The organism is Streptomyces albofaciens JCM 4342 (assembly GCF_008634025.1).
GTDB classification, from domain to species: Bacteria; Actinomycetota; Actinomycetes; order Streptomycetales; family Streptomycetaceae; genus Streptomyces; species Streptomyces albofaciens.
Map to the genome: position 1 here is coordinate 2,129,040 of NZ_PDCM01000002.1, position 230,686 is coordinate 2,359,725.

Consider the following 230,686-nt stretch of genomic DNA (forward strand, 5'->3'; position numbering starts at 1 on the left):
TGGCCCCAGTCCCGGGCGGCCGCGAAGTCCGCCAGCCGCCGCTGCAACGCATGAAGATCTTCACTCATACTCCTAGGTGTAGCACCTGCACCCCGGGCAGCCCGTCGGCGACCGCCGCGTCCCGTACCGTCCCCAGCAGCCGGACGTGCCCCCGCGCCACCATCCGCACGGCCAGCTCCAGCAGCGCACGCGTCTGCCGGCCGTCCAGGCTCCGGTCCATTCCGTCCGCCATCAGCCCCAGCACCTGACGCGCGGACAGCACCTCGCCCACCGGGTCCATCGCCAGCACCTCCGGGCCCGTCAGGAGCACCAGCGCGAGCGCGACGTACCGCAGCTCCCCGTCCCCGAGCTGTTCCAGCGGCATCGCCGGCAAGGAGCCACGCTCGACCAGGGCCCGTATGCCGACCTTCCCCGCGAGCTCCACCGGTTCGGCCCGCAGCCCCTCGACCGGTCCGGCGCAGCCGTCGCGCACCGCTTCGACCAGTACGGCATGCCGGCGCGCACATTCCCTGCTCGTGCGCCCCAGTACGGCAGGAAGGTTGTCGCATGCCGTGCGCAGCCGCCCGTCCCCGGCGGACCAGCCCCAGCTCCCCTGTGAGGCACCCCCGTCATCCGCCGCCCCGTCGCCACCGGCCGCGACTGCGAACCCTCCCGACAGGGCTCCGTCGGCCCGCGCCCCGGTCCCCGTGCCGCCCCCGGCCACACCGGCCGCACCCGGACCTCCGGCGCCGCCGCTGCCCGTACGGCTGCATCCGCGGCCTCCGGCAGTACGAGAACCACCCGCACGTGCACCGGCCCCGCCCCCGCCGCCCGTTCCCGAGCCCTTCGCGCCCCCGCTGCCGCCGCCCCCGGCGGCACCCGCTTCCGCGCCGCCCCCCGCACTCACGCTCCCTCCGGCGCCGGGGCCGGCCCCGCGCATCGCCTCCGGTCGTGGATCGCACGCGAACACCGACCGGAGCGCCACCACCACCTGCTCCGCCGCCGCCAGCACCAGCCGCTGCCCCGCCGTCTTGCCCGCGACACGCAACGGCAGCAGTGCTGTGCCGAGCCGGTCGTCCGGCAGCGGCGCGCGCGTCACCGGCGTCGACCCGGCCGTGTACCAGGCGGCCTGGACCGCGCGCCGGGCAGGGTCCGTAAGCGCCGTGGACAGCAGGGTCTCGCCGCCGCCGGTCAGCCGCTCGCCGACGATGCGCAGTTCCGGCTCGGCCTGTACGGCGACGTCGAGCCGGACGGGGCCGACCGGCCCCTCGACCGTGCAGCCGATGCGGAACCCGCGTCTTCCCTGCTCGTCGGGGCGCGCCCACGCCGGTACGCAGCCGACCGCGCCGCCCGGCGCCGCCTCCACGGCCCAGCCGAGCCGGGCACCGCTGCCGAGGCGCGCGAGGATGTCGTACGCCTGGAGCACACTGGACTTCCCGCTGCCGCTGGGGCCGGTCAGCAGCGTCAGCGGGCCCAGCGGGACGGTCGCACCGCGATGCGACTTGAAGGCGGACAGGCGTAATTCGGTGACCGCCGGACGCACACTTTCCGTGTCCATACGAGGACGCTAGGCAACCGGCGAAAGCAAAACCGTTACGGCTGCAACGCCTTCCTACGATCGGGGTACGGCACCGGCCGGCGGCTCGGCGACCTCGGTACCGACCGGCGTGAGGAGGAAGACGTTGGTGTCGACCCGGTGCATGCCGCTGGCGAGCCCGAAGACGACTCCGCTGGAGAAGTCCAGGATGCGTTTGGCCACGTCGGCGTCGGCGCTGCTGAGGTCGAGGAGGACCGGGATCTGCGCCATCAGGTACTCGGCGACCTCGCGCGCGTCGGCGAAGGTCTGTACGCGGATGACGACGAATCGCCGCATCTCCTCGCCCGGTTCCTCCTCGGGCAGGGCGCGGTGGTCGGGCCACGAAGGCCATTCACTGCCGCTGCGAAGGGGAACGACCTCGGCGAGCCCTTCCCACTGTTCGTCGGTGGCGTCGGGCCGGTTCACCGAATCACCTCTCCCGGAGGGGCACTGAACAACTTCGGTATCTGCATCGCGCAATTGTAGGGATACCCGCATATACGGCTTCGGGTGCGACACACGGATGGCGTCACTTGCTCCCTCCATCCTGCACCATGGCCGCTGAGCAGTGCCGACACCCCGGGCATATATCCTCCGTCGAGAAGTTCTCGTGTTCCTGTTCACCCCATCTGTCACGGAGGTCGGTTCCGCCATGAGCACTGATCCTCCCGGCCGCGGGCTGCGTGCCCTGCGCGGTCTCCGCAAGCCCGCGAAGAAGCGGCCCGCGTCCGCCACTCCTCCGGAAGCCCCGGCATCGGACGCCGGGACTCCGGATACCGGTTCCGCGCCCGCCGGCAGTGTCATCAACGCCACGCTTTACCGCGACGGCTATCGCCTCAGTACCCACGAAACTCTCGCCGACACCTTCCGTAACCTGCGCACCACCGCCGGTTCCATGGCCTGGATCGGTCTGCACCGGCCGTCGTCCTCCGAATTGGTCACCCTCGCCTCGGAATTCGACCTTCACCCGCTGGCGGTCGAAGACGCGCTGGAGGCCCATCAGCGGCCGAAACTGGAGCGTTACGGCGAGACGCTCTTCGTCGTCCTGCGCGCCGCCCGTTACCTCGACGATCCCGAAGAGGTCGACTTCGGCGAACTGCACGTCTTCGTGGGCCCCGATTTCGTCATCACCGTGCGCCACGGCGGCGCCCCCGACCTGCCTTCCGTGCGCCGCCGCATGGAGGCCGCCCCGGAACTGCTCAAGCGCGGCCCCGAAGCGGTCCTGTACGCGATCCTCGACGCGGTCGTGGACGATTTCGCACCGGTGGTCGCCGGTGTCCAGAACGACATCGACGAGATCGAGACGGAGGTCTTCGGGGGCGACCCGCGGGTCTCCCGCCGCATCTACGAGCTCTCCCGCGAGGTCGTCGAATTCCAGCGCGCGACCCGCCCGCTGAACGGCATGCTGGAAAGCCTCACCGCCGGTTTCGAGAAATACGGCATCGACGAGGAACTCCGCCGCTACCTCCGCGACGTCGCCGACCACGCCACCCACACCACCGAACGCGTCGACGGCTTCCGCCAGGCCCTCCAGGACATCCTCACCGTCAACGCCACCCTGGTGAACCAGCAGCAGAACGCCGAGATGCGGGCCCTCGCGGAAGCGGGCTTCGAGCAGAACGAAGAGATTAAAAAGATCTCCTCCTGGGCCGCCATCCTCTTCGCCCCCACCCTCGTCGGCACGATCTACGGCATGAACTTCGACCGCATGCCGGAGTTGCACTGGGCGTTCGGCTACCCCTTCGCGATCGTGCTGATGGCGGTGGTCTGCATCAGCCTGTACGTCATCTTCAAGCGGCGGGACTGGCTCTGACCAACGGGCGTCGGTGCGTGCACGCTGCGAGCGGGACGCCTGGATCACCGCGTCCGGTCAGCCTGCGCGCACTGTGTGCCGCGTGAATTGAGCACCGGGGCGGCCGGCCGCGCAGGGCCGCCCCGGTCGGCGCCGACCCGCCGATGCTCAGTCGTGACAGTCCCGCCCCCGGCACGCCCCGCATCGCGTCCAAGCGCTCGACGGTGAAGTGCTCCCAGGCACCGCGTTCTGTCGATTCTGGAGGACGCACAAGTCACCGGCAGCGAGCAAGGGGCAACAGCCGTCGCGACGGGTTTTCTGGAAGCTTCGCTCACCGCCTGGGACGAGGAATTCGACCTGCATGCCATTGGGCAGGATCTCGGCCCGGAGTTCCGCAGGTACTGCGTTCACGAGCGGCGCGAGCGTTTGGGCGGGAACGCCCGGGCATCGCGCCGCTCTTCATGCACGATGTGGCGCGGATGCGGTCTGTCCCCGCAGAATCGCCACATGGCGATCACCGCACGTGCCCTCAACCGTTCCACGCTCGCCCGGCAGTTGCTGCTCACCCGCGAGCCGCTGGATGTGGCCGCCGGGCTGCGACAGGTGGTCGCCCTACAGGCGCAGCAGCCCGCGTCGCCGTACGTCGCCCTCTGGAACCGGCTCAGCGACTTCTCCCCCGCCGACCTCGATGCCGCCGTATCCGACTTCCAGGCGGTCAAGGCGACGCTGATGCGGGTGACGTTGCACCTGGTGCATGCCGCCGACTACCGCGCTTTCCGTGAAGCCGTGGAACCGACGCTCCGTGGCTCCAGACTCGGCGACGCCCGTTTCACGGCGTCCGGGCTGACCGCCGCCGACGCCGACGCGCTCGTACCGGAGTTGCTGGAATTCGCCGGCCGGCCGCGCACCACCAGCGACATGCAGAAATGGCTCGGGGAGCGTCTGGGCGCGCCGCTGGAGCCGTCGGCGTGGCGGATGCTGCGTCAGTACGTTCCGCTGTGGCACGCTCCCGTTGCCGCGCCCTGGCTGTTCGACACCCGTCAGGCGCACGTCGCGGCGAGCACGCGGCCGGTCCTGGCGGACCCGGACGCGGCCGCCGCGGGCTTGCAGGCCCTGGTCCGCCGCTATCTGGCGGGGTTCGGGCCGGCGTCGGTGGCGGACGTGGCGCAGTTCGCGCTGGTGCAGCAGAGACGGGCCCGCGCCGCTGTCCAGGCGCTCGCCGACGAGCTCGTGACTCTGGAGGGGCCCGGCGGGGTGGTGCTGTACGACATACCGGGCGCGCCCCGGCCGGACGAGGACGCCCCGGCACCGCCCCGTCTGATGGCGATGTGGGACAGCGTTCTGCTCGCCTACGCCGACCGCGGCCGCGTCATTCCGCCCGCGTACCGCAAGCACGTGATCCGCAGGAACGGTGACGTGCTGCCCACGGTGCTGGTCGACGGGTACGTCGCCGGTGTCTGGCGCCCGGTCGCCGGCGGGATCGAGGCCGGGGCCTTCCACCCGCTCCCCCGTCGCGTCTGGGACGGGCTGGCCTCCGAGGCCCGTTCGCTCGGGCGGCTCCTCACCGGCCGCGACCCCGGGGCGTACCGCCGTTACGACCACTGGTGGGCCAAGGGCCTCCCGGCGGCCGAGACCCGGCTGCTCCCGCCGGGCCCCTGAGCCGGGTACGGAACCGTCCCGTCCTCCGGCCCGCCGTGTCACCGGGCCTGATCGGTGGCCGCGGGGAACGCCGCGTCGATGGTGTCCCGGATGACGCGGTAGCAGCTGCAGGCGTTCGCTTCGAGGCGTTCCCGGTCCAGGAGCGTGATGATGCCGCGGCTGTAGCTGATGCAGCCGTCCTCGGCCAGGGCGCCCGCGACCTCGCTGACCGACGATCTGCGTACCGCGAGCATCTGGGCGAGGAACCGCTGGGTGAGCGGGAAGTGGTCGCTGTGCATCCGGTCGCCGGTCATGAGGAGCCAGCGGGCGCAGCGCTGCCGGGTGCGGTGGCTGCGGTTGCAGGCCGCGTTCCGTGCCAGCTGGGTGAACATCGTCTGGGTGCAGCGTTGCAGCAGCTGCTGGAGCTGCCCGTCCAGGACGGCGATCTCGTCGCGGAACCGGTCGGCGTCCATCCGCAGCCCCCGTCCGGGGACCTGGACCATCGCCCGTTCGGTGGGGCTGCCGACCCCCAGGAAGACCGGTAGCCCGACCATGCCCTCGTCGCCGACGGTGGCGACCTCGACGGCCGGACCGTCCAGCTCGGCGAGGATCGAGCACACGCCCAGGATGGGGAACCACACGGTGTCGATCGACTTCCCCGGGGTGTACAGCACGTCTCCGATGTTCAGCTCGGCCGGCTCCAGGTGCGACGCCAGCCGGCGGCGCTCGGCCTCCGGCAGGGCGGCGAGGATGCGGTTGCCTTGGGGGTCGTACGGACCGGTGGCGCCGTTCGTCATGCGTACCCGCCTTTCGTGCCGTGATCAGGCGGTGGCCTCGGGCGGGATCACCGCGGCCCAGGGCGGCAGCGACACCCGCATCAGTCCCGCGGCGCCCGGCACCATCACCAGGCTGACCAGCGCGTGAGCCAGCACCGGCAGGGGCAGCACAAAGTCTATGCAGCCGGTGGCCATCGCGGCGCTCGGCATGCCGAAGGCTTCCGAGGTCGCGCTGTCCTGGACCAGCACCCGTCCCCCCGCGCCCCTGATGTGCCGTACGCCCAGGGCCCCGTCCTCCAGGCGCCCGGTGAGCACCGCCGCCAGGGTCCGGGGCCCGAAGGCGGCCGCGGCGGAGGCGAACATCGGATCCGCCGAACGGTGGCCGTCCGCGGCGTGCAGCGACACCTTGCCCTCGGACGTGAAGGCCGCCCACTGGCCCGCGGGGACGACGTGGGCGACGCCGGGCATCAGCTGATCGCCGTCCTCCAGCAGCCGTACGGGCAGCGAGGAACGGTATTGCAACACCCCGATCAGCCCGTCCCGCTCCCGTACGGGCCGGTGCTGCACCAGCACCACCGCGGCGGGAAACGTGTCGGGCAGCGCCTCAAGGATGTGGCGGTATGCGCTCACGCCGCCGAGCGACGCGGCCATGCAGACCACGTCGAAGGCGGCGGAGGACTTCTGAACGGTACCGAACACAGGCCCAGCCTAATGCCCGGAACCGTACACAGGAGCACGGTGTGGCCGAAGCCCCACGGCGGGCGGGGCCGGGGACGGCCCGCCCGGTGGTCAGCGGCGGCTGAATACGGTGGCGCGGCAGGCCCGCCGCCTGCCGCGCCACGGAGCGGTGCGAGGCGGGATCCTCGCGGTCGGCGAGGACCGGCAGACGCCGGCGCGCCTCGGCGGCGCCTTCGGGCTCAAGGCCGGCGGAGGTGTCGAGCAGGCGCTTGGTGGCCTTGGGCGTGAGCTCAGCCCGAAGCCGGGTCGTCCTCGTCGCAAAGTCGAATGCGTCGTGATCTCCGGTGCTGAAGAATTCCGGGGTATGGACAGTGAGCTGCGGGTGTTGCGTCGTCGGTATTCCGGCCATGAGTGGGTGGCGGTGAATGACGGGGCCTCGGGGGCTGATGTGTTTCGTCTCAGGGGCGGGACGCGGGAGTTGTTCGTCAAAGTGGCGGCTGCCGATGTGTCCGCGGCATCCGGGCTGAGTGTGCCGGCTGAGGCGGAGCGGCTGGTGTGGCTGGCGGAGGAAGGGATTCCCGTACCGCGTGTTGTGGAGAGCGGTGGGGACGGGGAGGTGACGTGGTTGGTCACCGAAGCGGTTCCGGGGCGTCCGGCCGCCGCGCGGTGGCCGCGGCAGCAGCGGCAGGACGTGGCCGTCGCGCTGGCCGGGCTCGCTCGTTCGCTGCACGGGTTGGACCGGGAACGGTGTCCGTTCGACCGCAGTCTGGCGGTGACGGTGCCGCAGGCGGCTCGTGCCGTTGCTGAAGGGAGCGTCGATCTGACGGATCTGGACGAGGAGCGGGCGGGATGGTCGGGAGAGCGGCTGCTCGCGGAGCTGGAACGGACCCGGCCCGCGACCGAAGACCTGGTGGTCTGCCACGGTGATCTCTGCCCGGACAACGTACTGCTCGACCCCCGTACCTGCGAGGTGACCGGGCTGATCGACGTGGGGCGGGCCGGGCTCGCGGACCGGCACTGCGATCTGGCCCTGACGCTGCGCGAGTTGGCCCATGAGGAGGACCCGTGGTTCGGGCCGGAGTGTGTCGCGGCGTTCTTGCGGGAGTACGGGCGCGGGCGGGAGGAGGCGGTCTCGGAGGACCGGCTGGCGTTCTACCGGCTGCTGGACGAGTTCTTCTGAGGTACGGCTGAGGCGGGGGCGGTGCTGGTGGCTGGGTAGGGTTGCGTCGCGTGGGTGACAGCACAGTGTGGACGTTGGCCATCGCGTCCGTGACGGGCGGTACGGCGGTCCTGGCGAGTTGGGTGGCCGGGCGGGGCAGTACCCGGGCCGCTCGGATACAGGCGGAGATCGCCGCCCGGTCGCAGCGGGCCGAGCGGCTGCGGGAGAGCCGCCGGGCCGCGTACCTCGATCTGATCGAGCAGACCCACCGCATGGGCGAGCTGTACTGGGAGATCCTGGCACTGCTGCGGAACGGTGCCGGTGGCGGCGACGGCCCCGGTGGGGCCGCTGGTGCGGGCGTCGTGGGTGGTGCCGGTGGTGCCGGTGGTGCCGGTGGTGCCGGTGGTGCCGGTGGTGCCGGTGGTGCCGGTGGTGCCGGTGGTGCGGGCAGCATGGCGGATGCTCTGAAGGAACTGCACGACCGGGAGATCGCGGAGTACGCGAAGATCCGTCGCTGTGCCCGGGTCGTCGAGCTGGAGGGGCCGCCCGAGGCGGCGGCCGCCGCGCTCGCCCTCCAGCGGACGACCGGCACGTTCTACCGGTGCGTCAAGGCCGCGATGGAGGGCGACCCCGACGCCCGGGAGGAGTTCCGTACCGCCTTCTCGCCTTTCTGGGCGGCGCTGGAGGACTTCATAGAGGCCGCCCGCACCGCCCACCAGGCGGGGTGAGCGGAAGGGCCTGCGTCCGGGGCGCCGTCGTACGCGGCTTCATCGAAGTCGTCGGCCCTGTCGGCTCCATCGGCTCCATCGACGTCATCGAGGCTTCGACCAGGGCCGCCGTGAAGGGGTGGCCGGGCGCCGTGAGGACTCGGCCGGCAGGCCCCTGTTCGACCGCGTCGCCTGCGTCCAGGACCAGGATCTGGTCGGCTGTGGTGGCCGTGCTCAGGTCATGGGTGATCCATACCAGTGCCAGGTCCGGCTGGTCGCGCAGGTGGCGGTCGAGGACGGTGAGGATGCCGTGCCGGGTGACGGTGTCCAGGCCCGAGGTGATCTCATCACAGATCAGGACGCGGGGGCGGGCGAGGAGGGCGCGGGCGAGGGCCGCGCGCTGGAGTTCGCCTCCGGAGAGCCGGTCGGGGCGGCTGTGGAGGTGCTGCTCGCCCAGCCCGACCTCGGCGAGCAGTGCGCGGGCCTCCCCCATGGCGTCCGCGGGGGCGGATCCGCGCAGGCGGATCGCTGTGCGGGCGACCTGTGCCAGGACCGTGCGGTGTTCGTCGAAGGAAGCCGGTGCGTCCTGGAAGACGTACTGGACGGCCGCCAGGTGCGCGGGCGTACGGTCGCGCAGGCTGCGTGGCAGTGGTACGCCGTCGAGGAGGACCTCCCCTTCGTACGTACGGTGGAGGCCTGCCAGGCACCGGCCGAGCGTCGTCTTGCCGCTGCCGGAACGGCCGACGACCGCCACGCGCCGACCGGCCTGGAGGCGGAGGGAGGCGTTGCGCAGCACCTCGACGGTACGGCGGGACCCGCTGCCGCGGTGGTGAGCGGTCAGGGCACGAACCTCCAGTACGGGGAGGGGTTCCGGGACGGGGAGGGGTTCCGGTACGGAAGCGGGCTTCGATACGGAACGGGGACCCGGTACGGGACGGGCAGCCGGTACGGGACGGGCAGCCGCGTCAGAGGCGGGTTCCGGCTCCGGTTCGGTACGGGCGCCGGCGCCGGCGCCGGCCCGCGCCTCCCGGGGCGCGAACAGCCGCCGCGTCCAGGCGTGCCGGGGCGCCGACGCCACCTGCTCCGCCGGCCCCGCCTCGACCACTCGGCCGCCTTTGAGGACCACGATCTCGTCGGCGAGTTCCCGCACCACGTCCAGGTCGTGGCTCAGCAGCAGGACGCCGATGTCCTGCTGGACGACCGACATCAGTTCCGCCACGATGCGGCGCTTGGTGAGGGCGTCCTGGCCGGTCGTCGGTTCGTCGGCGACCACGACGCGGGCGCCGAGCAGGAGGGCCTGGGCGAGGACGACGCGCTGTTGCTGGCCGCCGGACAGCTGGTGCGGGTAGCGGCGCAGAAGGTCCGCGCCGTCCGGGAGTTGGGCCCGGGTGAGGGCCTCGGCGACGCGGTGTTCGGCGGCCTTGGCGCGCTCGCGGCGCGGGAGGTGGCGTACCTGTGTACGGGCGATGTCGGCGAGCAGGGCGCCGGCCCGGCGGGCGGGGTTGAGGACGGCCGCCGGGTGCTGCGGCACATGGCCGACCAGGCCGCCGGTGACGGTCACCGTGCCCGTGACCCGGGCGCCCGGCGGGTACGCGCCGAGCAGGGCCAGGCCCGTGGTGGTCTTGCCGCTGCCGGAGGCGCCGACCAGGGCGGTGACCGCGCCCGCGCGGACCCGCAGGCCCACTCCGTCGACGACGGCCCGGTCGCCGACCTCGACCCGCAGGTCGTCGACCTCGGCGACGATGTTCGCTGCCGCGCTCACCGGCGGCCCTCCTCGGTGTGTCGTCGGACGGATGGGGGCAAGGGCCCAGGACGAGACCGCGGGCGCTTTGGGCGCTTCAGATACTTCAGGTGCTCTCCGTCCTCCCGGCCTTTCCTTCCCTCCCCCTCCAGCAGCGCGTCGAAGAGCAGGTTGCCGCCCATCGACAGGGCCACGATCAGCAGCGCGGGCACGACCACGGCCCATGGCTGTATGAACAGCCCGGTACGGTTGCGGTCGACCATGACCGCCCAGTCCGCCGCGTCCGGTTCCACGCCGACGCCCAGGAACGCGGCGGTGGCGACGAGGTAGAGCACGCCGGTCAGCCGTACGCCCGCGTCGGCGGCGAAGGTGCGCAGCGCGGACCGGCCGACGTAGCCGACCGCCGTGCGCCACCAGGTCTCGCCCTGCATGCGCAGTGCCTCGACGGCGGGGCGGGCGGCCGCTTCGGAGGCGGCGGCGCGTACGATGCGGGCCGCGTCCGGGATGTTGACCAGGGCCACCAGCAGTGCGAGACCCGCGGCCCCCGGCGCGAAGACGGCCGCGACCAGCAGGATCAGCAGCAGCGACGGCACGGCGAGCAGCACGTCCAGCGGGCGCATCAGCAGTTCTTCGAGCCAGGCGCGGTGGGTGAGGGCGGCGGCCAGGCCCAGTGGCACGGCGACCGCGTAGGCGAGGGCGGTCGCGGCCAGCGCGACGAGCACCACCGACTGCCCGCCGAGCAGGATCTGCCGCCACACGTCGCGACCGACGAAGTCGGTGCCGAGCCAGTGGCCGCCGCCGAGGGTGAAGGACGCGGTGCGCGGCCCGGCGTCGCCCGCGAACAGCGGGCCCAGGAGGGCGAGCAGCAGGGGCACCGCGGCGATCAGCAGTCCGGCCCGGCCGGGCCACCGCGCCGCCCTCTTCGCCCACGCCGTCGCTCCGCCGCGCATCGCCCTCTTCGCCCACGCCGTCGCCTCGCCGCGCGTCGCCCGCTTCAGCCGTTCGGTCATCACGCCACCACCTCCGCCCGCGGCGCCAGCCGTCGGGCCACCAGGTCGGCGCCGAGGTTGAGGACGACCGCGATGACGCCGAAGACCACGGCCAGGCCCTGGACCACCGGGACGTCGCGTTCGGCGACCGCGTTCATCAGGACGGTGCCCAGGCCCGGGATCACGAACAGGGCCTCGACGACGATCACTCCGCACAGCAGCCAGTCGACGGTGCGGGCGAGCTGCTGGGCGGCGGGCGCGAGGGCGTTCGGCAGGGCGTGCAGGTAGCGGACGCGCGCGGTGGACAGGCCGTACCGGGTCGCCTGGCGCACGTACGGGGACCGCAGCGCGTCGATCATGCCGGCCCGTACCAGGCGGCTGATCGAGCACACCGGCCGGGAGAGCAGTACGAGGACGGGCAGGACCAGGACGGCGGGGTGGGCGAGCAGGTCGCCGCCGAAGCCGACGGCGGTCGGCGGGAGCCAGCCCAGCCGCAGCGCGAAGAGGGTGACCAGGAGCACGCCGAGGGCGAATTCCGGTACGGCGTAGACGGCGAGGGTGGCGGAGCTGACCAGCCGGTCGGCGAGCGAGCCCGCGCGCCGTGCCGCGAGCACGCCGAGCCCGACCCCGACGGGTACGAGCAGCACCACGGTGATGGCGGCGAGCAGCAGGGTGGGGCCGAAGCCGTCGGCGAGGTAGCCGGCGACGGGGCGGCCGGAGGCGAGTGAGGTCCCGAGGTCGCCGTGCAGCAGTCCGAGGACCCAGTCGGCGAACCGTTCGGGGGCCGGCCGGTCCAGGCCCAGTTCCGTACGGATGGCCGCGATGCGGGCCGGGTCGGGCTGGTCGCCGGCCAGGGCGACGGCGGCGTCCCCGGGCAGCGCCTCGGTCAGCGCGAAGACCAGCAGCGCGACGGCGGCGGTCTGCGCCGCGCCGAGCAGCAGCCGGCGCGTGAGCCAGGCGCGCAGCGGCGGCGTCCCTCCTCCCCTCACGCCAGCCACACCTTGTCGAACCGTGCCCAGTCCAGGGTGTTGGCGGGCGCGTCGGGTGCCACGCCGCGCACCCGGCGGGACGTGCCGACGATCCAGTCCGCGAAGCCCCACACCAGGAAGCCGCCCTCGGCGTACAGGCGGCGCTGCATCCGCCCGTACACCGCCGCGCGCTCCTTCTTGTCCTTGGTGGACTGGGCCTGCTGGTACAGGGCGTCGAAGTCCTTGTGGTGCCACTTGGTGGCGTTGGTGGTGGAGTCGCTGAGCAGGCGCTGGGAGATGTGCGACTCGATGGGCATGGCGCCGGAGCGGTAGCAGCACAGGGTGCCGCTGTCGAGGATGTCGCTCCAGTAGCTGTCCTTGCTGCCGGACCGGACCCGGACGGTGACGCCCGCCTTGGCGGCCTGGTCGCGGAAGATGCCGGCGGCCTCGGTGAACCCGGCGGCGACGGGCGAGGTGTCGAGGGTGATCCGCAGGTCCTCGGCGCCCGCCTGCTTGAGGAGGTGGCGGGCCCGGTCGAGGTCCTGGTGGCGCTGCGGCAGGTCGCCCGCGTAGTACTCGTAGCCCTTGCCGAACAGGTCGTTGCCGATCTCGCCCGCGCCGGAGAGCGCGCCGTCCACCAGCTCCTTGCGGTCGGCGATGAGGAAGAACGCCTCGCGGACCCGCTGGTCGTCGAACGGGGCGCGGTCGGTCTTCATCGCGAAGGACTGCATGGCGCTGTTGCGCAGCCGGACGATCTCGATCCGGCCCTTGCCCTCGTGGGCGCGCGCGGTGGTGGGGTTGAGTTCGTGCGCGTACTCGACCTGGCCGCCGAGCAGGGCGTTGACGCGTGCCGATTCCTCGTTGGCGACGACGAATTCCAGCTCGTCCAGGTGCGGGGCGCCGTCCCAGTAGGCGTCGTTGCGCCGGAGGACGCAGGAGCGGCCCGGGGCGAAGGAGACGAAGCGGAAGGGGCCGGAGCCGACGGGCTTGGCGAAGTCCGCGGTGGTCGTGCCGTCGGGGACGATGTACGCGCCGAACGCGGCCAGCACATTGGGGAATTCGGCGGTGGGGCGCTTCAGCCGGAATTCGACGGTGTCCGGCGAGACCGCCCGGCTGGCGGCGAGGTCGATGGGTTCCAGGGACGCCTTGGCGCGGTACGCCTTCTTGGGGTCGGCTATGCGGCGGAAGCTGTAGAGGACGTCCTCGGCGGTGACCGGCCTGCCGTCGTGGAAGGCCGCCTTGCGCAGGGTGACCCGCCAGCGGTCGAGGGTGTCGTTGGGTTCCCACTTGGCGGCCAGGCGGGGGCGGGCGGCCATGTCGGTGCCGCAGTCGGCCAGCTTGTCGTAGAGGGCCTTGGCGCGGGCGGCGTCGGCGAAGAGGTTGCCCAGGTGCGGGTCGAGGGTTTCGGAGGCGCCGCCTCCGGCGAAGGCGGCGCGCAGCCGGCCGCCGCGCCGGGGGCGGCCGCCGCTGTCCGAGGGGCCGGGGGAGGTTCCGCAGCCGGCCAGGAAGAGCCCGGCGGTGGCCGTGACACCTGCGGTCGCGGCGAGGAAGCCGCGCCGTCGCAGGCCGGGGAGGTCGCCGGTTTCCCTGCTGGTCTTCAGGGAGGGAGGGAGTTCGCTCATGGTAGGTCACGCCTCATGAAGTGTGGGTGGGCTGGAGGACTGGACGGGGCGGGCGTTCAGCCGTCGCCCAAGCGCGCCACGAGGTGCAGCCGGTCCCCATCGGCGGCATCCCCCGGAAGTACGGCCGGACCGGCTCGCCAAGGCGGCTCCGTACGCGGCCCCGGCCCGTCGTGCAGGTCGAGCACCGTGAAGCCGTGCGCGGCGAGGGCGTACCGCAGTTCCTGGGGGAACAGCAGCCGCCACGCGGAGTGCTGTTCGACGGCCGGTGAGCCGTCCTCCGTGCTCCACACCCGCCGTCGGCGCAGCAGTTGGGCCGCCCGGTCGACGGTGAGCGTGGTGACGGACCGGTACACGGTCCCCTCCCACTCGAAGCCGCGGATCTGCGGTGCGTCCAGGAGTTCTGTCCGTCCGAGGAAGAACGCTCCGTTACGCATCTCCGCCACCAGCAGTCCGCCCGGTGTCAGCGCGCGGCGGCAGGAGTCGAGAAAGCCGTCCAGTTCGTCGTTGGTGTGGCAGTACAGCAGCGCGCTGTCCAGGCAGACGATCGCGTCGAAGGGCTGCGCCGCGAGGTCCCCGGCACGGAACCGGCGCAGGTCGGCCCGTACGTAGTGGGGTCCGGGGTGATGGGTACGGGCGTACGCGAGCATCGCGTCCGACAGGTCGGCGCCGACGACCGTGCGGCCCATGGCGTGCAGGTGGGCGGCGTCCCGCCCGGTGCCGCAGCCGATGTCGAGGACGTGCGGCCCGGCGCCGTACCGGCGCAGGACGTCCTCGGTCCAGCGGGCGGCGAGCCGTTCCGGGTCGGGGAACCGGGCCTCGTACAGGGCCGGGTTGTCGGTCAGCAGGTTGCGGGCGGCGGCGCTGTCCGTCATGCCGTCACCGCCACCGCGCGTACGGGCAGGGCGCGCAGCCGGTGCAGCCAGCCGACGCCCGCTGCCGAGGCGAGGCCGAAGGCGAGGCAGCACGCCCAGGGCAGCCAGGGGGTGCCGTGGGCGCCCGCGTCCATGGCCCAGCCGACGACGGTGTTGCCGACGGCGGCGGCGATGCCGGAGACGACGTAGAAGATCCCGAAGTAGGTGCCGGTGAGTTCGGCGCGGCCGAACTCCGGTATCAGCTCCATGACGAACGGCTGGGCGATCATGACGCCGACGTACAGGAGCAGTGCCCCGGCGAGGACGGGTACGAGGGCGAGCGCAGCCCGGCCGGCGCCGCCGCCCGTGCCGGACGCCCCGGCGACCGCCATCGGCGGGACGAACGCCGCGCCCATCAGCGCCAGCCCGATGGCCACCCACCGTGCCCGCGTGCCCCGCTCCTTGAGGGAGCGGGTGATGCGCATCTGGAGGGTGAGGTTGGCCAGTGTGCCGACGAGGAAGACGAGGCCGGCCGCGCCGTCCCAGCCGGTGGCCCGCCGGGCGCCGTCCGGGAGCAGCAGGTAGAGCTGGTTCTCCATGGTGAACATGCCGACCATGGCGAGGGAGAAGGCCAGGAAGGCCCGGTTGGCGAGGACTTCGCGCCAGTCGCCGAGCACGCCGCCCTTCGAGGGGGGCACTTCGCGGGCGGGCAGGACGGCGGCCTGGGCGGCGGTGAGCAGGGCGAAGATCGCGGCGGCGGTGAGGGCGGAGACGCGGAAGTCGACGAGCAGCAGGGCGCTGCCGATCAGCGGTCCGACCAGGGCGCCGGTCGTGGCGAAGATGTTGAACAGGGCGAACGCCTCGGCCTTGCGGTCGCCCGCCTCGGCTGCCAGGTAGGCCCGTACGGCCGGGTTGAACAGGGCCCCGGCGAGCCCGCTGAGTATGGAGGCGGCGAGCAGCACGGGCAGCCCGTCGCCGAGCGCGAACAGGGCGAAGCCGACGGTGCGCAGCGCGCAGCCCGCGATGATCACGCCGCGCGCGCCGAGCCGGTCGGCGGCCGAGCCGCCCAGGATGAACAGGCCCTGCTGGCTGAGGTTGCGTACGCCCAGCACGATGCCGACCACGGCGGCGGACATGCCCAGGTCCTCGCCGAGGTGGGTGGCGAGGTACGGGATGAGCAGGTAGAAGCCGATGTTCACGCCGAGCTGGTTGACCAGCAGGAGCCGGATGGCGAGCGGGAAGGCCCGCATCTCACTCCACGTCTTCACGGTGGTGCCTTTCCTTCTGTACGGCCGGTACGGCGGGCTGTGTCGCGGGCGGGGCGCCGCGGTCCGCCCCGCGCGGGGGCACCGGCCGTACGCCCAGCCCGGCGCCCGTTCCGGCGCGTACGGTCCCGTCGGTGCCGCCGATGCCGGTCCACGGGTCGTGCGCGAGCAGCAGGTGTCCGTCGAGGTCGACCCAGCGGGCCCGGTCGGCGAGGTGGACGGCGGGGGCGATGCCGAGGGTGCCGGCGGTCAGGCAGCCGAGCATGAGGCGGGTGCCGCTGCCCGCGATCAGTTCCTCGATGCGCAGGGCCGCGTGGACGCCGCCGCACTTGGCGAGCTTGACGTTGACGCCCTGGACCCGCCCGGCCAGCCGCTCGACGTCGGCGGGGGACACGGCGTCCTCGTCGGCGATGACGGGCAGCGGGGAACGGGCGGCGAGCCGGGCGAGCGCTTCGGGGTCGCCCGGCACCGTCGGCTGTTCGACGGCCGTGACGCCGAGTTCGGCGAAGCGCGGCAGCAGCCCATCGGCCTGCTGTGGCGTCCAGGCGCCGTTGGGGTCGAGCAGCAGCGCGGCGGTGGGGGCGGCGTCCCGTACGGCCCGTACGCGGGCGAGGTCGTCCTCGGGGTCCGCCGTACCGGCCTTGATCTTGAGGACGGTGAAGCCGCTCTCGGCCAGGCAGCGGGCCTGGGTCCGGGCGCGTGCCGCGGGCACGATGCCGATGGTGCGGGCGGTGGCGGCGACGGGCCGCCGCTCGGTGCCGAGCAGCTGGTGGACCGGCCTTCCGGCGCGCTTGCCGACGAGGTCGAGCAGGGCCGATTCGACGGCGGCGGTGACGGCGGGCGGTGTGTCCGGCGCGGGCGGTTCGCCTTCGCGCAGGGCGTACAGGGCGCTTTCGGGGTCGGCGAAGCGGCCGAGTCCGACGGCGGCGCCGGCCAGCAGGCGGCTCAGGGTGTCGGTGTCGAGGCCGTAGTACACGCTGGTGACGGCCTCGCCGTGGCCGCGCAGCCCGCGGTGTTCCACGGACAGCCAGACGGCGTCCCGTTCGGCCGTCACGGACCGGGAGATGCGCAGCGGTTCGGCGAGCCGTAGCCGTACGACGCGCAGGGTGCCCTTCATGCCACGCCCTCCCCCGCGGCCGCCGCCTTCGGATCGACGACGGTGGTGCACCGGGCCCAGCCGGTGGCCTCGGCCGCCGTGGGGTGCGGCAGTTCCACCGGGCGGGTGGCGACGGCCTGTCCGTCCAGGCCGTGGGCGGCGGCGAAGTCCTCGTCGTAGACGGTGCCGAGGTAGCGGTGCAGGCCGTCGGGGAAGACGGTGGCGACGACGGCGCCGGGGTGCACGCGGGCCGCCCAGGCGGCGACCAGCGCGACGGCGCCGGTGCTCCAGCCGCCGCTGACGAAGCTGCCCCGGGCCAGCCGCCGGCAGGCGTCGGCGGCTTCGGCGGGCCCCACCCAGTGCACCTCGTCGAAGGCCGCGTAGGCGACGTTGCGCGGGTGGATGCTGCTGCCGAGGCCGCGCATCAGGCGGGCCCTGGCGGGCTGGCCGAAGATGGTCGAGCCGGTGGCGTCCACGCCGATCAGGCGCAGCGCGGGCCAGTGGCGGCGCAGCGGGCCGATGATCCCGGCGCTGTGGCCGCCGGTGCCGACGCTGCACACCAGGACGTCGAGGTGGTCCAGGTCGGCGGCCAGCTCGGCGGCGAGGGAGGCGTAGCCCGCCGCGTTGTCGGGGTTGTTGTACTGGTCGGGCCAGTACGCGTGCGGCAGCAGGGTGCGCAGTTCGCGCAGCCGGGCGAGCCGGGCGGCCTGCCAGCCGCCCTCCGGCGCGGGCCGGTCGACGATCTCCAGCCGCGCGCCGTAGGCCCGCAGCAACTGCCGCATGGACGGCTCCAGTTCGCTGTCACAGACCAGGATCACATCGTGGCCGAGGGCCTGGCCGGCGAAGGCCAGGCCGACGCCGAGGGTGCCGGAGGTGGACTCCACGACCGGCGCGCCGGGCCGCAGTTCGCCGCGTTCGCGGGCGCCGAGCAGCATGGAGACGGCGGCGCGCGCCTTCATGCCGCCCGCGCCGAGCCCTTCCAGCTTGGCCCAGAAACCGGGGTGCGGGCAGGGCAGGTCGCCGGTGATGCGGGCCAGGGGCGTACGGCCGACGAGGGCGAGGAGTTCCCGGTTGGCGGCGGGTGCGCCCAGAACGGCGGCGGTCATCGGGCGCCTCCCCGTGCCGACAGGACGTAGCGGTCGTCGCCGGTGTAGCGGTGGACGACGCCGGGCCCGCCGTCGAGCCAGAAGAACGGGTACGGTTCGGCGCACACGGCGCTCACCCCGGCGCCCAGGAGGCGGGGCAGTACGGCGCTGCCGGTCTGCGCGAACATCACCAGCGGCTTGGCGTGCCGCGCGCAGTGGGCGCGCAGCGGCTCGAAGGTGCCGTTGCCGAGGGTCATGCCGGAGGCCAGTACGGCGTCGCACCCGTCGAGTTCGGCGAGCGCGTCGGTACGGATCGGCTCGCCCCACTCCGTACGGCCGCCCTTGAGGTCGCACGGTACGCAGACCAGGCCGCGGGCGCGCAGCGCCTCCAGCAGCGAGTTGACGACGCCGACGACCAGGACGGTACGGCCGGGCGCGACGGGGAGCAGCCCGGCGACGCCGCGGGCGCGGGCCCGGGACTTGGCGAGCGAGTCGCCGGCGGGCAGTTCCCAGGGCCGCGCGCCGTTGGCGGGCGTGTGCGGCAGGACGTGCATCAGGTACGCGTCCAGGGCGGCGACCCGTACCGGCGCCAGCGGGTGGTCGAGCAGGGTGGCGATGTCGGCGCCGACGCAGTCCTCGATCGCGGCGGCGGGCAGTGCTCCCGGTTCCACGGCGCAGGAGCCCACCGCGCTGCCGAGGCGCAGGCTGAGCACTTCGTTGCGGTAGCCGCCGCTGCGTCCTTCGTGGCGTACGGCCTGGCTGGTGGTGAAGGCCACCGCGATCTTCTGCGTACGGGGGTCGGGCCCCAGCTCACCGGCCCGTACGCGGCGCACCAGGTCCGGGAGGCCGGCCGCGGCGGGCCGCACGGCGCCCACGGCCGCCGTCGCCTGTCCCGGCGGGGCCGTCGCGCGTTCCGGGCTCATGGCTCGTCCCGGGCTCATCGCTCGTCCACCACCCGCGGACACAGGCCGGCCAGCAGTTCCTCGACGCGGGCGCGCGCCCCCGGCCCCGCGCTGTCGGCGGCCATGACGTGGCCGAGGTACCCGTTGTTGCTGCCGGTCTCCCTGACGGCCTTGCCGGGCGCGGCGAGCTGGACCTCCAGCACACCGGGCCGCCCGTCGAGCCCGTCGGCGCCGGTTATCTCCCGGAGGACTCCGGTGCGTCCGGGGACGAGGAAGCCGATGGCGGCGCTGCGCAGGCCGGTCTCGCGCGGCATGAGGTCCGGCTCGCGGCCGAGCGCCACCTCGACGAAGGCGGCGGCCAGGTCGATGCCGGTGACGTGGCGGACCAGTTCGGTGATGCGGTTGCCGGCGGGCCGCGGGTTGACCTCGACCACCCGCGGCCCGGCCGCGGTGAGCTTGATCTCGGTGTGCGCGACGACCTGGTCCAGGCCGAGCGCCTTGAGCGCGGCGCGGGCGGTGTCCGCCGCCGCTTCCGCGTCGGCGGTGGTCAGCGCGGCGGGGAACATGTGCCCCGTCTCCACGAACGCCGGGGCGCCGCCCACGCTCTTGTCGGTCACCCCGACGACGTGCACGGCACCGCCGTACGACACGGTCTCGACGCTGACCTCGGGGCCGTCGAGCAGTTCTTCCAGCAGGACGACGGGGGCCCGCAGCTGTCCGCGCGCGTTGACGGGGAAGGCGGCCAGCTCGCGGTGCGCGCGGGCCAGTTCCGCCTCGTCGTCCACCCGCCGTACGTACATCCCGGCGCACAGGTCCACCGGCTTGAGCACCAGCGGGAAGCCGATCTCCCGCGCCGCCTCGGCGGTCCGCGCCCAGTCGCCGCAGACCGCGAACCGGGGGCCCGGCACGCCGGCCGCGGCCAGCGCGCGCCGGGTGGCGTCCTTGCGGCAGGCGGCCTCCACGGCCTCCGGCGCGGGCCCGGGCAGGCCGAGGCGGGCGGCGGTGCGCGCCACGGCGGGCAGGTAGTAGTCGCACGAGCTGAGGACGCCGTCGAAGCCGATCGCCGCGTGCAGGCGTTCGGCGTACGGCAGCAGGGCGTCGGTGTCGTTGGTGTCGGCGGTGATCACGTTGCGGGCCGCGAGGAGCGGGTGGGCGGTGCCCTCGGGGGCGGTCCGCAGGTAGTGGTGGAGGTCGCGGGTGAGGAAGGTGAAGTCGTGTCCGGCCTCGCGGAGGGCGCGGGGCAGCAGTCTGCCCATCGACCCGACCCAGCTCTCGACCATCAGCAGATGCGCCACAACTCTCCTTCTGCGCAGGTGGTTTCGCTTCCGGGCACGCCGCGGGGAGGCCCCCGGCGGCCGCGGTGCGGTGTTGACCGAACGCGATGCTAACGCTAATGATTTTCATTGTCACCTCGTGGGTACATCTTTTCTTCGCCTTTCCCCGCCCGCGACGCCCGCCCGCGCCCTCCGCGCTGTCCCGAACTGCGAGCCCCATGTCTCCCGCCCCGCGGCGCACCGCCCTGCTCTGCGCGCTCCTGACGAGCGCCGTACCGCTGTCCACCGCCACGTCCGCCGCCGCCGAGCCCCGTGCCGGCGCCCCCGCCCCGCCCCTGCGCTTCGGCACCTGCCCGGCGTCGGTCCCCGCCCCTCCCCCACCGGAGCGCGTCGAGTGCGGCACGGTGAGCGTGCCGCTGGACCACTCGCGTCCGGACGGCGCGCACATACGGATAGCCGTCTCCCGCGTCCGCGCCTCGGGGACGCCCGCCGAGCGGCGCGGCGTCCTGCTGGTCAATCCGGGCGGCCCGGGCGGCTCCGGGCTTCCGTACGCGGTCACCAAGCGCGCCAAGCTGCCGGACGCGGTGCGCCGCGCCTACGACGTCATCGGCTTTGATCCGCGCGGCACCGGGCTCAGCGCGCCCGCCGCCTGCGGGCCGATGGGCGGCCTCTTCGACGCCCCCGGCACCGGGGGCGCGCCGCTCGATCCCGTACCGCGCGACCGGCCCGGCGAGCGCGCCTACCTGGACTCCCAGCGGCGGCTGGCCGCCGACTGCGCGGCGGGCACGGGCGCCGCCCTCCCCCACCTCTCCACCAGCGAGACCGCACGGGACATGGACGCGATCCGCGCCGCGCTCGGCGAGCGGCGCATCAGCTATCTGGGCGTCTCGTACGGCACATACCTGGGCGCCGCCTATGTGGCCCAATTCCCGCACCGGGTCGACAGGTTGGTGCTGGACAGCATGGTCGGGCCGGAGGACTGGCACGACTTCGACGTACGGCAGGCGTTCGCGCTGCTGCGCCAGCGCGATGTGCTCTTCGGCTGGCTGGCACGGCACGCTTCCCGGTTCCAGCTCGGCGGTACGGCGGGCGAGGTCCGCGCCGCGTACCGGCGGGTGCGGGACGGGCTGGCGGCGCGGCCGGTCGCCGGGTTCGGTGCCGCGGCCTTCGACCGGGCCGTCTACCGCGCCCTGGGGCGTACGGAACGGTGGACCGCCCTCGGTGACGGGCTGCGCGCCTATCTGGACGCGGGGAGCGTTGACCGGCTGCGGCCCGCCGCGCCCTTCGACGGGCCCGAGTCACGCACGTACGAGGCCGCCAACCGGGCCGTGAAGTGCGCCGACGGGCCGGGGCCGACGCCGGGCCGGGTCGTCGCCGGCCTGCGCGGGCTGCGGAACGCGGACCCGCAGCCCGTGCTGACCGGCCTGGAGGCCGCCGCCTGCGCCTACTGGCACGTCCGCCCGGCGGAGCGCACCCGGCTCGGCAGCCCCGCGGCTCCCCCGGCACTGCTGGTGGCCTCCGCGCACGATCCCGTGACGCCGCTCGCCGGTGCGCGGGCCCTCGGCCGCGTCCTGCCCGGTTCGCGGCAGGTCACCTTGCACGACGACTACTCGCACGGCGTCTTCGCCAGCCGCGGCAACCGCTGTGTGGATGCCGCGGTCGGCGCGTATCTCGTCGGCGGCACCGTCCCGGCGCGGGATGTGCACTGCGCGGGGCCGGGGCTGCCGGAGCCGTCGCCCCGCACGTGAGCCGTACGGTCCTCAGCCCACCGCCGTCACTTCGGGCAGCGGCGGCCCGGCCTCGCACCACATGCCCTCCGCTCCTGTCAGGTAGTGCTCGAAGAAGCCGCCGACGACCGTGCGGGTGATCTCCGTGCCCCGGCCGCCGGGGAGGGAGCCGAGCGCGTCGGCGTAGTCCTCGGGGTCGGTGAACCCGCGGAAGCCGAGCGGGGCGGCGAGGGCGTCGAGGTCGGTGCAGGACTCATGGCCGCCGCCGGTCACCAGCAGGTGGTGCCGCGGCCCGCGCAGGCCGCTCCACAGCCGCTCGCGGGCCCGGGTCTCCTCCGGGAAATCCGGGTCGTCGGCGGTGAACTGACAGATCAGGAACGGGCTTTCCAGGCCGGTCCGCAGGACTTCGCCGTACGGGGTGCCGTCGAGGTTCACGCCGGCCGTCAGGCCCGGGTCGAGCCGCAGGGCCTCGGCCGCGGCGGCGCCGCCCAGCGAGTGGCCCGCGACGCCCGCCTTCGACGGGTCGAGCAGGGCGTGCCACCAGAAGCCGGGGGCGGACAGCCGGGCGCGGGCGAAGCGGAGGTCGGCGGCCCGGACACCGACGTAGCGGGTGGCGAGGTCGCCGGTGTCCCCGTCCGCGAGGCCGTCCGGTTCGCGGTACGGCACGAGGCGGCCGTCCGGGAACTCCACGCCGATCGCGTCCGACGGGTGGTCGAGGGCCGCCACCAGGAAGCCGCGGGAGGCGAGGTCCTCCCCGAGGGCGGTCAGCGCCGCGCGGTACTGGGCGTGGCCGGGCGAGAGCAGGACGAGCGGGCGGCCGTGGGCGTGCGGGGCGGGCGGCGCGTCCGCGGCGGCGTGCACGGCGACCGCGGCGGCGGTGTCGCGCGGCAGTCCCGAGCAGCCGGGCTCCTCCTCCCACGAGTCGACCACCAGCGGGGACATCGCGGCGGAGACGTACCGGCCGGGCCCCGCGCCGGTCCCCGCCTGCGCCGGGTACCAGAGCTGGGCCATCAGTTCCCGGGGGCGGCCGGGCCGGAAGGGGTCCTCCCGGTCGTGGTCGGTGAGGTGGGCGGTGCGCACGCCGACCGCGTGCCGGCCGGTGGGCGGGGGCAGTTCCGGACGGGCTGCGACGCGCCGCCCGGGCGCCGGTCCGCCGGTCGCCGCCGCCCGGGAGGTCTCACGGGTTTCCGTCATGCTGCTGCCTTCTCCTCGGTTTCACCGGCAGCACATGCGATCACGTACGGGGGCGGAACGCACCGGGTTTTCGCGGTCGGGTGGCCGGAACCCGCCGGTGCCCCGCCCGCCCCGGACCGTGGCCCGCGCCGGCGGATTTTCCGGGAGGGCCGGAAAGCGCGGCGATCCTTCTTCGGCGGGCGGGCGGGTGCGCCCACCATGGGGGGCGACGCGGGCGGCAGCCCGCCCGGCCGCGCAGGCGCGAGCCGGTCCGTACCACCGCAGGAGCCAGCATGATCTTCATCGTCGTCAAGTTCACCGTCCGGCCCGAGCACCAGGACTCGTGGCTGTCGCTGGTGGACGACTTCACGCAGGCCACCCGGCAGGAGCCGGGCAACCTGTTCTTCGAGTGGTCGGTCAGCGTGGACAACCCGCGCGAGTTCGTGCTGGTCGAGGGCTTCGCCGACCGCGAGGCCGGGGACGCGCACGTGAACTCCGCGCACTTCAAGGCCGGCCTGGAGGCCATGGCCGGGGCCATCGAGACCACCCCGCAGATCATCAGCAGCGAGATCGACGCCGAGGGCTGGGGGCCCATGGGAGAGCTGTCGCCGCGCGAGGCGTGAGCCGGCGGGGCGCGACGCCCCGGACCGACGGGCCGTCCCGTCCGGCCGCGCGGGCCGTTAGATCCGCGCGGCCGGGACACGGGCAGGCCGGTGTGCAGGCGGCCCGGTGTACGGGCGGCCCGGGTCAGAACGGTGTGGCCGGGAGGTACTTGCCGTCCAGGGTGATCACTGCTCGCGAGCCGCCCTCCGGGTCCTCGACCTTCTGTATGTCCAGCCGGAAGTTGACCGCGCTGATGATGCCGTCGCCGAACTGCTCGTGGATCAGGGCCTTGAGGGTGGTGCCGTAGACCTGGAGCATCTCGTGGAAGCGGTAGAGGGTCGGGTCGGTGGGGACACCGTCCGGGATGCTGCCGCGCAGCGGGATCGTGCGCAGCAGCCGCTCCGCCGCCTCGTCCAGGTCCAGCCGCTCGGCGACGGTGCGGGCGGCGTCGGCGGGCAGGGCGTGCTGGCCGAGGAGCGCGGCGGTGACGAAGACGACGGACAGGCCGGTGCCGTCGGCCAGCCGCTCCCAGGTGAGGTCCTTGCGGGTCTTGGCCTCGACGACGGTCCGGGCCAGGTCCTGGCGGGCCTGCGGGTCGAGCTGGGCGTGGGTGTGGGACACGGGGAAGTCCTTTCCGGACGGGGGCTCAGGAGAGCGGGGTGAAGGTCGCGCCGCGCGGGTCGAGGACGTCGACGGCTCCGGTGCGGATGTCGTGGGTCCAGCCGTGCAGCGTGACCGCGTCCCGCGCGAGGGCGCGGGCCACGGACGGATGGGTGGCGAGGCGGGCGAGCTGGGTGGCGACGTTGTCGCGGACCAGCGCCGCGATCCGGGCCTCGGTGGTGCCGGCGGCCGCGCGGGCGCGGTCCCCGTCGGGCCCGGCCGCGTCCAGCCACCCGGCCAGGGCGGGCAGCCCGGCCAGGCCCTCGCCGGTGGCCAGGGCCGTCATCGCGCCGCAGCCGGAGTGGCCGCACACGATCACGTCGGTGACGCCGAGCGCGGTGAGCGCGTATTCGATGGTGGCGGTCACCGCGTCGGGCCGCGGGCCGTAGGCGGGGACGAGGTTGCCGGCCGTACGGATGACGAACAGCTCGCCCGGCTCCGACTGGGTGAGCAGTTCGGGGGCCACCCGGGCGTCGGAGCAGCCGATGAACAGGGCACCCGGCCGGTGGGTGGTGGCGAGCCGCTCGAACAGGGCCGCCCTGGCGGGGTGGACGTCGCGCTGGAAGCGCCGGACGCCGGCGGTGAGCTGAGGGTGCACGGACACTCCTTGCTGGGGGACCTCGGCCCGGGGGCCGTTGGATCCACCATGCGTGAACTGGCGCTATAGCGTCCAAGACGTACAACCCATGGCGGTCATCGGTGTCGCCTATACCTGCTCGCCGTGGCTGCTTATCGTGGCGGGCATGGCCCTGGAACTGCGTCATCTGCGCTATCTGCTCGCCGTGGCCGAGCACGGGAATTTCACCCGGGCGGCCGAAGCCCTGCACGTCTCGCAGCCGACGCTCTCCCAGCAGGTCCGGCAGCTGGAGCGGACCCTGAAGGCGCAGCTGCTGGACCGGACGGGCCGCACCGTGCGGCTGACCGACGCCGGGCAGGCGTACGCCCACTACGCGCGCGGCGCGCTGCGCGACCTGGAGGCGGCCGAGCGTGCCGTGCTGGACGTACGGGACCTGTCGCGCGGGACGCTGCGCCTGGCCACCACCCCGACCTTCACCGCCTATCTCGTCGGCCCGCTGACCGGCGCGTTCCACATCCGTCACCCCGGCATCTCGCTCACGCTGCGGGAGCTGCCGCAGGACCGCATGGAGTCCGCGCTGCTGGCCGACGAGCTGGATCTGGGCATCGCCTTCAGCGGGCCGCACCTGCCGGGCATCACCGGCACGGCGCTGTTCACCGAGGCGCTCGGGCTGGTCGTCGGCCCGGCCCATCCGTACGCCGGCCGCACCGCGGCGCTGCCCGTCCGCTCGCTGCGCGATCACCGACTCGCGCTGCTGAGCGCGGACTTCGCCACCCGCCTGCACATCGACGGGTACTTCGGCGAGCACGGCGTGCGGCCCGACATCGCCGTGGAGGCGAACTCCATCACCGCCCTGACCGAACTGGTCCGGCGCACCTCCTTGGCGACCGTCCTCCCGGACGCCATCACCGGCGGGCAGCCCGCGCTGCACCCCGTCGCCCTCTCTCCCGCGCTGCCCGCCCGCACGGTGACCCTGCTGCGCCGCGAGAGCGCCTACCGCAGCGCCGCGGCCGACGCCTTCGCGGGGCTCGCCCGGGAGTGGGGGCGGGAGTACGGGCAGGGGTAGCGCTCCCGCGCGGCCCGGGCCGGGTGGTTCACCTGGATATGCCGCACAGGGCGTGGTCGATGAGGTTGTGCAGGGCGCGGAGCTGGCGTACGCCGGTGTCCTGGTCGGCCGGGCGGCTGTGCAGGGAGACGGTGACGGAGCGGCGGCCGTCGGGGGTGGCGGCCGGCTGGACGACGTAGCCGATGCCGCTGCCGCTGTGGCCCCAGTACGTGCCGCCGCAGGACAGCGGGACGCTGAAGAGGCCGAGGCCGGCGCGTTCACCGGGGGCTTCGCCGGGCCCGTCCGGTACCGCCACGGTGCGGCGCATCTCGGCCTGCTCGGCAGGCTTCAGCAGGCGTCCGGTGTTCAGGGCGGTGAAGAACCGGTCGAGGTCGGCGGCCTTGCTGATCATGGCGCCGTCGGCGCCGGTGTCGAAGGGCAGGTACGGCGCGGTGGTGTCGGCGTACGGTCCGCCCGGTGTGAACTGCTGGTATTCGGTGGCGTGCGGGTGCGGGAAGTACGGGTGGCCCTCGGGCGCGCGGGTGTCCTCCAGGCCGAGCGGCCGCAGGATGCGCTGTCCGACCTCGTGCTGCCAGGTGTGGCCGGTGACGGCCCGCACGATCATGCCCGCCAGGAGGTAGTTGGTGTTCGAGTAGCCGTGGCGGGTGCCGGGGCGGAACACGGGGCGGTGTTTCATGGCCAGGGCGACCAGTTGCTCCGGCGAGTAGCGCCGGTGGCGCTGGGCCTCGAACGCGCGGTGGTCGCGCGGGGCCACGTCGGTGACGTAGTCGGGCAGCCCGCTGGTGTGCCCGAGCAACTGGCGCACGGTGACGGCCCGGCCGTCGTTGCCGTGGCCGGCGACCGTGCCGGGCAGCCACCGCTCCACCGTGTCGTCGAGCCGGAGGCTGCCCTCGCCGACGAGCTGGAGGACGACGGTGGCGACGAAGGACTTGGTCGTGCTGCCGATGCGGAGATACCCCTCGCGCGGCACGGGCCGGCCGGTCGCGAGGTCGCCGGTGCCGCTGGTGACCGTGCGGACGCCGTCCGGGGTGCGCAGGCGCACGGCGACACCGGTGACGCCGGCGTCGCGCAGGGCGTCGGCGTCCCGCTGGAGCCGGTCGGCGCGGGGCTGCCCGGCGGCGGTGGCCGGGCCCGGCAGCACGGCGAGCAGCGCGCCGAGGACGGCCAGGGCGGTGATGCCGGTGCTGCGCACACGGCGGAAGCGGTGTCTCATGCGGCGATGGTCGCGTGGCGTGCTGGGCTTCGGCCATCCGGCTGCCCCCCGTTCCGGTGGTGGGGTGAACCGCAAACGGCGACCGGCACGGGTCGCCGGTACAGGTACGGGTACCGGTACGGGCCGGTACGTTGCCGACACGGGTGCGGCCGGTACGGACCGGTACGGCCCGGTACGGCGACAGGGAGGCGCGGCATGGAACGGGTTCTGGTGACCGGGGCCACCGGGTACATCGGCGGGCGGCTGGTGCCGGAACTGCTGGCCGCGGGGTACGCGGTGCGGTGCCTGGCCCGTACGCCGGGCAAGCTGCGGGACCATCCCTGGGCCGGCCGGGTGGAGACGGTACAGGGCGATGTCACGGACGCGCGGTCGCTCGGCCCGGCGCTGGAGGGGGTCGAGGTCGCGTACTACCTCGTGCACGCGCTGGGCACCGGCAAGGACTTCGAGGAGACCGACCGCCGCGCGGCGCGCGCCTTCGCGGCGTGCGCGCGCGAGGCGGGCGTGCGGCGGATCGTCTACCTGGGCGGCCCGGTGCCCGAGGGCGCCGACGAGCGGAGACTGTCGCCGCACCTGCGGTCCCGCAGCGAGGTGGGACGCATCCTGCTGGACTCGGGCGTGCCGACCGCGGTCCTGCGGGCCGCGGTCATCATGGGGTCGGGTTCGGCGTCCTTCGAGATGCTGCGGTATCTGACCGAGCGGCTGCCGGTGATGGTCACGCCGAGCTGGGTGCGCACCCGTATCCAGCCGATCGCGGTACGGGACGTGCTGCACTACCTGGTGGGCTGCGCCGGGCTGCCGGACGGGGTGAACCGGGGCTTCGACATCGGCGGCCCCGACGTCCTGACGTACCGCCAGATGATGCAGCGCTACGCGCGTGTCGCCGCGCTCCCCCGCCGCCTGATCCTGGCGGTGCCGGTGCTGACGCCGCGCCTGTCCAGCCAGTGGGTGGGGCTGGTGACGCCGGTACCGGCGGCCATCGCCCGCCCGCTGGCGGAGTCGCTGCGCCACGAGGCCGTCGTCAAGGAGCACGACATCGCGCGGTACGTGCCGGATCCGCCGGACGGGCGTACCGGCTTCGACCGGGCGGTGGAACTGGCGCTGCGGCGCGTACGGGAGGCGCGGGTGACCACCCGCTGGTCGTCGGCCTCGGTGCCCGGCGCCCCCAGCGATCCGCTGCCGACCGACCCGGACTGGGCGGGCGGCAGCCTCTACACCGACCGCAGGCAGTGCGTGGTGGACGCGCCGCCCGAGGCCCTGTGGGAGGTCATCGAGGGCATCGGCGGCGAGAACGGCTGGTACTCCTTCCCGCTCGCCTGGGCGCTGCGCGGCTGGCTGGACCGGCTGTCGGGCGGTGTGGGGCTGCGCCGGGGGCGGCGGGACGCCGAGCGGCTGCGCGCCGGTGACTCGCTGGACTTCTGGCGGGTCGAGGAGATCGAGCGGGGGCGGCTGCTGCGGCTGCGCGCGGAGATGCGGCTGCCGGGGCTCGCCTGGCTGGAGCTGCGCTCCGGGCGGGACGCGGCGGGCCGTACGGTCTACCGGCAGCGGGCGCTGTTCCACCCGCACGGGCTGGCGGGGCACGCGTACTGGTGGAGCGTGGCGCCGTTCCACGCGGTGGTGTTCGGCGGGATGGCGCGCAACATCGCGGCGGCGGCGCGGGAGCGGGGCGGCCGGGCGGCCGCGGCGGGGCGGTGAGGCTGCCCGCCGGCACCACCCGACGACCGTACCCGGCCGCTGTCACGCTCCGTCCACGATCTTCGGTCGTACGAGTGAATACGCGGCCGGCGCCCGCACGGTCGGACGCGGTGGGAGGGCGGTGCGCGGACGGCGGGGAAAAGCTGGAGACCGTCCAGCCATCCCCGGCACTGGAGGCAAGAACCATGCCCACATCCCGTTCACTCACCGGCCGGAGGCGATCCCGGTCGTTGTACCCGCTGCTGGCCTGCGGTCTCGTCGGCGGGCTCGCCGCACCGACGGCCCTGGCCGCGAGCCCCGACGCGTCCGGCACGTCCCGCACCGTCGCCGAGCAGCGCCAGCCCGGCCCCAGCGCGCCCGCGGGCCGCGTAGGCCTGTGGACGAGCGTGAACCAGAACCACCCGCGCACGTCCTACTGGGACAGGACGGGGGACGTCGCGCGCATCGGCAAGCGGAGCCTCAGGCAGAACCCCGAGCTGAACGGCGTGTGGCGCTCGTTCATCACGATGGGCACCGAGGACCTGCACCGGCGCAAGACGATCCGTGAGGCCCGGCTCCTCATCCGGAACACCACGTCCCAGTCGTGCGCCCCCTACAACATCGAGCTCTGGGACACCGGCCGGGTCTACCGGAGCACGACGTGGCACACGCAGCCGCGGTGGTACCACTGGCTGGACACGAAGCACCCCGGATCCAACGGGAACTGCCAGAACCGCGTCCTGTCCTTCGACGTCACGCGGAGCGCCAGAGAGGCCCAGAAGAACAAGTGGCCGAGCATGACCCTGGGGCTGAAGGCGTCGAACACGGACAGCTCGAACGCATACAAGACGTTCGCCCCGTCCAGCGCCAGGCTGGTCGTGAACTAGCCGCAGCGCCATCCGGCACGTCCCCCCGCCGCCCCGGTGACCGAACGGCCACCGGGGCGGCCGCGCGTGCTCCGCCCGCTGATCCGCCGTCAGCGGTCACCGCCCGTTTTGAACACCGAGCCCGATCATCAATACGATCCGGCGATGATCACAAGAAAACGGCTGGCGGCCGGGGTGTGCGGGCTGCTCGCCACCTTGGCCGTGGGGCTGCTCCCCACCCCCGCCGCGGCGGCCGGCGCACCGGACACGAAGAAACCCTCCCCCAAGGTCGAGCTGGTGCTCGACGTCAGCGGGTCGATGCGGGCCCGCGACATCGACGGGCAGACCCGGATGGCGGCGGCGAAGCAGGCGTTCAACGAGGTGCTGGACGCGGTGCCGGGCGAGGTCCAGCTCGGCATCCGTACCCTCGGCGCGAACTACCCGGGCCCCGACCGGCAGACCGGGTGCAAGGACACCAAGCAGCTCTACCCGGTCGGGCCGCTCGACCGGACCGAGGCGAAGACGGCGGTCGCGACGCTCGCGCCCACCGGCTGGACGCCGATCGGCCCGGCGCTGCTGGGCGCGGCCGACGACCTCAAGGGCGGTGACGCGACCCGCCGGATCGTGCTGATCACGGACGGCGAGGACACCTGTGCCCCGCTCGACCCGTGCGAGGTGGCGCGGGAGATCGCCGCCAAGGGCATCCACCTGACCGTGGACACGCTCGGGCTGCTGCCGGACGCCAAGACCCGCAACCAGCTCAGCTGCATCGCGGAGGCCACCGGCGGCACCTACACCTCCGTGCAGCACACCAGTGAACTGCGGGACCGCGTGCACCAGTTGGTGGACCGGGCGGCCGATCCGGTGGTCAATCCGGTGGCCGTCCAGGGCGCCGACCAGTGCGCCAAGGCGCCGGTGCTCAAGCCGGGCCTGTACAGCGACCGCGAGAAGTTCGCCGAGCACCGCTGGTACCGGGTGGACGTGCGGCCCGGCCAGGAGCTGCGGGCGTCCGCGAGCATCGGCGCCGACCGCGCCGTCAACAACGACTACGGCGTGCTGCTGCGCGCCTCGACCGTGCACGGCCGGGAGATCGTGCGCGGCTCGGAGGCGGGCGACGGGCGCACCGACGTGATCTCGTCGGGGCTGCGCTACCCGAAGGCGCCGCTGAAGAACGCGGACGGTGACGCGAAGGACGAGCCGGAGACGGTGTGCCTCCAGCTCAGCAACTCCTTCGCGGCGCCCGCCTCGGTGAAGACCGAGCCGGGCATGCCGGTGGAGCTGGCCATCGACGTGGTGGACGGTCCGTCCGACGCCTCGGACGCCGCCTCCTTCGGCCTGGGCCGCGGCTGGTGGTTCCTGGGCGCGCTGGTGCTCCTCGGCCTGGTGGCCGGTCTGCTGTGGGGCTGGCTGTCGCGCTGGCGTGTTGCCGTCTGGAGGACCAACTGATGCGTACGCGTAGGTTCATGACCGCCGCACTGCTGGCGGGTGTCGCGCTCCTGGGTACGGCGGGTACGGCAGTCGCGGACAGCCCGTCGCCGTCTCCCAGCAGCAGCGGCAGCGATGCCGGGCCGACCGAGGCGGGGACCTCGTTCCGTACCGCGACGCCGGTCCAGCCGGGGCAGCGGGCGACGGCGGGGGCGTCGACCGGCGACTACCTGTACTGGGTGGTGCCCGTGGACACCGGGCAGCGCGCCACGATGAAGGCGAAGGTGACGCTGCCGAAGGCGGCCCGGCACGGCGCCTCGACCTGGCAGATCGACGTGTACGACGGGCTGCGGCGGCGCCAGGCGTGTGCCTACGGCGCGCAGACCAGGGCGGCGGCAGCGGACGCGGCCTCGGTGGAGGTGTCCTGCACCCTGCGCACGGTCCGCTCGTGGGCGGAGCAGTGGTCCGACGATCCGCTGCCGGGCAGCTATTACGTACGGCTGACGGTCACCGGCCTGCCGCAGGACGACCTGGGCCTGCCGGTGAAGGCCGAGTTCGAGCCCACCGTGGACGAGGCGGGCGGCGCGTTCGCCGTGGACGGCAAGCTGTCCGAGCCGCTCGTGCCGGGCATCGCCACCGCGGACCGGGAGGACGGGGCGAGCGCGTCGCCGACTCCGAAGGCGGGCAAGCGGTCCGCGAGCGCGCTGGAGCCGGAGGGCGGCTGGTCCTCGGGCCGGTGGTCCGACCGGTGGGTGTGGACGGCGGTGGGCGCCCTGCTGGCCGCGCTCGCCGGAGTCTTCGGGTACTCGGTGACGCGGGGCTCCGGCCGCCCGTCGCGGGTGCCGCCGGGCGCCTGACGACGGCCCGGACATGCTGAGCGGGGCGGTGCGCGGAAAGGGTCCGCGCACCGCCCCGCTGCCGTACGGGGACCGGCGGGCCGGGGCCCGCTGCCGTACGGCCACCGCTGGGCGGCCCTCAGCCCGTGGCGCCCAGCAGCACCGCCCACTTCTCCAGGGCGGGTTCCTCCGACAGGTCCGCGACGGCGACCTCGATGCCGTGGTCGCGGTTCCAGCGGCCGGCCAGGGCCATCAGACGCACCGAGTCGAGGCCGTAGTCGACCAGGTTCTCGTCGGCGGGGATGTCGGCGGGGTCCTCGCCGAGGACGTCGGCGACGTCGTTGCGCAGCTGTTCCAGGGTCAGTGCCATGGTCAGTTCCCTTCGAAGACGGTGGCGGTGGTGGTGACCACGGCGCACTTGCCGGCCGCCCAGCGGAGCGCCATCGCGTGGTCCTCGGCGGAGAAGTCGGCCACCGCGTCGGCCACCAGGAAGGCCTGGAGGTCGCGCATCCAGGCGTCGCAGGCGGTCATCATGACGCCGATGTGCGCGTAGACGCCGGTGATCACGAGCTGGTCGCGGCCGAGGCCGCGCAGCCGCTCTTCGAGGTCGGTGCGGACGAAGCCGCTGTACTTCCACTTGGTCAGCACGGTGTCGTCCGGGCCGGGGGCGACCGCGTCGGCGATGGCCGCGGCGTGCTCGTCGGCGGGCAGGCCCGGGCCCCAGAAGTCCTGCTGGAGGCCGCGTTCGGCGGGGGTCTGGCCGCCGGGCTGCGCGGTGTACAGGACGGGGATGCCGAGCCGGGCGGCCTGTTCCTTGAGGGCGGCGACGTTGCGCAGCAGGTCCGTGACGGGCGACGCCTCGGTCCGGTACGCCGACAGGAAGTAGTTCTGCAGGTCGTGGACGAGCAGCACGGCGCGCGACGGGTCGGCTTTCCAGTCCACGCGGTTCGCGGGCAGGTCGCCGGCGGACGGCATGGGGTAGGGGGCGATGGCGGGCAGGGCCATGGTGCGGTGCGGTCCCTTCTGGACGGTCGGTGCGGGGCGGTCGGGGCGGTGCCGTGGGCGCTCAGGAGGGCCCGGCGGCGCGGGTGGCGGCGGACCTGAGGTCCTTCTTGGATATCTTGCCGACGCCGGTCTGCGGGAAGGAGTCCACGAACACCACGCGGTCGGGCACCTTGTAGGCGGCGAGGCCGCGGGTGCGGACGAACTTCTTGATCTCGACCGGCTTCACCGGCGCGGCGCCGTCCCGCAGGATCACGTACGCGCAGGTGCGCTCGCCCAGGTAGGGGTCGGGTTCGGCGACCACGTTGGCGTCGTGCACGGCGGGGTGGGCCAGCAGGTGGTTCTCGACCTCCTCGGCGGCGACCTTCTCGCCGCCGCGGTTGATCTGGTCCTTGGCGCGGCCCTCGACGACCAGGTGCCCGGTGGGGGTGAGCCGGACGACGTCGCCGGTGCGGTAGAAGCCGTCCGCGGTGAAGGAGCGGGCGTTGTGCTCGGGCGCCTTCCAGTAGCCGCGGATGGTGTAGGGGCCGCGGGTGAGCAGATGGCCGGTCTCGCCGACGGGCAGGTCGTTGTCCTCGTCGTCCACGACGCGGATCTCGTCGTCCGGGGAGATGGGGCGGCCCTGGGTGGTGACGATGATCTCCTCGGGGTCGTCCAGCCGGGTGTAGTTCACCAGGCCCTCGGCCATGCCGAAGACCTGCTGGAGGGTGCAGCCGAGGGTGGGCCGTACCCGCCGGGCGGCCTCCTCGCTGAACTTGGCGCCGCCCACCAGCAGCACGTCGAGGCTGCTCAGGTCGTACGGCGTGCCGGGCGCGGCCTCCGTCCAGACCAGGGCCAGCGGCGGGACGAGGCCGGTGATCGTGACGCGTTCGCGCTCGATGAGCGGGAACGCCACGTCGGGGGTGGGCTGCGGGGACAGCACGACGCGGGCGCCCGCGTACAGGGCGCCGAGCGTGCCGGGCGAGGACAGCGGGAAGTTGTGGGCGGCGGGCAGCACGCACAGGTAGACGCTGTTCTCGTCGACGCCGCACAGCTCGTTGGAGCCCCACAGCGAGTAGATGTAGTCGTCGTGGGTGCGCGGGATGAGCTTGGGGACGCCGGTGCTGCCGCCGGAGAGCTGGAGGAAGGCCAGGTCGTGCGGGGCGGGTTCGTCCCATGCCGGGCCGTCGGCGGGCACGTCGGCCGGTACGTCGGCGAGGGCTTCGAAGGGGCCCGCGTCGCCGCCGGTGACGAAGACGTGCCGCAGGCCCGGCACCTCGGCCCGTACGGACGCAGCGAGGTCGCGGTAGTCGAAGCCGCCGTGTTCGGCGGCGATGACGTAGGCGGCGGCGCCGGTGAACTCGCAGAAGTAGCGGATCTCGGTCTCGCGGTGGGCGGGCAGCGCGAAGACGGGGAGGGCGCCGAGGCGGAAGAGGGCGAAGACGACCTCGAAGAACTCGGCGACGTTGGGGAGCTGGACGACGACCCGGTCGCCGCGGACGATGCCGCGGGCGTGGAGTCCGGCGGCCAGCCGGGTGGCGCGGCGGTCCAGTTCGCCGTACGTCCAGCGGCGGCCCTCGCCGGCCGGGTCGACGACGGCGATGCGGTCCGGGTGGGCGGCGGCCCGCTCGCGCAGCATCCCGGAGAACGTCTCGCCGCGCCACCAGCCCGCGGCGCGGTAGCGCTCGGCGAACTCCTCGGGCCAGGTGGGGGCGTGCGAACGGGCGTAGGCGTACTGATCGGTCACAGCTCGGCTCCGACGGCGCTGAGGAAGGTACGGAACTTGGCGCCGGTCTCGGCGGTCTCGGCGGCCGGCTCGGAGGCGGCGACGACGCCCGCGCCCGCGTACAGGCGCAGGGAGCGCTCCTCGGCCTCGGCGCAGCGGATGGTGACCACCCACTCGCCGTCGCCGGACGCGTCGCCCCAGCCCACCATGCCGGTGAAGAAACCGCGGTCGAACGGTTCGGTGTCGGTGATCACCTGGCGGGCGGTGTCGGTGGGGGTGCCGCAGACCGCGGGGGTGGGGTGGAGGGCGCAGGCCAGTTCCAGCGCGGAGGTGTCCGGGGCGGCGAGGGTGCCGGTGACGGTGGTGGACAGGTGCCACATGGTGGCGGTGCGCAGCAGGGTGGGCCGGGCGGGGACGGTCAGATCGGCGCAGTACGGGGCCAGGGCCCGGTGCACGGCGTCCACGACGACGGCGTGTTCGTGCAGGTCCTTGGCGGATTCCAGGAGCGCGGCGGCGCGGCGCACGTCCTCGGCCAGGTCGTCGCTGCGCGGGGTGGAGCCGGCGAGGGGGTTGGCGACGACGCGGTTGCCGCGGCGGGAGACGAGCAGTTCGGGGCTGGCGCCGAGGAGGGTGCGGCCGGGTGCGGTGGGCAGCGCGAAGGTGTAGCCGGAGGGGTCGCGGCGGGCCAGGCGCTGGAGCATCGCGGGGATGTCGAGCGGGTCGGGGGTGGTCAGTTCGAGGGTGCGGGCCAGGACGACCTTGCTGAACTCACCGCGCCACATGCGCTCCACCGCGGCGGCCACGCCGGCGCCGTACACCTCGGGCTCCGGTACGGGTCTGATGTCCCACGCGGCCGCGGCGGGCGGGTCGGCGGGCAGGGCGATCAGCGGGTCGGCGGTCAGCGGCGGCGCGGTCCGCGCGCTGCCGGGGACGGTGAGCGCCGCGGGCGCGGTCTGGTCGAAAGGCACCGCGCCGACGACGAGCGGCGCGTCGTGGCCGGCGGCCCGTGCGGCGTCGAGGGTGGCGGCGACCCGCTGTGCCAGGGGGCGCTCGTCGTGCGGGACCTCGCTGTGGGTGCCCTGCGCGAGGAGGGTGCGCGTGGGCGTGCCGAGGAAGCGGGCGCCGGGGGTGTAGGCGTCCAGGAGCGACGTCGCTGCTCCTACCGCTGGGTGGGACGGCTCGGCGAGGGGGACGTGCGTGGCGACTTCGGGTGCCGTCGGCACGGGAGCTCCAATTCTCGGAAGGTCGCGGGGATTTCCGGGGTGGCTGGTACGGGTGGGGACGCGGAGGGTGCGCGATGCGGTTGCCGGGTGGCGGGCCGCTCCCGGCGGGCGGTGGTGCCGGGGTGCGGCGCGGGTCACCGGAGGGTGGCGCCGCCGTCGACGTAGAGCTCCTGCATGGTGATGTGCCGGGCGCGGTCGGAGGCGAGGAAGACGACCGCGTCGGCGATGTCGGACGGGTCGGCGATCCGGCCGAGCGGGATGCCGGTGCGGTACGTCTGCGGGTCCCCGGCGATCACGCGGCGGGGCGCGTCGTCGTCGGTCCACAGCGCGCGTTGCATGGCGGTGTCGGTGGAGCCGGGCGCGACGATGTTGCAGCGCACGCCGCTGCGGGCGAGTTCGAGCCCCAGGCATTTGGTGTACATGGCCGCGGCGGCCTTGGAGGCGGCGTAGGCCGCCATTCCGGTACGGGGGACGCCGGCCGCGTTGGAGCCGACGGTCACGATGCTTCCGGAGCCCCGTTTCGCCATGTGCGGGGCGACGGCGGACGCCGTGTGGAAGACGCCGGTGGTGTTCACGGCGAAGGTGTCGGCCCAGTCGGCTTCCGAGAGTTCGGCGGCGGGGCCGGGGCGCAGGATGCCGGCCACGTTCACCAGGACGGCGATCGGACCGAGTTCACGCTCGACGCGTTCGACGGTGGCCTGGACCGCGGCCCGGTCGGTGACGTCCATGGCCTCGGTGGTGACGGTCCCCGCGGTGTCGCTTCCGGGCGACGGGGCCGCGGGTGCGGTGCGGTCGGTGGCCACGACGTGGGCGCCGTGCCGCGCCAGCGCCGCGGCGACCGCGGCACCGATGCCCTGCCCGGCGCCGGTCACCAGCGCGATGCGCCCGGTGAACTCGGCGCGGCCGTCCGGTATGTGCTCAGGCATGAGCAACCTCCCCTTTTTGTTAGGCAAGCCTAACCTAATATAGGACAGGTGCCCAGCCACTCCCCCATTCCGCCCGCACGCTGGAGAAACGGTTAGGCTAGCCTCACCTTATGCAAAAGCAGCGCACGGGTATAGCGGCCCCGCCCTCCGAACACGGCACCGCGGGCGGTGCGTTGCCGGCGGCGGTGGCGCAAAAGGGCACCCCCGGCCCCGCGGATGACCCGGGCTTTGCCCTCGCGGAACCCGCGGCGCGCCCCGACGGGCAGCGCGCGGGCACCGCGCGCCGGACCGTTCTGCTCGCCGTGGCGGGCTTCGCCGCCGCCGTCCTCGTCCTGGCCGCCGTGTCCCTGTGCGTCGGCGCCGGCGAGGTCGGCGCGAGCGGCGTGCTGGACTACCTGCTCGACCGCGGCGGCGCGCGCAGCGACCCGCGGCTGGCCCTGGTCGTCGGCGACCTGCGGCTGCCCCGTACGCTCACCGCGCTGCTCGTCGGCGGCGCGCTCGGCGTCGCCGGGTGCCTCCTCCAGGCCGTCACCCGCAACCCGCTCGCCGAGACGGGCCTGCTCGGCGTCAACGCCGGGGCGTCGCTCGGCGTCGTCGCGGGCATCGCGCTGCTGGGCCTGGACTCCGGCTACGCGTACCTGGTGTGCGCGTTCGCCGGCGCGGTCGTCGCCAGCGGTCTGGTGCTGCTCATCGCGGGCCGCCGGGGCGGCGGCTCGCCGATGCGGCTGGTGCTGGCCGGGTCCGCGCTGGGCGCCACCTTCGGCGGGCTGACCAGCGTCATCGTGGTCAATTCGGCGGAGACCTACGACCGCTTCCGGTTCTGGGTGCTCGGCTCGCTGGCGGGTGTGGAGGGCTTCGGCGAACTGGGCCGCCTCGCCCCCGTACTGGGCCTGGGCTTCCTGGTGGCGCTGCTGGTCGCCCGGCCGCTGTCCGCGCTCGCGCTCGGCGACGACCTGGCCCGCAGCCTGGGCCACCGGCCGCCGGTCATCCGTACCGTCGTCGCCGTCGGCGTGACGCTGCTGACCGCCGCGGCGGTGGCGCTGGCCGGTCCGGTCTCCTTCCTCGGGCTGCTCGCGGGCTTCCTGGCGCGGGCCGTCGCCGGGACCCGGCTCGCCGCCCGGCTGCTGCTGGCCGGGCTGATCGGCGCCGCCGTCCTGGTGCTGGCGGACGTGGTGGCCCGGGTGGTGTCCCGCCCGTTCGAGGCGCCCGTCTCCGTGATCGTGGCGCTGATCGGCGCGCCCGTCCTCATCGGCATCGTCCGCTCGCGGCAGCTCGCCGCGATGGGCATGACCGACCCGGCGGCCGAGGAGCGTACGTCCGGCAAGCCGGCCCGCGGCCCCCTGCGCGCGCTGCGGGAGCGCCTCCCCCGCCGCGCCCCGAAGCCCGGCCGGGTGCGCCCCGCCGACACGCTCGTGCTGCGCCGCGGCCCGCTCTCCTTCCTCGTCGCCCGGCGCGCCACCCTCGCGGCGCTGCTGCTGGCGGCGTTGCTCCTGCTGGCCGTGGTGCTCTCCGCGTACGCCGGGCAGAGCGAGATGGGCGTGGCCCGCACCTTCCAGGCGATCTTCGGTCAGGGCGACCGGTTCGACGTGCTGCTGGTGCAGAAGTTCCGGCTCGGCCGGATCGTGGCCGGGCTGGCGGCGGGCGCCGCGCTGGGCCTGGCCGGCTGTCTGACCCAGACGCTGGCCCGCAACCGCCTGGCCACCCCCGAACTGCTCGGCGTCAACGACGGTGCCACCGCCGCCGTCCTGCTGTCCGTCACGCTCAGCGCGACCGGCACTTTCGGCGCCTGGTGGGCCGGCCCGCTGGGCGCGCTGGCCGCGGTGGTCGTGGTCACGCTCGTCTCCGGCGGGCTCGGGCAGCGCGGCTACCGCGTCCTGGTGGTGGGCCTGGCGATGTCCGCGCTGGCCTCCGCCGCCACGCAGGTCGCGCTGTCCCGGCGCTCGCTCAACTCGGCGAGTTCGCTGTACGTGTGGACCTCGGGCAGCCTCAACGGGCGCAGCTACGCCGTCGCCGTGCCCGTCCTGATCGGCCTGGCCGTCCTCGTGCCGCTGAGTCTGGCGGTCGCCCGCCACCTGGGTGTGCTGCGTTTCGTCGACGCCACGGCCTCGTCGCTGGGCGCCGCTCCGGCCCGTACCCGCGCGGTGTGCCTGCTGCTGGCGGTGGCCCTGGCGGGCCTGGCCGTCGGCATCTGCGGGCCGGTCGGTTTCGTGGCGCTGGCCTCGCCGGTCATCGCGTCGCGGCTGGCGGGGCCGCTGCGGGTGCCGCTGGTCGGCACGATGCTGACGGGCGCGCTGCTGGTGGTGGCGGCCGACACGGTCGGCCGGATCGTCTTCGCGGGCACGGAGGTGCCGGTGGGCGTCGTGACGACCGTGCTGGGCGGGCCCTTCCTGCTGTGGGTGCTGCTGGGCCGCTCGGCGGCGACGCGTGTCTGACGAGGTGTCTTCTCCTGACGCTCCCGACGAGAGGGGTACGAAAGTGACCGCTGTCCGTAGTCCGCTGCTGCGCGGCCTCGCCGAGGACGTGCGGGCCGGGCGGGCCGGCGCCGAGGCGGAGTTCTGGCGCCGCGCCGAGGCGGCCGGGACGCCGCTGGTGGAACCGGACCCGGACGGCGAGCCGGACCACGTCCTGGTCACGTTCGTGTGGCGGGACGATCCGGCCCGCCCGGCCACCGACGTCCTGGCGCTGCTGCACACCGTCACCGACCGCGACCGGCACGCGGGCGACCTGACGCCGCATCTGATGACCCGGATCGAGGGCACCTCGGTGTGGGCGATCAGCCACCGGCTGCGCTCCGACCACCGTGCCTCGTACCAGTTCCACCCCGGCACCGGCCCGCGCGAGGAGATCCTGCGCACGGACCGGCAGGCGTGGCTGAAGGTGCTGGACCGTGCCGTACCCGACCCGCTGAACACCGCGCCCGTCCTGCCGTCGCGGGACGGCCGCAACCCCGCCTCGGTCATGGCGCTGCCGGGCGCGCCCGCGCAGCCGTGCACCGGGCGCAGGCCCGGCGCGGCACGCGGTAGGTCCGTACGCGCCGAGGTGGACGGCCGGCACGTCACCGTCCACCTGCCGCCCGGCCACCGTGCCGACGGCGGCCCGTACGCGGTCGCGGTGCTGCTGGACGGTGAGATGTGGGGCCCGGTCCTCGGCGCGGGCGACCTGCTCGACAATCTGCACGCCGATGCCGGTGTGCCGCCGACCGTCGCGCTGCTCGTGGACACGATGGGGCGGCGGATGGAGGACCTGAGCTGCAACGGCGCGTTCGTCGACTGGCTGGCGGACACGCTGCTGCCGTGGGCGGCCGACACGTACGGGGCGGGACCGCACCCGGAGCGCACCGTCGTCGCGGGCCAGAGCGCGGGCGGCCTGACCGCGGCGTACGCGGCCTTCCGCCGCCCGGACCGGTTCGGACTGGCGCTCTCGCAGTCCGGCTCCTTCTGGTGGCCGGACGACGCGGAACGCGGCGCGGAATGGCTGACCCGCCAGTACGCCACGGCCGAACGCCGCCCGGTCCGCCTGCGCCTGGAGGTCGGCCTCCAGGAGTGGATGCTCCTCGCGGAGAACCGCCGCCTGCGCAATGTGCTGCGGGCGCGCGGCTACGACGTGACGTACGAGGAGTTCAACGGCGGCCACGACTACGCGTGCTGGCGTGGGGGGCTGGTCGCGGGGGTGGGGGCGCTGCTGTCCTAAAGCGGGAGTTGCAGGCTCGAATCCTCCCGCCGGGGGCACCACGTGGTACGCCGGACCGGGGGTTTCTCCTCCAGGCAGGCGCTCTGCTCGGCCTCGGACTACGGGCGGGGGTGATTACCCGAATGCCTCCAACGGATCAGCATCGCCCGGCGCCGCCCTTGCGCTCTTCCTCGACACCACAATCCTCGTCTCCCCCACTGCCACCCGTCGGCACCAGCTCCGCCACCCGTCTTGCTGAACCGGGAAGCTGGCTTCGACTTGAGGTGTGAGTGAATGGCTGTCGATCGGTGGTTACGCTCTCTGTTGATCCGGCTGCGGTACATCGGTGGGCGCCAGACGTAGTAACCGCAGCAACGCTTGGGCTACCGGAAAAGTTTTGGCTCAGGACATCAGCGCCTGGACATGCTCCCAGGACCATGCACCCGTCAGGCTTGCTCCGGAGAAGTTGCACATCCAGGATCGGAGGGGCAGGCAAGGCTCTCCCTGATCACGTTGTCGCTGGCGTGCACCGCTGCCGTCAGTTCTTCTCGCAGCCGGCCCGAGAGTGCCCCTGTCTCCAAGGCGCAGGCGCGCACCAGCGCACGACAGCCCTGCCTTTGCCCCTCCGTGGCGATCTCGCTGAATAGGGGATGCGCCAGGTTCTCACGTGCCGCATAGCCGTCTTCAGCGGCCGTCATCCGCCGGTAGAGGTCATCGACGAGGCGGTGTGCCAAGGGCGAATCGGCGATGCCGATCGCGTCAAGGGCCGTAAGGCCGAGCCGGATGTCGAAAACGGTCATTCCAGGTTCGGCCTGCCGATCCAGATAGGTGGCTGCCAGCTCCGCCAAGTGGCCGTCGACCGGCTGCCCAGCCAAACGACGGCACAGGACGACGAGACAGGCCGTAACGGCCTGCTCCCACGGTTCGCCGGGCATCGTGTCACCGAGCAGACCAGTGGCTGCGGCCGTGTCACCCGTGACCAAGGAGGCCAGTACGGCGACTTGGCGCCCATCGAGCATTCGCTTGCCCACTCCTCGGCGGGCTTCGATGTGTGCCAGGGCCTCGGGCCAACGTCCCTCGGTGGTGAGGGCGCGTGTGCCGTCGGCGAGGAGCACGCGCCACAGCCATGCGCCGATCTCGTGGCGGTCCTTGTCGGTCGCGGGGAGGTCCGTCGGCACTTCGATGCCTTCGAACCGGGCGGCTGTGCCCGTCTCGACCGCCTCGTAGAGATCGATCAGTCGCTGACGGCCCTCGTCCGTACGGCCGGCGCGGATCTGGAGGCGGGCGAGGTTGACGATCGGTTCCAGTCCTCGGATCACGCTGGTGCTGGGGAGGGGACAGGCATGGAGGTAGGCAGCGGCGTGCTGGTGGCACATCTCGCGGGCGAGGTCGGGAAGGCCGAGGTCGGAGGCGAGGAGCGCCGCCTGGTTGTAGACGGCCGAGGCGATTCCTTGATCGCTCTTCTTCACCGCGGTGTCGGCCAGGTCGACGAGCGCATAGACGCGCTGGGGCAGCGGCAGGCAGGCGGGCCGGAACCGGGCGACGAGCGGGAAGCGCTGGGCTATTGGTCCGTGCGGGTCCATGTGTCCCCCAGGTGGTGAGTGAGGGCTGGCTGAGGCGACGGTGCCCGCCAGCGTGTGCTGGTGGGCACCGTCATCTGCGCGTGGGCGTCAGTTCCAGTCGACGACGATGCGGTTCAGTGGGGTGTCGAGGGCGAAGAGGCCGGGGCGCTGCTCAATCGCGGGGGCATCGAGGGGCTGGATCTCGAAGGTGGCCTCGCGGCCGCGGTACTCCCGGTCCCAGATGCGGATGGCTGCGGCGACCTTCGCGGCCAGCTCGTCGCTGCCGGGTCCGTGGCCGATGACCCCGAACTCCCAGAGTTTGTCGCCTTCGGGGGTCTTCTCCCGCGACAGGCGCCGTGCGAGGTAAGTGACAGCGCCCTTGTCGACGGCCGCTGTCGATGAGGGGTAGGGGTCTTCGGTGAGCAGGGTGCCCTTGGCGGCCTGCGGAAACAGCATCCGGATGAGGCCGGAGGGGAGGGCGCAGGTGACGAACAGTTCCATCCACTCGGGCGACTCCATGGCGCGGACCGTCATGCCGGTCCATTCCTCGATGCGCGGCTGGTCGAGGACACCGGTCAGAGCTTCGGCGTCGATGCTCTGACCGGCGGGGACCTGGAGCCGGACGGTGCCGTCTGTGCTGAGCGGGACGGTTCGGCGGTCATCGTCGGCGATACCGCGCCTGAGCGGCATGAAGGTGTTCATCTGACTGCTTAGGGAGGTCCACCGGCCGTCTTGCTGTTCGTAGGCGATGGAGCGGGACACCGTGCCCTTAAGGCGCTGGGGGACGAGAAGCCTGCCGCCGGGGGCGAGCTGTTGCAGCCAGGCGTGCGGCACTCCGTGCGCGCCGACGGTGGCGATGATGCGGTCGTACGGCGCTCCTTCCGCGTAGCCCAGGGCCCCGTCGCGGGTAACGGCCTCGGCGTTGCTGATGCCGGCGGCGACGAGGTGCGCACGGGCACCCTCCACGAGGTCGTCGTCGACATCGAGGGTGATCACGTGTCCACTTGCGCCGACCAGGTGGGCGAGCAGACCGGCGTTGTATCCGGTGCCGGCGCCGAGTTCGAGGACGCGCTGGCCGGGCTGGACGTCGAGTTGGTCCAGCATGAGGGCGACCACGCCCGGCTGGGAGGCGCAGGAGATCGAGGTGCCGTCGGTGTCGTACTTGATGTGCACCGGTGCGTTGGCGTAGGCGTCTTCGAGCGACGCGTCGGGCACGAACACGTGACGCGGCACGGTTCGCAACGCCGCTTCGACGGCGGGCATGCAAGCATGTCCGTCGGCTCGGAGCTGGTCGACCAGGGCGTTGCGGAGGCGAGCAGCGTCCGCCGTGGGGATGTCGATCGTGTCGGTGTTCACCGCCTTGACGCTATCGGCGTCGGTCGTCGCCTTGCCGGGCGACGCGGTGTGGTCACTCGTTCCCATGACTACCTCTCGTGCGATGTGGGACAGCGCGCACTGGTCGTCCCGGAGGAGACCGGCGCGGTTGGCGTGGAAGATCACGTGATGGGCGATGACTGCTCGCAGACCGCGGGTGAGCACGCCGCGGCGTGAGAGGTCGGCGAGCGTGTCACCCGCCCGTTCGAAGGCGGCCACCCATGCGTCGTGCCCGTGGAGCGGTCCGTCCGGGCGGCAGAGGCCGTGGGCGTTGGCTGCCATGAGCTTTCGTACGGCCAGGGCCAGCTCGGCGTTCCGTTCGGGGGATGGAGAGATAGTGACCGGCCGGAGAGCGGCGATCTTCGCCCATACGTCACCCTGCTCGAACCAGTCGAGCCCGGCACCGCGCATCATGGCGCTCACCAGCAGGACGGCGGTCTCCCGGCGTCCCAGGCGATCCGGGCTCGGCTGGTAGGTGAGCAGGTGGCGGGAGTCGCTGTGGAACAGGTCGTGGGCGGTGTCCATGGCGTCCGGGCCGCCGAACGCGTCGGTCTCGGGCTCGTAGATACCGGGCCGCCACGACTCGATCGTCCCGTCATCAGTGAGATCAGCCAGCAGCGACTCGATGACCGGAGAGGGCTGATCGGCGAGGTACCGCAGTGGCCAGGGCTGCTTGTTCATGAACCACCAGCCGGTGAGCTGTTCCTCGGCCTCGGCCGTGATCAGGGCGGGGCCGAGTCGTTCGACGATGACGCGCCTGGCAATCGTGCGGTCGGTGAAAGTGACGTTGTGCTGCTGCCAGCGGTCAGGGGGCACGGAAGTCCTTCGGTCGGTGATCAGGCGGTGAGCAGACAGGCGTCCCAGGCGGCCTGGGGTGGTGCGGCGGCGCTGGGCGCGAGGAGGACCAGGGCGATGCCGGCGGCGCCGTCGAGTAGACCTGGGCCAGGTTCCGCGTTCCGGACGAGGTCGGTGGCCATGCGTTCGGGGTCGGTGCCCGGCTGGGTGATCGCGTTCAGAAGTGGCGGCATCGCGGCGCGGAGTCGGCCCATGGTTGACGGATGGGCGTCTTCGGCCGTGCGGGCGGCGACATGGGCGAGGCCGGCGACCCCGTGGCACAGGCCGAGATCTGTCGTGGCTTTGAGCTGGTTCGGGTCGGTCAGGGCGGCCACGAGCGCGTTTTCCGCATCGAACTGGCGGCCAGTGTCGCCGAGGGCGAGCGCGGCGAGTTGCTGGGCGCGGGCGAGGCCGGCAGTGCCGTAACACCAGGAAGGCCGCCGGGGCGTGGACGGGTCGAGACGGCCGGTACGCAGTTTGGCCCGGGTGACCCAGTAAGGCCAAGCTGTTCCGCAGCCCGCCTTCTGCTGCCAGCGGTCCAGCCACACCAAGATGGTGCGCAGTGCCGTGTGGTGGTGATCAGTGACGGTGCCATTCCGGGCCGCGAGGGCCAGGAGTGCGAGCACTCCCCCGATGCCGTGTGCAATGCCGCTGTTGGCGTGCCCGCCGGGGAAACGGTGATCATCCGGGGTGCCCGAGGGGCTGGTCTCGGTCCACCAGCCCGGCAGGGTTTCGTCGTGGTGGGTGATCGGTTCGGTGAGACGCACGCAGTAGTCGAGGACGGCGCGCAGGGTGGAGTCGCCGGGGTCGCGACGCAGGAGGTAGGCGCCATACCCGGTGAGGCCCCGGATGGTGTCGAACTCGGCGAGCTTCGGCAGGCGTCCGGCGTCGATGCGGCGGTGTGCAGCGTCAAGACGACGCCGGGCGTCGGCCCTGACCTGTCGGTCCATCGTGTCCAGGGCACGCTGGTAGGCGCTGGGCAGGTGGTCGGCGGCGCAGGCCAGGGCGTGGGCGAAGGCGGGTGCCCCGTAGAAGGGGTGGCTGTCGGGGCCGCTGGTGACCGGCTGCTGGGAGGCGGCGGCAAGCCAGTCGTGGGCGCGCTGCCAGGGTCCGAGGCCGCTTGCGGCTCGCTCGATGTGCAGGAGCGCGATGCCGGGCGGCCCGTAGGCGAGGTGCTGCCGGTGTTCCTGAGGGACGAGAGGCCCCGTACCGGGGTCGGCAAGTTGGGTGGCGATGGCGTCAGCGAGGGCGAGTGCGGGGTGGTCGGTCATGACGGCCTCCCGGCGGTCCAGGCCAGGGCTGCGGCGCGCGCCAGGTAGAGGCACACCTCTTCCTCGGGGAAGTTGACCGCGACGTGCCGCACGAAGTGGACGTGCAGGAGGGAGGTGAGAACGTCGTCGACGGCGATGCCCCGGGTGTCCGGGCCCGGCAGATGCGTCCGGTACGCGGCGAGCGCCGCATCACGGTCTGCCCATCCCGACACGATGGCCTCCCCGCCCCGGACTTCGCGTAGCGCGGCCCAGTCGTCGGACGGGTTGGCGAGCCGTACGGAGTCGGCGAACTGCGGGCGCGGAACGGGTGCGGGGGCTGTTGAGGGGATGTGGTCGGTCAGCCAGCGCATCGCGGCTTCGGTACTGCCGAGGAATGCGGAGGCGATGGCAACGGAATGGGCCGCCACCAGCGCGCGCTGACTGGGGCGCTCCGGCTGGGCGAGCTGGGCCATGACGGCGCGCGAGTCCGCTCGGAACACATCCTCGGCCCTCTCCCATGCAACGCCGGAACCCCACCGGCCCATCTCCCGGTAGGAGGTGGGGTAGCGCAACTCGGCCAGCAGGCCGGCGCTGCGCAGTTTGTCGGCCCAGGCGCTCACGGTGCGAGCGGTCCGGGTAAAGGCTTCGGGGTCTGGAAGGGCGATGCGTAGGCGGAGGTGCTGGTCCGGGTCGCGGAAACGGATGAACCACCACGGTGGATCGCCGAGCTGTTCGAGGAGGCCAGGGAGGTGCTGGGAGAGCAGAGTGTCCTGGCTGCGGGAGCCTCCGTACAGGGCGGCAAGCAGCACCGAGGAGGTGGCGGGAGTCTGCACCTGGGCCGCAGACAGAGTGCGAGCCCGAGTGGGGGCGGGCAGCGCCGGCCACTTCGGCGGCCGGGTCGCCTTGAGAGGGACCACGACCTCATGAGCTCGCCCGCCGCACCAGCCGTACGCCTCCGGTTCCGGGGCCTCGACGAGCACAGCCAGGTGCGTACGGACGAGGTGCTGGCGCAGGATCGCCCGGTGGCCGGCCTCGTCGAGGTCGAGGAGCAGGTGCCGGTCGTCCTCGACGAGAAGCACGCGGCGTGGCAGCCGCCGCCGAGCCCGCCAGTCGGTGAGGGCGGCGTCCCACTGGGCCCGGGGGCCAGTGCGGCCAGGCAGTTCGGACGCCTCCAGCCGCCAGCGCGCTGGGGCCAGCACCGTACGCCCGTACCGCAGCCGCGGCAGGAACGGCATCGCTGCGGCGGCGCCCCAGTCGAACACGGTGACCTGTGCGCACTGGGCGCGGGAGAGCTCGGTGAGGAACCGCACCAGCGGTGGAGTGTGCGTGCGCAAGTTCAGCGCATGCATCCCGACGGCCTCCACACGGTGGCCGCGCTCGGGGGCGGCGAGATACATGCGGCGGCCGTCACACCCGACGGCCAGATCCTCCGGAGTGAGGGTGCTGTCCTTCGGACCGCGGTGCTCCTGGAGGCTGATCACGGTGGGCAGGACCTGCGGGGCACGGGTGACATGAGCACTTTCCGGGAGCAGCGGCGGGAAGGAGAGCTGGGCGGGCACGGTGTTGTTGTCCGCAGCCGTGAGGTCAGCCAGCTCTGTGGTGAGGGCCTTACGGCTGGCGGGGGACAGCACGTCGAGGAACCGGCCTGTCGAGACGCCCGCCCCGCGGGACACGCTCACGACCTCCAACCGGAACTGCCCGCGTTGCAACTGACCCAAGCTGGCCGCGTGCACCCGCACCCCTACCTCCAGGTGCGGCGGTAACCGGGGCTCATCGAGCCCCACGTCCAGGGTGGCGATCAGGTCATCGGTGAGGATCACCTCGTCGCGGCCATCAAGCACGGCGGCCTGCGCCAGGCGAACGAGGGCGTCGTCCCGAGTGGAGACACGAGGCCGACGTACGCCAGCAGGGGTGCCCGGGTAGCCGTCGGGGTAGCCGGTACCGCTGTCCGCGACAGCCTCCGTGAGCGGCACCATGGTGCCGATGCCGTACCGCTCGTAGAAGCGCTGGTGGTACGCGTTCCACTCGACGGTCCCGTACGGGCGGGTGCACACCCGCATCAGGACGGAAGCGGCCCGCTCGATCTCCCCAGCCACTTCCTCCGGCAGCACGATCTGCGCATCCAGTCGTAGGTCGTGAGCGATGGGGTGACGGCGCAGGCCGGGCACGAGAGCCCGCATCCGCACCGCGACGCTTTCCCGGCCGCCGCGCGTGGCGCATTCCTCCAGTCCCACTCGGATCGCGCGCAGCTCATGCACCCTCTCCGCGACCGGGGCGAGGCTTCCGGCGTCGCTCGCATCGAGCTGTCTGAGCAGGTGCCCGAGGGCGTCGGTCTCGGTGCTCGGCGCGTGCAGGTTCGTGATCAGCACCCGTCGCTGGATCAGCTCTGTCAGCAGGCGGCGCGCCTTCTCTATCCCGGCCTCGGGAAACTCCGCCCGGAGCTTGTCCGCGAGGGTGCCGCAGGGGATCGGCGTCCGGGCCGCGGCGAGGACCGCGCGCACTGGTTCGGTCAGGGCCAAAGATGTCTCGACCGCGCGTCTCCGGTCGCCCTGGACATCGGACTGGAACGGCACGATGAGCCGGTCTCCCCGGCTTGTCGCGGTGCTGTTGGCGACAACGGTCAGCCGTTCGAGAAGGTCCGGGCACGACTCCAACGGTTCGACCACGGCGGACAGCCACTCTGCCCCCGCGCGGCCAAGCACCATGTGCCGGTCGCCCCAGGCCGCGCGTGCCTGCGTCCCGAACTCCGCGGTGGTCACGCCGGCGAACAGGCCGAAGGGCGTCGCTCGATGCTGGGCACGCAGCAGATATCGGACTACGGACAGCGCCGTGCGTCGCACGGCCCGTGAGGCAGGTTTCTCGGCCATGCACAGGGACCGCACGTGCGCGGCCAGAGCCGGGCTGGCGTGTTGAAGTGCCTCGGCCACGTCCTTGTCCGCCCAGACGGTACGCAACCACATCGCACAGGAGGACGAACCGCTGGGTGAGCGGTCATCGAGGTCAGGGCATGCAGGCACCGGCAGCGAAGGCCGGGCCACGGCGCGCACGAGAGCGGTAGAGCCGGCTCGAAACGCTGCGGGCGGAGCAACCACCGATTGCCTCCGTAGGAGAGATGACGGGTGGCCGATGCCGCCGCGCCGAAACGCGACGGCACCAGGACGGATAGAGCTGATGCAGGTCAGGCGACGTTCGTGGTGCAGGCGCCACAGGTGGACCCGCAGTTGTCGTCGGTCAGGTTGACCAGCCCCGCCGGATCGGCGACCTCGACGAGGGAGACGTCCAGGTCGAAGCCGTCGGTCGCCTCCGGCGGCTGCGGCCGTACCTGGGTGTGGCTGGGCACCACGGTGTTCCGTGTCATATCTGCTGACTCCTCTTGTGAGTAGTGACGTCGTCGGGGTTGTGCAGCCAGTCGCCTCCGGGTGTCATCACCCGGAGATTTGCCAGGTGGCCAGCCTCTCGGTCGGCTCCTGGCAGCCCGGCAAGAGGCGGCGGCCCTCACGGACGCCGGCCTCACGCCGGGAGATCGTGAGCAGGGAGTCTGGTCAGGCCGGGGCTGACCGCTACTCCAGCGAATAGGCCGGCGCATGGGACCTCATTGCTCCCCCTTGGCAGAGAGCTCGGCCCAGACCTCCTTGCCCCACGGGCAGCGACCCGAGCCGCAGAGGTCGTAGCTCCAGCGATCGGCCACAGCATCGATGAGAACCAGGCCGCGCCCGGACTCGGCGTCATCCTCGGCCCGGCCGCAAACAGGCAGTCGTGATGGTTCTCGGTCGAGGACCCCGATACGCACCCGCGCCGCACTCGGCCAGCCGACGGTGAGCCGGATTTCCTGGCACGAGGTGTGCCTCGCCGCATTCGCGATCAGTTCTGTGACGATCAGCGTGGCGCTGTCGGCGAGGCTGTCGAGCTGCCACAGGCCGAGAATGGATTGGACGAGCTGGCGCCCGGCCTCGGCTGTGGACGGCTCGCATGGGACTGTCTGGCTATAGATGGCACGGTTGGCGGTGCTGCTGTGTTCCCGCTCACTGAGACTCGTCATTGGGGTAGAGCCCTCGCGTTGTCTCGGCGCCCGGGCCGCTCCCCATACGCATGGGGCGCGGACCAAGCCGTCAACAGCCGCCCGAGCGGTGCTGCCGGGCGACCAACACCTAGACAACATCGTTCGGAGCCGCGCTGATTAGGGCGATGGGGCAGTCACCCGGAAGAACCGCCTAGGGCGATTTGACCAGGCGATTACCTGGGGCCTGACCGGTGAGGGCGCTACCTTGCCTGGATGGACTCCACGCGCAACGCCGTTCTTGAGGCGTGGATGGCCGAACATGGTTACAGCTCCAACAGCCTCGCTGAAGCCGTGAACAGGTCCCTCGAACGTCTCACAGGTCGACCAGGTGGTCTCGACGGATCATCGATCCGCGACTGGAAGGCCGGCCGGGTCAAGTGGCCTAAGTCGGCTGCCCGCAGGGCTCTCGAAGACGTCGCGGGCCTGCCTGCCATCGCTTTAGGGTTCGTGCCACGGGGCCGGGCGCCGTCCGTCACCGCTCCACAGCAGCAGGAGGACCCCGACATGAAGCGCCGTACCCTCGTGGGCGGTATCGCTGCCGCAGCCGCCGCAGCGGCAGCCACTCCGGGCCACACCTCACCGCGCCGGATCGGGATGAGCGACGTCGACCGTCTACAGAAGCGCTTCGCAGAGGTCATCGCCAGCGACCACCGTCATGGCGGGCAACTCGGTACCGAGCGGAAAGCCGCCGCGCTCGCCGAGGAGGCACTGAACCTCCAGAACGCGGGCAGCGCCTCCCAGCGTGTACGCGGCCGCCTCTACGCCTCCGCGGCGGCGTTCCGCTCCTCGGCCATGTGGGCAGCCATCGATGGTCGCCGCTACGACGTCGCGAAGGCTCACATGCGTGAGGCCCAGTCCCTCGCCGAAATGTCCTGCGATCAGTCGATCAAGTTCCGCATCTGGAGCCACGCGGGAACGATGTACCGGCACATGGGCCGGCCCGCCGACGCGCTCGCCGCCAACGACGTCGCCCGCAAACTGAGTCTCACGCGCCGCGATCCCCTGTTCGCGTCCCTCGGTCTGGCCCGACAGGGAGCCATCCACGGCACAGCGCAGGACAGAACCTTCACCCGCCGGGCGTTCGAGCAGGCCCAGGAAGCCATGTTGCGCGCCGACCCCGCGGATTACCGACCCGTGTGGATGCTCGCCTTCTACGACCAGGCCGAACTCGACTCCCTGGCCCTGTCGGCATACCTGGCACTCGGCGACTATCCAGCAGCCGAGTACCACGCCCATCGCTGCCTGTCCGCCCTGCGGCCCCACATGGTGCGCTCCCGAGCCATCGCCACCACCAGGCTTGCGCACGCACAACTCGCCCAGGGAGCAGCCGACGCCGCCACAGCCACCGCCATGCACGTCACCGCCAACGCCGCTACCCAGCACGCCCGAGTGGCGCGCATGCTGCAAGAGTTCGGCGCAGCTCTGCGCGCCACCGCACCGCACACCGCCACCGTGCAAACTTGGACCGAGCACGTCGCCACCTGGAGGACCACGGTATGACCACGGCGCCCACCATCGAACTGCGCACCTTCGACACGCTCGACGCCGTCCGCGGTGACCTCCTCGACGTGTACGCCGAGGTACGCGCACCCCTCCTCCACCTTCCGAACTACGCGGTCACCGCGTTCGGCGAGCGCCTGGACCGGCACAGCACCGAGCCGGGGTTCACGGCCGTCCTCGCGTACGCGAACGGGCAACCGGTCGGCTACGCCTACGCCAACAGCATCGAGCGCGGCGACCGCTACTGGCAGCGCACCAGCCCGGAGCCGGCAGAGATGTATACCGAGCACCCGACCCTAGCCCTGAAGGAGATCGGCGTCCGGCCGACCTGGCGCAAGACCGGCACCGCCCGCCGCATCCACGACGCCCTCCTCACCGGCCGCGACGAGCCGTACGTCACGCTCATGGTCAACCCAGCCGCCGGCGACGGAAAGGTTCATGCGCTCTACGAGTCGTGGGGGTACGCGGACATCGGCGAGAGCCAGCCGTCACCGGCCTCGCCGGTGCTTACGGTGATGATCCGAGCTATCGGCTGACGTCACGCTCAAACTCGGGCCGGTGAACGCTTGTCCACCCCCGTTCACAAAGGGCGCCGCATAATGCACCAGTTCGACTGCATGGCGCTCGCACAGCCGCAGCCGGGCTCACCGCATGTGCCGGAGACACAAGGGCGACCGTCCAGTACCTCACAAAGCGCCAAGGCCAACGACATTTCGCGGGCTTCACGCACGCAGCCACGGACAGCGTCCAGGACGCACGGCACCGATTCTTCGGTATCGACTTCGTCGGTACCGACCACGTCTTCCGACTTAACCGCAAGCGGGTGGAGGCGTTCTCCGGAGTCGCGAAGGAACTCTTCCGCCACCTTGAGGAGGGACGGGTAGAACAGTACCGCCGCGAGATCTGCGCGCGCCGGTCCACATGGCCGCACGATACCTGGGCCACCCCCTGGAACGGCCCTGTCTCTGTACATCCTGACGGCTCCGTGCTAGCCATGCGCCTGCTGCGCAACTAGCCCATCTCGTGCTGGGACGCCAAGGCACAACCGCTCCGAGCTGCGGGTCGCCCCAGGAAAATGCCCTACTCGGCCACGGACTCTCATCCGGGGCCGGCTGCGTGAGAGGTCGAGGCGTTGATTTCCTGGCAGGTCATCATCCTCCATTGACTTAGACGATGTCTTGTTTGGCGAACTGGAGACCCTACAGGTCCTGGTCGGGTGTTGTGATCCCGAGATCGACACGCATTACGTGACGCATTCTCCACAGGGGATCCCACAGCTTGTCCATGCTCTCCCAGGCGGCCTCCAGGTTCTCTCCCTGCTGGGCAGTGCCTCCATCGAGCCGCATCAGCAGGCCGTAGAGATCGCCGAGATGGCGGTTCGCCGTGCTGGCCGCTTCCGCCACAGTGTCGGGCAGCACCATCTGGGCCTCAGCGTGACGCAAACGGTGCTCGCGGCGGGCCCGGTCCAGATCTGACCGCAGCTCCTCGGCCATCTCGCCCCTCTCCAGGGCGTGGAGGATGTTCGTCATCACGTTGGCCAGATCGCGAGTGCCCGCGCTGAGAGTGGCGTAGCAGGTGCGCCGCGCCTCAAGCTGAGCCTGGCGCGTGGCGTACTCGCGTTCATCTTGCTGCAGTTGTCTTGTGTGTTCCAGCTCGCGGGCCCTGGCACGGTCGGCGCTGCGCTGTGTGATCACGGCGGCTGCGAGCGTGCCGCCAATACCCAGAACCGCGATCACGATCTGGCTGATTGAGCTGTTCAAGCTGTCCCCCCCGCATCCGATCGGCTCGCCGGGACTGTACCCGCTGTCGGACGTCGTCCTCAGCGGTCGGTACGCCGGTAGCAGATGAGGGCGCTGGCCAGGCCGACGAAGGCCAGGAAGTGCTCGGCCTTGCGCTCATAACGGCGGTGCAGGCGACGGCAGCCGCTCGGCCAGGACAGCGTACGCTCGATCATCCAACGGTGCCGCCCCAGACTGCTGGAGGACTCCACCCCGCGGCGCGCGATGCGTGGCACGATCTGCCTGCGTCGCAGCCAGCTGCGCAGGCAGTCGAAGTCGTAACCCTTGTCTGCGTGGAGCTGGTCCGGGCGGCGACGCCGGGGACCACGGCGCGAGCGGATGGGAGGGATGCCGCGCATCAGCGGGATAAGGGCCTGACTGTCGTGCACGTTGGCGGCGGAGATGCCCACCGAGATCGGCAGGCCGTTGCGGTCACAGATGACGTGGACCTTCGCCCCGTTCTTGCCGCGATCGGTCGGATTCGGTCCCGTCAGAGGCCCCCTTTGACAGCGCGGACACTGATCGAGTCGATTGCGCAGCGCGACCAGTCCACGCCGCCGATGGCTCCGAGCTGGTCCAGCAGCACCCGGTGCAACTTGGCCCACACCCGGGCCGCGGACCATTCCGTGAAACGCCGGTGCACCGTCTGCCAGGAGGCACTGAAGACCGGCGGCAACTGCCGCCAGGTACAGCCCGTGGTCGCCACAAAGACGATCGCGGCCAGCACTGCACGGTCATCACAGCGCCGACGTCCCCCTCCCTGCGGGCGCTGCGGCGCCGACGGCACCACGTCCTGAAACAGCTCCCACAGCCTGTCCGGCACCAACCGCTCGACTATCCCCATGCCCAGAACAACGAGTCACCGCCAACTGAGACATCGTCTTATCCGGACTGAACCTCTCGTCAACACGAACCGGGCCGCGCCCCGGCCCTGTACTCGGGCTGGGGCGCAGTCGCGTCCGTACGGCAGAACCTCAGTCCACCACCGGAGCCTCCACCCCCTCCCCCGCTTCCCCGTCCTCGAACGGCGGCGGCTGCGGCGGGTTCTTCGGCAGCCGCAGGGCGACCAGCGCGCCCACGGTGACCAGTGCGGCCGTCACCCACACCGCGGTGCGGTACGGGCCGGGCCCGGCGGCGCCCGTGCCGTGGCCGCCGATCACCCCGGCGCAGACGGCGATGCCCAGCGCGCCGCCGAGCGTGCGCAGGATCTGGAAGAGGCCCATGGCCCGGCCCATGTCGGGCGGGGCGATGTCCTCGAACCCGGCGAGCTGGACGGTGAGCACCGCCGTGCCGAGCACCAGGCCGATGGCGAACATCAGGCCCCGTACGAGCCAGGGGTTGCCCGCCGCGCCCGGTACGGCGAGGGCGGCGAAGACCACGGCGGCGAGCAGCAGGGCGGGGACCGCGAGCCGTCGCGGTCCGATGCGCGGCAGCAGCCGGTCGACGACCTGGGAGGCGAGCATCAGGCCGACCGCCTCCGGGAAGACGCTCAGGCCCGCGTCGAGGGCCGAGGCGCCCAGCGCGGCCTGGTAGAGCAGCGGGAAGACGAACAGGACGCCCATCAGGCCGGCGGCGGTGAGCACGGCGAGCGTGGCGGCCGTCCCGTACGCCCGTCCGGCCAGCAGCCGCAGCTTCAGCAGGGGCTCCGGCGTACGGAGCTGGTGGACGACGGCGGCGGCGAGCAGCAGTACGCCGAGGACGGCGCCGACCGCGACGGCGGGCTGCGTCCAGCCCTGCGAGGGGCCGAACCCGAGCGCGTACGTGAGCAGTCCGAGCCCCGGGGTGGCGAGCCAGAATCCGGCCCGGTCGAACGGCCCCGGCACGCCCTCGACGTGCTCGCGCAGCCCGAGGACGCCCAGCAGGACGGCGGCGGCGCCGATCGGCACGTTCACGAAGAACAGCCAGTGCCAGGACAGGTGCTGGGTCAGGAAGCCGCCCAGCGGCGGGCCGAGGGCGGGCATCAGGGCGGTCGGCACGATCAGCACCTTGGACAGCTTCGCCCGTTCGTGCGGCGGGAACGCGCGGAACAGCAGCGTCATGCCGACCGGCGTGAGCAGGCCGCCCGCCAGGCCCTGCACCGCCCGCGCCACGACGAGCGCGGGCAGGCCGGGGGCCAGGCCGCAGGCGGCCGAGGCGGTGGTGAAGACGGCGAGCGCGCCGAGGAAGACGCGCTTGGTGCCGTAGCGGTCGCCGAGCCAGCCGGCCACCGGCAGGGCCAGCGCGAGGGCGACGAGGAAGGCGGTCTCGACGGTGTTGGCCGCGGAGACCGGGCGGCCGAAGTCGCCCGCGATGGTGTAGAGGGCGGGGTTGACGATGGTCGAGTCGAGGCCGTTCATGCACATGGCGGCCGTGTAGACGAGGACGACGGCGGTCTTCGGGGAGAGCCGGGACGGCCGGGTCCGGGTCGGTTCGGTGAGGGTCACCGGGTCACCCCTCCAGCTCGGTGAGGCGGTCGGCGACCACGCGCGCGATGTGCGCGATCGGCTCGGGCAGGGTCATGTCCTTGTGCGAGCAGGCGATGTTCGTGTTGTCGATGCGGCCGGTGACGTACGGGGTCCAGGTCTCCGGGGTGAGGGTGTCGTCGATGGTGTCGACGGTGGCCCGGAAGAAGAGCACGTCGCCGCGGAAGACGCGGTGATCGTAGGCCCGTACGAGGTGGTTGGTGTTGAGGTAGATGTCCCCGAGCGCCCTGATCGTGTCCGTGGACAGCGCGGACAGCGGACTGCCCTCGCGTTGCAGCACCTCCACCACGTTGGCGGTGGTCAGCGGCTTGCCCTCCAGACTGTCGGGCCCGTAGCCGCCCATGGTGAGCAGCGATTCGAGCGCCTCGGCCTCGTCCGGTACGGGCAGGTCGCGGAAGCCCTCGGCCGGGTAGGCGTCGAGGATGGCGAGGAGTTCGACCTCGTGCCCCTCGTCCTGGAGGTGGGTGGCCATGGCGTGCGCGATGATGCCGCCGGTGGACCAGCCGAGCAGCCGGTACGGGCCTTCGGGCTGCACCTCGCGGACGCGCGCGGCGTAGTGGGCGGCCAGCTCCTCCAGGGTGGCGGGCAGCGGTTGGTCCGCGGTGGCGGCGCCGACGCCCTGGGCCTGGAGGCCGTAGATCGGCACGTCGGGCGGCAAGTGGCGGATGAGTCCGGCGTAGCACCAGCTCAGGCCGCCGGCCGGGTGGACGCAGTGGACGGGGGCGCGGCCGCCCCGCGTGCTGTGGCCGGCGGGACGCAGCGGCAGCAGCACGTCGAGGGGGTCGTCGTGGCGGACGGCGTCCAGCGCGGCGTCGAGGGCCGCGACGGTCGGTGACCGGAAGACCGTACCGATCGACACCTCGGTGCCGAGCACGGCCTTGACCCGGTCGGCGAGCCGCACCGCGAGCAGCGAGTGCCCGCCGAGGTCGAAGAAGTTGTCCTCGACGCCGACCCGGTCCAGGCCCAGCACCTCGGCGAAGACCGAGCAGAGCTGTTCCTCGCGCGGGGTGCGGGGCGGGCGCCCGGTGGCGGCGGGCCGCTCGGGGGCGGGCAGCGCCTTGCGGTCGAGCTTGCCGTTGTTGGTCAGCGGCAGCCGGTCGAGCAGGACGACGGCGGACGGGACCATGTGCGCGGGGAGTTCGGCGGCGGCGTGGTCGCGCAGGGCCGCCGGGTCGGGTTCCTGCCCGGCCGCCGGTACGGCGTAGCCGACGAGCCGCTTGTCGCCGGGAGTGTCCTCCCGGACGACGACGGCCGTGTCGGCGACGGCCGGGTGCGCGGCGAGCACCGCCTCGATCTCGCCCAGCTCGATGCGGAAGCCGCGGAGCTTGACCTGCTGATCGGCGCGGCCGAAGTACTCCAGGGCGCCGTCGGCGCGGCGCCGGGCGAGGTCGCCGGAGCGGTACATACGGCTGCCGCGCTCGCCGAAGAGGCGGGCGTACGGGTCGGCGACGAAGCGGGTGGCGGTCAGGGCCTCGCGGCCCAGGTAGCCGCGGGCCAGGCCCTCGCCCGCGACGTACATCTCGCCGGTGACGCCCGGCGGTACGGGCTGGAGCCGGTCGTCGAGGACGTAGACGCGCAGGTCGGGGATGTTGACGCCGATGGTGCTGGAGGTGGCGCCGGCGGCGGTGGCGCGGTCCAGCGGGAAGTACGAGACGTGCACCGTGGTCTCGGTGATGCCGTACATGTTGACCAGGACCGGCGCGTCGTCGGCGTGCCGCGCGTACCAGTCGTCCAGCCGCCCCAGCTCCAGCGCCTCGCCGCCGAACACGACGTAGCGCAGGGCCAGTGCCGACCCGTCGCTCTCCCGGTCGGCGGCGGCGAGCTGGTAGAAGGCGGACGGGGTCTGGTTGAGGACGGTGACCTGTTCGGCGGCCAGCAGCTGCCGGAAGGCGTGCGGGTCGCGGCTGGTCAGGTGCGGTACGACGACGACCTTGCCGCCGTACAGGAGCGCGCCCCACAGCTCCCAGACGGAGAAGTCGAAGGCGTAGGAGTGGAAGAGCGTCCACACGTCGTCGGGGCCGAAGCCGAACCAGTGGTCGGTGGCGGTGAACAGCCGGGTGACGTTGTGGTGGGTGACGACGACGCCCTTGGGGCGGCCGGTGGAGCCGGAGGTGTAGATGACGTACGCGGCGTCGTCGGCGCGCAGCGGCCGGGTGCGGTCGGCGTCGGTGAGCGGCCCGTCGGCGTACCGGGCCGCCGCGTCGCCGTCCACGGTGATCAGCGGCAGGGTGTGGCCGGGCAGCCGGGGCGCGGTCGCGGTGTCGGTGATCAGGGCGGCCGGGCGGGCGTCGTCCAGCATGTAGGCGAGGCGGTCGGCCGGGTAGTCCGGGTCGAGCGGCAGGTAGGCGGCTCCGGCGAGGGAGACCGCGAGCAGGCCGGTGACCAGGTCGACGGAGCGCGGCAGCGCCAGCGCGACGATCGAGCCGGGGCCGATGCCGCGGTCGGCGAGCAGCCGGGCCAGGCGCCGGGCGCGGGCGGAGAGTCCGGCGTAGGTGAGGGACTGCCCGGCGCAGCTGACGGCGGTGCGGTCCGGGTGGCTGCGGGCGGCGGCCTCGTACACGTCCGGGAGGGTGGTGGCGGAACGGACGGCCGGCGGTTCGGCGGGCGTGTTCCACTCGACGAGGGCGCGGTGGCGCTCGTCGTCACCGAGCAGCGGCAGCAGACCGAGGGGGGTGTCCGGGCTGTCCGCGGCGGCGGTGAGCAGCCGGGTCAGCCGGTCGGCGAGGGCCCGCACGGTGGCGCGGTCGAAGAGGTCGGTACGGAACTCGAAGAAGCCGCCGATGCCGCCGCCGGGCTGCTCGCCCGCGTTGAGGGTGAGGTCGAACTTGGCCGTGCCGGAGGGCACCGCGGTCAGCCGGGCGGTGGCCCGCGGGCCGAGCGCGAAGGCGGCGTCCGGCACGGACTGCCACGCCAGCATCACCTGGAACAGGGGGTGCCGGGCGAGCGAACGCGGCGGGTTCAGCACCTCGACGAGATGGTCGAAGGGCAGCGTGTCGTGCTCGTACGCGGCGAGGGTGGCGGACCGTACCCGCTCCAGGAGCGTACGGAACGCGGGGTCGCCGGAGGTGTCGGTGCGCAGCACGACCGTGTTCGTGAAGAAGCCGACGAGGGCGGCAGTGCTGTCGTCGGCGCGGCCGGCGACGGGGGTGCCGAGGGGGATGTCGGTGCCGCAGCCGTGCCGGGTGAGCAGGGCGGCGAGGCCGGCCTGCACGGTCATGAAGACGCTGGTGCCGGTGGAGCGGGCGAGGCGCTGGAGGGCGGCGTGGGCCGCCGCGTCGAGGGTGAAGGGGACGGTGTCGCCGGCGTGCGAGGCGACCGCGGGGCGCGGCCGGTCGGTGGGCAGGTCGAGCTGGTCGGGCAGCCCGGCGAGGGCCTGCTTCCAGTGCGCGAGCTGGGCGGCGGCGAGCGGGGTGGGGTCGGCGGGGGTGCCGAGGAGCTGCTGCTGTTGGGCCGCGTGGTCGGCGTACTGGAAGGGCAGCGGCGCGAACTCCGGCGCCCGGCCCGCGTGCCGGGCGCTGTAGGCGGTGGCGAGGTCGCGGGCGAGGGGCGTGGTGGAGGCGCCGTCGCCGGCTATGTGGTGCAGGAGGAGGAGCAGGGTGTGCCGGTCCGGGCCTTCGCTGAACAGGGTGGCGCGCAGCGGGGGTTCGGCGGCCAGGTCGAAGCAGTGGCGTACGGCACGGGCGAGGGCGTCACCGGACGCGTCGCCGAACCCGTCGCCGGACTCGCCGAGGTGTACCTCCGGCTGGGCCAGCGGATGGTCCGTGGGAAGAATCCGCTGGTAGGGGCGCTCCTCGCCCCCGTTGTCAGTGGTCGGATATACCGTTCTCAGTGTCTCGTGGCGAGCCGTCAGGTCACCCAGGGCGAGCCGCAGCGCGTCGCGGTCGACGGGTCCGTCGATGCGCAGCACGAGCGGGATGTTGTAGGTGGGGCTGGGGCCTTCGAGCCGGTGGAGGAACCAGAGCCGCTGCTGAGCGGGCGAGAGGGGGAGGTGTCCGGTGCGGGGGACGACAGGCACGGGCAGGGGCGCGGACGGTGCGCCGTCGCCGGCCGCCGGAGTGGCGGAGCGGACGAGCGCGGCGAGCGCGGCGGCGGTCGGATGGCGGAAGACGTCCGCGGTGCTCACGGGCGCCTGGAAGATCTCCCGCATACGCGCGGCCAGCCGGGCGGCCAGCAGCGAGTGACCGCCCAGGTCGAAGAATCCGGCGTCCGCCGGGGGGCTCGTGTCCAGGGAGAGGAGGTCGGCCAGCAGGCCGCGGACGATGTCGGTGTGCGGGTCGCCGGGAGCGGTGCCCGTACCGTCGGCGCCGGAGTCCGAACCGGTGCTGCCGGCTCCGCCGTCACCGGCGCCGGGGACGCCCGGCGCGGGGTCCGGCAGGGCACGGTGGTCCAGCTTGTCGTTGGCGGTGCGCGGCAGTTCGCCGAGCAGCGTCACCGTGGCGGGCACCATGTGCGCGGGCAGCGCGGCGGCGAGGTGCGCGCGCAGGACGGCGGGGGTGGGGGCCCCGGGGGAAGGAGCGGTCGGGCTCTCCCCGCCGCCCTCCCCCCGCAGCACCGCGTAAGCCTGCAACCGCTTGCCCTGGGGTGTGTCGCGGGCGATCACCGCGGCCTGGGCCACGGACGGGTGCCGGGCCAGGGTGGCCTGGATCTCGCCGAGTTCGATGCGGAAGCCGCGGATCTTGACCTGGTCGTCGGTGCGGCCGAGGAACTCGACCGTGCCGTCCGCCCGGCGCCGCACCAGGTCCCCGGTGCGGTACATCCGGCCGCCGGGCTCGCCGTGCAGCGCGCCGTACGGGTCCGCGACGAAACGTTCGGCGCTCAGGTCGGGCCGTCCGAGGTAGCCGCGGGCCAGGCAGGCGCCCGCCACGTACAGTTCGCCGGTGCCGCCGTCCGGCGTGGGCCGCAGGCAGGAGTCCAGGACGTAGACCCGGGAGCCGCGCACCGGCCGCCCTTCGGGGGCCCGCCCGGTGCGACCGTCCCCGCCCGGGGACCCGTTCCCGGGCGCCGTCCAGTAATACGCGTCGACGGTCGTCTCCGTCGGCCCGTACAGGTTGACCGCGTGCAGCCCCTCGGTCGCGGTCAGCCGCTCCCACAGCGGTACGGGTACGGCCTCGCCGCCGACGACGAGCACGGCCGGGTGGTGCCGTCCGTCGTCCAGCAGGCCCTCGGCCAGCAGCGCTTCGGCGTAGGAGGGGGTGACGTCGAGGTAGTCGACGCGGTGCTCGGCCACGTACCGGGCGAGCGCGGCGGGGTCGCGGTACGACGCGTCGTCCAGCAGGTGCAGTTCGTGCCCGTGCACCATCCACAGCACCGGGTCCCAGGACGCGTCGAAGGCGAACGAGGCGCTGTGCGCGACCCGCAGCCGTTCCCGGCCGGTGCGGGCGACGGCGGGGGCGATGTGGTCGTCGCCGTGCCCGGCGTACAGGTTGGCGAGCGAGGCGTGGTTGACCACGACGCCCTTGGGGCGCCCGGTCGAGCCGGAGGTGTGGATGACGTAGGCGGCCTGGCCGGGCGCGGGCGGCGGGGCGGGGGCGTCGGCGGGCTGCGCGGCGAGTGCGGCGGCGGTGCCGGGGTCGTCCAGCGCGACGGCGGGCAGACCGTGTGCGGGGAGGCCGGCGAGCGTCGCGGCCGTACCGATCACGCAGACGGGCCGGGCGTCTTCGAGCACGGCCAGCGTCCGGGCCGCCGGGTGTCCCAGGTCGAGCGGCTGGCAGACGCCGCCCGCCTTCAGGACCGCGAGCAGCGCCGCCATCAGGTCGGTGCCGCGCGGCAGCGCGAGGGCGACGGGCCGCTCCGGTCCGGCGCCCAGTCCGGCCAGCAGGTGGGCCAGCCGGTTGGCGGCGGTGTCGAGTTCGGCGAAGGTCAGCGCGGTGTCGCCGGTGCGGACGGCCACCGCCCGCGGGGTGCGGGCGGCCTGCTCGGCGAAGTACTCGGGGAGGGTGCGGGCGGCGGGCGCCTCGGTGCGCCCGGCCGTGACCCGGCGCACCCCGGCCGGGTCCAGCAGGTCGATGGTGCCGACGGGGCGGTCCGGGTCGGTCAGCAGGAGTTCGGTGAGCCCGTCGAGATAGCGCAGGAACGACTCCTTGCCACGGGCGAGTTCGGCGGGCGTGTACCGGCCGCTGTGGGCGTCGAGGCTGATGCGCAGCCCGCCGTCGGCGCCGGGCACGGCGGTCACGGCGAGGTCCTCGACCGGTCCGGCGGCGAGGTTGTGGACGGTGCCGGGCAGTCCCGCGAAGTCCAGGTCGCCTTCGAACGGCTTGATGTTGACCATGGGTCCGGTCAGCGGTGTACCGGCGGAGGAGAGCGCGAGGTCGCGGCGGATGTCGGCCTGCGGGTAGCGCTGGTGGCGGCGGACCGCGCGGATTTCGAGGACGACGCGGCGCAGCAGTCCGGCGCCGGTGTCCTGGGGGCGGACGGCGATGCGCAGCGGCAGCACGTTGACGGTCATGGCCGGGGTGCGCAGCGCGGCGGGGCCGCGCCGGTTGGTCAGCGGCAGGCCGAGTATCACGTCCTCGGTGCCGGTGACGCGGTGCAGGTGGCCCGCGGTGGCGGCGACGATCAGTTCGGCCCAGGTGGCCTTGGCCGCTTCGGCGGCCCGGGTGAGCCGGTCCAGGGCCGCGGCGGGCAGGTTGGTACGGGCGCGCAGCACCTCGCCGGCGGCGATGGCGTCGGCGAGCGGGGCCGCGCCGGCATCCGGCGTACCGGCACCGGCACCGGCAGCCGCGGCGGCTCCGGCCGTACGGTCCTCCCCCGCGGCAGCCGCGGCGGCCCCGGCCGTACGGTCCTCCCGCTCGTCCGCCTCGCCGTCCGGCGCACTGCCCGACGTGCCGCCCGCGAGCGTCACCGGCTCCGGCCGTCCCGCCATGCGTCCGGCCCAGAACTCCCGGTCAGCGGTGTACTGCTCGCCGTCCAGGTACTGCCGCTCGTCCGCGACCAGGTCGCGCAGCGGCGCGAACCGGGTGGCCGCGGGTTCCTGTCCGGCGGCGAGGGCGGTGTAGACCTCGGCGACCCGCTGTCCGACGAGCTGGAGGGCGTACGCGTCGACCGCGATGTGGTGCACGCGCTGGTACCACCAGTACCGGTCGTCGGCGACGCGGAACAGCGCCTGCGTCATGAGCTGTCCGGCCTCGCCCAGGTCGGCGGCGCGGGTGAGGTCGGCGTGCATCCACTCGCGGGCCGTGTCCTCGGCGGGCCGGTCCCCGCCGCGCAGGTCGGCGCGGTGCAGCAGCCGGTCCGGGGCGGGCGGCGCGATGTGCTGCGCGGGGACGCCGTCCGTCTCGCGTACGCAGACTCGCAGTGTCTCGGCCTCGGTGACCGTGCGCAGCAGGGCGCGCGCGAACAGCGCCTCGTCCAGCGGACCCCGGATCTCCACCACGTCCGCGGTGTTCAGTGCCGGGCTCTTGGGGTTCAGTTGACTCGCGTAATGAATGCCGGCCTGCGCGGCGAGCAGGGGGAATTCCTCGGGCCCCGCGGACCCGGGAACGCCCGGCGAGGGGGTGCCGGGGCGCGGCGTCGCCGCGGGGGCTGCCTGGTCGAGCGGACGCTGATGCATGTGTGTGACAACTCCCGTGGAGAAATCCGACCTTCGCGCACCGGCCGGAGGAGCCCGCACGCAAACTTAGGGAAGCCTAAGTTATTTTTTACTCTTCTGTGGTGCCGCCCGCCGCGGCGGGCACCGGCCACCGAGCCCGAAGAGGAGACGATGACGTCCGCCACCACCCCCGCCCCCGGGTCCGCCACCCCGCCCACCGCCGTCAAGGACGCCGTGCGGCGGTACATAGCGGACCGGCGTGCCGCTCTGCTGGACCTCAGCCGCCGCATCCACGGCCATCCGGAGACGGCCTTCACCGAGCACCGCGCCGCGGCCTGGTGCGCGGAGCTGCTGCGCGAGCACGGTTTCGCCGTGACCGCGCCCGCCCACGGCCTGGAGACCGCGTTCGTGGCCACCGCCGGGACCGGTCCGGTCACGGTGGCGATCGCCTGCGAGTACGACGCGCTGCCGGACCTCGGCCATGCCTGCGGCCACAATCTGATCGCCGCGGCGGGGGTCGGCGCGGCGCTGGGCCTGGCCCGGTTCGCCGCGGAACTGGGCCTGGCCGTGCGGGTCGTGGGCACGCCGGCCGAGGAGCGCGGCGCGGGCAAGGCGCTGCTGCTGGAGGCCGGGGCGTTCGACGGGGTGGACGCGGCGATGATGGTGCACCCGTGCCCGTTCGAGATGTCCGACTTCCGGTCGTTCGCGCTGGGCACGCTGTCCGTCACGTACACCGGCCGGACCGCCCACCCCAGCCTGAATCCGCACGAGGGCCGCAACGCGGCCGACGCGCTGACCGTCGCGCAGGTCGCCCTCGGCCTGCTGCGCCAGCAGTTGCCGCCGCAGTGGCGGGTGCACGGCGTCACGACGTCGGCGGGCTCGGCGCCGAACGCGATACCGGACCGCGCGACGGCCGAGTACGAGATCCGCGCGGAGGCCGCCGGGGACCTGCGGGAGCTGCGGGACCGGGTGGAGGCCTGCTTCCGGGCGGGTGCGCTGGCGACCGGCTGCGAGGTGACGCTGGAGCGCCCCGAGCCCGATTACCTGGACTTCCGCGGCGACCCGGGGCTGATCGCCCTGTGGGAGGCGAACGCGCGCGCCCTGGGCCGGCCGGAGCCGGTCGTGCGCGGGCCCTTCGCCTGTACGGACATGGGCAACGTGTCGCACGTGGTGCCCTCGATCCACCCCGTACTGGACATCAGCGGGGGCGCCTGCGGGCCGCACGAGCCGGAGTTCGCCGCGGCGGCGGTGTCCCCGGCGGCCGAACAGGCCCTGCTGGACGGCGCGGTGGGCCTGGCCTGGACGGCCGCGGACTTCGCGTACGGCAGGAACGGCGGAGGCGGCGGCGTGGCCGGGGCGTGACGGAGCGCCGGTGGCACCTGTGGGTGCCACCGGCGTCCGGACGGCCGTCCGGGCCGCCGCGGCCCGGGGCCCGGACGGCTCAGGGCAGGGCCCGGACGGCTCAGGACTTGGACAGCGCCTTGCTGATGTCGTTCATGACGACATCGCTGGCCAGCGGGCCGCCACGGGTGGACCAGACGGAGCCGTCGACGGTCGCCACGTGGTTCTTCTGCACCGCGCCCAGCTCCTTGTAGGCGGGCTTGGTCTGCACGTCCTTGAGGGCCTTCTCGCCGTCGGAGGTCAGGGTGGACAGGAACAGCCAGTCGCCGTCGATCTCGTTGATCTTCTCCAGGCTGAGCGACGGGGTGTGCGCGTTGCCGTCCTTGTTCTGGTTGGCGGGCCGCTTCAGGCCCATCTCCAGGGCGACGCCGCTGGCGAACTGCTTGCGTTCCATCCAGCTCGGGCCGTCCTGGTTCCAGCGCACGATGGAGACGGCGGCGCCCTTGTTGGCGCCCAGCTTCTCGCCCGCTGCCTTGGCGGCCGCCTCGTGGTCGGCGATGACCTTGTTGGCCTCGTTCAGCTTGTTGACGGCGTTGCCGATGCCGCGGAAGGAGATCTTCCAGTCGTCGGTGGGCGCCATGGTGACCAGGGTGGCGGGGGTGATCTCGCGCAGCTGCTTGAGCACCTGCTCGTCCTGCATGTCACCGGCGAGGATCAGGTCGGGCCTGGCCGCGATGACCTTGTCCATGACGGGCTTGAGCAGGCCGCCGACGACGTCGACGCCCTTGACCTTGTCGGCCAGGTAGGCCGGCGGCTCGTCCAGGCCCTGTCCGTTGGTGATGCCGACCGGCTTGATCTTCAGCGCCAGCACCGCGTCCAGGTCCTCCTGGGTCAGCGTGACGATCCGCTGCGGGTGGGCGGGGACCTGGACGACCTTGCCGGTGGCGTCCTTGACCGTACGGGTCTCGCCGGACGCCGCCGCGTCCTTGCCGTCCTCGCCCTTGGCGTCCGCGCCGGCGTCCGAGCCGCAGCCGGTCAGCAGCAGCGCCGCGGCCCCGAGGGCGGCGACGGCCGCGGCGGCACGGCGTCGGGTGGTCAGAAGTGGGCGGCGGGACACGGTCATCGGGGACTCCGGGTTCAATGGGACACGAGGTGCGGACGGCGTACGGATGCGGCCGGGGCAGCCACATCTTGGCCGATTCGCGTTAAGGTTAGCCTTACCTTATGACAAATTGGCAAGAGGTGTGACACGCCTGTGACCACCCTTGCCCCGGAGAAAGGCCGGCCCCAGTGGAACTCCGCGTCGAGCAGCTCACCGCCGGATACGCCGGCCACCCGGTCGTCGACCGGGTGGACCTGACGGTCGAGTCGGGCACGGTGGTGGCGGTGGTCGGCCCCAACGGCTGCGGCAAGTCCACCCTGCTGCGCTGCCTGGCCCGCCTCCACCAGCCGGAGTCGGGTCGGGTGTTCGCGGGCGACGCGGACGTGTGGCGGCTCAAGCAGCGGGAGGCCGCCCACCGCATCGCGCTGCTCCCGCAGTCCCCGCAGGCGCCCGAGGCGGTCACCGTAGCCGGACTCGTACGGTACGGACGCCACCCGCACCAGGGCCTGTTCCGCCAGTGGTCGCGCGAGGACGAGCGGGCCGTGGCCCGCGCCCTGGAGCAGACCGGCACCAGCGGCCTGGCCGGCCGGCGCCTCGACCAGCTCTCCGGCGGCCAGCGCCAGCGCTGCTGGCTGGCCATGGCACTCGCCCAGGAGACCCCCGTCGTGCTGCTCGACGAGCCGACCAGCGCCCTGGACATCGGGCACGCCGTGGAGGTGCTGGACCTGGTGCGCGAGGTCGCGGCGGGCGGCCGCACCATCGTGATGGTCGTCCACGACCTCGCGGCCGCGGCCCGCTACGCCGACACGGTCGTCGCGATGCGCTCGGGCCGGGTGGTCGCCGCCGGCCCGCCGCGCGACATCATCGACGCCGCGCTCGTGAAGGAGCTGTACGGCGTGGACGCGGAGATCCTCGCCGCGCCCTCCGACGGCTCCCCGGTGGTCGTGCCGACGGCCCGCACGGCGGTCCCCGTACGCTCCTGACCGCCGCGGCCGGACACGGCGACGGGCCCGCCGTACGGCGGGCCCGTCCGTGTGTGGCCGGAAAGCGTCTCAGGCCACCAGCTTCTCCAGGTCGGCGACGACCTGGCCGATGTCCGGCAGGGCGAGGCTGGCGAGCTGCGCCCGACGGCAGCGCGCGGCCGTCTCGCGGTCGGCCAGCAGCTCCCGGCACACGGCGGCCACGGCGTCCGGGTCGGTGTCGGTCAGGTGCCGGCCCAGGCCCAGTTCCTGCACGCGCGCGGCGTTGGGCAGCTGGTCGCCGAAGTTCGGCAGCACCGCCATGGGCGTGCCCGTGCGCACCGCTTCGCGGATGCTGTTGTAGCCGCCGTGGGTGACGAACAGGTCGGCGCATTCCAGCAGCAACGGCTGCGCGAGGCGGTCCGTCAGGTGGACGTGCGGCGCGGGCTCGACGCCGCCGGCCGGTTCGACACCGCCGGTCGCCACCACGGCCGTGCACTCCAGCCGGGACAGGCCCGCGATGATGGTCGCCAGGATCTCGGACGGGTCGGTCATGCCCACCGGCAGCGGCGTGCCCGCGGGCAGGATCTCGCGGAACATCGGCATCGCGGTGCCCACCGCGGCGAACACCAGCGGCCGGTCGGCGGGGAGTTCGGCGACCCAGCCGGGCAGCCCGGCGGTGCGGTCCACCACCGTGGTCTGGCGGTAGGCCAGCACGGTGGCCGGGAACCGCGCGAAGGAGTACTCGGCGGGCAGGTAGTCGAAGCGGCCGTGCGGGTAGAGCGACCCGGGCTCCTCCTGCACGGGCAGCCCCAGCTCCTCGCGCAGCCGGTTCAGCGCCGGCAGCGCCACGGCCGGGTCGAGGATGTTCACGGTGCCCGCGGGGATGGGCAGCTGCGGGATGCCGAGCTGCTCGGCGAGCAGGCAGGCGCCCATGTCCATGCCGTCCCGGATGATGGCGTCCGGGCGGAACTCCCGGGCCAGCTCGGACAGTACGCGGTGGTGTTCGCGGGCCATGTCGCCGGTGAGCCGTTCCATCAGGACGCGCATGTGCGGGTGCTCGGCGGGGTCGGCGTCCGGATCGGCGTCCGGTGTGGCACCGGTCTGTTCCACCGCGGCGGCGGCCGCCCGAGCGTCCGCGCCCTCGCCGTCCGCCTCCTGCTCTTCGGGCGTGGTGAAGTCGATGCGCGGCAGGCTGGGCTCGACCCGCACCGGGTCGGCGGCGAAGACGGGCGCCACGTCGGCCGTCGTGACGACGGTGACCTCGTGCCCGGCGCCGGCCAGCGCGCGGGCCAGCGGCAGCAGGGCTCGGCCGTGCGAGGGGGAGCCGGTGGCGGTGCACAGGACGCGCATGGTGTTCCTCATTTCTGGGCCGGGGGGAGGTCCGATCACCGTAGGGAGCCTCCGGAACACGTGTCAAAGAAGGGTGACGGCATTCGGCGACATTGAGTCATTCCCTGGGGAAAGGGCTGGTGAAAACGGGGAAGATGTGCGCAACGGCGCCCCGGAACCGAGGGGGCGCGCCCCGCTCACACGCACCGCCCCCCGCAAGATGCGATCAGCGGCGGGCCGCCACACGATGGGACCACGCAGGCGCCGCGGCGCACGGCCGGCAGGAAGGCGGACACCCGACGTGGAGCACATCGAAGAGCACTCGGCGCCGTCCGGAACCGGCGGAGCGGCCGGGGCCGCGTCCCCGGTCGAGGCCGCCCGCTCGTGCCTCACCCACTCCGCGGTCTGCCTGCTGTCCCCGGCCTCGGTACGGGAGCAGCTGGGCGCGGACGAGGAGGCCTGGGCCCGGTTCGCCGCGCACTGGGACGAGCTGGGCGAGGACCCGTACGCGGCCGAACGCGGCACCCGCAGGCTGCGCCGCTACGGCGGGTTCGCCCTCACCCCGGCCACCGGGGAGCTGGAGCGGCTGCCCCATGAGCCGTTCGTCCAGCCGAAGGACACCAACCCGCTGTACGAGGCGGTGGACCGGAACTTCGAGCCGCTGACCGACGCGTTCGTCGCCGATCCGCTGCTGCGCCCGCTGTTCGACCTGCTGGCGCAGGCGGCGGCCGCGCTGGACGACGCCGGGCGGTGGATCGTCAAGGTGCACCCGTTCCGGGTGGTCGCGACCGCCGAGGACGAGGGGGACCCGACTCCGGAGGGGCGGCACAAGGACGGTGTGACCCTGGTGTCCTCACTGCTCGTCAGCCGGAGGAACGCGGTCGGCGGCCAGAGCTGCGTCTACACGGACGACGGGCGGGAACTGCTCTGCACCACCCTGCACCGGCCGGGCAGCCTGCTGCTGTCGGACGACCGGGACTCGCTGCACTGCGTCTCCCCCATCCGCCCGATGGACCGCTCGGAGCCCGCCTACCGCGATGTGCTGGTGACCACGCTCACCGCCGCGTAGCCGCGGCTTCGAACCGCCCCTGCAAGGAATGGTGTGACCGGGGTACCCGTGGCAGGTGTTCTTCATCAGACCACCGGGCGTGTACGCGCCACAAGAAGACACCGGGATGCTGGCCGCGGCACTCCGGCGGGAGACCCTGCGGCCGGGCGCGGAAGTGCTGGACGTGGGGGCGGGCAGCGGGGCGCTGGCGGTCGCCGCGGCCCGTCAGGGTGCCGGGCGGGTCACCGCCGTGGACGCCGCGCTCGCCGCCGTGCTCACCACCCGGTTGAACGCCTGGTTCGCCGGGCACCGGAGCACGGTGCGCGCGTACCGGGGCGACTTGCTGCGCCCGGTGGCCGGGCGCAGGTTCGACCTGATCATGGCGAATCCGCCGTACGTGCCCTGCGCCACGCCGGTGCCGCCGCGCGGCGGCCGGGCGCGGGCGTGGGACGCCGGGCCGGACGGCCGCGCCGTACTGGACCGGCTGTGCGCCCAGGCGCCCGCGCTGCTCGCCCCGGACGGCGTGCTGCTGCTGGTCCACTCGGGGCTCTGCGATCCGCTCCGGACCGTGGAGCAGCTGACCGGGGCCGGACTCAAGGCCGCCGTCACCGACCGGCGGTCCATCCCTTTCGGGCCCGTGCTGCGGCAGCGCGCGCCCTGGCTGGAGGCCCAGGGGCTGACGGCCCCTGGCCAGGACAAGGAAGAGCTGGTGGTGATCCGTGCCCAGCGCCCCTCGTGAACAGCGGGAACCGGTACGCGAGCGTACGGACGGCGGGCGCGCGGACGCGCGCCGGGTCGTCCAGGACCCCGGGGGCCCGGTGCTCATCGAGGGCCCCGTCGAGGTGCAGCTCGACGACGGTACGACGGCCCGTTCGGACCGCCCCTTCGTGGCGCTGTGCATGTGCCGCCGCAGCCGGTCCTACCCCTGGTGCGACACCAGCCACCGCGGGCTCAGGCGGCCACCGGGTCCGCGCGCCCGGGCCGCCGGGGACCCGTGAGACGGCGGTCAGGGCAGCACAGCGGGGCGGCTCAGGGCGTCACAGCGGGGCGAACAGGGAGGACGTCCCGGCCGTCCACGCGCCGAGCAGGTGCTCGCCCAGCCGCTCCTCCAGCAGGTCGGTGGCGGCGATGCCGAAGGCGACGTCCGGCGCGAGGGCGGGCTCCTCGCGCAGCAGTCCCCGTACGACCTGGTGGCGCACCAGCTGTTCGTGCACGGCGTCGGCCTCGACGTGCTCGGCGTAGAAGTGCACGGCGGCCGGTCCGGCGTCCAGCCGTTCCAGCGCCTGCGCGAGGCGGCGCGAGCCGGGTGACGAGGTGACCTCCACCCAGGCGAAGTGGCCGACCAGGGCGCCCCGGTGTACGCGGTGCAGCCCGAAGAGCGACATCAGGTTGTTGACGGCGAGCATCTGCCGGGGGCAGACGCCGAGGTAGCGGCCGTAGGCGGGGTCCAGGCCGAGGTCGGTCAGGAGGTCGGCGAAGAGCCGGGCGTGCACCCGCTCCGCGCGCCCCGCCCCGAACTCGTCGTACTCCACCGCCATCATCCCGGCCTTGGCCTGGCCCCACAGGCGCGGCACCACCCACAGGTGGGGGTCGGCCTCCTTGAGGTGGTACAGGGACCGCTGGGCCGCGTACTCGCGCAGGTGCCACAGTTCGCCCTCGTCGCGCAGGAAGTGCGAGACGCCGGTGCCGTCGGCCGGCTCCACCAGCAGGCCGTCGAGCAGTGCGGTCACCTCGCCCGGCCGCGGCAGGTCGGCGCGCAGCGCGTCGAGGAAGCCCTTCTCCAGGGACGCCCGGAAGCGCAGCAGTTCCGGGTCCCACTCCCAGGTGTCGGGCACGGCGTCGAGGCCGCGGTAGTGCAGTTCGTAGCAGAGGGCCAGGGCGAGGTGCAGGTCGTCGCCGTACGGGTCCGCCGCGGCCACCGTACGGGCGTCGGGCAGCCGTGCGGTGCCGGGCGGCCGTTCCAGCGCGGAGACGACCGCCGCCGACAGGTCTCCGCGTGCCGGGGGGCGTTGCACGTCGCGGTCCCTCCCTTCGCCCGCCCGGAGGTACGGTGCGGGCGGTGTGCCGATGCCGTGTGCCGTGTGGCTGACGGGTGCCCCGGGTGATCCGGGGAAAACGCGGTGCCTGCCCGTGCGCCCGGCCCCGTCACCTGGTCCGCTGCTCGTCCTCCCGCTCCCCCGACATGTCCGTCCGGGCGAAGTCGGTCAGCTCGTGCAGCAGCTGCTTCATCTCCACGAGCAGTTCGCCGCCCGCCGCGGCGGCCGCGGGGTCGTCCAGCCGCCGGAACTCGTCCGCCAGCCCGTCGTACAGCTCCTGGGACCGGCGGCGGGCCGCGTGGTAGCGCTTCTCCGCCCGCGCCCGCTCGTGGCCGGCCAGCAGGTCGGCCTCGGCCTCGCAGAGCGCCGCCGCCTCGTCCGCGAGGTCGGCGTAGCGCCGCAGGAAGCCGGCGCCGGGCGTGGTCAGCCGGGCCCGTTCCCCGGAGGCGCCCGACAAGGTGCGGGTGATGGCCGTGAGGTGGTCGGCGGCGCGTTCCCACACGGCGTCGGCCTTCTCGGGCGGCGGCGGGGGCGGCCCGGTGCGGCGCAGCCGGAAACCGGGGTTGAAGCGGGAGCTCTCGGCGGTCCACTGCCGGGCACTGGCCAGCGCTTTCAGCACCTGGCCGAGGCGGCGCGCGCGGTCGTGCCAGCCGGCCGCGTCCGCCGCGCTCCACTCCCCGCCGCGCAGGCCCTCCGCCATCGTCCGCAGCAGTTCGGCGGATTCCCGGGGCAGGCGCCGGAGCTGGTCGTGCACGTTGCGCAGGTGCACCGGGGGCAGGACGAGGGCGTTGACGGCGACGCCGATGACCGCGCCGATCATGGTCTCGACGAGCCGGTGGCCGACCTCGGTCAGGGAGTAGGCGCCGTAGGTGATGACGAACAGGGCGGTGGTCGCGCCGTAGATGCCCTGGGCGCCCAGCCTGCGGTGGGTGCCGGCCAGCGTCATCACCGGCAGCGCGATGAGCATGGCGCCCAGTGTGCTGCCGTCCGTCGCGGCCATCGCGGCGGACGCGAACAGCGCGCCGAGCACGATGACCACGAGCTGCTGGAGCCCGGAGCGCAGCGAGCGGTAGACGGTGGCGTCGACCAGCGCCAGCGCCGTCCAGGGGGCCATCAGGGCCAGCGGCGCGTTCAGCCACCAGCCCGTCAGCGCCCAGGCGACGGTCGCCGCGCCGGCCGCCTTCAGCGACTGGACGACGGTGTCCCGCTCCGGCCCGGAGTGCCGTACGGCGGTCCGCACCGTACGGCCGACCGCCGTCACCTCCCACCACAGCCACCGCCACGCGGCCGTGCCCCGCGCCTTCGCCAACTCCGCCTCCCGGGCCGCTCCCCCACTGGTCAGGACCGGGCGGCGCCCGGTGGTCCGGCACGCTGGGTACCCATGATCGGCGGGAGTAGTCGTACGGCGGGCGCCGCGGACGCGCGCCGCCCTCGAACACCCTCGCCGCGCTCTCGGCCGCCCGGGTGATCCCCGGCCCCCGTAAGGGTGGTCGCACGGGCCGAGGCGCTTCGCGGGCGGGTGCGGCCGCATTGACTGGGGTGCGCCCCGCGTCCCCGTTCCCCGCCCGCCCCTCGTGGAAGTCACGTTCTGATGCGTATTCGTTCCGCCGTCATCACCGCGGTCGCCGCGGCCGGTGCCGCCGCCCTGGTCCCGCAGCCCGCCGTCGCCTCCACGGCGTCGAGCCCGGTGGTCTCCTCCCTCACCGACTCCAAGGCCGTGCAACTGCTGCGCATCCCGTTGAGCGAGCGCAACGTCGAACTGGCCCTGGACGCCGTCGAGACGGTCGCCCGGCCGCTCAACATGGAGAAGGGCGCCTCGTTCACCGGCCGGTGACGCCCGGCTCCCGCAGGGCGCACACACGTACGAGTCGCCACGCACGCGTGCGCCCCCGTCTGCGCCTGTCCGCCCCCTCGCCCCGGCGGGACGGTGTTGTACGAGACCGGTACACCGGCCCGTCGACGAGGAGAGCGAAGTGATCCACATCAGTGAGACGCTCATGCTGCAGACGGTCGAGGAGTTCCTGACCGAGGAGGAGATCTCCCGACTGGTCAAGATCATGGACAGCGAGGCGGCCGGCTGGCGGCCCCGCCACCAGGCCGAGGTGCTCCCGGCCCCGGCGACCGCGCACGAGGTGCTGGCCGATGCCACGCTGCGGGCGCTGCCCGCGATCCGGCGCAGCATGCCGTCGATCGCCGGGTCCGGGCACTGGGGATACACCGAACTCGCCGTGGGCCAGGGCGTGCCGACCCACCTCGACGGCATCAGCAGCCCGCGGACCCCGCCCCGCCGCATCGGCCGGATCGGCGTGACGATCGCCGACGCGGCGGAAGGCGGCCGCTTCTACATCGAGACGACGTCGGACAGCGCCCCCTGGACGGACACGCTGCTGGGCGCGGCCGACGGGTACGAGCCGGGCACGCCGCTGAGCCGCTGCCTGCCGCACGGCCCCGCGGCCCACGAGCGGACGCCGCAGTGGCTGAGCGCGCCGCGCAAGAGCCGGTGGCTGACCGACGCCGGGCCGGGGGTGGCCGTCGCGTACGGCGCCCAGGTCATCCACGGTGTCACGCCGGTGCTCCGCGGCCGGGTGCGCAAGTTCGTCGCCGACCTCGTGGACACGGCGGCGGCCTGACGGCGCGCGGTCCGGACACGTGCGGGCTCACGGAGCCCGCACGGGACCGCTCCCCGACGCCGGCCGCTGCCGCATCCGGCCGTGGGACGGCTCAGCGCCGTACGACCGACACCCGCGACACCCCGAGCAGGCCGGCCAGCGGCACCTCGGCGGACTTCTGCTCCGGGCTCACCGCCAGGCCCTGTTGCCGCACCAGGTCCAGCAGCCGTTCGGCCAGCGGCATGACCATGTGCCGCCCCCAGCAGCGCTCGTTCGCGTGCCCGAAGGGCAGGTAGCCGGGCTGGTCGTCGGCGTCGAGGGCCGCCCAGCGCTCAGGGCGGAACTCGTCCGGCGCGTCCCATGTGCGCGGGTCGCGATGGCTGAGCAGCGGCAGCAGCAGGACGTCGTCGCCCGCGCCGATCCGCTCGTCGAGGGCGGCGAACTCCGGTGACGCCACGCGCAGCAGGTTCCACGACGGCGGCAGCAGCCGCATGGACTCGTACAGGATGTGGCGGTTCGGTATGTGGTCCTCGAAGGGCGAGCCGAGCCACAGCGCGTTGGCGACGAGGGTGGACACGGTGAAGCACACCGGTGCCGCCGCCCGCCGGTACAGGCCCATCGCGTACCGCCGGTCCCCGTAACCGGCCGCGGCGGCCGCGAGCCCCGCCAGCCGGGACACCGGCGCGCCGGCCCCCGGGCAGCCCGGCAGCGCCGCGCCCGCCGCGATCACCGTCCAGGTCAGTTTGGGCGTCCATTCCAGCTTGCGGTCCACGAGTACCCGCAGCCGCATCGGATCGGCCCCGAAAACCAGGTCCCGCAGATACAGGTGCGCCACCCGCGGCCATTCGCCCGACAAGTCGGCGGCCGGGCCGCCTTTCCCGTCGGGCGCGGCCGGCCTTTCCAGTGCCGCGCGCACGTCCAGGGAAACGGCGCGCATGACCGCGGAGGATTCGGGGCGGCTGATGGGCCGGCCCTGGAGGGGTTTGAAGGTGGGCCGTTCGGCCGCGTTGGCCGGTCTGCTGCGCAGCACGGCGTCGATCAGCCCGGCTCCGGCGACGCCGACCGTGTCGGCCTCCAGCCGGAAGACGTCCGCGCCGCGGTGCTCGCTGAGGAGCCGGCCGAGCCGCGGCGTGAAGACCGTGACCCGGTCGCTCCGTTCCGTACCGTACGTACGCATCGGCGGCCTCCGAGAGCCTGGATGAGGGAACTACCGGGTCACGTGCCGATCAGTACCAGATGTACCAGGCGTAGGCCTTCAGGCTCTTCTCCGCCTTCATCTTCTTCTTGAGGGAGTTGATGAGCTTCATGACAGCACCTCCGGGACAGGCGAACCGACTGAACCGAACACTGACTCCGGCGGACCGGGACGCGGGAAAACACTGCTCCGCCACTGAATCCGGCTTTCCGCTTTTCGTCAGGGCAAAGTGAAGCCCAGCGGCGAAAGGTACGTCAATGTGGTCAAGGTCACCGTAAATTCGGGGTATTGGGGGTTTCGTCGGCGAACGGGGGTGAAAGGCCGGGGCGTACGGAACGGGTGCCCGCGTGTGGGAAATCGCCGCCGCGACCGCCCCCGAAGGCGGATAACGCCACTTCACCGGCGGTGACTGTCACCTCCGGGTGCCGCCTTCCACGCTGATCCGCGACCGGCCCCGCGCTGTCCGCGCGGGGCCGAGGCGTCGACAACGGTGGAGGGATTTCCGATGACCGCTGAGCATGTGCTCGCGCCGCCCGGCACGGCCTGCCGATGGCGGTGGTGGGCGCTCGCCGCCCTGCTGCTGGCCGAGGCGATGAACCTGCTGGACGCGACCATCGTGCAGGTCGCGGCGCCCGCCGTGCACGCCGACCTGGGCGGTCCGGTGTCCGACGTCCAGTGGTTCACGACGGCCTACACCCTGCCGTTCGCGGTGCTGCTGATCACCGGCGGGCGCCTGGGTGACATCGCCGGGCGGCGACGGGTGTTCGTCGTCGGCGTCACGGGCTTCCTGCTCGCGTCCGTCGCCTGCGCCCTGGCGCCCGGCGCCGGTCCGCTGATCGCCTTCCGGATGGTGCAGGGGGCCGCGGCGGCCCTGGTCATTCCGCAGACCATCGGCCTGATCAGAGCGATGTTCACCGGCGCGGAGCTGGCCCGCGCCCTGGGCTGCATCGGTCCGGTGATGGGGCTCGCCGCCGTCTGCGGGCCGGTGCTCGGCGGATTCCTCACCCACGCCGACCTGTTCGGCTCGTCCTGGCGGGCGGCGTTCCTGGTGAACGTCCCCCTGTCGCTGTTCGTCCTCGCGCTCGCGCCCAAGCTGACGGACGACCGCGCCCCGCGGCGCCCCGCCCTCGACCTGACCGGCACGCTGCTGGCCGCGGCGGGCGTCGGGCTCGTCGTCCATCCGCTGATCGGGGCCGACCTCGCCGCGCTGTCCGGCCGGCACTGGGCCTCCATCGCGGCCGGGCTGCTGCTGACGGCCGTCTTCGTACGGCACCAGCGGGGTGCCGGCGCCGCCGGGCGCAGCCCGCTGGTGGAGCCGAGCCTGTTCGGGCGCCGCGGCTTCCCGGCCGCGCTGGTGGCCTCGGCCTCGTTCTTCGCGATGACCAACGGCCTGCTGACGGTGATCGTGCTCCAGCTGCAACTGGGCCTGCGGGTCAGCGTGTTGGCGGCGGGCCTCACGCTCGCCCCGTGGTCGGCCGGTCTGGCCGTGGCGTCCTGGGCGTCCGGCGCCCGCCTCGTCCGGCGCTTCGGACACCGGACGATGCCGCTCGGGCTCGCCGTGCTCCTGGCCGGCACGCTGGCCGCCATCGCCGTGTACCGCACCGCGGATCCCGCGGCCTGTCCCGTCCTGCTGCTCCCGGCGCTCGCGGTCGTCGGCCTGGGGGCCGGCCTGTTCACGCCCGCGTTCTTCACCACCGCGCTCCAGCCGTTGCGCCCGCAGGAGATCGGCTCGGCCGCCGGGCTGCTGAACGCGGTCCAGCAGTTGGGCGCGACCCTCGGGGTGGCCGTCCTCGGCAGCGTCTACCTCCACGCCGCCGGGCCCGGCGGCGCCGCGGCCTCGCTGCACGCCGTGCAGCTCGCGTTCTGGGCCGCCACGGCGCTCGCGGTGGTCAGCCTGGTGGCGGCCAGGCTGATGACCGGCGGCCCGGAGGCGGGGACGGTCCGCTGATCCGGCCCGTACGCGGCCCTGGCCCGACCGGTACGCGTGAACCTTGCGCCGCAGGCGGCTGATCCACGTACGGAACGGCGTTTCCCGGGACGTATCGGCTCGTTGGGCGTGGACGAGCCTTGTCCGGCACACCGGCGTCCGCCGGACCGTGGGAAGGCTCTCGCGTCCGGGGCGCTGGGCTCCGGCGCCGGAGAGAGGACAACCTGTGCGAAAGATGAGCTACGCCCTGGCCGCGGCCGTCGCGCTGAGCGGCGTGCTGTTCACGGGGGCGGCCACCGAGGCCGCCGCCGCCACCGCCCGCCCGCAGGCGCAGCCGAGCGGCCCGCCGTTCCCGTACGCCGACTGCATCAGGGAAGTGAAGAGGCAGTACAAGGGCAAGAAGGACCCGAAGGCCACCTGCGACGCGCTGGTGCGCAAGGGCTACATCAAGAAGCCGGGCACCTGATCCGGCCGCTCCTCCCTCCGGGCCCCGTGCCCCGGGCTCCGCGCCCGGGCCGCGGGGCCCGGCCCCGTACGGGTCCGGTCCGTGCGCCCGCGCGTACGTCTGTCAGACGGTGGCGCGCGCCACCCGACGACGAACGCCGCGCACGCCCCTTGTGCGCCGGTGGCGGCCGGGGCAAGCTTCGTTGATGGTAAAAGCAACCCGGTTCCGAAACGGCCGCAGCTCGCGAGGATAAGGGACAGTATCCGGGCGGCCCGTTGCATGACGCTGACGCGGACCGGGAACGCGGGAACGACTCCTCCTTCCGTCGATTCCCTTGTGGACGCATTGTCATAAGCGTCCTGCCCTATTGGTACTGGCCGACCGGCCGGCGAGGAAAGCGCGCAGTACGGCGAGATCCGGTGCGGGGTAGGGAGAGGGGTTCCATGTCGGCTCTGGGAACGGTTCCACCGGTGTGCGGTGGCGTGACACTCATGGATTATGGAGTTTCCACCCTCAGGCGCCTGCTCGCCAGTGCGGGTCTGAATGTCGAACAGGGCGCGAGGGTGCTGCGCAGGATGCTGTCACCGTGGGGAGAGCGGCGTATAGGAACGCGTCCCGACTGGCGTTCCGATGTCTGCGCCGACGGTTCGCCGATCGAATTCTCCGCCGCCTTCTCGCGGGAACGCACCCAGATACGGGTGCTCGTGGAAGCCGTACCGGACCGGCTGGACACCTCGGCCGCGCAGGAATCGGCGCTCGGCCTCACCCATGTGCTGACCCGGGAGTTCGGCGCCGTCGACGACCGTCTGGCCGAAGTCCGGGACCTGTTCCTGCCGGACGAGGGACCGGCCGGTTTCGCCATGATGCACGCCGCCGTCTTCTCGCCGCACGGCGACCCCGAGTTCAAGGTCTATCTGAACCCCGACGCCGACCGGCGCATGACCGCCGTCGAGCGGACGCGCCGGGCTCTGGACCGCCTGGGATTCGGCAAGGCGTGGAATGCGATCGGCGAATACGCCCGCCGGGGATTCGACCTCGACCGGATCGTCTATCTGGGTCTCGACCTGATGGACGGCCCCCAGGCGCGGGTGAAGGTGTACTTCCGCCACTACGACGTCTCCCCGGCGGAACTCGACGCCCGTATGCGCATATCGCTCCAGCACGAGGCCGGATTCCTGGAGGATTTCTGCTACGCGCTGACCGGCAACGCCGGTGCGGCACGGCCCCAGCCGCTCGTCAGCAACCTGACCTTCACGGCGGTCGGCGAGCACATACCCGAATCCGCCACGCTGTACGTCCCGCTGTGGGTGCACGCGGAGAGCGACCGCACCGTACGGGACCGGGTCAGCTCCGTCATGGCCCGCATGGGCCTTCCCGCCGGCCGTTACCGGACGCTGCTGAGCCAGGTGGCCCGGCGCCCGCTGGCGGGCGGCCGCGGCATCCACACCTACGCGTCGGCGCGGATGCAGAACGGCCGCCCGCGCATGACCACCTACTGGTCCTCGGAACTGTACGACCGGTATCCGCCCGCCCGTTACCAGCGGGGGTGACCGCCATGCCGCGGCACGAGGCGCTCCGCTCGCTGTTCGACGACGCGCGGGTCCGGCCCGACCTGCTGCGTCGGCGATCGCCCGTCCGGTGGGGCGCGGTCCCGCCCGACGTCATTCCGCTGACGGCGGCCGAACCGGATTTCCCCGGGCCCCGGGCGGTCAGGGACGCGGTCGTCGCGGCGGTCGCCGACGGCTATTTCCCCTACGCGACACCCAACGGACCGGAAGAACTCCTGGAGGCCTTCTCGGAAGTCGCCGAAGCCCGTCACGGAATCGGCAACCACCCCGATCGCGTGGTGCTCGCGCCCGGCACGGCGGCCGCCTTGTGGGGTGTGGTGCGCCTGCTGTGCGGAAAGGGCGACGAGTGCATCCTGCTGGACCCGGTGGACCTGCTGTTCGGCCAGGCCGTCGACGCCGTGGGGGCCCGGCGCGTCTACTGCCCGGTGGACAAGCGCACCGGGCGACTGGACACGGACCAGCTCGCCTCCTTGGTGACGGCGCGCACCGCGCTGATCTGCCTGTGCAATCCGCACAACCCGCTGGGCACGGTCTTCACCGAGCCGACGCTGCGGGCGGTGGAGGACATAGCCGCCGCCCACCGTGTCCCGATACTTTCCGACGAGGTGTGGGGCGACATCGTGTACCCGCCCAGGACGCACATCAGCATGGCGAGCCTGGACACCGGAAACAGCCGGCGCGTCTACACGGTGACCGGGCTTTCCAAGACGTTCGCGCTCCCGGGGCTGCGCATGGGCTTCGTGGTCGCCCCGACCCCCGCGGATGCGGACGCCTTGCGGCTCGCCTTCCAGCATCTCGGCGCCGCGTACAGCATGACGCCCTGTACCCAGGCCGGCGCCCTGGCCGCCCTGCGCCACGGCTGGCCCTGGCGGGACGCGTTCCTGGAACACCTGCAGGCCATGCGCGACTACTGTGCGGACCGGCTGAACGCGATACCGGGATTCTCCTGCGGCCGGCCGGACGGAACGTACGTCCTCTTCCCCGATGTGTCCGCCCTCGGGCTGAGCAGCCGGGCGATGGGCGAATTCCTGCTGGCGAAAGCGCGGGTGGCCGTGGTGCCCGGTACGGCCGAGTGGTTCGGCCCGGCCGCCGAGGGCAATATCCGCATCAGCTACGCCACTTCGCGGGCCGTGCTGGAAGAGGCGCTGAACCGTATGGCGAGCGCCGTCGGAGAACTCGTCCCCGGTGGCCCGGCCGCGCTCCAGGCCACCGGCACGCCGTGACGGGCCGTGCGGCCTGCCGGCCGGGTCCGGGCGTCAGCCGCGCAGCCAGGCCTTCAGCGCGGCCCACCAGGACGTACGCCTCGGGAGTACGGGGGCCGCGGGAGGCGGGCCGGGCGGGGACGGGGCCGGTGGCTCGGCCGCGGGCAGGGAGCCGTCGTCCGGGACGTCCCACAGCGGGCGCTCGGCGGCCGGACCGGCGGGCGCGCCGGAGCGCGCGGGCCGCGAGGGGCTGAACGTCACCGGGAGGCTGGTCAGGTGGCGCGTCATCCAGCCCGACTTCCAGCGCAGGTCCTCCTCGGGGATGCGCAGCCGCACGTCGGGCAGCCGGGCCATCAGCGTGTCGATGCCGGTGTCGGCGATGGCCCGGCCGATGTTCTGGCCGGGGCACTCCTGCGGGCCGCTGCTGAAGGCGAGGTGCGAGCGGTTGCCGAGCAGCGGAATCGAGGGGTCCGGGCGGACGGCCGGATCATTGTTCCCGGCGGCCAGGCTGAGCAGCAGCATGTCCCCCGCCTCGACCTTCTGGCCGCCGACCTCCGTGTCCACGGCGGCCCAGCGGCCGGGAATGGTCATCAGGGGCGGTTCGTTCCACAGCACCTGCTCCACCACGTCGGGCAGCGTCATCTGCCCGCCGGCCAGCGAGGCGTGGCACCGGGGATCGGTCAGCACCATCCGCAGGGTGCTCTTGAGGAGGTTGACCGTGGTCTCGTTCGCGGCGATCAGGACGACCCGCAGGTGGTTCCACACCTCCTCGTCGGTCAGCCGGGAGGAGTGGTCGATCAGCCAGGACGTGATGTCGTGGCCCCGGGTCGTGTGCTTGCGCCGTACCAGCTCCGTGAGGGTCTCCACGATGAACGCGTTGCTGGCCACCGAGGTCGCGGTGCCCGCCACCATGTCCCGGCTGGCCGTGACCAGCCGGGGCCCGTACTCGTCGGGCATGCCCAGGAGCTGCGTCAGCACGAGCATGGGCAGATGCTCGCAGAACTCCTCGGCCAGGTCCGCCTCACCGCGCTCGGCGAAGCCGTCGACCAGCTGGTGGGTGAAGCGGGTGATGTGCCGCCGGATGCCCCGGCGGTTGAAGCGGTCCAGGCTGTCGGTGACCGCCACGCGCAGCCGGTTGCGCTCCTCCCCGTCCAGGAACAGGCAGACCGGCTGCCAGGCGATCATCGGGAGCAGCGGTGAGTCCGGCGGCACCCGCCCTTCCCGGAACCAGCGCCAGTTGCGCGAGTCGCGGCTGAAGCGGGCGGGCGTACCGGCGACCTCCAGGATCTCGCGGTAGCCGAGGACGAGCCAGGCGGGCAGGTCGCCGTCCAGCAGGACGGGTGCGACGGCCCCGTGCCGGGCGCGCAGCCGCTCGTACAGGCCCATGGGGTCCTCGGCCGCCTCGGGGCCGAAGAGCCGCGCCAGTCCGTCGGCGGCGCCGAACCGGGCGTGTGCCGGGCACTCCCGGGGCGGCGTGGCGGCCCATGTGGTGCCGGGCTGTTCGGGGAAGGGCATGGTCACCGTGGCTCCGCAGTCGTGGTGGTGAGGGTGTGCAGATAGCGCATGAGGGTCAGCAGACCGTCGCGGCTGGAGCCGCGTTCGCGGGCGTCGCAGTCGATCACCGGCACCTGGTCGGGGATGTCCAGAGCCTGCCGGAGCTCGGAGACCGGGTACGAGGGGGCGTCCGGGAAGGCGTTGATGGCGACGATGAAGGGCACCCCGCGCTCCTCCAGGCGGCCCATCACGTCGAAACTGTCCTCCAGCCGCCGGGTGTCGATGAGGACGACGGCGCCCAGCGCGCCTTCGAAGAGGCCGTTCCACAGGAACCAGAACCGCTGCTGGCCCGGGGTGCCGAAGACGTACAGCACCAGTTCGTCGTTGAGGGTGATCCGGCCGAAGTCCATCGCCACGGTGGTCTCGCTCTTGCGCTCCACCCCGGCGAGATCGTCCACGCCGGCCCCGGCCTGCGTCATGATCTCCTCGGTGGTGAGCGGTCTGATCTCGCTGACCGAGCCGACCAGGGTGGTCTTGCCGACGCCGAAACCGCCGACGATCACCACCTTCACCGCCGTGGTGACCGAGGCCGGCAGGATGTCCTCGCCCCGCGGGCCGACGACGGGTTCAGAGATTCTGTAGTCCATGCATCACCGCCTCCAAGAGTTCGATGTCGGGCAGCGACTTGGCCGGGACCGAGGCCCGGGCCTCGACGTGGTTGCTCGCCAGCAGCTCCGTGAGCAGTACGGTGACCACGCTGACCGGCAGGTGGAGGTACGCGGAGAGCTCGGCGACGGACAGCGGGTAGTCGCAGATGCGGACGATGGCGGCGAGCTCCGGCTGCATGCCCGGACCGGCCTCGCCGCGGCTCACGATCAGCGTGACCATGTCGAGGGGGGCCTGCCGTTCGGCCGGTTGCCGGCCGGACGTCAGGACGTAGAGCCGTTCGGGACCGCCCTCTTCCCAGGCCTGTTTCTTCTGCCGCTCCGGCTCACTCATGGGACCTGCCGGTCGGACCTCGGCGGACTGGACAGGTGCTGGCCGATCCGGGCGACCAGGTCCCGCATCCGCTGCCCCATGAGGCCGGCGTCCACGTCGTCGTCGGCCAGCACCGCGAGGTACGCACCGGCGCCGGCCGCCATCAGGTAGAAGAAGCCGCCGTCGACCTCGACGACGACGAGTTTCATCCGGCCGTCGCGGTGCGGGAACTCGGCGGCGATGGCCGCCGACAGGCTCTGCAGCCCGGCGCAGGCGGCGGCGAGGCGGTCGGCGGTGTCGGTGTCCGTACCGCACTGCGCCATGCACAGGCCGTCCGAGGACAGCACCACGACGTTGCGGGTCTGCGGGACGCTGGACGCCAACTCCTCCAGCATCCAGTCCATGTTGAGCCGCTGCTTTGTGGCCACTTGCTCACTCATCCTTATCTGCTGGCTCGGTCACTGCTCGGGCTCCGGGGCGCCCGGGCCCTCGGGACCGCGCGCCGGGGGCTCGTCCGGCGACGCGCCGGAGGGGCCGTCGAGGAAGGCGGACAACCACATCCCGGCCGGCGGGGCCGGACGCCGGGGCTCGGTGGCGGAGGGGGCCGCCGGCCGCGGGCCCGCGGGCGGGAACACCGGACGGGTGGTGCGCCGCCTGCGCTGCGGGAGTCCGTTGGCGGTGCGCGGGGCGTCGGCGGACGACTCCTCGGCGGCCGCCGTGGCCCGGTGCTTGGGGCCGCTGGGGTAGCGGGGCGGCGGCAGGCTGGGCGCCTTGGCGATGGCGCCGCCGGGCGCCGGGGTCACGGTGATCAGTTCGGGCGGTACGACCAGGACGACGCGCACGCCGCCGTACGCGGACACCCGCAGCGACACGGTGAAGTGGTTGGTGTGGGACAGCCGGCCGACCACCGCCAGGCCGAGCCGGGGCGACTCCCCCAGGTCGTCCAGGTCCAGGCCGCTGGTGGCGTGCTGGGCCAGGGACCGCTCGGCGCGGACCCGGGCCTCGTCGGTCAGGCCGAGCCCGGCGTCCTCGATCTCGACGGCCACCCCGGTCTGGACCTCGGTCGCGGTCAGGTGGACGCGGGTCTGCGGCGGTGAGTAGCGCGTGGCGTTGTCCAGGAGCTCGGCCACGGCGTGGATCAGCGGTTCGGCGGCGCGGCCGAGAATGCCGACGTCGGCCACCGAGTGGAGATCGACGCGCTGGTAGTCGGTGATCCGGGACATGGCCCCGCGCAACACGTTGAACAGCGGGATGTCCTTCTGCCACTGCCGGCCCGGCCGGGCGCCGCCGAGGACGGCGATGCTGTCCGCCAGCCGGCCGATCAGCGCGGTCCGGTGGTCCAGGTGCAGCAGGTCATGGAAGACGTCCGGGTCGTTGCCGTGCTTGTCCTCCAGTTCGCGCAGTTCCAGGGCCTGTTGGTGCACGATGGCCTGCACGCGCCGGGCGATGTTGACGAAGGCCCGCCGGGCGGAGTCGCGCAGGTCCTCCTCGGCGTCGACCGTCAGGAGGATGTAGCGCACCACCGCGTCGTGCGCGGCCTCGAACCGGGGGCTCACCCGGGACACCGGGCCGATGGTGCGCAGCACGTCCTCGATCGACGTGCCCTGCCGGAGCCGGGCCAGGGCCGCGGGCAGGGTCTCCTTGGCCAGCCGGATCGTCTCGGTCTCCTGCTCGGCCAGCTGCCGTTGCAGGAAGGCCTCGCGTTCGGCGTACTGCCTGCGCAGGGCGTCGATCGCACGGCCCCGGCGGGCCGCCTCGGCGGCCGCGACGGCCACGGCGGCGGTCGCCAGGACGCCGATCCAGGCGGCGTGGGCACGGGCCGCCGACGGCAGCAACGACGCGGCCACGGCCGTACATATGGCCAGAAACGCGGGTGGCAGCAGCCACGGTGCGGTGGCGGCCGGCCCCGGCCTCCCGGGTGGCGAATCAGCACGAGCCATCGGCATCCTCAGAGCGCTAATGGAAGGGACAGGGCGTCATACGCGGCGTTCACGGTGTCGAAAGGCAGCGGGAAGACATGAGGCGGCGTTCCGCGCGCGGAGCCGGGTCCCAGGACGCCCGTGCCCTCGTGCGGCGGCGGCTTCACGGCAGCCGTCAGCGGTCTGCCGCAGCCGTCACAACTCGCTGCGCGGCAGTGAGCATAGTGCGGGCGGAATGGCTCTGCGGGCCATGTGCACGCACCACATGAATGTACTCACGTACGAAATTCAGAAGAATCGTTTGGCGCTGGCCATTCGCCGACACCGCGGCAAGCGGGAGCCGCTGACCTGCGCGGACAGGAATTCGGCGGTTTTCCGGGGCGTTACGCGACGGGCCGGGCACAGGGAAGTGTCCGCACGCCGGGGAAAACGTGCGGACACCCGCTTTTCGGGGCCGGGCCGGTGGATGTCACCACCGGGCGGCCGCCGCCCGCCTCACCCGCCGGACCGGTGCCGGTGCTGCCCCCGGCTGCTGTGCGCGTGCCGGGCCGCGGGCTGGGGGGCGCCGGCCAGGTCGAGTTGGCGTACGAACTGGTGGAAGCAGAGCAGGACGGTCAGCGGCGGCAGGCCCGCCACGGCGATGCCGGACGGCGAGGGGTGGACGTGGGCGATGCACAGCATCATGGCGACGGCGGCGAAGAAGATGACGACGGCCCAGGAATGCAGGGTGCGGCGCCGGTGGACGCGGGCGCGCAGGATGGACAGGGTGGCCACCACCCAGGGGCCGTAGATCAGCAGCGGCCACAGCACCGCGATGTCCGACGGCGCCACACCGTCCGCGATGGCGCGCAGGGGCGGATAGGACGCCACGGCGCCCAGCGCGGAGACGGCGATCGCGATCACCGCCGTGAGCAGGACGGACGACGCGCTGAGCAGCCGCCTCCAGGACCAGGCCGCGGGTCCGGCGGCGGGCCCGGCGGGCGCGTCGGCGGCCCGGGGGGCCGGTGCGGCGGGCCGGGCGGCGGTCTCGGCGTGCGGGTACTCGGGGTCGGCGCGCGGGTCCACGGACTCGACGTGCGGGTAGCCGGCTTCGACGTACGGGTACGCGGGATCGGCCGGGTACGCGGCCTCGACGTGCGGGTACACGGGGTCGGCGGACGAGTACGCGGGATCGGCGTGCGGGTACACGGGATCGGCGTGCGGGTACACGGCTTCGCCGGGGTAGTACACGGCCCGGCCGGGCGGGAACAACGACTCCGGGCCGTCCGCCACGGCGGGCTGCTCGGCCGTGTCCCACAACTCCGCCATCTCGGGGCCGAGTTCCTGTACGACGGCGGCGTCCCACCCGTCGTCGGCGATCTCCTGTTCCAGGGGCAGGTCGTGCGCGAACGGCACGCCCGCGCCACCGGGGAAGGGGACGGCCTCGTGCGTGCTCTGACGTGGCAGCCGGTGTCGGCCGGAACCGGGAGGCACGGGGACCCGCGGGATGTCGTTCACTGCAGCTCTCACTGGAATCGGTGGTGGCCGGTGGGCGGGGGCCGGCCGACGCGCCGCCCTCGGGGGGCGGCGGGCGCCGGGAGTGCCGTTACCGGTCGTCCTCGCTGCCGTCGAGGGTGGCCAGCAGCTGTTCCAGCAGGTCGCCGGTGTACTCCAGGCGGACCCGCTGTCCGGCGCGCAGCAGGTGGACGTCGGGCCGGACGCCGGGGGTGGCGCGCGGCACGCTCGCGCGCAGCTGCCAGGCGCCGAGCTGACGGGTGGGGGAAACGCTCGTCTCGGTCATATGTCGTCAACGAACAGGTATCGAGGCGGGTGACTGCGGCATACGGGCGAATCAGAATTAAGATAACTAATTCCTCATAACGGTTCTCCGGGACGAACCGGAAGCAGTCGCACCGCCACGATTCGACCAGACCCCGCGCCGCACGGCCGCCTCATCGGGCCGCCATCCGCTCAGGCGTCACTGACCAGCGTCAATACCATAGACGGAGAGTTACGGACATACCGCCAGGAACCCCGGCGACTCCGGCATACTCACCGGCCCGGGCGTCGCCGCGGTGACTTTCGCGTACGCGCAGATGGACAGCATCACAAGTTTCCTTCACCACAGTTGAAACGCGCCAATCGCCGGGCTAGGGTTCCTACGCCGCGCCTCAACCGTGCCGAACATTCAAGCCATCGGATCCGAAGCAGAGTTGACACCGGCGGTACGCGCCCCCGCGCGACCGCCGGACACCCCGGCCGAGGCCTCCCCCACCGGCAGCCCCCTCCGGACGACACGTCCCGGCGAGGGCCACGGACACTGCGCCACCCTTGCACCGGAGCCGATCTGTCCGCAGCGGGCGAAAGGAAGAGCGACGACCATGGAGTTCCGCGCCCTGGGACCGGTCGGACCCCGTACGCGCCCGGACACGCCGAGGGCCGCCGGCGGCGGGCAGCCCCGCCGCCGGCCGGCCGGGGCGGGCCCGCCGGACCTCCGCGCAGGACAGGTGCGGCGTCGATGTTCGCGCGCGCGGGGCCCGTTCCGGCCGGCCGGGTTCGCGCCGCGGCCGCCTCGCGCGCAGCAGCGCCCCGGCCCACGGCGGTTGACCGGCCCCCGCGCGGCCGACTCCACCGGCGCCCGCACCGTCCGGCCATGAGCCCCCGGGGCGCGGACCAGGCGCCCCGATTTCCGTCGCACGGCGTTCGGAAATGGGTGACCTTGCATTACGCATATTCATCCGACTGCCATCCGAACGCAACATGAACGGCGTCCGGATGAGGGTGCTTCACGGCATCCCGTACGGCATTACGGGCACCTCGGACGGCCATCGCGAGGCATCCGGACCGAAAGCGGAAAACCACCGGTGCAGCATTATTGACACCCTGTCAACGCTCTTTCAGTGATCTTTCCGAGTCGCCCGTACGGGCGATTCCTGTGCTACCCTTTCGCCTGCTGCCGGTAATGGCCAGCTCGCTTTCCACGGCATTCCAGAACGCTCGGCCCGACGAAGCAGCTCCACCATGTACATCAAGGGGGATGATTGTGCAGCGGATCGTTTTCACGCCGGAAAGCCTTGCGAAGTTACGGCTGGCAGCCCGCCCCGAGCAGTTCCGGGAGACCCTGTTCGCCCTGGGCATGCTGAGCACCGGCAGCGGCGGCGCGCCGTTCAACGCCTGGCGAAGACGGGTGGGCGCCTGGGCCGGAGCCGGCGGGATCGTCGGACTCGCCCGTACGGTACGCACCTTTCCCGACCTCTACCGCGTCGCCGAAAAGGCCTCCGCCGAGGACGCCTCCGCCCGGACGGCCACCACGACGGTGCCCGCCGCTTTCAAACCGCGGCTGCTGAAGGACCTGGAGGCTTTCCACCGGGTCGCGGTGGCGCCCTACTGGTCCCGGATAGCCGGCCACCTGGAGGCGGACCGCAACGTCCGCGGACAGATCACACTGAGCGGCGGCATCGACCAGCTGCTCGGCACCCTGCACCCGGCCATCCGCTGGGAACCGCCGGTCCTCGAAGTGCCCGGCGAGGGTGAGGACATCAAGCTGGAGGATTCCGGACTGCTCCTCGCGCCGGCCTTCTTCCTCTTCTCCCGCGCGCCGGTGCTCATCGAGCAGCGCGGCGGTCTGCCGCCCCTGCTGTCGTATCCGGTCCCGGTCAAGCAGGACTGGAGCGACGAGCCCCAGGGCACGAGCGCCGGCAGCGACCAGGCGCTGCGCGCGCTCGTCGGCCGGACCCGGGCCGCGGTGCTGCAGACCCTGACCCTGACCTGCACCACGACCCAGGTCGGCGAGCGGGTGGGGATCTCCACCGCCGCCGCCAGCCAGCACACCGCCGTGCTGCGCGCCGCCGGTCTGATCAGCACCCTGCGCACCCTCAACAAGGTCCAGCACACCCTCACCCCCCTCGGCGGGGCGCTCCTCCGGGGCGAAATGACCTGATCCGCGACTGGCGGGAAAGGGCCCGGAGGCTAGCATTCCGGGCCCATATCGGGGGTGAAGGTTACTGCACCCCCGCCCTACTGCCAGCATCATGGTGCTCGCCGGCCGCCGCATTGTAGTTTTGGTCCGTGGGCCTGGCAGGGCCCCACGCCGACGAAGGCCGGGGGCCGGATTGTGCGGGTGAATCAGTGATGGGGGGATTCGAGGGTTCTCCTGGTCCTTTTGAATCTCAGGAATACGCGGTAACGCTCGACAACGTGTCGAAGAGATACCCGGAAGCGGACCCGGACCGCTGCGCCCTGGACGATCTCTCGCTGGGTGTGCGGAAGGGGCGGTTCTGCGCCGTCATGGGCCCGCCGAAGTCCGGGAAGACCACCCTGTTGCAATGCATGGCGGGTATTGTCCGCCCGTCGTCCGGAACCGTCCGGTGGGGCCGTGCCGAAGCGGATTCGATCGGTGTCGTGCGCACCGACGACCTCCCGGACCCCGGCGCCGGCGTCCGCGACTTCGTCTCCGCGCGGCCGGGGGGCTCGCAGCGCAGCGACCGCGAGGTGCGCGACGCCTGCCGGCTCGCCCGGCTGTGGCCGCGGCGGCGCGATGTCCGCGAATTGACCGCGGTCCAGCTGAAGAAGGCCACGCTGGCCCGCGCGCTCGCCGACTCCCCCCGTTTACTGCTGGTGGACGAGCCGGCCGGGCCGGCCGCCGAAGGGTATTCGCGGGTGGTCGGGGACATCGTGCGCCGGGCCGTACGGACGCTGGAGGTCACGGCGGTGATGGCGACGGACGATCCGCTCGCCGCCTCCCGCGCGGACAGTGTCGTCTTCCTGCGGGACGGCCGCCTGGTGGACGCGGTGGCGAAGGCGTCGGTCGAGGAGATCACCGACTGTCTGCAGTTCCTCGACGAGCGCTGAGACGAGGGCCGCACCGTCCCCTTCCGCCGCGGGCACGGCACCCGCGGCGGTACGTACGGAAGCGGAACGTACGGCAGCGCAATGTACCCAGCGCTCGGGAACGCGACGTACGGGAAGGTCAGCCGCCGAACGCGCCCGCCAGCGCCGAGGGTGCGGGCACCGGCTCGCGGTCGGAGCGGATCGGGTAGAAGAGCATCGGGCCGGGACGCAGCGGGGTCTGACGGATGAGCACGGTGATCCCCGGCGAGAGGAAGAAGGACGGGGCGATCGTCAGACCCACCCTGTCCAAGCTCAAGTTCCCGCCCTGGCCCGGCACTTCGAGACCGGCGGCGGACCAGAAGACCTTCGGGTGCAGGCTGCCCAGCAGCCCGTCGGCGCCGCGCTCGCGCAGGACGGTCATCCGGGCCGCGCGGTCCCGCTCCAGACTCCGGGCGATCTGGTCCCAGTAGGGCGCCACACAGGCGTGGTAGAAGTGCCGCAGCGCCTCGGTGACGCGGTTCGGGCGGGCGCCGGCCGACGGCCCCTCGCCCCAGTGGTCGCGCTGCACCATGCGGTCGATGTCGGGGAACGGGCGGATGACCTTGGCCAGTTCGGTCAGGCGCCTGGCCTGCGGCCGGTGGCCGACCGCCCGGCGCCAGCGTTCGACGTCCGGTCCTCCGCCGCCGGAGGCGAGCAGCTCCAGGGCGAAGAGGGTTTCCCGGATGCGGTCGGCCTCGGACAGGATGCGGGTTCTGCGGAGGCTGTCGGTGGTGAAGTGAAGGTGCGGCACGGGTCCCCCATGAACTCAGTCAGCGTCGGCGCCGCGGTCCCGCGGGGGGAGGGTGAGGGGTGTCCGGGGGCCGGGGCCGATGCTGTGCTGCCGGTGCGTCGAGATCCTGAAGTGTTCAACTTCAACAGGAACGACGGTACGCGGCGGCCCGGTGGGCAGCAGTAGAGCTCGTGCCCGTTCGCTGGTGCAGTTCTCTGCACCCCGCGCAACCGCTCCCGGGCGCGCCACAGGGCCCGGCGGCACCACTCCCGTCCCGCGGGTACGGGGGTGGGCCGGCCGGCCCCGGATCGCGCGGTCGTGCGCGGGTGGCACCTGGTGGGCCGCCGCCCTCAGATGGTGATGATGACGTTGATGACCACGGCCACGGCGACGATGGCGGCCACCACCCAGGGCCACATCGGGCGCTCCTGGGACGGCTTCCAACCGGTGGACTCCGGCATGACTGCTCCTGACGCTGGTTCGTACGGTGATGAGGGGTCCGGGCCCCTCGGGCGACGGGGGACACCCAAGGGGCCCGGCGGTGAGGCTCTGGTGGCACAGGCACCCGGGGTGCCGCCGCCGAGCCCGGTCCGGGGTACTGCTTTCGGGGGGGCTACTTGTAGTCGTCGCGGTTCAGACAGGTTTTACGGAGGTCTTCGAGCAGTTCGTTCTGATCGGCGATGTAGCCGATCACGGTCCGGCTCGAACCCTTCCCCTTGACTTCCGCGTCGCGCATTTTGCGCGCGGTTTCCTTGATGGCCGTACGGAGCTTCTCGTCCGATGCCTGTCCGGCCATGGAGTCCAGTTCGTCGGCGCGTTCCCGGATCTGCTTCTTCGTCTTCTCCACATCGTCCGGGAACGGATTGGTGAAGGTCTTGCCCACGATCCGCGCACACAGTTCCACGCGGTTGGCGGTCTTGGTGCTGACGTCCTGGCAGCCACTGGCCCCCATGGTCAGCGCCGCCGCGGTGAGGACCGCGGCCACCACGGCGCCCGTCCGGGCCCGGTGTCGGCCGCCGCCTCCGGCACCCGGTTCCTTCGGTATCACCTGCCGGCCTCCCTGTCGTGGTCCAGCGCGGGTGGCGGACCGTTCTGCGATGTCTCCATGCTGCGCCCCCGGACGCCGCCGCACAGTGGGACAGGCTCCCCAATCGAGGTGCAGAGAACTGCACCAGGGCGGCCATGCGTACCGCCGGCCCGGGGCCCGGTGCCCTCGCCCGGGCACGCACGGCCAGGTGTATTTCGCGTCGGCTTAAAGACATGGTGATCCCGGGTTCCAGGCCGCAGGCTGGGACCGGCCCGGAATGCGCGGCCGTTGAGGTGACGGAGGAGAGGTCCCATGGGTTCACCGATGACTCTGGCGGCGAAATTGTGGGAAAGCCACGTGGTCGACTCGCCGCCCGGTGGACCGGATCTCCTGTACATCGATCTGCACCTGACGCACGAGGCGACCTCACCGCAGGCGTTCGACGGCCTGCGGCTGGCCGGGCGGTCCGTACGGCGGCCGGAGCTGACGCTGGCCCTGGAGGACCACAACGTGCCGACCAGCCCGCTGGCCGTCGCCGATCCGGTCAGCCGTACGCAGTTGGAGACGCTGCGCCGCAACTGTGAGACGCACGGCATCGAGCTGTACTCCCTCGGGCACCGCCGGCAGGGCATCGTGCACGTCGTCGGGCCCGAACTCGGCCTGGTGCACCCCGGCATGACCGTGGTGTGCGGCGACAGCCACACCTCGACGCACGGCGCCTTCGGGGCGCTGGCCTTCGGCATCGGCACCAGCGACGTGGAACACGTACTCGCCACGCAGTGCCTGGAGCTGCCGCGTCCGAAGACGATGGCGGTGGACTTCGACGGCGAGCTGCCCAGCGGGGTGGGCGCCAAGGACCTGGTGCTGGCGCTGATCGCGGAGATCGGCCCCAACGGCGCGCAGGGGCACATGGTCGAGTACCGCGGCGCGGCCGTCCGGGGGCTGTCCATGGAGTCCCGGATGACGCTGTGCAACATGAGCATCGAGGCGGGCGCGCGGGCCGGCCTGGTCGCGCCGGACGCGACGACGCTCGCGTACCTCAGGGACCGGCCGTACGCGCCGGGCGCCGGCCACCGGGACGCGGCCGCGGCGCACTGGGCGACGCTGCGCAGCGACCCCGGCGCGCGCTTCGACCGCTGCGTACGGATCGACGTCTCCGCGCTCACCCCGTGGGTGACGTGGGGCACCAACCCGGCGCAGGCGGCCCCCCTCGCCTCCGAGGTGCCCGCCCCGGACGCCTTCGCCGACCCGCTGGAGCGGGCCTCGGCCCAACGCGCCCTGCGCTACATGGACCTGGCCCCGGGCACCCCCCTCCGCGACATCCCCATCGACGTGGTCTTCCTCGGCTCGTGCACCAACGGGCGGCTGGAGGACCTGCGGGCCGCGGCTTCCGTGCTCAAGGGCCGCAGCGTCGCCGGCAGCACCCGCCTGCTGGTCGTCCCCGGCTCCATGGAGGTCCGCGAGAAGGCCGAGGCGGAGGGGCTGCACGAGGTCTTCCTGGCGTCCGGCGCCGAGTGGCGCTCCCCCGGCTGCTCGATGTGCCTGGGCATGAACACCGACCGGCTCGTCGGCACGGTGCGCAGCGCGTCGACGTCCAACCGCAACTACGAGGGCCGGCAGGGCGCCACCGCGCGCACCCACCTGGTCTCGCCGGAGGTGGCCGCCGCCACGGCGGTCACCGGCCGGCTCACCGCCCCCGCCGACCTGGCATGAGAGGTACCGAGCCCGTGGAACCCTTCACCGAGCACACCGGCACCGCGGTGGCCGTGCGCCGCGACGACATCGACACCGACCAGATCCTGCCCGCGGAGTTCTGCAAGCGGGTGGTCAAGTCCGGTTACGCGGACGCGCTGTTCAAAGGCTGGCGGGAGCGGGGCGACTGCGTCATCGACCGGCCCGAGCACCGCGGCGCGACGATCCTGCTGGCCGGCAAGGACTTCGGCATCGGCAGCTCCCGCGAGCACGCCGTCTGGGCCCTGCGCGACGGCGGTTTCCTGGCCGTGGTGGCCACCGGGTTCGGCGACATCTTCCGGCGCAACGCGCTGAACAACGGGCTGATCCCGGTCGATCTTCCGGCGCCGGTGGTGGAAGGGCTGATGGACCGGGTGGAGGCCGGACCCGGTTTCCGGCTCACCGTGGACCTGCGGACCTGCCGGCTGCGCTGGGCGGGCGGCGAAGCGGACTTCGTGATCGACGACCGGGCGCGCCGGATGCTGCTGGAGGGCAAGGACGCCATCGAGCAGACCCTGCTGCGGCAGGACGCCATCGCCGCGTACGAGGCGCGCCGCGCGCCCTGGATGCCGGCCGTCCCACGGGGCGCGTTCGACGCCGCGTCCGCGGCGGGGGCCCGGTGATGGCCGCCGCCGTCCGGGGCGCGCGCGACGTGCTCGGGGCCGCGCGGGTGCGGCAGTTGCCCGGCGGCGGCCTGGCCGGACTGCTGCGCGACGGCGTTCCGGCCGGCACGGTGAACCTCGCGGTGGGCACCCCCGCGTTCCCGGACACGCCCCCTGAGCTGGTGGACGCGGCCTGTGCGGCGCTGCGCGCGGGCGTGCACCAGTACCAGGACCCGGCCGGTGTGCCGGCCCTGCGCGAGCGGATCGCCGCCGGGCTGCCGGGCGCCCCCGACCCGGACACCGAGATCACCGTGACGGTGGGCGGCAGCGAAGGCCTGTGCGTGGCCCTGCTGGCGGCCGTCGACCCCGGTGACGAGGTGATCGTGCTGGAGCCGTGCTACGAGAACTTCCTCAGCGCGGTCGCGCTGGCGGGCGGCCGGGTGCGCCCCGTACCGCTGCGCGCGCCGGACTGGATCCTGGACCCGGCGGAGCTGGCCGCCGCCATGGGACCCCGGACCCGGGCCGTCGTCCTGAACAGCCCGGGCAACCCCACCGGGCAGCTGCTCGGCCGCCAGGACCTCACGGTGATCGCCGAGTTGTGCGCACGGTGGGACGTCACGGTCGTCTCCGACGAGGTGTACGCCGACTACGTCTACGACGGGCGGCAGCACTGCTCGGTGGCCGAGGTGCCCGGCCTGGCCGAGCGGAGCATCGTCGTGGGCAGCTTCTCCAAGAGCCACGCGATCAGCGGCTGGCGGCTGGGCTTCCTGCGGGCCCCGGCGCGGTGGACGGAGCTGCTGCGCCAGATCCACGTCGCCACGACGGCCGGCGCCCCCGCCGCCTTCCAGCACGCCGCGGCCGCCGTCGACCTGCACGGCCCCGGCCGGCAGCGGCGCTCGGCGGCCATGGCCGCACGGCGCGACAGCGCGGTGGCGCTGCTGCGCGAGGCCGGCTTCCACTGCGCCGAACCCGCCGGCGGCTGCTACGTCCTGGCGGGCATCGACGGCCTGACCGACGAGCCGAGCCCGGCCTTCGTCCGCACCCTGCTCCAGGACTCCGGGGTACTGCTGGCCCCCGCCACCTCGTTCTTCGCCGACCCGCGGCGCGGTGAGCGGCATGTGCGGGTGGCGTTCAACCGGCCGGCCGAGACCCTCGACACCGCCCGGCGGCGCCTGCTCGCCCGCACGCGCGCCGGCCTCCCGCACCGCATTCAGGAAGGTGAACGAACGTGACAAGCACGATGGATCTGGTGACCGGGCCCCGGCACGGCGGCCTGGTGCTCGGCATCGAGGCCGACTCCCCCGGGGCCGCGCTGACCGAGGTGGGGGCGCGGCACGGCGAGCGCATCCGCGAGGGGGTGATCGAGCACGGCACCGCCCTGCTCAGCGGGTTCTCCTGGGCCGACTGGCCGGAGCTGGACGCCTTCGTCAACAGCGTCGTCGGCCGGCCGCTGGACTACACCGAGCGCTCGTCGCCGCGTACGGAGCTGCACCCCGGGGTGTTCACCGCCACCGACCACCCGCCGACCGAGGAGATCTTCCTCCACACCGAGCAGTCCTACAACCTCAACGTCCCGCGCTACCTGTTCTTCTTCTGCCGCCAGGGGGCGCCCGAGGGCGGGGCCAACACGCTCGCCGACTGCCGGGCCCTGTACGACACGCTGCCCCGCCGGATCGCCGACCGCTTCGACGAGGAGGGCTACCTGCTGGTCCGCAACTTCCTCCCGGGCCTCGGCCTGTCCTGGCAGGACGCGTTCGGCACGAAGGACCGCGCGGAGGTGCAGGCGTACTGCGACGCCAACGCCATCGAGGTGGAGTGGGTGGACGAGGACCATCTGCGCACCAAGCAGCGGCGCTGGGCGGTGGCCACGCACCCGGTGACCGGCCGGCGCTCGTGGTTCAACCACATGACGTTCTTCCACGCGCGCACGCTGCGCCCGGAGGTGGGCGAGTTCCTGCTGGAGGAGTACGGCCCCTGGGGCATGCCGACCAACACCTTCCACGCCGACGGCTCGGAGATTCCCGACGAGGTGGTGACCGGCCTCCAGCAGGCGTACCGGGACCACGCGATCGAGGTGACCGCCCGTACCGGCGAGGTGCTGATCGTGGACAACCTGAGCGTGGCGCACGGCAGGCTGCCGTTCGTGCCGCCCCGTGAGCTGTTCGTGAGCATGTCGGACGCGCTGCCGTGGTCGGCGCTGCGTCCGGTGGAGCGGACCTCCGCCCCCGCGGGCGGGGACACGGCGCCCGCCGGATGAGCACCGGCGCGGACGTGGCCGCCACGCGGCCGGCCCCGCCGCCCCGCCCGCTCTCCCGCAACCGGGAGTACAACCTGCTGTGGAGCGCCAACATGGTCTCCCAGCTGGGCGCCCAGGGCACGCTGATCGCCTACCCGATGCTGGTCCTGGCGCTCGGCGGCTCGGCCCTCCAGGCGTCGCTGGTGGAGTTCGCCATCGGCACCTCGCGGGCCCTGGCGGCGGTGCCGGCCGGGGCCCTGGCGGACCGCTGGAACCGCAGGACCGTGCTGCTGGTGGCCGAGCTGGGCCGGGCGGTGGCCCTCGGGCTGCTCGCCCTGACGGTCGCGCTCGGATCGGGCGGCTTCGGGGCGATCCTGGCCGTGGCGGTGGTCGAGGGGGTGTGCACGTCGCTGTTCACCACCACCGACCAGGCGCTGCTGCCCGGTGTCGTGCCACGCTCCCAGCTGGGCACGGCGGTGGCCCGCAACACCGCCCGCTACCACCTCGCCACGGTGGTCGGCCCGGGCCTCGGCGGGGTCCTGTACGGGGTGCACCGGCTGCTGCCGTTCGTGGCGCAGGCGGCGGCCTCGCTGCTGTCCTTCGTCACGCTGCTGTTCCTGCGGGTGCCGCGGCGGCCGTCCGGCGGACCGGAGGCGCGTGAGGGGATGGCGGGCGGGATGCGCTCGGGGCTGCGGTGGCTGGCCGCCAACCGGCCGGTGCGCACCACGGTGCTGGTAGCCACCGTCTTCAACCTGGCCTTCGGCGGGATGCTGCTGGTGGTCGTGGTGATGGCGCAGCAGGCCGGGCGCCCGGCCGGGGAGATCGGCGCGATCGGCGCGCTGCTGGGGGCGGGCGGGGTGGTGGGCGCGGTGCTGGCGCCCCGGCTGCGGCACCTGCTCACGCCGTACGCCGCCCTGATGCTCCTGACGTGGGGCGCGGCGGTGCTGGTGCCGCTGCTGGCGGTGGTGCCGCTGGGGTACGCGAGCGGTCTGGTGCTGGCCGGTGTGGCCCTGCTGGCGCCCACGGCCAGCGCGATCGTGACGACGTACCAGATGCTCGTCACGCCCGACGGGATGCGGGGCCGGCTGGCCGGGGTGATCGGCATCTCCATGAGCGCGGGCTCCGCGCTGGGGCCGCTGATCGGCGGTGTGCTGCTGGAGACGGCGGGCGGCACGGCCACCGTCCTGGTGTGCACGGCGGTGTTCGGGGTCCTCGCGCTGGTGGTGTCCTTCGCGCCGGCCGTACGGACCTTCCCGCGGCCGAAGGAGCTGGAGGCGGCCGAGTAGGCCCGGTGTACGGCGGGGACCGGTCCGCCCCTGGACCGGTCCCCGCAGGCGTTCACGCCCGCAGATACGTCAGGACCGCCAGCACCCGCCGGTGCCCGCTGGCCGAGGTGGGCAGGTCCAGCTTGGTGAAGATGCTGCCGATGTGCTTGTTGACGGAACTCTCGGCGATGAAGAGCGACTTGGCGATCACCGGGTTGCTCTGTCCCTCGGCCATCAGCGCCAGCACCTCGCGCTCGCGCTGGGTGAGGGTGCTCAGGGGGTCGTCGCCGGCCCGGCGGATCATCAGCTGGGAGATCACCTCCGGATCCATGGCGGTGCCGCCGGCCGCGATCCGGTCCAGCGCCTCCAGGAACTCCTCGGTGTTGCCCACCCGGTCCTTGAGCAGGTAGCCGACGCCCGAGGCGCTCTGCGCGAGCAGTTCGCCCGCGTAGGCCCGTTCCACGTACTGCGACAGGACCAGGACGGGGAGTTCGGGGATCTGGCGGCGGGCCTCCACCACCGCGCGCAGGCCCTCGTCGCGGAAGGACGGGGGCAGCCGGACGTCCACCACGGCGGCGTCGGGGCGGTGTTCGAGCAGGGCGGGCAGCAGGTCGGTGCCGTTGTCGACGGTGGCGCAGATCTCGTGGCCCTCGCCCTCCAGCAACAGGACCAGCCCCTCCCGGAGCAGCGCGTTGTCTTCGGCGATCAGGATCCGCATGGAATCTCCACTCTGAGTACGGTCGGGCCCCCGGGCGGGCTGACCAGTTCTGTCGTGCCGTCGAAGGCCGCGACCCGGCGGCGTACGCCCATGATTCCGCTGCCCGCGTGCTCGGAGGCGCCGCCGCGGCCGTTGTCCTCCACGTGGATGGAGATGCTGCGCTCGCCGATCCGCAGCCGCACCAGCGCGCTGTCCGCGCCGCTGTGCTTGGCGACGTTGGTCAGCGCCTCGGAGACGACGAAGTACGCGGCGGCCTCCACGGCCGCGGGGGCGCGGGGCGCGGCCGCCGCGTCGTCCTCGATGTCGATCGAGGTGGGCACCTCGTTCAGCGCGGTCAGCGCCCGTACGGCGTCGATCAGGCCGCGGTCGATCAGGACCGGCGGGTAGATGCCGCGGACCAGCTGGCGCAGCGACTCCAGGGCCTGCTGGGCGAGTTGCTGGGTGGCGTCGACCATCTCGGGGACCTGTTCGGGTCGCGCCTTGAGCGCCCGTTTGATCATGCCCAGGCGCAGCGACACCGCGACGATGCCGGCCTGCGCGCCGTCGTGCAGGTCCCGTTCGATGCGGCGCAGCTCCGCGTCGTGCGCGTCCAGCGCCTCGGCGCGGGTGACCGACAGTTCCTGCACCCGCTGCTCCAGCGGGACCCGGGCGCGGGTGACCAGGACCTTGCGGGAGCCCAGCGCGTGCACCCGGGCCAGCGCCACGACGATCGCGGCGGCCACCACCGCGTAGACCACCCCGACGAACATGGCGCCGAACGCCTTCGGCCAGGAGTCGACGGTGATGATGATGACGGCGTCCCGCTCGCGCGGCGCGAGCCGCCACCACAGCGGCGCGGTGAGCCAGTTGACGGCCCCGCCGCAGGCGCTGATGGCGGCGACGCACAGGGTGGTGCCCAGGATGCTGTGGGCGAGCAGCCACACGATGTCCTTGCGCACGGCCGGGTCGCGCAGCGACAGCCGCGGGCGGCGGGTGGCGGCGTCCACCCCGCGGTAGTACGTGACGACTTCGGCGCCCAAGAGGCGGGAGACCCGGCGGCGGTGGAATTCGGCCACCCGGCGCAGCAGCCGCAGGACGACCGGCAGCAGCAGGAAGCCGGTGCCCACCAGGCACAGGGCGAGGGTGACGACGAGCAGGTAGAAGACTCCGAGACCGGCCAGACCGGTGCCCAGGCAGAGCACGACGTAGCCGATGGCCTGCGGGAAGCGGCCGAACAGCCGGCGCGAGAGCTCCCGCGCGGGCATCCGTCGCAGTGTCGCGAACAGCGGTAAGGACATGACCGAGTGAACCCCCCGACGCTACGGCGCGATCACCGTACCACCGGGCGGTGACGCCCGGACCGGGCCTCCGGACCCTCCCGCGGCGGCGGTGCGGGGGCCTTCCGGAGGTCTCGGGGGCACTTATCTGCACCTTTAAATCTCCAGTTCACGTGGTGGTCCCCCGTGCGATCCGAGATCTAGCGTGCTGGAGCAGAAGAAGCGGAGACGGACTGCGCAGCGAGGGGTCGGACGTGGGCAGAAGGGACCGGGCGGCACGGGGCGCGACGGAGGCGGCGCCGCCTCCGCGGGCGGAGGCCACGCCCCTGGGCAACGGAGACGGCCGGCGGGCGGGCGACGGCCCGGTGGTCAGCCTCAGCGGGGTCCGCAAGACCTACGGCAGGGGCGCCGGCGCGGTGCACGCGCTGCGCGACCTGTCCATCGACTTCGCGCGGGGCTCCTTCACCGCGGTGATGGGCCCCTCGGGCGCCGGCAAGAGCACCTTCCTGCACTGCGCGGCGGGCCTGGACCGGCCGGACGCCGGGACCGTGGTGCTCGGCGGCACCGACCTCGCGAGCCTGAACGAGGTCGAGCTGACCATGCTGCGCCGGGAGCGCGTCGGCTTCGTCTTCCAGGCGTACAACCTGATGTCGGCGCTGACCGTGGCGGACAACATCACCCTGCCGCTGATGCTGGCGGACCGCCGGCCCGACTCCGCCTGGCTGGACCGGGTGGTGGCCCAGGTGGGGCTGAGCGACCGGCTCGGGCACCGGCCGTCGGAGCTGTCCGGCGGCCAGCAGCAGCGGGTGGCCATCGCCCGCGCCCTGGCGCCCCGCCCCGAGGTGGTCTTCGCCGACGAGCCCACCGGCGCGCTGGACACCCGTACCGCCAGGCAGGTGCTGCAACTCCTGCGCGACGTGGTCGACTCGACCGGGCAGACCGTGGTCATGGTGACGCACGACCCGGTCGCCGCGTCCTACGCGCACCGGGTGGTCTTCCTCGCGGACGGGCGGTACGCGGAGGAGATGACGCGGGCGACGCCGGAGCTGATCGCCGAGCGGATGACCCGGCTGGGAGAGTGGTGATCCCGTGTTCGCCCTCGTGCTGAAGACGGTCAAGGAGCGCAAGAGCGGCTTCGTGGGCGCGTTCGTGGCGCTCCTGGGGGCGTCCATGCTGATCACCGCCTTCGGCATCATCCTCCAGTCGGGCATCGACTCCGGTGTCCCGGCGCAGCGCTACAGCGACGCCGCGGTGGTGGTGGCGGGCCGGCAGGAGTTCTCGGTCACCGAGGGCAAGAGCACCAAGACGAAGGCGCTGGACGACGCCGTCGGGGTGCCGCGCTCGCTGCTGGCCAAGGTCGCGGCGGTGCCGGGGGTCCGGCAGGCCGTGGCCGATCTGCGCTTTCCCACCCAGCTGGTGGGCAAGGACGGCGGGGTTCTCAAAGGTGAGGACGGCGAGGGGGCGTTGGGCACGTCCTGGCCCGGCTCGGTCCTCGGCCCGTTCCACCTGGCCGGCGGGCGGGGCGCGGAGCGGCCCGGCGAAGTGGTCCTGGAGAAGTCGCTGGCCGAGCGGGCCGGGGTCAAGGCCGGCGGCACGGTACGGCTGGCGACCACGCAGGCCGCCGCGAGCTACACGGTGGCCGGCGTGGTCGAGTACCGCGGCCCCGGTGACGGACTGCGCACCCCGCCGGTGTTCTTCTCGGAGGCGCAGGCACGGCAGTTGTACGGCCGGGACGACCAGGTCTCGGCGATCGGCGTGCTCGCCAAGGACGGCACCGACCCGGAGGAGCTGGCGGAGCGGATCGAGGGCAAGCTCGGCGGCACCCCGGCGGACCTCTACACCGGGGACGCGCTGAGCAGTGTGGAGAACCCGGACGTGGCCTCGGCGCGGGGCAGCCTGAAGGAGCTGGCCGGTTCGCTGGGCGGCACGGTCATCCTGATCACCCTGATGGTGGTGAGCAGTACGCTCGCGCTCGGCGTCCACCAGCGGCGCCGCGAGCTGGCGCTGCTGCGCGCGGTGGGGGCGACGCCCAAGCAGATCCACAAGATGATCGCCGGTGAGGCGCTGGTGATCTCCCTGCTGGCGTCGGTCATCGGCTGTCTGCCGGGCGCGCTGGCGGCCGGGGTGCTGCGCGGGGCGCTGTCCGTGATCGGTGTGGTGCCGGACGACTTCGCGTTCTCCTACGGGCCGGTGCCGATGGTCGCGGCGGTGGCCATCGGGGTGGCGACCGCGCAGATCGCGGGGTTCGCGGTGGCCCGCAAGGTGGTGGCCATCCGGCCGGTGGAGGCGCTGAGCCAGTCCCGTACGGAGGAGCCCACGCTCGGCAGGGCCCGGGGCACCTTCGGTGTCGTCCTGCTCGTGCTGGGTCTCGCGGCCTCGATGCTCCCGCTGTTCTTCGGCAGCATCTTCGCCGTGGCGGGGGCGGGCAGCGGCGGCCTGATCATGGTCATCGCGATCCTGATGCTGGCGCCGCCGGTGGTCGGGCGGGCGACCCGGCTGCTGGCCCGGCCCTTCCGGCGGCGGTTCGGCACGCTGGGTTACCTGGCGGTGGCCAACACCCGTGCCAACGCCCGGCGGCTGGCGGCCGGCATCGGCCCGCTGATCCTGGCGATCGGCTTCGCCTCGGTGCAGCTGTTCATCCCCACCACGACCAACGAGGCGGCCAAGGACCAGGCCGCGGCGGGCGTGGTCGCCGACTACACGCTCGGCAGCGACCTCGGCGGGGTGCCCGTGGCGGCCACCGGGGACATCGCGCGGCTGCCCGGTGTCTCGGCGGCGGCCGGGGTGGTGCGTACGAAGCTGTTCGCGTCCCGGAAGCTGCTGGACTCGCCCGAGGTCTTCGACTACGAGGCGCAGGGCGTGACGCCGGGGAAGCTGGACCAGCTGTTCGACCTTGAGGTGGACGAGGGCGACCTGAACGGCCTGGGCGCCTCGCCCGACACGGTCGCCCTGAGCAGCGGCGCGGCGAGCACCCTGGGGGCCGGTGTGGGCGACCGGGTGCGGCTGCATCTGCCGGACGGCGCGCAGCAGGAGTCCAAGGTCGTCGCGGTCTACCGGCGCGGGCTGGGCTTCGGCGACGTGACGCTGCCGCACGACACGGTGATCAAGCACAGTTCCAAGCGGCTGGACGACTCGGTCCTGGTACGGCTGGCACCGGACGCGGACCGGGACAAGGTCGCCGACGGGCTGAGCGAACTGGCCGCGCGCTATCCGGGGCTGAAGGCCGCGGACGACGAGGGCGTGGCGCGGGAGAAGACCGCGATGGCGGGGCTGGTCGGCAGCGCGCTGCCGCTGGTGCTGGTCTTCGGCTACATCGCGGTGGCGGTCGCCAACACCCTGGTGATGACGACGCTCAGCAGGGTGCGGGAGTTCGCGCTGCTGCGGCTGGTCGGCGCGACGCCCGACCAGGTGATGCGGATGATGCGCACGGAGACCCTGATGGTCGTCCTGATCGCCGTGGTGGTGGGCACGGTCGTGCCGCTGCTGCCGCTGGTGACGGTGAGCGTCGGGCTGACCTCCTCCCCCGTGCCCTACATCCCGCCGCTGCTGTATCTGGGCATCGTCGCGGCAACGGCGGCGCTGGCCGCGGCGGCGGTGCTGCTGCCGACCAGGCTCGCGCTGCGCTCGCGCCCCGCCGACGCCATCGGGATGCGCGAATAGCCCGCGCCCGTGCGCACGCGGCCGGCGGTCCCCAGCGGGGGGCCGCCGGCCGTTCCGCTTGCCGGGCCCCGAACCCGTCCGGTTCGTCAACCTGCGCTATTTGCCTGCCGCTTAACGTCCCTACCTGGCAGTACTCCCCGGTGTTAGCCTGCTTTCACCAACGGGCTCGCACCGACGAACCCTCACTTTCCCGGGACATTCAGATCCGCGGACCATCTGCCGCGCCTTTCCGGATTCCGGGCTCACTGCCTATTGCCTTCTGGGGGATGTGCCGTGGACGCACGACGGCTGGGCGAAATACTCGGCGAACTGGCGCACCGCCACCGGATTTCCGTGGCGCAGTGCGCAGTGCGCGGACCGGGCGGCATATCCGTGGCACGGGCCGGTCACCATGACGCGGCAGGCGCGGGCGGTGCGGCGGAATCCGTGCGGCTGCCCTTCGCCTCGGTCACCAAGCTGTTCACCGCCGCCGTCGCCCTGCAACTGGTGACCGACGGCGACCTCGACCTCGACGAGCCGGTGCGTGCCCGGCTGTCCCCCTGGGCCGACGCCGCCTCCGGTGTGACGCTGCGGCATCTGCTGAGCCACTGCTCCGGCCTGGTCTGCGACGCGCCGGGCGAGCCCGGTTCGGCGGCGCAGGCCGCGACGGCCACCGCCGCCGCCGGCCTGCTCTTCCCGCCCGGCAGCGCCTTCTCGTACTCCAACGCCGGGTTCACCGTGGTGGGCCGGCTGATCGAGACGGTCACCGGGATGTCCTGGCGGCAGGCCGTGACGGATTTCCTGCTGGGCCCGCTGGACATCGCGCCCGCGTTCCTCGGCGGCGGCCCGGGCAGCGGCACCGTGCGCGGCGGTCACGTCGTCACGCGGAACGGCCCGGTGCCGGTCGCGCCGGCCGTGCCCCGGGCCGTGGAGCCCGCCGCGGCGCTGGCCGGCCGGGTCGAGGACCTGGTCGCCTTCGGCGGCCTCTTCCTGGACGACCGCGGCGGCGCCGCCCGCGCCCTGCTGGACGACGAGGCCGTGGCCGCCATGCGGCAGCCGCCGTTCGACGCCGTGCCGTTCGGGCTGGCCGACGCCTGGGGCCTGGGCTGGGCCCTGTACGGGACGGCGGCCGACCGGTGGCTGGGGCTGGACGCGGCCGGCGCGGGGACCGCCTGTCACCTGCGGGTGCACCCGGCGAGCGGCACCGTGCTCGCCTTCCAGGCCGATTCCGCCGCCGGTGCCGCCGCGTGGGACGACCTGGCCGCGCTGCTGCGCGCCGAGGGCCCGGCGGTCGGCATGCCGCCGGCCGGGGTGACGGCACCGGGCACGGACGCCGGTGCCGACCGCGCGCTGCCCGACTGCACCGGCCGGTGGGTCAACGGCGAAACGGTCTACCGGATCTCCCGTACCGCCGCCGGCACCGCGGTGCTGGAGGACGACGACGGAACCGAGTACTTCCTCTCCGGCCACGGTGTCCAGGTGTTTTCCGCACGGCCCGCCGAAAAGCCGGACACGGAACACCTGGGGCGTTTTCTGACCGACCCGGAATCCGGGCGGACCACCCTCATGCAATTCGGCGGCCGTTTGATGCAGCGCGCCGCCTGATCCGGACCGGCGCACCGCGGCCCGGCCGGGCATTTCACCGGCCGGGCGTCCCGCAATCCTTTGGAGAGCAGACGTGACAGCAACAAGTGACGGTTTTCCTCGCGACGGTGTGCGGGAGTCCGTGGGCATCGCGGACGGCACGGCCGGACTCTCCCCCGTACAGCAGCGGCTGTGGTTCCTCAACCGCTTCCAGGAGGGGCGGCCGGGGCAGACCCGCACGCTGTCCGTACGGCTGGGCGGCGCCCTGGACCTGCCCGCGCTGCGGGCCGCGCTGGCCGCGGTCGTCAGGCGGCACCGGGTCCTGGGCACGGTGCACCGCGAGGCGGAGGGGCGCTGCCGCCCGGAGTTCCGGCCGCCGGAGCGGACGTTCGCGGCGCTGCGCGCCGAGCCGGTGGCGCCGGCCCGGCTCAACCGTGCCCTGGCGCAGACGGCCGGCGAGGGCCTGGACCTCACCGCGGAGTGCCCGCTGCGCGTCCGGCTGCTGGGCCTGGCGCCGGACGACCACGTCCTGGTCCTGGTGGTGCACGAGATCGCGGCGGACGAGCGGTCGCTGACGCTGCTGGCCGATGAGCTGGCGGAGGCGTACGGGGAGGCCGTACGGACCGGCGGCACGCCGCGTGCCGACCACGGGCCGCAGTACGCGGAGGTCGCCGCCGCGGCACGCGAAGCGCTCGGCGACCCGCAGGAGCCGGGCAGCCGCGCCGCCGAGCACCTCGCCTACTGGCGCGCGGCGTTGGACGGCGCCCCGGAACAGCTCCAGCTGCCGCTGGACCGGCCCCGGCCGGCCCTCACCGACTACCGGAGCACCACGTACCACGGCTTCCTGGACACCGCCCTGCACCGCAAGCTGGACGGGCTGGCGCGGAGCGCGGGCGTGCCGCTCGACGCGGTGCTGCTGGCCGGTGTCTCGGCGCTGCTGCACCGCTTCGGCGCCGGTACGGACATCCCGCTGGCCGTCACCCTGCCCGGCCGGCCGGACGCCGGACCGGCCACGGTCATCGGGCCGCTGGCGAACACCGCCGTCGTACGGACGGCTCCGGCGCCCGGCCACGGCTTCCGGGCCCTGGTACGGGACTGCGCCGCGGCCGGTGCGGCGGCGCGGCAGCACGGGGCGGTGCCGTTCGAGCAGGTGGTGGACGCGCTGCGGCCCGAACGCGCGCTGAACCGGCACCCGTTGGCGCAGGTCGCCGTCGAGGTCCGGGAGGCGGAGACGGCGCGGCGGCCGTTCGGCCCGCTCACCGCGCGGGTGACCCGGCTGCCCGCCCAGCACTGCCGGTTCGACCTGCGCTTCGGCTTCCGTCCGCGGACCGGCGGCACCGGGCCGGCGGACGGCGCCCACGGCATCGACCTGGTCGTCGACTTCGGCACCGAGCTGTTCACGCCCGCCACCGCGCGGCGGCTGACCGACGGACTGCTGCGCCTGCTGCGGGCCGCCGCCGACGCGCCCGATGAGCCGTACGCCGGTTACGACGTGCTCGGCCCCGAGGAGCGGCAGCGGCTGCTGACCGACTGGAACGCCACCGCGCGGCCGGTGCCGGACGCCGGGGTGAGCCGCCTGTTCGAGGAGCGGGTACGCCACCACGCCGACCGCACCGCCCTGGTCTACGGCGCGACCCGCCTGTCGTACGCGCAGCTCGACGCGCGCGCCAACCGGCTGGCCCGCGCCCTGGTGGACGGCGGCGCACGGCCGGGCACGCTGGTGGCGCTGGCGCTGCCGCGCGGCCCGGAGCTGGTGGTCGCGCTGCTCGCGACGGCCAAGGCGGGGGCCGCCTACATCCCGCTCGACCCGGACTACCCGGCCGACCGGATCGGCTACATCCTCGGCCACGCCGCCCCGGCCGCGCTGATCACCGACGGCACCACGGCGCGGCGGCTCTCCGGGGCGCCGGAGCAGCTGTTCGTCCTGGACGACCCCGCGCTGCGGGACCGGCTGGCCGCGCTGCCCGGCACGGCCCTGACCCCGGACGAGCTGCCGGCCGCCCCCACCGGCGCCGACCCCGCGTACGTCATCTACACCTCCGGCTCCACCGGGCGTCCGAAGGGCGTGGTCGTCGGGCGGCACGCGCTCACCAACTTCCTGGTGTCCATGGGCGACCTGTTCCCGCTGACCGGCGACGACGTGTGGCTGTCCGTCACCACCATCGCCTTCGACATCGCGGCCCTGGAGCTGTACCTGCCGCTGATCAGCGGCGCGGCCGTGGTGCTCGCCGACCGGGAGACCACCACCGACCCCGGCGCGCTGGCCCGGCTGCTGACCTCCTCCGGGGCGAGCGTCATGCAGGCCACGCCGAGCCTGTGGCAGGCGCTGGTCGACGCGGAGCCGCAGGCGCTGCGCGGCCTGCGGATGCTGGTGGGCGGCGAGGCGCTGCCGGCCGCGCTGGCGGAGCGGATGCGGGCGCTCGGCTCGGAGGTCACCAACCTGTACGGGCCCACCGAGACCACCATCTGGTCGACCGCCGCCCGGCTCGACGACCGCCCGGGCCCGCCCGCCATCGGGCGTCCCATCGGCAACACCCGGGTCTACGTGCTCGACGCGGACCGGCAGCCCGTACCGGTGGGCGTCACCGGAGACCTGTACATCGCCGGGGCCGGGGTGGCGATCGGCTACCTCCACCAGGAGGAGCTGACCCGCGAGCGCTTCGTCCCGGACCCGTTCGCGTCCGGCATGGGGGTCCCCCCGGCCGAAGGCCGGGGGAGGATGTACCGCACCGGCGACCTGGCGCGCTGGGCCGCCGACGGCAATCTGGAGTTCCTGGGCCGCTCCGACTTCCAGGTCAAGATCCGCGGGTTCCGCATCGAACTCGGGGAGATCGAGGCGGTGCTGGAGCAGCATCCGGGCGTCGGCAAGGCGGTCGCGGTGGCCCATGCGTACGGGCCCGGGGACACCCGGCTGGTGGCGTACGTGACCCCGGCCGGCGCCGACGCCGCGGAGCTGCGCGCCTTCGCGGGCGCCCGGCTGCCCGCGTACATGGTCCCGGCGGCCGTGATGGCGCTGGACGCGATCCCGCTGACGCCGAACGGCAAGACCGACCGCGCCGCGCTCCCGGCACCGGGCGCCGACGCGGCCCCGCGCGGGCGCGGCCCGCGGATCGCCCGCGAGGAGCAGCTGTGCGACCTCTTCAGCGAGGTGCTGGGGCTGAGCGCGGTCGGCGTGGACGACAGCTTCTTCGACCTGGGCGGGCACTCGCTGCTGGCCACCCGGCTGATCGGCCGCATCCGTTCCGTGCTGGGCGTGGAGGTGCCCGTCCGGGCGCTGTTCGAGACGCCGACGGTGGCGGGGCTGGCCGGGCGGCTGGACGGGGCGCGGGCCCGGGAGACCGGGCTGAAGCCGGTGGGCCGGGACGGTGACCTGCCGCTCTCGTACGGGCAGCAGCGGCTGTGGTTCCTCTACGACTACGAGTCCCAGGGCAGCGAGTACAACTCCGCGTTCGGCCTGCGGCTGACCGGACCGCTCGACGTGCCCGCGCTGCGGTCCGCGGTCACCGCGCTCGCGGCCCGGCACGAGGCGCTGCGCACCACGTTCGGCTCGCGCGGCGGGCAGGGCGTCCAGATCGTGCACGAGCCGGGCGAGGTGCCGGTCCGGATGATCGACCTCACCGGTGCGGATGCCGTACCCGAAGCCGATGGGGACCACCGCGAGGCCGCGCTGACGCGGGTGCTGCGCACCGCGCTGAGCGAGCCGTTCGACCTGCGCGCGGGTCCGGTGCTGCGGCCGCTGCTGGTCCGGGTCGCTGAGGAGGACCACGTCCTGGTCCTGGACATGCACCACATCGTCACCGACGGCTGGTCGAAGGACGTGATGGCCCGCGAGCTGGGCGTGCTCTACGAGGCGGCGCACAGTGGACGGCCTGCGGAGCTGGCACCGCTGCCCGTCCAGTACCCGGACTTCGCGGTCTGGCAGCGGGCTCCGCGCGCGGACGCGTACGCGGCCGATCTGGACTACTGGAAGCGGCAGTTGGACGGCGTCGTGCCGCTGGAGATGCCGACCGACCGGCCCCGCCCGGCCACCCGCAGCACCCGTGGCGCGGCACACCGCTACACGCTCTCCTCCGGCCTGGTCGCCGAGCTGACCGCGCTGTGCCGGCGGGAAGGCGTCACCCTCTTCGCGACGCTGGCCGCCGGTGTGCAGCTGCTGCTGTCGCGCTACGCCCGGCAGCAGGACATCGCGCTCGGCACCATCGTCTCCGGCCGTGACCACAGCGAGCTGGAGAACGTGCTCGGCTTCTTCGTCAACACGCTGGTGCTGCGGGCGCGGGTGCGGCCCGAGCTGACGGTCGCGGAGTTCCTGGCGGAGGTCCGCGGCACCGTCCTGGACGCCTTCACGCACCAGAACGTGCCGTACGACCGGCTCATCGAGGAGCTGCGGCCGGACCGCGACCCCAGCCGTACCCCGCTGATCCAGGCGGCGATGCTCCTCAAGCGCCCGCAGGGCCCGGTGCCGGGGCCCGACGGGCTGCGGATGGCGGAGTTCGGGCTGCCCCGGCTCAACGCGCTGTTCGACCTCGGCTTCGAGTTCGAGGAGCGGGACGGGGAGCTGGCCGGGCTGATCGAGTACAGCACGGCGCTCTTCGACGAGGAGACGGTCGCCCGGCTCGCGCGGCACCTGGTGGTGCTGCTGGAGAACATGGCCGCCGGTCCGGGGCGGCCGCTCGGGCAGCTGCCGATGATGGACGACGCGGAGCGGCGCCAGGTCACCACCGGCTGGAACGCCACCGACGCGGCGGGCCGCGCGGACCGTACGACCGTGCACCGGCTGGTGGCCGAGCAGGCGGCCCGCACCCCGGACGCCACGGCCGTCGTCACCCCGGACACCCGGCTGACCTTCGCCGGGCTGGAGGACGCCGCCGAGCGGCTGGCACACCGGCTGCTGGCGCACGGCGTGCGGCCGGGCGAGGTGGTCGCGGTACGCACCGGACGCGGGGCCGCGATGGTCATCGCCCAGCTCGCGGTGCTCAAGGCCGGGGCGGCCTATCTGCCGCTGGACCCCGCGCTGCCGGACGACCGCACCACGTACATGCTCCAGGACGCCTCCGTACGGCTGCTGCTGGTGCGGGACGGGCTGGCGGGGGTGCCGGTGCCGGAGGGTGTGGCGGTGCTGCGCGTCGAGGACGGGCCCGGTGATGGCGCGCCTCCGGCCGAGCCCGTGCGGGTGCCGGTGTCGGCCGGCGACCTGGCCTACGTGATCTACACCTCCGGGTCCACCGGGCGGGCCAAGGGCGTGCTCATCGAGCACCGCGGGGTGGTCAACCTCTGCGACTGGTACCGGGACTACTACCGGATCGGCCCGGGCGACCGGGCGTCGCAGATCGTCGGCCCCGGCTTCGACCCGACGATCCTCGAAGTGTGGGCCAACCTCGCCTGCGGGGCCTCGGTGCACTTCGCGCCGGAGACCGCGCTGGACGATCCGCACGAGTTCGCGGACTGGCTGGTCGCGGAGGGCGTCACGGTGACGCTGGTGCCGGCGCCGCGGCTGGATTCCGTACTGGATCAGCGCGCGCTGTGGGACGGCTCGCTGCGCTACGTGCTGACCGGCGCGGACGTGGTGCGGCGCAGACTGCCGGCCGACGCCCCGTTCACGCTGGTCAACCAGTACGGGCCGACGGAGATCACGGTACTGGCCACCGCCGTCTTCCTGAAACCGCAGGAGGAGGCCGCGGCGGGCCGGCTGCCCTCGATCGGCGCGCCGGTCACCAACACCCGTACGTACGTGCTGGACGAGCACCGCGACCCGGTGCCGGTCGGGGTGCCCGGCGAGCTGTACATCGGCGGCATCGGGGTGGCGCGCGGCTACCTGGGGCGCCCGGAGCTGACCGAGGAACGCTTCGTCCCCGACCACCTGGGGCCGGACCCGGACGGGCGGCTCTACCGCACCGGCGACCTGGTCCGGTGGCTGCCGGACGGCACGCTGGACTTCCTGGGCCGGATCGACAACCAGGTCAAGATCCGCGGCTACCGGGTGGAGCTGGGCGAGGTGGAGACGGCGCTGTTGCGCGAGGAGAACGTCGCGCAGGCGGCGGTCCTGGCCCGGCAGCAGCGCAGCGGCCACCACGACCTGGTCGGGTATGTGACGGGCCAGGGCGCGGCAGCCGTCGATCCCGAGGCCGTCCGCGCCCGCCTCGCGGCCGAACTGCCCGACTACATGGTGCCGTCGGTGCTCGTCGTGCTCGACGCGTTCCCGATGACCACCACCGGCAAGATCGACCGGCGTGCGCTGCCGCTGCCCGAGGAGCGGGCCGTTGCCGCCGGGGAGACCACCGCGCCGCGCAACCCCACCGAGGAGGCGCTCGCCCGGATGTGGGCCGAGGTCCTCGGGGAGCCGGTGGTGGGGGTCGAGGACGACCTGTTCGACCTCGGCGCCAACTCCGTGCTGACCCTGCGGATCACCTCCCGCATCCGGGAGCGGTTCGGCATCCGGGTCTCGGTGCGGGAGATCTTCACCGCCCGCACCGTAGCCGCACTGGCGGAGGACGTCCGCCGCAAAGTACTCGACGACTCGCGCCGCGTGCCGGCCGACACCACGGCGCGCGGCAGCGCGCGGGGGGAGTGAACGATGGGTGAGCAGATGAACGGCGGGCGGCCAGTGGGCCCGGACGAGCTGCTGGAACGGCAGCTGGCCGGACGCGCGGACGCGGCGGCGGGCGGTCCGGGCGACCTGCGCGCGCTGGGGGACCTCCCCGACGCGCCGCTGTCGTTCGGGCAGGAGCGGCTGTGGTTCCTGCACGAGTTCCAGCCCGGCAGCGTGGAGTACACCTCGTCGATCGCGCTGCGGATGACCGGTCCACTGCGCGTGGACGCGCTGCGCGGCGCGCTCGGCGGCCTGGTCGCCCGGCACGAGCCGCTGCGTACCACGTTCGCGACGACGAACGGGCGGGCGCACCAGGTCGTCCGCCCCGCCACCGTCCCCGGCATACAGAGAGCCGACCTCGGCGGGCTGCCCGCCGGGGAGCGCGACGCGGAACTGGACCGGTTGCTGCGCGCCGAACTCGGCACCCCCTTCGACCTGGCGACGGGCCCGGTCCTGCGGGTCCTGCTCGTCGCGCTGGGCTCAGGCCCGGACGGCGCCCAGGAGCATGTGCTGTTCCTGAACATGCACCACATCGCGGCGGACGGCTGGTCCAAGGGTGTGCTGCTGGCGGAGCTGGGCGAGCTGTACGCCGCCGCCCTGGAGGGCCGTGACGCGGACCTCGCCCCGCTGCCGGTGACCTACCGGGACTACGCGGTCTGGCAGCGCGAGCACTGCACCGAGGCCGAGCTGGACGCCCAGCTGGAGTACTGGAAGACCGAACTGGACGGCGTCCCTGCGCTGGAGATGCCCACCGACCGGCCCCGGCCGATGGTGCGGACGACGGTGGGCGCCCTGCACACGTTCGCGGTGCCCCGGGAGGTGGCCGAGGGGCTGGACGCGGTGGCCGCCCGGTGCGGCGGCACCTTGTTCGCGGTGCTGACCGCCGCGACGCAGGTCCTGCTGGCGCGGCACAGCGGTCAGCGGGACGTGGCGCTGGGCACCGTCTCGGTGGGCCGGGACCGCACCGAACTGGAGCCGCTGGTCGGGTTCTTCGTCAACACCCTGGTGCTGCGCGGCCGGATCGACCTGGAGCTGCCCTTCGAGGAGCTGGTGGAGCGGACCACCGACCGGATCTGGGACGCGCTGGGCAACCAGGACGTGCCCTTCCACCGGCTGGTGGACGCGCTGGGCACCGAGCGCGACCCGAGCCGTACACCCCTGGTGCAGGCGGCCCTCGTACTGCAAAATGCCCCCGGCGGCGCGCCCGCCTTCCCGGGGCTGCGGGTGACGGACTTCCGGCCGCCGTCGGTCTCCTCGATCTTCGACCTGACCGTGGAGTTCGCGCCGGACGCGGACGGCGGGCTGGCCGGGTCGGTCGAGTACAACACCGACCTGTTCGACGCGGCGACCATCGAGGCGCTGTGCGCCCGTCTGCTGGTGCTGCTCGCCGGGATCACCGCGGACGCCGGCCGCGCCCTCGGCGACCTGCCGCTGCTGACCGACGCCGAGCACACGGCGCTGACCACGGGCTGGACCGAGAACCGCGCCGACTACCCCGCGGACACGCCCGTCCACACCCTGGTCTCCGCACAGGCCGCGGCCACGCCCGACCGCATCGCGGTGACCGGCGCGGGCGCCGAACTGACCTACCGGGAGCTGGACGAGCGCTCCGGCAGGCTGGCGCGGCTGCTCCTGGACCGGGGCGCGGCGCCCGGCGACCACGTCGCCGTCTGCCTGCCGCGCGGCGCCGGGCTGGTCGTCGCCATGCTGGCCACGCTCAAGGCGGGCTGCGCGTACGTCCCGGTCGCGGCGGACTACCCGGCCGACCGCATCGCGTTCGTCCTGGAGGACACCGCGGCACCGCTGTGCCTGACCGAACGGCCGTTGCGCGACCGGCTCCCGGACGGCGGCACCCGGTATGTGTGCCTGGACGAGGAGGCCGCCGCCCTCGCCGCGCTCCCGGCCGACGGCCCGGGGGTCGAGGTGGGCGCGGACACCGCCGCGTACGTCATCTACACCTCCGGCTCCACCGGCCGCCCCAAGGGCGTGGTGGTCGAGCACCGGTCGATCGTACGGCTGATCAGCGGCCCCGACTACGCGCCGCTGGCCGCGGACGACGTGGTGGCCCAGGCCGCCGACGCCACCTTCGACGCGGCGACGTTCGAGGTGTGGGCACCGCTGGTGGTGGGCGCGCGGATCGCCGTGATCCCGAAGGACGTGCTGCTGGAGCCGCGGTCCTTCGCCCGCGCGCTGGAAGAGCACGGCGTGACCACGCTGTTCCTGACCACCGCGCTGTTCAACCAGGTGGTCGAGGTCGCGCCGGGTGCCTTCCGAGGCCTGCGCCACCTGCTGGTGGGCGGTGAGGCGCAGAGCCCGCGGCGGGTCGCGCAGCTGCTCGCCGGGGAGCGGCCGGGCCGCTTCGTCAACATCTACGGGCCGACCGAGACGACGACGTTCGCCACGTTCCAGGAGATCCACGCCACGGACGGCGTACGGGCGCTGCCCATCGGCCGCCCGATCCGCAACACCACCACCTACGTGCTGGACGAGCGGCAGCGGCCGGTGCCGGCCGGCTCCCCCGGCGAGCTGTACATCGGCGGCCCCGGCGTCGCCCGCGGCTACCTGGGCCGCCCCGAACTGACCGAGGAGCGCTTCCTCCCGGCGCCGTTCTCCGCCGTCCCCGGCGAGCGCGTCTACCGCACCGGCGACCGGGTCCGCTGGCTGCCGGACGGCACGCTGGACTTCCTGGGCCGGGTGGACACCCAGGTCAAGGTGCGCGGTTACCGCATCGAGCCCGGCGAGGTCGAGGCCGTCCTCGAAGCCCACCCGGCGGTCGCCGCGGCGCTGGTCGTCGCCCGTACGGACGGCGGGCACAAGCGGCTGGTCGGTTACGTGCGCCCGCAGCCCGGCGCCGGCCTCGACACGGCGGAGCTGCGTACGTTCGCCGAGGCCCGGCTGCCCGGCTACACCGTGCCCTCCGCGCTGGTCACGCTGGACGAGTTCCCGCTGACCTCCAACGGCAAGGTGGACCAGCGGGCGCTGCCCGCGCCCGTGGAGCAGGCCGGGGAACGCGCGGGCTACCGGGCACCGGCCGACGCCGCCGAGGAAACCCTCGCGCAGGTGTGGTCGCAGGTCCTGGGCGTGGACCGGGTGGGCGCCACGGACAACTTCTTCGAGCTGGGCGGGGACTCCATCCTGAGCATCCAGGTGGTGGCCAGGGCCCGCCGGGCCGGGCTGGTCATCAGCTCCCGGGACATCTTCTCCCGGCGGACGCTGGCCGACCTGGCGCGCGCGGCCATCCCCGTGGCGGAGACCGTCGCCGAGGAGCGGGCGCAGGACAGCGGGCCCGCGCCGCTCACCCCCGTACAGCGCTGGTTCTTCGACCACCACACCGTCCGCCCCGCGCACTTCAACCAGTCGGTGCTGCTCACGCTGCCCCCGGACGTGGACGAGCGGGCCCTGTCGGAGGCGTTCCGGCACGTCGTACGGCGGCACGAGGCGCTGCGCACCCGCTTCACGACGGTGGACGGCCGGCTGGTCCAGCAGGGCCCCGGCCGGGACGCCCCGGAGCCGGACATCGAGCGGATCACGCTCGGCGGGGCCGCGCCCGAGGAGCGCGACGCGGCCCTGCGGCAGCTGTCCGAGGCGGCACAGGCCGGTCTCGACCCCGAGCGGGGCGAGCTGCTGCGCTGCCTGCTGTTCGACCGCGACGCCCGGGACCGGCCGCGGCTCCTGCTGACCGTGCACCACCTGGCGGTGGACGGCGTCTCCTGGCGCATCCTGCTGGACGACCTGGAGAACGCGTACCGGCAGGCGGCGAGCGGCGCGGCGATCGACCTCGGGGGCGCGTCCACGTCGTATCTCACGTGGGCGCGGAGACTGGCGGAGTACACCGAACAGGATGGATTCCAGGGCGAGTTGGATCACTGGACCGGGGTCGCGGCCGTCACCACGGCCGGCCTTCCCACCGACCACGACGGACGCAACACCTTCGGAGTCACCCGTGAAGTGCACGCGGGGCTGGACGAACGGCGCACCCGGCAGCTGCTCCAGGACGTGCCCAAGGTCTACCGGACCCAGGTCAACGACATCCTGCTCACCGCGCTCGGCCGCGCCCTGGCCCGGCACACCGGGCAGGACCGCACCCTCATCACGCTGGAGGGGCACGGCCGCGAGGAGGTCCTGCCGGGCACCGACATCTCACGCACCGTCGGCTGGTTCACCTCGGTCTTCCCGCTCGTCCTGGAGTCCCCGGCGGACCGGCCGTGGCGCGAGCTGGTGCTGGGCACCAAGGAGCGGCTGCGGGCCGTACCGCAGCGCGGCTTCGGCTACGGGCCGCTCCGCTACCTCGCCGCGGACACCGCGCAGCGCGCGGCCCTGGCCGCCGGGCCGCGCCCGCAGATCAGCTTCAACTACCTCGGCCAGTGGTCGGACGGCACCGCCGGCAGTGCGCTCTACCGCGAGCAGATCTTCGACTACGGGCAGGAGCACAGCCCGGAGGAGGAGCGCTCGCACCTCATCGACATCACCGGCGAAGTACGTGGCGGGCGGCTGACGTTCACCGTGTACTACTCGTCCGAGCGCCATGAGCGGGCGACCGCCCAGGCGCTCGCCGACGGGCTGGCCGCCGCGCTGGACGAGCTGGTCGGGCACTGCCTGACCCCCGGCACGGGCGGCGCGGTGCCCGGTGACTTCCCGCTGGTGGCGCTCGACCAGGCCGCCGTGGACGCGCTGGTGCCACCGGGCTCGGCGGTCGAGGACGTCTACCCGCTGACGCCGATGCAGTCCGGCATGCTCTACCACGCCCTCAACCAGCCCACCGGCGGCGCCTACTTCGACCAGGTCAGCTTCCTGCTGGAGGGCGTGGACGACATCCGGGCGCTCGGCGCGGCCTGGCAGCACGTGGTGGACCGCAACCCGGCGCTGCGCACCCGGCTGCGGTGGGAGGGCGTACCGGAGCCCGTGCAGATCGTCGACCGCGAAGCGACCCTGGAGGTCCGCTACCTGGACTGGACGGACACCGACGCGGCCGGGCGGAGGCGGCGGCTGGCGGAGCTGACCGACGCCGAGCAGCGGGCCGGCATCGACCTGACCCGGGCTCCGCTGATGCGGGTGGTGCTCGCCCGGGAACGGGCGGGCGCGGTGCGGGTCGTGTGGAGCTTCCACCACGTCGTCCTCGACGGCTGGAGCACGTCCCACCTGTTCGGTGACGTGTTCGCCCGCTACCGCGCGCTGGCCGACGGCCCCGCCGCCCCGGCGGCCCCGGAGCAGCGGCGCCCGCCCTTCCGGGACTACGTGGCGTGGCTCGGCCGCCAGGATCGCGCGGCTGCCGAGAAGCACTGGCGCGCGGCGCTGGCGGGCCTGTACGCGCCGACTCCGCTCCCGTACGGGCAGAGCCTGCCGCCCGGCTACCAGTCGGAGTCCTCGGCCCAGGTCAGGGTCGAGCTGACCCGTGCCGAGACCGAGGCGCTGACCGCGGTGGTCCGCGCCGAGCGGCTGACCCTGAACACCGCCGTGCAGGGCGCCTGGGCGATGCTGCTCGCGCGCCACGCGGGCACCGAGGACGTCTGCTTCGGGTCCACCGTCGCCGGCCGCCCCACCGGCCTGCCGGGCGCGGACGCCGTGGTCGGCAACTTCCTCAACACGCTGCCGGTACGCACCCGGGTCACCGCTTCCGACCGGCTCGCCGACTGGCTGCGCGGCCTCCAGGACGCGCAGGCCGCGGCGCGCGACTTCGAGTACGCGGCGCTCGGGCAGATCCAGGGCTGGAGCGAGGTGCCGCGCGCCACCGCGCTGTTCCACACGGTGGTGGTCTTCGAGAACTACCCGGGCAACGACACGGCCGCCGAGCGCAACGGCCTGTGGCTGCGCGAGCTGTCCGCGGTGGACACCACCAGCTTCCCGCTGGACCTGACCGCCTTCACCGACGACGGCGAACTCGTCCTCCAGCTCTCCTACGACCCCGCGCTCTACGGAACGGACCAGGCGGAGAGCCTGGCCGACCAACTGCTGGCGCTGCTGAACGGGCTCGCCGCCGACCCCGGCCGGCCGGTGGGCGACGTCCCCATGCTGTCGCTGGGCGAGCGGGACCGCGTCGTCCACGAGTGGAACCGCGCCAGGGTGCCGTGGCAGGAGCTGTGCCTGCACGAACTGGTCGCCGTGCACGCCCGGTGCACACCGGACGCCGACGCGGTCGTCTTCGAGGACCAGGTGATCGGTTACGCCGCGCTGGAGGCCCGCGCCAACCAGCTGGCCCACCACCTCATGGATCTCGGCGTCGGCCCCGAGACCGTGGTCGGCGTCTGTGTGGAGCGCGGCCCGGATATGGTCACCGCGGCCCTCGCCGTCCTCAAGGCCGGCGGTGCCTTCCTGCCGCTGGACCCCGGGCACCCCGCCGAACGGCACCGGCAGGTGCTGCGGGACAGCGCCGCCGCCCTGCTGCTCACCCAGGACGCCGTGGCCGACCGGCTGCCGCTGTGCGACGCGACGGTGCTGCGCCTGGACGGCGAGTGGGACGCCATCGGGCAGTGGCCCACGCACGCGCCGGCCGTCGAGGTCACACCGGACAGCCTCGCGTACGTGATCTACACCTCGGGCTCCACCGGCCGCCCCAAGGGCGTCATGGTCGAACACCGCAGCCTGAGCCAGGCGGTGGCCGCCTGGGGCCGGGTCTACGGCGTCGAGGACCGTCCGGCGCGCCAGCTCAACCTGGCGAGCATGGCCTTCGACGTGTTCGTCTCCGACCTCGGGCACGCGCTCGCCCACGGCGGGACGCTGGTGATCTCCCCGTCGGCGGTCACCACCGACCCGCCCCGGCTGTTCGACCTGATGGAACGGGCCGGGGTCACCCACCTGGAGACCGTGCCGTCACTGGCCGGCGCGCTGCTGGAGGAGGCCGAGCGCACCGGCCGCGCCTTCCCGCCGCTGCGCTACCTTGTCGTCGGCTCGGACAACTGGCGTACGGAGGACTGCCGCCGCCTGCTGGACCGGGTCTCCCCCGGCACCACCGTCCTCAACAGCTACGGCGTGACCGAGGCGACCGTCGAGTCGTCGGTCTTCCGCGTGGAGCGGGACGCGCTGCCCGCCACCGCCTCGGTGCCCATCGGCCGGCCGATCCCCGGCGCCCGGATGTACGTCCTGGACGCCGGGCTGCGGCCGGTGCCGGCCGGAGTGGTGGGCGAGCTGTTCATCGGCGGGCCCGGGGTGGCCCGGGGCTATCTGAACCGCCCCGACCTGACCGAGGAGCGCTTCCTGCCCGACCCGTTCGCCATGGACCCGGAGGGCGCCCGGCTCTACCGGACCGGGGACCGGGCCCGGTTCCTGCCCGGCGGGGACGTCGAGTTCCTCGGCCGGTCCGACGACCAGGTCAAGATCCGCGGCTTCCGGGTCGAGCTGGCCGAGATCGAGAGCGCCGTCCAGCGGTTCCCGGGCGTCGCCGACGCCGCGGCCGCGATCCGCGCGGAGGCCGGCGGCAGCGGGCTGACCTGCTACGTCGTCCCCGCGGCCGGTGCCGAACCCGATCTGGCGGCGCTCCGCGAACGGCTGGGCGGCCTGCTGCCCCGCCACATGGTGCCGCAGGTGTTCGTCCCGCTGGAGCGGCTGCCGCTGAACGCCAACGGGAAGGTGGACCGCCGCGCCCTGCCCGCCCCGCCCGCGCCCGCGGAACGCCCCGCCGCGCGCACCGCGCCCCGTACCCCCGCGGAGGAGACCCTCGCCGCGGTGTGGGCCGAGGTGTTCCGGGTGCCGGCGGTGGGCGTCGAGGACAACTTCTTCGACCTGGGCGGCGATTCGATCCTCAGCATCCAGGTCGTCTCCCGGGCCCGCGAGGCGGGTCTGCGGGTCTCGTCCCAGGACATCTTCAGTCACCAGACGGTCGCCGAACTCGCCTCGGTGGTGGCCGCCCGCAACCCGGAGGAGAAGGCAGACGTGAGTACGGAGCCGGTCGTCGGAAAGGTGCCGCTGACCCCCATTCAGCGCACGTTCTTCCGCCGGCACACCATCGCCCCCCACCACTGCACGATGTCCGTGCTGGCCGAGCTGGCGGAACCGCCGTCGACGGACGCGCTGCGGGCCGCCCTGGACGCCCTGCTGGACCACCACGACGCCCTGCGCACCCGCTTCACCTCGGTGTACGGCCGTTGGCAGCAGGAGATCCCGGCCCCGGGCGACCGGTGGCCGCTGGAGCGGATCGCGCTGGGCGAGGCCGGTGACGAGGCCGTGGAGAAGGTGGCCGCCGCCGCGCAGGGCGGACTCGACCTCGGTGACGGGCCGTTGGTACGGGCCCTGCTGTTCGACCGGGACGGGCGGGCCCCGCTGCTCTTCCTGACCGCCCACCACCTCGTCGTGGACGCGGTGTCCTGGCAGGTGCTCCTCACCGACCTGGAGCGCGGCTACCGGCAGGCGGCCGACGGCGCACCGGTCGACCTGGGCCCGAAGGGCACCTCGTTCCTCCAGTGGTCGCGGCGGCTGTCGGAGCACACCGCCGCGGGCGGCTTCGACGCGGAGCTGGACCACTGGGCCGGTGTGGCGCAGCGGGCCGAGGCCGGGCTCCCGGCCGACGCCGCCGGTACGCCGTCCGTCGCGTCGGCGGCGAGCGTACGGGTGAGCCTGGGCACGGCGGACACCGAGGCGCTGCTGCGGGAGGTCCCGTCCGTCTACCGCACGCAGGTCAACGACGTTCTGCTGTCCGCGCTCGGCCGGGTGCTGGCGGACTGGACCGGACGCGACCGCGTGCTGATCGACGTGGAAGGCCACGGCCGCGAGGAGCTGTTCGACGGCCTGGAGATCGGCTCCACCGTCGGCTGGTTCACCAGCAGCTTCCCGGTGGCCCTGGACACCTCGGCCGGGGACGGCTGGGGCGCGCTCCTGCGGTCCGTCAAGGAGCAGCTGCGGGCGGTGCCGGGGCGCGGCATCGGCTACGGCGCGCTGCGCCACCTCAGCCCCGCCGGTGCCCCGGCCGAGGTGCTGGCCGAAGGCCCGCAGGCGCAGGTCAGCTTCAACTACCTCGGCCGGCTGACCGGCGCCCCGGACGGTGACGGCGGTCTGCTGCGCGATGTCCGGCTGGGCTTCGGCACCGAACTCTCGCCCGCCGAGAGACTGGAGTACGGGCTGGACGTCGTGGCCTGGGTGCGGGACGGGCAGCTGGAGTTCGAGCTGTTCCACTCCACCGAGGTGCACCACGCCCCGACCGTCGAGCGACTCGGCGACGCGCTGCTGACGGCGCTCCGCGCGCTCGTGGCGCACTGCCGGGAGGTGAGCGGCGCGGCGGCCGGCGCGACGCCGTCCGACTTCCCGCTGGCCCGGGTGGAGCAGCGGTTGCTCGACAAGCTCGCCGCCGACGGCGGCCCCCTCGCGGACCTCTACCCGGTCACGCCGATGCAGCACGGCCTGCTGTTCCACAGCCTGACCGAGGAGGGCGACAGCGTCTACGTGGGCCAGCTCTCCTTCGTTCTGGACGGCGGGGTGGACACCGACGCGTTCGAGGCGGCCTGGCAGCGTGCGGCCGAGCGGACGCCGATGCTGCGCACCGCGGTGACCTGGGAGGAGACCGCCGAACCGCTCCAGGTGGTACGGGAGCGGGTGCGGGTGCCGGTGGAGCGGCGCGACCACAGCGCGCTGTCCGCGCGGGACGCCGCCCGCGCGCTGGAGGACTTCCTCGCCGAGGACCGCGCCCGGGGCATCGACCTGACCTCCGCGCCGCTGATGCGGCTGACGCTGGTCTCCGAGCCGGACGGCGGGCTGCGGGTGGTGTGGACCTCGCACCACCTGCTGCTGGACGGCTGGAGCACGGCCGAGCTGATCTCCGACGTGCTGGGCCACTATCTGGCGCTGACCGGGCACGAGCGGCCCGAGCCGGCCGCCCGCCCGCCGTTCCGCGACTACGTGGAGTGGCTGGGCCGCCAGGACCTGGCCGAGGCCGAGCGGTACTGGAAGCAGGTGCTCGACGGCTTCACCGCGCCCACCCCGCTGCCGGTCGACCACCGGTCGCAGGACACCGTACGGGCGGGCACCGAGGCCGCCGCACGCTTCCAGCTCGACGCGGAGACGACGGCGCGGCTGGACGCGCTCGCCCGGCAGCACCGGCTGACCGCCAACACCCTCGCGCAGGGGGCCTGGGCGCTGCTGCTGTCCCGGTACGCGGGCGAGCGGGAGGTCTGCTTCGGCTCCGCCGTCTCCGGGCGCCCGGCCGACCTGCCCGGCGCCGAGTCGATCATCGGGCTGTTCATCAGCAACCTGCCGGTACGGGCCACCGTCCCGGACGACCGGCCCCTGCTGGAATGGCTCGCCGACCTCCAGCGCGGCCAGGTCGCCGCCCGGCAGCACGAATACGTCTCGCTCGCCCAGATCCGCGGCTGGGCCGACCTGCCCGCCGGGGTGGACCTGTTCGACAGCTACGTGGTCTTCGAGAACTACCCGTACGACGGGGAGATGGGCGCCGAGGGCGGTCTGCGCATCCGCGACGTGCGCTCCCACGAGCCCACCAGCTACGCCATGGTGCTCGCGGTGTTCGCCGGCGACCGGCTGTCCTTCCGGCTCGCCTACGACCCCGCCCTCTTCGAGGAGCGCACCGCCGCCCGGGTCACCGCCGACCTGCGGGCGCTGCTGGAGGACATCGCCCGCGACCCGCACCGTACGCCGCGGGAGTTCGACGCGCTGAGCGACGGGCACCGCGCCGAGCTGCTGACCCGCCACAACGCGACCGGCACCGAGCTGCTGAGCGAGCTGCCGGTGGCCCGGCAGTTCGCCGCGCAGGCGGCCCGCACCCCGGAGGCGACCGCGCTGGTCCACGAGGGCGGCCGGCTGTCCTTCGGCGAGCTGGACCGCCGGGCCAACCGGCTGGCGCACCACCTCCGCTCCCTCGGCGCCGGTCCCGAGGAGACGGTCGCCGTCTGCCTCGACCGCGGCGCCGATCTGATCGTGTCGCTGCTCGCGGTCCTCAAGGCGGGCGCGGTGTACGCGCCGCTGGACCCGGCGGCGCCCGGGCGGCGCACCGCGGACCTGCTGGCGGACATCCGGCCGCGGCTGCTGGTGACCGGCGAGCCGGTGGCGTCGGCGCTGCCGCCCGCGCCCGACGCCACCACGGTGGTCCGCCTGGACGCCGAGCGGCAGGCCGTGGCGGCGCGCCCGGACACCGCGCCGGAGGTGACCGTGGCGCCCGGCGACGCCGCGTACATCATCCACACCTCCGGCTCCACCGGGCGGCCCAAGGGCGTGGTGGTCGAACACCGCGGCCTGGCGAACCTGCTGGACAGCCACCGGCGCACGGTCTTCGGGCCGCTCCAGGAGGCCAACGGCGGGACGCCGCTGCGCGTCGCCCACCTGGCCCCGGCCTCGTTCGACGCCTCGTGGAACCCGGTGCTGTGGCTGGTCGCCGGGCACGAACTGCACCTCGTGACGGACGCGGTCCGCCGGGACGCGCACGCCCTGACCGCGTACCGCGCGGCGGAGCGGATCGACTTCCTCCAGACCACCCCGTCGTACTTCCAGCAGCTGGTGGAGACCGGCCTGCTGGCGGAGGGGGACCACCCGCTGCGCGGCGTGGCCCTGGGCGGCGAGGCGGTCCCCGAGAGCCTGTGGGCGTCGCTGCGGGCCCGGGAGGACCTGATCAGCTTCAACTTCTACGGCCCCACCGAGGCCACCGTGGACGCGCTGGTCACCAGGATCGCGGACAGCCCCGTACCGCTGCTCGGCCACCCCGTGCAGAACACCCGCGCCTACGTCCTGGACGCGGCCGGGCACCTGGCGCCCGTCGGCGCCCCCGGTGAACTGCACCTGGCCGGGGACGGCCTGGCCCGTGGCTATCTGAACCGCCCCGAGCTGACCGGCCGGGCGTTCGTCCCCGCGCCGTTCGACCCCGCCGAGCGGCTCTACCGGACCGGCGACCGGGTGCGGAGGCTGTCCGACGGCCGCATCGAGTTCCTGGGCCGCGTCGACGACCAGGTCAAGCTGCGCGGCTACCGCATCGAGCCGGGCGAGATCTCCGCGACGCTGGACGGGCACCCGGCGGTGACCGAGTCGGTCGTGGTGGTCCGCGGCGAGGGCGACCGGCGGCAGCTGGTCGCGTACTTCACGCACCGGGGCGCCGGTGCCGCGGTGCCCGCCGCGCCGGAGCTGGCCGGCTACCTCGCCGAGCGGCTGCCCGCGTATCTGGTCCCGGCCGCGTTCGTGGCGCTCGACGCCTTCCCGCTCACCCGCAACGGCAAGGTGGACCGGGACGCGCTGCCCGAGCCGGAGGCCGGGCGGGCGGACGGCGCCGACCGTGTCGCGCCGCGCAACGAGACCGAACGGCTGGTCGCCCAGATCTGGGCGGAGACCCTGGGCGTCGCGGACGTCGGGGCCCACGACAGCTTCTTCGAGCTGGGCGGGCAGTCCCTGACCAGCGTCAAGGCGCTCACCCGTATCCGGAAGACCTTCGGGGTGCGGCTGGCGTTCCGCAGCCTGCTGGACACGCCCACCGTCTCCGGGGTGGCGCGGATGATCGAGGACAGCCTGCTGGAACAGCTGGAGAAAGAGGCCGCCGAGGCCGGCGACGCCGTACCGGCGGCGGAGTAACGGCGGTGCCGCAGTCACGGAAAGGAGTGTCACCCGATGTCCCCCTCGCGTGAGGAACGCATAGCGGCGCTGCCCGAGCACCTGCGAGCGCTGCTGCGCAGCAGGCTCTCCGGCGCCGCCGGGACCGACGAGGCCGCCGAGGCCGACGTGGTCCGCCCGGTGCCGCGCGGCGGCCCCCTGCCCATGTCCTTCGCCCAGCAACGCATGTGGTTCCTCCAGGAGTTCGACCCGCTGGCGGTGGGCTACAACTCCAGCTTCGCGCTCCGGCTGCGCGGCACGCTGGACACCGCCGCGCTGCACCGGGCGGTGAACGCGGTGGTCGCCCGCCACGAGTCGCTGCGCACCACCTTCGACTCCGTGGACGGCACGCCCGTGCAGATCCCGCACGCGCTGGTCCCCATCGACCTGCCGGTGACGGAGCTGACCTGCGCCGATCCGCTCGAACGGGAGCAGGAGCTGCGGACGGCGGTGGAGCGGGAGAGCGCCCGGCCGTTCGACCTGCGGACCGGCCCGCTGCTGCGGACGCTGCTGGTGCGGGCGGACGAGCGGGACCACGTCCTGGTGCTGAGCCTCCACCACATCGTCCACGACGGCTGGTCGCTCGGGCTGTTCACCCGGCAGCTCGGCGAGGCGTACGACACCGCGCTGGCCGGCGGTGACCCGCACGTCGCGCCCGCCCCGGTGCAGTACGCGGACTTCGCCGTACGGCAGCGGGAGCGGATGTCCGGCGGCGCCCTGGACGCCTCGCTCGCGTACTGGAAACAGCAGCTGGACGGGGTCGCCCCGCTCCAGCTGCCCACCGACCGGCCGCGGCCCGCGGTGCTGTCCGGGGCGGGCGGCGCACACCTCTTCGAGGTGCCCGCCGACGTGGTCGCGGGGCTGCGCGCGCTCACCGCGCAGACCGGCGCCACCCTCTTCATGACGCTGACCGCCGCGTCCCAGCTGCTCCTGGCCCGCTACGCCCGCCAGGAGGACATCGCCGTCGGCACCCCGGTGGCCGGCCGCGGCGACAGCGGCGAACTGGACGAGCTGATCGGGTGCTTCCTCAACACCCTCGTCCTGCGCGGCCGGGTCGAACTGGAGCTGTCCTTCCGGGAGTTCCTGCTGCGCACCCGCGAGACCGTGCTGAGCGCCTTCAGTCACGAGGAGGTGCCCTTCGAGCAGATCGTGGACGCGGTGCAGCCGGACCGCGACCCGAGCCGGATGCCGCTGGCCCAGGTCCTCGTCGTCCTCCAGAACATGCCGGAGGCGACGCTGGAACTGTCCGGGCTGACGGTGGAGGTGCTGCAACTCCCCCAGGCCAGCACCGGATTCGACCTGGTGTGGGCCTTCGAGGAGCGGCCCGACGGCACCCTGTGGGCGGCCGCCGAGTACAGCGCGGACCTCTTCGACGCGGAGACGGTACGCCGGATGTCCGGCCACCTGGTGAACCTGCTCCGGTCGGTGGCCACCGCGCCGGACTCCCGCATGGGCCGGCTCGGCCTGCTCACCCCGGCCGAGCACGAGCGGCTGACCCGCGACTGGGCCCGCAACCCGCTGCCGCCCGCCGAGGCCGGTCCGGTGCACGCCATGGTGGCCCGGCGCGCCGCCGAGCGCCCCGACGCGGTCGCGGTGCGCTGCGGGGACCGGAGGCTGACGTACGGGGAGCTGGACGCCGGGGCCAACCGGCTCGCCCGCCGCCTGGGCGACGAGGGTGTACGGGCCGGTGACATGGTCGGCGTGTGCTGCGAGCGCGGCCCCGACCAGGTGCTGGCCACGCTCGCCGTCCTGAAGGCCGGTGCCGCGTTCCTGCCGCTGCACCCGGCCTTCCCGGCCGCCCGCCGGTCCCTGATGCTCTCCGAGACCGGCGCGTCCTTGGTGCTGACCGAGACCGCGCTGCTCGACGGGTTCGCCGGCGGCGGGGTGCGGACGCTCGCGGTCGACGCGGAGCGGCCCCGGCTCGCCGCGTACGACGCCACCGAGCCGGACACCGCCCGCACGCGTCCGGAGGACCTGGCCTACATCATCTACACCTCGGGCTCCACCGGTACGCCCAAGGGCGTGCTGCTGCGGCACGGGGGCCTGGCCAACATGATCGACGCGTCCCGGCGGAAGCTCGGCGCGGGGCCCGACATGACGGTGTGCCAGCTGTCCTCGCCGAGCTTCGACGGGGCGGTCTGGGAGACCTTCACCGGTCTCGCCTCGGGCGCCGTGCTGGCGCTGCCGGACGACCCGGCGGAGGCGCTCGGCTCCGCGCAGATCGCCCGGCTGGCCGACGGGCGGCCCACCGTGCTCAGCCTGCCCCCGGCGGCGCTGGCCGCGGTGGAGCCGCGGGCGCTGCCCGGCGGGTCGGTGGTCCTCGCGGTGGGCGACCGCTGCCCCGCCGACCTGGCCCGTACGTGGTCGCGCAGCCACCGCTTCATCAACGGCTACGGGCCGACCGAGAACAGCGTCGGCGCCACCATGTACGAGGGCGACGGGACCGAGCGCGCGGACGCGGCGGACCGCCTGCCGATCGGGCGCCCGCTGCCCAACGTCGAGGTCTACGTCCTGGACGCCTTCGGCAACCCGGTGCCGGCCGGGGTGACCGGCGAGATCCACCTCGGCGGCGCTCAGGTCGCCGCGGGCTACCTGGGCCGCCCCGGCCTCACCGAGCGGCGCTTCGTCGCGCACCCCTTCGGCGACGATCCCGAGGCCCGGCTCTACCGGACCGGGGACCTGGCCGCCTGGCTGCCCGACGGGAAGCTGGACTTCCGCGGCCGGGTGGACGACCAGGTCAAGATCCGCGGCTTCCGGGTCGAGCCGGGCGAGATCGAGGCCGCGATGGCGCGCCACCCGGGAGTGGCCCAGGCGGCGGTCGTGGTCCGCCCGGGCCCGCGCGGCAAGCGGCTGGCGGGCTATGTGGTCCCGGCGTCCGGCGAGGGCGCGACGCTGGCGGCGGAGGTCCGCGAACTGCTGTCCGGCGAGCTGCCCGCCTTCATGGTGCCGAGCACCCTGACCGTGCTGCCGGAGCTGCCGCTGACCACCAACGGCAAGGTGGACCGGGCAGCCCTTCCCGAGGAACAGCCGGGCGGCGAGCGGACGGTGACACGGCCCAGCGGCCCGGTGGAAACCGCGCTGGCCGAGGTCTTCGCGTCCGTCCTGGGAGTCGGGGAGGTCGGCGCGGACGACGACTTCTTCGAGCTGGGCGGTGACTCGATCCTCTCCACCCAGGTCGTCGCACGCGCCCGCCAGGCGGGGCTGCGGATCACCACCAAGGAGCTGTTCCAGTACAAGACCGTCGCCGGGCTGGCCCGGGTGGCACGCGCCGAGGACGCCGGGGGCGGCGTGGACGACGACGCACACCGGACCGGGCCGGTGCCCCTGACCCCGGTGCAGCACTGGTTCTTCGCCCACCACACCGTCAATCCGCACCACTTCAACCAGTCGGTGCTGCTGGAGCTGGTACCCGGGGCCGGCACCGAGGCGCTGCGCCGCGCGCTGGGGCTGCTCATGGAGCGCCACGACGCTCTGCGGACGCGCTTCGTGTACGAGGACGGGAGCTGGCGGCAGGAGATCGGTGCCGAGGCCGCGGGCCGGTGGCACTTCCGGCAGGTGGACCTGACCGGTCTGGGCGAGGCGGACGCGGCGGCGCGGACCGAGGAGGAGACCGTCGCCGCGCAGCGCGGGCTGCATCTGACCGACGGGCCGCTGGTACGGGCCGTCCTGTTCGACCGCGGCCCCGGGCGGGCACGCCGCCTGTTCCTCACCATCCACCACCTCGTCGTGGACGGGGTGTCCTGGCGCGTCCTGCTGGACGACCTGCGCCGGGCGTACACCCAACTCGCCGCCGGGCAGGACGCGGACCTCGGCCCGCGGAGCACCTCCTTCGGGCAGTGGGCACACCGGCTGCACGCCCACACCGCCACCGGCGGGTTCGACGACGAACTGGCCTACTGGCGCGGCCTTCCCGCGGCCGACGAGCCGGCGGACACCGGCACCTTCGCCGAGCGCGGCACCGTGCACGACGGCCTCGACGCGGCCGACACCGAGGTGCTGCTGCGCCGGGTGCCGGGCGTGCTGCGGGCCAAGGTGGACGAAGTGCTGCTGGCCATGCTCGGCCAGGCGCTCAGCGGCTGGGACGGCACCGGGCCGACGCTCGTGGACCTGGAGGGGCACGGCCGGGAGGACATCCTCGACGGTGTCGACCTCAGCGGCACCGTGGGCTGGTTCACCACCATCTACCCCGTCGCGCTCGACGTGCCCAAGGACGCGGCGCCCAAGGACGCCGTGCGGGCGGCCAAGCGGCAGCTGCGCACCCTGCCCCGGCACGGCATCGGGTACGGCGCGCTGCGCCACCTGACGTCCGGCGCGGACCCGGCCGGACCGGCCCTGCCGCCCGCCCACGCGCGGATCGCCTTCAACTACCTCGGCCAGTGGGACGGGCAGCTCCCCGACGGCGACGCCCTGATCGCCCGCCACCTCGACCACGGCGGCCACGACCACGAACCGGCGGAACGGCAGCTGTACGAGCTGGAGATCGTCGCCGCGGTCGAGCACGGCCGGCTCGACCTGAGCTGCGCCTACTCCCCCGCCCGGCACGACGCGGCGGTGGTCGCCGGTCTGCTGCGGACGGTGTCCGACGGCCTGCGGGAGCTGGTGCGCTCGTGCGCCTGACCCGTCCCGGCCCCTTCACACGACAGGAAGACGCCTCATGACGACACCCCACCCGTGGCTGGTGACCCCGGCCAAGCGCCCCGCCGCGGGAACCCGGCTGGTCTGTCTGCCGCACGCCGGGGGCAGCGCCAGCTTCTACCGGCGCTGGGCCCAGCACCTGGACTGCGACGTCGAGTTGCAGATCGTCCAGTACCCCGGCCGGGAGGAACGGGTCAACGAGCCGTTCCTCACCGACCCCGGGAAGCTGGTCGAGGCCGTCACCGGGGCCGTGCTGGAGACGGCGCGGCCGGACGTGGAGACGGTGCTGTTCGGCCACAGCATGGGAGCGCTGATCGGGTACGAGACGGTCCGCGCCCTGGCGGCGAGCGGCCTGCGCGTGGACCGGCTGTTCGTCTCCGGCCAGGCAGCCCCGGACGAACGGATCGGCCGGGAGCCCGCCACGGCGCTGTCCGACGACGCCATCCTGCACGAGGTCGAGAAGCACGGCGGCACGCAGATGAGCGTCTTCGACGACCCGGAGATCCGGGAGATGGTGCTGCCGATCCTGCGCAACGACTACCTGCTGATCGACTCCTACCGCCCGCGCGAGACGCCCCCGGTCGACGCCTCGGTCATCGCACTCGCCGGTGACCGGGACACCAGCGTCGGCGTGGCGCGGGTGCGGCGATGGGAGGGCGTGGCCGGCAAGGAGTTCCACCTGCACACCTTCCCCGGCGGGCACTTCTTCCTGGCCGAGCAGCGCGCACAGGTCATCACGGTGCTGCACCGGCATCTGCGCACCGGGGCCTGAGAACGGCCGTACAGCACGGCCGTGGGTGCGGCCGTACAGCACGGCCGGCACGGAAATGCCGGCACATTGAGCGAGAACTGAATGACGCACTCCGGGCGGCGCCGCACCGATCGCATTGCGGCGCCGCCCGGAGTGCTGCCGTTTTCCGTAATCCGCCTGCGCCCACCGCCCTTTCGGGCACCTGGAGTGCAGGTTTCCACTGAGCCTTAAAAGCTTGTCCTGATCTCGCGGTCTGCTGAAGGATTCCGACGGTGCCGGCGACCGAATCCATCGCCGGGGTACACGACTTCACACGGGAGGGCCTCAGTGCTCACAAACGTCGTCATCGTCGGTGGAGGCACCTCCGGCTGGATGAGCGCATCGTATTTGAAGGCCGCGTTCGGCGACCGCCTTTCGGTCACGGTGCTGGAATCCAAGCGGATCAAGACGATCGGGGTCGGCGAGGCGACCTTCAGCACGGTGCGCCACTTCTTCGACTACCTGGGCCTGCCGGAGCACGTGTGGATGCCCAAGTGCAACGCCACGTACAAGCTCGGTATCCGCTTCGAGAACTGGCACCGCAAGGGCAGCTACTTCTACCACCCCTTCGAGCGGCTGCGGGTCGTCGACGGGTTCCCGCTCACCGACTGGTGGCTGCACCGCAAGCCGGACGGCAGCGAGCGGTTCGACCAGGACGTGTTCCTGATGTCCGCGATCTGCGACGCCGAGCGCTCCCCCCGCTACATGGACGGCACCCTCTTCGAGCAGGACTTCAAGGAGCAGGCCGGCCCGAAGGACCGGAAGCCGGAGCGCAGCACCCTCACCGAGCAGGACACCCAGTTCCCGTACGCCTACCAGTTCGACGCCAGTCTGCTGGCCGACTACCTCTGCGACTACTCCACCGAGCGCGGGGTGCGGCACATCGAGGACGACGTCGTGGAGGTCGCCCGGGACGACCGCGGCTGGATCAGCCACCTGCGCACCCGTGAGCACGGCGACATCGGCGCCGACCTGTTCATCGACTGCACCGGCTTCAAGGGCCTGCTGCTGAACGAGGCGCTGGAGGAGCCCGTCATCTCCTTCCAGGACACGCTGCCCAACGACCGGGCGGTGGCGCTGCGCGTGCCGGTCGACATGGAGAAGCGCGGGCTGCGCCCGTGCACCACGGCGACCGCGCAGGACGCCGGGTGGATCTGGACCATTCCGCTGTTCGGGCGGATCGGCACCGGCTATGTGTACGCGAGCGACTACACCACCCCGGAGGAGGCCGAGCGCACCCTGCGCGAGTTCGTCGGCCCGGACGCCGCGGACGTGGAGGCCAATCACATCCGTATGCGGATCGGCCGCAGCCGCAACGCCTGGGTCAACAACTGCGTGGCCGTCGGGCTCGCCAGCGGATTCGTGGAGCCGCTGGAGTCGACCGGCATCTTCTTCATCCAGCAGGGCATCGAACAGCTCGTCAAGCATTTCCCGGGCGCGGACTGGAACCCGCAGCTACGCGATTCCTACAACCGCGCCATCGGAAACACGATCGACGGCGTGCGGGAATTCCTGGTGATGCACTACCGGGGGGCCGGCCGCAACGACAACCAGTACTGGAAGGACGCCAAGACGCGCGCCCTGCCGGACGGTCTCGCCGAGCGCCTGGAAATGTGGCGCGCCAAGCTCCCCACCACCGAGTCGATCTTCCCGAATTACCACGGCTTCGAGCCATATTCGTACCACTCGATGCTGCTCGGCCTCGGCGGTGTCGACCTCAAGGCCCCGCCCGCGCTGGCCCTGATGGACGACTCGGCGGCGCAGGCGGAGTTCAAGCTGCTGCGCGCCCAGTCGCAGGAGCTCGCGAAGCGGCTGCCGAGCCAGTACGAGTACCTGGCCCAGATGCATTGAGCACCAGCCGGACCGTCGCGTCCTGGAAGGAGGAGCCGTGGAGGCGCTGACGTACGTCCCGGCCGTGGTGCTGGTGGCGTCCGTGGCACCGGCCGTGTGGCTCGGCAGGCGGGCCGCCCGCCTGCTGGGCCAGCCCGCCATCGTCGGGGAGATCATGGCCTGTCTGCTCCTCGGGGCCGTGCTCGCCGGTCGGCTGGGCTGGGGCGAGGAAGCCACCGCCGGCTGGCCGGTGCTGGAGAAGGCGGGGCATCTGTCGCTCGCCCTCTTCGTGGTCGGCGCCGTGCAGGAGATCCGCACCGGCGCCGGCAGGCTCGGCGGCCGCGCGGTGGCCTGGACGGCGGCCGGGTCCGCGCTGCTGCCGATGGCCTGCGGCACGCTGCTGGCCGGCTGGGTCCTCGTCGGGGGCGATCCCGCGCTGCGCGGTACGGCGCCTGCCACCGCGTTCGTGCTGATGCTGGCGGGCGCGCTGTCGGTGACGGCGGTTCCGGTGCTCGCCGGGGTCCTCCAGGACCGCGGCATGCTGCACACCCGCACCGGACGGCTGGCGATGGCCGCCGCGGTGGCCATGGACGCGGTCAACTGGGCCCTGCTGGCGGTGGCCGTCGGCCTGGCCACCGGCGGCGGACAGGCCACCCCGGCGCTGGTGTTCACCGCCGGGCTGCTGCTGGCCTGGGGCCTGCGCCGGCTCGGCGGGCTGCCCGCCGCCCGTGCCCTGGCCCACCGGGCGCGGCCCGCGGTACCCACCGCGCTGGTGGCGCTGACGACGGTGGCGGCGGCGCTGCTCACCGCCGGCCTGGGCCTGACCGATGTGCTGGGCGCCGTCCTGGTCGCGCTGGCCCTGCCCGCCGACGGCGCCGGTCCCTGGACGCGGGCCGCCCGTACCGTCGGGCAGTGGGGCCGGACCGTACTGCCGCTGCTGTTCGTGCTGACCGGCGCGGGGCTCGGCGGCGGCCCCGCCGGGCTCTTCTCCTGGCAGGCGACGGCCCTGGCCATCGCCCTGGCCATGGCCGGCAAGCTCGCCGGCTCCTACCTCGGCGCCCGGGCCGGCGGCCAGGACACCCGGACCAGCCTGCGGCTCGCGGCGCTGCTCAACACCCGTGGCCTGACGGAGATCACCTTCCTCCAGATCGGCTACCAGGCGGGCATCCTGACGCCCGCCCTCTACCTCGCACTCGTCGTCATGGCACTCGTCACGACGGCGCTGGCCGGCCCGCTGCTGTGGGCCGTCGGCCGCGGCGCCCCGGAACACACGCCGGAGGCCGCGGACCACTCCCTCCACCCAGTCGAGCGGTGAGTCACGTGGAACTCGTCACCCCCATCAGCCAGGTCGGCACTCCCGCCGGATTCCGCGACTTCATGGCGGGCTTCCCCAGCGGGGTCGCCGTCGTCACGGCCGTCGACGCCCAGGACAGGCCCTGGGGCATGACCTGCTCCTCGCTGTGCAGCGTCACCCCGGACCCGCCCACGCTGCTGGTCGGCATGCGCCTGGAGAGCCCCACCCTGCGCGCGGTCATGCTCAGCGGCTCCTTCGCCGTGAACCTGCTGCACCACAAGGGGCAGGCCACCGCCGAGCTGTTCGCCTCCGGCGCGCCGGACCGCTTCGAGACCACGCCGTGGCACACCCCCGAGGAGGCCGCGGGACCGCATCTGACCCGCGACGCCCACGCGGTGGCCGACTGCCGGGTCCGCCGGTCCGTGCGCGTCGGCGGACAGCGGATGGTCTTCGGCGAGGTCCTGCGGATCAGCGGGCCGACCGACGAGCCCCCGCTGCTGTACGGAAACCGCCGGTTCACCGTCTGGCCGGCCGGCTGACCCCGTCCGCGCACACCCCCGCGCGGACCTCCAGCGACAGGAGACACCTCAGTCATGAGCGCCACCACGCGCACCCGCACCCCCAGGCCACGTCGTTACCTGATGTGCCGCCCCAGCCACTTCGACGTCACCTACGCCATCAACCCGTGGATGGACCCGGCCAAGCCGGTCGACACCGGGCTGGCGGTGGCCCAGTGGGAGAGCCTGCGCGACCTCTACCTCTCCCTCGGCCACACCGTGGAGTTCATCGAGCCGGTGCCCGGCCTGCCCGACATGGTCTACGCCGCCAACGGCGCGACCGTGATCGACGGCAAGGTCCTCGGCGCCCGCTTCCGCAACGCCGAACGCACCGCGGAGGGCCCCGCCTACCTGGACTGGTTCCGGGACCGGGGCTTCACCGAGGTGCACGACCCGGAGCACATCAACGAGGGCGAGGGCGACTTCCTCGTCACCGGACGGTACGTCCTGGCCGGCCACGGCTACCGCAGCTCCCGCGACGGGCACGCCGAGGCCCAGGAGTTCTTCGGCCGCCCGGTCGTCGGCCTGGAGCTGACCGACCCCGCGTACTACCACCTGGACACCGCGCTCGCCGTCCTCGACGACGACGAAGTCATGTACAACCCGGCCGCGTTCACCCCGGGCAGCCGCGCGGTGCTGGAGCGGCTCTTCCCCGACGCCGTGCTCGCCACGCCGCGCGACGCCGCCGTGTTCGGCCTCAACGCGGTCAGCGACGGCTACCACGTGGTGCTGCCCGAGGCGGCCACCGGCCTGGCCGAGCAGCTGCGCGCCCGGGGCTTCCACCCGATCGGGGCGGGCCTGACCGAACTGCTCAAGGGCGGCGGCAGCGTCAAGTGCTGCACGCTCGAACTGCGCGGCCCGCGCTGACCTTCCGCCCCGCACCCCGCCCCGAGAACCGCAGTGGAGGAGAGATGACGACGATCCTGACCGGCGCGGACCGAGCCCCGGGCAGCGCCGACCGCGGAATCCAGCGCCCCGGCGGGATGCCGGTGGACAAGTACCTGCCGTACGAGCCGGTCGGGCTGCCCGACCGGACCTGGCCGGGGCGCCGCGCCGAGCGGGCGCCGCTGTGGTGCAGCGTGGACCTGCGCGACGGCAACCAGGCGCTGACCGACCCGATGGACCCCGACCGCAAGATGCGGATGTTCCGGCTGCTGGTGGCGATGGGGTTCAAGGAGATCGAGGTCGGCTACCCCACCGCCTCCCGCGACGACCACGACTTCCTGCGCCGGCTCATCGAGACCGACGCCATCCCCGAGGACGTGGTCGTCCAGGTGATGGCGCCGATCCGCGGCGACTTCATCGAGCGGACCGTCAAGGCGCTGGAGGGGGCCCGGCGCGCGGTGCTCCAGGTCTTCCACCCCACCTCGGCGGTCCAGCGCCGGGTGGTGTTCCGCATGGACCGCCGGCAGACCCTCGGCCTGGCCCTGGAAGGCGCCGAACAGGCCCTCAAACTCCAGGAGTCGATACCGGGCACGGACATCTTCCTCCAGTACGCGCCGGAGTCCTACACCCACACCGAGCCGGACTTCGCGCTGGAGATCCTCAACTCCGTCCTGGACTTCTGGGCACCGCGGGCCCGGCACACCCTGCGGGTCAACCTGCCCGCCACGGTGGAGTGCTTCCCGCCGCAGGAGTTCGCCGACCGGATCGAGTACACCCACCGCAACCTGGCGCACCGCGAGCGCACGATCCTCGGCGTGCACCCGCACAACGACCGGGGCAGCGGGGTGGCCGCGGCGGAGCTCGCGGTGCTGGCCGGTGCCGACCGGGTCGAGGGCACCCTGTTCGGCAACGGCGAGCGCTCCGGCAACGTCTGCCTGGTCACGCTGGCCATGAACCTCTTCTCGCAGGGCATCGACCCGATGCTGGACCTCTCCGACATCGACGGCGTCCGCCGGGCGGCCGAGCACTGCACCCAGCTGCCGGTCGGCGCCCGCCACCCGTGGGCCGGGGACTTCGTCTACACCTCCTTCGCCGGTACGCACCAGGACGCCATCGCCAAGGGCCTGCGCGCCCGCGAGGAGTCGGGCGAGCGGGTCTGGGACGTGCCCTACCTGCCCGTCGACCCGCGGGACATCGGCCGCGACTACCAGGCGCTGATCCGGATCAACACCCAGTCGGGCAAGGGCGGCATCGCCCACCTGCTGCGGACCGGGTACGGCATCGAGCTGCCGCGGCGGCTCCAGATCGACTTCGCCGCGGTGATGCAGCGGGTCTGCGAGGCCGCCGGCGGCGAGATCACCGGGGACGAGCTGTGGCGCCACTTCGAGGAGCGCTACGTACGCCCCGGCCGGGACATCGAGCCGGGCCCGGACGGGGCCGGCACCGGCGGACGGGCGGCCGTGGGACAGCGGGCGCTGGAGGCGGCCGGGCTCGACGGCTATGTGCACGGGCTCGACGTCACGCGCGCCGGTGCGCCGCTGGCCGCGCTGACGGCGTTCTGCGAGCTGGTGGTCGACTCGCGCTCGTACTGGGGCGTGGGCATCGCGGACACCGAGGACGCGGCGGCCGCCCGGGCCGCCGGTGCCGCCGTGCGCCGCGCGCTGGCCGGTGACGACGAGGACGGCGTCCGGTGAGGACGTCCCGACGGCCGGGGGCCGGTGCGCCGCTCCCGGCCCCCACCCGGCGGCGTCCGCCGCGTACCGGAAGGAACGGCAGATGAGCGTGCTCGACGAGATCGTGGCCGGAGCCCGCGCCGACATGCGGCGGCGGGAACGGGAGACCGGCCTGGAGGTGCTGATCCACCGGGTGCGGTCGATGCCGCCCACCCGCGACGCCGTGTCGGCGCTGCTCCGGCCCGGTGTCCAGGTCATCGCCGAGGTCAAGCGCCGCAGCCCGTCGAAGGGCGCGCTGGCGGACGTGCCGGACCCGGCCGACCTCGCCGCGGCGTACGAGAGCGGCGGGGCCGCGGCCGTCAGCGTGCTCACCGAGGGGCGCCGTTTCGGCGGCGCGCAGGCGGACCTGACGGCCGTACGGGCCCGGGTCGGCGTGCCGGTGCTGTGCAAGGACTTCCTCGTCACGCCGTACCAGCTGTGGGAGGCGCGGGCGTGCGGCGCCGACCTGGCGCTGCTGATCGTGGCGGCGCTGTCCCGCGGCGAGCTGGTGGACCTGATCGACCTGGCCGGGCGCATCGGGCTGACACCGCTGGTCGAGGTGCACGACCGGCGCGAACTGGACCTGGCGCTGTCCGCCGGGGCCCGCGTCGTCGGCGTCAACGCCCGCGACCTGCGCACCCTGCGCATCGACCGGTCGGTCTTCGAACGGCTCGCGCCGCACATCCCGGACGACGTGGTCAAGGTCGCCGAGTCGGGCGTCCGGGGCCCCGGCGACGTGCTCGGCCACGCGGCGCACGGCGCGGACGCGGTGCTGGTCGGCGAGCACCTGGTCACCCACGGCAGCCCCGCGGACGCGGTGGCCTCGCTGCTCGCCGCCCGCTCCGCGCCGCTCAGCGTTCCGCAGCGAGCTTCGCGGTGAGTTCCGTCCAGCGCTGGAGCACGCCCCGGGCCGCCCCCGAGTCCAGGGCGTGCGCGGCTCGCCGCACCCCGGCGGCGAGCCGCGCGGTGACCGGCTCGCCGGTGGGTTCCAGGGCGGCGAGGCCGGCCGCCGCCGAGAGCAGTACGGCGTCGCGCACCGGCCCCCGGGCCCCGGCGAACAGGTCCCTGGCCACCTGCGCGTTGTACGCGGCGTCGCCACCGCGCAGCGCCTCCCGCGGCGAGCGGGCCATGCCGATGTCCCTCGGGTCGAAGGTCTCGGCACGTACCGTGCCGCCGGCGACCGACCAGACCGACGAGGTGGCGGAGACGGTCAGTTCGTCCATGCCGTCGTCGCCCCGGAACACCAGCGCCGAGCCGCCCCGCCGCGCCAGCACCTCGGCGAGCAGCGGGGCCGTCCGGCGGTCGGCCACCCCGACCGCCTGGGCGGTCGGGCGGGCCGGGTTGGTCAGCGGGCCGAGGCAGTTGAACACCGTCGGCACGCCCAGCTCCCGCCGCGTGGGCCCCGCGTGGCGGGCGGCGGGGTGGAACGCCGGTGCGAAGCAGAAGGTGATGCCCGCCTCCACGGCGGTCTGCGCGACGTGTTCCGGGGCCAGTTCGAGGACCACGCCCAGCTCCTCCAGCACATCGGCGGAGCCGCAGGCGGAGGACGCCGAGCGGTTGCCGTGCTTGACGACCCGGGCACCGGCCGCCGCCGCCACGACGGCCGACATGGTGGAGACGTTGACGCTGTCGCTGCCGTCCCCGCCGGTGCCGACGATGTCGAGCGTGGGGCCGGGCACGTCGAGCGGCACCGCGTGCGCGTACATGGCGCGCACCAGGCCGGTGATCTCGCCCGCGGTCTCGCCCTTGGCACGCAACGCGACCAGGAAAGCGGCCAGCTGGGCGGACGAGGCCCGGCCGCTCATGACCTGGTCCAGGGCCCAGGCCGTGCTGTCGGCCGGCAGGTCCCGGCGCGCCAGCAGCGCGCCGAGAACGCCGGGCCAGGTGGGGTCCGTCTGCGGCTGCGTCACGGAATTCTCCTCGGGACGAGTGGAAAAGGGCGCGGCGCACCACGGAACAAACGGTCGGGCACCATTCAGAACTGCCCGTCTGCCGTGAATTTGCCGGAGTATCCGGGCCGTACGACGGCCGCTCTCCATTGTGGGTGAGCCGATAATCCGTAACCAGACCAGTTGAGGTGCCCGTCGGCGGACCATTTCCCGCGACAGCGCACCCGGAGCGAAGGGGAACCGGAAAGGTGACCTGGAATACGCTGATCGATGTGTCCCGGGATTCCGGACACCCGCTGACCGCCCAGATCCAGGAAAGCCTCCGACAGGAGATCACCGGCGGCGCGCTGCACCCCGGCACCCGGCTGCCCTCCAGCCGGCAGCTCGCCGAGGACCTGGGCGTGTCGCGGAGCGTGGTGGTGGAGGCGTACGGGCAGCTGATCGCGGAGGGCTACCTGGAGGCGTTGCAGGGCTCGGGCACGCGGGTCGCGGCGGGCCTGCCGGCCGCGGAGCCCGAGGGCCCCACCCTGCTGGACGGCGCGGGCCGCGCCCCGTCGGTCCGCTGGGACCTGCGCGCCGGGTCGGTCTCGGGCGGCTTCCCGCAGCGGGAGTGGCTGGCCGCCTACCAGCGGGTCGTCCAGCGCACGGACCGGCACGACGTGGGCTACCCGCCGGTCTCCGGGGTCCCGGCGCTCCGCGGTGAACTGGCCCGCTACCTGGGCCGGGTGCGCGGGGTGCACACCACGGCCGAGGCGGTCACGGTGGTCTCCGGCTTCGCGCAGGCGCTCGGTCTGGTGTGCGCGGCGCTCCCGCAGCTGGGCATCGGCGAGCTGGGCGTGGAGGAGCCGTGCCATCCGCAGCAGCGGCAGTTCGTGGCGGAGGCCGGGATCGTGCCCCGGCCGGTGCCGGTGGACGCGCACGGCATCGACGTGGACGCGCTGTCCCGTACCGGCGTACGGGCCGTCCTGGTCACCCCCGCCCACCAGTTCCCCACCGGTGTGACGCTGAGCCCGCGGCGCCGGGAGGCGCTGGTGCGCTGGGCGCAGGACGTGGACGGGTGGATCGTCGAGGACGACTACGACGGAGACCTGTGGCTGGCGCACGGCGCCCGCCCGGCGGCGCTCCAGCGGCAGGCGCCCGACCGGGTGCTGTACGCGGGCACCGCCAGCAAGTCGCTGGCGCCCGGCCTGCGGCTGGGCTGGCTCGCGCTGCCCGCGCCGCTGCGCGGCCTGCTGGCCCGGGTCCGCTCGCAACGGGACCTGGGCTGTGAGGTCTTCACCCAGCTCGCCTACGCGGAACTGCTGAGCACCGGGGTGTTCGACCGCCACCTGCGCCGCCAGCGGGCCCGGCTCCGGGCCCACCGGGAGACCCTGGAGCGGGGCCTGCGCCACTTCCTCCCGGACGCCCGGATCATCGGTTCCGCCGCCGGGCTGCACGCCTACGCGCTGCTCCCCCACCGCACCGACGAGGCGGCGCTGACCGCCCTGGCGTCGCAGCGGTCGGTGCTGGTGCGCGGCGGCCGCTACTGCCACGACCGGCCGTGGCGGGCCCGGCCCGCGCTGGTGCTGGGGTACGCGGCGGTGCCGCGCTCGGGGCTGGCCGAGGCGCTGGGCGAGATCGGGGCCGCGTACGCGGAGCTGACCGGCGGGGCCCGCCGCCCCGCCCGCTGCGCGTGACGGCGGGCGGCGCCTCACCCCACGGAGGTGGCCAGGAAGTTCTCGAAGAACCGCAGACCGCTGCCGGTCATGATGCTCTCCGGGTGGAACTGCACGCCCTCGACGGGCAGCGTCCGGTGCCGCAGCCCCATGACGTACCCGTCGTCGGTGGCGGTCGCGGTCTCCCGCAGCTCGTCCGGCAGCGGCCGGGAGACGACCAGCGAGTGGTAGCGGGTGGCCACCGTGCGGTCCGGCAGGCCGCGGAAGATCCCTTCGCCGTCGTGTTCGACGGTGCTGGTCCGGCCGTGCATCAGGTGGTCGGCGACCTCGATGCGGCCGCCGTAGGCCAGGGCGATGGCCTGGTGGCCGAGGCACACGCCGAGCAGCGGCGTGTGCCCGGCGAAGCGCCGCACCAGTTCGACGTGGCCCGAGTCGAGGGGGTGTCCGGGGCCCGGCCCGAGCACCACGGCGTCCGGCGCGCCGGCGGCCAGCTGGTCCGCGGTGCGGGTGCCGGCCCGTACGACCTCGGTGCGGGCGCCCAGGGTGCGCAGGTACTGGTCGATGATGTGGACGAAGCTGTCGTAGGCGTCCACCAGCAGGATGTTCACAGCAGTTCGCTCCCGGTCAGCGCCCAGTGGGCGGCGGCCATCTTGGCCAGCGTCTCGTTCCACTCGGCCTCCGGCGTCGACTCGGCGACGATCCCGGCCGAGCTCTGCGTGGAGTAGACCTCGCCGTCGTACACGACCGTGCGGATGCACAGCGCGAACTCGGCCCAGCCCGCCACGTCCAGCAGGCCGACCGCCCCGGCGTAGATCCCGCGGGGCTCCTCCTCGATCCCGTCGATGATCTCCATGGCGCGCAGTTTGGGCGCGCCGGTCATGGTGCCGGCGGGGAAGGTGGCGGCCATCGCGTCCCAGACCCCGGCGCCGGGCGCCAGCCGTCCGCTGATCGTCGAGACCATGTGGAAGACGTGCGAGAAGGTCTCCACCGTCATCAGGCCGCTCTCGTCGAGCGACCCGGCGCGGGCCACCCGGCCGATGTCGTTGCGGCACAGGTCCACCAGCATCACGTGCTCGGCCCGCTCCTTGGTGCTGGTGACCATCTCCTCGATCCGGCGCTCGTTCTCCTCGGGGTCGGGGGTGCGGCGGGTGGTGCCGGCGATGGGGCGCATCACGATCCGCCCGCCGGGCCCGTCCGGTCCTCCGGTCTCCGGCTCGATGCGGAAGTGCAGTTCGGGGCTGGCGCCGATGAGCGTGTCGGTGCCGCGCGGGCACAGGTACATGTACGGCGAGGGGTTGCGGGCGCGCAGCCGCCGGTAGACCTCGTCGGGGCGCAGCGTGCTGCGGACGTCGATCCGGTGGCCGATCTGGATCTGGTAGATGTCGCCGACCCGGATGTGTTCCAGGCACTGTCCGGCCCACCGCAGGAAGTCCGCGCGCGTCACGCTGTCGCGTACGGACAGCGGCGCGGGCGCCTCGGGGCAGGCGGCGTCCGAGGGGGTGGCGGCGGCGCGGCGGGCCAGCGCCGCCACGTCGACGGCCCCGGCGGGCGGGAAGTCCGCGCACTCGGCGGTCAGCAGCCGGGCGGTGCCCGTCTCGTGGTCGTACCAGACGGTCTCCCGGAAGAGCGTGGCCGTGACGTCCGGGCCGCCTCGCGAGGCGGTGCGCGCGGGCAGCGGTTCCATGTGCCACGCGGCCTCGTACCCGAGGGTGGCCAGGAAGCCGAAGGCGTAGCCGCCCGGGGTGTCGCGCTCGACGCGGAACATCTCCTGGGCCGCCCGCAGCAGTTGCCAGGCCTGCTCGGAGCGGGCGAGGCGGTAGCGGTCGTACGGGCCGTGGCCGGTCGCGTCGGGGGCTAGCCCGGCCTGCTCGGCGGCGGCGCCCAGCGCGCGGCGCAGCGGCCCGGCGCCGTCGATCTCGACGTGCCCGGCGAACAGCCGGATCTCCGCGAGCCGGCCGTGGCCGACCACGGCGGGCCGGCGGTCGGCCCGCGGTCCGGCGAGGCTCTCGGTCAGGAACGTCTCGCCGTGGCCCGCGGCCACGGTCAGCGCGCGGTACAGCGCGAGCGGGTCGTGACCGGGCAGCGGCACCGTCACGACGCGTACGGAAAATCGGGGGTCCGCCCGCGGCGGACGGGCTTCCGGTGCGTGTTCCGGCGCCTTTTCGGCGGGCGCCACCGGTGTCATGCCGGGCATATGATTCCTCGGTTTCTCAGGTTTTCCCCAGGTGCCGGGTGAAGGGCACGGTAAGGAAAGCAGCCGCGCCGCAAGGCGTTCCAGACCAATTGGCGGGCGCCGGTACGGGCCACTCGCCCCTTTCTTGACCCGGCTCCCGCTTGCGGGTTGTATCCGGATTCACCAGGCGCCGTACCTGCCGAATTCCATCCCGTTCTGGGGGTTGTGATGGACGTGTCCGCACCGAAAAGCCGTACCGCGCCGGCGGTCCCGCCGGCGCCGGAGCAGCAGCCGCAGTGGCCGGACGAGGCGGCCCGGGACGCGGTGGTCGCCGAACTGCGCGCCGCCGCGCCGCTGGTGTTCGCCGAGGAGTGCGACCGGCTGCGGGACCGGCTGGCGGCGGTGGCCCGCGGCGAGGCGTTCCTGCTCCAGGGCGGGGACTGCGCGGAGACCTTCCGGCAGACCTCCGCCGAGTCGGTCGGGGCGACGCTGCGCACCCTGCTCCAGATGGCGGTGGTGCTCACGTACGCGGCGTCCGTGCCGGTGGTCAAGGTCGGCCGGATGGCCGGGCAGTACGCCAAGCCGCGCTCGGCGCCGGACGAGACCCGTGACGGCGTCACGCTGCCCGTCTACCGGGGCGACGCGGTCAACGGGCTGGAGTTCGGCGCGGAGGCGCGACGTGCCGACCCGCGCCGGATGCGGCGGGTGTACGACGCCTCCACGACCACGCTCAACCTCGTACGGGCGCTGACCCAGGGCGGTTTCGCGGACCTGCACCAGGTGCACGCCTGGAACCGGGGCTTCGTCACCGACTCCCCCGCGGGCCGGCGCTACGAGGAGCTGGCCGACGAGATCGAGCGGTCGCTGCTGTTCATGCGGGCGTGCGGGGTGGCGCCCGGCGAGGTGCACGCCGCCGAGTTCTTCGTCAGCCACGAGGGGCTGCTGCTGGACTACGAGAACGCGCTGGTCCGCACCGACGACCGGACCGGGACCCGGTACGCCTCCAGCGGGCACCTGATCTGGGTGGGCGAGCGCACCCGGCACCCGGACGGCGCGCACCTGGACTTCCTCAGCCGGATCCGCAATCCGGTCGCGGTGAAGATCGGCCCGGACGCGCGCCCCGACGAACTGCTGCGCTACATCGACCGGCTGGACCCGGACCGGGAGCCGGGCCGGCTGACGTTCGTGGTGCGGATGGGCGCGGAGCGGGTGCGCGACCGGCTGCCGCAGCTGGTGGAGAAGGCGGTGGCGGACGGCGCTCGGGTGGCCTGGGTGTGCGACCCGATGCACGGCAACACCTATGTGACCCCCACCGGCCACAAGACCCGGCGCTTCGACGTGATCCTGGACGAGGTGCAGGGCTTCTTCGAGGTGCACCGGGCGCTGGGCACCCACGCCGGCGGCCTGCACGTGGAGCTGACCGGCAGCGATGTGACCGAATGCGTGGGCGGCGGCAGCACGGTGGACGTGGCGGACCTGCCGCTGCGCTACGAGAGCGCCTGCGACCCCCGGCTCAACCACGGCCAGTCCATCGATCTCGCTTTCCGGGCCGCGGAGATGCTGCGCGGCTGACGGCAGCAGACCGCTTCGGGTGCGCGGATACGGACCACTTCGTAGATCGTTGACCCGGCCGGACGCACCGATCGATACTCCTGCCGGGCGAAAGCGCCCCGGAGCATTCGCTCACGAGGCGAGGCGTCACGGTGCGGTCGCACGCCACGAGCGTCCGCTCCGCACCGTGCCGAGGGGGTATCCGGTGATGAAGGCAGGTGACCGTGTCACGCGTTCCTGAGGGCCCGGCTCCGCTGGCCGTACGGGCCGCGGGCTGGCACTTCCCGGTGACCGTCCGGGACACCGCCCGGTTGCCGGAGCTGTCGGATCTGACGCCGGCCGAACGCGGTGTTCGCGCGGGCCTGGGCATCGACCGCATCCGCGCGGACGACGCACCGGACGCGGCCGCTCTGGCCACCGGCGCGGCACGGCGGGCGCTGGCCGCCGCCGGACTGGCCGCGGCGGACCTGCGGGCCCTGGTCGTCGTCGAGTCCCGCGCCCCGGGCACCCTGCTCAGCTCCGAGGCGACCCGGATACAGGAACTGCTCGGCGCCCGGGACGCGGTCACCTTCTCGGTGGGCGGACTGGGCTGCGTCTCCATCGCCCCGGCCCTGCTCACCGCCCGCGGCCTGCTCGCCGCCGACCCGGACCTCGGCCAGGTGCTGGTCGCGCACGGCAGCACCCCCGCGACCCCGGGCCGCTACCGCCACCCGGTGACCGTCAACGGGGACGGCGGCGGCGCGCTGCTGCTCTCCCGGACCGGACCGGTGCGGGTGCTGGACTCCGTCCAGGAGACCGACGGCCGCTACTGGAACCTGTTCGAGGTCGCCTTCCGCGACGTGCCCAGCGCGCAGTGGCGGGAGCGCTGCCAGGACCCGGCCGTCTATTCCTTCCAGTTGGCGGTGCAGACCCGCAACCGGCTGACGGCGCTGCTGGACAAGCTCCTGGCCCGGCACGGAATGACCCGTACGGATGTCGCCGGATACCTCACGCAGAACCTCTCCGTCGGCAGCTTCGGATTCACCGAGGAGTCCCTCGGCATCACCGTGCTGCCGGCCTGCCGCGACAACCTGCGGGAATTCGGGCACCTGGGCCCGAACGACGTGTTCTTCAACCTGTACACGGCGCTGGAACGCGAGGAACTGGGCGAGGGGGACCGCGCGGTGCTGATCAACGTGAGTCCGGTGGCCGCGTGGAGCGTGCTGCTGGTGGAAATAGGGGCGGAGCCGGTGCGGTGAAGCCGGTCACGGGGGATCGCGGCGGGGCGGGCGCGCACGTGGCGGACGTGCTGGAGCTGTTCGAGCACCAGGTGCGCACGGTGCCGGAGCGCACCGCGCTGGCCATCGGCCCGCATACCTTCACCTACGCCCAACTGGACTCGTCCTCCGCCGCCTTGGCACAGCGCGTCGCCGACGGCGGTGGCATCCGGCCGGGCTCCGGCCAGGCCGTGGCGCTCCATCTGCGGCAGAGCGCCCACACGGTCGTCGGCATGCTGGCGGCCCTGCGCCTCGGCGTGGCCTGGTACGTGATCGAGCCGGAGCCGCACGCCACCGGACCGGCCGCCGAACGGCTCCGGACGGCGCTCGCCGACGCCGGCTGCGCGGCCGTCGTCTTCGACGGCACCGATCCCGCGACCGCCCCGGAAGCGGTGGCCGCGGTGGCGCCCCGTACGCCCCGGATCGACCTGTCCGGGCCGGACGGGACGGCGACCTCCCGAACGGCCGGCTCCGGAACGGCCGCCTCCCGGGCGGCCGGGTCCGGGGCCGCGCCACGGGCCCGGGTGCCGGGCGGCGCACCGGCGTACGTCATCGGCACCGCCGGTTCGACCGGCGCCCCCAAGGCCGTCGTGGTCAGCCGCGACGCCCTCGCCCAGCTGATGGCCGTACGCGGCGAGGAGCCGGGCGCGACCACCTTCTCGCCGTGCCGGCTGGCCTGGGACGGGTCCCTGCTGCTGCTCTTCCACGCGCTGTGCACCGGCGGCACGGCCGTGCTGCCGGACGCGCGGGAACTGCCCGACGCGGCGCGGAGCGCGGCGCTCGTCACCACCTGGCGGGCCCGGCGGATCGCCGCGCCGCCGTCCTTCTACCGGTTGATGCTGCCGCATCTGGCCGGAGCCGACCGCCATCTGCGCGGCGTGGTCCTAGGCGGTGAGCCGGTCCCCGCCGCACTCCTCGACGCCCACCGCAGGACGCTGCCCGGCACCCGGCTGCGCAACGAGTACGGACCGACGGAGGCCACCGTCAGCGTCATCGGGCACGAGGCGCCGGAGGCCCACGGCGTACACGGCGTGCCGGAGGCCCCCGACGACACCACCGCCCCGGACGCCGGCCTGCCGATCGGCCGCCCCCTCGGGCCCGTCACCCGGGTCTACGTCCTCGGCCGCGACCTCCGGCCCGTTCCCGGCGGGGCGCTGGGCGAGCTGTACATCGGCGGCCCGCAGGTCGCCCTGGGGTACGCGGGCCGCCCGGCCGAGACCGCGAGCCGCTTCGTGGCGGACCCGTACGCCGGCGCCCCGGGCGCCCGGATGTACCGCACCGGCGATCTGGCGCGGGTCGCCGCGTCGGGTGTGATCAGCTTCGCGGGGCGCGAGGACGGACAGGTGAAGGTGCGCGGGGCGCGGATCGAACGGCACGCCGTGGAGGCCGTGGTGGAGAGCCACCCGGGGGTCGGACGGGCGTACGTCCTGGCGGTGCCCGACGAGCGCTCGGACACCGCCCTCGTGGCGTTCTGGTCCGCCGGGCCGCGCACGGAGGGGCCGACGGTCCGCGAACTGCTCGTGCACTGCGCGTCCCGGCTGCCCGCGCACGCCGTTCCCGAACGCTTCGTGCGGGTCGCGGACATGCCGCTGACGCCCCAGGGCAAGACCGACGAGAACGCCCTGCGCGCGCTGCTCGCGGAGGCGGCGCCCTCCGATGCGGACGGCGGCGCGCACCGGTTCGGCACCGGGCTGGAACAGCAGGTCGCCGCGCTGTGGGCCGAGGTGCTGCGGCACGACGGCTTCGGCCCCGACGACGGCTTCTTCGCGGCGGGCGGCAACTCGCGCCGGGTCGTGGAGCTGCACCTGGGCCTGGAGCGGCGGTGGCCGGGCGCCGTCCGGGTGGGACAGCTCTTCGACCTGGTCACCGTACGGGACCAGGCGGCGGCCGTCGGCCGGGCGCTCGCCGGGAGCGAGGGGCCGGCCGGTGCGCCGGCGGGGTTCGAAGTGTGAGCGTCCGGACCCGGCGCGTCCGGCCATCCGCCCCGGCACAGCATGTACCGGCACCTCGCCACAGCGCCTGAAAGCACCTCGGAACAGCGCGTACGAACACCTCGGCACCGCCGGGTATCCGCATCAGCAGTACAGGGGGAGAGCACATGACGAGCCGCCCGGCCGGGGACGACGACATCGCCGTGGTCGGCATCGGGCTGCGCCTGCCCGACGCGGACGACCTGGCGCACTTCCGCGCCAACCTCCGCGCGGGCCGGGACTCCGTGGGCCCGCTGCCGCCGGCCCGCGCGGCGGCGACCGGGCTGGACCCCGCCGCCGGCTACCTGCCCATGGGCCACCTCGCCGACATCACCGGCTTCGACCACTCCTTCTTCGGCCTCTCGCGCCGCGAGGCGGCCCTGATGGACCCGCAGCAGCGGATCGCCCTGGTGCTCGCGCAGGAGGCGGTGACCGACGCCGGATACGCGACGGCGGGCCTGCGGGACCACGCGGTGGCCGTCGTCCTCAGCTCCGCCGTCTCCAGTTACGGCGCGCCCGCCGCCGAACCGGGGGCGCTCAGCTCGCTGGGCAACGTCTCCTTCGGGCTGCCCGCGCGCATCGCCCACGCCCTGGGGCTGGCCGGGCCGTGCTACGCGATCGACACCGGCTGCAACAGTTCGCTGATCGCCGTCCACCACGCGAGCCGTGAACTGGCCTGCGGGGACGCCGAGTACGCCCTCGCGGGCGGCGTCAGCGTCCGCTGCGGCGCGCTGCCCGCGCAGGACGCCGCGGGGCTGGACGAGCTGGTGTCCCCCACCGGGCGCTGCCGGGCCTTCGACGCCGACGCGGACGGCACGGTGTCCGGCGAGGGCGGGGCGGTGCTGCTGCTGACCACGCTGGGGCGGGCCCGCGCGGACGGCGCCCCCGTACACGCGGTGCTCCGGGGCAGCGCCGTGCTGCACAACGGGCGGGCCGCCGCGACCCTCAGCACGCCGAGCGCGGCGGCGCAGGCGCGGGTGATCGCGCGGGCCTGGCGCTCGGCCGGTGCCGATCCCGCCGACGCCGGATATCTGGAGGCGCACGGTTCGGGGACCCGGCTCGGTGACGCGGTCGAACTGGAGGGGCTGGCCGCCGCGTTCGCGTCCCGTGGCGCGGGAGGGGACGCCACCGCCCGGCTCCCCCGCCTCCCGATCGGCTCGGTGAAGACGAACATCGGCCATCTCGACCACGCCGCCGGGATCGCGGGCCTGGTCAAGGCGGTGCTCAGCGTCCGGTACGGCGAGCTGTACCCGTCGCTGCACTTCACCCGGGCCACCGGTGGCGTCGATCTCGAAGCCGCCGGCCTGGAGGTCGTCACCGGGACACGTCCGTGGCCGGACCAGGAACCGGCCGGGCGGGAACGGGACCGGCTCGCCGGGGTCAGCTCGTTCAGCCTCGTCGGCGTCAACGCCCACTGCGTGGTGCAGCAGCCGCCGGAGTGGGGCGAGCGGGCGGCGGACGGGCGGGAGCCGGTGGCGGCCGAGGACGAGCCGGTGGCGGCCGAGGACGAGCGGGCGGCGGGCGGCCATGGGGCGCCGACGCTGGTCGCGGTGTCCGCCCGGAGCCGGGAGGCGCTGGCCACGCTGTGCGACCGCATGGCGGAGGCCCTGCACGCCGGCCGTCCGCGGCTGACCGACGTGGCCCTCACCCTCAACGGCGGGCGCGACCACTACGAGCACCGCATCGCCGTACCGGCCCGGGACTCCGGGGAACTGGCCCGGCGGCTCGCCGAACGGGCGGCGCGACAGGCGGCGACGCCGCCCGCCGGGGGCCGGGCCGCGGGCGTCGCCGGGCCCGCGGCGCCCAAGGTCGTGCTGCTGCTGTCGCCCGGCGCCCGGCCCGCAGGGGTGGAGCCCGGGCCACTGCCCGCCGCGCTGGAACCCCTGGCGGCGCGCCACGGATACCTGGCCGGCCAGCTGGCGGCCCACCGTGCGCTCACCCGCTGCGGGGTGCGGATCGACGCCGTACTCAGCGGCGGCGCGTCGCACTACCTGGCGCGGCAGTTGCGCGGCGAGCTGACCGGGCCGGAGCAGCTGCCCGCGGACACCGGGGAGGCCGTGCCGCCGGTCGACGCCGGGAAGCTGCTCGCGGTGGCGGACCGGCTGTCGGCCGACGGCCCGGTGGTCTTCGTGGAGCCCGCGCCCGACGGCGAGCTCGGTGCCCTGCTCGCCCCGCACCTGTCCGGGCGGAACGACGCCGAGGTGCTGGTGGCCGACGCGGACAGCGGCCTGCCGGGGCTGCTCGGCGGCCTGTACGAACGCGGGCTGGACCTCGACTGGTCCGCGGTGGACGCGCTCTGCGCGCGGGTGGCCGGGGCGGCGGACCGGGCACCGCGCCGGCTGCGGCTGCCGGGGCACCCGATGACGCCCAGCCGGTGCTGGACGGGGGCGCCACCGGTGCCACGCGCCCCCGGGGCCGGGGCGCCACGCACCCCGGAGCCCGGCACGCCGCCCGGCGACGCGACCGCCTGGCTGCGCACCGTCTTCGCCGAACTGCTCGGCACCGAGGGGGAGATCACCGCCGACACCGACTACTTCGCGCTCGGCGGCAACTCGATCATCGCCCTTCAGCTCATCGAACGGGTCGAGGCGCGCTACGGGTTCCGGCCCAGGCTGCTGGACGTGTACGAGCACCCCACGGTCGCCGGATTCGCGGGCCTGCTCACCGGCGCGGCCGCCGGGACGGCGGGTCCCGCCGCCGCGCCGCTGCCCCCGGTGGTGCCCCAGTCCGACCTGGTGATGTCCTTCGGCCAGGAGCGGATGTGGTTCCACCACCAGCTCGACAAGGACACCACGCTCTACAACCTGCCGATGGTCAGCCACGTACGCGGCCCGGTCGACGTGGAGGCGGTGCGCGGCATGTGGGAGGGCCTGGCCGCCCGCCACGAGGTGCTGCGGTCCAACTTCGTGGAGGTGGACGGGGCGCCCGCGCTCCGGATACGTCCGGAGCTCGGCGACTTCTTCCGGTACGCCGACGTGCGGACCGCGCCCGATCCGGCCGCCGCCGCCCGGGAGCTGGTGCGCGAGGCGGCCGGGCACCGCTTCGACCTGGCCGCGGACCCGCTGGTGCGGGTGCTGGTCGTACGGCTGGCCCCGGAGGAGCACGTCATCCAGGTGACGATGCACCACGCCGTCAACGACGGCGGCTCGCCGAAGGTCTTCGCGCGTGAGCTGCCGGAGCTGTACGCGGCGCACCGGGAGGGCCGCCCGCCGCGTCTCGCGCCGCTCCCCGTCCAGTACCGCGACTACGCCCGCTGGCAGCGCGACCTGCTGCGGTCCGCCGCACTCGACGGCGAACTGGACTACTGGAAGCGTCAGTTGGGTGACGCGCCACAGCTGGATCTGCCGACCGACCACCCGCGCCCGGCACGCAAGGACTTCGCGGGCGCGCTGCACGCCTTCTCCGTACCCGCCGCGGACATGCGGGCGCTGCGGGACCTGGCGGCCCGCGAGTCGGTCACCCTGTTCGTGGTGCTGCTGGCCGCCCTGTACCTGCTGCTGGCCCGCCGCAGCGGACAGCGCGACCTGGTCGTCGGCACCCCGACCACGGGCCGCAACCGCGGTGAGCTGCGGGACCTGATCGGATTCTTCAACAGTACGGTCGCCCTGCGCGCCGACCTGTCCGGCGACCCGGAGCTGCGGGAGGTGCTGCACGGCGTACGGGCCGTCGTCGCGGAGGCCATGGAGCACCAGGAGATCCCGTTCGACCGGGTGGTGCACGCGCTGGGCGGGGAGCGCGACCTCGGCCGCGCCCCGCTGTTCGACGTGTTCTACGTCCACCAGGACCTCCCGCCGATCCAGCAGATGGACGGCGCCTCGGTCGGGTACTTCGACGTGGACGGCTCTCCCGTCAACCGCTTCGGCGGGATGCCGGAGGGCACCGCGAAGTTCGACCTGACGCTGGTCACCTCGGACCGCGTGGGCGACGCGGCGATGGACGCCTGCCTGGAGTTCAGCACCCAGCTGTTCACCGCGGCGACGGCGGCCGGGCTGGTCGAGGAGTATCTGACGCTGCTGCGCCGGCTGGGGGCGCCGGGGGCGGGCGGAATCCGGCTGTCCGGGCTGCTGGGCCCGGCCCCGGAGGCCGTACCGGCCCTCACGGTCGCACCGGCCCCGGCGGTCGCTCCGGCGCCCGTCCATGAGCTGCTGGTGCCCACGGACCGGCCGCGCCGGCCGGACGGCCCGCCGCCCGTGCCGAGCGCCACGGCCGAAGAACCGCTCGGCGCGGAACTGGCCGACGCGCTGGCCGCCTTCGCGTCCCGCCGCGGGCCCGACGGCGCGCCTCCGCGTCACGACCCCCTGCACCTCGCACTGATCACCGGCTGGACAGTCCTGCTGGCCTGGATGTGCGGGCAGGACGACGTGTCGGTCGGAACGCCCGGCGGTCCGCTGACGGTCGGCCTGGGTGACGAGCCGGGGTTCGCGTCGCTGCTGGCCAGGGTCGGTGAGGCGCTGCCGGTCGCGGCCGGTGACGAACCGGAGCGGCCGGGCCCACGGGTGCGCTGCGACGGCCCCCAGCCGTCCGGCGGTCCCGCCCGTGCCGAAGGTGCCGCGGCCGAACTGGCCCTCTCCTGGCGCCCCGGCGACAGCGGCACCGGCGCCGTCCTGGTGCTGGCCTTCGCCCCCGAACTGTTCGACACCGCCACCGCCACGGGCCTGGCCGCCGGCCTCCGGCGGCTGCTCGCCGGCCTGCTGGCCGCACCGGACCTGCCGGTGCACGACGTGGCACCCGACTGCCTGGACGAGGACCCGGCCGCCGCCACCGAACCATCCGACGCCCCGGCCACCGGAACGAGGACCCCATGACCACAACTGTTCCGCTGCCGCTGAGCGCGGCCCAGCACGCCGTTCTGCTGGACGGCCGGGACCGGGCGTCCGACTGCCTGGCGCAGTACCTCGAAGTCGCGGAGACGGTACGGGCGGACGTGCTGCGCGAGGCCCTGCGCCGCGCCGTGGACGAGTGCGCGGCCCTGCGGACGGTGTTCCGCCGGGAGGCGGACGGTCCGGTTCAGGAGACCCTGCCGGACGCCGGTGCGGCGCCCGGCGTCGTGGAGGTCGATGTCCGTACCGGCCCGGATGCCGGGGACGCCGCGGTCGCGGAGTGGGTCGAGGCCGAACTCGCCCGCCCGCTCGACCCGTTCAGCGGACCGGCCTACCGGGTGGCGCTGTTCCTGTTGCCCGGCGGCCGGCTCGGCTGGTTCCAGCGCTTCCACCGGCTGGTCCTCGACGAGGCGGGCCTGGCCGCGTTCGCCGCGCGGGTGGGCGAGCACTGCGTCGCGGCGGCCGCCGGGGAGTCCGCGCCGCCGCTTGCGCCGGCCGCGCCTGCCGTCCGGCTCGCCGAGGAGGACGCGTACCGGCGCTCGCCCGGCCGCGCGGCCGACCACCGGTACTGGCGCGAGCTGCTGGCGGACGTGCCCGGCCCGGTCCCCGCGGTGCTCCCCGCCCCGCGCGGCGCGACGGCCCGCGTCGCGGACCGCGCCGGGCGCCTCGTACCGCTCGGCGCCGCCCCCGCCGAGCTCGCGCGGGCCGCGCGGCGCAGCGGCGGCGGTCCGGCGGCCGTGCTGCTGGCCGCGCTGGCGGTCCACGCCCACCGCCGTACGGGCTCCCGCGACCTGGTGCTCGGCCACTGGACGACGCCCGCCGGCCCCGGCGGCGCGGCCCTGGTCCCGGTGCGGCTCACCGTCACCCCGGACCTGACCTTCGCACAGGTCGCCCAGCGGGCCGGGGCCGCCCTGCGCCGCGCCCGGCGGCACCGGTTCCTCGCCGACGCCGACCTGCCGTGGAGCGCGCCGGCCGGTTACGGCGCGGTCGCCGCCTTCGAACCAGCCACCGGGAGCCCGGGCACCGTCGTCCGCACCTGGGGCCCGCCCGGCGAAGGGCTGTCGGTACGCGCCCGGGAGACGGCCGACGGCGACTGGCTCCTGGAGGTACGGGAGGGCGCCGCGCCGGACGACCGCGGGACCGGACACCGGCTGCCCCGGCTGCTGGCGCGCCTGGTGGCCGCGCCGGACGTCCCGGTGGGCCGGTTCGACCTGGCCGAGGCGGACGAACTGCGGCGTATGGAGGCCGAGTTCAACGCCACCGCGCTGGACGTACCGGACTCGACGGTGACCGCGGAGTTCGCGGCGGTCGTCCGCCGTACCCCCGGCGCGGTGGCGGTCCGCGGCCGGGACGGCACGCTCACCTATGCCGAGCTGAACGAGCGCGCCACCCGGCTCGCCGCCCGGCTCCGGCAGCAGGGCATCGGCCCCGAAGACCTGGTGGCCGTGGTGCTGCCCCGTACGACGGACATGGTCACCGCCGTGCTGGGAGTACTGCTGGCGGGTGCGGCGTATCTGCCCGTGGACCCCGCGTACCCGGCGGGCCGGATCGCGTTCCTGCTCGACGACGCACGGCCCCGGGCCGTCCTGACCAGCGCGGAGCAGGCGCCGCGCCTGCCCGGCGACGCCCCGCCCGCCGTGCTCCTCGACGCCCCCGCCCCTCCCTCCGGACGCCCGCTGCCGGCCCCCTCCGTACGGCCCGGCAACGCCGCCTACGTCATCTACACCTCCGGCTCGACCGGGCGGCCCAAGGGCGTGGTCGTCACCCACCGCGCCGTGCACAACTTCGCCCGCTGGTCCGCCGGCGCGCTGGGGCCGGAGGCCTTCACGCGGGTGCTCGGCGCGACCTCGCTCAGCTTCGACATGTCGGTCTTCGAGATCCTCGTCCCGCTGATGACCGGCGGCAGCGTGGAGCTGGTCGGCAACCTGCTGTCCCTGCTCACCGTCCCGGACTGGTCCGGCAGTCTGATCAACACCGTGCCGTCGGTCTACCGGAAGGTGATCGCGGCGGAGTGGGTGCGCGAACGCGCCGACCACTACGTCTTCTGCGGCGAGCCGCTCGGCGCCGACCTGGTCCGCGAGGTGCAGCGGCGCTCCCCCGGGGCGACGGTGCACAACATCTACGGGCCGACCGAGGTCACCGTCTACGCCACGTCCTGGCGCTGCCCGCCCCAGCGGCCGGACGACCCCACACCACCGCCCGTCGGCAGACCCGTCGCCAACGTCCGCTGCCATGTGCTGGACGCGGCGCTGCGCCCGGCGCCCGTGGGACACACCGGTGAGCTCTACCTGGCCGGTGACTACCTGGCCCGCGGCTACGCGGGCCGGCCGGGACCGACCGCCGAGCGGTTCCTCGCCGACCCCTTCGGCCCGCCGGGCGGCCGGATGTACCGCACGGGCGACCTGGCCCGGTGGAACGCCGACGGGCAGCTGGAGTTCATCGGCCGCACCGACCACCAGGTCAAGGTGCACGGCCACCGCGTCGAACCGGGCGAGGTGGAGGCCCGGCTGCTGGCGCTGCCCGGGACGGCCGCCGCCGCGGTGGTGGCGACCGACGACGGCGAGGGCGACCGGCGGCTGACCGCGTTCGCGGTCGCGGCCGAGGGGCACCGGCCCGACCCGGCGGCGGTCCGCGAACGGCTCGCCGCCGACCTGCCCGCTCCCCTGGTCCCGGCCGCGGTCGTCTTCGTCGACGCGCTGCCGCTCAACCCGAACGGCAAGACCGACCGGCCGGCCCTCCAGGCACGGGCCGCGGCGCTGCCCGCCACCGCCGCCGCCGACGGCACCGGGGCCCCGGCCACCGCCGTGGACGCCCTGCGGCAGGTCTTCGCACAGGTGCTGGACCGGCCCGAAGTCGGCCCGCACGACAGCTTCTTCGCGGTCGGCGGCGACAGCATCCGGTCGATCAAACTCGTCCGGCGGGCGCGCGAGGCGGGGTGGGTGATCCAGCCCGAGGACGTCTTCGAGCACAAGACGCCGGCGGGGCTGGCCGAGGTCGCCGTCGCGTACGTGCCCGAGCCGCGGCACACCTCCGTATCCGCGGAGGCACCCGCCCCGGTATCCGCAGAGGCGCCTGAAGCGCGGGTCCCGGGCGCGCCGCCGCGGGAGCCGCTGATCCGCCTCGACGCCCAGGAGCACGAGTGGCTGGCGCGGCACCACCCCGCCCACTCCGAGGTCCTGCCGCTCACCCCGCTCCAGGAAGGGCTGCTCTTCCACGGCCGGTACGACCGGGACGGCGAGGACGCCTACGTCATGCTGATGACGCTGGACATGACCGGTGACCTCGATGTCGCCGCCCTGCGCCGGGCCTGCGACCTGCTGTGCCACCGCCACCCCAACCTGCGGTCCGGCTTCGTGCAGCTGCCGTCCGGCCGCGCCGTCCAGGTCGTCCCCGAACAGGGCGCGGACTTCACGGAAGTGGACCTCTCCGGGCTGCCCGGGGCGCGGCAGCGGGCCGAGGCCGACCGGATCGTCGAGGCCGGGCGGCGCACCCGCTTCGACCCGGCCGACCCGCCACTGATCCGCTTCACCCTGCTGCGGCTGGGCGCGGACCGCTACCGGCTGCTCGTCACCGCCCACCACATCCTGCTCGACGGCTGGTCCAACCAGCTGTTCCTGCCGGAGCTGTTCGCCCTCTACCGCGCGCCCGAAGACGTCCCCGCGCCCACCCCGTACCGCGACTACCTCGACTGGCTGCACCGGCAGGACCGGCAGGCCTCGCTCCGCGTGTGGTGCGAGGCGCTGGGCGCCGGGGACGGCGAGGTGCCACGGCCCACGCTGCTGGCCCCGTCGGGACTGCACCGTACGTCGATGTGGCCCACCCGGCTCGCGCACGCCCTGACGCGGGAGCGGTCCGACGCGGTGACGGAGTGCGCCGCGCGGCACGGCGTGACCGTCAACACCCTGCTCCAGTGCTGCTGGGCCCTGCTGCTCGCGGAGTGGACCGGGCGCCCGGACGTGCTCTTCGGGACGATCGTCTCCGGGCGGTCGCCCGACGTGCCCGGTGTGGAGTCGATGGTCGGCTTCCTCATCAACGCCCTGCCGGTCCGGGTGCGGACCGTGCCGGACGAGACGCTGGGCGCCCTGCTGCGGCGCGTCCAGCGGGAGCAGTCGCGGCTGCTGGCCCACCATCACGTGGGCCTCACCGACATCCAGCGTGCGGTCGGCGCCGACGAGCTGTTCGACACCGCCCTGGTGTACGAGAACTTCCCGGCCGCCGGTGACCAGCGCGCGGCCCTGCCGGGGATCGAGATCACCGGGGCCACGAGCGAGACCGCCGGGCACTACCCGCTGTCGCTCATGGCGATCCCCCGGGGCGGCCGCCTGGAGTTCAACTTCCTCTACCGGCCGGACGTCTTCACCCGCGAGGCCGTCGACCGCATGCTGGCCCGGCTGCTGCGGCTGCTCACCACCCTGGTCACGGCCCCGGACACCCCGCTCGCCGCCCTCGACCTGCTCGACGCGGACGAGCACGCCAGGGTCGCCGCGTTCCGGGGCGGCGCCCGCACCGCGCCCCGGACCACCGTCACCGCGCTGCTGGACGCGCAGGCCGCCCGTACACCGGACGCTCCGGCCGTACGGTGGGCGGGCGGGACGGACGGCACCGACGACGGCGCCGAGTTGAGCTACGCCGAACTGCACGCCCGCGCCAACCGCACCGCCCGGGAGCTGGCCGCCCGCGGCGCCGGGCCCGAGAGCCACGTCGGGCTGCTGCTGCCGCGGTCGCCCGCACTGGCCGTGGCCCTGCTGGCGGTGCTCAAGGCGGGCGCCGCCGCCGTGCCCCTCGACCCGGACCACCCCGACGAGCGGCTGCGGCTGCTGCTGGACGACGCGCGACCGGTCCTCGTGATCACCGACCGGGAACACGCCGCGGCGGCCCCGCTCGACGGCGTCCCGGCACTCGTCCTCGACGACGCGGGGACGGCGGCGGCCATCGCCGCCCGTTCCGCCGGACCGCTGGACGACGGCGCCCGGTCCGCCCCGCTGCTCCCGGACCACCCCGCCTACCTGATCCACACCTCGGGAACCAGCGGCCGCCCCAAGGGAGTCGTGGTGCCGCACGGCGGGCTGCCCGGGGTGCTGCGCAGCACCGTCCCGGCGATCGGCACCGGGCCGGGCAGCCGCGTCCTGCAGTTCGCCTCGCCCGGGTTCGACGCGGGCCTGATGGACTTCTTCGAGACACTGACCAGCGGCGCGACCCTGGTGCTGGCCCCCAGGGACCAGCTGCGTCCGGGGCGTGCGCTGACGGACCTGGCCCACCGGGAACGGATCACCGGCGTCTTCCTGCCGCCCTCCGTGCTTGCCGTCCTGACACCCGGTGAGAGCCTGCCCCCGGGCACGCTCATCCGGTGCGGCGGCGAGGTGCTGCCCGCCGCACTGGCCGCGCGGTGGGCGGAACACCATCCCCTGGTCAACGCGTACGGGCCGACCGAGGCCACGGTCGCGGCGACGACCACCGAAGTCCTCGCGCCCGGCACCGGGGCGCCCGTCGGCCGGCCGGTCGACGGGACGGTGGTCCACCTGCTCGACACCGCGCTGCGCCCCGTCGGCCCCGGCCGCCCGGGCGAGGTGTACCTCGGCGGATCGGCGCTGGCCCGGGGCTACCTCGGGCAGGCGGCGGCGACCGCCGAGCGGTTCGTGGCCGACCCGTTCGCCCCCGGCGGCGGCCGGATGTACCGCACCGGGGACATGGCCCGCTGGAACGCCGACGGGCAGCTGGAATTCCTCGGCCGCACCGACCGGCAGGCCAAGGTGCGCGGCCACCGCGTCGAGCCGGGTGAGATCGAGGCGGCGCTGACGCGGCAGCCCGCCGTGGCGGGCGCGGCGGTGCGGCCGTGGGGCACGGCGCCGGACGGCATCCGGCTCGTGGCGTACGTCGTACCGGAACGGCAGCCCGTGGCGGATGGGACGGCCGGGCCCGCCACCGAGGCGGAGCTGCTCCGGGAGTGGGAAACCGTGTACGCGGACCTGCGCGACCAGGGCACCACCCCGCCCGGGCGGCGCGAGCCCTTCGCGGCGGACTTCTCGGGCTGGCAGAGCACGTACGACGGCTCGCCCCTCCCCGACGAGGAGATGCTGGAATGGCGGGCGGCGACCGTCCAGCGCGTGCGCGAACTGCGGCCGTCCCGCGTACTGGAGATCGGCGCCGGCAACGGCCTGATCCTGTCCGGTGTCGCCCCGCACTGCGACCGCTACGTGGCCACCGACTTCTCGCTCCCCGCCGTCGAGGGACTGCGGGCCGACCTGGCCCGCAGGCCGGAACTGGCCGCCCGCACCGAGGTGCGGCACCAGGCGGCACACGACTTCTCCGGCCTGGAACCCGGCGCGTTCGACGTGATCGTGCTCAACTCGGTGATCCAGTACTTCCCCTCGCGGGCCTACCTGCTGCGCGTCATCGAGGGCGCGCGGGAGCTGCTGGCGCCGGGCGGCGCGCTGTTCCTCGGCGATGTCCGCGACGCCCGGCTGCGCGACCGGCTGTTCACCGCCGCGGAGTACACCGCGGCGGCCCCCACCGCCCCGGTGTCCGCCGTCCTGCTCGCCGCCGGCCGGCGCACGCTCCTCGACGAGGAACTGGCCGTGGCACCGGAGTTCTTCGGCACCCTGGACGGGTGGGCCGGCGCGGACATCCGTCTCAAGCGCGGCCGGTACGACAACGAACTCACCCGGTACCGCTACGACGTGGTGCTCCACAAGGACGCCGGCCCCCGGGTGGTACCGGTCGGCGATGCCGTCCAGCTGCGGTGGGGCACCGATGTGCGCACGCCGGAGGAACTGGCGGCGCTGCTGCGCGCGGCGCCCGCCCCGATGCCCGTACGGGTACGCGGCATCCCGGACGCCCGGCTCGCCGCCGACACCGCGCTGCGCGACGCCCTCGTGTCCGCGCCGCCCGGCACCCGGGCCGGTGCGCTCGCCGACCCGCCGGCCGGGCCGGGCGTGCACCCGGAGGACCTGGCCGGCCTGGGCCCGGGGCTCGGCTACCGGGTGCTGGCGACGCCGTCCGCCGTCGGCGGCGAGTTCGAGGTGGTGCTGGTGCCCGGGGTGCCGGGGGACGGCGCCGAACGGTTCCGGGACGTCCATCTCCCCGGCCCGGCCACAGGCCGGGACACCGGTCCGGACGCCGTGCACGATCCGGCCGCCGCGGCCGGACTCGCCCGGCTGCCCGGCGCCCTGCTGGACGCCCTGCGCGGCACGCTGCCGGAGTACGCCGTGCCCGCCGCCGTCGTCGTACTGCCCGCGCTGCCCCGTACCCCCAACGGCAAGGTCGACCACGCCGCGCTGCCCGACCCGGAGCGCTCCGCGGGCAGCGCCGGGCGGGCGCCGCGCACCGCGCAGGAGCGCCGTCTGTGCGCGGTGTTCGCCGAAGTCCTCGGCCTGCCGTCGGTCGGCGTCGACGACAACTTCTTCGACCTGGGCGGGCACTCGCTGCTCGCCACCCGGCTGGCCCGGCGTCTGGAGACGGCGGGTGCCGGGCGGGTGGACACCTCGGTGGTGTACGCCGCGCCGACCGTCGCCGCCCTCGCCGCCCACCTCGGTACGGACGACCCGCGGCCGTTGGCCTTCGACGTCCTGCTGCCCCTCCGCCCGGTCCGCACAACGGACGGCGGTACGGGCCGGGACCACCGCGCCGGCGACGGCCCGCCGCCGCTGTTCTGCGTCCACCCGGCGGGCGGGATCGGCTGGATGTACGCCGCCCTGATGCGGCACCTGGGCAGCGAACGCCCGCTCTACGCGTTGCAGTGCCGCGGCCTGGACGGCGGTGGCCGACTCCCGGGATCGGTCGAGGAGATGGCGGCCGACTACCTCGCCGAGATCCGTTCGGTGGCCCCCACCGGACCGTACGACCTGCTCGGCTGGTCGTTCGGCGGGATGGTCGCGCACGCCATGGCGACCGCCCTCCAGGAGCAGGGCGAGACGGTCCGCACGCTGGCGCTGCTCGACGCGTACGTGCTGGCCGACGTCCCCGGGCTGCCGCCGGCCGACGCGTTCGGCAGCGAGCGGGCGCTGTACGGCGCGCTCCTGGACTACGCCGGACTGCCCGCCGGCACGGACGGCCCCGGCGCCTGGACGACGCCCGACGACCTCACCCCGGAACGGTTCCTGGAGATCGTCCGCACCACCGACAACCCGCTCTCCGGCATCCGCGCCGAGCAGCTGCTCGCGATGGGACGGGTCTACCGCAACAACGTCGCCCTCGCCGCGGACTTCCGCCCCGCGAAGTTCGCCGGCGACCTGCTCTTCGTCGCCGCCCGCCGGGACGTGCCGGACCCGGTCCCCGCGCTCACCCCCGAGCTGTGGACCCCGTACGTCACCGAAGGCCGCGTCCGGGTGCACCACAGCGACTTCGCCCACCCCGACCTGGGCAGCCCCGCCGCGCTCGCCGGGATCGGCCGCCTCCTGACCACCGCACCGCGCACGCGCGGCCCGCACGCCACGCACGAGAGGAACCGGACGCCATGACGGAGGGGACGGACCGTGCGGCCGCGCGCGGCAAGAGCGCGGCGGAGCGACGGTGGCCGCTGACCGCGGCGCAGTCCGGCATCTGGTTCGGCCACGAACTCGACACCACCGGGCGGCGCTACAACGTCGGCCAGTACGTGCGGCTGCACGGCCCCCTGGACGAGGGGTGCTTCGAGAAGGCGTTGCGCTCGGCCATGGCCGACAGCGAATCCCTGCTGGTGCGCTTCGCGCGGACGCCTGAGGGCATCGTCCAGGTCCTCGCCCCGGACGCCGCCGACCGGCCGCCGCACCGCACGGACCTCAGCGGCCACCCCGACCCGGCGGCCGCGGCACGGCGGCACATCGCCGCGCTGTACGACGTTCCGTACGACCTGACCGCCGCACCGCCCTTCGACCACCATCTGATCAGGACCGGCGCGGCGGAGTACTGGTGGTGCATCAAGATGCACCACCTGCTGGTGGACGGCGTGTCCATCGCGGCCCTCATCCGCCGTGTCGCCGCCGCGTACACGGCGCTGTGCGCCGGCGGGCCGCTGCCCGGGGGCCCGTTCGACTCGCTGGACACCCTGGTCGCCGAGGACCGCGCGTACCGCCGGTCGGACCGGTTCCGCGGCGACGCCGCGTTCTGGGCGGAACGGCTGGCCGGTACCGGGGAGGCGCCCCACTTCTCCGCCGGTCCGGTCTCCCCGGACGCGGCGGAGCATCTGCGGCACGGCGCACGGCTGGAGCGCGGACGCTGGGCGCGGGTACGGGAACGGGCCGAGGAGTGGGGCGAGCGCTGGCCGTCCGTCTTCTCGGCGGCGGCCGCCCTGGCGCTGCACGCCGACACCGGGCAGCGCGACATCGTCCTCGGCCTGGCGGTACCGGCACGCAACGGCCGCCTCCGGAGGGAGGCCCTCGGCACGGTCTCCAACGTGCTGCCGCTGCGGGTGCGCGTCGACCCGGCGGCAACCGTCGAGAGCCTGGTACGGGCCGTGGCGGCGGAAACCCGGGAAATCCTGCGCCACCAGCGCTACCGCCTGGAGGACATGCTCCGCGACGCCGCCGCCCTCCTCGACGAGCAACGGCTCGTCGGACCGCGGCTCAACATGATGTCGATGGACCGCGACCTGGACTTCGGCGGCATTCCGGCCACCGTCCACGAGATCTCCCCCGGCCTGACCGACGGCTTCACCATCGGCGTCTACGACAACGGCGAACCGGACCTGCGCGTCGACGTGGACGCGGGCGGCCGCCGCTACGGGCCGGCCGACGCGCAGGGGCAGCTCGGGCGGTTGCTGGAGCTGGTCGGGGCGGTGGCGGAGTGCGGGGCGGGGACCCGGATCGGGGCGTTGCGCACCGGCTCCCCGGAGGCGGCGGAGGTGTGCCCGTCCCCCGCCGGTACGCGGACTCCGGTGGCCGCCTCCGACACCCTGGACACCCTCGTCGGCCTCGTCGGGCGGCAGATCGCCGCCAGGCCCGGCGCGACGGCGGTGGTGTGCGGCCGGGACCGGCTGTCCTACGCCGCGCTCGACGCCCGCGCGGAGCGGCTGGCCCGCGCCCTGCGCGCCGAGGGCGCGGGGCCCGGCCGGCTGGTGGCGGTGGCGCTGCCCCGGTCGACGGATCTGGTGGTGGCCCTCCTCGCCGTACTGCGGACCGGTGCCGCGTACCTCCCGCTCGACCCCGCGTCCCCGCCGGACCGGCTGACCGCGATCCTGGCCGACGCGGCGCCGGCGCTGGTGATCGCGAATCCGCACCCGGGCGAGCCGGGTGCGTCGGGTGCGATGGATACGTCGGATGCGACGGACGTGTCAGGTGCGTCGGATGCGATGGGCGTGCCGGGGGCGACGGAAGCGTACGACGTGCCGGTGGTACGGCCGGACGCCGAAGCCCCGGCGGACGGCGCGGACGGCCCCCGCCATGTGCCCCGGCCCGCCGACCCCGCCTACGTCATCTACACCTCCGGCTCGACCGGCCGCCCCAAGGGCGTGGTGGTCACCCACCACAACGTGGCCCGGCTGCTCACCCACAGCACCGCCCGCTTCGGCTTCGACCACACGGACGCCTGGACGCTCTTCCACTCCTACGCCTTCGACTTCTCGGTCTGGGAGATCTGGGGCGCCCTCGCGCACGGCGCCCGGCTGGTGGTGGTGCCCGAGGACATCACCCGTTCCCCCGCCGAGTTCCTGGACCTGCTGGTGGCCGAGCGGGTGACCGTGCTCAACCAGACGCCGTCGGCGTTCACCCAGCTCGCCGAGGCCGACGCGGCACGCCCGGAGGTGGGCGCCCGGCTGCGGCTGCGCCATGTCGTCTTCGGCGGCGAGGCGCTGGAGCCGTGGCGGCTGGCCGGCTGGTACACCCGGCACGCGGACGACGCGCCGCACCTGGTCAACATGTACGGCATCACCGAGACCACCGTGCACGTCACCGACGGGCCGCTGGACTCCTCGGCAGCCGCCGGCACCGTCGCCGGCATCGGCAGGCCGCTGCCCGACCTGCGGGTGCGCCTGCTGGACGCCGCGCTGCGCCCGGTGCCGCCGGGCGTCCCGGCGGAGATCCACGTCTCCGGGCCCGGCGTCGCCCTCGGCTATCTGCACCGCCCGGGGCTGACCGCCCAGCGGTTCGTCGCCGACCCGTACGGCCCGCCCGGCAGCCGGATGTACCGCAGCGGCGACCTGGCGCGGTGGCGGGCCGACGGGAGTCTGGAGTACCTCGGGCGCGGCGACCGGCAGGTGAAGATCCGCGGATTCCGGATCGAGCCCGGCGAGGTCGAGGCCCGGCTGGCGGAGCTGCCCGGCGTCGCGGACGCCGCCGTCCTCGCCACGGAGTACGGTCCGGGCGACCGCCGCCTCGTCGCCTACCTGGTGCCGGACGGCGCCCCGCCCGACCCGGACGACGTGGCGCGGCGGGCGGCGCGGGTGCTGCCCGGCCACATGGTGCCGTCCGCGTTCGTCCTGGTGGACGCGTTCCCGCTGTCGGTGAACGGCAAGCTGGACGAACGGGCGCTGCGCCGCCTCTCCACGGAAGGGCCGGTCACGGGCCCGAAGCCCGGCCGGGCGCCGTCGGGTGAGCTGGAGACGGCCGTACACCGGCTGTTCGGCGAGGTGCTGGGGGCGGCGACCGGTGAAGGACCCGGGGCGGTGACCGGCGAAGGACCGGAAGCGGCGACCGGCGAGGAACTGGGGGCGGCGACCGGCGGGGTACCGGACACGGAAGCCAGTCTGCCGCGTACGCCGTCCTTCGGCGTCGACGCGAACTTCTTCGCGCTCGGCGGCGACTCGTTGCTGGCCAACCGGCTCGTCATGCGGCTGTGCGCGGAACTGCCCGCGACACTCTCGGTACGCGACGTCTTCCGGCATCCGACGGTCGCCGGGATAGCCGCGCTGATCGACGGCTCGGGCACCGGCGCGCGAGAGGCGGCGGCGCTCCGCCCGGCCGCCGGTCCCCGCCCGGCACGCGTCCCCGCCTCGTACGCCCAGCGCAGCCTGTGGTTCCTGCACCGGCTCGGCGGCCAGGAGTCGACGTACCACATCCCGCTCGCCGCCCGGCTCTCCGGACCGCTGGACACCGAGGCGCTGCGGGCCGCGGTCACCGACGTACAGAACCGCCACGAGAGCCTGCGTACCGTCTTCCCCGACACCGACGGCGAGCCCTGCCAGCACATCCTGGAAGCCCCCGACGCCCCCTTCACCGTCCTGCCGGCGGACGAGGACGGCCTGCCCGAGGCGCTGGCCGCCCACGCCCGCGCTCCCTTCGACCTGCTGACCGAAGTCCCCTGGCGCGTCACCCTGTTCGCCCTGGCCCCCGACACCCACGTCCTGCTGCTCGTCGTCCACCACATAGCCGCCGACGAGCACGCGCTGCGCCCCCTGCTGCGCGATCTGGCCGCCGCCTACGAGGCGCGGTCGTCCGGCCGCGGCCCGGCGCTGCCACGCCTGCCTTTGCAGTACGCCGACTTCACGCTGTGGCAGCGCGGAGTCCTGGGCGGCGAGGATGATCCGGACAGCTTGCTGTCGGCCGAACTCGCCCACTGGCGAACGGCGTTGCTCGGCTCACCGGTGGAACTCCCCCTCCCGGCGGACCACCCCCTGCCCGCGGTGCCCGCCCACCCCGGCGGCACGGTGGCCTTCACACTGGACGCCGCCCTCGGGACCCGCCTCGCCCGGTTCGCCGCGGCCCGCGGGGCGACGGCCTTCATGGCCCTGCACGCCGCCGTGGCGTGCCTGCTCAGCAGGTTCGGCGCGGGGACGGACATCCCCGTCGGCACGGTCACGGCGGGCCGCACCGACCCGTCGCTCGACGACCTGGTCGGCTTCTTCGCCCAGACCCTCGTCCTGCGTACCGACCTGTCGGGCGGCCCCGGCTTCGCCGCCGTCCTGGACCGCGTCCGGGAGACCGACATCCGGGCGTTCGCGCACGAGGCGCCGTTCGACCGGGTGGTGGAGGCGGTCGGCCCGCCCCGCGCGCTGGGCCGCCACCCGCTCTTCCAAACCATGATCACCATGCATGGACGGCAGCGGACCGCCCTGCGGCTGCCCGGCCTCGACTGCGCCCCGCTCCCCCTGGACCGGGCGATGGCCAAGTTCGCGCTGCTCTTCGAGTTCACCGAGGGCGGTGACGGCCGTTTCGAAGGCACCCTCGAATACGCCGCCGACGCCTTCCGCCGGGAGACGGCCGAGCTGTTGGTACGCGGGCTGGAACGGCTGGTGCGGGGCGCCCTGGAGGAGCCCGAGCGGCCGTACGAGACGCTCCCGGTCGTGGAGCCGGGGGAGGAAGAGCGGGTGCGCCTGCCGGAACCGGCGCCGGCCGCCGCCGCGCCGGCCGCCTCACCCCCGGCCGCATCGGCCGCTTCCGCCGCCGAGGACCTCCTCTCCGCCCTCTTCCGCTCCCTTCTGGGCAGGACGGAGATCGACCCCGACGTCAGCTTCTTCCAGCTCGGCGGCGACAGCATCCTCGCCGTCCAGCTGGTCACCCGGGCCCGCGCCGGCGGCGTGCTGATCAGCCCGCGGGACGTCTTCACCCACCAGAGCGTGCGCGCCCTCGCCACGGCGGCCGACCGGGCCGTGCCCGCCGCCGTACCGGAGGGCGCCGGACACCGGGCCCTCGGCGAGCTGCCGGCCACCCCGATCATGGACTGGCTCGCCTCGCTCGGCGGCCCGGTGGACGGCTTCGCGCAATCCGTGGTGTGCCGGCTGCCCCGTACGGCCACCCTCGGCACCCTGCGCACGGCGCTCCAGCACCTCATCGACCACCACGACGCGTTGCGGCTGCGGTGGGGCGGCCCGGCGGAGACGCCGTGGCGCTTCACGGTCCGCCCGCCGGGTGCCGTACGCGCGGACGCCGTGCTGCACCGCGTCTCCCTCGCCCGCGAGGGCATCGCCGACGGCGACCGGGCCGGACGGGACCGGCTGATCGACGAGCAGCGCCGCGAGGCACGCAGACGGCTGGACCCGGCGTCCGGCGTGCTGCTCCGGGCCGTCTGGCTCGACGCACCGGACGGGGGCCGACTGCTGCTGGTCGTACACCACTTCGCGGTGGACGGCGTTTCCTGGCGCATTCTGCTGCCCGACCTGGCGGCGGCGCACACCGCGGCCGTACGCGGAGAGCGGCCCGAACTGCCGCCGGTACCGACGCCGTTGCGTTCCTGGGCCCTGGCCCTGCGGTCGGCAGCGGATTCCCCGCGCCTCCAGGCGGAGGCGGAGTGGTGGCGGGCCCTGGCCGCCCGTGCCGCCGGGCCGGTCGGCAGCCGTCCGCTCGACCCGGCGCGGGACACCGTCGCCACCACCGACTCACTCAGCACCGTGCTCGGCGCCGACGAGACCGCGCCCCTGCTCGCCGAGGTCCCGGACGCCTACCGCACGGCAACCCGGGACGTGCTGCTGGCCGCCCTGTCCATGGCGCTGCACCGATGGCCGGGCAACGCCTCGGGCGGGCCGGTGCTCGTGGACGTCGAGGGGCACGGGCGGGACATCGACCCGGGCGAACTGACCGGCGACCGCAGCGGGACGCCCGCCCTGGATGTCTCACGGACCGTCGGCTGGTTCACCGTCCTGCATCCGGTGCTGCTGGACGCCCGTGCCGAGGACTGGGACGCGATGCGGACGGCGGGCGCCGGGCTGGCCCGCGCCGCCCGGCACATCGCCGACCACCTGCGCGCCATCCCGCACCGGGGCGCGGGCCACGGCCTGCTCCGCCGCCCCGGCGGACGGCTGGAGGACGTTCCCGGCGCCGGGATCGCCTTCAACTACCTGGGCCGTTTCGACACCCAGGAGCCCGGTGACTGGGAGCTGGAACCGGGCAGCTTCCGGGGCGAGGCGGACCCCGCGCTGCCGGTCGCCCACGCGCTCTCCGTCGACATCTTCGTGGAGCAGGGCCCGGACGGTCCGCGCATGCGCGCGGTGTGGACCTGGCCGGACGGTGTCCTGGACGCCGGTTCCGTCCGCGCACTGGCCGACTCCTGGCACACCGTACTGACCTCCTTCGTACGGCACCGTGGCGCACCGGCCGAGCCGGTCCCGCGGACCCCGTCGGACTTCCCGCTGGTCCGCGTGGAACCGGCCCGGCTGGCCGCCCTGGAAGCCGCTTACGGCGGACTCGCCGACCTGTTGCCGCTCTCGCCGCTCCAGACGGGTCTGCTCTTCCACACCCTGTACGAGACGGGGGCGGCGCACGGGCCCGAGGGAACGGGTGACGCCGCGGCGCCCGACCGCCTCCCGCCCCGCCCCGACCCCTACCTCGTCCAGCTCGCCCTCGACCTGACCGGCCCCCTCGCCCCCGGCCGGCTGCGGACCGCCGCCGAGGCCCTGCTGCGGCGGCACCCCCACCTCGGCGGCGCGTTCCTGGCCGACGACGGCGCGCACCGGCCCATGCTGGCCGTACCGTCCGCCGTCGAGGTGCCGTGGCGCACGCTCGACCTCACCGACGTGCCCGAACCCGGGCGGGACGAGCGGGCGGCGGAGGCGGCCCGGGAGGACCGCCGCCCCTTCACCCCCGACATCCCACCGCTCCTGCGCTTCACCCTCCTGCGGCTGGCCGAGGACCGCTGGCGGCTCATCTTCACCCACCACCATGTACTGCTCGACGGCTGGTCGGTGCCGCGCGTCCTCAAGGAACTCTTCGCCCTGTACGAGGGCACCGCGCTCGCACCCGCTCCCCCGTACAACGCGTACCTGCGCCTGCTCACCCAGCGGGACGCCGAAGCCGCCCGCGCCGCCTGGCGGGCGGCGCTCAGCGACTGCGTTCCCACCCGGGTCGGACGGGACTCGCAGGAAGGCCGGGACTCGCAGGGAGGCCAGGACGAACGGGAACGCGTCGCGGAGCCCGCCGAGTGCCACACGTTCACGCTGCCGGACACGACCGCGGCAGGCCTGGCGGCACGGGCGGCCGAGTGGGGCGTCACCCTCAACACCGTCGTCCAGACCGCCTGGTCCCTGCTGCTCGCCCACCTCACCGGGCAGGACGACATCGTCTTCGGCATCACCGCCGCCGACCGCCCGGCCACCCTCCCGGACGCGGAACGCCTGGTCGGGCTGCTCCTCACCACCGTCCCGCTGCGGGTACGGCTGCGCCCCGGCACCCCGCTGTCCGGCCTCGCCCGGCAGATCCAGCGGGACCGCGCGGGCCTGTGGGACCACGACCACCTGGGGCTCGCCGCCATCGAGGAGGAAGCGGGCACCGGCTCCCTCTTCGACTCGGCCGTGGTCTTCGAGAACTACCCGCTCGACACACAGGAGTTGGCCGCACCGGCCGCCGGGATCCGGGTCGGCGCCATCGAGGTGCACGACGGTACGCACTACCCCCTGGCCCTCGTGGTGCTCCCCCGCGACGGCCGGCTCACCTTCCGGCTCACCGTCCGCCCGGCCGCCGTCGCCTGGTGCGGCGGTGCCGGCGCACTCCGCGAACGGCTGCTGGCCGCCTGCACCGCACTGGCCGAACAGGGCGACGACCGCCCGGCGGGCCGTATCCGGCTGCTGCCCGCGGCGCCGGAGTCGGACGTCCTCCGGCTGGGGGCCGGGGAGCCCGCCCGGCAACCGCGTGACGACGAGGGCGCCGCTCCGATACCGGACGGCACGTCCCTCGCCGCCGCCTTCGAAGCCGTGGCGGCCGCCCATCCGGACCGGGTGGCGCTCTGGTACGAGGGTGGGCAGCTCAGCTACGGCGCGCTCAACCGCCGGGCCAACCGGCTGGCCCGGCACCTGGCCCGCGAAACCGCCGGCCCCGAGGCGCCGGTGAGCGTCGGCCCTGACGCACCGTCGGGTGTCGGTCCCGGCACACCGGCGGCTGTCGGCCCCGGCACCCCGGTGGGCGTCGCCCTCCGCCGCTCACCCGAAGTGGCGGTCGTCTTCCTGGCCCTGGCCAAGCTGGGCGCCGTCTGCGTCCCGCTGCACAGCGGCTTCCCCGCCGAGCGCGTCCGCTGGATCCTCGACCGCACCGGCACCACGCTCGTCCTCGACGACCGCACCCTCGCCGCCCGGGAAGCCCGGGCGACGCGTACGGAAAGCTCCGCCGACCTCCGTACCCCGCTCCTCGCCGACGCGGTCGCCTGCGTCATGTTCACCTCGGGCTCCTCCGGCGAACCCAAGGGCGTCGAGGTCACCCACCGCAACATCCTGGCGCGCGCGGGCGACCCGGCCTGGCAGGGCCCCGACCACGACCGGATGCTCTTCCACTCCCCGTATTCCTGGGACACCACCGTCTACGAGCTGTGGATGCCGCTGCTCACCGGGCGCCGTGTCGTGGTGGCACCGCCGGGCGACCTGGAGCCCGGGGACTACCGCCGGATCATCACGGCGGGCGGCGTCACCGCCGCCTGGCTGACCGCGGGCCTCTTCGACGTCCTCACCGACCAGGACCCCGGCGCGCTGCGCGGCCTGCGCCGCATCTCCACCGGCGGCGACGTCGTCTCCCCGGCCGCCGTCCACCGCGTCCGTCGAGCCGCTCCGCACCTCCATGTGGCCAACCTCTACGGCCCCGTGGAGAACACCACCTTCTCCCTCGGCCACGACATCGCCGCTCCCCAACCGGACAGCGCGGTGGAAACCCCCCTGCCCATCGGCCGCCCCCTGACCGGAACCCGTGTCCTCGTGCTCGACTCCGCCCTGCGGCCCGTACCGAGGGGCGTACCGGGCGAGATCTACCTCGCCGGCGCGGGCCTCGCCAACGGCTACCACCGCGCCCCCGCGCGCACTGCGGCCCGCTTCGTCGCCGACCCGTACGGCCCGCCCGGCAGCCGCATGTACCGCACCGGCGACCTGGGCCGGTGGGACGCCGGGGGACGGCTGCGCTTCCTGGGCCGCCAGGACCGCCAAGTCAAGATCAACGGCTTCCGGATCGAACCCGGCGAGGTGGAAGCGGCCCTGCGCCGGGAACCCGGGGTGACCGGCGCCGTGGTGACCGTCCGCGGCACCGGTACGGCGGGCCGCGCCCTGATCGCCTACGTCACGCACACCGGCCGCCCGGGAACCGCCGGTCCGGACACCGCGGGGTTGAACACCGCCGGTCCGGACGCCACGGGTCCGGACACCGCGGACCTGGACACCGAGGCCCTGCGTACCCGCCTGACCGCCCGCCTCCCCCGTCACCTCGTACCCGCGGCCATCATTCCCCTCGACGCCCTCCCCCTCGGCACCAACGGGAAGATCGACCTGGCCGCCCTCCCCGCCCCCCACACCGCACGTCCCACCGAACCCCGCACCCCCCGCCAGGAAATCCTCGCCACCATCTTCCGCGAAGTCCTGAACCTGGACACAGCGGTCGGCACCACGGACAACTTCTTCGCCCTCGGCGGCAATTCGCTCTCCGCCATCCGGCTGGCCGGCCGTGTCCGGGCCGCCCTGCACCACCCGGTCTCCATACGCGACCTCTTCGAGGCCCCCACCGTCCTGGCCCTGGAATCCCGCCTCACCAGCGCGGCCCCCGGCACCACCGCCCCGACGGCCCCCGGCCGGCAACCGCCCCATCCCCCCGCCCCGCCCCCATCCCCCTCTCCCCGCCCCAGTCCCGTCTCTGGACCGTCAATTACCTCGGCGGCGGGAGCCCCGACTATGTCAGCGCCCTCCTCTTCGCCTTCGAAGGCCCGCTCGACACCGAGGCGCTGCGAACGGCCCTCACCGACCTCACCACCCGCCACGAAATCCTGCGCACCGTCCTCCCCTACGGCGAAAGCGGCCCGGAACAGCGCATCCTCCCCGCCGACACCGCCCCCTTGGACTTCCGCACGACCGTCCTCGACGAGGAAGCGGACCTGGACGCGGAACTGGACGCCGCCGTCTCCGCCGAACTGGCCACCCCCTTCGACCTCCAACGCGACCTCCCCCTCCGCGCCCGTCTGTACCTCCACGACGAGAAGCGGCACACCCTCCTCCTCGCCATCCACCACGTCGCCTTCGACGGCCACTCGGCCGCCCCGCTCCACCGCGACCTGGCCGTCGCCTACACGGCCCGCGCCGCAGGCCAAGCCCCCGCCTGGCCCGCTCCCGCCCCTCAGTACGCCGACCACACCCTCGCGCTGCACCACCCCGGCGCGGACCGGGACCGGCCCGACAGCCCCGCGGCCCGCTACTGGACCCGCGAACTCACCGGCCTCCCCACCCCGCTCCCCCTCCCCCGGACCAACCACCCGTCCCACCCCGCACCACCCGGGGCAGCCGCCACCATCCCCCTGACCATCGACCCCCGCCTGCACACCGCCCTGGAAGCCGCGGCCCGGCAGTGTTCAGCGACGACTTACATGGCCGTGCACGCGGCCTTCGCGGCCGCCCTCACCGCCGCCGGCGCGGGCCACGACATCCCCGTGGGCGTGCCGTTGAGCGGGCGCGACACCCCCGGCCTCGACAACCTCGTCGGCTGCCTGGTCAACACCGTCGTCCTGCGTACCCGTACCTCCGGAGACCCCACTCCCCGCGCCCTGATCACCCAAGTACGCGACCGACTGCTGGCCGCCCACGAACACCGGTCCCTCCCCTTCGACCACCTGGTGGGTCTCCTCAACCCACCCCGCTCCGCAGCCCACCACCCGCTGTTCCAGGTGGCGTTGACCTATCTGCACCACCCGACCGGCGCCGACGCCCCCCACTGGCCGGAGCCCCTGGCCGTCCGCCTGGCCCCGGTCCACCGCCCCCACACAGAGCTCGACCTTCTCCTGGAACTCCACGAACAGCGCACCCCGGACAACGAACCGGCCGGTATCACAGGGCAGTTGACGTACGCGGCGGGCAGGTTCACGCACGAGACCGCGGCCTTCCTGCACGCCCGCCTCACCACGGCCCTCACCGCGGTCCCCCACCTCGACGCGCCGTTCCCCCTGCCCCAGGACGTCCGCCCGGCGGAATGACCGGCCCCCTCCTGGACGGGTGACGGGCTCCCCCAGGAGGGGTGACGGGCTCCTCAGCCCGCCACCACCTCACTGTGCAGCGTCGCGTCCGGCGCGAGCCGGACCAGGACCGGGCGGGCGTCGGTGGTGCCGGTCAGGCAGACGGTGCCGACGACCCGGCCGGCGGCGGTGGACCAGCGCGGAGCCTTGCGGGCGCCGAGGGTGGCCAGGCTGGTGCTGCCGCTGTTGTTGCGGGCCGCCAGCAGGACGCCGTCACGGACGGGGTGGAGGGTGAGCGCGCCGTACCCCCGGGCGACCAGCCCCACCTTCTCCGGCCGCCATGTGCCGCCCGCGGCGGGCAGCGTCCAGGCGAGCGGGCGGGCACTGCCGGCCTCCCGGAACGCGAGCAGGACCGTGCCGTCGGGGCGGGCCAGCGCCGTCGGCGGGTCGGCGGGCGCGGGCAGCCCGGTCGGTACGAGCGTGAAGTCCCCGCCGGGCCGCTCCTGTGCCCAGTGATGGACGGTGTCGTGCCCCGCGCCGAACAGGTGCACCCGCCCCCGGCTGTCGGTGACGGCGCTCAGCCCTTCCTGGACCTCGGCGCCGCCCAGGTCCGTCCAGCGGTCCCAGTCGCCGTCCGTGTACCGGCGGACCGCGACGCCCTTGGCCCAGGTGCGCGCGAAGAGGTACGTGGTGCCGTCGGCCCGGGTCACCACGGGCCCGCCGACGCGTCGGCCGTGGTCCGGGTCGGACTCGGGGTTGCCGAGCGAGGTCCAGGCGCCGAACGGCCCGCCCGCGCGGGTCTGCTGCACCATGACGATCTCGCGGCGGTTGTCGCGGCCCGTGTGGCCGAGGGCCGCGATCCGCTCGGCGAAGAGCTGCCAGCGGCCGTCCCCGGTCAGGGACGCGGTCAGCCCGGGCAGCAGCCCGTCGCCCCCGAGCAGCCTCGGCCCGGTCCACTTGCCGCTGCCGCGGGCGGTCTCCTGCCACATGGCGGCCTGGTCCCCCAGGACGGCGAACGCGGTCAGCCGCCCGTCGGGCGCCGGGCTCGCCTGCGGACCGGCGGCGGGGTGGCGCGGCGAGGTCCGCTGCAGCCAGCCGGTGCCGTAGGAGCGGTCCTGGCCGACGTCGTAGTCTCCGCAGCCGGCGGCGAACCCGCAGGAGTCGGGGTGCCCCCCGTACGCGTTGAGCACGTCGGCCTTGGCCCTGATGAGCTGCTTGGGCAGGTTGTGCGGCCAGCGTTCGTTGTAGTAGCCGCGGTAGGCGGCCACCAGGTGGGGATCGCTGCCCCGGCGGCTCCGGTAGCGCGCGAGGGCGGCGTAGGTGAACAGCGCGGCGGCCGTGTGGTCCGGGTGGTCCGAGTAGCCGCGCTGGTCGTGGTGGACCCGGTGCTCCTTGTCGTGGACCTGCATGTCGGGGTCCGGGTCCATGGTCCGTACGAGCGTGGGGCGGTACCGCTCCAGCAGGTGGACCAGGGCGTCGGTCAGGCTCGCCCGGGTGACCTGGTGCGGATCGCGCACGGGCGAGCCGGTGGAGACGAGGGTGCTGGTGACCATCGACGGGTCGGACCACAGGTCCGGCAGACCACGGCTGCGCCCGGCCGCCCCGCCGGCGTGCTGCCGGATGCCGAGGAAGACGAGCTGGAGGCCGGGGTGGCCCGCGAGCGTGTCGGTCTCGACGAGCGTGCCGTCCGGCAGCCTGTCGGCCTTCAGCTCCCAGCGCGCGTCGGGCCGGCCGGTCGCCATGAACGAGTACGCCTGGCGCAGGCCCTGCCGTCGGGCACCCGCGTAGGCGGCGACATCGGCCTTCGGCGCCGTCCCGCTGCCCGGGACCTTGTTGCGGCCGCCGCTCTCCCCACCGTTCAGGTAGACGGTGGCGAGCTGGTCGTTGGCGTCGATGGACTGCTGGAGGTCCGGGTTCATGAAGTACAGGTCGTCGTCGGGGTGGGCGACGATCTGGAGGACCCGGGCACCGCTCTTGCCGTCGTCCGCGGCGGCCACCGCGCCGCGCTTGTCGCCCGGCGCCGTACGGGCCCGCGGGCGCTCGGCAGGCCCGCCGCACCCCGCCACGGTCAGGGCGGCGAGCCCCAGGGCGACGGCGCGGCGGGTGGGACGGAACGGGCCGGCGGCTTCCATGTGCTCACGCATGCAGTTCGTACCGGCTGGGGACCGGGAAGTACGCCTCCAGGAACGGGCGCAGCAGTCCGGTGCGCTGCTCGAAGTCGTCCTCGGTGGACAGGGTGTCGTTGAGGCAGAAGACGCTCTTGTCGCGGTGCAGCAGGAGCCGGTCCAGCCGGTTCGCCGCGTTCGGCTTCGAGACGTCGATGTAGACGTAGGGCAGGTCGCTGGGCAGCGCGCGCCGGGTGTGGAACGCGTAGTAGTGGTACAGCGAGGACGGGATGGAGATGTCCTCGTCGCTGCGGAACCGCTGGGCCGCGGTCCTGCGGTGCTGCTCGGCGAACTCCTCCTCGATCTCGGCGAGGACGTTGCGGTTCAGCGCGTGCGGCACATGGCGCATCTTGCGCACCGGCGTGGTGCCGAAGCGCTCCTGGATCAGCGCGCGGTTGTTCTTGCCCGCGACGGAGACCGGTACGTCCTCGGCGGAGGGCGGGCCGAGCGGCACCAGTGCGGGCGAGGGGAAGCACTTGGTCAGGCCGTTCGCGAGGAAGAAGTCCTTGGGCCACATCTCGGCGCCCAGGAACACATCGTCGTTGAAGTACAGGAAGTGCTCCGAGAGACCGGCTATGTGGTGGAGCTGGCTCTCGATGGCGTGCGAGTTGAACGTCGGCAGCACGCTGGGGTCGGTGAAGATCTCCCGGTGGCTGACGACGGTGATGCCCGGCTGCCGGGTGTCGAGCCAGGCGGGGGTCTGGTCGTCGGTGACGAGGTAGATGTTGCGCACCCACGGCGCGTACATCGCGAGCGAGCGCAGGGAGTAGCGCAGCTCGTCGTGGTTGGCGTACCGCGCCGCGTTGGCCGCCTCCTCGTGGTACGCGGTGCCCGAGTAGCGGGCCCGGCGGCGCTGCCAGGCCGAGTCGGCGCCGTCGACCCAGGTGTAGACGACGTCGACGGGGAAGGCGACGTCGTGCGGCAGGACGGTGGTGAACTCCTCGCGGGTGCGCACCATGAGGGGGGACACGTCGCGGGTGCCGCTGGGCGCGGTGAAGGTCGCGGCGGGAACCTCCACGGAGGGGGCGTCGGCGGCCACGGACTCGGTGACGTCGTTGCGCCGCGGAGCCACCAGCCGGCCGTCCTCGGGCGCCCAGAACTCGATGTCGCAGCCGTGCTCGGGGCCCAGCACCAGGCGGCGGCTGCGCTCCGTGCGGTACCAGAACAGCCGCAGCGACTCGGCGCGGGCGTGGCGGCGCCAGCCCGCGGCGGGGTAGGCGGGGGCGACCCGTCCGCCCTCGCCGCTCTGCGGGCCGAAGTAGGCGGGCAGGGTGCGGCACAGCTTCTGCAGGGCGGCCAGGGTGCGCGCCCGGTCGGCCGCGGAGACGGCGACGGTGGTCGCGCCGTCCAGCCGGCTGCGTACGCAGAAGTAGTCGATCTCCGCGCCCTCCAGGGCCGCGGTGACCGCGCCCAGGTTGGCGCGGCGCGCGGTTTCGGGAGAGAGCCGGTCCTCGACGAAACCGACCCGGGGACGCCCGTCGACGGACAGGACGACTCCGCCGGAGGCGGTGATCAGGGAGCGGTGGCGCGTGGTGAGGGCGGTACCGCGCACCTGGCTCAGGGGGCGTCCGGCGGACGCGGTGCTCAGCGCCCGCTTGATGCTGCGCCGCATCTCGGGCGAATACCGGCCGGCGATGGCCTTGCGCACCTTCTTCGGCAGCACCTTGCGGTAGACGGCGACGAGGGCCGACGCCTCGGCGTTGGCTCCCCCGTCGACGCCGGGCACGGTGCCGGCCGGCTGCTGCGCAGCGCCCCGCACGGCCTGCGGTCTGCTGCCCGGCGCGCGCCGCTGGCCGGCGCGCGACGCCTCGCTCTGCTTCATTCCCTCGGTTCTCCCCGTTGCGGAGTCGTGCATCGACACGGCGGCATACCAGCCGTTTATTTATCCTTCACCCTATATTCATGTTCAAAAGGGGTGAATGTCGGGGTAGTCCGCCCGCCCTCGCCAGGTAAGAGGACGTAAGGGGCGCTTGGGATGCCTACCGGCAAAGTGATCTAGATCTCTTATTGGCTCCATCGAGAGATTTGCCGTGTCAACGCATCCTTGACACCATGCGCTGGCCGGTCCGAAGGAGAGAAGACGAAGCACCATGAGCGAAGCTCTGCTGTCCCACGCAGTAGGGGCGGTCAAGCGCGCCCGCCGTACGGCCGGCCGGGTCCGCCGCCGCGTGGAGCGGATCAACACCGTTCCGGTGCTCGGCACCCGCGGCCAGCCCCGCGCCGCGCTGCGCCCGGTCCACCTCTCCGTCCTCGGCGGACGCACCCTCAACATCGCGGTGCCCTGCCCTGCTGATCACACCGCCCCGGACGCGGCTCTCCTCGTACTGGAACACCGCGGCCTGCGCCGTACGGTCGCGATGGAAGCCGAACCGCAGCCGGACGGCACCACCCTGCTCACCGCCACCGCGTCGCTGCGTCACGCACGCCACGACCCCGGCCTCGACGGTGTGCGGCTCGACGACGGCGTGTGGCGGCTGAGCGTCGCGGTGCGTGACGCGTCCGGCACTCGGCGCACCCTCGGCGTCTCGGCGGCGGAACCGTACGCCGCCAACGGCCCGACCCTCCCGCACCCGCCGAGCACCACCAGCGGCACCGTCTTCCGGCCGGTGCGCTCCGTCGACGGCTACGCCATGATCAAGGTCTCCGGGCCGCGCGAACAGGCCGAGCTGGACACCTTCGACCTGCGCTGGGACCGCGTCACGGTCCGGGGCAGGCTGCTCGCCGCCCGCGGTCCCAAGGACCAGTACCGCGCCGAGGCCGTCCGCCGCGGCTCGGGCGCCACCGTCCCCGTCGACATCACCTGGGACGGCGACCACTTCACCTTCGACGTGCCGCTCGCCGCCATGGCCGGCGGCACCCGTGCCCAGCGCGTGTGGGACATCCAGCTGCGCCGCGGCCGCAACCGCATCAAGATCTGCCGTCGGCTCACCGACGTGCGGCACCCGAGAAAGGTCTTCCGGGTGCCCTTCCGCACCATCGCCGTCGAGGACGGCACGCTGCTGCGTGTGCACGCCCATCTCTCGGCCACCGGCGCCTTCGCGGTCAACTGCACCGCCTTCACCACCACCGAGGAATCCGCCTGATGAAGATCACGTTCCTGCTCACCTGGGGCGACGAAATGGGCGGCACGGAGATGGCCGCCTACACGCAGGCGGCACACCTCGCTCCGCGCCACGACGTCGAGGTCATCAGCGTCTTCAAGACCCGCGAGGAGCCCTTCTTCAGCGCCGGCCGGGCGATATCCCGCCGCTACCTGGTCGACCGCACCGGTCCGTACGGCAAGCCGGTACGCGCCAGCGACCTGGACGAGGCGGCCTGCCGTACGCTCACCTCGCTGCCCAGCGAACTGATCAAGCCCGCCTGGGAAGCCACCTTCGACCGGCTCTCCGACATCGAGATGAGCGCGGCGCTCGGCTCCCTGGAGACCGATGTCCTGATCACCACCACGCCCGCGCTGATGGCCGCCGCGGCCGAGCTCGTCCCCTCCCGGGTCATCACCGTCCACCAGGAACACCGCGCCTCCCAGCTGCGCGGTGTCAGCGGTGAACCCCTGCTCGTCTACGCGCCCCGCATCGACGCGCTGGTCTCCCTCACCGAGCGCACCAACGACTGGTTCGCCGACTCCCTCGGCGCCGCGGCCCCCGAGCTCACCGCCATCCCCAACGCCGTTCCCAGCGGCTTCCGTCCCCGCTCCGACCTGGACGGCAAGGCCATCGTGCTGGCCGCGCGCATGACGCCGGAGAAGCAGCTCGACCACGCCATCGAGGCATTCGCCACCATCGCCGACGAGCACCCCGGCTGGGTCATGCGGATCTTCGGTGACGGGCCGCAGGAAGTACGGCTGCGCCGCATCATCGACGGCCTGGCCCTGCACGACCGCGTACAGCTTCTCGGCCGTTCCTCCGACATGGAGCAGGAGTGGGCCAAGGCCGGACTGGCCGTCCTGCCCTCCCGCAACGAGGCGTTCCCCCTCGTCCTGCTGGAGGTCTTCGCCGCCGGCGTGCCCGTCGTCGCCTACGACATCGTCACCGGCCCCGCCGAGATCATCCGGCACGGGGTCGACGGACTGCTCGTCCCCGCCGGCGACAAGGAGTCGCTGGCCGTCGCCATGAGCAAGCTCATGGAGGACGACGACCTGCGCCGCTCCTACGGCGCGGCCGCCCGCCAGGGGGTCCACGAGCGCTTCGGCGCCGAGGAGATCACCAAGCGCTGGGAAGAGCTGTTCACCCGCCTCGTGGCCCGCCGCGACGACCCCCGCCGGCTGGCCGAACGCGCCGACCGCACCGCGCGCCGCGTCGCGGCCGGCGGCAGCCGCAGCTTCAACGTCGCCGCTCCCGTCAGCGTCCTGTCCGGCTCCGCCGACGAGCAGAAGGCCCGCGAGGTGCTGCTCCAGGCCCAGGACCGCACCGGCACCCTCGTACGCTCGGCCGGCCGGCTGGCCGAGGTGCGCGACGACGTCCACGCCCCGCGCATGGCGGAGTGGAACCTGGAGATCGCCACCGACGCGCTGGCCGCCCACGGCATCCCGTACGTCCTGCTGCGGGACGGGGGCACCTCCTACCGCGTCGCCGTCGAGGTGGAGCACCGTGCGCGGGTCCTCGAAGCGCTCGCCACCGACCTGCACGGCAAGCCCGTCTACGCCGAACTGATCACCCCGCGCGGCGCGGCACCGGGAGCGGTGCTCGCCGAGCGGCTGCGCGAGGCCGGTGACGTGGCCGGTCTCCGGGTCTTCAAGCCGCTGGTCACCGAGAGCCGCACGCTGCGCTACGGCCCCGCCTTCGGCTGCACCGTCGAGTTCTGGGCCGAGAACGACGAGACCGAGGAGCTGCCGGGCTGGCGCAGCGCCCCGCGCGGCACCACCCTCATCGGTCCGCGGGTGCCGTCCCTGAAGGCCGACGCGACCCTGCGGGTCGGCGAGCGCGACCACCCCACCCTCGCCGCCTTCACCGACCGCCTCATGTGGGACATCGACTTCCCCGTCGACGTCGTCTACACCTGGGTCGACGACACCGACCCCCGGTGGCGCGAGCGCCGGGACGCCGCCAAGCGCGCCGCCGGCGTCGGCATCGACGCGGACAGCGGTGATGTCCGCTTCCGCAACCGGGACGAACTGCGCTACTCCCTGCGCTCGCTGGCCATGTACGCGCCGTGGGTGCGCAACATCTACCTCGTCACCGACGATCAGGTGCCTGCCTGGCTGAACACCGACCACCCCGGCATCAAGGTCGTCAGCCACCGGGAGATCTTCGCCGACCCGGACCAGCTGCCCACCTTCAACTCGCACGCCATCGAGAGCCAGCTGCACCGCATCGAGGGCCTGTCGGAGCACTTCCTCTACTTCAACGACGACGTCTTCCTCGGCCGGCCGCTGACCGCCCGCTCCTTCTTCAACAGCAACGGTCTGGCGAACTTCTTCCGCTCGCCGACCGCCGTCCCGCCGAGCGAGCTGTCCGAGGACGACGAGGGCTACTTCGCGGCCGGCAAGAACAACCGGTCCCTGCTCCAGCGCCATTTCGGGCGAACCGCCACCCACGGCTTCCTGCACGCTCCGCACCCCCTGCGCCGCAGCGTCCTCGCCGAGATCGCCGAGAAGTTCCCCGAGGAGACCGCGGCCACCGCGGCCAACCGCTTCAGGGGGTCCACGGACCTGTCCATCGTCTCCTCGCTGCACCACCACTACGGCTACCTGACGGGCCGCTCCACCCCGTCGACGATCAGCTGCTCCTACATCAACGCGGGCGACTACACCCACCACTCCCGCCTGAGTCGCATGCTCGCCACCCGCAGCCACAGCGTGTTCTGCATCGGCGAATCCGCGAACGCCGAAGTCCCCGCCGACGAGCAGGACCGCGTGCTGCGCGCCTTCCTCGGCGCGTACTTCCCGGTCCGCTCGCCCTACGAGAAGAGCTGACCCGACGAGAGAATCCGGCCTCGTCACCGGCTGAGGGCCGGGCGCACCGCTGTGGCGGCGCGCCCGGCCCTCAGCGGTTTGCGCTCATTCGGACTGCAGAGGCCTACGACAGCGATGGCGGAACGGGGCGGCTGAGCGCGGAAGCGCATCCGTGGTGGGCTTGCCCGAGTCGTGCGGGTTTGCCTACTTGCTCGTGCGGATCTCGACCAGGTTGTACTGGTTGGCCGGGACGAGGGGCTCCCCGACCGCCGTCCACTCGCCGCTGGGGACCTCGATGTGCTGATCCTTGCCCTTGGGCGCAGTCAGGGTGACGTCGGCGGAGTGATCGGCCGATCCCTTGACGGCGTGGACGGCAGGCATTTCCAGGCTGAGGAAGCCGGAGGACCCGGTGGTGCGGAAACAGGTCGTCTTGCCTCCCCGCCACTTCACCTCCAGCAGCCCGGTGCCGGAAGAGCAGGCGACGAGCATGACGTGTCCGTCACCGCGCTTGAGGATGATCCCCGTCTCTTCCTTGATCTTCTCGGCGTTCGGGTAGTCGAAGCCCTCCACCGCGTGACCGGGTTCGGCGTCGGCCGCCGTCTCCAAAACGTCGGGGTTCCGGGTGTGGGAGGAGGCCGTGGTGGCCACGACCGTCGCGGCGCAAGCCGCGACAGCCGCAGCGGTGACGATGATCCGCCGTGCGAGCTTCATGCCAAAGCCCTCGTGATGACAGTGGGTCGCCCGGTTGCCGTGCGCCTGCCCGGGCATGGGGCGGCGGGCGGGAGCCCAAGGGGCAGTCCGATCTTGGAGATGCCAGATCCAAACACATGCCGTCACTTGCCGCCAGGGCAACAAGCAGGACATCAGATGATGAATCACGCCAAAGCCTGTATGTACCTTTTCTTATTTCTTACTTAGGCATCTACCGGCAGAAAAGATCCACTCCGCATGCTTAGGATCGCGTCGCCTGTCGTGTTCCTGCCGTGTCCAAGGGCCGGCGGTCCGAGGCATGGCGGCACCAGGCACACCTCTTCGTCCGCAGATGCCGCCACCGGCAGGCCGCCTCCAGGCATCGAATCGAAGGACCGTTTTGGACACCACTTTTTGGAGCAGACGGCGCGTTGTCGGCGCCCTCGCTGCCACCGCGGCCGTCGCTGCCTCAAGCATGGTCCTCAACCCCGTCGCCGCCTGGGCCGACGCTCTGCCGGAGGGCGGTGATCCGCTTCGCCTCCCCGACACCGACCGGGCGAAAGCCGTCGCGGCGTGGCTGACGGGTGGCAGGACCACCCGCGCCGCCGCGGAACTGGCGCTGATCGGTTCGGACGCCGACGTCCAGACCTTCCTGACCGTCGAGTTGCCCGCCGCCACGGCGGAGGACAACCGCATCGCCGTTTCGGCCGCCCTCGCCGCGGCGGGCAGGGGCACCCGACGCGACGCCGGTGCGGCCCTCGAACACGGTGACGCCGCCATCACCGACTACCTCAAGGGTGGCTTCAAGGCCGGCATTCTGGAGGACCTGAGCGTGGCCACCACCACCGTGATGGCCGCCGGCGGCAAGGCCGTACGCAGGGACGGCAGCGCCGCCCTGGACGCGGGCACCAAGGAAGCGCTGGAGAAGTACCTCTCCGACGGCCAGTACGCCGCCCGCCTGGAAGACATGACCGTCGAGGTGTCCAGCCTTCTCGTGGGTGCGGGCCCGGAGATGAAGAAGTACGCGTCGCGGGCCCTGGACGGCACGCCCGGCGACATCGAATGGTTCCTCGACACCGGCCAGCACATCGCCCGCGCCCGTGACCAGGAAGCCGCGTCCATCGGAGAACTCGTCGCGGTCGTCGAACGCGAGGGCAAGAAGGCCGACGCGAAGACGAAGCTGGCCGAGGAGGCCGCCACCCGCGCCAAGGCCGCTTCCGAAGAGGCCAAGAGGGCGGCGGACAAGGCCGCGGCCCAGGCCAAGGCAGCGGAGAACGATGTGGCCAAGTCCGGTAAGGCAGCGCGAAAGGCCGCCGGGGCAGCGCAGGGGGCAGCCAACGCGGCCCGGGTGGCCATCCGCGCCTCCCACGCCGCCGTACAGGCCTCCCGCCGCGCCGCCTACGCCGCCACCGCGGCGAGCCACGCCGCGGCCATCGCGGGGTCCGCCGCCTCCGCGGCTTATCGTGCGGCCATCGCTGCCTCCAAGGACGCCTCCCAGGCATCGGCCGCCAAGAACGCCGCCATCGCCGCCCGCGACGGCGCTGCCAAGGCCCGCTCCGCGGCGAAGGCCGCCGACTTCGCGGCCACCGCCTCGGCCCAGGCGGCAAGCGCCGGGTCCGCCGCCGCCTCGGCTGCCCGCAACGCGTCGGCCGCCGCGAGCGCCTCCGCCACGGCGGCCTCCGCTGCGGGGGCGGCGCAGGCACAGGCGGCGGAGGCCAAGCGACAGGCCCGGATCGCGAGCAGCAACGCCGCGATCGCCACCAACGCCGCCGGCACCGCACAGGCGCTGGCCAACGCGGCGGCGTCAGCCGCCCGTACCGCACGCGACGCCGCGAACAGTGCGGCCGAGCATGCGGAGAAGTCCGCCGAGGCCGCCGAATCGGCCGCCAAGTACGCGGGCCAGGCCGTCGATTACGCGAACAAGTCCACTGCGTACGCCAATGAGGCCGGCAAGGCCGCGGACACCGCCGTCGAGGCCGTGAACAAGGCGATCGAGGTGGAAAAGCAGGCGCGGGAGGCCGAATGGCAGCGTCTGGACGAGGACAAGAAGCAGGCGGTGGAGGAAGCACGCCTGCTCGCGCAGATCGAAGAACAGGAGAAGGCGGATCTCGCCGAGAAGCGCTCGCAGGCCGAACAGACCCAGCAGGCGACGAAGGACCTCATCGCTCAGGCGGAGTCGGCGCTGAAGTCCGGCAATACGGTCCTTGCCACCACCCTCGGCCGCAAGGCGGCCATCGCCCTGATGAATGCCCACGGTTCCTGGTCACGTGAGGCCGCGCGGTACGCCCTGTCCGGCACGGATGCCGACATCCACGCCTGGGTCGACACCGATCGCCTGATCGCACAGCGGCAGGACGACCGGGAGACCGTTCTCTACATCGCCCGGGTGTCCACCCCGGACGTCTCCGAAGCCGCGACCAAGGCTCTGCAGAGCGACGATCCGGACGCCGCCACCAAATTCCTCGTCACCGGCGTCATCGAGGCCGCGATAGACGACAACACGGTGGCGGTCGCCCGTGTCCTGGCCTCCAACCCCGGCAAGGCGGTGAAGAAGGCTGCGTCCGACGCCCTGGACGCCGGAACCGCCAAGGCCGTGTACGGGTTCTTCAGCAGTGCGATGGAAACGGCGCTGCTGGAGGACGAATCGGTCGCCACCACCGCGCTGATGGCCAAGGGAGGCCCCTACACCAAGGCCCACGCCCAGGCCTGCATTGGAAGGGCCGGCCTGGATGCGCCGCACCTTCCTCTCCACCGTCCAGTACAAGACCGCGCAGCTCGATTACGATTCCGCCACCCACATCGCCGCCATGCAAGGCGCGATCGCCGGTGCCGCGAAGATCGCGCACAAGGCGAAGGAAACGGCCGAGCGCGCGCAGGAGGCAGCGGCGCGCGCACGCAACGACGCCACCAAGGCGCAGGAATAGGCCAGCCAAGCCCAGAAGTCGGCCCTCCAGGCCGAGGAGTACCGGAAGCAGGCGGACGCGAACGCGGACGCCGCCGAGCAGTCGGCCAAGGACGCCCAGGAATCAGCCGACAAGGCGAAGCAGGCAGCCGCCACCGGCCGCACGGCCGCACGCATGGCAAACTACTCCGCCAACGTCGCTGTGAGTGCCGCTCGCCGCGCCGTAGCCTCCGCCAACTCGGCCCAGGCGTCGGCCGTGTCCGCCCGCGCCTCCGCCATTCAGGCCGGAAGGGACGCCAGGACAGCGGCAGTAGCCGCGACCCAGGCGCACCAGATCGCTGCGGCCAAGCGCACGGCCGAACTGGCCGAAGCGGCCAAGAAGGCGGCCGAACAAGCGCGCAAGGCCAAGGAGTCCGGAAAGAACCCCGTCGACACCCCGGAGAACGACAAGACCGACGGGCTTGATTGGGATATCAAGCTGGCTCGGGACCTGGCCGACATCTCCAGCGACGTCAGTACCATCACCGCGTGGGTCGCTGCCGGCAGCGGTCTCATCGCCGGCGTGTCCGCCGCCTTCGGCGCGGAGCCCGTTGCGGTGTTCTTCGGCGCCGTCGCGAGGTTCTCAGGATGGTCCTCCCTCGGTGCCAGCGTGTTCAGTACCCTTTTCACTGCTTACGGGCGGGGACTTGACAGCGCCGAGTTCAGGAAATCCGCCGGGAGCACTCTTCTGGGGCTGATCACCTTCGGGCAGTCCGGTTTGATCAAGAAGCTCGGCGACTTCGACGAAGCTTCGAAGGCCACCCAGATCGGCACGGCGATCACGCAGTTCGGGCACGACCTCATCTCACCGATCACCAGCCTACTGAGCTAGTCACCAGCTCGCACTCCTGGCAGATTTCCTGCAGAAATACATCCGAGGGTTGGCGGCTCTCCGCCGCCGACCCTCGCACACCACCGAAAGGAACAGAGTGCTGGCGCGGCTCCCTCTTCCGTATCTGCTGCTCTTGGCAGCTTTCGCCACTTTCATCTTCTGCCTGGCCGTGGAAAAAATAATAGAAATACGCAAGCTGACAGTTGCCTGTGCGGTGATTTCCGCCGGATGCTGCTTCGGCATGATCATAATGGGCAGCCTCCAGTACCAGGAGTGGAGCGCCGAGCACATGCTGGTCCTCTATTCTTTCGGATGGATCGGCTTCTCGATCGGCCTGATCCCTTTCAGGAAACCGTATTCCGAATACGCCGAGGAACGGCGCCGCGGCGTCATGAGAGAAAAGTACGAGTACGCGAAGTGGCGTCCACTGGTGACAGTCGCTTCGGTCATCGTCATGGGCACTGTGGGACATTTCCTCGCGACGTGACGGCACACCGCACAAGGCGCGACGGCGGCCTCGTCCCCGGGCTGCCCCGACCTGCCCAAGGGCTGAAGCGTCAAACGAGCGTCACAGGAACCCGAACGGATAACGATGAGCAGGCTCGGGATACTCGCCCGTTCTGACCTTGCCGAGCCCACCACAGGTCGTCGAGGTGGCGTCCGAGGTCGTGAAGTCCCCGTTGACGGAGCCGCAGGCCGCTCTCCCCCAGGCCCGGCACCCAAACCGAGCAGCACTTCCAGCTCGCACGAGTACGTGGTGAGACACCGAAGAACTGGCCCGACCAACGCTGGGTCCTGCTGCGACAAATGCGTTCCCGCAGCGAACGGTGGAGCGCAGTGCGCCGCTTGGCCGAAGGCTGCCTTCAAGGCTGGATCCCCGACGGGCCGATCCGCCTGGGAGGAATCAGCCAGCCGGAAGCCCCACCCCGCCACCTCGGTGACACCGATGAGGTGCGCTCCGCGGTCCCTTTATTGTCGCCCATGCTTGTCGCCCGTACTGGTCCGTGTCGACTGCCGGAGCCCATCGGACGGAGCGGCACGAAAGGGCGATGCTCCTCGCCCAGCCCCGCGGCCGTGCCACCCGCCCGCCCGAGAGACCATCAGCCCGCCCACCGCAAGAGATGCCGCTCCACATAGAAAGCCGCCCTCCGGCCGAGATGTCGCATGGGCCAGGAGGGCGGCTGTCCACTGCTGTCAGCGCGTCAGCTCATGTGTCGAATGTGCGTCCGCTCTGGCGTCGGGGTCAGGACGGGTCGCCGTACTGGAGGCCGCGTCCGTTGGTGCCGACGTAGACGCGGCCGAAGGTGTCGGGGTCACCGGTGATGACGCCGACGCCGCCGATGCTGCCCCACCGGTGGTCGTCGTCGTTGACCCGGAGCCAGGTGGCGCCCTTGTCGGTGGAGCGGAAGACCCCGCTGACGTCCTTGACGGTGCCGATCATGTACAGGGTCTGGTAGGAGGCGCCCGGTGCGGCCTTGCCGAAGCCGAGGGCCGCGGCGGACTGCACCGTGGTGAGCCTGGCGAAGGTGCGGCCGCCGTCGGTGGAGTGCAGCAGCCCTTGATCACCACCGGCGATCCACAGGTCTCCCGCGACGCCGGGGACGGCCTTGAGCCGGCCGGCGGCGGGAAGGCCGACGGCCCGGGCGGTGAAGGTCGCTCCGCCGTCGGTGCTGGCGTAGAGCGTGCCGCCGGCCAGCGAGTAGAACGTCCCGGCCGAGGAGCGGTCGGCGACGACCACGGCGCCGGCGCCCAGGCCACCGGCCTTCGACCAGCTCGCCCCCTTGTCGGTCGAGCGGTACGGGACCTGGCCGGCCTCGGTCCACACGATGGTCGAGCCGTCCGCCGCGAGCGCGACATGGCCACTGTCGGCGCCGGCCACCGGCTCCGACCGGAAGCCGGTCCAGCTGTTGCCGCCGTCGGTGGAGTAGGCGCCGTCCTGCGCGCCGCCACGGCCGACACGGACCATCACTGAGGGGTTGGCCTGGGCGAAGTCGATGTCGGTGCTGTTGGTCATCATCGGGTTGTTCATCCGCCCGGCGGGCACCTTGGTCAGGTCGTCGTGGCGGAAGCCGCCCTGGTCGCCCATGGCGGTGAGGACGGTGGCACCGCCGGGCGGGGCGATCGCGTCCATCAGCGCGGTCTCCTCCAGGCCGCGCGCGCCCACGGTCCAGTGGCTGGTGCCGCCGCTGTCGGTGGCGTCGGCGTCCTTGCTGCGCCAGATGCCGTTGCCGGTGCCGTACAGCGCGTGCCCGGAGTCGAAGGGGTCGATGGCCAGGGCGGTCATCCAGTGCCCGGTATGGGTGCCGATGTACGGAGCGGCGGAGGCGTTCCGTACCGATTTCCCGGCCAGTGCCTTCCATGTCGTGCCGCCGTCGGTGCTGCGGTAGATTTCGTCCTCGGGCCACCAGCGACCGAGGGTGGTGACCATCACCGTGGACGGTTTGCGCGGGTCGACGGCCAGGCCGGAGAAGCCGTAGGAGCCCCGGGACGGGGAGATGTTCTTCCACGAGCCGCCTGCCGAGGTGTACTTCCACACCGAGCCCGCCGTCACACCGTTGGGTCCGAGGTTGTCGGTGTACGTCAGGTACAGCGAACCGTCACCGGAGAGCACGCCGTGCTGGGGCAATTGGCCGGTGGGTTGCCCGGAGACGGCCTTCCAGGTGCTGCCCCCGTCGGTGGAGCGGTAGAGGGAGGCGGACCTGTCCGCGACGCCGACGTAGACCGTGTTGCTGCCGGCCGGCCCGTACGTCACGAAGGAGATGCCCGCACCGCTGCCCGCCCCGTCCTTGACCGGGAACGAGGAGACCTGCCGCCATGTCGCCCCGTGGTCGGTGCTGCGCCACAGGCCGTTCTTACGGGTGCCCAGCAGCAGGGTGCGGTTGTCCGAGGGATCGATCACGAGCCGTTCGCCCGCCCCGCGGCCGTCCTCGTTGCCGCCCAGCTTGAACGGCAGATCGGTGCGCTGGAAGGTGCGGCCCCGGTCGGTGGAGCGCAGGATCGCGCCGTTGCCGGCCCAGTTGTTGGTGTAGGTGCCCGTCGCGAGGTAGAGCCGGTCGGGGTCTACGGGGTCGGTGGCCAGCGCGTCGACGCCCAGCAGGTTCCAGTCCTTCTCGCCGAGCCAGTCCGTGAGCGGGATCCACTGCTCGGCCGCGGTGTCCCAGCGGTAGGCGCCGCCCATGTCGGTGCGCGCGTACAGCAGACCCTTCTCCCGTGGGTTGAACACCAGGCCGGTGACGTAACCGCCACCGACCACCTGGGCGTTCCTCCACTTGTACAGTCCGGCCGCGGCCTCCTGGCTGTCGGTCACCTTCACCAGCTTCCACTGCTGGTTGGTGCTGCCCCTGCCGGGATACTGGACGACCGCCGCGCCCTGGGCCGTGGCGCCTCCGGAGACGTCCAGGACCTGGCGGCTCTTGCGGGAGGTGAAGGTGACGGCGCCGGAGCCGCTCACGTCGTCGATCCGCCACTCCTGGGAGGCGGAGGAGCTGTCGGTCTGCTGCTCGGCGGCAGCCGACCGGGCGGTCGAGCCGCCCGCTATGCCCAGCACCTTGCCGCTGTTGCGGTTCACGAGTTCGTAGTAGCCGTCCCCGGTGGGCCTCAGTTTCCACTGCTGGTTGGCGGTGTTCTGGTCGGTCCACTGCTGGATGCGGGTGCCGTCGGCGGTGGAGAAGGCGTTGACGTCCATCACCTTGCCGCTGCGCACGGAGACCAGCCTGTAGTAGGCACCGGAGTCGATCGTCGCGGCCAGGGAGTCCTCTTGGGTGAACAGGAGGTACGGCACGGCGGCGGCCGGCACGCCGAGCAGCAGACCGGTCGCGGTTCTGCGACGGCGGTGACGCCCGCGGCGCCCACCGTCCGTGGGGTTCTTCATGGGGAGGTGTTCTCCTTGCATATCACCGTGGATCGGGCGGATCAGCGCTGCAGGGTGAGGACACCCGGCCGGTACGGGCGCCGGTCGTAGGGGCCGCCCGCTGTGGGGGACTTGCCCTGGTAGAGGAACTGCAGGTTGCAGGGATCGACGGTCATGGTCTGGTCGGGGTTGTTGCGGACCAGGTCACCGTGGCTGATGTCGTTGGTCCAGGTGGCACCGCTGTTGGCCTTGCCCGCGAAGGGGTTGCTTTCGCCGACGGCCTGCGGGGTCCACGTACCGCTCAGGCTGGAGGCCGTGAAGGAACGGAAGTAGCGCGTCTCATGCGCGCCCTTCGCCTCGACGATCATGAGGTACTGGTTCTGGCCCTGGACCTTGTAGACCTGCGGCGCCTCGAACAGCTTGTCCGGCGCGTCGCTCATGACCGTCGTGTACGAGGAGCCGAAGTTGCCCGGGAAATTCCCGATCGGCATGCTCGCCCGGTAGATCTTGCCGTTGTCACCGGCGAAGAACAGGTACATGTTCCGGCCGTCGGCGATCAGGGTCTGGTCGATCGGGCCGGTGGGGGAATCGGTGCGGGGGATGCTGCCGGTGAACAGCGGACGGGGCGCGGACCAGCCGTTCGGGTCGGTGGGGTCGCTCGACGTGCGGTAGCTGAAGGGCCACGCACCCCACTGGGACGCCAGCACCCAGATCCTCTTGGGTGCGAAGTAGAACAGTGTGGGCGCCACCGCGTCCTGTTTCATGGCGGTCTGGCCGGCCGACGCCATGTCCGACCAGTTCGTGAAGGGGCTGAAGGCCATCGAGCCGTACGAGGTTCCGGACGCGCTCGACGCGTAGACCAGGTGCTTGCCGTTGTGCACCACGTTGGTGAAGTCCTTCACCGCGGCCCACCCGTTCGAGGGCTGTGCGAGGGCACCCGTCGATTTCCACTTGTACGTCGAGGGGAGAGCACACGTACCGCTGCCCGCCGTCCCGGACGGGGCGGTCCACTTCTGGTTGTTGACGGGTGCGCAGGCGTACAACTGGATCTTGGTGCCGTTCGCGGTGGCCGCGCCGACGGCGTCGAGGCACAGCCCGGACTGGACGCCGGTGATCGTGCCGTTGGTGTTGATGTTCCACTGCTGGTTGGCGCCGCCGTTGCAGTCCCAGAGGACCAACGGGGTGCCGTCGGTGGTGCCCTTGTTCTTGGCGTCCAGACACTTGTTGCCGTGGACCTTCAACTGCTTCGCGGCGGTGTAGGTCCAGCGCTGGTTGGCCCGTCCGCTGCAGTCCCACAGTTGCGCCGGGGTGCCGTTGGCGGTGACGGAGTCGGGGATGTCGATACAGCGGCCGGAGGCCACGCCCTTGATCTCCCCGGTACCGTCGGCCGGCTTGGCCGGGGGCGTACCGGAGCCGGAATGGAGAGCGTTCATGACGGCGGTGTACGCGGGCTTCGGCCTGCCGTTGTCGTCGAACAGCAGGGGGCGCTCGTCGCGGCGCCAGGAGTCGCTGTCACGGATGCCCCACACCGTGATGCCGGTGCACCGGGCCACGGCCAGGCAGGCTCTGACCGTGTTCGCGTAGTGGACGGGTGGTGCCTGGGCGATGTCCAGTTCGGTGATCTGGACGTCGACGCCCAGGGCGGCGAAGGCGGCCAGGGTGGTCTTGAAGCTCGCCGGCGGGCCGCCCGCTTGGAAGTGGCTCTGGAACCCTACGCAGTCGATGGGCACGCCGCGGGACTTGAAGTCCTTGACCATGCGGTAGACGCCCTGGGTCTTGGCGTCCGACCAGTTCTCGATGTTGTAGTCGTTGTAGCAGAGCTTGGCCGAGGAGTCGGCCGCACGGGCGGTGCGGAACGCTTCCTCGATGTGGCCGTCGCCCAGCAGGTCCTGGAACTTCGAACTGCGGTGCTGGGAGGAGCCGTCGGCGAAGGCTTCGTTGACCACGTCCCAGGCGTAGATCTTGCCCTTGAAGTGGTTCATCTCGGTGGTGATGTGGTGCTTCATCGCGCTGCGCAGGGTGTTGGCGTCGGTGATCGACTTCACCCAGCCGGGCAGCTGTTTGTACCAGACCAGGGCGTGGCCGCGTACCCGCTGCCTGTGCGCGGTGGCGTGGCCCACGATCCGGTCGGCCGGGCCGAAGGTGAAGGTGCCGCGGGAGGGTTCGGTGGCGTCCCACTTCATCTCGTTCTCCGGGGTGATCATGTTGAACTCCCGGTCGAGAATCGTGGAGTACGTCGGGTCGCCGAGCCTTCCGGCAGCCACGGCCGTACCGAAGTACCTGCCCGAGGGGGCCGCCTGCGTGCTCAAGGCCGCGGCTCCGGCGGAGCTGGGGAGGAGCGTCACGACTCCGGCCATCACCGCCGCGGCCGACAGTCCTACCGTCAGTGTCCGGCGGCTCCGGCGGAGCCGGTGCAGGCCCTTCACGATTCTCCTCGGGGGTCGCGGGTCATCCGGGGCGCCGTGAGCGTGCACTCACCGGCCGGTGCGGTCTGGTCTGCCGCGGGGTGGGTGCGGTGCAGGACGTGGGGCCGTTCCTGTCTGCCGGTCACCCGGGGTTCGTGGGTGTGTCGCGTCATGGGAGCCGCTTTCTTCAGGGGATGCGTCAACAGGGATGTGGGGAGACCCGCCACGCCGGCACGTCATGGTGAGCGGCGGGAAGGTCAACCCTGAAGTGGAGGCTTTCGAACTCGCGGTCCCGTAACAGAAAAGCCGTGCCGCCCGGACGATTGCCCGGTGATGCATCTCGCAGACAGAAAGCGTTATGCGGGGCCCCGTCGTCTGGTCGTCCCCGTGGGGAGGGCGCGCCGCAGTGATCAACAGTGGAGGTTCTGGAGTGGCGTCGGTGGCGGCCAGGCCGATCAGCCTTCAGACCGGTCAGACTTCAGACCTGTCACGGCGAGGCAGCCGTCGATGAAATGCGGACCGAACACCGAACCTGGAATCGGCGCGGCGCTCGGCTCACTGCGGGGCGGAGAAAGACGTGGCGCGGGCTCGTTGCTGCGGGATCACCGGTCACCGAGCGACCCGGCCCGGGATGCTCAAGGAGCGGTTCTCAGGCCCGGGCCCCGCGCGTGATGAAGGAAGCCTGCCCGGCGAAGGCCCGAGTGCCGTCGGAGCCATCGAGCCAGATGCCACCGTCGCGGTGCCGGAGGACCGACCCGGGATAGTTGTGCGCGTGCAGGGTCACCGACCCGGCGACCGACCCGGGGCGCGGACAGAAGGTGGCGTCTTCACGGAACAGTTCGCTGCCGTCGTCGGTACTCAGCCGTAGCCGCAGGTACTGATGGCGAAGGTACCGGCCGTCCGCGGCGCGGAGCGTGACGCACCGTGGGTCGGCCAGTCCCCCGACGACCGTGAAGGTGACCCGTTGTCGTGCCTGCGCGCCGCTGGGCGCGGAGACTCGGCCGCCGAGTGTCGCGAAGTCACCGGCATACGTGACGAACAGGCCGGGTCGGTCCACGGACTCCAGCGACTGTGCGCCCAGCGGAACCGTTCCTGCGACGGCGGACGGACTCGCCGGGGACGGTCTGGGCGACGTGGTGGTGCGCGACGGAGTCGGCGTAGGGGTACGCGACGGGATCGGCGTGGGGGTACCGACCGTGGGAGCGGCGGTGACGGCAGGCGTCCGGGGCGCCGGTTCGGGCCAGGCCGCGTAGGTCGCGGTCCCGGCGATGAGCACCGCGCCGGTGGCGAGGCTCACCACCGGATGAGCGGTCACCACGTGCAGTTTGCCGATCAGCGAGCCGTGCAGACTGCTTCCGCCCGTCGCCGTGCCGACGGTGACGGGGGCCGCGGCCAGCCCGGCGGCGCCCGCAGCAGCCGTACCCGACAACAGGCCCTTGGCGGCCAACGCCGCGAGGAGTGCGGCCGGGACGGCCAGCGGCGCGATGTCGAGAAGCAGCAGTTCGGCCGGAACCCGTTCTGTCGTCGTGCAGGTCCGGCAGTCGCGGATGTGCCGCGCGATCCGCTTGCGCCACACGGATGTATGGAGACCGTCCCAGCCGACGACGGTCTCGTTCAGCTGCGGACAGCGCGGGTCCGCCGCCAGCGCGGCAACGATCGCCCGGCTCAGTTCCAGCTGCTCACGCATGCGTTGCAGGCGTACCCCGGCGTGGGCGGCACTGAGCCCCAGCGCGTCGGCGATGTCCTGACGGCTCAGCAAACTGGCGCATTCCTGCCACCACAGCGACAGCAGCACCCGGTGGTCCGGGTCGAGCCACCGGCCGGCTTCGACCACCTGACGGCGCTCGTCCGACATGTGCAGACGCAGGATCGTCACGTCCTCAAGCGCGGCGCCGGCGCGCGGTGTCCGGAGTGCCTCGTCAATGACCGTGGTCCGGTCGGCGAGGCTGCGTTGCCGGTACCGGTGGGTATTGATCTGACGGAGCGTGATCGACACCAGCCAGGACCGGAAGCTTTCCGGGGCACGCAGGTCGGGCAGGTCGCGCACCACGCGCAGCAGGGTCTCCTGGACGACGTCGTCCACGTCGGCATGTCCGCTCAGCGCTCGCCCGACGATGTTGTAGAGCAACGGCAGGTACGCGGCGATCAACTTCTCGCGCGCCCGATCGTCACCGGCCTGCGCCGCGACAACCAGCTCCGCGTGGCCCGCGTCCATGAGCCCCATCCCACCTTCTTCAAGGAAGCGATCCGCCGAGTACGGCGGCATACCTTAGCGTCGGCAAAGGTATGCGGCCAAAGCCTGCGCCTTGGGTGGACGAGCCGGTTCGTGCCGACTCGCAGGGCCCGGTACCGCGGGCGCGTTCGGGTAGCAGGCGGCCAACTCGTGGACGGATCAACGCGCGTGCACGCCCCACCTATTGATCACCTGTCACGCCAAACGCCCGGCCCACCGAGGTACGACGGCAGCGCGCCTGTCGCCGCGATCAGCGGCGCCGGAACCCGGCCGAATTCTCACCGACTTCCGGCGGACCTGCCTCTCGGCAGCGCGCCTCCCAACCAGCGTGACCCGCACGATCAGTCAGGCGATGCTCATCAGGACGAGCGTCGAATGAGCGTCACAAGCGTCATTTCAACGTCGGAACATCGCCCGCAACGCCCGCACCGCACATGATGCGCACGCGCGGAGTCGCAGTTCAGGAGCCCTTAGCGGCCTTCTCCAAAATCACCACGCACTCCACATGATGCGTAACCGGAAACAAATCAAACGCCCGCATCCTCCGCGGCACATACCCCTCCCCCCCGAAGTACTTCACATCCCGCGCCAGCGCCGCCGGATCGCACGCCACATAAGCAATACGCCGGGCCCCCAACGAAGCCAGATGAGCGACCGTCCCCCGCCCCGCCCCCGCCCGCGGCGGGTCCAGGACGATCAGGTCCACGTCCGAGATCCCGGTACGCGGAAGTACCTGCTCGACCTTTCCGTGTTCGATCCGCACACGGTCCAGGTCCTGCACGTTGCGACGGGCGTCCTCCACCGCCCGCTTGCTGCTCTCGATCCCCAGGACGGCGCCCTTTTCACCGACGCGTTCGGCCAGTGCGCCCGCGAAAAGGCCGACGCCGCAGTACAGGTCGAGGGCCATGTCGCCCTTCTTCGGCATCAGGCCCTGCATGACGGCCTCCACCAGGAGGTCGGCGGCCTTGGGGTGGACCTGCCAGAAGCCGCTGTTGGCCACGCGCCAGGTGCGGTCGGCGGCGCGTTCGCGGACGAAGGGGCGGCCGTGGACGCGGTGGATGCCGCCGTCCTTTTCGTTGACACGGAGGACGGAGACGGGCTTGTCGAGGTCGACGATGGGGAGGCGGCCGCCGGGGCGGGGGGTCAGGACGACCTGGCGGTCGTGGGAGCCGGTGGCGGCGATGGCCTCGACGGTGGCGATCTGGGGCCAGTCGCGCTTTTCGATGCCGAGTTCCGAGACGCCCGGGGCCGCGATCAGGCAGTGGTCGATGGGCTGGATGTCGTGGGAGCGGTGCTTGCGCAGGCCCACGTGGCCTTCGGCGTCGATGGCGTACTGGACGCGGGTGCGCCAGGCCGGGACCTCGCCCTTGGGGACCTTGTCGCCGGGGGCCGGTTCGACGGTGCCGTCCCAGCGGGCCTCTTCGGGGGTGAGGCCGGCCAGGCGGGACAGCTGCTCGGTGATCACGTCGGCCTTCAGGCGGCGCTGGGCGCCGGGGGCGGCGTGCTGCCAGTCGCAGCCGCCGCACTTGCCGGGCCCGGAGAAGGGGCAGGGGGCCTCGACGCGGTCCTTCGAGGGGGTGAGGATCTCGACGGCGTCGGTGCGGAGGAACCGGTCGCCCTCGTCGCCGTCGGTGACGCGGGCGATGACGCGTTCGCCGGGGAGGGCGTGCCGTACGAAGAGGACCTGGCCTTCGTCCGTACGGGCGATGCAGTGGCCGCCGTGTGCGACACGGCCGACCTCGACCTCGTACTCCTCGCCTACCAGCGACTTCTTGGGTTCGGTCTGCATGGTGGGGGAGCTCCTGGGGGGTGGCGGGAGGGGTACGGGGCGGCGGATGCCGACCTGCAAGTCTACGGGGCGAGCGGGTGGACTCCGAACCGGACGGGGCGTACGGGCGGGGTCCGAACCGGAGGGAGCGAGCGGGCGGAGTCCGAACCGGACGGGACGAACGGAAGCCCGGGGCCCGGAATGGGGCAAGCGGAAGCACCGGGGCCCGGACCCGCCGGATGGCAGGCCCGGGCCCCGGGGCGGTGCGGCGCGCGGTTACTTCCGTGTGGCCGCCTTCTCCTTCTTCGGCTGTGCCACCGGGCCCCGCCGTACGGCACCCGGCGCGTTCCACTCCGCGCGCTTGCGGGCGCGGCGCTTGGCGGCCTCGGAGGAGTCGAGCTGCCAGGGGACGGAGGTGACCATCACGCCGGGGGTGAACAGGAGGCGGCCCTTGAGGCGGAGGGCGCTCTGGTTGTGGAGGAGGTGTTCGTACCAGTGGCCGACGACGTACTCGGGGATGTAGACGGAGACGGCGTCGCGCGGGCTCTCGCGGCGCAGGGACTTGACGTAGTCGATGATGGGGCGGGTGATCTCGCGGTAGGGGGAGGCGAGGACCTTCAGGGGGACGTCGAGGTTGCGGCGCTCCCACTCGCCCTTGAGGGCCTTGGTCTCGGCGGCGTCCACGTCGACGCTGACCGCCTCCAGGGTGTCCGAGCGCATCAGCTTGGCGTAGCTGAGGGCGCGGAGGGTGGGCTTGTGGACCTTGGAGACGAGGACGATCGAGTGCACGCGGGACGGGCGTACCGCCTCGTCGCCCGGTACGTCCTCGGCGGCGATCTCCTCGGCGACCCGGTCGTAGTGGCGGCGGATCGCGGTCATGGTGGCGTAGAAGATGACCATGCCGAGGACGGCGACCCAGGCGCCGTGGCTGAACTTCGTCAGCAGCACGACGACCAGCACCAGGCCGGTGAGGGTGGCGCCGAAGGCGTTGATCGCGCGGGAGCGGTGCATCCGGCGGCGCTTGGCCGGGTCCTTCTCGGTCAGCAGGTGGCGGTTCCAGTGGCGGACCATGCCGACCTGGCTGAGGGTGAAGGAGACGAAGACGCCGACGATGTAGAGCTGGATCAGGCGGGTGGAGTCCGCGCCGTAGATGTAGACGAGGACGATGGCCGCGCCGGCCAGCAGCACGATGCCGTTGGAAAAGGCCAGCCGGTCGCCGCGGGTGTGCAGCTGGCGCGGCAGGTAGCGGTCCTGGGCGAGGATCGAGCCGAGCAGCGGGAAGCCGTTGTACGCGGTGTTGGCCGCGAGGAAGAGGACCAGGGCGGTGGCGGCGGCGAGCACGACGAAGAAGAACGTGCCGTCACCGAAGACCGCGGCGGCGACCTGCGAGATGACCGGGTTCTGGGTGTAGCCGGGGCCGACCGGGACGCCGTTGTGCAGCAGGTCCGTGGCCGGGGTCTCCGCCATCTTCACGTTGGTCGCCATGGCCAGGCCGATGATGCCGCAGAACATGGTGACGGCCAGGCCGCCCATCAGGGCCAGGGTGGTGGCGGCGTTCTTGGACTTGGGCTTGCGGAAGGCGGGGACGCCGTTGGAGATCGCCTCGACACCGGTGAGCGCGGCGCAGCCGGAGGAGAAGGCGCGCAGCAGGAGGAAGACGAGAGCGAAGCCGGCGAGGCCGCCCTGTTCAGCGTGGATGGTGAAGTCGGCGGTGGGCGCCTTCATGGTGTCGCCCATGATCACGCCGCGCACCACGCCCCAGATGATCATGATGAAGACGCCGGCGACGAAGATGTACGTCGGGATCGCGAAGAGCTTGCCAGACTCCTTGACGCCGCGCAGGTTCATCAGGGTCAGCAGCACGATCATGGCGATCGCGCACAGCGTCTTGTGCTCGGTGACGAAGGGGATCGCCGAGCCGAGGTTCTCCACCCCGGAGGAGATGGACACGGCGACGGTCAGGACGTAGTCGACCAGCAGGGCGCTGGCGACGGTCAGCCCGGCCTTGGGCCCGAGGTTGGTGTTGGCGACCTCGTAGTCGCCGCCGCCGCTCGGGTAGGCGTGCACGTTCTGCCGGTAGGACGCCACGACCGTGAACATCAGCACCACGACCGCGAGCGCGATCCAGGGGCTGAAGTGGTACGCCGACACACCCGCGACGGACAGGACGAGCAGCACCTCGCCCGGGGCGTAGGCCACGGACGAGAGCGGGTCGGAGGCGAACACGGGGAGCGCGATGCGCTTGGGGAGAAGGGTCTCGCCCAGTTTGTCGCTGCGCAGTGCGCGCCCGATAAGGATCCGTTTGGGCACGTCGGTCAGTTTGGACACGCAGAGGATGCTAAGCCTTCGTCAAGGTGGTCGCCCACCCGCCACCCGTGCGGGCGGCGACGATGGGCCCGTATGCCGGGACGGTTTTCCGCGGGCCCCACGGCCACCAGCGGTTTCATCGTCCCAGCACAGCGCGGGCCGAAGCCCCCGGCCCCCTTCTTCTTCTCTACGACTTCTTAACGCCGGGCGATTTCCACGCCGCCGTAAAGACCGCTGTTCGGAGCCGCGGGATTTCTACGCTTTCTTAACGGGCCGGACCGCCCGCCCCTTCTCGATCACTCACTTGATCACTTCGGCCCCCGGGTTCTCCGTATCTCTTTGACTTCGGTCCAGCGCCGTGCCGCCTCGGGGCCCAGGCGCCCGCGCAGCCCCGCCGGCTTCAGCAGGTTCGCCTCGGCGCGGTTGGTGAGGGTCCGCGCCTCGCTCTGGTAGTGATCGTCGACGAGCGACGCCGGCTCGGTGTCGTTCGTCACGGGGACCAGGCGCGCCGCCATCTTGCCGGTGTCGCGGTACGCCCCCTGGAGCAGGAACGGCGGCGCGGTGGGTGGTGTCCGCCTGGGCCGCGGAGGCGTTGTAGGCGCGGTTGACGCCGAGGGCGACCGCGCGGACGTACAGGAGCCCGCGCAGTACGGAGACGATCTCGCGCAGATCGGCCGTGCCGTAGGGGTGGGCGAGCCGGTCGGCGCGCGCGCAGTCGTCGCCCTCGGCCATTCGGACCAGCAGGTCGAGGTCGGCGCGCTCGCGGGCGGCGAGCGGGTCGAGGGAGGTGGTGCGGTGGCCGAAGGACCGGGCTGTCCACCTTGACCGGGAGGAGGCCGAGGCGGGCCGCCACGTACTCCATGAGCGTCGTCTTGCTGTAGCCGGGCGGTGACAGCTGCAGGAGCAGGCCCTGGCTGTCGGTACGGCGCCCCTCCCCCGCCCGGCCCGGCGCTCAAGTGGTCGGCGTCAGGCGCCCGTGCCGTGCGGGTCCGTCGGCGGCGTCGAAGGGCGCGACCCGGAAGAACTCGCCCTCGGCGTCGTAATCGAAGATCAGCGCGCTGCTGCCGGCGGTGAGCCCGCTCTCCTGCGTACGGACCTGGACGACGGCCGTCGCGCCGTCGTCGGCGCGCACCTCGGCCTGGCCGAAGTCGGCGGTGACCCGGCCGGTGCGGATCACGCACACCCGGCCGACGAAGTCGTCGCGGGAGGCGACCCGTTCATCAGGCAGCAGGCGGCGGGCCAGGCGCGCCGCGGCGTGGGCACCGAGCCAGGCGGCGCACAGCGAGAGGCCCAGTGCGGCGGCGCGCAGCCGTGGGCTCTCGGTCAGCGCGGCACCGGTCAGGGAGCCGGCCCAGGCGATCAGGACGCCGAGCGAGAGGGTGACCGTCACGGGCAGTCCGGCGGCGCCACCGTCGACACCCTCACCCCCGTCGAGGATGTCGACGGCTGCCCCGCCGATCAGCACCAGCAGCCAGTAGGCGGCCACCACCAGCAGCGCGAAGGTGAACAGGACGGCCGGGAAGGCGAGCGCGGCCCGTGTGAATGCCCCGAAGTCGCCCATGGCCGTCCGTCTCCCGTTCGCGGTGTTCCTGCCGGTTCCTTGATGGTGGCAAGGGGAGGGGGCGCCACACATTGCCGGATTCCGGCAATCTTTACGCGTTTCTGATGTCCTGTTAACGGGCGGTGGTCTTGCTTGCGGGAGTGGCCGGAGGGTAGAGGGGACGGCCGGATTCCGGCCCCGGGGCGGGCCGCCACGGCCCGTTCCCGGAGCCCTACAGCGGCTTGTCCGGCCAGCCGAGCAGCCGCGCGCCCATCGCCGCCGTTTCCAGGGTGAAGCGCTGGAGGCCGTCGGAGGGGTCGTAGCCGGTGAGGAACTTGATGCGCTCCAGGCGGTACGACAGGGTGCGCACGCTCACCTTCAGGCGGCGGGCGGCCTCGGCGTTCACGTATCCGGACGCCGCGAGCGCGCCGATCGTCTCCAGCAGCGGCCCGGCGCCGCCGCGCGACTGTGTCAGCGGGCCGAGAACCGTACGGACGAGGTCGGCCATGGCCGCCCGGTCGCGCAGCAGCACGGGGAAGACCAGCAGGTCGGCGGCGCGCAGCACCGGTTCGTCCAGGTCCAGCTGCTCGGCCAGCTCCAGCGCGCCGAGGGCCTCCTCGTACGAGCGGACCACGCCGCCGGCGCCGGAGTGCGGCCGGCCGAGCGCCACCCGCCGGGCGCCGGGGCGGCCCACGTCGGGCCAGCGCGCGTAGGTGGCGAAGGCGTCCAGCACCGTGCGCTCGCGGCTCGCGCCGACGCAGACCAGCCGGCCCTCCTTGGTGGTGATCAGCACGTCGCGGTCGCCGAAGCGGCCGAGCAGTTCGCGTTCGACCCGGCGGGCGACCGGGTGGATGTCGTCGAAGGGCTCGTCGCCCTCGGCCACCGCGACCGCGTGCTCGTGCGCCAGCCGCAGCCCGAACCGCTCGGCGCGCTCGGCCAGCCGTCCCAGGTCGCTGCGCCCGTACAGGAGGTCGTCGACGAACTCGCGGCGCTCGGCCTCCTCCTGGCGTACGGCGAGCCGCTGTGCGCGTTCGTGACCCTCGCCGAACGCGGCGATCGCGGCGTCCACCGCGCCCAGCACGGCGTCGCCGGTACGGGCCCGCTCCGCGGCGCCCGCGGCCCGCGCCACCCCCGGCAGCGTGCCCCACACCCGCCGCGTCTCCCCCAGGAAGAGCCCGACCGCCTCGCGCAGCCCGTGTCCCGACTCGGCGGCCCGCTCCCCCAGTTCGCGCAGCGCGTCCAGTTCGGCGCGCCGGGGCAGCCGCCCGGTGTCCGACACCTCGGCGAGGAGCGTGGTGTACCCCTCCAGGAATTCCGGGGACATCCCGCCGTGCTGCACCGTCCGCGCTCCTCGTCGCCACACCTACTCCGGCCCCGGCCTTCGGGGCGGGTCCATCCTGCCGGACGGGGCGGGGCGGCCGGAATCGGTACGGTGCCGGAGTGGTGCCCCACAGCGGAACATTCCGCGGCATTCAGCCCATATCGCTATGTCTCCTGTATCGCTATGCCTCCTGCGACGGTGCCCCGGCCGGGCGCGGGCGCCGCGCGACCAGTTCGCCGAGCCCCTGGCGGGTCGCCACCAGCAGGACGCGGTCCTGGGGGCGCAGTTCGTACGCGTCGCCCAGCTCCCGTACCAGCCGGGCCCGGCCGCGCTCCGGTGCTTCCGGGGCGGCGCCGGACGCGGAGTCCGGTGCGTCGTCGGGCGCGGAGGTGTCCACGGCCAGGACGCGCAGCATGCCGGGCCGGAAGACATCGGCGATCCGGCGGCCCTCCAGGGCGGCGTGGCCGCGCGCCTCGACCCGGGCGACGAGCAGGACCCGCCGCTCGACGGGGATCGCGCCGAGGATCTGGCGGCCCATCATCGCGCCGGCGAAGGCGGGCGCGGCCAGGAAGCTGACGCTGCGGCTGCGGGTACGGGCCTGGGGGTACGCGGCGCGCAGCGTGCGGTAGACGGCGGTGGCGAAGCGGTCGTCGAACAGGCGCAGCGTCACCCGGAGCCGGGGCTTGACCGACCGGGCGTACAGCGCCGCCTCCAGATTGGTGGTGTCCTCGCTGGTGAGGGCCAGCAGGGCGTGGGCGCGCTGGATTTTCGCCGCCTCCAGTACGCCTTCGTGCGTGACGTCCCCCACTACCGTCGGCACCCGCAGCCGGCGCGCCAGCGCGATGCCGCGCGCCTCCGGGTCGGCTTCCACACACACCACGGGGATGCCCAGCTCGTGCAGCTGGGCCAGCACCCGCGTACCGACCTTGCCGAGCCCCAGCAGCACCACGTGCCCGGAGAGCCCGCGCGGCGGCCGGCGCAGCGCGGAGGCGTTGCGGAAGGTGCCGAGGCCTTCCAGCGCGGCGGCCACCAGGACCGGCAGCAGCAGCAATCCGGTGAGCCCGGACAGCAGTTGCAGCACCTTGCGGGGGACCGGCTCGCCGAGGGCCGGTTCGTTGATGGCGAAGAGGTCGAGCAGCGAGAGGTAGGCGGCGTGCAGCGGGGAGTCGCCGGTGGTTACGGAGGAGGCGACGGCCAGTGCGAGGACCGCGCCGACGACGCCGGCCAGCGACCAGCGCAGTCTGCGGGAGAAGAAGGTGCCCAGCGGCACGCCCGGGCCGGGCAGGCTGACCCGGCGCCACAGGGCGGCCACGCCGCCATGCCGTCCCTGGCGCTGCCGGTCGCCTCGGCCGCCAGGGCGCTGCTGGCGGCCCGTATAGGAGACGGTTTCCAGGACGACGGAGCCGCGCCCCGGCGCCGCCATGACGGTGGCCTCGTCCGGGAGGAGCTCGGGGCCTTCGTCGGCGGCGGGGCCCTCGTCCGCCCGGCCGGTCTCGCCCCCGGGCGTGTCGGCGGGCAGGTCCGCCGTCGCGGACAGGACGGCGAGCGGGCACAGCCCGGGCGTGGCGGCCTGGGCGGGGCCGCGCTCCACGGCGCGCAGCAGCAGGCCGTCGGCCTCGATGACCTTGCTGGTGCCCGCCACGGCGGTGGCCGCCAGCGCGGGCGCCACGGTGTCGGCGTCGGACAGCACCGTGGTGGACGCGTCGACGCCCTCGGTGTCCAGGGCACCGACGGCCGCCGCCTGGTCGAGCAACTGCTCCAGGTACTGGCCGAGTTTGCGGTTGTAGAGCCGGATCACCAGCCGCAGCCGCGGGTTCAGGCGCCGGGCGCGCAGCGCGGCGTGGATGTTGGTCTCGTCATCGTCGTAGACCAGCGCGAGCGCGTTCGCCGTGCCGATGCCGGCCTCGGTGAGCGTGGCGTCGTCGGCCTCCGGCGCCTCCAGGACCCGTATCGGCTCGTCGGGCGGCTCCTCGGCGCCCCCGGCCTCGTCGGGCGGGCCGGAGGGCGTACGGACCATGGCGGCCGAGACCCGGCCGAGCAGCGCCTGGGCCCGCCCCAGGGGCCCGGGCGGCGGCGGGATGCGGGGCCGGTGGGGTTCTCTGGCGGACGGGACGACGAGGGTGACCCGCTCCCGGTACACGTCCTTGAGTTCGGCGGCGAGGCGGCGCGCGAGGGCGTCGTCGCCGCAGACGACCATATGAGGGGCGGCCGGATGGTACGGGGGCTCCTGAGGCACGGTGGACACGACGCTCAGCGTGCCGTACGGAACGGCCCGTACGCACCTGACCGCGACCGGCCGCAGGGCGCTGAACTGGGCGAAGGGGGCCGCTCCCGGACACGCCGGGCAGTGTGCGCGACCTCCGCCGCCATGATCGGTGAACAAGTTTCCACCCGTACCGCAAGGAAACTTACCCAAAGCTTATGTTCTCTTGTCACGTTCTTAACGCCCAGGACGGCCGTGCGGGCGAACCGCGTGGCCGCACCGGCTCCCATGCCAGGTAGCGTGGTCGCCGAACACGCCAGGTACGAAGCAGCCGGCGTCACAGCACAGGGAAAGGTGCGAGGTAGGGGCCGATGCACATCGTCATCATGGGGTGCGGGCGGGTGGGTTCCGCGCTCGCACAGACCCTGGAGAGCCAGGGTCATACGATCGCGGTGGTCGACCAGGACCCCACCGCCTTCCGCCGGCTGGGCTCCGCCTTCGGCGGCCGCCGGGTGACCGGGGTCGGCTTCGACCAGGACACCCTGCGCGAGGCCGGCATCGAGGAGGCGGGCGCCTTCGCCGCCGTCAGCAGCGGCGACAACTCCAACATCATCGCGGCCCGGGTGGCCCGCGAGATGTTCGGCGTGGAGAACGTCGCGGCGCGCATCTACGACCCGCGCCGCGCCGAGGTCTACCAGCGCCTCGGCATCCCGACGGTGGCCACCGTGCGCTGGACCGCCGACCAGATGCTGCGCCGGCTGCTGCCCTCGGGGGCCGAGCCGCTGTGGCGCGACCCGAGCGGCGGCGTCCAGCTGGCCGAGGTGCACACCTCGCCGGCCTGGGTGGGTCACAAGATCAGCAGGCTGCAGGAGGAGACCGGCGTCCGCGTCGCCTTCCTCACCCGCCTGGGCGAGGCGATGCTGCCGACCTCGCAGACCGTGTTGCAGGAAGGCGACCTGGTGCACGTGATGATGCGCACCGACGAGGTCGAGAAGGTGGAAGCGGTGTTCGCCGAAGGGCCCGAGGAGGCGCACGCATGAGGGTCGCGATCGCGGGCGCGGGTGCGGTGGGCCGCTCCATCGCGGGCGAGCTGCTGGAAAACGGCCACGAGATCCTGCTCATCGACAAGGCGCCGACGGCGATCTCGGTCGAGCGGGTGCCGCTGGCGGAGTGGCTGCTGGCCGACGCCTGCGAGATCACCTCGCTGGACGAGGCCGCGCTTCAGCGCTGCAACGTCGTCATCGCGGCGACCGGCGACGACAAGGTCAACCTGGTCGTCTCGCTGCTCGCCAAGACCGAGTACGGCGTGCCGCGGGTGGTGGCCCGCGTGAACAACCCCAAGAACGAGTGGCTGTTCAACGAGGCGTGGGGCGTGGACGTCGCCGTCTCCACGCCGCGCCTGATGTCGGCGCTGGTCGAGGAGGCGGTGAGCGTCGGCGATCTCGTACGGCTGCTGCGCTTCAGCCACGGCGACGCCAACCTCGTGGAGCTGACGCTGCCGCCGGAGGCGGCGCTGGCCGGCACCCGGGTCGGCGATGTCCAGTGGCCCGAGGACACCTCGCTGGTCACGATCATCCGGGGCAACCGGGTGCTCACGCCGAACAAGGAGGACGCGCTGGAGGCGGGCGACGAGCTGCTGTTCGTCGCGGCCCAGTCGCGCGAGGAGCAGCTGGAGGACCTGCTGTCGGTACGCCGCGAGGCGTGACGGCGCAGCCATACGGGGAAGGGCCGGGAACCATGTGGTTCCCGGCCCTTCCCCGTACCTCCGCTGCTCAGCGGCGGTGCCGGGGCCCCGTGCGGTCCGGCTGCTCGGCGGCCAGCGCCTGCGGCGTGATGTCCTTGGCGAGGTCCGCGGCCACCCCGTCCAGGACGTCGGTCTCCCGCGCCGCGCGCTCCCGCGCCGCCTTCGCCTCCTCCTCGGCCTTCTCCTTGGCCTCCATCTCGGCGAAGACGTCGATCGGCGCCGGCGCCTTGGCCAGGAACAGCCAGGTCAGCCAGACCGCCAGCAGGAACGGCGGGATCTTCAGCGCGATCAGCACCCAGCCGAGGTGGGTGGTGTCCGCCCACCAGTACAGCGGGAAGAGGATCGCGCACTTGGCCAGCAGGATCAGGCCCCAGGCCCAGCTGGCCTTGGCGTACGCCTTCTTGCGGCCCGGGTTGCGGGTGCGCCAGGAGAGGTTCTCCTTGAACACCGGCCCCAGGATCAGGCCGATCAGCGGCGCGCCGGCCAGCGTGGTGACGATGTAGGCGACGCCCAGGCCCAGCGTGTAGAGCATGCCGGGCAGGTAGAAGTCCTTGGCGTTGCCGGTCATCATCGCGAAGACCACGCCGAAGGCCACCCCGAAGACGCCGCTGAAGGCGTGCTTGACGGTGTCCTTGCGCACCAGGCGGGCGGCGGCCAGCACCAGCGAGACCGCCAGCGCGGCGATCGCCGAGATGTGCAGGTCCTTGTTGACCGTGTAGATCGTGACGAACAGCAGACCCGGCAGAACGGTCTCCACCATGCCGCGTACGCCGCCGAAGGCCTCGAAGAGGGCCGCCTCGGTGACGGCTCTGCCGTCGGCGGCGCCGTCCTGCTCCTGGACCGGCCCGTCGTCCGGTCCGGTGGTTCGCGTGGGTCGGTCGTCAGACGTCACCGGCTACTCCTGTCCGAGCGGTCGGAGTTCGTATTTCGGATTGAACAGCACCCGGCGTCCGTGGCTCATGGAGATCCGGCCCGAGGCGATGAGCTTGCGGCCCGGCTCTATGCCGGTGATCGCACGCCGGCCCAGCCACACCACGTCCAGCGCGGCGGAGCCGTCGAACAGCTCCGCCTCCAGGGCGGGCACACCGGCGCGCGGCCGCAGCGTCACATGCCGCAGGGTGCCGGTGACCTTGACTATCTGCCGGTCGTCGCAGTCGCAGATGCGGGTACAGCCGGTGTCCTCGGCGTCCTGCCGCAGCTCGGCCGACTCCAGCTCCTCCTCGGAGGAGGACAGCCTGTCGAGCATCCGGCGGAACCGGCCTGCCGGCTTCTCGGATCGGGTCCCAGCACTCATGGACCCAGCGTACCGGTGTACGGGGGCCGGGATCACGGCCGCGGAGCGCGCCGTGCGGCCCGGTGACGCGCGGCTCACGGCCGGCGCGGTCCGTACGGTCCGGACACCCGCGCCCGAGGCCGGCGCGCGCCGGGTGCCGGTATCCGTATCACTGCTCGAAGCGGTAGCCCATGCCGGGCTCGGTGACGAAGTGCCGGGGGTGCGAGGGGTCGCTCTCCAGCTTGCGGCGCAGCTGTGCCATGTAGACGCGCAGGTAGTTGGTCTCGGTTCCGTAGGAGGGGCCCCACACCTCCTGGAGGAGCTGCTTCTGGCTGACGAGACGACCCGTATTGCGGACCAGGACCTCCAGGAGATGCCACTCGGTCGGCGTAAGGCGCACGTCCCGGCCGCCGCGGTTGACCTTCTTGGCGGCGAGGTCGACGGTGAAACCCTCGGTCTCCACGACCACCGCGTCCTCGGCGGGCCCGGTCGGCTCGGCCCGGCGCACCGCGGCCCGCAGCCGGGCCAGCAGCTCGTCCATCCCGAACGGCTTGGTCACGTAGTCGTCCGCCCCGGCGTCCAGCGCCTCGACCTTCTCGTCCGAGGTCTGCCGGGCCGAGAGCACCAGGATCGGCACCCGGGTCCAGCCCCGCAGGCCCTTGATCACCTCCACGCCGTCCATGTCGGGCAGGCCCAGGTCCAGGACGATGACGTCGGGATGGCGGGCGGCGGCCAGCTTGAGGGCGGTGGCGCCGTCGGGGGCCGCGTCGACCTCGTACTTGCGCGCCTTCAGGTTGATCACGAGGGCCCGTACGATCTGCGGCTCGTCATCGACCACAAGCACCCGGTTCACTGTCGTTCTCCTCGTGGTGGGGAAACCCGCCGGGCCGTGCCCGCGCGGTGTCGGCTGGAAGGCGGCTCCAGGGGGCCGGGGAGCGGCCCGTGCGGGGCCGCTCCGGGGTCGGCGGGGCGCGCGCTCACGTCGTCGCCTGGGCCGGGAGGTCGGGCCGTACCGGCGGGCGGCCGGCCGCGGCACGCAGCGTGAGGACCATGGTCATGCCGCCCCCCGGGGTGTCCTCGGCGGCGAGCGTGCCGCCCATCGCCTCCGCGAAGCCGCGGGCGACCGCCAGGCCGAGGCCCACGCCCGCGCCGCGGGGCGCGTCACCGTACCGCTGGAAGGGCTCGAAGATGCGGTCCTTGGCACTGTCCGGCACACCGGGGCCGCGGTCGGCGATGCGCAGCTCGACGCGGTCGCCGAGGGCGCTCGCGGAGACCAGCACCCGCTCGCCCTCCGGGCTGTACTTGACGCCGTTCTCCACGAGATTGGCCACCGAGCGCTCCAGCAGCCCCGGGTCGACGGCGACGATGGGCAGTTCCTCGGGGATGTCCAGGGTGACGCTGCCCTCGGGGACGCCGCCGAGCGCCATCGGCACCACCTCGTCCAGGTCGATGTCGCGGATCAGCGGGGTGACCGTGCCGGTCTGCAGGCGGGACATGTCCAGCAGGTTGCCCACCAGGTGGTCCAGCCGGTCGGCGCCCGCCTCGATGCCCGCCAGCAGCTCCGCCTCGTCGTCCTCGGACCAGGCCACGTCGTCGGAGCGCAGCGAGGTCACCGACGCCTTGATGCTCGCCAGCGGCGTCCGCAGGTCGTGGCTGACCGCGGCCAGCAGCGCCGTACGGATGCGGTTGCCCTCGGCCAGCTCCCGGGCCCGCTCCGCCTCGCCGACCAGCCGCTGGCGGTCCAGGACGACGGCGGCCTGCGCGGCGAACGCGGCCAGCACGCGGCGGTCCTCGGCGGGCAGCACCCGGCCGGTCAGGGCCAGCGCCATGTGGTCGCCGACCGGCATGTCCACGTCCGCGTCCTCGGGACGCAGCAGCGGCTTGGCCTGCGGATCGCCCTCCGCGGTGCCGCCGACCCGGCCGGCACAGGTCCACGGGGCGACGTCGCTGCTGCGCTCCAGCAGCGCGACCGACTCCATGCCGAACGTCTCCCGTACCCGCTCCAGCAGCGCGTCCAGCGTCGTCTCGCCGCGCAGCACGCTGCCCGCCAGGAAGGAGAGGATCTCCGACTCGGCGCGCAGCCGCGCCGCCTGATGGGTACGGCGGGCCGCCAGGTCGACGACGGAGGCGACCGCCACGGCGACCGCGAAGAAGATCACGATCGCGACGATGTTCTTGGGGTCGGCGATGGTGATCGAGTGGGTGGGCGGGGTGAAGTAGAAGTTCAGCAGCAGCGACCCGACCGCGGCGGCGGCCAGCGCCGGCAGCAGTCCGCCGATCAGCGCGGCGGCGACGGTCAGGAAGAGGAAGAGCAGGACGTCGTTGGCGAGCCCGGGGCCGTTGTCGAGGGCGGCGAGCAGCACCGACAGCAGGACCGGCCCCACCACGCCCAGCAGCCAGCCGGCGATGATCCGGGCCCGGCCCAGCCGGGCCCCGCGCGCGACGGGCAGGCCGCGCCCCTTGGCGACCTCGTCGTGGGTGACGATGTGCACGTCCAGGTCGGGCCCGGACTCCCGGGCGACGGTGGCGCCGACGCCCGGCCCGAAGACGTACTGCCACGCCTTGCGGCGGCTGGAGCCCAGCACGATCTGGGTGGCGTTGACGCCGCGCGCGAACTCCAGCAGCGCGCTCGGTATGTCGTCGCCTATGACGTGGTGAAACGTCCCGCCGAGATCTTCGACGAGGGTGCGCTGTACGGCCAGTTCCTTGGGCGAGGCCGAGGTCAGCCCGTCACTGCGGGCTATGTAGACGGCGAGCACCTCGCTGCCCGAGCCCTTGGCCGCCATCCGGGAGGCGCGCCGGATGAGCGTACGCCCCTCGGGGCCGCCGGTGAGGCCGACGACGATGCGCTCGCGCCCCGCCCAGATCTTGGAGACACTGTGCTCGGAGCGGTACTGCTGCAGATACTCGTCCACCCGGTCGGCCACCCACAGCAGCGCCAGCTCCCGCAGCGCGGTCAGATTGCCCGGCCGGAAGTAGTTCGACAGGGCGGCGTCCACCTTGTCGGGCTTGTAGATGTTTCCGTGCGCCATCCGGCGCCGGATCGCCTCGGGCGACATGTCGACCAGCTCGATCTGGTCGGCCCGGCGGACGATCTCGTCCGGCACGGTCTCCCGCTGCCGCACGCCCGTTATCGACTCGACCACGTCGCCCAGCGATTCGAGGTGCTGGATGTTGACCGTCGAGATCACGTCGATCCCGGCCTCCAGCAGCTCCTCCACGTCCTGCCAGCGCTTGGCGTTGCGGGAGCCGGGCACGTTCGTGTGCGCGAGCTCGTCGACCAGCGCGACGGCCGGGTTCCGCCGCAGCACCGCGTCCACGTCCATCTCGGTGAACACCGAGCCGCGGTACTCCAGCTCCGCCCGCTCGATCTGCTCCAGCCCGTGCAGCATGACCTCCGTACGGGGCCGGTCATGATGCTCCACGAACGCCACCACGACATCCGTCCCGCGCTCCACCCGCCGGTGCGCCTCGGACAGCATCGAGTACGTCTTTCCGACGCCCGGTGCAGCGCCGAGATAAATCCGTAGCTTGCCGCGTGCCATGGCCCCATTGTCTTACGTCAAGCCCGCCCCCACCGGGCTGAGCCTGCTGCGACCCTACCGACCGCGCATCGGGATAAAAGGTGCAGGTGGCGGCTGGGGGGCAGGTCTTTACGGGACTCTGATACGGGTGGGGCGGAGAGTCGGCGAGGGCGCTACCCGGCTCCCCGCAGGGCCGCCGCCGGGCGGTGCCGCAGGGCGATGCGGGTGGTCACGATCCCGGTCGTGAGGGCGAGGAGGCCCGCGCCGCCCAGGATGAGGGCGACGGTGCCGGCCGGGAGATCCGGAGCCGGCGAGCCGGTCAGGGCCTGGCTGAAGACCGCGAGCACCGCTCCGGCCACTGCCGCCCCGACGAGGAGCGCGGCGACGACGACCACTGCGTTCTCCAGGCGCATCATGCGGGCGACCTGGCCGCGGGTCGCGCCCACCAGGCGCAGGAGCGCGAATTCGCCGGAGCGTTCCATCGTGGTCATCACCAGGGTGTTCACGACCGAGATCGATGTGAAGGCCGTCACCACCAGCAAGAGCAGGTAGGTGGCGGTCATGGAGGCGTCCCGGTCGCGCAGGGCCTCGGCGCGGTGGGCGGCGTGGTCGAGCACCTGCCAGGACGGCTCGTTCCTGTGCAGGGCCGCCAGGCCGTCGGCCAGCTGCCGCTGGGCGCCGGGGGCGGCGCGGACGTACACCACGTCAAGGAGCGGCCGTTCGCCGTCCAGGTGCCGCGCGGTCAGCCGCTGTGGGAGGACGGCTTCGCCGAAGCCCCGGGAGCGGGTGTAGACGGCCGTGACGTGCAGCTTCTCCGTCCGGTCGTCCTCCATGGAGACCGTCGCCGTATCGCCGACACGTACGTGCGCGCGCTGCGCCAGGTCCGTACTCAGAGCGATGTCCCGCGGGCCGAGACGGCCGATGCTCCCGTCCCTGACCCCCAGGTCGAGAACCTTCTCCAGCGGCCCGTCGGTGACGGACTGCGCCATGCCGGACGGGCCCTTGAGCGCGTCCTTGTCGGTGAGCAGGGTGATGTACGTCCCCGTGGCGCCCACCGCGGCCCCGGCTCCGGGCACCGTCCCGGCCGTGTGCGCGGCCGAGACCGGCAGGCCCGCCCCGTCACTGCGTAACAACGCGTCGGCGACCAGGCGACGGCTCTCTTGGTGCCACTGCTCGTTCCACTTCATCTGGGGGACGAGCAGGGCGACGGCCGCGAAGGCGACCGTGAGGGACAGCGGTCCGGCGGCGCCGCCCAGCCGCCGGTAGCCGGTGCTGAGGTTGGTCTTCACCAGCAACCCGATGGAGGGGAACAGGATTCGGCACAGCATCCCGAAGACGCCTCCCGCCAGCTTGCCCACCCACGGGCTGAGCAGTGCGACGGCGACCATCAGGACCATGACCAGGCTCACGGCCGTGTTCGCCGCGTCCGAGCCGCCCGAACCGCCGATCGCCACGAGCCCCCAGATTCCCGCGGCCAGGACCGCCAGGCCGATCCAGGTGCGGATTGCTCCGACACGCCGGCGGGGCACCGAGGCCTCGCCCAGTGCCAGCAGCGCGCGGACCCGGGAGGCCCGTCTGCCGCTGCTCCACACGGCCGCTTCGGCGATCACCCAGCAGACCAGTACGGCGGACAGCACACCGGCCGGGCCGAATGCGAGCGGGAAGGCGGACGGGATCATGCCGCGGGCCGCCAGCCAGGCCCGTAGCCCGTCGGCCAGGAGCACGCCGAGAGCGCAGCCCGGGACGGCGGCGACAGCGGTGATGACGAGCACTTCGTGGGCGATCAGCCGACGGACCTGGCCGGGGGTCGCGGCGATGGCGCGCAGCAGGGCGATCTCCCGCGTCCGCTGCTGGACCGACAGGGAGAAGGTGCCCGCCACCGCGAAGGCCATGACGAACAGACAGACGAAGCCGAAGGGCACGACGAAGGACACCACGTCCGCGCCGCCCTGCGCCGGGGACGCGCCGGCTCCGGCGTCGAGCAGCACCGCGCAGGCGGTGGTCAGGATCAGCGCGCAGAGCATGGTGACGAACGAACCGGCGAAGGACACCTTGCGGGTCCGGATGGTCCACCATGCCAGTGGGAGAAGCACGGCTCACACTCCCAGACGGGTCATGCGCTCGGCGATGACATCCGCCGACGCCCGGTGCAGGACATCGGTGACACGTCCGTCCGCCAGCAGCAGCACGGCGTCGGCGTACGAGGCGGCCACCGGATCGTGGGTCACCATCAGGACGGTCTGCCCTACGTCGTCCACGAATTGGCGCAGAAGTCGCAGTACGTTGCGTGCCGAAGCCGTGTCCAGGGCTCCGGTGGGCTCATCCGCGAAAACCACCTCGGGGCGGGTGATCAGGGCTCGCGCGATGGCCACGCGCTGCTGCTGGCCGCCGGACAGTTCGCCGGGCCGGTGCTTGCGGCGGTCGGCGAGGCCGACGTAGGTGAACAGTTGATCCAGCCATCCGGCGTCGAGGCGCATGCGACGGCCGGCCAGCCGTACCGGGAGGGTGATGTTCTGCTCCGCCGTCAGCGCCGGGAGGAGGTTGAAGCCCTGAAAGACGAACCCGACGCGTTCCCGGCGCAGTTGGGTCAGTTGTCGTTCGTTCAGCGGGGCCAGGTCCCGGCCGGCGATCTCCACCGTGCCCCGGTCCGGGCGTTCCAGGCCGGACGCGCAGTGCAAGAACGTGCTCTTGCCCGATCCGGAAGGGCCCATGACAGCGGTGAACGACCCGTAGGGTAACTCCGCCGTGACATCGTCGAGCGCCGTGACGGCGGCTCTTCCGCTGCCGTGTGACTTGGTCACGGCGTCGAGGCGCACCGCCCAGCGGGCGTGCCGTGCCTCGGCGTCTTCCTGGGACCGGCCGGCCTCGTGGCGGTGGTAGATCGCCGAGCCTGCGTGCTTGTCCACGAACGTTCTCTTTCTCTCCGGAACACTGTGTGTGGTGGTCATGACCACCACACGCAAACCCGGTCGTCATAACACGGCGGCTCTCCTCCAGCAGGCGCGGAGCATGGCCGGTACTCACTTTCACGCCACCGGACAACTGGTGCTCCGCTGGCCTCCTCAAGGAACATCCCCCCATGACCGACACACACCCCCGCCTAACCCACACCGCCCACCTCGATGCCCATGCACGCGCCGCGGCCAAAGCCCTCCTCAACGAGGTCTTCGAGGGTGACATGTCCGAAGAGGACTGGGACCACGCCCTGGGCGGTATGCATGCCCTGGTGTGGGAGGGCGACGAGCTGATCGGGCACGCTTCGGTGGTGCAGCGTCAGATGATCCATGCCGGGCGGCCTCTGCGGTGTGGTTACGTGGAAGGGGTCGGCGTCCGCGCGGACCGGCGTGGGCGGGGGCACGGTGCGGCCATGATGACGACACTGGAGCGGGTCGTGCGCGACGCCTACGACCTGGGCGCCCTCAGCGCGTCCGACGGGGCCGCCGACTTCTACGCGGCGCGGGGCTGGCAACTGTGGCGGGGCGCGTCGTACACCCTGGCCCCGAGCGGACTGCGGCGTACCGAGGAGGAGGACGGCAGTATCTATGTGCTGCCGGGGGCTGCACCGCTGGACCTGACGGGTGACTTGGCTTGTGACTGGCGGAGTGGGGACGTCTGGTGACGCCACCATCACCTACAGATGACGAAAGGAGCGCGCTCAGGGCCGGGTGAGCGCTCTCGTGACTCCCGCGACCACCGTCGTGGTCAAAACCCATCCGGCCAGTACAGCTGCCCAGGCCACCCATTGCCCCGGCCCCTGCGGGCTGAACGCCCGCTGCTGTCCCAGGTCGAGCACAGGCAGGAACACATCAGCCGCGTAAGCCGCCGCCACGAAGTGTGCGGTACCGTCTCCGCCGGTGCGTGCTGGTGGATTGAAACCGAAGTAGCAGGCTGTGGCGGCAATACCGGCCAGGATCCATCCGAGAGCGCGGAGCGGCCGATACCCGTATCCCACAGTGACATCTTGCAGCCGGCCCCAAAGCTTCGCAGGCAGACGCAATCCCGCGCGCCGATTCCGCTGTTTCACGAGAAGGACAGTGCGGGCTTCCTCGTCATGTCCGATACGTCGATAGTAGGCCGCCAGTTGCTCGTAGCACCATGGCTGATACCGAGTCTGCCCGCGCATCATCCAACCGATGCGATCGCATGCTGGGCGGTGGGGACTCAATAGTTCATACCGCGCACGATCGAGGTCGAGACAGTCGGGTGAGAAGTCGGCATCATCGTGGAACACCTCCATGGCGGCTCCTGTCAGCAGCACGGCCCGAGGTGATTGTCGGAGCTGGTCGAGGAACAGGACACCCAACCGGGCGTTCGCGCAATCGAGCACTGCGGACTCGCCACCGGCGAAATGCGCTCCGCGGAACGAGAGCCGACCGTCGACACGGCAGTCCGAGAGCACAACGCCGCCGATCGCCCTGAAGCCGTCGCCGCACGTGAGATTCCCTGCCACCGTCGCGCGTGCCGCCCGAAGCGCGACACCGTCCCGTCTGACCGCCCTGGCACCGTCCAGTTCGATTCCCGCCCCGACCGACGCACCGTACAAGTTCACGCCACCTTCGGCCGACATCCCATCACGGGCGTAGAGACCACCTCGCACTCTCAAGTTGGGAGCGTTTAACGCCCACTCATCGGCATTCGACATTCGCGCTCCGTTCAACCAGAAATGCCCGCCGACCTCCGCTCCGAAGAGTTCCGCTCCGCCGGCGAACACAGTGCCGGAGCACGACAGGTCCGAGGCGACGGCGATGTTGTGCGCCCGAAGTGCGAAACCGCAGCGATTGACAAGTCTCGCCTTGTTCAGTTCGAGTCCCGCCCCTATCGACGCGCCATAAAGATTCATGCCGCCTTGCGCCGAAAACCCGCCACCGCAGTACATCCCACCCGACACCACCATGTCCGGTGCGTCGAGAGCGTAACCATCGGCGCAGGACAGTCGTGCCCGAACCAGCCAGACCCGCCCCTCGACCTGGGCTCCGAAGAGCCCGACCCTGCCTGCAATGGCGTTGGTCAGGTCGAGGTCGCCCCGAATGGTGACCCCATAGCCGTCCAGCCGTGGAATGCGTGAGCCCCGGAGCGACAGGGAGAGCAGCTCAGATGTACCCACGTGCACCGGCTCATCGAACGAGCACTCTTCCATGATCAACGGGCGTTCGATCCGCATGTACCGCAAACACAAAGCCCCTGTGATCCTCGCACCCATCAGGTGCAGCGCTGTTGTCCCTCCGGACGATTCGCCCGCTTCGCACGCCAGTGCAGCGATTGCTTCGGCCCGGACGCAGCGTTCAGGGCCCCACGCGGCGGCTCGCTGAACGTCGTTGTCGACGCTGCTTCCGTCACTCAGAGCGAGTGCAGCCCCCTCGCGCAAAGCCGACCACAGTCGCCACTCGTTCACACTCAGGTCCTCAGGTATGCGCATCCGGCCCCCTCACCACGCGTACCGACCCGCTCCAGTTGTACAGGGGTACACCGGATTCCGGCCTTGGTCAGAGAAACCAGGAGCCTTCCGCGGCATTACGTCTGGAAACAACAGCGGGCCCACCCGTATGCAACGGGCGGGCCTGCTGTGTTGGGGGCGGGCCAGTGACACACCGGCCCCCGTGAAACACCTGCCTACTTGGTCAGCTCCCGCAGCCCCATGTTCAGCTTCAGGACATTGACCCTGGGCTCCCCCATGAAGCCCAGGACGCGGCCCTCGGTCGTGTCCTCGACCAGGCGCTCGACCTTCGCGGGGTCCAGGCGGTTTTCCTTGGCCACCCGGTTGACCTGGAGTTTCGCGTACGCCGGGGAGATGTCCGGGTCGAGGCCGGAGCCGGAGGAGGTGACGGCGTCGGCGGGGACCTCGGACTGGGGGACGCCGTAGGTCTCGGCGACCCACTGCTTGCGTTCCTTGACGGCGGCGATCAGGTCGGTGTTGGTGGCGCCCTGGTTGGTGGGGCCGGAGACCTGAAGGTCGTACTGGGTGTTGACGCCGTTGGTCTTGTTGCTGCCGAGTCCCGCGGACGGGCGCGGCTGGAAGTAGCGCAGGTCCGGGATGGGGTTGCCCTTGGCGTCCTTGCCCTTGTCGTAGCGCTGGCCGAGGAGTTCGGAGCCTACGGACCTGCCGTTCTGCGTGACCTCCGAGCCGTTGGCCTTGTCGTGGAAGGCGGCCTGGGCGACGCCGGTGACGACGAGGGGGTAGAGCACGCCGCAGACCACGGTCAGGACGAGCAGGGCGCGCAGGCCGGCGCCGAAGAGGCGGGCGGTGTTGCGTACCGCGTTGTTCATGGGAATCACCCGATCCCGGGGATCAGCGAGATGAGCAGGTCGATGAGTTTGATGCCGATGAACGGGGCGATCAGACCGCCCAGTCCGTAGATGCCGAGGTTGCGGCGGAGCATCCGGTCCGCGCTCACCGGGCGGTAGCGCACGCCCTTGAGGGCCAGCGGGACCAGCGCCACGATGATCAGCGCGTTGAAGATGATCGCGGACAGGATCGCGGACTGCGAGCTGTGCAGCCGCATGATGTTGAGCGTGTCCAGGCCCGGGTAGGCCACCGCGAACATCGCCGGGATGATCGCGAAGTACTTCGCGACGTCGTTGGCGATCGAGAAGGTGGTCAGGGCACCACGGGTGATCAGGAGCTGCTTGCCGATCTCGACGATCTCGATGAGCTTGGTGGGGTTGGAGTCCAGGTCCACCATGTTCCCGGCCTCCTTGGCGGCCGAGGTGCCGGTGTTCATGGCCACGCCCACGTCCGCCTGCGCGAGGGCCGGGGCGTCGTTGGTGCCGTCGCCGGTCATCGCGACCAGCTTGCCGCCCGCCTGTTCGCGCTTGATCAGCGCCATCTTGTCCTCGGGCGTGGCCTCCGCGAGGAAGTCGTCCACGCCCGCCTCGTCGGCGATGGCCTTGGCCGTCAGCGGGTTGTCACCCGTGATCATGACGGTTTTGATGCCCATCTTGCGCAGTTCGACGAAGCGTTCGCGCATGCCCTCCTTGACGACGTCCTTGAGGTGGATGACGCCCAGGACGCGGGCGCCGTGCTGGTCCTCCAGGGCGACCAGCAGCGGCGTGCCGCCGGCCTCGGAGATGCCGTTGGCCAGCCGGTCGGCGTCGTCGGGGACGGTGCCGCCGCGCTCGCGCACCCAGGCGATGACCGAACCGGTCGCGCCCTTGCGGACCATGCGTACGGTGCCGTGCTCGGTCACGTCCACGCCCGACATGCGGGTCTGGGCGGTGAAGGGCACCCACGTCGCGTCGACCAGCTCGCCCTGGTGGCGTTCGCGCAGCCCGTACTTCTCCTTGGCCAGTACGACGATGGAGCGGCCCTCGGGCGTCTCGTCGGCCAGCGAGGACAGCTGGGCCGCGTCCGCGACCTCGGCCTCCGTGACGCCCTTGACCGGCACGAACTCGGCGGCCTGGCGGTTGCCGAGGGTGATGGTGCCGGTCTTGTCGAGCAGCAGCGTGGAGACGTCGCCGGCGGCCTCGACCGCGCGCCCGGACATCGCCAGGACGTTGCGCTGGACCAGCCGGTCCATGCCCGCGATGCCGATGGCCGACAGCAGCGCGCCGATCGTGGTCGGGATCAGGCAGACCAGCAGCGCCAGCAGCACGATCATGGGCTGCTCGGCGCCCGCGTAGACCGCGAACGGCTGGAGCGTGACGACGGCCAGCAGGAAGACCACGGTCAGCGAGGCGAGCAGGATGTTCAGCGCGATCTCGTTCGGCGTCTTCTGCCGGGCGGCGCCCTCGACCAGGTTGATCATCCGGTCGATGAAGGTCTCGCCGGGCTTGGTGGTGATCTTGACGACGATGCGGTCGGAGAGCACCTTCGTACCGCCGGTGACCGCGGACCGGTCCCCGCCGGACTCGCGGATGACCGGCGCCGACTCGCCCGTGATGGCCGACTCGTCGACCGACGCGACACCTTCGACGACATCGCCGTCACCGGGGATGATGTCACCGGCCTCGCAGACGACGAGGTCGCCGACGCGCAGCTCGGTGCCGGGCACCTGCTCCTCGGCGCCGCCGTTCAGACGGCGGGCCACGGTGTCCGTCTTGGCCTTGCGCAGCGTGTCCGCCTGCGCCTTGCCGCGGCCCTCGGCCACCGCCTCCGCCAGGTTGGCGAAGATCACCGTGAGCCAGAGCCAGACGGCGATGGCCCAGCCGAACCAGTCGCCCGGCGACATCAGCGCGAAGACCGTGGTCAGCACGGAGCCGACCTCGACCACGAACATCACCGGGGACTTGACCATCACCCGGGGGTCCAGCTTGCGCATCGCGTCCGGCAGCGACTTCACCAGCTGCTTCGGGTCGAAGAGACCGCCGCCGACACGGCCGTCGCCGTCCGGCCGGTGCCCGGCGGGCACGTCCTGATGGGGCGCGCGGGTCGGTGTTGCGGTGGACATGGAGCGGTGCTCCTCTTGCTTGGCGTCGTGCTGTGCGTCGTTTACGTCGGTGGTCATGACAACCCCTCCGCGATCGGGCCGAGCGCCAGCGCCGGGAAGTACGTCAGACCGGTGATGATCAGGATCGTGCCGACCAGCAGCCCCGCGAAGAGCGGCTTCTCGGTACGGAGCGTGCCGGCGGTCTCCGGGACCGGCTTCTGTCCGGCGAGCGAGCCGGCCAGCGCCAGGACGAACACCATCGGCAGGAAGCGGCCGAGCAGCATCGCCAGCCCGATCGTGGTGTTGTACCAGGGGGTGTTGGCGTTCAGGCCGCCGAAGGCCGAGCCGTTGTTGTTGGCGCCGGAGGTGAAGGCGTACAGCACCTCGGAGAAGCCGTGCGGGCCCGCGCCCAGCGCCTTGGTGTTGAGGATCGAGCCGAGCGCGTCCGGCAGCACCATCGAGGCGGCGGTGAAGCCGAGCACCAGCGTCGGGGTGATGAGGATGTAGCAGGCCGCGAGCTTGATCTCGCGGGTGCCGATCTTCTTGCCCAGGTATTCGGGGGTACGGCCCACCATCAGGCCCGCGATGAACACCGCGATGACGGCCATCACGAGCATGCCGTACAGGCCGGAGCCGACGCCGCCGGGCGCGATCTCGCCGAGCATCATGCCCAGCAGCTGGATGCCGCCGCCGAAGGCGGTGAAGGAGTCGTGGAAGGAGTCCACGGCACCGGTCGAGGTGAGGGTGGTGGAGACCGAGAAGATCGACGAACCGCCGATCCCGAAGCGCGTCTCCTTGCCCTCCAGCGCACCGCCGGCCGCCTGGAGCGCCGGGCCGCCGTGCGCGAACTCGGTCCACATCATCAGGGCGGTGAAGCCGAGCCAGATGACGCCCATCGTGGCCAGGACCGCGTAACCCTGCCGTACGTTGCCGACCAGCTTGCCGAAGGTACGGGTCAGCGAGAACGGGATGACCAGGATGAGGAAGACCTCGAAGAGATTGGTGAAGCCGTTGGGGTTCTCGAAGGGGTGGGCGGAGTTGGCGTTGAAGTAGCCGCCCCCGTTGGTGCCCAGCTCCTTGATGACCTCCTGCGAGGCGACCGCGCCGCCGTTGGTCTGCTGGGTGCCGCCCATGAACTGCCCGACCTCGTGGATGCCGGAGAAGTTCTGGATGGCGCCGCACGCGACGAGGACGAGCGCGCCGATGACGGCGATCGGTATCAGCACCCGCACGGTGCCGCGTACCAGGTCCGCCCAGAAGTTGCCCAGGTCGCCGGTACGGGTCCGGGAGAACCCGCGTACGAGGGCGATCGCGACGGCCATGCCGGTCGCGGCCGAGACGAAGTTCTGCACCGCCAGGCCGGCCGTCTGCACGACGTGGCCCATGGCCTGTTCACCGCTGTACGACTGCCAGTTGGTGTTGGCCACGAAGGACGCGGCGGTGTTGAACGCCTGGTCCGGGCTGATCGAGGCGAAGCCGTACGACAGCGGCAGGCTGCCCTGCAGACGCTGGAGCAGATAGAGGAAGAGCACCCCGGCCAGGGAGAACGCGAGGACGCCGCGCAGGTACGCGGGCCAGCGCATCTCGGTGTCCGGGTGGGCGCCGATGCAGCGGTAGATGATCTTTTCGACGCGCAGGTGCTTGCGGGAGCTGTACGTGGCGGCCATGTAGTCGCCGAGGGGGCGGTACGCCAGGGCGAGCGCGGCCACGAGCGCGATGAGCTGGAGCACGCCGGCCAGGATGGGGCTCATAAGGACGCTCAGAACCTCTCCGGGAAGACGAGGGCGAGGACCAGGTAGCCGAGCAGGGCGACGGCGACGATCAGACCGACGACGTTCTCGATGGTCACAGCTTCGTCACCCCCTTGGCGACGAGCGCCACCAGCGCGAAGACCGCGAGCGTGGCGACGACGAAGGCCAGGTCGGCCATCGTGTGCTCCTAGTGGGATCGGTGGATCTGACCCCTAGAGCAAACAACCAACCCGACCGTTTCCGACCGCCGTTGACGCCTCCCTTACGGCCATTAGCGCCGCATTGACGATTCTCATACGCTTCCTGCTCTGACCTGCACAAACACTGATGGGCCGCACTCCTTGGGAGGGAGTGCGGCCCACCGGAGCGCTTGTTTCCAGCCGCGGAAAGGGGCGTACGGGCCGGTCCCTCAACCGAAGACGGAGTTCTTCAGCGGGACCAGACGGAGCGCATCAGAGCCCTCCGCTCCGCCGGCGCCTCCGCACGCACGAAGCCGCCCGGCTCTTCGCGCTGTATGCAGTCGATGCCGTAGCGGTGGAGCAGCAGGAGGTCGTCCTGCGCGACAGGGGCCGGGAAGAGACCGCTCAGCCGGTCGGGGCGCCGGGGGCTGTGCGGCGCGTAGTCCAGCAGCTGGGCGAGGGCCTGCCGTACGTACGCGTGCGACGCGGCGCTCTTGGCCTCTATGACCTCGGTGCCCTCGTCGTCCGAGAGGTACAGGTCGCTGACGCCGGACGGGCAGAAGAAACGGCCGACTCCCTTCCGGCCCGTGGAGGCGAGATGGTCCCTGTAGGCGGCGACCAGCCGGGCTTCCTTCCGGTCGACCACGATCAGCCGCCCGGTGCGCTCGTAAGCCGTCCCGAACGTCCGGTTCTGCTCGGCCGCGGCCATCCGTACGGCCGCCCGGCTCCCGGAATCCGGCCGCTGCGCGGACTCAACGGCCCGGGCCTGCTCGACGCTTGAGGTGATCATGAGTTCTTCGAGCACCGAACGCGCCCGGTCGTCGGGGAAGACCATCTGTCCCGGAAACACGTGCGTCGGCTTGTAGCCGAGGGCGGCGTTCAGGTCGCGGTACGGGATGTCCGTGTCTGTCAGATCGAGCAGGGTGTAGACGGTGTGCCAGCTCGGGGCGCTTTCGTCCGGGGGCGGCCACAGCAGGTCGGCCAGCTCACGGTTCCGGAAGATCACGCCGATCTCGGCCACCGCGCGGACCCGGTTGCCGCCGGTGAACAGGACGACATCGCCCGGGGCGACGTCGCGCATCTTCTTGTCGTGGCTCGGCACGGCTCCCCAGAACCGTGCCCGGCCCTCGGGATGGGCCGCCAGCAGCCGACTGCGCTGCTCATCCGTCAGCGTGCGGGCATAACGGCTGTCCACGAAGGGCACCGGCTGTTCGACGGTGTCCGCCCAGTGCTCCCGCGACGCGGCCTTCCCGTAGGAAGGCGAAATCAATAAGTGCACTTGTGCGCATCCTCCATGCGGATGTGGGGACAGCAGGCGCCTGCCCCGGGAACCAGGAGGAAGCCCGGTGCCCCGAGCCCGACCGGCCCTACGCGAGGCGTTGTGCCCGCCCTTCGCGTGCCCCCTCCACAACAGCATGCGTTCCCGGAGCCGTCGGGGCCCCGGGAACGATGTCGTACGGCGCGTCAGCCGTGGTGGCGTCAGCGGATCTCCGTGATCTCCGGGCCCCGTTCCAGGCGTTCCACGCCGCCGCCGAAGCGGGAGGTTTCGGCGGTTTCCTGCTGGACGCCGTCGGGGACCATCTGGGCGTCGTCGGGGAGCTTGAGGACGATGGGGTCGCGGGGGGCCATGGGGGCCTCGCCGCGGACGACCACGGTGTCCCGGAAGATGTGCTCCAGGATGCCGGCGGCCTCGGGCTGGACCGCGCCCTGGCCGGAGATGACGCCGCGCAGGAACCAGCGCGGGCCGTCGACGCCGACGAAGCGCACGACCTGGACGCCGTTGGTGCCGTCCGGGAGCTGGACGGGGACCTGGGCGCGCAGTTCCCAGCCCAGCGGGCCCTCGACCTCGTCGACGACGCCGCCCTGCTGGGTGATACCCGCGCCGATCTCCTCGCGGACCTCGCCCCAGATGCCCTCCTTCTTGGGCGCGGCGAACGCCTGGAGCTGTACGGCGCTGTCCTGGAGGACCACGGTGGCGGCGACGATCGCGTCGCCCGCGACCTCCACGCGCAGTTCCATGCCTTCCACGCCGGGCACGAACAGGCCGCCCAGGTCGACCCGTCCCTCGGCGGGGTCGGAAACCTCGGAGAGGTCCCAGGGGCCGTCGGGCCGCGGGGCGGGCGGCAGGTTCACGCGCCGCTCCTCCTCGGCGGGCCCGGCTGCCTCGTCCGCGGAGTCCGAGGCCGTCGCGTCGGCTTCCGCCGCGCGGGCCGGCTCTGCGGGAGCCTCGTTCTTCTTGCGACGTCCGAACACGTCACTGTCCTTCCCGGTCGGCACCGACCGATGCGTATCCATTCCCACCCGTGGAGCCGTCCACCGCCGCATGACCGCCGGTGGAACCGAATCCCCCCTCGGCCCGCGCCGAGCCGGGAAGTTCCGCCACCTCGTGGAAGCGCACCTTCTCGACCTGCTGGACGACCAGTTGGGCGATCCGGTCGAACCTCTCGAACCGCACGCGTTCGCGCGGGTCCAGATTGACCACGATCACCTTGATTTCCCCACGGTACCCGGCATCCACCGTCCCGGGGGCATTCACGAGCGCCACTCCGCAACGGGCCGCCAGGCCCGAGCGGGGGTGCACGAACGCCGCGTACCCGTCGGGGAGGGCGATGGACACCCCGGTGGGGAGCACCGCCCGCTCTCCCGGGGCGAGTTCCGCCGCCTCGGTGGTCACCAGGTCGGCGCCGGCGTCACCGGGGTGTCCGTAGGCGGGCAGCGGAACGTCCGGGTCCAGACGCCGGATCAGTACATCCACCGGGTTGCGTACCTGACTCACGGGTTCACCTCAAAAGCACGAGCTCGCCTGACCTGGTCCGGATCGGCCATCGCGGCCTGGATCTCGGCCGGCCGTCCGTTGTCGATGAAGTGGTCGATCTTCACCTCGACGAACACCGCGTCCGCGCGGACCGCGACCGGTCCGCCGGGCCCGCCGATGCGGCCCACCGCCGTCGAGTAGATCTTCCGGCCGTGGACGGCGGTTATCTCCGCGTCCAGGTGCAGGACCGTACCGACGGGTACGGGACGCCGGAAGTCGGTCTCCAGGCGGCCGGTCACCGCGATCACCCGCAGCAGCCAGTTCAGCGCGCCCAGCGTCTCGTCCAGGGCGGTGGCCAGCACACCGCCGTGCGCCAGGCCCGGCGCGCCCTGGTGGGCCTCCTTGACCGTGAACTCGGCGGTCACCCGCACGCCCTCCTCGGCGCGGGCCTGCAGCTGCAGCCCGTGGGGCTGCGCGGCACCGCATCCGAAGCAGTGGTCGTAGTGCGCGCCGAGGAATTCCCCGGGCGCGGGGGCGTCGGGGTGCCGCACCGGGGCGACGGCGTCGGCCGGTGGCGTCAGCCGCGTCGGGGCCTTGTCGGTTCCACTCACGAGTGCAGACCCTACCCGCGCGGCCAACCGGCCCGCGCCGCCGTGCCAAGCTGGAGTCATGCAGTCGTACGAAGAACGCCTCACCGCGCCCCGCTCCTGGTGGGTGATCGCCGGCCTGATCGGCGTGGCCTGCGCCCTGATGCTGCTCCCGCTGGGGACACTGCCCATGCTCGGCGGTCTGATCGGCGGCGCGGCGCTGGCCGCGGTGGCGGTCAGCTCGTACGGCTCGGTGCGGATCCGTGTGGTGGGCGACTCGCTGATCGCGGGCGACGCCCGGATCCCGGTCGCGGCGCTGGGCGAGGCACAGGTGCTGGATCCGGAGGAGGCGCTGGCCTGGCGTACGCACAAGGCCGACACCCGCGCGTTCATGCTGCTGCGCAGCTATGTGCGGACCGCGGTACGGGTCGAGATCACCGACCCGGAGGACCCCACTCCCTACGCCTACCTCTCGACCCGCGAGCCGGAGCGCCTGGTGGCCGCGCTGACGGCCGTACGGGCCTGAACCGATCCCGGGGAAGGCGGCGCGGCGGCGGGGGCGTCACCGTGCGGCACAGCGGCCTTTCCGGGGGTGTGGAAGAAAGGCCCCAGGGGGTCAGGGGGGCGGTGCGGGGCTGCCTCGGCGGGCTACCGGCCGGGATGGTCCTCAACGGGCACCGGCCGGGATGGTTCTCAGCAGGCACCGGCCGGGGCGGTCCTCAGCCGGCGGCGCGCGGCGGCAGGGCCGTCGTCGCGGACTCCGGCAGGGCCTCCCAGGGCACCTGCTTGGTGCGCAGGTCGGCGCGGACCTTGTCCGCGAGCTTCTTGGTGTCCCGACGGTTCATGAACGCGCCGACCGCGGCGCCGACCATGAACGGGGTCAGGTTCGGCAGATTGCGCAGCGTGCGCTTCATGATCTGCTGGCGCAGTTCGCGCTTCATCTGGCCGCCGAGCGCCGCGTTGACCGTCGTGGGCTTCGTGACGTCGATGCCGCGCTCCTCGGTCCACGCGGCCAGGTAGGCGGTGCTGCGCTGGGCGAGGCTGCCGGGCGGACGCAGGCCGTAGACCTCGTGGAGCTCGGCGATGAGCTTGATCTCCACGGAGGCCACCCCGACGATCTCGGCGGCCAGCTCGGCCGGCATGGCGGGCGGCACCGGCAGCATCGCCGCCGCGCCCACCCCCGCGCCGACGGTGGCGGTGCCCCGGGTGGCTCCGGCGACGAGCTTGTCGGCCAGTTCCTCGGGGGTCAGGCCGGGGAACTGACGGCGCAGCGTCGCCAGGTCGCGGACCGGGATCCGAGGGGCGTTGTCGATGATGCGCTCGGCGACCGCCGAGAGGCCCTTGCGGACGCCCGCGCGGCCCTTTCTGGCGCCGCGGCCCACTGCCGCCGCGAGCGAGGCCGCACGGCCTCGCTCCTCCACTGCACCGGTCGTCCGCTCCGCGGGGAGGGCGGTCGGGTCGGCGGGCACGGGCGCGGTTTCGTCTCGTGAGCGTGCGCCGGCCGCCGGGCCTCTCTCGCCCTTGCGTCCCTTACGGAACGGGTTCACGCCTGCCACGGCGTAGTCCGGTCCTCAGGCCGCGCAGTCGCGGCAGATCGGCTGGCCGTTCTTGTCCTCCGCCGCCAGCTGGCTGCGGTGGTGGACCAGGAAGCAGCTCATGCACGTGAACTCGTCCTGCTGCTTGGGCAGCACCCGGACGGCGAGTTCCTCGTTGGAAAGGTCGGCGCCGGGCAGTTCCAGGCCCTCGGCCTGCTCGAACTCGTCGACGTCGACGGCCGAGGCGGACTTGTCGTTCCGCCGCGACTTCAGTTCTTCGATGCTGTCCTCGTTGAGGTCGTCATCTGTCTTGCGTGGGGTGTCGTAATCCGTAGCCATGTCGCTCTCCCCCTCTGGGTGTCTGCGGTGTCTCCAGCGCACGTAACGCGTGAGAGGCCGGACTTGTGCCCGACCTGAGGCGGAGATTTTGCCTCACATCAAGGTCTGTTACTCAATCGACACCCAACCGCACCCCTGAAGAGGTGATCGGTTTGGATGGCGATCAGGACCGTACACGGTCCGAATGTCGCACCTCGCGCACGCCATCACGTGTACTTCCCGTGATCAAGGGCCTGGGAAACCCGGATTTTCCCGGCCTTCCGCCGACCGCGCCGATCACGGAGAGTGGATGGCTCGAACCCCGCGCCTGTGAGGGATCACACACGAACGGGCCGTCGGGCGGACCGTAGGAATTCAGCGCAAAGCGAACTCGGCGAAGGATCCACGGCCGCCCGCCGTCCCGTCAAGCCGGGGCGGCTGCCGTGCGGAGGGCGACCAAGGGTGCCAAGAGACCGGGTCCCGGGTCAAAACGGACAGTCCGACCGGGGTGCGGGCGGCACGGCACCCCGCCCGCACGGCGGCTCCCGCGGCGTCCGCACAGCGGCCTCCGCGCCGGCTCTCCCACCGGCTCTCACACCGGCAGGACGACGCGCATCTCCAGGCCGCCGCCCTCGCGGGGCGTCGCCGTGATGGTGCCGTCGTGGGCGCGCACCACGGACCGCACGATGGACAGGCCCAAGCCGACGCCCTTGTCGCTGCCGGTGCGCTCCGTGCGCAGACGGCGGAAGGGCTCGAAGAGGTTCTCCACCTCGTACGCCGGGACCGCCGGACCGGTGTTGGAGACGACCAGCACCGCACAGCCCTGCTGCGGCTCCGTGGTCACCTCCACCCACCCGTCGTCCTTGATGTTGTAGCGCACCGCGTTCTGTACGAGATTGAGCGCGATGCGTTCCAGCAGGACGCCGTTGCCCTGGACGAACGCCTGCTGGCGTACGCCGCGGATCTCCACGCCCTTGGCCTGGGCCTCGGCGCGGGCCTGGTCGAGGGCCTGGGAGGCGACCTCGGCCAGGTCGACCGGCTTCTTGTCCACGATCTTGTTCTCGCTGCGGGCGAGCAGCAGCAGGCCCTCGACCAGCTGCTCGCTGCGCTCGTTGGTGGCCAGCAGCGTCTTGCCCAGCTGCGCCAGCTCCGGCGAGGCGTCCGGATCGGCGAGCTGGACCTCCAGCAGGGTGCGGTTGATCGCCAGCGGGGTGCGCAGCTCGTGCGAGGCGTTGGCGACGAAGCGGCGCTGGGACTCGAACGCCCGGTCCAGGCGGTCGAGCATCTCGTCGAAGGTGTCGGCCAGCTCCTTGAGCTCGTCGTCCGGGCCGCCCAGCTCGATACGGCGGTGCAGGTCCGAGCCCGCCACGCGCTGCGCGGTACGGGTGATCCGGCCCAGCGGCGACAGGACGCGGCCGGCCATCGCGTACCCGAAGGCGAACGCGACGACGGTCAGGCCCAGCAGCGCCAGCAGGGAACGGTTGAGCAGGGTGTTCAGGGCCTGTGCGCGCTGGTGCTGGAGGCAGCTCTGGATCGCCTGGGTGAAGATCTCACCCGAGCTCTCGTTGGGCAGGTTGCAGACGTTGCTGGTCGCCGCGAAGTTGCCGCGCAGGATCTTGACGGGCAGCTCGCTGCCTTCCTGGAGCGCGTTGGCGGCCAGCATGTAGATGATCGTGAGCAGCACGATGCCGGCCATCAGGAACATGCCGCCGTACAGCAGGGTGAGCCGTATCCGGATGGTCGGGCGCAGCCAGGGGAAGGGCCGGACGTTGACCGGTTTGGGGTCCCAGGTGGGCATGGGCGGGGTGGTGGGCGGCGGGGTGGGCGCCTTGGACGAGGTGGGCATCGCCGATCAGATCCGGTACCCCGAGCCCGGCACCGTGACGATGACCGCCGGCTCGCCCAGCTTGCGGCGCAGGGTCATGACCGTGACCCGTACGACGTTCGTGAACGGATCGGTGTTCTCGTCCCAGGCCTTCTCCAGCAGCTGCTCCGCCGAGACGACCGTGCCCTCGCTGCGCATCAGCACCTCCAGCACCGCGAACTCCTTCGGCGCGAGCTGGACCTCCTTGCCGTCGCGGAAGACCTCGCGGCGGTTCGGGTCCAGCTTGATGCCGGCCCGCTCCAGGACGGGCGGCAGGGCGACCGTCGTACGGCGGCCCAGGGCCCGTACCCGGGCGGTCAGCTCGGTGAAGGCGAACGGCTTGGGGAGGTAGTCGTCCGCGCCGATCTCCAGGCCCTCGACGCGGTCGCTGACGTCGCCGGAGGCGGTGAGCATCAGCACCCGGGTGGGCAGGCCCAGCTCGACGATCCGGCGGCAGACGTCGTCGCCGTGCACCAGCGGAAGGTCCCGGTCCAGCACGACCACGTCGTAGTCGTTGATCTCGATGCGTTCCTGGGCGGCCGCGCCGTCGTACACCACGTCGACGGCCATGGCCTCCCGGCGCAGCCCGGTGGCCACCGCATCGGCGAGCAGCTGCTCGTCCTCGACGACGAGAACACGCACGTCGCTAGTCCTTCCTCACAGCCCTGGGCGTACCGGGGCACGGCAAAATCGGAGCCCCTCCATCCTGCCCCGAACAGCTGTAAACCGGCAGTAAGAGGGGTGGCCGGTGGCGTACGGGACCATCGGCCCGGGACCCGGGGTCCCTACGGCGCGCCACCGGAGCGATGTCTTCCGGCCCCTCCCGCAATTCCCGGGCCGCTTGAGGTTTCCGTGAGGTTGCCGTTGGGGAGGACGACTGCACACCCGCGATCACGCCCTGTTCGGCGCCATCTCGTGCTCCGATCCATCCGCAGGGACCACGCCGTGATCGTCCCACCCGTCGGCACACCCCCGTGCCACCGACCCACGACGAGGGGGCGCACCATGGACGCGTTCACCGCAGGCATTCTGCAGCGCATACGGAACACCGAAGCCGACCTGGACCGGGCCCGCGAGGCGGGCGACGACTTCCTCGTCGAGGTGGAGCAGGCCGAGCTGGAGGATCTGCAGCGCCTTGCCAGCGAGCACGGCGTACAGGTCACCGCAGCCACCGCCTGAGCACCTCCCGGCCCGCAGAGGGCAGCGCCCCGGCCCCGCGAAGGGACCGGGGCGCTGTCGTGTGCGGGCACGGCAGGGCGGGCGCTCAGTCGTGCCAGGCGCCCAGCTCCTCCAGCAGCGGCTGGAGGGTCGCGAACACCTCCGGGGAGGCGGCCACGGCCAGGTCGTTCGAGACCGGCTCGCCGGGGCGGCCGCCGGTCAGCGCGCCGGCCTCGCGGGCGATCAGGTCGCCGGCCGCCATGTCCCACGGGTTCAGCCCGCGCTCGTAATAGCCGTCGAGGCGGCCGCAGGCCACGTCGCACAGGTCGATCGCGGCCGAGCCGCCCCGCCGGATGTCGCGGACCCGCGGCAGCAGGGTGCGCAGCACCTCGGCCTGGGCGGCGCGGCGCTCGCCGATGTAGGCGAAGCCCGTACCGATCAGGGCCTGGGAGAGCGGCGGGGCGGGGCGGCAGTGGACCGGCTCGCCGTTGAGGTGCGCGCCGCCGCCCAGGACCGCGTGGTACGTCTCGCCGCGCATCGGCGCCGCCACCACGCCCACGACGGTCTCGCCGTCCTTCTCGGCGGCGATGGACACCGCCCAGGACGGCAGCCCGTACAGGTAGTTGACCGTGCCGTCGACGGGGTCGATGACCCAGCGCACCCCGCTGCTGCCCGTGACACTGGCGCCCTCCTCCCCCAGGAAGCCGTCGGCGGGGCGCCGCTCGGCGAGGAAGCCGGTGATCAGCTTCTCGCTGGCGAGGTCCATCTCGGTGACGACGTCGATGGGGCTGGTCTTCGTGGCGGCCACGCCCAGGTCGGCGGGGCGGCCGTCGCGCAGCAGCTCGCCCGCGCGGCGGGCGGCCTCCAGGGCCAGGTCGAGAAGTTCGGCGTGCAGCGGGTCGGTCACGGTGCTCCTTGGCTCTACGGGCGGCCGCTCGGGACGGCCGTGCGGGGCGGCACGGGGCCGCCGTCGGTGGCTCTGTACGGGGCGCCTACCCCTGGGCCTCCGGCACCGGCCCCGTCCAGTCCGCGCCCGCGGCGGCCGGGCGCGGCATGCGGGCCGGGCAGCAGCCGACCGGGCACAGGTCGTGGCTGGGGCCCAGCTCGCCGAGGGCGCAGCGCGCCGGGGCGCCGCCCTGCTCGGCGGCGGCGCGCTCCAGCACCAGGTCGCGGACGGCCGCGGCGAAGCGCGGGTCGGCGCCGACGGTGGCGGAGCGGGCGACCGGCAGGCCCAGTTCGGCGGCCTTGGCGGTGGCTTCGGTGTCCAGGTCGTACTTGACCTCCATGTGGTCCGAGACGAAGCCGATGGGGGCCATGACCACGGCGGGGACGCCCGCGCGGTGCACCTCTTCGAGGTGGTCGCAGATGTCCGGTTCCAGCCAGGGGATGTGCGGGGCGCCGCTGCGGGACTGGTAGACCAGCCGCCACGGGTGGTCCACGCCGGTCTCCTCGCGGACCGCGTCGGCGATCACCCGGGCCACGTCGAGGTGCTGGGCGACGTACGCGCCGCCCTCGCCGTCCTCGGTGTGGTCCGCCGGGGCGCCGGAGGTGTCGGCCGCGGCGGTCGGGATGGAGTGGGTGGTGAAGGCGATGTGCGCGCCGTCGCGGACGTCCGCGGGGAGTTCGGCGAGGGAGGCGAGCACGCCGTCGATCATGGGGCGGACGAAGCCGGGGTGGTTGAAGTAGTGGCGCAGCTTGTCGACCTGGGGCACGGGAAGGCCGTCGGCCTGGAGGGTGGCCAGGGCGTCGGCGAGGTTCTCGCGGTACTGGCGGCAGCCCGAATACGAGGCGTAGGCGCTGGTGGCGAGGACGGCGATGCGGCGGCGGCCGTCGCGGACCATCTCGCGCAGCGTGTCGACCAGGTAGGGCGCCCAGTTGCGGTTGCCCCAGTAGACGGGCAGGTCCAGGCCGTGTTCGGCGAAGTCCGCGCGCAGGGCGTCCAGCAGCTCGCGGTTCTGCGCGTTGATCGGGCTGACGCCGCCGAACAGGAAGTAGTGCTGACCCACCTCCTTCAGGCGCTCGCGGGGGATGCCGCGGCCGCGGGTGACGTTCTCCAGGAAGGGGACGACGTCGTCCGGGCCTTCGGGGCCGCCGAAGGACAGCAGCAGCAGGGCGTCGTAGGGACCGGGGGTCCCCCCGGCGGTTGAAAGGGGCGGATCGCACTGTTCGGGCATGGCTTCGATCCTGCCACCAGCCACTGACAGGCGGAAAACCGGAGGCGCCCACGCGGGAACCGCGCGTAAGCTGTGTCGGCCCCCGACATGCCTTACCGGCGCCGGACCACCGGCCGTCGGCCTCACCGGCGGAGTTCCCGTTGCCAAGCCCCTACCGCGCGCTCTTCAGCACCCCCGGGACCAGGTCCTTCACGGCCGCCGGCTTCCTGGGCCGGATGACGCTGTCGATGGCGAGCATCGGCATCGTCACGATGGTCTCCCTGATCACCGGACGGTACGGCCTGGCCGGCGCGCTGGCCGCGACCGTCGCGCTGGCCTCGGCGGTGCTCAGCCCGCAGGTCTCCCGGCTGGTGGACCGGCACGGCCAGCGCCGGGTGCTGCGCCCGGTCACGCTGATCTCGGCGGCGGCCATGGCGGGCCTGCTGGTGAGCGCGCAGCAGGGCTGGCCGGACTGGACGCTGTTCGTCTTCACCGCCTGCTCGGGCTGTGTGCCGAGCGTCGGCGCGATGGTCCGCGCCCGCTGGGCCTCCGTCCACCAGGACGCGCCGCGGCTGCTGCACACCGCGTACTCCTGGGAGTCGATCGTCGACGAGGTGTGCTTCATCATCGGGCCGATCCTCTCCATCGGCCTGTGCACCTCCTGGTTCCCCGAGGCGGGCCCGCTGCTCGCGACGGTCTTCCTGGTGGCCGGGGTCTTCTGGCTGACGGCGCAGCGCGCGACCGAGCCGCCGCCGCATCCGCGCGAACACCACGGCAGAAGCTCGGCGTTGCGCTCGCGCGGCCTCCAGGTGCTGGTGGTCACCTTCGTGGCGACCGGTGCCATCTTCGGTGCGATCGACGTGGTGACGCTGGCGTTCGCCGAGGAGCAGGGCCACCAGGGCGCCGCCAGCCTGGTGCTGGCGACCTACGCGCTCGGCTCGTGCACCGCCGGCGTGGTCTTCGGCATGCTGCACTTCAAGGGCCCGGCCGCCCACCGGTGGCTGGTGGGTGTGTGTGCGATGGCCGTGAGTATGATCCCGCTCCAACTGGTCGGGAACCTGCCGCTCCTGGCCGTGGCGCTCTTCTTCGCGGGCCTGGCCATCGCGCCGACGATGGTGACCACCATGGCCCTCGTCGAGCAGCACGTACCGCGCGCGAACCTGACCGAGGGCATGACCTGGACCAGCACCGGGCTCGCGGTCGGGGTGGCGCTCGGCTCGTCGGCCGCCGGCTCGGTGGTGGACGCGGCCGGGGCCGGGCGCGGCTACCTGGTGCCGGCCGTGGCGGGGGCGCTCGCGGCGGCGGTGGCGTTCCTCGGGTACCGCCGGCTGCGGCCGGCGCCGCAGCGGGAGGGGACGGGCGCAGATGGCCGAGGCACACAGGACGACCGGCAGGACGGACACGGGGGCGCGGACGGGGCCGGTCCGGACGGCGCGGGCCGCCCGGACGGCACGGGGGAGGACGCCCCGGCCCGCCTGGCGTAACTGGGCGGGCAACGTCACCGTACGGCCGGCGCGCAGCGTCGCACCGGCCTCCACCGAGGAGCTGGCCGCCGCGGTCCGTGCGGCGGCGGCCGACGGGCTGACGGTCAAGGCGGCCGGCACCGGCCACTCCTTCACCGCGGCCGCCGCCACCGACGGGCTCCTCATCCGGCCCGAGCGCCTGACCGGCATACGGAAGGTGGACCCCGCCGCCGGCACCGTGACCGCGGCGGCGGGCACCACGCTCAAGCACCTCAACCAGGCGCTCGCCTCGCACGGCCTGTCGCTGGCCAACATGGGCGACGTCATGGAGCAGACGGTCTCCGGCGCGGTGAGCACCGGGACGCACGGCACCGGCCGCGACTCGGCGTCCATCGCCGCGCAGCTCACCGGGCTCGAACTGGTCACCGCCGACGGCTCGGTGCTCACCTGCTCCGCCACCGAGGACCCGGAGGTCTTCGCGGCGGCCCGGGTGGGGCTGGGCGCCCTGGGCGTGATCAGCTCCGTCACCTTCGCCGTGCAGCCGCAGTTCTGGCTGACGGCCCGCGAGGAGCCGATGTCCTTCGCGCGGGTGACGGCCGAGTTCGACCAGCTCGTGGCCGAGAACGAGCACTTCGAGTTCTACTGGTTCCCGCACACCGGCAACTGCAACACCAAGCGCAACAACCGCAGCCTGGGCCCCGCCGCCCCGCTCGGCCGGCTCAGCGGCTGGATCGACGACGAACTGCTCTCCAACGGGGTCTTCGGCGCCGCGTGCGCCGTCGGCCGGGCGGTGCCCGCCGCCGTTCCGGGCATCGCCCGCCTCTCCAGCCGCGCGCTGTCGGCCCGTACGTACACCGACATCCCGTACAAGGTCTTCACCAGCCCGCGCCGGGTGCGCTTCATGGAGATGGAGTACGCGCTGCCGCGGGAGGCCGCCGTCGGGGCGCTGCGCGAACTGCGGGCGCTGGTGGAGCGCTCGGACTTCCGGGTGAGCTTCCCGGTGGAGGTGCGCACCGCGCCGGCCGACGACATCCCGCTGTCCACCGCCTCCGGGCGGGACACCGCTTACCTCGCCGTGCACATGTACCGGGGGACGCCGTACCGGGCGTACTTCAGCGCGGCCGAGCGGATCATGACGGCGCACGGCGGCCGACCGCACTGGGGGAAGCTGCACAGCCGCGACGCCGCGTACCTTGCGGGCGTCTACCCGCAATTCGCGGAGTTCACCGCGCTGCGCGACCGGCTGGACCCGGGGCGCCTGTTCACCAACGCCTACCTGCGGCGGGTCCTGGGCTCATGATGCCGGCGGCCGCTGCGCACAATCCCCCGGACGACTGAAGCGCTCAGCCGGCCTAACGTCCTGGACGGATGAACGGGCCGGCCGCTCCACGGGCCCGGCAGCACGGCGGCCCGGACCCGGCGTGCTGCCGGGTCCGGGCCGGTCGGCCGCCGCCCGCGCGGGGCGGCGGTTCCGTTCTCGGCGCCAAAGGGATTCGGTCCCGTCGGGCCACCGAATTCCGTCCTCGTACCGAAGGGGATTGGGTCCTCGCGCGGGGCGGCATTTAGTCCCGCGCGGGCGCGGATTTCCGTACCGCGTTCACGAGGATTTCGGGTCCGGCACCTGCTGTCCGCCGGGCTCCGGCTTGTTCCGGTCGCTCGAATCCCCCTGGGAGCCGTCCTTGGAGTCGTCACCGCCCTTGCCGGTGTCGCCACCGGGCTTCGACGGCTGCGGGCTCGGCGGCGGGGTGGGCTCGCCGCTCTGGCCCGCGTCCCGGCTCGGGGTCGGCGTCGGCCGGCCCGTACCGCCGGTGGTGCCGTCCTTGTCGCGGCCGGTGCCGGCAGAGCCGCTGGGGCCGGGCGACGGGGTGCCGCCGGTGCCGCCCGTCGTGCCGTCACCGTGCGAGGTGCCGGGCGACGGCGCGTCGGTGGCGGGCGGTGTCCTGTCCTCGGACTTGTGCCCGCCGCCGTTCGTCAGGAGGTTGCCCACGGAGGTGCCCTTGGCGCCGGACGCGTCCTGTCCGGTCACCAGCTCGACGCAGGTGACGGCGCCCATCGACAGCACGAAGATGGCCAGCGCGGCCAGGGCCGGGCGCTTCCAGCCGCGCAGCCGGGTGCCGTACGTGGCGGTGCTGACCTCGTCGGGCCGCGGCACCGCGGTGGCCCCGGCCGGGCGGTCGCCGGGACGCGCCTGCCCCAGGGCCACGGTCCGGTCGTCGAGCCGCGGCACCATCTGCGTCCTGTCGGTCGGCCGGCCTCCCGTTCCGGCCTGCCCGAGGAGCTGCGTGGCGTCCGCGTCGGGCCCGCCGGCCTGCGGCAGCAGCTGCGTACGGTCCGTGCCGTCGGCCGCGCGCGGGTCCCTGGCGGCGACGGAGGTGACCTCGTCCTCCGCCCCCGAGCGGTCGAAGGTGGGCAGCACCAGGCCGGTGCCGGATCCGG

Annotated in this window: 150 protein-coding genes and 4 pseudogenes (2 of these 154 only partly in view); 66 read left to right on the forward strand and 88 right to left on the reverse strand. The window is 73.2% G+C overall.

The window, feature by feature from the left end; translation table 11 throughout:
* The 3 genes in view from CP973_RS29485 to CP973_RS29495 are tightly spaced (at most 54 nt apart) and all read right to left on the reverse strand, a layout consistent with a single transcriptional unit that may run on beyond the window.
* Positions 1-68, reverse strand: partial view of a nucleotide pyrophosphohydrolase gene (locus CP973_RS29485; RefSeq protein WP_030596859.1) — the 5' end (the start) only. It extends 286 nt beyond the left edge of the window; 68 of the gene's 354 nt are visible here — the first part of the coding sequence; the start codon lies at positions 66-68; its stop codon lies beyond the left edge, outside the window.
* Complete coding sequence (locus CP973_RS29490; RefSeq protein WP_150246931.1) at positions 65-1,537, reverse strand: ATP-binding protein; 1,473 nt, start codon at positions 1,535-1,537, stop codon at positions 65-67. Before CP973_RS29490 ends, CP973_RS29485 begins: the two co-directional genes overlap by 4 nt.
* A 54-nt stretch (positions 1,538-1,591) precedes the next feature.
* Positions 1,592-1,981, reverse strand: coding sequence for a cell division protein SepF (locus tag CP973_RS29495; protein ID WP_003980851.1), 390 nt, complete (start codon positions 1,979-1,981; stop codon positions 1,592-1,594).
* Positions 1,982-2,207: 226 nt separating this feature from the next.
* On the opposite strand from CP973_RS29495, the gene CP973_RS29500 reads away from it, so the two are divergent.
* Together CP973_RS29500 and CP973_RS29505 are read left to right on the forward strand one after the other, a co-directional pair.
* Positions 2,208-3,368: a magnesium and cobalt transport protein CorA gene (locus tag CP973_RS29500; RefSeq protein WP_150246932.1), complete on the forward strand. Its 1,161-nt coding sequence runs from the start codon at positions 2,208-2,210 to the stop codon at positions 3,366-3,368.
* Positions 3,369-3,854: 486 nt separating this feature from the next.
* Positions 3,855-5,006 carry a winged helix DNA-binding domain-containing protein gene (locus tag CP973_RS29505; protein ID WP_150246933.1) on the forward strand — a complete coding sequence of 384 codons (1,152 nt, stop codon included), beginning with the start codon at positions 3,855-3,857 and terminating at the stop codon, positions 5,004-5,006.
* 38 nt (positions 5,007-5,044) lie between these two features.
* Here the strand turns inward: CP973_RS29505 and CP973_RS29510 are convergent, their stop codons facing one another.
* Together CP973_RS29510 and CP973_RS29515 are read right to left on the reverse strand one after the other, a co-directional pair.
* Positions 5,045-5,782 (reverse strand): Crp/Fnr family transcriptional regulator, encoded by a 738-nt coding sequence (locus CP973_RS29510; protein WP_150246934.1) that lies wholly within the window; start codon positions 5,780-5,782, stop codon positions 5,045-5,047.
* A gap of 24 nt (positions 5,783-5,806) precedes the next feature.
* On the reverse strand, positions 5,807-6,460 hold the full coding sequence (locus CP973_RS29515; RefSeq protein WP_150246935.1) for a chemotaxis protein CheB: 654 nt from the start codon (positions 6,458-6,460) through the stop codon (positions 5,807-5,809).
* 343 nt (positions 6,461-6,803) lie between these two features.
* Between CP973_RS29515 and CP973_RS29525 the strand changes: the two genes are divergently transcribed.
* On the forward strand, positions 6,804-7,619 hold the full coding sequence (locus CP973_RS29525) for an APH(3') family aminoglycoside O-phosphotransferase (RefSeq protein ID WP_150246936.1): 816 nt from the start codon (positions 6,804-6,806) through the stop codon (positions 7,617-7,619).
* 50 nt (positions 7,620-7,669) lie between these two features.
* Positions 7,670-8,326, forward strand: a complete 657-nt coding sequence (locus CP973_RS41160; RefSeq protein WP_244410067.1) for a hypothetical protein — start codon at positions 7,670-7,672, stop codon at positions 8,324-8,326.
* Here CP973_RS41160 and CP973_RS29535 read toward each other — a convergent pair.
* Genes CP973_RS29535 through CP973_RS29580 form a run of 10 tightly spaced genes read right to left on the reverse strand, consistent with a single transcriptional unit; the run spans position 8,289 to position 20,119 of the window.
* Positions 8,289-10,067, reverse strand: coding sequence for an ABC transporter ATP-binding protein (locus CP973_RS29535; RefSeq protein WP_150246937.1), 1,779 nt, complete (start codon positions 10,065-10,067; stop codon positions 8,289-8,291). The genes CP973_RS41160 and CP973_RS29535 overlap by 38 nt on opposite strands.
* Entirely contained in the window at positions 10,064-10,996 is a 933-nt protein-coding gene (locus CP973_RS29540) for an ABC transporter permease subunit (protein WP_150250458.1), read from the reverse strand. Before CP973_RS29540 ends, CP973_RS29535 begins: the two co-directional genes overlap by 4 nt.
* A 59-nt stretch (positions 10,997-11,055) precedes the next feature.
* Positions 11,056-12,024, reverse strand: coding sequence for an ABC transporter permease (locus CP973_RS29545; RefSeq protein WP_208853329.1), 969 nt, complete (start codon positions 12,022-12,024; stop codon positions 11,056-11,058).
* Complete coding sequence (locus CP973_RS29550) at positions 12,021-13,625, reverse strand: ABC transporter substrate-binding protein (protein WP_150246938.1); 1,605 nt, start codon at positions 13,623-13,625, stop codon at positions 12,021-12,023. Before CP973_RS29550 ends, CP973_RS29545 begins: the two co-directional genes overlap by 4 nt.
* Positions 13,626-13,681: 56 nt before the next feature.
* Positions 13,682-14,497: a class I SAM-dependent DNA methyltransferase gene (locus tag CP973_RS29555; RefSeq protein ID WP_150246939.1), complete on the reverse strand. Its 816-nt coding sequence runs from the start codon at positions 14,495-14,497 to the stop codon at positions 13,682-13,684.
* Positions 14,494-15,744 carry an MFS transporter gene (locus CP973_RS29560; protein WP_150246940.1) on the reverse strand — a complete coding sequence of 417 codons (1,251 nt, stop codon included), beginning with the start codon at positions 15,742-15,744 and terminating at the stop codon, positions 14,494-14,496. The genes CP973_RS29555 and CP973_RS29560 overlap by 4 nt, the downstream gene beginning before the upstream one ends.
* A complete protein-coding gene (locus CP973_RS29565) occupies positions 15,728-16,858 on the reverse strand; it encodes a dipeptide epimerase (RefSeq protein WP_150246941.1) in 1,131 nt (376 codons plus the stop codon). The genes CP973_RS29560 and CP973_RS29565 overlap by 17 nt, the downstream gene beginning before the upstream one ends.
* Positions 16,855-17,943, reverse strand: a complete 1,089-nt coding sequence (locus tag CP973_RS29570; protein WP_150246942.1) for a PLP-dependent cysteine synthase family protein — start codon at positions 17,941-17,943, stop codon at positions 16,855-16,857. Before CP973_RS29570 ends, CP973_RS29565 begins: the two co-directional genes overlap by 4 nt.
* The gene (locus tag CP973_RS29575; RefSeq protein ID WP_244410072.1) at positions 17,940-18,845 is read right to left on the reverse strand and encodes a Rossmann-like domain-containing protein; all 906 of its coding nucleotides are present in this window, start codon (positions 18,843-18,845) and stop codon (positions 17,940-17,942) included. Before CP973_RS29575 ends, CP973_RS29570 begins: the two co-directional genes overlap by 4 nt.
* 14 nt (positions 18,846-18,859) lie before the next feature.
* Entirely contained in the window at positions 18,860-20,119 is a 1,260-nt protein-coding gene (locus tag CP973_RS29580; RefSeq protein ID WP_150246943.1) for an ATP-grasp domain-containing protein, read from the reverse strand.
* Positions 20,120-20,316: 197 nt separating this feature from the next.
* Here CP973_RS29580 and CP973_RS29585 point away from each other — a divergent pair, with 197 nt between their 5' ends.
* Positions 20,317-21,846 carry an alpha/beta hydrolase gene (locus CP973_RS29585; RefSeq protein ID WP_150246944.1) on the forward strand — a complete coding sequence of 510 codons (1,530 nt, stop codon included), beginning with the start codon at positions 20,317-20,319 and terminating at the stop codon, positions 21,844-21,846.
* A gap of 12 nt (positions 21,847-21,858) precedes the next feature.
* Here the strand turns inward: CP973_RS29585 and CP973_RS29590 are convergent, their stop codons facing one another.
* Positions 21,859-23,019 (reverse strand): alpha/beta hydrolase family protein, encoded by a 1,161-nt coding sequence (locus CP973_RS29590; RefSeq protein ID WP_150246945.1) that lies wholly within the window; start codon positions 23,017-23,019, stop codon positions 21,859-21,861.
* Between the two features lie 272 nt (positions 23,020-23,291).
* On the opposite strand from CP973_RS29590, the gene CP973_RS29595 reads away from it, so the two are divergent.
* Entirely contained in the window at positions 23,292-23,621 is a 330-nt protein-coding gene (locus CP973_RS29595; protein WP_150246946.1) for a putative quinol monooxygenase, read from the forward strand.
* Positions 23,622-23,745: 124 nt separating this feature from the next.
* Here CP973_RS29595 and cynS read toward each other — a convergent pair whose 3' ends face one another.
* Both cynS and CP973_RS29605 read right to left on the reverse strand, forming a co-directional pair.
* On the reverse strand, positions 23,746-24,222 hold the full coding sequence (cynS, locus tag CP973_RS29600; protein ID WP_150246947.1) for a cyanase: 477 nt from the start codon (positions 24,220-24,222) through the stop codon (positions 23,746-23,748).
* Positions 24,223-24,247: 25 nt separating this feature from the next.
* Positions 24,248-24,859 (reverse strand): carbonic anhydrase, encoded by a 612-nt coding sequence (locus CP973_RS29605; RefSeq protein ID WP_150246948.1) that lies wholly within the window; start codon positions 24,857-24,859, stop codon positions 24,248-24,250.
* A 145-nt stretch (positions 24,860-25,004) separates the two neighbouring features.
* Between CP973_RS29605 and cynR the strand changes: the two genes are divergently transcribed.
* On the forward strand, positions 25,005-25,904 hold the full coding sequence (gene cynR, locus CP973_RS29610; protein ID WP_150250463.1) for a transcriptional regulator CynR: 900 nt from the start codon (positions 25,005-25,007) through the stop codon (positions 25,902-25,904).
* Between the two features lie 28 nt (positions 25,905-25,932).
* Here cynR and CP973_RS29615 read toward each other — a convergent pair whose 3' ends face one another.
* Entirely contained in the window at positions 25,933-27,117 is a 1,185-nt protein-coding gene (locus CP973_RS29615; RefSeq protein ID WP_208853330.1) for a serine hydrolase domain-containing protein, read from the reverse strand.
* A gap of 195 nt (positions 27,118-27,312) precedes the next feature.
* Here CP973_RS29615 and CP973_RS29620 point away from each other — a divergent pair, with 195 nt between their 5' ends.
* The 4 genes from CP973_RS29620 (at position 27,313) to CP973_RS29635 (ending at position 31,936) form a co-directional block, all read left to right on the forward strand.
* Positions 27,313-28,809, forward strand: a complete 1,497-nt coding sequence (locus CP973_RS29620; protein WP_150246949.1) for an SDR family oxidoreductase — start codon at positions 27,313-27,315, stop codon at positions 28,807-28,809.
* Between the two features lie 185 nt (positions 28,810-28,994).
* The gene (locus tag CP973_RS29625) at positions 28,995-29,675 is read left to right on the forward strand and encodes a hypothetical protein (RefSeq protein ID WP_150246950.1); all 681 of its coding nucleotides are present in this window, start codon (positions 28,995-28,997) and stop codon (positions 29,673-29,675) included.
* A gap of 144 nt (positions 29,676-29,819) precedes the next feature.
* On the forward strand, positions 29,820-31,100 hold the full coding sequence (locus CP973_RS29630; protein WP_150246951.1) for a VWA domain-containing protein: 1,281 nt from the start codon (positions 29,820-29,822) through the stop codon (positions 31,098-31,100).
* On the forward strand, positions 31,100-31,936 hold the full coding sequence (locus CP973_RS29635; RefSeq protein ID WP_150246952.1) for a hypothetical protein: 837 nt from the start codon (positions 31,100-31,102) through the stop codon (positions 31,934-31,936). Before CP973_RS29630 ends, CP973_RS29635 begins: the two co-directional genes overlap by 1 nt.
* Positions 31,937-32,054: 118 nt before the next feature.
* Here CP973_RS29635 and CP973_RS29640 read toward each other — a convergent pair whose 3' ends face one another.
* The 5 genes from CP973_RS29640 to CP973_RS29660 form a co-directional block, all read right to left on the reverse strand.
* Positions 32,055-32,285, reverse strand: a complete 231-nt coding sequence (locus CP973_RS29640; RefSeq protein WP_150246953.1) for a phosphopantetheine-binding protein — start codon at positions 32,283-32,285, stop codon at positions 32,055-32,057.
* 2 nt (positions 32,286-32,287) lie between these two features.
* The gene (locus CP973_RS29645; protein ID WP_150246954.1) at positions 32,288-32,920 is read right to left on the reverse strand and encodes an isochorismatase family protein; all 633 of its coding nucleotides are present in this window, start codon (positions 32,918-32,920) and stop codon (positions 32,288-32,290) included.
* A gap of 61 nt (positions 32,921-32,981) precedes the next feature.
* A complete protein-coding gene (locus tag CP973_RS29650) occupies positions 32,982-34,643 on the reverse strand; it encodes a (2,3-dihydroxybenzoyl)adenylate synthase (protein ID WP_150246955.1) in 1,662 nt (553 codons plus the stop codon).
* A complete protein-coding gene (dhbC, locus tag CP973_RS29655; RefSeq protein ID WP_150246956.1) occupies positions 34,640-35,845 on the reverse strand; it encodes an isochorismate synthase DhbC in 1,206 nt (401 codons plus the stop codon). Before dhbC ends, CP973_RS29650 begins: the two co-directional genes overlap by 4 nt.
* A gap of 134 nt (positions 35,846-35,979) precedes the next feature.
* Positions 35,980-36,771 (reverse strand): 2,3-dihydro-2,3-dihydroxybenzoate dehydrogenase, encoded by a 792-nt coding sequence (locus tag CP973_RS29660; protein ID WP_150246957.1) that lies wholly within the window; start codon positions 36,769-36,771, stop codon positions 35,980-35,982.
* 110 nt (positions 36,772-36,881) lie between these two features.
* Between CP973_RS29660 and fhuB the strand changes: the two genes are divergently transcribed.
* Together fhuB and fes are read left to right on the forward strand one after the other, a co-directional pair.
* Positions 36,882-39,203 carry a Fe(3+)-hydroxamate ABC transporter permease FhuB gene (gene fhuB, locus CP973_RS29665; RefSeq protein WP_244410074.1) on the forward strand — a complete coding sequence of 774 codons (2,322 nt, stop codon included), beginning with the start codon at positions 36,882-36,884 and terminating at the stop codon, positions 39,201-39,203.
* 43 nt (positions 39,204-39,246) lie between these two features.
* A complete protein-coding gene (gene fes / locus CP973_RS29670) occupies positions 39,247-40,461 on the forward strand; it encodes an enterochelin esterase (RefSeq protein ID WP_244410076.1) in 1,215 nt (404 codons plus the stop codon).
* A 425-nt stretch (positions 40,462-40,886) separates the two neighbouring features.
* Here fes and CP973_RS29675 read toward each other — a convergent pair whose 3' ends face one another.
* The 6 genes from CP973_RS29675 to CP973_RS29700 form a co-directional block, all read right to left on the reverse strand.
* On the reverse strand, positions 40,887-42,023 hold the full coding sequence (locus CP973_RS29675; RefSeq protein WP_150246959.1) for a hypothetical protein: 1,137 nt from the start codon (positions 42,021-42,023) through the stop codon (positions 40,887-40,889).
* Positions 42,024-42,110: 87 nt separating this feature from the next.
* Positions 42,111-44,192 carry a methyltransferase, FxLD system gene (gene fxlM, locus CP973_RS29680; protein WP_150246960.1) on the reverse strand — a complete coding sequence of 694 codons (2,082 nt, stop codon included), beginning with the start codon at positions 44,190-44,192 and terminating at the stop codon, positions 42,111-42,113.
* Between the two features lie 20 nt (positions 44,193-44,212).
* A complete protein-coding gene (locus CP973_RS29685; RefSeq protein ID WP_150246961.1) occupies positions 44,213-45,481 on the reverse strand; it encodes a lanthionine synthetase C family protein in 1,269 nt (422 codons plus the stop codon).
* A complete protein-coding gene (locus CP973_RS29690; RefSeq protein ID WP_150246962.1) occupies positions 45,478-48,420 on the reverse strand; it encodes a lantibiotic dehydratase in 2,943 nt (980 codons plus the stop codon). Before CP973_RS29690 ends, CP973_RS29685 begins: the two co-directional genes overlap by 4 nt.
* Before the next feature lie 218 nt (positions 48,421-48,638).
* Positions 48,639-48,818: an FxLD family lanthipeptide gene (locus tag CP973_RS29695; protein WP_030630840.1), complete on the reverse strand. Its 180-nt coding sequence runs from the start codon at positions 48,816-48,818 to the stop codon at positions 48,639-48,641.
* Positions 48,819-49,052: 234 nt separating this feature from the next.
* On the reverse strand, positions 49,053-49,499 hold the full coding sequence (locus CP973_RS29700) for an ATP-binding protein (RefSeq protein WP_150246963.1): 447 nt from the start codon (positions 49,497-49,499) through the stop codon (positions 49,053-49,055).
* 234 nt (positions 49,500-49,733) lie between these two features.
* On the opposite strand from CP973_RS29700, the gene CP973_RS29705 reads away from it, so the two are divergent.
* Entirely contained in the window at positions 49,734-51,020 is a 1,287-nt protein-coding gene (locus CP973_RS29705) for an NsdA family TPR-like regulatory protein (RefSeq protein ID WP_167538538.1), read from the forward strand.
* Complete coding sequence (locus tag CP973_RS29710) at positions 51,017-51,556, forward strand: GNAT family N-acetyltransferase (protein ID WP_150246964.1); 540 nt, start codon at positions 51,017-51,019, stop codon at positions 51,554-51,556. Before CP973_RS29705 ends, CP973_RS29710 begins: the two co-directional genes overlap by 4 nt.
* Before the next feature lie 663 nt (positions 51,557-52,219).
* Here CP973_RS29710 and CP973_RS29720 read toward each other — a convergent pair.
* The 4 genes from CP973_RS29720 to CP973_RS29735 form a co-directional block, all read right to left on the reverse strand.
* Positions 52,220-52,780, reverse strand: coding sequence for a hypothetical protein (locus tag CP973_RS29720; protein ID WP_150236694.1), 561 nt, complete (start codon positions 52,778-52,780; stop codon positions 52,220-52,222).
* A gap of 59 nt (positions 52,781-52,839) precedes the next feature.
* Positions 52,840-53,642, reverse strand: a protein-coding gene (locus CP973_RS29725; RefSeq protein ID WP_150246965.1) for an IS5 family transposase whose coding sequence is annotated in 2 segments (ribosomal slippage) — positions 52,840-53,294 and positions 53,294-53,642 — 804 coding nt in all. Because the reading frame shifts where the segments join, the coding sequence is not laid out codon by codon here.
* Between the two features lie 130 nt (positions 53,643-53,772).
* Positions 53,773-55,221 (reverse strand): DHA2 family efflux MFS transporter permease subunit, encoded by a 1,449-nt coding sequence (locus CP973_RS29730; protein ID WP_150246966.1) that lies wholly within the window; start codon positions 55,219-55,221, stop codon positions 53,773-53,775.
* Between the two features lie 4 nt (positions 55,222-55,225).
* Positions 55,226-62,809, reverse strand: coding sequence for an amino acid adenylation domain-containing protein (locus CP973_RS29735; RefSeq protein ID WP_150246967.1), 7,584 nt, complete (start codon positions 62,807-62,809; stop codon positions 55,226-55,228).
* 150 nt (positions 62,810-62,959) lie between these two features.
* Here CP973_RS29735 and CP973_RS29740 point away from each other — a divergent pair, with 150 nt between their 5' ends.
* The gene (locus tag CP973_RS29740; RefSeq protein ID WP_150246968.1) at positions 62,960-64,150 is read left to right on the forward strand and encodes an amidohydrolase; all 1,191 of its coding nucleotides are present in this window, start codon (positions 62,960-62,962) and stop codon (positions 64,148-64,150) included.
* A gap of 100 nt (positions 64,151-64,250) precedes the next feature.
* Here the strand turns inward: CP973_RS29740 and CP973_RS29745 are convergent, their stop codons facing one another.
* On the reverse strand, positions 64,251-65,252 hold the full coding sequence (locus CP973_RS29745) for an ABC transporter substrate-binding protein (RefSeq protein WP_150246969.1): 1,002 nt from the start codon (positions 65,250-65,252) through the stop codon (positions 64,251-64,253).
* A 167-nt stretch (positions 65,253-65,419) separates the two neighbouring features.
* Here CP973_RS29745 and CP973_RS29750 point away from each other — a divergent pair, with 167 nt between their 5' ends.
* Positions 65,420-66,214, forward strand: coding sequence for an ABC transporter ATP-binding protein (locus CP973_RS29750; protein ID WP_150246970.1), 795 nt, complete (start codon positions 65,420-65,422; stop codon positions 66,212-66,214).
* A gap of 69 nt (positions 66,215-66,283) precedes the next feature.
* On the opposite strand, the gene CP973_RS29755 is transcribed toward CP973_RS29750, so the two are convergent.
* Positions 66,284-67,543, reverse strand: coding sequence for a glycosyltransferase (locus tag CP973_RS29755; protein ID WP_150246971.1), 1,260 nt, complete (start codon positions 67,541-67,543; stop codon positions 66,284-66,286).
* Positions 67,544-67,823: 280 nt separating this feature from the next.
* Here CP973_RS29755 and CP973_RS29760 point away from each other — a divergent pair, with 280 nt between their 5' ends.
* The 3 genes from CP973_RS29760 to CP973_RS29770 are packed head-to-tail and all read left to right on the forward strand — an operon-like array spanning position 67,824 to position 69,568.
* Positions 67,824-68,591: a 2OG-Fe dioxygenase family protein gene (locus CP973_RS29760; RefSeq protein ID WP_150246972.1), complete on the forward strand. Its 768-nt coding sequence runs from the start codon at positions 67,824-67,826 to the stop codon at positions 68,589-68,591.
* 55 nt (positions 68,592-68,646) lie between these two features.
* Positions 68,647-69,309 (forward strand): HemK2/MTQ2 family protein methyltransferase, encoded by a 663-nt coding sequence (locus CP973_RS29765; protein ID WP_150246973.1) that lies wholly within the window; start codon positions 68,647-68,649, stop codon positions 69,307-69,309.
* A complete protein-coding gene (locus CP973_RS29770; protein WP_150246974.1) occupies positions 69,290-69,568 on the forward strand; it encodes a CDGSH iron-sulfur domain-containing protein in 279 nt (92 codons plus the stop codon). Before CP973_RS29765 ends, CP973_RS29770 begins: the two co-directional genes overlap by 20 nt.
* Positions 69,569-69,607: 39 nt before the next feature.
* On the opposite strand, the gene CP973_RS29775 is transcribed toward CP973_RS29770, so the two are convergent.
* Together CP973_RS29775 and CP973_RS29780 are read right to left on the reverse strand one after the other, a co-directional pair.
* Positions 69,608-70,585 (reverse strand): iron-containing redox enzyme family protein, encoded by a 978-nt coding sequence (locus CP973_RS29775; RefSeq protein WP_150246975.1) that lies wholly within the window; start codon positions 70,583-70,585, stop codon positions 69,608-69,610.
* Between the two features lie 130 nt (positions 70,586-70,715).
* Positions 70,716-71,915: an FUSC family protein gene (locus CP973_RS29780; RefSeq protein WP_244410082.1), complete on the reverse strand. Its 1,200-nt coding sequence runs from the start codon at positions 71,913-71,915 to the stop codon at positions 70,716-70,718.
* Between the two features lie 282 nt (positions 71,916-72,197).
* Here CP973_RS29780 and CP973_RS29785 point away from each other — a divergent pair, with 282 nt between their 5' ends.
* The gene (locus CP973_RS29785) at positions 72,198-72,440 is read left to right on the forward strand and encodes a hypothetical protein (RefSeq protein WP_150246977.1); all 243 of its coding nucleotides are present in this window, start codon (positions 72,198-72,200) and stop codon (positions 72,438-72,440) included.
* Between the two features lie 139 nt (positions 72,441-72,579).
* A complete protein-coding gene (locus tag CP973_RS29790; protein ID WP_150246978.1) occupies positions 72,580-73,236 on the forward strand; it encodes a hypothetical protein in 657 nt (218 codons plus the stop codon).
* Positions 73,237-73,327: 91 nt separating this feature from the next.
* On the opposite strand, the gene CP973_RS29795 is transcribed toward CP973_RS29790, so the two are convergent.
* Entirely contained in the window at positions 73,328-74,392 is a 1,065-nt protein-coding gene (locus CP973_RS29795; protein WP_150246979.1) for a cytochrome P450, read from the reverse strand.
* Between the two features lie 49 nt (positions 74,393-74,441).
* Positions 74,442-74,522 (reverse strand): tryptorubin family RiPP precursor, encoded by an 81-nt coding sequence (locus CP973_RS41870; protein ID WP_226048792.1) that lies wholly within the window; start codon positions 74,520-74,522, stop codon positions 74,442-74,444.
* A gap of 393 nt (positions 74,523-74,915) precedes the next feature.
* Here CP973_RS41870 and CP973_RS29800 point away from each other — a divergent pair, with 393 nt between their 5' ends.
* From CP973_RS29800 to CP973_RS29815, 4 genes are all read left to right on the forward strand, one after another.
* Positions 74,916-76,358 carry an MFS transporter gene (locus CP973_RS29800; RefSeq protein ID WP_150246980.1) on the forward strand — a complete coding sequence of 481 codons (1,443 nt, stop codon included), beginning with the start codon at positions 74,916-74,918 and terminating at the stop codon, positions 76,356-76,358.
* Positions 76,359-76,572: 214 nt separating this feature from the next.
* A complete protein-coding gene (locus CP973_RS29805; RefSeq protein WP_150250471.1) occupies positions 76,573-76,803 on the forward strand; it encodes a hypothetical protein in 231 nt (76 codons plus the stop codon).
* A gap of 470 nt (positions 76,804-77,273) precedes the next feature.
* Positions 77,274-78,332, forward strand: a complete 1,059-nt coding sequence (locus CP973_RS29810; protein ID WP_150246981.1) for a tryptophan dimethylallyltransferase family protein — start codon at positions 77,274-77,276, stop codon at positions 78,330-78,332.
* Between the two features lie 5 nt (positions 78,333-78,337).
* Positions 78,338-79,573: a pyridoxal phosphate-dependent aminotransferase gene (locus CP973_RS29815; RefSeq protein WP_244410086.1), complete on the forward strand. Its 1,236-nt coding sequence runs from the start codon at positions 78,338-78,340 to the stop codon at positions 79,571-79,573.
* Positions 79,574-79,606: 33 nt separating this feature from the next.
* Here the strand turns inward: CP973_RS29815 and CP973_RS29820 are convergent, their stop codons facing one another.
* The 7 genes from CP973_RS29820 to CP973_RS29850 form a co-directional block, all read right to left on the reverse strand.
* Positions 79,607-81,067: a cytochrome P450 gene (locus CP973_RS29820; RefSeq protein ID WP_244410278.1), complete on the reverse strand. Its 1,461-nt coding sequence runs from the start codon at positions 81,065-81,067 to the stop codon at positions 79,607-79,609.
* Between the two features lie 2 nt (positions 81,068-81,069).
* The gene (locus CP973_RS29825) at positions 81,070-81,693 is read right to left on the reverse strand and encodes a GTP-binding protein (protein ID WP_150246984.1); all 624 of its coding nucleotides are present in this window, start codon (positions 81,691-81,693) and stop codon (positions 81,070-81,072) included.
* Positions 81,674-82,045, reverse strand: a complete 372-nt coding sequence (locus tag CP973_RS29830) for a DUF742 domain-containing protein (protein WP_150246985.1) — start codon at positions 82,043-82,045, stop codon at positions 81,674-81,676. The genes CP973_RS29825 and CP973_RS29830 overlap by 20 nt, the downstream gene beginning before the upstream one ends.
* Positions 82,042-82,428 carry a roadblock/LC7 domain-containing protein gene (locus tag CP973_RS29835; RefSeq protein ID WP_208853409.1) on the reverse strand — a complete coding sequence of 129 codons (387 nt, stop codon included), beginning with the start codon at positions 82,426-82,428 and terminating at the stop codon, positions 82,042-82,044. Before CP973_RS29835 ends, CP973_RS29830 begins: the two co-directional genes overlap by 4 nt.
* Positions 82,429-82,482: 54 nt before the next feature.
* On the reverse strand, positions 82,483-83,964 hold the full coding sequence (locus CP973_RS29840) for a sensor histidine kinase (protein WP_167538539.1): 1,482 nt from the start codon (positions 83,962-83,964) through the stop codon (positions 82,483-82,485).
* Between the two features lie 474 nt (positions 83,965-84,438).
* Entirely contained in the window at positions 84,439-85,338 is a 900-nt protein-coding gene (locus CP973_RS29845; RefSeq protein ID WP_244410089.1) for a DUF2637 domain-containing protein, read from the reverse strand.
* Between the two features lie 190 nt (positions 85,339-85,528).
* Entirely contained in the window at positions 85,529-85,723 is a 195-nt protein-coding gene (locus CP973_RS29850; protein ID WP_150246988.1) for a hypothetical protein, read from the reverse strand.
* Between the two features lie 1,242 nt (positions 85,724-86,965).
* Here CP973_RS29850 and CP973_RS29855 point away from each other — a divergent pair.
* Both CP973_RS29855 and CP973_RS29860 read left to right on the forward strand, forming a co-directional pair.
* On the forward strand, positions 86,966-87,862 hold the full coding sequence (locus tag CP973_RS29855; RefSeq protein WP_150246989.1) for a helix-turn-helix domain-containing protein: 897 nt from the start codon (positions 86,966-86,968) through the stop codon (positions 87,860-87,862).
* A 257-nt stretch (positions 87,863-88,119) separates the two neighbouring features.
* The gene (locus CP973_RS29860) at positions 88,120-88,773 is read left to right on the forward strand and encodes an ATP-binding cassette domain-containing protein (RefSeq protein ID WP_167538540.1); all 654 of its coding nucleotides are present in this window, start codon (positions 88,120-88,122) and stop codon (positions 88,771-88,773) included.
* A gap of 118 nt (positions 88,774-88,891) precedes the next feature.
* Here CP973_RS29860 and CP973_RS29865 read toward each other — a convergent pair whose 3' ends face one another.
* Both CP973_RS29865 and CP973_RS29870 read right to left on the reverse strand, forming a co-directional pair.
* Positions 88,892-89,542: a hypothetical protein gene (locus CP973_RS29865; protein ID WP_150246991.1), complete on the reverse strand. Its 651-nt coding sequence runs from the start codon at positions 89,540-89,542 to the stop codon at positions 88,892-88,894.
* A 592-nt stretch (positions 89,543-90,134) separates the two neighbouring features.
* Positions 90,135-90,569: a hypothetical protein gene (locus tag CP973_RS29870; RefSeq protein WP_150246992.1), complete on the reverse strand. Its 435-nt coding sequence runs from the start codon at positions 90,567-90,569 to the stop codon at positions 90,135-90,137.
* A 291-nt stretch (positions 90,570-90,860) separates the two neighbouring features.
* On the opposite strand from CP973_RS29870, the gene leuC reads away from it, so the two are divergent.
* From leuC to CP973_RS29895, 5 genes are read left to right on the forward strand one after another with little or no spacing between them, the layout of a single operon-like run.
* On the forward strand, positions 90,861-92,261 hold the full coding sequence (gene leuC, locus CP973_RS29875; protein ID WP_167538541.1) for a 3-isopropylmalate dehydratase large subunit: 1,401 nt from the start codon (positions 90,861-90,863) through the stop codon (positions 92,259-92,261).
* 14 nt (positions 92,262-92,275) lie between these two features.
* Entirely contained in the window at positions 92,276-92,902 is a 627-nt protein-coding gene (gene leuD / locus CP973_RS29880) for a 3-isopropylmalate dehydratase small subunit (RefSeq protein WP_150246993.1), read from the forward strand.
* Positions 92,902-94,113, forward strand: coding sequence for a pyridoxal phosphate-dependent aminotransferase (locus CP973_RS29885; protein WP_150246994.1), 1,212 nt, complete (start codon positions 92,902-92,904; stop codon positions 94,111-94,113). The genes leuD and CP973_RS29885 overlap by 1 nt, the downstream gene beginning before the upstream one ends.
* A complete protein-coding gene (locus CP973_RS29890) occupies positions 94,110-95,138 on the forward strand; it encodes a TauD/TfdA family dioxygenase (RefSeq protein ID WP_150246995.1) in 1,029 nt (342 codons plus the stop codon). The genes CP973_RS29885 and CP973_RS29890 overlap by 4 nt, the downstream gene beginning before the upstream one ends.
* Entirely contained in the window at positions 95,135-96,403 is a 1,269-nt protein-coding gene (locus tag CP973_RS29895; RefSeq protein ID WP_150246996.1) for an MFS transporter, read from the forward strand. Before CP973_RS29890 ends, CP973_RS29895 begins: the two co-directional genes overlap by 4 nt.
* Before the next feature lie 52 nt (positions 96,404-96,455).
* On the opposite strand, the gene CP973_RS29900 is transcribed toward CP973_RS29895, so the two are convergent.
* Both CP973_RS29900 and CP973_RS29905 read right to left on the reverse strand, forming a co-directional pair.
* Positions 96,456-97,100, reverse strand: coding sequence for a LuxR C-terminal-related transcriptional regulator (locus CP973_RS29900; protein ID WP_150246997.1), 645 nt, complete (start codon positions 97,098-97,100; stop codon positions 96,456-96,458).
* Positions 97,088-98,344 (reverse strand): sensor histidine kinase, encoded by a 1,257-nt coding sequence (locus CP973_RS29905; protein WP_150246998.1) that lies wholly within the window; start codon positions 98,342-98,344, stop codon positions 97,088-97,090. The genes CP973_RS29900 and CP973_RS29905 overlap by 13 nt, the downstream gene beginning before the upstream one ends.
* Positions 98,345-98,682: 338 nt before the next feature.
* Here CP973_RS29905 and CP973_RS29910 point away from each other — a divergent pair, with 338 nt between their 5' ends.
* From CP973_RS29910 to trpC, 13 genes and pseudogenes are all read left to right on the forward strand, one after another.
* Positions 98,683-99,441: an ABC transporter ATP-binding protein gene (locus CP973_RS29910; protein WP_150250477.1), complete on the forward strand. Its 759-nt coding sequence runs from the start codon at positions 98,683-98,685 to the stop codon at positions 99,439-99,441.
* Positions 99,442-99,445: 4 nt separating this feature from the next.
* Positions 99,446-102,016, forward strand: a complete 2,571-nt coding sequence (locus tag CP973_RS29915) for an ABC transporter permease (protein WP_150246999.1) — start codon at positions 99,446-99,448, stop codon at positions 102,014-102,016.
* A 273-nt stretch (positions 102,017-102,289) separates the two neighbouring features.
* Positions 102,290-103,600 (forward strand): serine hydrolase domain-containing protein, encoded by a 1,311-nt coding sequence (locus CP973_RS29920; protein ID WP_167538542.1) that lies wholly within the window; start codon positions 102,290-102,292, stop codon positions 103,598-103,600.
* Between the two features lie 73 nt (positions 103,601-103,673).
* A complete protein-coding gene (locus CP973_RS29925; protein ID WP_150247001.1) occupies positions 103,674-110,147 on the forward strand; it encodes a non-ribosomal peptide synthetase in 6,474 nt (2,157 codons plus the stop codon).
* Between the two features lie 3 nt (positions 110,148-110,150).
* A pseudogene (locus CP973_RS29930) lies at positions 110,151-122,573 on the forward strand (non-ribosomal peptide synthetase); the annotation flags it as partial.
* Between the two features lie 120 nt (positions 122,574-122,693).
* On the forward strand, positions 122,694-127,292 hold the full coding sequence (locus tag CP973_RS29935) for a non-ribosomal peptide synthetase (protein WP_150247003.1): 4,599 nt from the start codon (positions 122,694-122,696) through the stop codon (positions 127,290-127,292).
* A gap of 37 nt (positions 127,293-127,329) precedes the next feature.
* Positions 127,330-128,082, forward strand: a complete 753-nt coding sequence (locus tag CP973_RS29940) for a thioesterase II family protein (protein WP_150247004.1) — start codon at positions 127,330-127,332, stop codon at positions 128,080-128,082.
* 306 nt (positions 128,083-128,388) lie between these two features.
* Positions 128,389-129,951, forward strand: a complete 1,563-nt coding sequence (locus CP973_RS29945) for a tryptophan halogenase family protein (protein WP_150247005.1) — start codon at positions 128,389-128,391, stop codon at positions 129,949-129,951.
* A gap of 37 nt (positions 129,952-129,988) precedes the next feature.
* Positions 129,989-131,245, forward strand: coding sequence for a cation:proton antiporter (locus CP973_RS29950; protein WP_150247006.1), 1,257 nt, complete (start codon positions 129,989-129,991; stop codon positions 131,243-131,245).
* A complete protein-coding gene (locus CP973_RS29955; protein WP_341874864.1) occupies positions 131,242-131,763 on the forward strand; it encodes a flavin reductase family protein in 522 nt (173 codons plus the stop codon). Before CP973_RS29950 ends, CP973_RS29955 begins: the two co-directional genes overlap by 4 nt.
* A 54-nt stretch (positions 131,764-131,817) precedes the next feature.
* Positions 131,818-132,648 carry a dimethylargininase gene (ddaH, locus tag CP973_RS29960; RefSeq protein WP_150247007.1) on the forward strand — a complete coding sequence of 277 codons (831 nt, stop codon included), beginning with the start codon at positions 131,818-131,820 and terminating at the stop codon, positions 132,646-132,648.
* Between the two features lie 44 nt (positions 132,649-132,692).
* A complete protein-coding gene (locus CP973_RS29965; protein WP_244410094.1) occupies positions 132,693-134,360 on the forward strand; it encodes a 2-isopropylmalate synthase in 1,668 nt (555 codons plus the stop codon).
* Between the two features lie 82 nt (positions 134,361-134,442).
* Positions 134,443-135,258, forward strand: coding sequence for an indole-3-glycerol phosphate synthase TrpC (gene trpC / locus CP973_RS29970; RefSeq protein ID WP_150247008.1), 816 nt, complete (start codon positions 134,443-134,445; stop codon positions 135,256-135,258).
* Here trpC and trpD read toward each other — a convergent pair.
* Complete coding sequence (gene trpD, locus CP973_RS29975) at positions 135,230-136,288, reverse strand: anthranilate phosphoribosyltransferase (protein ID WP_150247009.1); 1,059 nt, start codon at positions 136,286-136,288, stop codon at positions 135,230-135,232. The genes trpC and trpD overlap by 29 nt on opposite strands.
* Before the next feature lie 227 nt (positions 136,289-136,515).
* On the opposite strand from trpD, the gene pdxR reads away from it, so the two are divergent.
* The gene (pdxR, locus tag CP973_RS29980) at positions 136,516-137,943 is read left to right on the forward strand and encodes a MocR-like pyridoxine biosynthesis transcription factor PdxR (RefSeq protein WP_150247010.1); all 1,428 of its coding nucleotides are present in this window, start codon (positions 136,516-136,518) and stop codon (positions 137,941-137,943) included.
* Between the two features lie 14 nt (positions 137,944-137,957).
* Here the strand turns inward: pdxR and CP973_RS29985 are convergent, their stop codons facing one another.
* Both CP973_RS29985 and CP973_RS29990 read right to left on the reverse strand, forming a co-directional pair.
* Positions 137,958-138,530 (reverse strand): anthranilate synthase component II, encoded by a 573-nt coding sequence (locus CP973_RS29985; protein ID WP_150247011.1) that lies wholly within the window; start codon positions 138,528-138,530, stop codon positions 137,958-137,960.
* Positions 138,527-140,116 carry an anthranilate synthase component I family protein gene (locus CP973_RS29990; RefSeq protein WP_150247012.1) on the reverse strand — a complete coding sequence of 530 codons (1,590 nt, stop codon included), beginning with the start codon at positions 140,114-140,116 and terminating at the stop codon, positions 138,527-138,529. The genes CP973_RS29985 and CP973_RS29990 overlap by 4 nt, the downstream gene beginning before the upstream one ends.
* Positions 140,117-140,323: 207 nt before the next feature.
* Between CP973_RS29990 and CP973_RS29995 the strand changes: the two genes are divergently transcribed.
* The 7 genes and pseudogenes from CP973_RS29995 to CP973_RS41165 all read left to right on the forward strand — a co-directional run.
* A complete protein-coding gene (locus CP973_RS29995) occupies positions 140,324-141,667 on the forward strand; it encodes a class II 3-deoxy-7-phosphoheptulonate synthase (protein WP_150247013.1) in 1,344 nt (447 codons plus the stop codon).
* A gap of 197 nt (positions 141,668-141,864) precedes the next feature.
* A complete protein-coding gene (locus tag CP973_RS30000; protein ID WP_150247014.1) occupies positions 141,865-142,884 on the forward strand; it encodes a beta-ketoacyl-[acyl-carrier-protein] synthase family protein in 1,020 nt (339 codons plus the stop codon).
* Positions 142,881-144,854: a non-ribosomal peptide synthetase gene (locus CP973_RS30005; RefSeq protein ID WP_244410097.1), complete on the forward strand. Its 1,974-nt coding sequence runs from the start codon at positions 142,881-142,883 to the stop codon at positions 144,852-144,854. Before CP973_RS30000 ends, CP973_RS30005 begins: the two co-directional genes overlap by 4 nt.
* A 146-nt stretch (positions 144,855-145,000) precedes the next feature.
* The gene (locus CP973_RS30010; protein ID WP_150247015.1) at positions 145,001-149,677 is read left to right on the forward strand and encodes a condensation domain-containing protein; all 4,677 of its coding nucleotides are present in this window, start codon (positions 145,001-145,003) and stop codon (positions 149,675-149,677) included.
* On the forward strand, positions 149,674-158,148 hold the full coding sequence (locus CP973_RS30015) for a non-ribosomal peptide synthetase (RefSeq protein ID WP_150247016.1): 8,475 nt from the start codon (positions 149,674-149,676) through the stop codon (positions 158,146-158,148). Before CP973_RS30010 ends, CP973_RS30015 begins: the two co-directional genes overlap by 4 nt.
* A pseudogene (locus CP973_RS30020) lies at positions 158,145-167,963 on the forward strand (amino acid adenylation domain-containing protein); the annotation flags it as partial. The gene CP973_RS30015 and the pseudogene CP973_RS30020, both read left to right, overlap by 4 nt.
* Positions 167,964-168,163: 200 nt before the next feature.
* Positions 168,164-169,459: pseudogene (locus CP973_RS41165) on the forward strand (condensation domain-containing protein); the annotation flags it as partial.
* A gap of 53 nt (positions 169,460-169,512) precedes the next feature.
* Here CP973_RS41165 and CP973_RS30030 read toward each other — a convergent pair.
* On the reverse strand, positions 169,513-171,582 hold the full coding sequence (locus tag CP973_RS30030; protein WP_244410099.1) for a PIG-L family deacetylase: 2,070 nt from the start codon (positions 171,580-171,582) through the stop codon (positions 169,513-169,515).
* Complete coding sequence (locus CP973_RS30035) at positions 171,575-173,425, reverse strand: stealth family protein (protein ID WP_150247018.1); 1,851 nt, start codon at positions 173,423-173,425, stop codon at positions 171,575-171,577. The genes CP973_RS30030 and CP973_RS30035 overlap by 8 nt, the downstream gene beginning before the upstream one ends.
* 268 nt (positions 173,426-173,693) lie before the next feature.
* Here CP973_RS30035 and CP973_RS30040 point away from each other — a divergent pair, with 268 nt between their 5' ends.
* The gene (locus CP973_RS30040; protein ID WP_150247019.1) at positions 173,694-174,686 is read left to right on the forward strand and encodes a hypothetical protein; all 993 of its coding nucleotides are present in this window, start codon (positions 173,694-173,696) and stop codon (positions 174,684-174,686) included.
* Positions 174,686-177,514 (forward strand): stealth conserved region 3 domain-containing protein, encoded by a 2,829-nt coding sequence (locus CP973_RS30045; RefSeq protein ID WP_150247020.1) that lies wholly within the window; start codon positions 174,686-174,688, stop codon positions 177,512-177,514. Before CP973_RS30040 ends, CP973_RS30045 begins: the two co-directional genes overlap by 1 nt.
* A gap of 183 nt (positions 177,515-177,697) precedes the next feature.
* Here the strand turns inward: CP973_RS30045 and CP973_RS30050 are convergent, their stop codons facing one another.
* A complete protein-coding gene (locus CP973_RS30050; RefSeq protein ID WP_150247021.1) occupies positions 177,698-178,204 on the reverse strand; it encodes a hypothetical protein in 507 nt (168 codons plus the stop codon).
* 454 nt (positions 178,205-178,658) lie between these two features.
* Between CP973_RS30050 and CP973_RS30055 the strand changes: the two genes are divergently transcribed.
* The 3 genes from CP973_RS30055 to CP973_RS30060 all read left to right on the forward strand — a co-directional run bounded on the left by CP973_RS30055 (position 178,659) and on the right by CP973_RS30060 (position 182,443).
* Complete coding sequence (locus CP973_RS30055) at positions 178,659-181,550, forward strand: hypothetical protein (protein ID WP_244410102.1); 2,892 nt, start codon at positions 178,659-178,661, stop codon at positions 181,548-181,550.
* 97 nt (positions 181,551-181,647) lie between these two features.
* On the forward strand, positions 181,648-181,956 hold the full coding sequence (locus tag CP973_RS41170) for a hypothetical protein (RefSeq protein WP_244410104.1): 309 nt from the start codon (positions 181,648-181,650) through the stop codon (positions 181,954-181,956).
* A gap of 97 nt (positions 181,957-182,053) precedes the next feature.
* The gene (locus CP973_RS30060; RefSeq protein ID WP_150247022.1) at positions 182,054-182,443 is read left to right on the forward strand and encodes a hypothetical protein; all 390 of its coding nucleotides are present in this window, start codon (positions 182,054-182,056) and stop codon (positions 182,441-182,443) included.
* A 756-nt stretch (positions 182,444-183,199) separates the two neighbouring features.
* Here the strand turns inward: CP973_RS30060 and CP973_RS30065 are convergent.
* The 9 genes and pseudogenes from CP973_RS30065 to CP973_RS30105 form a co-directional block, all read right to left on the reverse strand.
* Positions 183,200-185,827: an RICIN domain-containing protein gene (locus CP973_RS30065; protein ID WP_150247023.1), complete on the reverse strand. Its 2,628-nt coding sequence runs from the start codon at positions 185,825-185,827 to the stop codon at positions 183,200-183,202.
* 41 nt (positions 185,828-185,868) lie between these two features.
* On the reverse strand, positions 185,869-188,232 hold the full coding sequence (locus CP973_RS30070) for a non-reducing end alpha-L-arabinofuranosidase family hydrolase (protein ID WP_150247024.1): 2,364 nt from the start codon (positions 188,230-188,232) through the stop codon (positions 185,869-185,871).
* Positions 188,233-188,860: 628 nt separating this feature from the next.
* Positions 188,861-190,435, reverse strand: coding sequence for a sigma-70 family RNA polymerase sigma factor (locus tag CP973_RS30075; RefSeq protein WP_244410109.1), 1,575 nt, complete (start codon positions 190,433-190,435; stop codon positions 188,861-188,863).
* Positions 190,436-190,904: 469 nt separating this feature from the next.
* Positions 190,905-192,233 (reverse strand): class I SAM-dependent RNA methyltransferase, encoded by a 1,329-nt coding sequence (locus tag CP973_RS30080; protein ID WP_150247025.1) that lies wholly within the window; start codon positions 192,231-192,233, stop codon positions 190,905-190,907.
* A 255-nt stretch (positions 192,234-192,488) separates the two neighbouring features.
* Positions 192,489-194,540 carry an APC family permease gene (locus tag CP973_RS30085; RefSeq protein ID WP_150247026.1) on the reverse strand — a complete coding sequence of 684 codons (2,052 nt, stop codon included), beginning with the start codon at positions 194,538-194,540 and terminating at the stop codon, positions 192,489-192,491.
* Between the two features lie 287 nt (positions 194,541-194,827).
* Positions 194,828-195,465: pseudogene (locus tag CP973_RS41175) on the reverse strand (hypothetical protein); the annotation flags it as partial.
* A gap of 6 nt (positions 195,466-195,471) precedes the next feature.
* Complete coding sequence (locus tag CP973_RS30095; protein WP_150247027.1) at positions 195,472-196,080, reverse strand: hypothetical protein; 609 nt, start codon at positions 196,078-196,080, stop codon at positions 195,472-195,474.
* 211 nt (positions 196,081-196,291) lie between these two features.
* Positions 196,292-197,383, reverse strand: coding sequence for a PucR family transcriptional regulator (locus tag CP973_RS30100; protein WP_208853412.1), 1,092 nt, complete (start codon positions 197,381-197,383; stop codon positions 196,292-196,294).
* Positions 197,384-197,561: 178 nt separating this feature from the next.
* Positions 197,562-199,577, reverse strand: a complete 2,016-nt coding sequence (locus tag CP973_RS30105) for an NAD(P)-binding protein (RefSeq protein ID WP_150250492.1) — start codon at positions 199,575-199,577, stop codon at positions 197,562-197,564.
* A 377-nt stretch (positions 199,578-199,954) separates the two neighbouring features.
* Here CP973_RS30105 and CP973_RS30110 point away from each other — a divergent pair, with 377 nt between their 5' ends.
* Positions 199,955-200,623 (forward strand): potassium channel family protein, encoded by a 669-nt coding sequence (locus CP973_RS30110; protein ID WP_030375903.1) that lies wholly within the window; start codon positions 199,955-199,957, stop codon positions 200,621-200,623.
* Complete coding sequence (locus CP973_RS30115) at positions 200,620-201,288, forward strand: potassium channel family protein (protein WP_003982514.1); 669 nt, start codon at positions 200,620-200,622, stop codon at positions 201,286-201,288. Before CP973_RS30110 ends, CP973_RS30115 begins: the two co-directional genes overlap by 4 nt.
* A gap of 67 nt (positions 201,289-201,355) precedes the next feature.
* Here the strand turns inward: CP973_RS30115 and CP973_RS30120 are convergent, their stop codons facing one another.
* The 6 genes from CP973_RS30120 to CP973_RS30145 all read right to left on the reverse strand — a co-directional run bounded on the left by CP973_RS30120 (position 201,356) and on the right by CP973_RS30145 (position 209,030).
* Positions 201,356-202,219: a DUF3159 domain-containing protein gene (locus CP973_RS30120; protein ID WP_150247029.1), complete on the reverse strand. Its 864-nt coding sequence runs from the start codon at positions 202,217-202,219 to the stop codon at positions 201,356-201,358.
* 3 nt (positions 202,220-202,222) lie between these two features.
* Entirely contained in the window at positions 202,223-202,621 is a 399-nt protein-coding gene (locus CP973_RS30125; RefSeq protein ID WP_078575270.1) for an OB-fold nucleic acid binding domain-containing protein, read from the reverse strand.
* 148 nt (positions 202,622-202,769) lie between these two features.
* Positions 202,770-203,453 carry a response regulator gene (locus CP973_RS30130; protein ID WP_150247030.1) on the reverse strand — a complete coding sequence of 228 codons (684 nt, stop codon included), beginning with the start codon at positions 203,451-203,453 and terminating at the stop codon, positions 202,770-202,772.
* A 124-nt stretch (positions 203,454-203,577) separates the two neighbouring features.
* Positions 203,578-206,145, reverse strand: a complete 2,568-nt coding sequence (locus tag CP973_RS30135) for a sensor histidine kinase (protein WP_150247031.1) — start codon at positions 206,143-206,145, stop codon at positions 203,578-203,580.
* Positions 206,146-206,297: 152 nt separating this feature from the next.
* Entirely contained in the window at positions 206,298-208,217 is a 1,920-nt protein-coding gene (locus tag CP973_RS30140) for an FtsX-like permease family protein (RefSeq protein ID WP_150247032.1), read from the reverse strand.
* A gap of 3 nt (positions 208,218-208,220) precedes the next feature.
* A complete protein-coding gene (locus CP973_RS30145; protein ID WP_150247033.1) occupies positions 208,221-209,030 on the reverse strand; it encodes an ABC transporter ATP-binding protein in 810 nt (269 codons plus the stop codon).
* A gap of 173 nt (positions 209,031-209,203) precedes the next feature.
* Here CP973_RS30145 and CP973_RS30150 point away from each other — a divergent pair, with 173 nt between their 5' ends.
* Complete coding sequence (locus CP973_RS30150; RefSeq protein WP_150247034.1) at positions 209,204-209,743, forward strand: GNAT family N-acetyltransferase; 540 nt, start codon at positions 209,204-209,206, stop codon at positions 209,741-209,743.
* Positions 209,744-209,779: 36 nt separating this feature from the next.
* Here CP973_RS30150 and CP973_RS30155 read toward each other — a convergent pair whose 3' ends face one another.
* The 9 genes from CP973_RS30155 to CP973_RS30195 all read right to left on the reverse strand — a co-directional run bounded on the left by CP973_RS30155 (position 209,780) and on the right by CP973_RS30195 (position 219,783).
* Positions 209,780-211,285 carry a hypothetical protein gene (locus CP973_RS30155; RefSeq protein ID WP_150247035.1) on the reverse strand — a complete coding sequence of 502 codons (1,506 nt, stop codon included), beginning with the start codon at positions 211,283-211,285 and terminating at the stop codon, positions 209,780-209,782.
* A gap of 449 nt (positions 211,286-211,734) precedes the next feature.
* Entirely contained in the window at positions 211,735-212,388 is a 654-nt protein-coding gene (gene kdpC / locus CP973_RS30160) for a potassium-transporting ATPase subunit KdpC (protein ID WP_150247036.1), read from the reverse strand.
* A gap of 5 nt (positions 212,389-212,393) precedes the next feature.
* A complete protein-coding gene (gene kdpB / locus CP973_RS30165) occupies positions 212,394-214,508 on the reverse strand; it encodes a potassium-transporting ATPase subunit KdpB (RefSeq protein WP_208853414.1) in 2,115 nt (704 codons plus the stop codon).
* 53 nt (positions 214,509-214,561) lie between these two features.
* Entirely contained in the window at positions 214,562-216,238 is a 1,677-nt protein-coding gene (gene kdpA, locus CP973_RS30170; RefSeq protein ID WP_150247038.1) for a potassium-transporting ATPase subunit KdpA, read from the reverse strand.
* 8 nt (positions 216,239-216,246) lie between these two features.
* Entirely contained in the window at positions 216,247-216,336 is a 90-nt protein-coding gene (kdpF, locus tag CP973_RS30175; RefSeq protein WP_003982525.1) for a K(+)-transporting ATPase subunit F, read from the reverse strand.
* Positions 216,337-216,667: 331 nt separating this feature from the next.
* Positions 216,668-217,696 (reverse strand): hypothetical protein, encoded by a 1,029-nt coding sequence (locus tag CP973_RS30180; protein WP_150247039.1) that lies wholly within the window; start codon positions 217,694-217,696, stop codon positions 216,668-216,670.
* Between the two features lie 200 nt (positions 217,697-217,896).
* Positions 217,897-218,670, reverse strand: a complete 774-nt coding sequence (locus tag CP973_RS30185; RefSeq protein WP_208853333.1) for a DUF3710 domain-containing protein — start codon at positions 218,668-218,670, stop codon at positions 217,897-217,899.
* Position 218,671: 1 nt separating this feature from the next.
* Entirely contained in the window at positions 218,672-219,193 is a 522-nt protein-coding gene (dut, locus tag CP973_RS30190; protein WP_003982527.1) for a dUTP diphosphatase, read from the reverse strand.
* Complete coding sequence (locus CP973_RS30195) at positions 219,190-219,783, reverse strand: PaaI family thioesterase (protein ID WP_150247041.1); 594 nt, start codon at positions 219,781-219,783, stop codon at positions 219,190-219,192. Before CP973_RS30195 ends, dut begins: the two co-directional genes overlap by 4 nt.
* Before the next feature lie 58 nt (positions 219,784-219,841).
* Between CP973_RS30195 and CP973_RS30200 the strand changes: the two genes are divergently transcribed.
* Positions 219,842-220,285 (forward strand): DUF3093 domain-containing protein, encoded by a 444-nt coding sequence (locus tag CP973_RS30200; RefSeq protein WP_150247042.1) that lies wholly within the window; start codon positions 219,842-219,844, stop codon positions 220,283-220,285.
* Between the two features lie 193 nt (positions 220,286-220,478).
* Here CP973_RS30200 and CP973_RS30205 read toward each other — a convergent pair whose 3' ends face one another.
* The 4 genes from CP973_RS30205 to CP973_RS30220 all read right to left on the reverse strand — a co-directional run bounded on the left by CP973_RS30205 (position 220,479) and on the right by CP973_RS30220 (position 224,118).
* Complete coding sequence (locus CP973_RS30205; RefSeq protein WP_425282034.1) at positions 220,479-221,315, reverse strand: hypothetical protein; 837 nt, start codon at positions 221,313-221,315, stop codon at positions 220,479-220,481.
* A 15-nt stretch (positions 221,316-221,330) separates the two neighbouring features.
* Positions 221,331-221,633 carry a DUF4193 domain-containing protein gene (locus CP973_RS30210; protein ID WP_003982531.1) on the reverse strand — a complete coding sequence of 101 codons (303 nt, stop codon included), beginning with the start codon at positions 221,631-221,633 and terminating at the stop codon, positions 221,331-221,333.
* Between the two features lie 571 nt (positions 221,634-222,204).
* Entirely contained in the window at positions 222,205-223,458 is a 1,254-nt protein-coding gene (locus CP973_RS30215) for a sensor histidine kinase (protein ID WP_150247044.1), read from the reverse strand.
* Positions 223,459-223,464: 6 nt separating this feature from the next.
* Complete coding sequence (locus CP973_RS30220; protein WP_003982533.1) at positions 223,465-224,118, reverse strand: response regulator transcription factor; 654 nt, start codon at positions 224,116-224,118, stop codon at positions 223,465-223,467.
* A 363-nt stretch (positions 224,119-224,481) separates the two neighbouring features.
* On the opposite strand from CP973_RS30220, the gene CP973_RS40230 reads away from it, so the two are divergent.
* Positions 224,482-224,655, forward strand: a complete 174-nt coding sequence (locus CP973_RS40230) for a hypothetical protein (protein WP_003982535.1) — start codon at positions 224,482-224,484, stop codon at positions 224,653-224,655.
* 85 nt (positions 224,656-224,740) lie between these two features.
* On the opposite strand, the gene CP973_RS30225 is transcribed toward CP973_RS40230, so the two are convergent.
* Together CP973_RS30225 and CP973_RS30230 are read right to left on the reverse strand one after the other, a co-directional pair.
* On the reverse strand, positions 224,741-225,541 hold the full coding sequence (locus CP973_RS30225) for an inositol monophosphatase family protein (protein ID WP_150247045.1): 801 nt from the start codon (positions 225,539-225,541) through the stop codon (positions 224,741-224,743).
* Between the two features lie 85 nt (positions 225,542-225,626).
* The gene (locus CP973_RS30230) at positions 225,627-226,808 is read right to left on the reverse strand and encodes a ferrochelatase (RefSeq protein ID WP_150247046.1); all 1,182 of its coding nucleotides are present in this window, start codon (positions 226,806-226,808) and stop codon (positions 225,627-225,629) included.
* A 140-nt stretch (positions 226,809-226,948) separates the two neighbouring features.
* Between CP973_RS30230 and CP973_RS30235 the strand changes: the two genes are divergently transcribed.
* Positions 226,949-228,271 (forward strand): MFS transporter, encoded by a 1,323-nt coding sequence (locus tag CP973_RS30235; RefSeq protein WP_150247047.1) that lies wholly within the window; start codon positions 226,949-226,951, stop codon positions 228,269-228,271.
* A complete protein-coding gene (locus CP973_RS30240) occupies positions 228,153-229,550 on the forward strand; it encodes a D-arabinono-1,4-lactone oxidase (protein WP_150247048.1) in 1,398 nt (465 codons plus the stop codon). Before CP973_RS30235 ends, CP973_RS30240 begins: the two co-directional genes overlap by 119 nt.
* A gap of 297 nt (positions 229,551-229,847) precedes the next feature.
* On the opposite strand, the gene CP973_RS30245 is transcribed toward CP973_RS30240, so the two are convergent.
* Positions 229,848-230,686: the 3' portion of a hypothetical protein gene (locus tag CP973_RS30245; protein ID WP_150247049.1), read on the reverse strand. 298 nt of this gene lie beyond the right edge of the window; only the last 839 of its 1,137 coding nucleotides appear in the window; its start codon lies beyond the right edge, outside the window; the stop codon is at positions 229,848-229,850.

What these genes read in the sequence shown, in the direction of transcription:
- CP973_RS29490 (WP_150246931.1), bottom strand. Translation starts at nt 1,537, where the DNA reads ATGGACACGGAAAGTGTGCGTCCGGCGGTCACCGAATTACGCCTGTCC.
- CP973_RS29500 (WP_150246932.1), top strand. Translation starts at nt 2,208, where the DNA reads ATGAGCACTGATCCTCCCGGCCGCGGGCTGCGTGCCCTGCGCGGTCTC.
- CP973_RS29505 (WP_150246933.1), top strand. Translation starts at nt 3,855, where the DNA reads ATGGCGATCACCGCACGTGCCCTCAACCGTTCCACGCTCGCCCGGCAG.
- CP973_RS29510 (WP_150246934.1), bottom strand. Translation starts at nt 5,782, where the DNA reads ATGACGAACGGCGCCACCGGTCCGTACGACCCCCAAGGCAACCGCATC.
- CP973_RS29525 (WP_150246936.1), top strand. Translation starts at nt 6,804, where the DNA reads ATGGACAGTGAGCTGCGGGTGTTGCGTCGTCGGTATTCCGGCCATGAG.
- CP973_RS29540 (WP_150250458.1), bottom strand. Translation starts at nt 10,996, where the DNA reads ATGCGCGGCGGAGCGACGGCGTGGGCGAAGAGGGCGGCGCGGTGGCCC.
- CP973_RS29550 (WP_150246938.1), bottom strand. Translation starts at nt 13,625, where the DNA reads ATGAGCGAACTCCCTCCCTCCCTGAAGACCAGCAGGGAAACCGGCGAC.
- CP973_RS29555 (WP_150246939.1), bottom strand. Translation starts at nt 14,497, where the DNA reads ATGACGGACAGCGCCGCCGCCCGCAACCTGCTGACCGACAACCCGGCC.
- CP973_RS29565 (WP_150246941.1), bottom strand. Translation starts at nt 16,858, where the DNA reads ATGAAGGGCACCCTGCGCGTCGTACGGCTACGGCTCGCCGAACCGCTG.
- CP973_RS29570 (WP_150246942.1), bottom strand. Translation starts at nt 17,943, where the DNA reads ATGACCGCCGCCGTTCTGGGCGCACCCGCCGCCAACCGGGAACTCCTC.
- CP973_RS29575 (WP_244410072.1), bottom strand. Translation starts at nt 18,845, where the DNA reads ATGAGCCCGGAACGCGCGACGGCCCCGCCGGGACAGGCGACGGCGGCC.
- CP973_RS29585 (WP_150246944.1), top strand. Translation starts at nt 20,317, where the DNA reads ATGTCTCCCGCCCCGCGGCGCACCGCCCTGCTCTGCGCGCTCCTGACG.
- CP973_RS29590 (WP_150246945.1), bottom strand. Translation starts at nt 23,019, where the DNA reads ATGACGGAAACCCGTGAGACCTCCCGGGCGGCGGCGACCGGCGGACCG.
- CP973_RS29595 (WP_150246946.1), top strand. Translation starts at nt 23,292, where the DNA reads ATGATCTTCATCGTCGTCAAGTTCACCGTCCGGCCCGAGCACCAGGAC.
- cynR (WP_150250463.1), top strand. Translation starts at nt 25,005, where the DNA reads ATGGCCCTGGAACTGCGTCATCTGCGCTATCTGCTCGCCGTGGCCGAG.
- CP973_RS29615 (WP_208853330.1), bottom strand. Translation starts at nt 27,117, where the DNA reads ATGAGACACCGCTTCCGCCGTGTGCGCAGCACCGGCATCACCGCCCTG.
- CP973_RS29620 (WP_150246949.1), top strand. Translation starts at nt 27,313, where the DNA reads ATGGAACGGGTTCTGGTGACCGGGGCCACCGGGTACATCGGCGGGCGG.
- CP973_RS29625 (WP_150246950.1), top strand. Translation starts at nt 28,995, where the DNA reads ATGCCCACATCCCGTTCACTCACCGGCCGGAGGCGATCCCGGTCGTTG.
- CP973_RS29630 (WP_150246951.1), top strand. Translation starts at nt 29,820, where the DNA reads ATGATCACAAGAAAACGGCTGGCGGCCGGGGTGTGCGGGCTGCTCGCC.
- CP973_RS29635 (WP_150246952.1), top strand. Translation starts at nt 31,100, where the DNA reads ATGCGTACGCGTAGGTTCATGACCGCCGCACTGCTGGCGGGTGTCGCG.
- CP973_RS29640 (WP_150246953.1), bottom strand. Translation starts at nt 32,285, where the DNA reads ATGGCACTGACCCTGGAACAGCTGCGCAACGACGTCGCCGACGTCCTC.
- CP973_RS29645 (WP_150246954.1), bottom strand. Translation starts at nt 32,920, where the DNA reads ATGGCCCTGCCCGCCATCGCCCCCTACCCCATGCCGTCCGCCGGCGAC.
- CP973_RS29660 (WP_150246957.1), bottom strand. Translation starts at nt 36,771, where the DNA reads ATGCCTGAGCACATACCGGACGGCCGCGCCGAGTTCACCGGGCGCATC.
- fhuB (WP_244410074.1), top strand. Translation starts at nt 36,882, where the DNA reads ATGCAAAAGCAGCGCACGGGTATAGCGGCCCCGCCCTCCGAACACGGC.
- CP973_RS29675 (WP_150246959.1), bottom strand. Translation starts at nt 42,023, where the DNA reads ATGGACCCGCACGGACCAATAGCCCAGCGCTTCCCGCTCGTCGCCCGG.
- CP973_RS29685 (WP_150246961.1), bottom strand. Translation starts at nt 45,481, where the DNA reads ATGACCGACCACCCCGCACTCGCCCTCGCTGACGCCATCGCCACCCAA.
- CP973_RS29690 (WP_150246962.1), bottom strand. Translation starts at nt 48,420, where the DNA reads ATGTGGTTGCGTACCGTCTGGGCGGACAAGGACGTGGCCGAGGCACTT.
- CP973_RS29695 (WP_030630840.1), bottom strand. Translation starts at nt 48,818, where the DNA reads ATGACACGGAACACCGTGGTGCCCAGCCACACCCAGGTACGGCCGCAG.
- CP973_RS29700 (WP_150246963.1), bottom strand. Translation starts at nt 49,499, where the DNA reads ATGACGAGTCTCAGTGAGCGGGAACACAGCAGCACCGCCAACCGTGCC.
- CP973_RS29705 (WP_167538538.1), top strand. Translation starts at nt 49,734, where the DNA reads ATGGACTCCACGCGCAACGCCGTTCTTGAGGCGTGGATGGCCGAACAT.
- CP973_RS29710 (WP_150246964.1), top strand. Translation starts at nt 51,017, where the DNA reads ATGACCACGGCGCCCACCATCGAACTGCGCACCTTCGACACGCTCGAC.
- CP973_RS29735 (WP_150246967.1), bottom strand. Translation starts at nt 62,809, where the DNA reads ATGCATCAGCGTCCGCTCGACCAGGCAGCCCCCGCGGCGACGCCGCGC.
- CP973_RS29740 (WP_150246968.1), top strand. Translation starts at nt 62,960, where the DNA reads ATGACGTCCGCCACCACCCCCGCCCCCGGGTCCGCCACCCCGCCCACC.
- CP973_RS29745 (WP_150246969.1), bottom strand. Translation starts at nt 65,252, where the DNA reads ATGACCGTGTCCCGCCGCCCACTTCTGACCACCCGACGCCGTGCCGCC.
- CP973_RS29755 (WP_150246971.1), bottom strand. Translation starts at nt 67,543, where the DNA reads ATGCGCGTCCTGTGCACCGCCACCGGCTCCCCCTCGCACGGCCGAGCC.
- CP973_RS29785 (WP_150246977.1), top strand. Translation starts at nt 72,198, where the DNA reads ATGCGTATTCGTTCCGCCGTCATCACCGCGGTCGCCGCGGCCGGTGCC.
- CP973_RS29795 (WP_150246979.1), bottom strand. Translation starts at nt 74,392, where the DNA reads ATGCGTACGTACGGTACGGAACGGAGCGACCGGGTCACGGTCTTCACG.
- CP973_RS41870 (WP_226048792.1), bottom strand. Translation starts at nt 74,522, where the DNA reads ATGAAGCTCATCAACTCCCTCAAGAAGAAGATGAAGGCGGAGAAGAGC.
- CP973_RS29800 (WP_150246980.1), top strand. Translation starts at nt 74,916, where the DNA reads ATGACCGCTGAGCATGTGCTCGCGCCGCCCGGCACGGCCTGCCGATGG.
- CP973_RS29805 (WP_150250471.1), top strand. Translation starts at nt 76,573, where the DNA reads ATGAGCTACGCCCTGGCCGCGGCCGTCGCGCTGAGCGGCGTGCTGTTC.
- CP973_RS29810 (WP_150246981.1), top strand. Translation starts at nt 77,274, where the DNA reads ATGGATTATGGAGTTTCCACCCTCAGGCGCCTGCTCGCCAGTGCGGGT.
- CP973_RS29815 (WP_244410086.1), top strand. Translation starts at nt 78,338, where the DNA reads ATGCCGCGGCACGAGGCGCTCCGCTCGCTGTTCGACGACGCGCGGGTC.
- CP973_RS29820 (WP_244410278.1), bottom strand. Translation starts at nt 81,067, where the DNA reads ATGCCCTTCCCCGAACAGCCCGGCACCACATGGGCCGCCACGCCGCCC.
- CP973_RS29825 (WP_150246984.1), bottom strand. Translation starts at nt 81,693, where the DNA reads ATGGACTACAGAATCTCTGAACCCGTCGTCGGCCCGCGGGGCGAGGAC.
- CP973_RS29830 (WP_150246985.1), bottom strand. Translation starts at nt 82,045, where the DNA reads ATGAGTGAGCCGGAGCGGCAGAAGAAACAGGCCTGGGAAGAGGGCGGT.
- CP973_RS29835 (WP_208853409.1), bottom strand. Translation starts at nt 82,428, where the DNA reads ATGGACTGGATGCTGGAGGAGTTGGCGTCCAGCGTCCCGCAGACCCGC.
- CP973_RS29840 (WP_167538539.1), bottom strand. Translation starts at nt 83,964, where the DNA reads ATGGCTCGTGCTGATTCGCCACCCGGGAGGCCGGGGCCGGCCGCCACC.
- CP973_RS29850 (WP_150246988.1), bottom strand. Translation starts at nt 85,723, where the DNA reads ATGACCGAGACGAGCGTTTCCCCCACCCGTCAGCTCGGCGCCTGGCAG.
- leuC (WP_167538541.1), top strand. Translation starts at nt 90,861, where the DNA reads ATGGGTTCACCGATGACTCTGGCGGCGAAATTGTGGGAAAGCCACGTG.
- CP973_RS29885 (WP_150246994.1), top strand. Translation starts at nt 92,902, where the DNA reads ATGGCCGCCGCCGTCCGGGGCGCGCGCGACGTGCTCGGGGCCGCGCGG.
- CP973_RS29895 (WP_150246996.1), top strand. Translation starts at nt 95,135, where the DNA reads ATGAGCACCGGCGCGGACGTGGCCGCCACGCGGCCGGCCCCGCCGCCC.
- CP973_RS29900 (WP_150246997.1), bottom strand. Translation starts at nt 97,100, where the DNA reads ATGCGGATCCTGATCGCCGAAGACAACGCGCTGCTCCGGGAGGGGCTG.
- CP973_RS29905 (WP_150246998.1), bottom strand. Translation starts at nt 98,344, where the DNA reads ATGCCCGCGCGGGAGCTCTCGCGCCGGCTGTTCGGCCGCTTCCCGCAG.
- CP973_RS29935 (WP_150247003.1), top strand. Translation starts at nt 122,694, where the DNA reads ATGTCCCCCTCGCGTGAGGAACGCATAGCGGCGCTGCCCGAGCACCTG.
- CP973_RS29940 (WP_150247004.1), top strand. Translation starts at nt 127,330, where the DNA reads ATGACGACACCCCACCCGTGGCTGGTGACCCCGGCCAAGCGCCCCGCC.
- ddaH (WP_150247007.1), top strand. Translation starts at nt 131,818, where the DNA reads ATGAGCGCCACCACGCGCACCCGCACCCCCAGGCCACGTCGTTACCTG.
- CP973_RS29965 (WP_244410094.1), top strand. Translation starts at nt 132,693, where the DNA reads ATGACGACGATCCTGACCGGCGCGGACCGAGCCCCGGGCAGCGCCGAC.
- trpC (WP_150247008.1), top strand. Translation starts at nt 134,443, where the DNA reads ATGAGCGTGCTCGACGAGATCGTGGCCGGAGCCCGCGCCGACATGCGG.
- CP973_RS29990 (WP_150247012.1), bottom strand. Translation starts at nt 140,116, where the DNA reads ATGCCCGGCATGACACCGGTGGCGCCCGCCGAAAAGGCGCCGGAACAC.
- CP973_RS29995 (WP_150247013.1), top strand. Translation starts at nt 140,324, where the DNA reads ATGGACGTGTCCGCACCGAAAAGCCGTACCGCGCCGGCGGTCCCGCCG.
- CP973_RS30010 (WP_150247015.1), top strand. Translation starts at nt 145,001, where the DNA reads ATGACGAGCCGCCCGGCCGGGGACGACGACATCGCCGTGGTCGGCATC.
- CP973_RS30015 (WP_150247016.1), top strand. Translation starts at nt 149,674, where the DNA reads ATGACCACAACTGTTCCGCTGCCGCTGAGCGCGGCCCAGCACGCCGTT.
- CP973_RS30030 (WP_244410099.1), bottom strand. Translation starts at nt 171,582, where the DNA reads ATGCGTGAGCACATGGAAGCCGCCGGCCCGTTCCGTCCCACCCGCCGC.
- CP973_RS30035 (WP_150247018.1), bottom strand. Translation starts at nt 173,425, where the DNA reads ATGAAGCAGAGCGAGGCGTCGCGCGCCGGCCAGCGGCGCGCGCCGGGC.
- CP973_RS30040 (WP_150247019.1), top strand. Translation starts at nt 173,694, where the DNA reads ATGAGCGAAGCTCTGCTGTCCCACGCAGTAGGGGCGGTCAAGCGCGCC.
- CP973_RS30045 (WP_150247020.1), top strand. Translation starts at nt 174,686, where the DNA reads ATGAAGATCACGTTCCTGCTCACCTGGGGCGACGAAATGGGCGGCACG.
- CP973_RS30050 (WP_150247021.1), bottom strand. Translation starts at nt 178,204, where the DNA reads ATGAAGCTCGCACGGCGGATCATCGTCACCGCTGCGGCTGTCGCGGCT.
- CP973_RS30055 (WP_244410102.1), top strand. Translation starts at nt 178,659, where the DNA reads ATGGTCCTCAACCCCGTCGCCGCCTGGGCCGACGCTCTGCCGGAGGGC.
- CP973_RS30065 (WP_150247023.1), bottom strand. Translation starts at nt 185,827, where the DNA reads ATGAAGAACCCCACGGACGGTGGGCGCCGCGGGCGTCACCGCCGTCGC.
- CP973_RS30075 (WP_244410109.1), bottom strand. Translation starts at nt 190,435, where the DNA reads ATGGGGCTCATGGACGCGGGCCACGCGGAGCTGGTTGTCGCGGCGCAG.
- CP973_RS30080 (WP_150247025.1), bottom strand. Translation starts at nt 192,233, where the DNA reads ATGCAGACCGAACCCAAGAAGTCGCTGGTAGGCGAGGAGTACGAGGTC.
- CP973_RS30095 (WP_150247027.1), bottom strand. Translation starts at nt 196,080, where the DNA reads ATGGGCGACTTCGGGGCATTCACACGGGCCGCGCTCGCCTTCCCGGCC.
- CP973_RS30100 (WP_208853412.1), bottom strand. Translation starts at nt 197,383, where the DNA reads ATGTCCCCGGAATTCCTGGAGGGGTACACCACGCTCCTCGCCGAGGTG.
- CP973_RS30105 (WP_150250492.1), bottom strand. Translation starts at nt 199,577, where the DNA reads ATGGTCGTCTGCGGCGACGACGCCCTCGCGCGCCGCCTCGCCGCCGAA.
- CP973_RS30110 (WP_030375903.1), top strand. Translation starts at nt 199,955, where the DNA reads ATGCACATCGTCATCATGGGGTGCGGGCGGGTGGGTTCCGCGCTCGCA.
- CP973_RS30115 (WP_003982514.1), top strand. Translation starts at nt 200,620, where the DNA reads ATGAGGGTCGCGATCGCGGGCGCGGGTGCGGTGGGCCGCTCCATCGCG.
- CP973_RS30125 (WP_078575270.1), bottom strand. Translation starts at nt 202,621, where the DNA reads ATGAGTGCTGGGACCCGATCCGAGAAGCCGGCAGGCCGGTTCCGCCGG.
- CP973_RS30135 (WP_150247031.1), bottom strand. Translation starts at nt 206,145, where the DNA reads ATGGCACGCGGCAAGCTACGGATTTATCTCGGCGCTGCACCGGGCGTC.
- CP973_RS30150 (WP_150247034.1), top strand. Translation starts at nt 209,204, where the DNA reads ATGACCGACACACACCCCCGCCTAACCCACACCGCCCACCTCGATGCC.
- CP973_RS30155 (WP_150247035.1), bottom strand. Translation starts at nt 211,285, where the DNA reads ATGCGGATCGAACGCCCGTTGATCATGGAAGAGTGCTCGTTCGATGAG.
- kdpC (WP_150247036.1), bottom strand. Translation starts at nt 212,388, where the DNA reads ATGAACAACGCGGTACGCAACACCGCCCGCCTCTTCGGCGCCGGCCTG.
- kdpB (WP_208853414.1), bottom strand. Translation starts at nt 214,508, where the DNA reads ATGTCCACCGCAACACCGACCCGCGCGCCCCATCAGGACGTGCCCGCC.
- kdpA (WP_150247038.1), bottom strand. Translation starts at nt 216,238, where the DNA reads ATGAGCCCCATCCTGGCCGGCGTGCTCCAGCTCATCGCGCTCGTGGCC.
- CP973_RS30200 (WP_150247042.1), top strand. Translation starts at nt 219,842, where the DNA reads ATGCAGTCGTACGAAGAACGCCTCACCGCGCCCCGCTCCTGGTGGGTG.
- CP973_RS30210 (WP_003982531.1), bottom strand. Translation starts at nt 221,633, where the DNA reads ATGGCTACGGATTACGACACCCCACGCAAGACAGATGACGACCTCAAC.
- CP973_RS30215 (WP_150247044.1), bottom strand. Translation starts at nt 223,458, where the DNA reads ATGCCCACCTCGTCCAAGGCGCCCACCCCGCCGCCCACCACCCCGCCC.
- CP973_RS40230 (WP_003982535.1), top strand. Translation starts at nt 224,482, where the DNA reads ATGGACGCGTTCACCGCAGGCATTCTGCAGCGCATACGGAACACCGAA.
- CP973_RS30230 (WP_150247046.1), bottom strand. Translation starts at nt 226,808, where the DNA reads ATGCCCGAACAGTGCGATCCGCCCCTTTCAACCGCCGGGGGGACCCCC.
- CP973_RS30240 (WP_150247048.1), top strand. Translation starts at nt 228,153, where the DNA reads ATGGCCGAGGCACACAGGACGACCGGCAGGACGGACACGGGGGCGCGG.